Genomic DNA, 221618 nt, shown 5'->3' on the forward strand with positions numbered 1-221618 from the left:
GTTGGCCAGTAGCGTCCCGGCGCTGACCGAAGTGACCGGCATGCCCCGGCGCACGGCTCAGGACACCATCGCGGCATTGGCGGATCTGGACATTGTTTGCGAGTTCGAGCAGGAAGACGGTGCGCGCAATCATGCCGGGCGTTATCGGATTCGCGAGTGGGGGGCGATTGATCGGGGGTGGATCGAGCGTAATTTGCGGCAGATTAAAGCGGTGCTTGAGTACCCCTGAACTTCTGCGGTGAACCGGCTGACGCCTTCGCGAGCCAGCCCGCTCCCACATTAGATCTCCAGTGGATATGGACTTTGTGCACGACGCAGATCAATTGTGGGAGCGGGCTTGCTCGCGAAGAGGCCCTCAGGAACGACGCATCCCGATATGAGGAATGCCATCCTCCACGAACTCCTCGCCCGCCACCACAAATCCATATTTAGCGTAATACCCCTGCAAATGCGCCTGGGCCGAGAGATAGATCGGTACTTCAGGCCAGCGCTTTTCAGCCTGCTTCAACGCCTGTGCCATCAGCTCATGCCCAAGCCCTGTACCGCGCGCTTGAGGGGCAATGATTACCCGCCCGATGACCACGTCGCCACCCTGTAACTCCGGGTCGAGCAACCGCAGGTACGCCACCAGCCGATCCCCGTCCCAAGCCATTAAATGGCAGGTGTCACCTTCCAGATCCTGGCCGTCGACGTCCTGATAGACGCATTTCTGCTCAACGACAAACACCTCTGCACGTAGCTGCAGAATGGCGTACAGCTGCTCTTTGCCCAGATCGCTGTGGTGTTTGCAGACCCAATCGATTGTCATCTTCACACTCCTTGAACATCGTCGCTGCGATACTAAGCGCCCAGGCGAAAGATGTCTTTATGGCAGAGAAATCTGTGACAAAGGCCAAAATGCCATCATTCATTTCGCGCGGCCTTGTCTTGTTTGTGTAATCTGAGGTGAAGCGCTGTGCAGTGGCTTCGATGAGTTAATGTTAGTACTTGGGTTTGGCAGTACGGGGGCCTTGAAGTTTTGGCTGAAAACACGTCGGGCGTCCCGCCCGCTAAGGATTTTCTAGCATGCCGCGATTGCATCGAGCCTTTGCTTTGATTGGATTGCTGTTGCTGACTCAAGGCGCAGCAGCGGAAAAGCTGCGATTGGTCGCCGATGCCTGGCCACCCTTTACCGATGCCACGCTGGCCAACGGTGGGTTGGCCACGGACATCGTCAGCACAGCGCTGGCCCGGGCCGGTTATGCCAGTGAGTTTGAACAAGTGCCTTGGGCGCGGGCCTTGCTGGGGGTTGGCGAGGGTCGATACGACGTGTTGGTCAACGCCTGGTACACCGACGATCGTACGAAACTTGGCCAGTTTTCCGGCGAATACCTGCTCAACCGTGTGCGCTTTCTCAAGCGTAAAGACACACCGATCGAATACAACAACCTGCAACAACTGCACACCTACCCGATAGCGGTGGTGCGCGGTTATGCCTATTCGTCGGCGTTCGATGACGACGTGTCGCTGCAGAAAGTCCCGGTGCACAGCTTCTCCATGGCGGTGCGCATGGTCGCCGCCGACCGGGTCAAATTGACGCTGGAAGACGAATACGTCGCGCGTTACTACCTGGCCCGGGAATCATCCAAGGTGCGCAATGCCGTGGAGTTTTTGCCCCAGCCATTGAGCGAGAACAGCCTGCACATCCTGGTCAGCCTGAAGAACCCCCGGCATGAACAGATCGTCGCCGGTTTCGACCGCGAGATCGCGGCGATGAAAGTGGATGGGAGTTATCAGCGGTTGATGGAACAGCATGGGATGTAAGGTGTGGCTGATGACCTCATCGCGAGCAAGCTCGCTCCCACAGGATTTAGGTAATCCCTGTGGGAGCGAGCTTGCTCGCGATGAGGCCCGCTCAGCCACCGCAGATCTCAATCCTCACTCGTTTCTTTGATGAGGTGCGCCGCCAACGTCCGCAATGGCCCAAGCTGACGGCAGATCAACGCCAACTGCGTCTGCACCAGCCGTTGGCCTTCATCGATTTCGTCCGGCATCTGTTCAAGCGTATTGGCCAGTGCCTCTTCCTCATCGCTCTGAATCGCAATCGGCAGTTTGCTCGCCAACCCTTGGGCAATTTCATCGATGCTGGCGGCCAGTCTCACGCCGGCACCGTCGATCAAATGCTCGCGCACGTAGGGCGGTAGCTGGGTTTCCCGGTGTGCGCCCAGTCCGGACAAATAACTGAGCAAGGTGTGCGACAGCACCAGGAAGCGGAACCCGACATCCGCCTCCTTACGGAAATGCCCCGGCTCCATCAGCATGTTGGCGAGCGTCGTCGACAGTGCCGCGTCGGCGTTGTGCGCATTGCGTCGGGCCAGGCGATACGCCAGGTCGTCGCTTTTGCCGACGGCGTATTGCTGCATGATCTGGCGCAGGTAAATGCTGTTGCAGGTCAGGGTGTTGGCCAGCACTTTGTTCAGGCGTCGGCCCTGCCAGTCCGGCAGGAACAGGAACACCGCCAACCCGGCGATCAGGCTGCCGAGCAAGGTATCGAACAACCGCGGCAGGAACAGCCCGTAACCATCCCCGACCTGGTTGAAGCAGAACAGCACCATCAAGGTGATCGCGGCCGTCGCCAAGGTGTAGCGGGTGGTGCGGTTGATAAAGAACACCACCCCGGCGGCGATCGCAAAGCACGATTGGATCAAGGGATTCGGAAACAGATCGAACAACGCCCAGGCAAGGGTGAGGCCGATGGCGGTGCCGATGATTCGTTGGCCGAGTTTGCGGCGGGTGGCGCCGTAGTTTGGCTGGCAGACAAACAGCGTGGTGAGGATGATCCAGTAACCCTGAGACGGGTGGATCAAATGCACCATCCCGTAGCCGATGCTCAAGGCCAGGGGCAAACGCAGTGCGTGACGGAACAGCAATGAAGTCGGTGTCAGCTGCGTGCGTAACCGAATCCACACATCTTTGAGGCTACGCGGCGAACGGTCGAGCAGGCTGCTGTCGGTGGCATCGGCCAAGGCGTCGGGATTGCTGGCGTCGCTGAGCAAACGATCGAGCGTGCCGAGGTTGGCCGCCAGTGCCCGCAACGACCGCAACAGTCCGCGCCACGCCGGGTTGCTCTGAACGCGCAAATGTTCGAGAGAGGCGTGCAGGTCGCTCAGGGCTTCGGCGAAGCTGGCGTCATAGATGAACGGCTGGCGCATCTGGATCGACTCGGCCAGCGCCCGGCAGGCCTTGCCTTGCTGGCGCAGCAGGCGCTGGCAGCGGAACATCACGTCGCTGTGAAAGAAGGCATCGGCCAAGGCGTTGTAAGGGTAGTGCGAGGAACTGGCGCGCTCGTGGATGTCCTGAGCGAGGAAGTACAGCTTCAGGTAACGGCTGAGTTTCGAGCCCGGTCGACCGTTGCCGACCCGGTGCAGGATGATTTCTTTGGCGGCGTTCAGTGCTGCCACGACACGGCCGTTTTGCTGCGCCAGTTCCAGTCGACGCGCTTCCACGTCCATCTGCCGGATCGGCTCGAACAGCGAGGACTTCAGCTTCAGGTAGTAACCCAACTCACGGAACAACCGCGCCAGGCTTTGCTGCACCGGCTGATTGGAAAACATCGCCTGCCACAGCACCGAGAGCAAACCGTACCAGGCTGCACCGGCCACCAGCAGCACCGGCTCGTGCCAGAAATCGGTGACTGCGCCGCCGCGCTGGTCCACGCCGATCATGGTATAGACCGACAGGATCAGCGTCGCGGAGGCAATCGCGCCATAGCGTTCACCCAAGGCGCCGAGCATGGTCAGGCCGAAACTGGCCAGGGCCAGGGCGATGATAAAAATAACGGGGTAGGGGAAGAGCAATTCGACGGAGAGGGCGGCGACGCTGAAGCACACCAGCGTCACGGCCAGTGCGTTAAGGCGGCCTTGCCAACTGTCGTCGGTCTCGGCCAGGGCGCTGGCGATGATCCCGAGGAACAGCGGGATCAGCAGCCCCATTTCATCCTTGTACCAACACAGCGCCATGCTGCCGGTCAGGGCGATGAACACTCGCACGCTGTAGCTGAATTTATCCAGCGCCCAGAGGCGACGCAGAGACTGACTAAACGGGGTCGATGACATGAAGTGCGAGGGCCTTCCGAGGCAATGACGCTAAATTGAGCCAGTAATGACGCCGACGCAATGGCGCCGATCACATCTGACAGCAAAATCTGTTCCTTCCCTGTTCTTACACTGCAACGCAATCCCTGTAGGAGCTGCCGCAGGCTGCGATCTTTTGATCTTGATCCTGGAAAAACAAGATCAAAAGATCGCAGCCTCGTTTCACTCGGCAGCTCCTACAGGGATTGCGTTTGGGGGATTAGACGTATTGCGCGGCGGCGTAGCCGGAGGCCCACGCCCACTGGAAGTTGAAACCGCCCAGATGCCCGGTGACGTCGAGCACTTCGCCGATGAAATACAAGCCAGGGCTTTTCAGCGATTCCATGGTCTTGGACGACACCTCGTTGGTATCGACGCCGCCCAGGGTCACTTCAGCGGTGCGATAACCTTCAGTGCCGGCCGGAACCACTTTCCAACTCGCCAGTTTTTCGGCGATGTCGGCAATTTCTGCATGGGTGTACTGCTTCATCGGTTTGGAGGCGAACCAGTTATCCGCCAGCAGGTTGGCCATCTTCTTGGTGAAGATTTCCCCCAGCAGGGTTTTCAGCTCGCTGTTCGGGCGTTCGGCTTGCTGCTGTTGCAGCCAGCTCGGTACGTCGTGGTCCGGCATCAGGTTGATTTCTACCGTGTCGCCGGATTCCCAGAACGATGAAATCTGCAAAATCGCCGGACCGCTGAGGCCGCGGTGGGTGAACAGGATGTTCTCGCGGAAACTCTGCTCATTGCAGCTCACCAGGCAATCCACCGACGTACCGGACAGTTCGGTGCAAAGCTCCTTGAGCTGATCGGTGATGGTGAACGGCACCAGCCCGGCGCGGGTCGGCAGCAAGTCGTGGCCGAACTGCTTGGCCACCTGATAGCCGAAACCGGTGGCACCCAGCGTCGGGATCGACAAGCCGCCAGTGGCGATCACTAACGATTCGCAGGTGATCTGATCGAGGGTGGTTTGCAACAGGTAGCCGCTTTCCATTTTCTCGATGTGCTGGATCGAGGTGTCCAGGTGCAGGCTGACGCCGACCTGATCGCACTCGTTGAGCAGCATGTCGAGAATGTCGCTGGATTTGTTATCGCAGAACAACTGGCCGAGTTTTTTCTCGTGGTACGGCACGCCGTGTTTGGCGACCATGCCGATGAAATCCCACTGGGTGTAGCGGGCCAGGGCGGATTTGCAGAAGTGTTCGTTCTGCGAGAGAAAATTGCTCGGTTCGGTGTACATGTTGGTGAAATTGCAGCGGCCACCGCCCGACATCAGGATTTTCTTGCCGGCCTTGTTGGCATGGTCGAGCAACATCACCTTGCGCCCGCGCCCGGCGGCAGTCAGCGCACACATCAAACCTGCGGCGCCAGCGCCAATGATCACGACTTCGGTAGAGCGCAAAACGGTGTCCTCTTGATCTGTCACCACAAAACTAACTGTGGGAGCGGGCTTGCTCGCGAAAGCGGTGTGTCAGCCAACATCAATGGCGACTGACAGATTGCATTCGCGAGCAAGCCCGCTCCCACAGGGGATCTTCGTTGGGTCGAAGAATCCTTACAAAATCCGCACGCGCAGCGAACGGCCTTTGATCTTGCCGTCATTCAGACGCTGCAACGCTTGCTTGGCGATCCCGCGTTCCACCGCCACATAGGCCTGGAAGTCGAAAATCGCGATCTTGCCAACCTGAGCGCCGGGAATGCCAGCATCACCGGTCAATGCGCCAAGAATGTCGCCCGGACGAACCTTGTCTTTACGGCCAGCGCCGATGACCAGCGTACTCATCACCGGCAGCAGCGGAGCGCCGCCCTGGGATTTGAGGTTGTCCAGCTGATCCCAGCTCAACGGCGAGTTCTGCAGTTGCTCGATGGCTTGGGCGCGGTGGGCTTCGGACGGTGCGACCAGGCTGATCGCAATACCTTTCTCACCAGCGCGGCCCGTACGGCCAACACGGTGGATGTGGATTTCCGAATCACGGGCCAGTTCGACGTTGATCACCATGTCCAGCGCATCGATGTCCAGACCGCGAGCGGCGACGTCAGTGGCGACCAGCACCGAGGTGCTGCGGTTGGCGAACATGGCCAGCACCTGGTCACGGTCACGCTGTTCCAGATCGCCATGCAGGCCGACGGCGGAGATGCCTTTGGAGGTCAGGTGATCGACGGTTTCCTGAACCTGCTGCTTGGTGAAGCAGAAGGCGACACAGGATGCCGGACGATGATGCGCTAGGACTTTGACCACGGCGTCCATGCGCTCTTCCGGGGAAATCTCGTAGAAACGCTGCTCGATCTGCGTGTCGTCGTGGAACGCCTCGGCCTTCACGATCTGAGGGTTGCGCATGAACTTCGCGGCCAACTGCTTGATGCCCGTCGGGTACGTGGCGGAGAACAGCAGGGTCTGGCGACGCTCCGGGCACTGGGCGATGATTTCTTCGATGGAGTCGTAGAAACCCATGTCGAGCATGCGGTCGGCTTCGTCGAGGATCAGCGTGTTCAGGCCATGGAGCACCAGCGAACCTTTGCGCAAATGCTGCTGAAGGCGGCCCGGGGTGCCGACGATGATGTGCGCGCCGTGCTCCAGAGAGCCGATCTGTGGGCCGAAGGACACGCCGCCGCACAGGGTCAGGATCTTGATGTTGTCTTCGGCGCGGGCCAGACGACGGAGTTCCTTGGCTACCTGGTCGGCCAGTTCGCGAGTCGGGCAGATGACCAGCGCCTGGCAACCGAAGAAGCGCGGATTGATCGGGTTCAGCAGGCCGATACCGAAGGCGGCGGTCTTGCCGCTGCCGGTCTTGGCCTGGGCGATCAGGTCCATCCCCTTGAGGATCACCGGCAAGCTTTGCGCCTGGATCGGCGTCATCTGGGCATAACCGAGGGAGTCGAGGTTAGCCAGCATGGCGGCGGACAGCGGCAAAGTATTAAAAGCGGTGGCGATGGTGGTCACGGGACTGGCCTGCAAAACAAAATGTCGCGCAGTGTACCAGTCTCGCTCTCTTCACCTGCAAATTCTGGACGAATAGTCGTAGCAGCTGCCGAGGCACGAGGCTGCGTCGGGCTGCGAAGCGGCCCCCGAGGGCGGTCCTGCGGACACGCAACGCAGCCTCGTGCCTCGGCAGCTGCTACAGATCAGTGCTCTATATCGTGCTCGCGGCTGACCATCCGTCGGCCATCCTTTGGTGAAAGCTGGGAGAAGATCGTCGCAGCCAGCATCGCCATGATTCCGACCGTTACAAAGGTCAGCTGGAACGCGCCCAGCACCGTGTCCACACCGTCGTTGCCGATCTCTGCGGTAAAGCCGCCGAGCAAGGCGCCGGCGCAGGCAACCCCGAGGCTCAGGGACAATTGCGCGACCACCGACAGTAGGCTGTTGCCGCTGCTGGCGCTGGCGTCGTCGAGGTCGATCAGGGTTACGGTGTTCATGGCGGTGAACTGCAGCGAGTTGATCGCCCCCAGAATCGATAGCATCACCAACAGCAACCAGTACGGCGTTTGTGCGCCGACCAGCCCCATGCTCGCCAGCATCAACCCCAGCGCCAACGTGTTGCCGGTCAGCACGATGCGATAGCCCAAGCGTTCGATCAGCGGTCGCGCCACCGACTTGGCAACCATCGCTGCCGCCGCCAGCGGCAGCATGCTCATCCCGGCCTGGGACGGCGAGTAACCCAGCGCCACTTGCAGCAGCAACGGCACGAGAAACGGCAGGGCGCCGCTGCCCAGTCGGGCGAACAGGTTGCCGAGGATGCCCACGGCAAACGTCCGGGTCTTGAACAGTGACGGCGCGAACAACGGGTTTTCGATGTGCCCGGCCCGCAACCAATACGCCGCCAGACACGCCATGCCGCCGAACAGCAGCAACATCACGCGCAAGTGCGGCAGGTGCAGTTCGCCGAGGCCTTCCATGGCGATGGTGATCAGCACCATCGCCGCACCAAACAGCAAAAAGCCCAGGCTATCGAAGCGGGTGCGTTCAGTGCCGCGCAGGTCGGGGATGAATTTCCACACGGCGTAGCAACCGACAGCGCCGACCGGCAGGTTGATCAGGAAGATCCAGTGCCAGGTCAGGTATTCCACCATCCAGCCGCCCATGGTCGGGCCGATCAACGGGCCGAGCAGGCCGGGAATGGTGATGAAGCCCATGATCCGCACCAGATCCGAGCGCGGGTAGGCACGCAGCACCACCAACCGCCCGACCGGCAACATCAGCGCGCCGCCCAGGCCCTGAATCACCCGTGCGCCAATCAGCATGCTCAGGGTGCTCGACAGTGCGCAGAGCAACGAGCCGAGGCTGAACAGCAGAATCGCGCCGAAGAAGATTTTCCTAGTGCCGAAACGGTCGGCGATCCAGCCTGAGGCAGGGATCAGCAAGGCGACGGTGAGCATGTAGGCGATGATCACGCCCTGCATGCGCAGCGGGTCTTCGGCCAAGTCGCGGGCCATGGCGGGCAGGGCGGTGTTGAGGATGGTCCCGTCGAGGGATTGCATGAAGAACGCGATGGCGACGACCCACGGCACCCAGCGGGCGGTGACAGCGTCGAGAGGCGGGCGGTTGGGCATGGGACCTCTTGTGGGTTGAAGTTAATGCAAAATCACTGTGTCTCACGGTCCATGTGGGAGCGGCGGTGCGGCGATCCGACTTGCTCGCGAAGAGGTCATCACATCCAACATCAATGTTGACGGATCCATCGCTTTCGCGAGCAAGCCCGCTCCCACAGGGCCTTCTGTGTACCGTGGGATTGTGCTTACAGGGTCAGGGTCAATCGGCTCACGAGCGCCCCCGGCAACAACGCCGAGGCCGTGGCCCGCTGGCTGTAGGTGCTGGCCGACAACATCAGCTCACGCTCCTCGGTCAAAGCCTCCAGCTGCGAACCCAACAAACTGTAAGCACTGTCATCGAACCGCATGGTGCTCACCGGCGCCTGAATCTCGCCGTTCTCGACCCAGAAGGTCGCAAACCGCGTCATGCCGGTCAGGCGTGCCGCCGGCTGATCGGAGTAGTTCAGGTACCACAGGTTGCTGATGTACAAGCCAGTGCCCAGTTGCTTGAGAATCTCTGCGTCAGGCAACGTGCCGGCGGCCATGTTCACTGCGCTTGGCATTTCACCGCCGCTGGCGCCGTTGGCGGTCAGGCCGTACTCGGCCGCACTGCGTGAACTGACCATCTGCGCGCCGGCCTTGCCGTTGACGATCAACCCCAGATCGCTGCGCGGATAACCTTCGCCGGAGAATGCCGGGCTCAACGAACCGCTGACCTTTTCATCGACCGATACCAACGGGCTGAACGCACTGTCGCCCGCGTAAAGCTTCTGCAACGGACTGTTTTTGCTGGCAATCGACTGCGCCGAGAAGCCGCCCCAGCCCAGCATGTCCATGATTTCTCCCAGGGCTGCCGGCGCCAGATAGGCGCGGTACTGACCCGGCGCCAGGGTGTGTTGCGGTCTGCCGAGAAACGCCAACTGCTCGCGTGCTTGCGCAAAGCGCTTGGCAAACCCTTCGCTGTTCCAGTCGTGCCCGGCGTAACTGGCTTTCACCGCCTGGCCGTTGTCATGGAACAGGCTGAAGTCGAAGTTGAAGCTGTTGGCCTGGTGCCAACCGAACGCACCCGAAGAACTGGCGAAACCGCGACTGATCGGGCCGGCGGCGTAGAAGCCGACCAGATCCAGCCCTTTGGCGGCCTGGGTGATTTCAGCGACCACTTGCTCGGTGTCCGGCAGCGGGTGATCCTGAACGTTCTTGCTCTGCCAGCCGTTGTGGTTGAGCAACAGGTACGGATCCTGCGGCAGCAGCGGCAAGGTTTCGCGCAACTGTTGCAGACCTTCGGCCAGACGCTGCACATCGACTGCGGCATCACCGGAAAGCGTGATGTTCAAGTCGGCGTGGCGCCCCTCGTTGATCAGTTTGAAACCGACGCTCGCCTGCTGCACCTGGCCCGCCTGACGAACCTTGGCGTGGTTGAAGCGCACGAAGGCCGAGGATTCGGCGGCGTAACTTAGAGTGAATTGCTCCGGCTCGCGAATCGCATCGCGCAGCCAATTGACCAAGGCCTTGAACGCATCGGCCTGACTTTTCGACGTGCTCATCAGGCATCCCCCCCAAACACATCAACGTTGCTGAACACGCAGGCCGGCGACGCATGGCCGACGCGGATCACCTGGTTCGGTTCGCCCTTGCCGCAGTTCGGTGTGCCCAGGACCTTGACGGAGTTGGCATCGCCAACGGCGCTGAGGCTTTTCCAGAACTGAGCGGAAATCGCCCGGTAGTTGGGGTTCTTCACCACGCCTTTGAGTTCGCCGTTTTCGATCAACTGAGCCCATTCGCAGCCGAACTGGAATTTGTTGCGCGCATCGTCGATGGACCACGATCGATTGGTCGACATCATGACGCCGTGTTCGATGTTGCCGATCAGTTGCTCCAGCGGTTGATCGCCGGGCTCGATGTTCAGGTTGGCCATGCGGTCGATTGGCGGGCGGTTCCAGCCGCAAGCGCGGCTGTTGGCGACGCCTTCCATGCCGGCACGGAATTGCGACAGCGCGCCGCCCAGTGGACGCAGCAGCAAACCTTCCTTGATCAAAAATTGCTTGCTGGCAGCCGTGCCGTCGTCGTCATGGCCGTAACTGGCGAGTTGTTCGGGAATGTCCGGGTCGAAGGTCACGTTCAGCAGTTTGGAGCCGTATTGCAGGCTGCCGAAGTCTTCTGCCTTGACGAAGCTGGTGCCGGCGTAATTGCGTTCGTCGCCGAGGATGCGGTCCAGCTCCAACGGGTGACCGATGGATTCGTGGATCTGCAGCATCATTTGGTCCGGCATCAACAACAGGTCGCGCGGGCCTTGCGGGGTGTTCGGCGCCAGCAGCAATTGCAGCGCCTGATCGGCGACTGTCGGGCCTGCACCGACCAGGCCGCAGCGGCTGATCACATCAAAGCCGCCTTGTTGGCCGAAATTTTCGCGGCCCAGGGTACGGGTCTGGCTGTCGTTGCCGTCGTAGGCGGTGACTTGCAGGCTCGGGTAGACGAACCGCTGGGCCTGGCGCAGTTCGGCGCCGGCGCTGTTGAGGTAGATCTGTTCGACATTGGTGATGCCGATGCTCACTTCCCAGTTCACCAGTCGCTCATCCTTGGGCACGGCGGCGGATTCGGCACCGAGCAGTTGGTAGCAATCGCTCAGGGACGGGAAGGGCTGGTCGAGGTTCGGCGAAAAGTAGTCGGCGCGGTCGCTGGAGACGGCTTGCTCGCGCAGGTCGAGCAGAGCGTGGGGCTTGAGTCGGCGGGCTTGTTGCTCGGCTCGCTCCAGCGCGGCTTGCAGGCCGGATTGGGAAAGGTCGTTGGTCGCGGCGTAGGCTTCGACGCCGTTGACCCGAACGGTCAGCATCGCGCCTTCGTCACGGCTCAGGCTGGGAGGTTCAGCGACATTCTTGCGCACCGACAGGTACTGACCGGACTCGCGCACATAACGCAGCGAAAAGAATTCAGCGCCCGTGCGCAAGGCAGCGAAGCGCTGCTTGAGCTGGGGGTGGAAATCGAACATTCGGGAACCTCCTTGGTATGGAGTGGCGGTGTATCGATGTTGCGAGGGGGTGAAACGTTTGCGTGGCGCTAGATTAGGCCTGCGCGGGGGGTAGGATCAAGCTTGGAGAGGCGTAGGAAAAGATTACCCGAGGTGGGTCAGAGGGAGATGTGGTGTCTGGCCGGGCCTCTTCGCGAGCAAGCCCGCCCCCACATTTGATCTCGGGTGTTCACAAATTTTGTGTTCACTGGAGATCTCCTGTGGGAGCGGGCTTGCTCGCGAAGGGCGCACCGCGGTGTAACTGTCTTACTGCGCGGTAGGACTCACATCACGCAACGGCTTGCCACGCACTGGCGCATCGCCGGCCACGAAGTAGGCGGCCTTGCTACGCGGCAATGGCTTGCGGCCACGGATCTTGTCGGCGATTTTCTCGGCGATCATGATCGTCGGCGCATTCAGGTTGCCGGTGGTGATGATCGGCATGATCGAGGCATCGACCACACGCAGGCTCTGCATGCCGTGCACACGACCTTCAGCGTCAACCACCGCCATTTCGTCGGTGCCCATCTTGCACGAGCAGGACGGGTGGAACGCGGTTTCGGCGTGTTCGCGGATGAACTGGTCGAGCTGTTCATCGGTTTGCACGTCGATGCCCGGGCTGATTTCGCGGCCACGGAACGCGTCCAGTGCAGGCTGTTGCATGATTTCACGGGTCAGGCGGATGCCGTCACGGAATTCCTGCCAGTCCTGCTCGGTGGCCATGTAGTTGAACAGGATGCTCGGGTACTCGCGCGGATCCTTGGACTTGGCCTGAATGCGACCACGGCTCGGCGAACGCATGGAACCCATGTGCGCCTGGAAACCGTGCTCTTTCACACCGTTGCTGCCGTTGTAGTTAATTGCGACCGGCAGGAAGTGGTACTGGATGTTCGGCCAATCGAATTCTGGACGGGTACGGATGAAACCGCCGGCTTCGAACTGGTTGCTGGCGCCGATACCGGTGCCGTTGAACAGCCACTCGGCTCCGATGGCCGGCTGGTTGTACCAGAGCAGCGACGGGTACAGCGAGACCGGTTGGGTGCACGCGTATTGCAGGTACAGCTCGAGGTGATCCTGCAGGTTTTCACCCACGCCCGGCAGGTCGTGGACCACCGGGATGTCGAGTTTTTTCAGCAGCTCGGCCGGGCCGACGCCGGAACGCTGCAGAATCTGCGGCGAAGCGATGGCGCCGGAGCACAGCAGCACTTCTTTGCGGGCGCGGGCTTCAACGCGCTCTTCAGCGGCGCCGATCAAGTAACGCACGCCGACCGCACGCTTGCCTTCGAACAGAATCTTGTCGGTCAGGGCGTGGGTGACGATGGTCAGGGTCGAGCGCTTCTTGGCGATGTCCAGGTAACCGCGAGCGGTGCTGGCGCGACGGCCGTTCGGCGTCACGGTGCGGTCCATCGGACCGAAACCTTCCTGCTGGTAACCGTTGAGGTCTTCGGTGCGCGGGTAACCGGCTTGCACGCCGGCTTCAACCATCGCGTGGAACAGCGGGTTGTTGCCGGCTTTCGGCGTGGTCACGCTGACCGGACCTTCGCCACCGTGGTAGTCGTTCGCGCCGATGTCACGGGTTTCAGCCTTGCGGAAATACGGCAGGCAGTTCAGGTAATCCCAGTCTTCAAGACCTGGCAGTTTGGCCCAGTTGTCGTAGTCCATCGCGTTGCCGCGGATGTAGCACATGCCGTTGATCAGCGAAGAACCACCCAGGCCCTTGCCGCGACCGCATTCCATCCGGCGACCGTCCATGTGTGGTTCTGGATCGGTTTCGTAGCCCCAGTTGTAGCGACGACCTTGCAGCGGGAACGCCAAAGCAGCCGGCATTTGCGTGCGGAAGTCTAAACGGTAGTCCGGGCCGCCTGCTTCGAGCAGCAGGACGGTGACGCCTTCGTCTTCAGTCAGACGGGTCGCCAGGGTGTTACCGGCCGAGCCGGCACCGATGATGATGTAATCGAATTCTTGGGACATTGAATGCACCCTCTTTGAAGTTGGTCAGGTCGCCTGTAGCAGCTGCCGAGGCACGAGGCTGCGTTGGGTCGCGCAGCGACCCTCTGAGGGCGGTCCTGCGGACACGCAACGCAGCCTCGTGCCTCGACAGCTGCTACCGGGTATTCAGCCGGGGCTTAGAAAACCGAGGCGTAATCGCCCAGTTCGACCTGTACCGATTTGATGCGTGTGAAGTTGTTCAGCGAGCTGATGCCGTTTTCACGGCCCACGCCCGACTGCTTGTAGCCGCCAACCGGCATCTTGGCGTCGGACTCGCCCCAGGCGTTGATCCAGCAGATACCGGCTTCCAGTTGATGAATCACGCGGTGAGCGCGGTTCAGGTCCTTGGTGACGACGCCAGCGGCGAGGCCGAAGTCGGTGTCGTTGGCACGACGGATCACTTCTTCTTCGGTTTCGTAGGTCAGGATGCTCATCACCGGGCCAAAGATTTCTTCGCGAACGATGGTCATCTCGTCGGTGCAGTCGGTGAACACGGTCGGTGCCACGAACGCGCCTTTGGCGAATTCGCCTTCGGTCAGACGGCTGCCGCCGCACAGCACGCGAGCGCCTTCTTCCTTACCTTTGGCGATGTAACCCAGCACACTTTCCATGTGGGCGAAGCTGACCAGCGGGCCGAAGTTGGTGTTCTCGTCTTCCGGGTTGCCAACGCGGATGCGGGCAACGCGCTCAACGATCTTGGCTTCGAACGCGGCTTTCAGGTGGCTCGGCACGAACACGCGAGTGCCGTTGGTGCAGACCTGACCGGAGCTGTAGAAGTTGGCCATCATGGCGGTGTCGGCGGCGCGATCGAGGTCGGCGTCGTCGAAGATGATCAGCGGGGATTTGCCGCCCAGTTCCATGGTCACGTCTTTCAGCGACGAAGCGGAAGCGCTGGCCATGACCTTCTTGCCGGTGTCGGTGCCGCCGGTGAAGGAGATTTTTTCGATGCGTGGGTGCTCGGTCAACCAAGTGCCGACTTCACGGCCGCTGCCGGTCAGCACGTTGAACACGCCAGCCGGAACGCCGGCTTCGGTGTAGATCTCGGCCAGTTTCAGCGTGGTCAGGGAAGTGACTTCGCTTGGCTTGAAGATCATCGCGTTACCGGCCGCCAGGGCTGGTGCGGATTTCCACAGGGCGATCTGGATTGGGTAGTTCCACGCGCCGATACCGGCCACGACGCCCAGCGGCTCGCGACGGGTGTAGACGAACGACGTGGTGCGCAGCGGGATCTGCTCGCCTTCGATGGCCGGCACCAGACCTGCGTAGTACTCCAGCACGTCAGCGCCGGTGACGATGTCGACGTACTTGGTTTCGGAGAACGACTTACCGGTGTCCAGGGTTTCCAGAGCAGCCAGTTCATCGTTGCGCTCGCGCAGGATGTCGACGGCACGACGCAGGATGCGCGAACGCTCCATGGCGGTCATCGCAGCCCAGATTTTCTGGCCCTTTTCGGCGCTGACGACGGCGCGCTCAACGTCTGACTGGGTCGCACGTTGTACGGTTGCGAGGACTTCACCGTTAGCCGGGTTGATGGCTTCGAAAGTGGCGTCGCTGCTGGCGTCACTGTAGCCGCCATCGATGTAGAGTTTTTGCAGTTCGAAACGGGCCATATAGTCCTCGCAAGAGCATAAGTTGGTTGGCGGTAACCACTGGGCGTGCCTTATAGCTTGGGCAACGCTGGTCAGTGGCGGTTCAGGTGCTGAGCGGTTCTGTGTGCTCTAACTCACCTGCTTGGCCAGTTGGAAATCCATGTATTCGTAAGCGATCTGGTGCGCCTGCTCGGTGTCGAAAGCATCTCCCGACAACGCGCCGCGCAACCACAAACCGTCGATGAGGGCTGCCAGGCCCCGGGCTGCACTGCGCGCGGTATCGAGCGGCAATACACGGCGGAACTGGCAGCACAGGTTGGAATACAGACGGTGATCGTTGATCCGCTGCAACCTGTGCAAAGACGGGTGGTGCATGCTGGTGGCCCAGAAGGCCAGCCAGGTTTTCATTGCCGGGCCATTGACCTGGCTGGCGTCGAAGTTGCCTTCGATAATCACCTGGAGGTGGGCCCGCGGGCTGCTGTCCTCCAGCGCCTGACGGCGCGCGGTGACGTTCTCGCTGAGGACGCTCATCAGATACTGCGCCGTGGCAGCGATCAGGCCGTTCTTGTCCTGAAAGTAATGACTGATGATGCCATTCGAGACACCGGCCAAACGGGCGATCAGCGCAATGCTGGCGTCCCCCATTCCGACCTGATCTACCGCCTGCAATGTGGCTTCGATCAACTGCTGGCGGCGGATGGGTTGCATACCGACCTTGGGCATCTTGCACATCTCCTTAGGCCTTCCGGCGGACGTAAAACGTCTATCGGATTGAAGGCCAGTCTATTTTGTTTTGATTGAACGTTCAATCAACAAAGAATAAGATCTGCGACAATTCGTCGCTGCCTACAGGTTTTTCCTACATGTAGTTGGCGGAAAAACGACATCCGAAACGCTCGAAACCCACGCGCTATGGCGCTCCCGGGTTTCGGGCTTTTTTCGGGGTGTCTTTATATCACCCGCTGGTCGGCTGCCAACTAACCGATTGGTCGGGTAACGCGTTGCCTTGTGTTCTTCTCTCGCACTGCCTGGAGCATCTGTGCCATGAGTTCTGCCTCTCTTATAAAGACCCCACCCGAGAAGGTGACGGTCAACGGTTGGGTGTTCTACACCTCTACCGCGTTGATCCTGTTGTTGACCGCCATTCTGATTATCGCCCCGCAAGAGGCTGGCAGATTGCTCGGTATTGCCCAGGCCTGGTTGTCCCGCAGCTTCGGCTGGTACTACATGGTGGTGATCGCCGCTTACCTGGTCTTCGTGGTCGGCCTGGCGTTTTCGTCCTACGGCAAGCTCAAACTGGGCAGCAAGGACGACACCCCGGACTTCAGCTACGGCGCCTGGGCGGGGATGCTGTTCTCGTCGGGTATCGGTATTTCGCTGTTGTACTTCGGTGCTTCCGAGCCGCTGGACCACTACTTCAATCCGCCGGAAGGCGTTGCCGGCAGCAACCTCGCTGCACGTCAGGCGGTTCAGCTGACGTTCCTGCACTGGGGCCTGCATGGCTGGGCGATCTACGCATTGGTCGGCCTGGCCGTGGCGTACTTTGCCTACCGTCATAACCAGCCGCTGGCGTTGCGTTCGGCGCTGTATCCGCTGGTGGGCGAGCGTTGGGTCAAAGGCGCGGCCGGTCACGCGGTGGACGGCTTCGGCATGTTCGTGACCCTGCTGGGGCTGGTGACCAACCTGGGGATTGGTTCGTTGCAAGTGTCGTCGGGGCTTGAAAACCTGTTCGGCATGGAACACAGCAATACCAATCTGCTGATCGTGATCATCGTGATGAGCACCGTGGCGACTATCGCTGCCGTGTCCGGCGTGGAAAACGGCATCCGCCGTCTGTCCAACCTGAACATCGTGCTGTTCAGCGGTCTGCTGATTTTCGTGCTGTTGTTCGGCCCGACCCTGCACCTGCTTAACGGCTTCGTGCAAAACATCGGCGACTACCTGAACGGCGTGGTGCTGAAGACTTTCGACCTCTATGTGTACGAAGGCGACAGTGAGAAGTCCGACCGCTGGTTGGGTCTGTGGACCGTGTTCTATTGGGCCTGGTGGATTTCCTGGGCCCCATTCGTCGGCATGTTCATCGCGCGTATTTCCCGTGGTCGCACGGTGCGTGAACTGGTGGCCGGCGTACTGCTGATCCCGCTGGGCTTCACCTTGGCGTGGTTGTCGATTTTCGGTAACTCGGCCCTGGACCTGGTGATGAACCATGGTGCGGTGGAGCTCGGAAAGACGGCGCTGGAACAGCCGTCGATGGCGATTTACCAGTTGCTGGAGCATTACCCGGCGTCGAAGATTGTGATCGGCGTGTCGATCTTTGTCGGTTTCGTGCTGTTCCTGACCCCGGCGGATTCCGGCGCGGTGATGATGGCCAACCTTTCCTGCAAGGGCGGTAACGTCGACGAAGACGCCCCGCACTGGCTGCGGATCTTCTGGTCGGCGGTGATCACGCTGGTGACCATCGGCCTGCTGTTCGCCGGTAACTTCGAAGCCATGCAAACCATGGTGGTGCTCGCCGGTCTGCCGTTCTCGGTGGTGCTGGTGTTCTTCATGTTTGGCCTGCACAAGGCCATGCGCCAGGACGTGCAGATCGAACAGGAGCAAGCGGAGCTGGCTGCGCGCGGTCGTCGTGGTTTCAGCGAGCGTTTGACGCAGCTGGACTTGCAGCCGAATCAGTCGATTGTTCAGCGTTTCATGGACAAGCAAGTCAGCCCGGCGCTGGAAGATGCAGCTGTGCAATTGCGTGCTCAGGGTCTGGATGTGCAGACGTTGCTGGGCAAGTCGAAACGCTGCATGGGCGTGCGGATCGAGATGGAAGAGGGCAACCCTTTTGTCTACGAAGTGAGCCTGGACGGCTATCTGGCAGCGGCGAGCGACATGGTTTCGGCTGAAAGTGCTGATGAGCCCCGCGCACGTTACTACCGCGCCGAGGTGTACCTGCACAACGGCAGCCAGGACTACGACTTGATGGGCTTCACTTCGGATCAGATCACCCGTGATGTGCTCGATCAGTTTGAAAGCCATCGGCAGCTCCTTGGCCGGGTCTATAGCTAAAACTTGATAGGACGCGGAGTTTCGATCTGAAGCACCGCGTCGTGTTCTTCGCGAGCAAGCCCGCTCCCACATTTGATCTGAGTCGTTCACAAATCCAATGTGGGAGCGGGCTTGCTCGCGAAGGGGCCATCAGCTTCGACGCCGCATTACCCGATGTCCCGATAAACAAAAACGCCGCGATCCTCTCGCGGCGTTTTTGTGTGTGTTGCCTTAACCCAGGTTCTTGCCGAGCAGTGCGTGATACAGCTCACTGTCACCGAGAATCCCGACCACCTTGTTGTTGTCGTGCAGCACCAGTTTGTTGCCCGTCTGATATCGAATCTGCAGCGCTTCGCGCATGCCGATGTTCGAATCCACTACCGTTGGCCGACGACCCAACCCTTCAACCGCTTGACCCGGCACCCAGTTCTGCAGATCCAGGCTCGCGCCGTTCTGACGAGCGCCCTTGATGGTGTTGCCTTCCGCCAGGTCCAGCCACGAATCGCCGCCCGGATCCAGGCATACCGAACCGTTGATGCGTTTGCAGTTGTCGAGGGTGCGCATCAGGCTGCGACCGCACAGTACGTTCAGCGGGTTGGTGTGGGCCACGAAGGTCCGCACGTAATCGTCCGCAGGGTTCAACACGATCTCTTCCGGCACGCTGTACTGAACAATGCGGCCGTCTTTCATGATTGCGATACGGCTGCCGAGCTTCAGGGCTTCATCGAGGTCGTGGCTCACGAACACGATGGTTTTGTTCAGCTTGCTTTGCAGTTCCAGCAGTTCGTCTTGCAGGCCTTGGCGGATCAGCGGGTCGAGGGCCGAGAACGGTTCGTCCATCAGCAGAATGTCGGCGTCCATCGCCAGCGCGCGGGCCAGGCCCACACGTTGCTGCATACCACCGGAGAGCTCGTCCGGCTTCTTGTTGCGCCACTGGGTCAGGCCCACCAGCTCAAGCTTCTCGTCCACCAGTTTGCGGCGTTCCTTCTCCGGACGACCCTGCATTTCCAGACCAAAGCTGATGTTCTCGCGAACGGTCAGCCAAGGCATCAGGGCGAATTTCTGGAACACCATCGCAATGCGCTTGGTGCGCATCATTTTCAGTTCCGCCGGGGTGCAGGACGCGATGTCGATCTGCTTGCCTTCGTGCTCGACGAACAACTTGCCACGGCTGACGGTGTTGAGGCCGTTGATGCAGCGCAGCAAGCTGGACTTGCCGGAGCCGGACAGGCCCATCAGTACACAGATTTCACCTTTTTCGACATCCAGGCTGGCCTTTTCAACGCCAACAATCTGCCCGGTCTTTTTCAGGATCTGGTCGCGTGTCATGCCCTGGTCGAGGAGTTTCAAGGCCTCGCGCGGGTCTTTGGAGAAGATTACGTCGACGTCTTCGAAGCGAATAATGCTCATGCGTCACCCCCTACTTTGGCTTCGGGTTGTTTGCAGATACGGTCGAGCATGATCGCCAGCAGTACGATCGCCAGGCCGGCTTCGAAGCCCAGGGCGATATCAGCAGTGTTCAGTGCGTTGACCACGGGTTTGCCCAGGCCGTCGGCGCCCACCAGTGCCGCGATCACCACCATCGACAGCGACAGCATGATGCACTGGGTAATACCGGCCGCGATGCTTGGCATGGCGTGGGGCAGTTCAATCCGTGAAAGCAGTTGACGGCGCGAGCAGCCGAAGGCTTTGCCGGCGTCCATCAGTTCCTGCGGAACATCGCGAATGCCCAGGTAGGTCAGGCGGATAGGCGCGGCAATCGCGAACACTACCGTCGAAATCAAGCCCGGGACCACACCCAGACCGAAGAGGGTCAGGGTAGGAATGAGGTACACGAAGGTCGGTACGGTCTGCATCAGATCGAGCACCGGACGCATCAGTGTGTAGAACATCGGTTTGTGCGCGGCGACGATGCCCAACGGCACGCCGATGACCACGCAGACCAGGGTGGCGAACAACACCTGGGCAAGGGTTTCCATGGTTTCCTGCCAGTACCCCAGATTGAGGATCAGCAGGAAGGAGGCGATGACAAAAACGGTCAGTCCCCACTTTCGTTGAATGAAGTGTGCCAGTAGCGCGATGAGGCCGATCAATGCCAGCGGGTTGAACCAGGTCAGCGCAAAAGTCACGCCGTGGATCATCGTTTCCAGTGACACGGCGATTGCGTCGAAGGTGCTGGCGCCGTGTTGCGTCAACCATTCAACGAAGCCCGCGATGTACTGGCCTAAAGGTATTTTCTGATCAATCAGCATGGTAGTGAACGTCCGCATGCAAGGAAATAAACAGCCCGGGCGAGCGAACTCGCCCGGCGTAAGCGATTACTGCGCGAGCTTGGCTTTCACGGCCTCCAGGCCTGGTTTACCGTCAATGGTGGTCACGCCAGCGAGCCAGGTATCGAGGACCTGTGGATTCTTTTTCAGCCAGGCCTTGGCGGCCGCGTCAGGCTTCATTTTGTCGTCCAGGATGTTGCCCATCAGCGAGCTTTCCATGTCGACGGTGAATTCCAGGTTTTTCAGCAACTGGCCAACGTTGCTGCATTCCTGGGCATAACCCTTGCGAGTGTTGGTCGCCACGGTGGCGGCACCGAAGTCGGGGCCGAAGTAATCGTCACCACCAGTGAGATATTGGATCTTGAAGCGCTTGTTCATCGGGTGGGGCGCCCAGCCGAGGAACACCACGGCGGTATCGCGTTTCTGGGCGCGGTCGACTTGCGACAGCATGCCCGCTTCGCTGGACTCGACGATCTTGAATCCGGCGTCTTTCAAGCCGAAGGCGTTCTTGTCGATCATACTCTGAATCAGACGGTTGCCATCGTTACCCGGTTCGATGCCGTAGATCTTGCCGTCGAGTTCTTTCTTGAATTTCGGAATGTCGGCGAAGTCGTGAAGACCTTTGTCATACAGCGCTTGAGGTACGGCGAGGGTGTACTTGGCGCCTGTGAGGTTGGTGCGCACGACGTCCACGGTGCCGGCATCGCGATAAGCCTTGATGTCGTTTTCCATGGTCGGCATCCAGTTACCCAGGAATACGTCCATGTTCTTGCCGTCGGCCAGGGACTTGTAGGTCACCGGTACGGAAATCATCGTGGTTTTGGTCTTGTAGCCGAGGGCGTCGAGGACGACGCTGGTGGTGGCGGTCGTTGCGGTGATGTCGGTCCAGCCGACATCGGAGAAGTTTACGGTGCTGCATTGAGCCGGTTCTGCGGCGTGAGCCAGAAGCGGCAGACTCAGCATGGCGGCCAACAACAACGACGGGGAACCTTTCATGGATGGACTCCTTGGTGTTTTTTTTGGCAGTGTTCCGACTGGACCACCGCACTTATAGGTTGCGGTTGGATGGCGTTTTGGAGACAGCTCTACCACGGCGCCTTGCAATCGAGTCGATACGATCATGTACCAGTGAAAATCTGACGCCTACAGGGGGCGTCGTAACCAGTACAGGGATGGTCGCATCCAGTGTCGGTGACGTCGTTTACAGCTTTTTTCAGCCCTCTTTGCCCCTCTGATCCGCAAAAAAACGGCGAAAACGCAGCGTCAAAGGCCCGCGGCGTTGGTGGGCATGAGTGCGTCGGTGTGAGACGTCGAACGACATGACAAAAGGCTGATGATGCGGCCATCTCGGCGGATTGCAGCTTGAGCGTAGCAGCTCCGTCACTGGGCGCTTTTGCGTCTGGAGTAGGCACATCCAGGAGTTCGGCAGTAATGGCTATCAGTGTTTTCGACCTGTTCAAAATCGGCATCGGCCCTTCCAGTTCGCACACCGTGGGGCCTATGCGGGCCGCCGCGTTGTTCGTGCAAGGTTTGCGTGAGCAGGGTCTTTTGGAACAAGTAAGGCGCGTCGAAGTTCAGCTTTATGGTTCGTTGTCGGCCACCGGCATCGGTCACGGCAGCGACAACGCAGTGATCATGGGCCTGATGGGCGAGTGGCCGGACGCGATCGATCCATCGCAAATCGGCATTCGCATCGAAACCCTGCGCGAAACCCGCACGCTGTTGCTCGACGGTCGTTTGTCAGTCCCGTTCAACTGGGCCCGGGACATGCGCCTGATCGACGAGAACCTGCCGTTCCACCCCAACGCCATGACGCTGATCGTCGACGGTGATGACGGCGAGCTGCATCGCGACACCTACTATTCCATCGGCGGCGGTTTTGTCGTCGATGAAGCACAAGCCTCCAGCGGTGTGGTGGACCTGGACCGCACGGTGTTGCCGTACGATTTTTCCAGTGCCGCCGAGCTGCTCAGCCTCTGTAAGCAGCACAACTTGCGCGTCGCCGAATTGATGATGGCCAACGAGAAGGTCTGGCGCAGCGAAGAGGAAATCCGCGCCGGCCTGATGAAGCTTTGGCGGGCCATGCAGGATTGCGTCGAACAAGGTCTCAAGCACGAAGGTATCTTGCCCGGTGGCCTGAATGTGCGTCGTCGCGCGGCCAAACTGCACCGCAGCCTGCAAGAACTGAACAAGCCCAATGTGATCGGCTCGACCTTGAGCGCCATGGAGTGGGTCAACCTGTTCGCCCTGGCGGTCAACGAAGAAAATGCCGCTGGCGGGCGCATGGTGACTGCGCCGACCAATGGCGCGGCGGGGATCATTCCGGCGGTGCTGCACTACTTTATGAAGTTCAGCGAGGTGGTGACTGACGCCAACGTAGTCGACTATTTCCTCAGTGCGGCGGCGGTAGGGATTCTGTGCAAGAAGAACGCTTCGATTTCCGGTGCCGAAGTCGGCTGCCAGGGCGAGGTCGGTTCGGCCTGCGCCATGGCGGCGGCCGGGCTGGCGGAGATTCTGGGTGCCACACCGGAGCAGCTGTGCAACGCGGCGGAAATCGGCCTGGAACACAACCTCGGCCTGACCTGCGACCCGGTGGGCGGGTTGGTGCAAGTGCCGTGCATCGAGCGCAATGCGATTGCCGCGGTGAAGGCGATCAACGCGGCGCAGATGGCGCTGCGTGGCGACGGTCAGCACTTTATCTCGCTGGATCGGGTGATCCGCACCATGCGTGATACTGGTGCGGACATGCATGACAAATATAAAGAGACATCGCGGGGTGGGTTGGCGGTTAGCGCGGTTGAGTGCTGAGTCAGTAATACCGAGTTGCCTGCTTCGCGAGCAAGCCCGCTCCCACATTCGACCGCATTACCCTGAGAGAACTCGGTCAACTGTGGGAGCGAGCTTGCTCGCGAAGGCGCCAGACCAGTCAAAACTGCGCGCTAAGTGAACACCGGAATCAAAACGCGCCACGTTTTGGCGCGTCGCTTACAGATAAGCGACTTGCCCGAGATCCGGGATCCAAGTTGGCCATTACCGCCTGTCACCTGTGCTTGTGGTGACACTCTTCACCAGGTCGCTGTAGCCCTGTTCCCACAAGTGCTACCGATTTGCTCACGCCCTACGGGGCAGAGCGCCTCCCGCCGATAATGGCACTTATCACCCCCACTCCCCGCGCGTCACATCTAGACACATCGCGACGTCGTTTTCAGGAGTTATTGAACGGCCATTCAACTTTAGGCATGGCATTTGCTCTGTCATTACAAAGCCCGTCTCCCACGCGAGAACGATGGCAATAACAAGAGCCTCCGCCTGAGGCCATCACCCGCTTTGTGTGAGGAGATACCGCGATGACGACGTTCAACTCCGGGGCCCAACCCCAGAACCGTGCGCCTCAATCCATCGGCTTTTTGCTGCTGGACAATTTCACGCTTATTTCTCTGGCCTCCGCAGTAGAACCCCTGCGCATGGCCAACCAATTGTCCGGTCGCGAGCTGTATCGCTGGAGCACGCTTACCGTCGACGGCGGTCAGGTCTGGGCCAGTGACGGTCTGCAGATCACTCCCGACGCCTCCATGCACAAAGCGCCTCCCATGGACACCATCATTGTCTGTGGCGGTATCGGCATACAGCGCACTGTTACCCGTGAACACGTTTCGTGGCTGCAAAGCCAGGCGCGTCAGTCCAAGCGTCTGGGCGCGGTCTGCACCGGTAGCTGGGCCCTGGCCTGCGCCGGTTTGCTGGACGGTTTCGATTGCAGCGTGCACTGGGAATGCCTGGCCGCTATGCAGGAAGCATTCCCGCGTGTGGCCATGAGCACCCGGTTGTTCACCCTCGACCGCAACCGTTTCACCAGCTCCGGTGGCACCGCGCCGCTGGACATGATGCTGCACCTGATCAGCCGCGATCACGGTCGTGAACTGTCCGCTGCGATTTCGGAGATGTTTGTCTACGAACGCATCCGCAACGAGCAGGATCACCAGCGTGTGCCGCTCAAGCACATGCTCGGCACCAACCAGCCGAAGTTGCAGGAAATTGTAGCGCTGATGGAGGCCAACCTCGAAGAGCCGATCGACCTCGACGAACTGGCGGTGTACGTCGCCGTGTCCCGACGTCAGCTGGAGCGGCTGTTCCAGAAATACCTGCACTGCTCGCCGTCGCGTTACTACCTGAAACTGCGCTTGATTCGCGCCCGGCAGCTGCTCAAGCAAACGCCTATGTCGATCATCGAAGTGGCCTCGGTGTGTGGCTTCGTGTCTACGCCGCACTTCTCCAAGTGCTACCGCGAATACTTCGGCATTCCGCCGCGTGACGAGCGCGTAGGTTCCAACACCACGCAACAAGTGGCGATGATGCCGCTGCCGCAAGCACTGGTGCTGTCGCCGTTGTCCGGGCCGTTGTCGGCGTTGAGTCAGGCGCGCAATGAGTCGACGTTCGCCAGCGTAAGGCTCTAGACCGAGGCGCTCCCTTCGCGAGCAAGCCCGCTCCCACATTCGACCGAGTCTCTCAGGGGGAATACGGTCAAATGTGGGAGCGGGCTTGCTCGCGAAAGCGGTTTATCAGGCGCTACGGCTCTGCTGATACTCCGCCAACGCGGGCAGCAATTGCCTGTCGATGGCCTGGCGCACGGCCGGCAGAATGGTCGCGCTGCTGGTGTACATCTGCTTGACCATGGTCCGCAGTTCCATTGCCCGTTCGTTGTTCAAGCCCCGTACCGCGCATTCGCAGGCCTGCTCAGCGGTTGCGCCAGGGGGCACTGCAAATCCCAACGCCTTGAGCTGGCCCAACAGGTCTTCCTGGTCTATCAAATCGGCGTGCATCATGACGCAATCCTTCTTCAGGGAACGGTGTCGTGGCTCGATTCTCGTAGGGGTACGGAGTGGCGGCAAGGACGATTTGTCGCAATGGCCGCAATACCTATGAACAGGTCGTTTTCGGCTAACTTGCACAGGAGGAGAGTGGGCACACTGGGATCAGCTGGCTTCACGAAGGTTTGGTCACCCTCGCGCAACGGCTCCTCAACAGTACCCACCTCTGCCCCGATCCTGTCACGGCTTGATCGGGGTTTTTTTTGCCTGTGAATCAGGGAGATATGAGTTGTCTGGACTGGCGCTTTCGCGAGCAAGCCCGCTCCCACAGGTGACCGAGTTCTAACAGGAGAATGCGGTCGAATGTGGGAGCGGGCTTGCTCGCGAAGAACAATGACGCGGTTCAGCGTTGTAAAACGAGGATGCGCGACAACAATTCATCACGGTCGACATAACAACCCTGAAAATGCCGGGCACCGGTGGCGGGGTCGAAGGCGTTGCGGGCGTGGAGGGTGCGGCGGTTGTCGAAACACCACATTTCGCCGGGGTTCAGCCGAGTCATCACGCGGAATCGCGTTTCCCGGGTCATCGCAATAAAGCGGCGGTAGGCGTGATAGAGAGCGGGCATCTGCTCGACCGACGCATCGAACGGACCGCGCAGAAAATTCGCCATGCGGATTTCCGAAACCTGCCCAAAGGCATCCAGCGCGATGATCGGCGCGAGACAGCGGTAGTCGCTGTGGCGGTCTTTATTACGGAACTCCACAGGGATTTCGCACAGGCTTTTAAACGCCTCGGGATCATCATCGCGCAAGGCTTCGGCAATGGCAAAACCGTCAACGAAAATACTCTCGCCACCCTCGGCGTCATTCACCAGGCAATGCAGGAATTGCAGCCCCGGTTGCAGCTCCCGGGTCGGCAAATCGCTGTGCAGCGGCAGGTTGAATGCGGTGTAGGCATTGCTGTCGGCATCGGCCTTGGATTGCACGTTGAACAGCACGCCAAAATTGCTCTCGCGGATGAAGGAAATCCGCTGGGCGATCAGCTTCAACGAGCCCGGCTCGGTGGGCACGCCGCGAACCTGGGTCAGGCCGGTATCGCGCACGGCCAGCAGCCATTGCAGCAGGGCATCGTTGTCGTTCATCAACGACTGGTATTCGAACACTGGCAGCTTCAGGTTGCTGTTCCAGAGCTGGCTTTTTGGCTTGGCAGCCCGGCGTTCGGCGCGGGACTCGTCATCGTAGGCGTGGGCCCGTAACCAGCCAGGATCGAAGCGGCTGAGATGGCCGTCCTGCCAGTCGACACGCAGGCAGCCTTCGGCATCAATGCTGACGTCTGAGGGCTTCAGGTTTTCCGCGACGTCGACGATTTCCAGCACTTGCTCGCGGGTCACGGTGTAGACGCACAGCGGGCACGGACAGTTGTCCCGCAGCCACTGATGATGAAACGGGCTGACACGGTCATCGGCCCACTTCACTTGAATTCGCTCCGCCAGGGTGTGTACGGCGGTCAACGCGCTGATCAACGGGTAGGTGCGGAAGTCGGCAAAAGCGGCGGCGGTGTTCAATGGCGATCTCCTTGTTATTTTTTAGGGGGTAACGCGATCACTCGGCCAATGTAGTCGGGGGCGGGCAGGTCGGTTTGCTCGGCGACGATGGCTTGCAACTTGCTCAAGGTGTCTTCGCTGAACGGTGCGGAGCGCGGCCCGGCGAGGTCGACGTGCAGCAGCATTTGCTCGTTGCCCGCCAGCTCCTTGTCATCGCCTACCAAATGCAGGCTGTGATAGAGGTGCAGGCGTTTTTGGTCGTGGCCGATGATTTGGGTGTGCACTTCGACGTCGGCGTCGAGCTTCACTTCGTGCAGGTAATTGAGGTGCAGTTCGAGGGTGAACAGCGAGTTGCCGCTGGCTTCGCGGTTGTTGCTGTCGAGCCCTAAGCGATCCATCAGCGCGTCGGTGGCGTAGCTGAAGATGAGCAGGTAGAAGGCATCGCGCAGGTGGCCGTTGTAGTCGACCCAGTCGGGGATGATTTTGGTTTGGTAGGTGGTGAGGGTGGGCATGATGAGTGATCCTGGATGTGTGGTGACTGGGCTGCCGTCTTCGCGAGCAAGTCGAATCGTCGCACCGCCGCTCCCACAGGGGATTTGCTGGGTGACATAGATTGTATTCACACCTCAAATCAACTGTGGGAGCGGCGGTGCGACGATTCGACTTGCTCGCGAAGGGGCCAGCCTTGCTGGCCCATAGCTGAGGGTTATTCGCTAAACGCCATCCCATGCTTCTCTTTGGTGGTCTTCACCGCCTCCAGCACCGCCAGCAAGCAATCATCACGATAGCGCTCCAGCGCTGAAATGCTGTGTGTGCCCAACTGATCACTGGTGCCATCCACTACATCATCGATCAACTTGTCCGTCAGCTCCGGCGCCGGCAGATACGTCCACGGCAACTGCAACGCCGGCCCGAATTGCGCCATGAAGTGCCGCATGCCCGCATCGCCACCCGCCAGGGTGTAGGTCAAGAACGTGCCCATGAATGACCAGCGCAGACCCGCACCAAAGCGGATCGCATCATCGATTTCACCGGTGGTCGCCACACCGTCGTTGACCAGGTGCAGCGCCTCACGCCACAGCGCTTCGAGCAAGCGGTCGGCGATAAAACCGGGTACTTCCTTGCGCACATGCAGCGGACGCATGCCCAGGGATTCATAGACTTTCATTGCCGCTTGAACGGCTTGCGGGGCGGTGTTTTTGCCGCCAACCACTTCCACCAGCGGCAGCAGATAAACCGGGTTGAACGGGTGCCCGACGACGCAGCGTTCCGGGTGCGTCGAACTCTCGTAGAACTCGCTCGGCAACAGGCCGGAAGTACTGGAACCGATCAAGGCATTGGGTTTGGCCGCTGCGCTGATTTTGGCGTGTAGTTCCAGTTTCAGGTCCAGACGCTCAGGGGCGCTTTCCTGAATGAAATCCGCGTCGCGAACGCATTCTTCAATGGTTGCGACAAAGCGCAGCCGATCCTGCGATGCACCCGGCGCAAGGCCCTGTTTCTCCAAAGCACCCCAGGCATTGGCGACGCGTTTGCGCAGCGCTGCTTCGGCACCGGGCGCCGGGTCCCAGGCCACCACGTCGAGGCCGTGGGCGAGGGCGCGAGACACCCAACCGCTGCCGATGACACCGCTGCCCAGGGCGGCGAAGGTTTTGATTTCGGTGATAAAAGTCATGGCGACGTCCTAAAAGAATTCTGTAATCCCCTGTGGGAGCGGGCTTGCTCGCGAAAGCGGAGTGTCAGTCGACAGAAATGTCGGATGTAACGGCCTCTTCGCGAGCAAGCCCGCTCCCACAGGGTTAGGTGTAAGTTCGGGTCAGCCGCGCTTGGTCAGGCCCATTTTTGCCCGGCCTTCCGCCGGCGTCAGAACACGGGCGCCGAGACGGCTGAGGATTTCCGAGGCGCGTTCGACCAGTTGGCCGTTGGTTGCCAGTACGCCCTTGTCCAGCCAGATGTTGTCTTCCAGGCCGACCCGCACGTTGCCGCCAAGCAGCACCGCTTGCGCAGCCATCGGCATTTGCATGCGACCGATGCCGAAACCGGCCCAGACCGCATTGGCAGGCAGGTTGTCGACCATGGCCTTCATGGTGGTGGTGTCGGCCGGCGCGCCCCACGGGATGCCCAGGCACAGTTGGAACAACGGGTCGTCGAGCAACCCTTCCTTGATCATCTGCTTGGCGAACCACAGGTGACCGGTATCGAAGATTTCCAGCTCGGCCTTCACGCCCAGCTCTTGAATTCGCTTCGCGCCGGAACGCAGTTGCGCCGGGGTGGAGACGTAAATGGTGTCCCCGTCGCCGAAGTTCAGGGTGCCGCAATCGAGGGTGCAGATTTCCGGCAGCAGCTCTTCAACGTGGGCCAGACGGGTCAGCGGGCCGACCAGGTCGGTGTTCGGGCCGAACTCCATCGGGTTCTCGCCAGCGCCGATTTCCAGGTCGCCGCCCATGCCGGCGGTGAGGTTGACGATAATGTCGACGTCCGCCTCGCGGATGCGCTCCATCACTTCGCGATACAGGGCTACATCACGGCTGAATTTGCCGGTTTCGGGGTTACGAACGTGGCAGTGGACTACGGTGGCGCCGGCCTTGGCGGCTTCCACGGCGGCAGCGGCGATTTGTTTCGGGGTGACCGGCACGTGTGGGCTCTTGCTGGTCGTGTCGCCAGCACCGGTGAGTGCGCAGGTGATGATGACGTCGTGGTTCATGAGGCGGGTTCCTTGCAGGCGTGATGATTCCGTTCGCAGCCCGGTCGGGCTGCGAGTCGGTGGTTCAATCGGGTTTATTTGGTGGTCAGTTGCAGGTTTTCAGCAGCGGGTTTGCCATCGAAGGTGGTCACGCCTTCGAGCCAGCGTTGCTTGTCTTGCGGGTGATCCTTCAGCCATTGCTTGGCCGACTCGAAAGCGTCCTTGTGATCCAGCAGCGGCTGCATCATCCGGCTCTCGTCTTCGGCGGTGTACTTCAGGTTGCTCAGCAAGCGACCGATGTTCGGGCATTGCTCGGCGTATTTCGGCGCGGTGACGGTCCAGACCGTGGCCATGCCTTCGTTCGGGCCCAGGGCGTCGTCGCTGCCGGTGAGGTACGTCATCTTCACATTGACGTTCATCGGATGCGGCGCCCAGCCGAAGAACACCACGGCCTCGTTGCGGCGCACGGCGCGATCCACCGCCGCGAGCATGCCGGCTTCACTGGACTCGACCAACTGGAACTTGCCGAGGCCAAACTGGTTCTTGGCAATCATTGCCTTGATCTGGGTGTTGGCTCCCGAACCTGGTTCGATGCCGTAGATCTTGCCGCCCAGCTCTTTCTCGAACTTGGCGATGTCAGCGAAGGTTTTCAGGCCCTTGTCGGCGAGGTAAGTCGGTACGGCGAGGGTGGCGCGGGCATCTTTCAGGCTTGGCGCTTCAAGCACTTTGACCTGCTTGCCATCGACGAACGGGGTGATGGTCTGGGTCATCAGCGGGTTCCAGTAGCCCAGGAACAAGTCCAGGCGCTGATCGCGGATCCCGGCGAAGATGATTTGCTGGGAAGCGCTGGTTTGTTTGGTGTTGTAGCCGAGGCCATCGAGCAGGACTTGGGTCATGGCGCTGGTGGCGATCACGTCGGTCCAGTTCACAACGCCCATGCGCACGTTCTGGCATGAAGCAGGTTCGGCCGCCATGACGCTGGCGCTCAGGAAAGCGGTACCGCTGAGTGCAAGAACACAGCTGCTGATCAGTCGTTTCATCTCAGGTTCCTCGGCAGTTCGTTATTGTGGGTCCGGTCGTCTGCATCCGGTCTTGCGGATAGCGCTCATATTTTGGCGAGTGGCTGTTGTCCTCAGGCAAGGCGCCGCGACGAGTCATAGCTCGCTATGACGAGGAGCGGCAACGCAGCTTGAGGGGCAACAGACGCCGCAAAAATTGAGCAGCTATCCGTAAGACCGGATGCGCCGTGCGCCGGTGATGCCAAGTTACGCAGCTTAAGGCCCGCTAAAGCGCACTGCGGCGACCAGCTCTTGCACTGCAGCGACCTGCGCTCTTGAATGCCTCTTGCAAGTGGCGTATCAACGTCCACACGCTTCCCGCCCTCTCGTTACCTGCCAGTCGAGTGCGCTCCATGTCCCAGGATTTCTACTTCTTGTTGATGCCGGGTTTCTCGGCGATTGGATTTATCTCTGCCATCGAGCCGCTGCGGGTTGCCAATCGCTTTCGTGGCGAACTCTACCGCTGGCATGTGCTCAGCGCGGATGGCGGGGCGGTATTGGCCAGCAATGGCATGTCGGTCAACGCCGATGCGGCGCTGGAACCGCTGAAGAAAGGTGCGACGTTGTTGGTGGTAGCCGGTTTCGAGCCGCTGAAGTTCGCAACCCCGGCGCTGGAACACTGGCTGCGCCGACTGGACAACGAAGGCGTGACCCTCGGCGCCATCGACACCGGCAGCTTCATCCTCGCCGAGGCCGGCCTGCTCGACGGCCACCGCCTGACCCTGCACTGGGAAGCCATCGACGCGTTCAAGGAGTCTTATCCACAGCTCAGCGTCACCCAGGAGCTGTTCGAGATCGACCGCCGGCGCATCACCTCTGCCGGCGGCACTGCGTCCATCGACCTGATGCTCGACCTCATCAGCCAGGCCCATGGCCCGGAACTGGCGATCCAGGTCAGCGAACAATTCGTGCTCGGCCGCATCCGCCCGCGCAAAGACCACCAGCGCATGGAAGTCGCCACGCGTTATGGCATCAGCAACAAGAAACTGGTGCAGGTGATTGGGGAGATGGAGCAGCACAGCGAGCCGCCGCTGAGTACGCTGGAATTGGCCGAATCGATCAAGGTGACGCGACGGCAGTTGGAGCGATTGTTTCGCCTGCACCTGAACGACACACCGAGCAATTTCTACCTGCGCTTGCGGCTGGAGAAGGCCCGGCAGCTGTTGCGGCAGACGGACATGAGCGTGTTGGAAGTGAGTATCGCGTGCGGGTTTGAATCGCCGTCGTATTTCACCCGGAGTTATCGGGCACGGTTTGAGCGGTGTCCAAGGGAAGACCGACGGCGGCTGGGGGATGGTCGGGAACTGGTTTGATCGCGCCAGAAGCCTGTACACAAGACAAAATGTGGGAGCGGGCTTGCTCGCGAATGCGGTCAGTCATTCAACATTGATGTCAACTGATCCACCGCATTCGCGAGCAAGCCCGCTCCCACATTTTGATCCGTTTTCGCTTTTACTTCTTCATCAGGGCGGAGCAGGCCGCTTTAAACGCTTCATGCTGATACTTGTTCAACGTCCCCGGCAGTTCAAAGTCGAATTTCTTGTTCTGTGCATTGATGGTCTGTGGCGACAGCAACGTCACCTCGCAACTATCCAGCAACTGGAAAACACCCTCGATCTTGAACGTGGTCGGCCCACCAGCGAATTCGCCTTTCTTGCTGCGCTTCTTGATCGCAATCCGATCGATGGCGTTCTCGCGCACAAACGAGGCGACTTGAGCGGCGAAGACTTTGACGTTGGCGGCTTCGTCGTCATCGTCGAGGGCGATTTTCTTGGTGGCCAGGGCGACATGGCTCAAGACCTGATCGTCGAGGGCGGCCACGGCGATGATCGCTTCGCTGCCTTTGATTTCGATGCCGCAGAATTTCATGTCGATCCCTTTCACAGCCTAAAGCTCAAGTTGATTAGCGGTAATACCAAACGCCGCTGTTATTTTTTCGCGAGTGGCCTTCCGAGGCTTTGAGACGGTCTCTTGCTGGGCAAATGCCGGCTGAGAGACACCCATCCGTTTGGCCACTTCATCCTGTGTAGGGTCCAAGTGCTTGCGCCATGGAGCGCTGTCCGAGGGAAGATCAACGGACTGTGAAAGCTTGATTGAAATTGTCTTGCGCCTTATCGAGCAGAAATTTCTGTAGGATTTTTAGTGTCCATTACTACGAAGTTTCCTTTTCCTTCCTGTGACTGTGAATTCGGCGGTACGAATTACTTAGTTTGTGCCGCATCATTCATGGACACCCCTTCACAGTTAAGGAGTCTGTAAATGAATGCTCCCCTCTCCCCTTTGTACACCAATGAAGCCTCCCCTGATTTTCTTCGCAGCCAAGAAGATTACCTTTTATCGCAGTAACTTGAAGGTGCGAACAAAGACGTCTTGAGGATTATTGAGCAACAACAGGCTTACGCCAACGCTCATCCGCCCACAGCTATCTACCGTGTGGCAACTGCGGGCAGCCAGCCTCGTAATGGCAGGAGGATTCAGCGTGCAACTTCGTCGTGGGAGTTTAAATAGGATAACGGCCAACAATTACGTGGTGCGCAGAAAGTTATGCCATTCCCAAAAGATCTCCACTGATCATGCGTGTGTGACAAACAGTGCATACAAGGCTCGCTATCTCATTTTACAACAACAAAAATGATCATGGACCTATATATGAAGCCAGAAATATTAATTTTCATAGATAACGACTATCTATCAACTTCACTATATATGTATAGAAAATTGCACTTTCAAGCCGCAGAAAAAGAAGGTATCAGATGCTTAACAATAATCGCAAAAGATAGCAAAAATATTAGGGAGGCTAGCGATGAAAGTGATGAGGTTGTCTTGGTAGATAGTATTGAAACTGGCGAAGTACTCTGCGCAGTAGAACGTTTAAGCCGAACATATAGTGTGTAAGGACTGTTTTGCTACCCAGCGCATGTCACACCGCGTGGGGACGCTAACCATGTAGTTGAAGATATCGCTAGGCAATGCGGGCTTAAATATTACAGCGCCGAGCCGCTAGAGAATTGTAACAATAAGTACTTAATGCGTTCGCAACTTAGCAATATAAAGGGTGTTAGGTCGGTAAATTTCAGGCTCTTCAATGGAAATTTCGAAACTATAAATGATCTTTTATTTCCCGTAGTGATGAAGCCGGTATACGGGGGCGGCTCGGCGTTTGTCTCGATATGTGATGATCGAAAGAGTCTTGAAAAAGCATATAATCACTTCATACAAAGATTTCCTGACGTGCCTGGAGCCTATTCTTTCTCGGGAGCTGAAAAATGGCTTAGTTCTCCAGAAGCAGGCCCTGTGCTATATACGCCGGGCGTTTCCGTGTTAATTGAAGAATTCATTGAGGGGCCTGAAGGTTCTTTAGAATGCTTGGTTATCGACGGGAGCATTCACCCGATGTTGATATTTGAAAAGATGATAACAAGCAACACCTCCAGTACGGTTTTAGAAAAGGTCATAGTTACACCACCGCAAAGCTTTTCTAACGGCCAGATATCGGTGATCGTATCAACTATTAGCAATTCTATAAAAGCACTGAAGGTAAAGAACGGATTTTTACACGTTGAGTTCAAATTATCCAAAAACGGCCCCCAAGTGATTGAGGTAAACCCGAGGCTGGGCGGGTTCTTCGTGGACGAAGCACTTAAGGATCTGTGCTCATGTGATGCGTATGCCTTAAACGTCAATTTCATAACAAATAAGCCAGTAACCATAGGGCACCATTTGGCGGATGACCTTCCGATATTGCCGGAGGACGCCGTCTACGCGATGCTTCTATTCTATCCAACTCGCTCAGGCTACATCAAAGCTATAAAGCTTCCAGAAATTGATTCTGCGTGTGAGATTTTATCGCAGGTACTGCCTACTACTAACGGCCACAAAGATGGATTCTTCGATGTAGAGAACGAAGAAGCTTATATCGCAAAAATGTGGGTGAGGGCAACGTCTATAGACGAGATACTTCACGTCCATAAAGAGTATGAGAGAAACATTAAAGTCGAAACATCTGAATATCGCGAAGACAAAATACTGGAGCAGTGCTAGATGTGCGGGATAGCTGCAATATTTGAGACTTCTACCCGCTCTAATGAAAAGCGCGACTTTGAGCCTACTTTATTAAAAATGTTGGGGAGAATCTCCCATAGAGGCGCTGCTGAAAGCTTTGGAGAGCGTTTTATATTTTCTCATGCTGCTATTGGTACCAATCGCTTGCCTATCGTGGAGAGAGAAGACAATAATCAGCCGTTCATAGATAACATTTCTGGTCGCGCAATTATATTTAATGGTGAAGTTTACAACTTGAATGAGTTGCGATTGATTTTATTATCACACGGAGTAAAGTTTTTAGGCTGTTCAGATACCGAGCTAGTTCTTAGGGCATATGCTCACTGGGGGGAATCTTGTCTGACCCGACTCAATGGTATATTCGCGTTTATTATCTACTCACCGGGAGACAACACTGTTTTCGCTGCGAGGGATCGGCTGGGCGTAAAGCCTCTATACTTGACTCAAGAAGGAACTGTCCTCTATTTCGCATCGGAACTGAAAGCACTAATTGGGTTGACCAACAAGACACAAGAAATCCTCCCTGGACATTATTGGGTGGACGGTCGACAGAACGCATATTATTTAATTAGCGAAAGCATAGGGCCGCGACTAGATTACAAGTCTACGGTAAATAAATGCAATGAGCTACTGCACCTCTCGGTAAAGCGTCAAGTCAATACTGATCTCCCGATAGGCGTAGTTTTCTCTGGCGGGCTAGATAGCGCAATAATTCTTTATCTTGCTAACCTATACCATAAGAACGTCACCGCCTACACGGTCGGAGTGACTGGCTCAGCTGACGTAGTGTTCGCGCAGAGATTATGCAAAGAACTTGGCATTAAGATAGTTATTTCTGATGTTGATCGTGTAGATCTGATGCAGTCTATTAGAACCAGCATATATGTATCTGAACAATTTGAACCCGTAGATATAACTGATGCATTAACTATACATTCTGCTTTCTCCCGAATGAAAGAAGACGGGATTCGTATAGCTCTATCTGGAGATGGAAGTGATGAGCTATTCGCTGGTTACGACTTTTTTCAAGGGGCAAGTGACCGTCGTGCGCTTCAGCTACACAAAGTTAAGAACTTGTATCGAACTGATCTACAGCGTGTGGATAGAATGAGCATGTTCAATACAGTGGAATGCCGTGTACCGTTTCTCGACAAAGATCTTTTCGATTTTATAATATCGGCACCGATGGAGTTCCATGTAAGAGATGATTTTACAAAAGTTCTACTGAGGGACGCTTTTTCCCTCGAATTACCAGATTATATCACTTGGCGACCAAAAATGAGGATGTCTGAAGGGTCAGGTATAGGCGGACTGATCTTTGACGTACTTCAATCAATAAATGAGAGCCTGGATAGCAAGCCTTTTCCATTAGAAGATAATGCAATTAATAATGCTGCTTTGATATTCCAAGAGTTCGGCTTTGAGCTTCCAGACAATCGATATAAGGTACAAGGTCTCGATTATCATAGCGGCGGATGGACGACCTCGACAACTAAAGACATTGATAAAAACCTCGTCAGTTCCCCTGCCAGCGAAGGATAATAAAAATGATTATTGCAAAGGATACTTTGAGTAAACAGGATTTACTGTCTTCCGACCAATGGGGCGACCACAAATTTCAAATGAAGAATGCCATTCGCACCAAGGCTCAGCTGGAAGCCTGGGTAACTCTCAGTGATACAGAATTGAAGGGCATTGAGCAAACAGAGAGCCAGTATAAGTGGATGATTACTCCATATTATGCATCACTGATGGACGAGACCAATGAGAATTGTCCGATTCGGCTGCAAAGCATACCCCACCCGAAAGAAGTTGATGAGAGTAATCAGCAGGAGGATGTAGACCCGGTGGGTGATATGGTTTATATGAAAACCAGACGCGTCGTACATAAGTATCCAAACCGAGTCATATTCCTAGTGTCGGATACTTGCCCAGTTTATTGCAGACACTGCACTAGAAAGTTTCACACAACTGATAAGTCAGGCAGTTATTACAACAAAGAGCTTCCCGACTCATATGATCAAGACATAGAGTACATCGCAAACAACAAAAACATCAGCGACGTATTACTTGCTGGAGGCGACCCGCTAATTCTTTCCGATAAGCTTTTGCATAGCATTATCTCTAGGCTCAATGCGATCCCCCACGTAGATTTTGTACGCATTGGCTCACGGTACCCGGTTTTTCTTCCGCAGCGGATAACAGATGATTTTTGTAAGATGTTGTCCGAATTCAAATCAATCTGGTTTAGCACCCATTTCAATCATCCCGTGGAAGTGACTCCTGAGGCCTTAAGCGCGATAGATAAACTTCTTTCCCACGGTATACCGGTGCAAAACCAGACAGTGCTGTTGCGTGGTGTGAACGACGACGTCGAAACACTTAGAACGTTGAACCGGATGCTGGTGAAAGGCAGGGTAAGGCCTTATTACCTATACCACGCGGACAATGTTCAAGGCGTGTCGCACTTTAGGACGTCGATAGAAAAGGGCCTTGAGATTATGGAGCAGCTGCACGGTTATGAAACTGGTTTCAGCGTCCCGCAGTATGTTTACACCACTAAACTTGGGAAGATCCCTTTGAATAACCAGTACTTCTATAAACTTGGCTCTAAGAATTTTGTGCTTGGCTATGATCATAAAACGCTTGAAATCCCTTGAGGTCAACTGACTCGCGAGTGGGTCACTACCTGGTGGCTTTGAAACTAAATAATTTACCATTTCTTCGGTACAGATATGATATTTACTAAATTAGACTACTCAATGTTAAGCCCGGAATCTATTGTCGCTCAATTTAAAGAGGACTTTAGTTTTTCATCTGACGTCACAATATTAGATCTTCCTAAAGCCAATCAACAGCGACCGACGCCGAAACATTGGAGAGACGACTGCCATTCAAACTACGATGATTTATTTCTTCAGCTTTCAAGGCATGTTGGTGATGTCTTCGGTTATAGCGACCTGCAGAACGGTAAGCTTGTTCAAGAAATATTCCCAATCTTCCAAGATAGAAATAAGCAGTTGGGAAGTGGTTCTGTGCATTTAGAACTGCATACTGAAGACCCCGCTTTACCTTATAGGGCAGATGTACTAGGTTTTTTATGCGTAAGAAACGACGATAAAGTCCCCAACTTGCTGTCTTGCCCAGATTTTTCAGCTGTTGATGCAACACTCAAGCACAGGTTAACTGAGAGCCGTTATACCATTCTTTCCGACCGACCTTCTACGATCGAATATAAGCCAACAGCTCTAGAGTCGGCGGTGTTGCAAGAATCACCTACCGAGGGCTACAGCTTCATTTATGATCCTGTCTACGTTGACTACAGCAAAATGTCTCACTACGAAGAACTAGATTTTAAGGATTTTATCAAGCTGGTTGAGTCAGCAACCTTTGACTTATCAATGAACGAAGCACAGGTTTTGTTTATCAACAACTATAAGTGCGCTCATGGCAGGCCACAATTTACGCCAAAGTACGATGGAACGGATCGATGGCTGAAAAGAGTACAGATTTCCAAGGATGTGTCTAAGCACCTAGACCGGGAGTACAGTCTTGACATCATCACTGATATATAACCGTGCCGCGAGGCTTTCCCGTAGATATGCTTCCGAGATGCGCGAGAGTTCCCGGCTCTCGCTAGCCTTTGTATCTGGCAATATCGCGCATGTGATTATTGCGACTACGGACGTAATAATGGCTGGATGGATTAGTACCGAGGCGTTAGCTGCGTCGACTTTGGCACAGGGCCTCTACTATCTTCTGTTTTTATTATTTTCCGGGCTACTCATCTCTACCATCCCGTTTATTACTGATGCATTGGGATCTAAGGCAAAAGAAGAACAATATGCATCTGTATCGACCAGCTGCATTCAGCTCATAGTAGCTGCGTTCTTAATATGCTTAGCAATGCTCTATTTTACGAAAGAAATATTAGTTTTTTTTGGCCAGGATCCGCTTTTGTCTCTCGAAGCTCAGAGATACATGAATAGCCTGATGTGGAGCATCGGCCCAGCGATTTTATTTGTACACCTCAGAAATGTTTTATCAATAATGGGATCAGCGCGATATACAGTTATCGCAATTATTATAGCGGCGATCTTTAACTTCGTTGCTAACCTGATTCTAATATTTGGCTTTTTGTGGATACCCCCCTTGGGTTTGTTTGGTGCAGGTATCGCCACGACGCTAACAAACATTTTGCTTTGTATGTTGCTGGTCATATTAGGCTTAATGAATCCGCAGTTCGGGGAGCGGCAGCACTGTATAAAATTGACAGTAGTGAGAGGGTGGTTGATGCTGCCTATTTTAAGAAACGGTATTCCGGTCTCTTTAACGCAGGCAAATGACACTCTATTTTTCTTCATCCTCACAATCATAGTGGGTAAGTTTGGAATCGTTGCGTTGGCTGCTCATGGTATCGCAATGCAAGTTCTTCAAGTCGTATTTACAATACCTAATGGCATTTCTCAAGCTTCTACTACGAGAATAAGCCTCTGCTCTCCTTTGGGTGTGTATTCGCGGCGGACGAGTGACGCCGGATGGAGTGCTTTATGGCTCGGCTGGATAGTACTCACTGTAATATCTTCTATCCTGATTATTTTTTCCCATGATATTGTTCAGCTATTTGTTGCTCGCGGTGAAGGTGGAGATGACGAGCTTATCAAGCTATCTAGCCTTTTTGTCTGCATTTTAGGAATCTTCCATTTCTTTGATGGAAGTCAAATGGTACTGCTCGGTATATTTAGGGGCTTGAAACAGACCGTCTTTCCGATGTTGCTTTCGATTATTTGTTTTTGGCTAGTGGGACTACCGCTCGCTCTCTTCTTGGCATTTTATACTGACCTAGGAGCGGCGGGTGTATGGTGTGGCGTAGGACTTGGACTTATAGCGCTGTTCTCTCTACTTCTATTTAGATGGATCCGATACAAGGCTCCGGCGCAGGTTGCGGCATGAGAAATCTATACGGCATTCGAGGTATAAATTACATACTGAAACACAGTATATTCGTGATAGCTTACTTAGTATTACTATCTATATTGCTTATTCTGGCGGTACCGAAGGGTTTTTTGTCGATATATTCAGTGTCCTACTACTGCTTGTTATTTTTTCTTCTCTATTCCATCAGCGCTTGGCCGATTATTCGCTCCCAATTTGATATGCTCAATATCGTCGTACCTTATTCCACCGTGCGACGTTTTAGTAGCTACACCTGTTGGCTCGTTCCGCTCTCCATTTTTACGTTGGTGGCGGGACTCTACAGCAGAACTGAATTAGTCGGATTTGGACTTTTACTATCAAGCCAGTTATTACTACTTTGCCTCCTAATCTGGTTATATGCGACGGTTGTGATTACCTGCAGGTCTGCTCTAAAGTGGCGGGAACCTGTGCTCACATTATGGTACGAGGCATTAGATGAGCTTGGCGATATTGATGATAAAACTCGCGAGTGTATCCTCGATCTAATTGAGTCGGAATTTCATGGAAGAAAGTTATCACGCTCTAGCCGCCTATCCAACGGTTTGCTTAAGCCTGTCATGCCTATACCTTATGCTACGAATATAAATATCAACGGATTTAAGTCGTCATTCGGACTCAGAAAGCCTCTTTGGTCTAAAGACGATTTCTGCTTCCTCTCAGGCATTGATACGCTTCTTGCCGAGATGACGCAGGAACTAATCCAGCTCTATGAAAAACACAAGAACACCCAAGAAAAATATCCCTTTCATGGCGATCCTTTGTGGAAATCAGTTCCACTTTATAAAGGAGGTCAAAAAGTTGCTGTATACGCTGACCTTGTTCCAAATACGATTCGCTTTGTCGAGGATGTTGTGCCAGGCGCTACTATCAGAGAGGTTGTGCTTTCAAGCCTAGAACCGGGCGGTCACATCGAGCCGCATTTGGATTATGTTTATCCTATGCTGACGTTACATCTTCCTATCCTTTGCGCTGACGATGGGTTATCTGGACTGAGAATCGGGGAAGAGATCGTTAGTTGGAGAACGGGTGAAATAGCAATCATTGACACGACTTTTCAGCATGAGTCTTGGAACCATAGTGAATGTACTCGTGTAAATCTGATGTTTGATTTCTGGCCCGGGGACCTGAGCCCGTCGGCGAAAGCTTTTTTCACTGAAGTTTACTCGCGGCAGATGCTGCGACACTTAAAATAATTACAGTTGGTGAAAATCATGTCAAACCCGAGCCAGCAGTTATCGAAGGTCTTGAGTGAAGGTCCTAAAATACGTGACTTAATTCAGATGCACGACGGTGAGCTCAACCTTGAAGTCCCGCAGGAAGTTTCTCGCGCGACGATTGACGCCTTAATAAATGGGCACACTGGCTATTGTAATCTTACTGGCATAGATGTTTTAAAAAACGCGTTGATCGAGAGATGCTTTCAACAACATAGTAAGTTGTGCGACCCGGCCGAAATTTTAGTTTCTAATGGTTCAAGTCAAGCTTTGTTCATGTTGATGAAATGCATATTATCCAACGCGGACGAGGTTCTGATTCCGAATCCATGCTGGCCCGCCTATAGATCTTACATAGAACTTAACGGGGGTATTGCCGTCGATTACGAAATGGGAAATAGGGGTCTCGACATAGTTGAAATTCGCAAGTTGGTGACTCTCAAAACCAAGGCGTTGATTATTAACTCACCTCACAACCCTACTGGCTTGATTCTCAGTCGACAAGATATTCTAGTATTGGTGGCGTTATCTCAAGAGTATGGCTTTCTACTCATTTCCGATGAAGCCTACGAAGGCATCATTTTCGGTAGCGATGAATATGTTAGCCCTCTGGATCTTATGGTGGACTCTAGCCTGCTGGTGGTTACACGTACGTTCTCAAAACTGTTCTCTATGTCTGGTTTTAGAATAGGCTATATGTTCGCGGATAGAAAAATCATCGACCGATGCTCCACGCTTCAGGGCGTCATGACGGACAATGCGTGTACATTTGCGCAGCACGGTGCCTTGGCAGCTATAGCGTTGCCTAAGAGCATTCTTAAAAAACGTGTTGATGAGTTGCAACACCGAGCCTATTACTGCCATCAATTATTAAGCACTACGTTTGACATTGTACGGCCGCAGGGTGGTTTCTTTCTATTTCCTGACATTTCCCGAGTATTGGGTGCTACTTGGAATTCGGATACCCAATTTGTAGACGATCTCCTCAATGTAAAATCCGTTTCGACCACGCCAGGGTCTTCTTACGGTATGAAGGACCATATCCGCATCTCTATTGCTTCCGTAAATGAAGCTGAAATTAAAGAAGCATGCGGGAGAATTATTGACCTTGTCCACCATCGCTGATTTTCATACGACAGGTGTTACTAGTGTGGAAACCGTTGTCGCTTGGAGGCTCCATGGTTTCATCAGATATTGTTGGTCCCGACATTTATTTTAGGTCAAGACAGCTCCATATTTTATAGCCAGCAATGTTCTGCCCTAAAATTTTATTGGTCACTAATTATGCATACTATTGAAAATATAGCGGTAAGTGTTGAAAACCTCACAGAAAAATTCGAGGTTGAACGTTTCAAGGTTTATACCTTGAATCAAATCGACCAGATTCCTCAGCTTGCTAAATTAGACAGCCGGACTATTTGGGCGATGAAGGTGGTGGCAAGCGTTCTTCCATTTCGAGTCAATGAATATGTTATCAAAGAATTGATCGACTGGAGCAATATTCCCAACGATCCTATATACCAGCTTACCTTTCCCCAGAAAGATATGCTGGATAACGAGTCTTTTGATCTAATAGCATCTTTATTTTTAAGGAACTCCGACCGCTCATCCTGTGAGGTCGCGATAAAAGCGGTTAGAGCTAGACTCAATCCCCATCCAGCAGGGCAGCTGGAGCGTAATATTCCTTCACTGTCTGGCGTGACAGTAACGGGTGTCCAGCACAAATATCGTGAGACTGTGCTGTTTTTTCCAAGCGCTGGTCAGATTTGCCATAGCTACTGTACTTTTTGTTTTCGTTGGGCCCAATTCACGGGTGACCAATCTCTCAAGATTGCTGCTAAGGAAAACGCCCAGCTATTGGATTACCTTCGGGCCAACCCTAAAGTGACTGATGTTTTAATTACTGGCGGAGATCCGCTAGTTATGAAGACAAGCAATCTACGTGCTTACCTAGAACCTCTTTTGACGCCTGAATTCGAGCACATCCACACTATCCGAATTGGTACAAAGGCGCTTTCTTTCTGGCCTCAGCGGTTTGTGACTGACAGCGACGCAGGTGAACTTCTTGATCTATTTAGGAAGATCATCAACAGCGGTAAACACTTAGCGTTAATGGCTCATTATAATCATTGGGCGGAACTTGAGCCTGCCATTGCTCGAGAGGCTATTCTTCGTGTTCGACAAACAGGCGCTCAAATACGTAGCCAGGGCCCGTTGCTGGCTCATATCAATGACTCTGCTGACGTCTGGGCGCGACTCTGGCAGACGCAAATTCAACTAGGCATTATTCCTTACTATATGTTTATCGAGCGTGATACCGGGGCCCGCCGATATTTTGAAGTCCCTCTTGTATGTGCGTGGGAAATTTACCGGGACGCGGTCAAACAAGTTTCAGGTATTGCCAGGACTGCCCGAGGACCTTCGATGAGCGCAGATCCGGGGAAAGTTGAGGTCTGCGGTGTAGCTGAAATTCGAGGAGAAAAGGTGTTTGTTTTACGTTTTATCCAAGCACGAAACCCGGATTGGGTGCAGAGGCCATTCTTCGCACGATTTGATCCCGATGCTACGTGGTTCGATCAACTAAAACCGGCTTTTGGGGAGACTGCGTTCTTTTTCGAGAGGGAAGTTTCTTAACCCGTTTTTGCCAGCGTTGCCGCTGATGATCAAACTGCCAGCCTGGGACAATGTGCTCCCACTCAATACTCTGTGCGCGGTTTTCATGGATCCGCGTTTCATAACCGCAGGACGCGAGATCAACTGGTCGCGGTAGGAATGGCAGCCACCTGCCACCCCCGCACAGATCCGTACGTGCGGAATTACCGCATACGGCTCCTGCCTTGGGTTTTGAGTAAGCGCTCCACACCCCGACGACTTCAATGTGAGCAGCCCGCTCAACTATTCGCGCGTTCTTTGACACCATCGATCACGAGTGGATGATGTGCTTTCTGCAACACCGAATCGCGGATCGACGGGTGTTAGCGTTTATAGTCCGATGGCTGCGTACAGTTGTTCTTGAAAACGGAAAGCGAACTCCTGCGAAGCAGGGCACACCACAAGGTGCGCCTATTTCACCGCTTTTAGCCAATATCTATCTGCGCTTGCGGCTGGAGAAGGCGCGGCAGTTGTTGCGGCAGACGGACATGAGTGTGCTGGAGGTGAGTATTGCGTGCGGGTTTGAATCGCCGTCGTATTTCACCCGCAGTTACCGGGCGCGTTTTGAACGGTGTCCGCGCGAAGACAGGCGTACCGCGAAGGCATGAACAGCAGAGACACCTGTGGGAGCGAGCTTGCTCCGGGCGGCGTTCCGACGATGAGGCCAGTACATTCAACATTGATGTCGGCTGATCCACCGCTATCGCGAGCAAGCTCGCTCCCACATTTTGATCTGCGTTCGCTTTTACTTCTTCATCAACGCCGAGCAAGCCGCTTTAAACGCTTCATGCTGATACTTGTTCAACGTCCCCGGCAGTTCAAAGTCGAACTTCTTGTTCTGCGCATTGATGGTCTGTGGCGACAGCAGCGTGACTTCGCAATTTTCCAACAACTGAAAAACGCCCTCGATCTTGAACGTGGTCGGCCCACCGGCGAACTCACCTTTCTTGCTGCGCTTCTTGATCGCAATCCGGTCGATGGAGTTCTCGCGCACAAACGACGCCACCTGAGCGGCAAAGACTTTGACGTTCGCGGCTTCGTCGTCATCGTCGAGGGCAATTTTCTTGGTGGCCAGGGCGACGTGGCTCAGCGCCTGACCGTCGAGAGAGGCCACGGCGATGATGGCTTCGCTGCCTTTGATTTCGATGCCGCAGATTTTCATTTGAATTCCTTAACTGGCTGATGGCGTGCAGCTTACAGCTCAAGTTGATCGGCGTTTGCGCTTACTCCTGCCCAATCGACTCCAAAAACTCCGACCGCTCGTCACTCATCCGCGCCACGCAATCATTTTGCGCAATGGTGAACGCCTTGCTACCGGCCGTCGCCGGAAAGGCCTCAACCGCACAATCCGCATCCCGGGTCTTCAGCCACTGCTGTTGAGCAGCCTTGAGCTTGCCGGTGATGTCGGCCAGTTGTGCCGGGTTCTTGCTGTAGGCCGTTTGCATGCGCTCGGTCAGGCCTTGATAGTTGTCTTTTAGGAGCTGTTCGGCGGTGGTTCTGCTGTAGACCGAGCATTCCAGGGTCTGGACCTCGTTTTCGACTTTGTCGCAGGGGTTGTCGTCGGACTCTTCGGCCGCGTGTACGCCGGTCGCTATCAGTGCCAAAGCCAGGAAGATCGATTTCATTGCGCCGCCGCCCCTTTTTCCAGTAAAGCATCCAGTGAAACATCCAGTAGTGCCGCGAATTCTGGCCCATGCGCAGGCCCTTGAACAGGTGCCCCATGACGTCCGGCGACGACCCTTTGTCGCAGATTGACGCTTTCGGCAAACCCCCTGTCGTTTTTGCACCCGGCTGCCCCCTCCCTCAGGCATATGCTGGCCCCAAAGCGCCGGCACACGATTCGGCGTATGAATCGCTAATAGGGGACAGCCTGATGAGCCCAGCCGAATTGCACGCCGACAGCATCGTTATCGACGGTCTGATTATTGCCAAGTGGAACCGTGAGCTGTTCGAAGACATGCGCAAGGGCGGTCTGACCGCGGCCAACTGCACCGTGTCGGTGTGGGAGGGCTTTCAGGCCACTGTGAACAATATCGCCGCCAGCCAGAAGCTGATCCGCGAAAACAGCGACCTGGTGATTCCAGTGCGCACCACCGCCGATATCCGCAAAGCCAAAGAACAGGGCAAGACCGGCATCCTGTTCGGCTTCCAGAATGCCCACGCCTTTGAAGATCAGATCGGCTACGTCGAGGTGTTCAAGCAGCTGGGCGTCGGTATCGTGCAGATGTGCTACAACACCCAAAACCTGGTCGGTACCGGTTGCTACGAGCGTGATGGCGGCCTGTCGGGTTTCGGTCGTGAAATCGTCGCCGAGATGAACCGCGTCGGCGTCATGTGCGACCTGTCTCACGTGGGTTCGAAAACCTCCGAAGAAGTCATCCTCGAATCCAAGAAACCGGTCTGCTACTCCCATTGCCTGCCGTCGGGTCTGAAAATCCACCCGCGCAACAAATCCGATGAAGAACTGAAGTTCATCGCCGATCACGGCGGTTTCGTCGGCGTGACCATGTTTGCGCCATTCCTGGCCAAGGGTATCGATTCGACCATCGACGATTACGCCGAAGCCATCGAATACACCATGAACATCGTCGGCGAAGACGCCATTGGCATCGGCACCGACTTCACCCAGGGCCATGGCCAGGACTTCTTCGAATACCTGACCCATGACAAGGGCTACGCCCGCCGCCTGACCAGCTTCGGCAAGATCATCAACCCGCTGGGCATCCGCACCGTCGGCGAGTTCCCGAACCTGACCGAAACCCTGCTCAAGCGCGGCCATTCCGAGCGTGTGGTCCGCAAGATCATGGGCGAGAACTGGGTCAACGTCTTGAAGGACGTCTGGGGCGAGTAAGCCCTTTTTCAAACGAACGCTGTAGCAGCTGCCGAGGCACGAGGCTGCGTTGCGGTCCGCAGGACCGCCCTCGGGGGCCGCTTCGCCGCCCAACGCAGCCTCGCAGGCTCGACAGCTGCTACGGCACGACAACACAACGAATTTTTCTGGAGTTAAGTTTCCATGGCCAAGATCGCCCCGCAATTGCCAATCGAAGTCGACAGCGAAACCGGTGTCTGGACCTCCGACGCCCTGCCAATGCTGTACGTGCCGCGTCATTTCTTCGTCAACAACCACATGGGCATCGAGGAAGTGCTGGGCGCCGACGCCTACGCCGAAATCCTCTACAAGGCCGGCTACAAATCCGCCTGGCACTGGTGTGAAAAAGAAGCTGAATGCCACGGCCTGGAAGGCGTTGCGGTGTTCGAACACTACATGAAGCGTCTGTCGCAACGCGGCTGGGGCCTGTTCAAAATCCAGGACATTGACCTCGACAAGGGCACGGCCAGCGTCAAGCTCGAACACTCGGCGTTCGTCTACGTGTACGGCAAGGTCGGCCGCAAAGTCGACTACATGTTCACTGGCTGGTTTGCCGGTGCCATGGACCAGATTCTGCAAGCTCGTGGCAGCAAGATCCGCACCGTTGCCGAACAGGTTTACGGTGGCTCCGAAGAAGGCCACGACGACGGCCTGTTCACCGTCAAGCCGTTGTAAGTCGAGGAACCCGCCATGGCTTTCGAAGCAATGTTCCAGCCGATCCAGATCGGCAAACTGACCATCCGCAACCGCGTGCTCAGCACCGCGCACGCCGAGGTCTATGCCACCGACGGCGGCATGACCACCGACCGGTACGTCAAGTATTACGAAGAGAAAGCCAAGGGCGGGATCGGCCTGGCGATTTGCGGCGGTTCCTCCAGTGTGGCCATCGACAGCCCGCAAGGCTGGTGGAAGTCGGTCAATCTGGCCGACGACCGGATCATTCCGCACTTCCAGAATCTGGCCGATGCCATGCACAAGCATGGCGCCAAGATCATGATCCAGATTACCCACATGGGTCGTCGTTCCCGTTGGGATGGCGAGCATTGGCCAACCCTGCTGTCGCCGTCGGGCATCCGTGAACCGGTGCACCGCGCGACCTGCAAGACCATCGAGCCGGAAGAAATCTGGCGGGTGATCGGTAACTACGCCACTGCGGCTGGCCGCGCCAAGGCCGGTGGCCTGGACGGCGTTGAACTGTCGGCGGTGCACCAGCACATGATCGACCAGTTCTGGAGCCCGCGCGTCAACAAACGTACCGACGAATGGGGCGGCAGCTTCGAGAACCGTATGCGTTTCGGCCTGGAAGTCCTTAAAGCGGTGCGCAAGGAAGTCGGCCCGGATTTCTGCGTCGGCATTCGTCTGTGCGGTGATGAATTCCACCCGGACGGCTTGTCCCACGAGGACATGAAGCAGATCGCCAAGTACTACGACGACACCGGCATGATCGACTTCATCGGCGTGGTGGGTTCGGGTTGCGACACCCACAACACCCTGGCCAACGTTATCCCGAACATGAGTTATCCACCGGAGCCATTCCTGCATTTGGCCGCCGGTATCAAAGAAGTGGTCAAGGCCCCGGTGCTGCACGCGCAGAACATCAAGGACCCAAACCAGGCGACCCGGATTCTGGAAGGCGGCTACGTCGACATGGTCGGCATGACCCGCGCCCACATCGCCGATCCGCACCTGATCGCCAAGATCAAAATGGGTCAGGTCGACCAGATCAAACAATGCGTCGGCGCCAACTACTGCATCGACCGTCAATACCAGGGCCTGGACGTGTTGTGCATCCAGAACGCCGCGACCTCCCGTGAATACATGGGCGTGCCGCACATCATCGAGAAATCGACCGGTGTGAAGCGCAAGGTTGTGGTGGTCGGTGCCGGTCCTGCCGGGATGGAAGCCGCTCGCGTCTCCGCCGAACGTGGCCACGACGTGACCCTGTTCGAGAAGAAAGAATTCATCGGCGGGCAGATCACCACCGCCTCGAAAGCCCCGCAACGGGATCAGATCGCCGGTATCACCCGCTGGTTCCAGCTTGAGCTAGCGAGGTTGAAAGTCGACCTGCGCCTGGGCGTGGCGGCGGATGCGGCGACCATTCTCGACCTGCGTCCGGACGTGGTGGTACTCGCCGTCGGCGGCCATCCATTCCTGGAGCAGAACGAGCACTGGGGCGCGGCTGAAGGTCTGGTGGTCAGCAGCTGGGACATCCTCGACGGCAAGGTTGCACCGGGCAAGAACGTGTTGGTCTACGACACCATCTGCGAGTTCACCGGGATGTCTACCGCCGACTTCCTCGCCGACAAGGGCAGCCAGGTCGAGATCGTCACCGACGACATCAAACCGGGCGTGGCGATTGGCGGCACCTCGTTCCCGACTTACTACCGCAGCATGTACCCCAAAGAAGTGATCATGACCGGGGACATGATGCTGGAGAAGGTCTACCGCGAAGGCGACAAGCTGGTGGCGGTGCTGGAAAACGAATACACCGGCGCCAAAGAGGAGCGGGTGGTGGACCAGGTCGTCGTCGAAAACGGCGTGCGTCCGGACGAAGAAATCTATTACGCGCTGAAGGAAGCGTCGCGCAACAAAGGCCAGATGGACATCGAGGCCCTGTTCGCGATCAAGCCGCAACCTTCGCTGAGCCAGGCGGGCGACGGCTACTTGCTGTTCCGCATCGGCGACTGCGTGGCGCAACGCAACACCCACGCGGCGATCTATGACGCGTTGCGGTTGTGCAAGGATTTCTAAGAGCTTGTGGATAACCCTGTGGGAGCTGGCTTGCTCGCGAAGACGGACTGACATTCAACATTGATGTCGACTGACCCGCCGCTTTCGCGAGCAAGCCCGCTCCCACAGGAATCGGGCAAGGCATCCAGCTAGTTAAGCCTGCAAGACCCTGCGGTCTTTGGGAGCTCCACCATGTTGAACACCCTTCTTCCAATCCTGTTGTTCGCAGCCCTGGGCCTCGCTGTCCTCGGCGCGTTGCGGCGGGTGGCTATGTGGCGCCGAGGCCGGGCTTCGAAAGTCGACCTGATTGGCGGCCTGTTCGCCATGCCCAAGCGCTATATGGTCGATTTGCACCATGTCGTCGCGCGGGACAAATACATCGCCAACACTCACGTTGCCACGGCTGGCGGTGCGGTGGCGTCGATTGTGCTGGCGATCCTGGTTCACGGTTTCGGCCTGCACAATCGCATTCTCGGTGTTGCCCTGTTGATTGCCTCGGCGGTGATGTTCGTCGGTGCGATTTTCATGTTCCTGCGTCGTCGCAACCCACCGGCTCGCCTTTCCAAAGGGCCATGGATGCGTTTGCCGAAAAGCCTGTTGGCGTTCTCTGCGAGCTTCTTCCTGTTGACCCTGCCGGTCGCCGGCATCCTTCCGGAAAACTTCGGTGGTTGGGTGGTGGCTGCGATCCTCGGCGTCGGTGTGCTGTGGGGCGTTAGCGAACTGTTCTTCGGCATGACCTGGGGCGGGCCGATGAAGCACGCCTTCGCCGGTGCTTTGCACCTGGCCTGGCACCGTCGCGCCGAACGCTTTGGTGGCGGCCGTTCCACCGGTTTGAAACCGCTGGACCTGAACGATCCAAACGCGCCACTGGGCGTGGAAAAACCCAAGGATTTCACCTGGAACCAACTGCTCGGCTTTGACGCCTGCGTGCAGTGCGGTAAGTGCGAAGCCGCGTGCCCGGCGTTCGCCGCTGGCCAGCCGCTGAACCCGAAAAAACTGATTCAAGACATGGTCGTTGGCCTGGCCGGTGGCACCGATGCCAAGTTCGCCGGTAGCCCCTATCCAGGCAAGGCGATTGGCGAACACGCCGGTAACCCGCATCAACCGATCGTCAACGGTCTGGTGGACGCTGAAACCTTATGGTCCTGCACCACTTGCCGCGCCTGTGTCGAGGAGTGCCCGATGATGATCGAGCACGTCGACGCCATCGTCGACATGCGCCGCCATCTGACGCTGGAAAAAGGCGCGACCCCGAACAAGGGCGCCGAAGTCCTGGAAAACCTGATCGCCACCGACAACCCTGGCGGTTTCGCCCCGGGCGGGCGGATGAACTGGGCGGCGGACTTGAACCTGAACCTGCTCAGCGAGAAGAAATCTGTCGACGTGCTGTTCTGGGTCGGCGACGGTGCCTTCGACATGCGCAACCAGCGCACTCTGCGCGCCTTCGTCAAAGTGCTGAAAGCGGCCAAGGTCGACTTTGCGGTGCTGGGGCTTGAAGAACGCGACAGCGGTGACGTGGCCCGACGTCTGGGCGACGAAGCGACCTTCCAATTGTTGGCCAAACGCAACATCCATACCCTGGCCAAATACAGCTTCAACCGCATCGTTACCTGCGACCCGCACAGCTTCCACGTGCTGAAAAACGAGTACGGCGCCTTCGACGGCAACTACCTCGTGCAGCACCACAGCACCTACATGGCGGAAATCATTGGCGCTGGCGCCCTGAACCTCGGTCAGCACAAAGGCAGCAGCGTGACTTATCACGACCCGTGCTACCTCGGCCGTTACAACGGCGAATACGAGGCACCGCGTGAAGTGCTGCGCGCCCTGGGTATCGAGATCAAGGAAATGCAACGCTCCGGTTTCCGCTCGCGCTGCTGTGGCGGTGGTGGCGGTGCGCCGATCACCGACATTCCGGGCAAGCAACGGATCCCCGACATGCGCATGGAAGACATCCGCGAAACCGGCGCCGAACTGGTGGCCGTGGGTTGCCCACAATGCACGGCGATGCTCGAAGGTGTGGTCGAACCCCGGCCGCTGATCAAGGACATCGCCGAACTGGTGGCGGACGCGTTGCTCGAAGACGCTGCCCCGAGCAAGCCGACCAAACCGGCCCAACGTGAACCTGCGGAGGCCCACTGATGAGCGACATTATCCGCCGCGACCCACGCGCCGAATGGATCGCCCGTAACCGTTTGCACCCGCTGCACGCGGCCATGCAGCCGGCGCAACACAGCTGGATGGGGCCTAACGGCGTCATCCGCAAGAATCTCCATGGCATCGGTTTTATCGGTCCCAATGGCATCAAACGCATTGACCGCAGCGGCGCTCAACAGGGCGGGGCGACCAAACGCTCGGCCGCCGTTGAAGTGCAATTGCCGCTGCATCAAGTGCTTGCGCCGGCGTTCTACATCAGCGTGGTGCCGGACATGGTCGGCGGCCGCTTGAGCAGCCACGACCGCGACCTGCTCGGCCTGGCGCACCAAATGGCCGGCAAGGACGGTGCGGTATTGGCCGTGGTCTTCGGCGAACACAAAGAAAACGCCTTTGCCACCGCTGGCGTCGATCGCTTGCTGGTGCTGGAAGGCGACGAATTCAGCGGTTATGCACCGGAACAACGGGTCCAGGGCCTGCGAGCTGTGGATAACCAGTTCAGCCCGCGTCACTGGTTGCTGCCGGACAGCCGCAGCGGCGGTGGTGAACTGGGTCGACGCTTTGCCGCGGCACTGGGCGAACGCCCGGCCACGCGGGTCTGGCAGGTCAAGGATCAGGAATGCATCGGCCGCGCGGGTGCTGGCTTGCAAGACCTTGCACGTCCGGTTGCACGCTTGATTCTGGCCGCCGTCGAATGCGCCGAACCGGTCAGCGAAACCCGCCACGAAGCGTTGCCGGTGGAGTTATCCACAGCCGTGGCGCGCAGCTTGTCGCGCATCGAGGATCTGGGCGCGGTGGCGGTGGACCCGGCGGCGATTCCGATGGCCGAAGCCGAGTTCATCTTCTCCGGCGGCAACGGGGTCAAGGACTGGGGGCTTTTCCACAGGACCGCCGAAGCGTTGGGTGCTACCGAAGGCGCGTCCCGAGTGGCGGTGGACGATGGCTTCATGGCCCGCGACCGTCAGGTCGGCGCGTCCGGCACCTGGGTCACCGCGCGGGTCTACGTGGCGGTGGGGATTTCCGGGGCGATCCAGCACCTGCAAGGCATCGGTGCCTGCGACAAGGTGGTGGCGATCAACCTCGATCCTGGCTGCGACATGATCAAACGGGCCGACCTGTCGGTGATCGGTGAGAGCGCCGAGATTCTTCAAGCCTTGATCGATGCGGTAGAGGCTTACCGCAATGAAGCCAAGCGCGATGCGGCTTAAGGAAAGGAAAGGGTTATGAGCACGAAAATCATCAGCCTGGTGTCCATCGGCGCCCACCCGACCTCCGGCCGGCCACGTCGTGCGGAGCAGGATGCGCGGGCGGTGGAACTGGGCCTGCAACTGGCTGGGGATAACCTGCAAGTGCTGCATGCCGGCGACGTCGCGGAACCTGCACTACGCGCCTATCTGGGTATGGGCCTGGAACAGTTGCACGTGCTTGAACAACCTTCAGGCGCCGATGCGCTGCCGGCGTTGACCGCGTATTTGCGTGACGCCGGGGCGCAGGTCGTGCTGACCGGCAGCCAGGCGGAAACCGGCGAAGGCTCGGGCATGCTGCCGTTCCTGCTGGCCGAAAGCCTGGGCTGGCCGCTGGTAGTCGGGCTGGCTCAAGTTGAATCCATCGACGGTAATTCAGCGCTGGTGCTGCAAGCCTTGCCTCGTGGTCAGCGCCGTCGCTTGAAAGTACGGCTGCCGTTTCTCGCGACTGTGGATAACGCCGCGCCGAAGCCTCGGCAAAGCGCTTACGGCCCGGCCCGACGCGGGGTGTTGCAGGCAGATGAAGTCGAAGTGATCGACGATGAACTGCTGGCGGTTGCCACGCTGCAACCGGCCAAGCCACGGCCTAAACGCTTGAAGGTGATCAAGGCCAAGAGCGGCGCGGATCGAATGAAAGCCGCGACGGCCAAGGCCAGCGGCGGGGGCGGGCAGGTGCTTAAAGGGCTGAGTGCCGAGGCTGGCGCCGAGGCGATTCTCAAGTTACTGATCGAAGAAGGCGTGGTCCGCTAACGGACATCCAGTGAAGATCTAATGTGGGAGCGGGCTTGCTCGCGAAGGCGGCGTGTCAGTTATTACAGATGCTGGCTGACAAGACGCCTTCGCGAGCAAGCCCGCTCCCACAAGGAAAAATAATGACCGTTGAATTTCGTTCGGCCCTGCGCGCGGATGCGCGGGAGATTGCTCGTTTGTTTCAGATTTCATCAGAAGGCGCTGCGGATTACATCTGGAGTCAACTGGCGCAGCCTGGTCAGGATTTACTGGACGTGGGCGCCAGTCGGTATGCCCGTGAAGACGTGGATTTTTCCTGGCAGAACTGCCTCATTGCCGAGGCACGGGGAAACGTCATTGGCATGATGCACAGCTACGTGATACGTCACGATCCGCTGGCGCCTCCAGTGACCGATCCAGTCCTGGCGCCGTATGCCAAGATGGAAATCCCCGACACCCTTTATATTTCCAGCCTGGCGCTGCATGAAGGCTGGCGAAACCAGGGCCTGGGCAAGCAATTCCTCGCCTACGCTTACGACCGCGCCAACCAGCTGGGGCTCAATGGCTTGAGCCTGATCGACTACGCGGTGAACACCGGCGCCCGTCGGTTTTACGAGCGACATGGCTTTCGTATCGTCGATACCTGCCAGATCACTCCCCATCCGATGATTCGGGTCACGGGTGAGGCCTATCTGATGTATCGGCCCTAGTGAGCTACATTTCTCTATGAGCTGCTCAGGGTTGCCGCAGCGCTAGTTCATAAAACTCGTTTTCTAGAATGGGTTGAACATGAGGGCGGTCAGTCGGCGTGAGACATGTCTGATCGGCGGCGTGAATTCAAAGTCGTCTCTGGTGCTGCTTGCATTTTTTATGTGTGCAGCATCAAGTTCGATGGCTGATACCAGGCCGGCAGCTCCGGATTTCTACACATGGTTAGAGTCCGAACAGGGACAAAAAGCGTCCTTGGTGCAGCTGAAACAGCAATGCGACAAGGCCTTGGATGCTGAAAAAAACCTGAATTGTTCAGTGTCTGTTCTCGCCCGGATGTTCGAGGCCAAAACCGCAAACCAGATCCCCGAATACTATTTGGCGATCAAGCATCGTCATGCTCAGGCAATCGCGAATGACCCTGAACTCAACACGATGTTTTCCATGTTCGGCAGCGAATCCCTCACAACCCTGCGGGCGGTCGGCGATTTTTCGGTGACAAGAACGAAGCGGCACGAGGTGCTGGCGATTCATCCTTACGCCAGCGGCGGTCACGTCGCTGACGAGGTGTTGCCCTACCTCGATGTCAAAGCGGCCAATGGTGTCTCGTCACGCTTCATTCTGGACACCGGCGCACCGCAAACCCGGGTCAACCACGAAACCGCGAAGCTGATGGGAATCAGGCTATTAACCGACTCTCACTATGGCTACAGCACGTTTTATGGTGAACGTGACCTGTCTGCCAAACTCGGGATCTTTGAGTCTTTAAAGATCGGCTCAAGCGAGTTCAGAAACGTCCTGGTGTTTGTCAGCGATCGGGATAACTTACTGGGGCTCGATTTGCTCGGTAAGTTGGGGCGTTTGAAGGTCTCCAAAAAGATGCTGGAGCTTAACGCCGAACCTCCCGCGCGATGCGATTCGCGAATTAACTACGCGCGCATGGACATTAATCAACGACTGATCATTGCCGCACGCCTGGATCGTCGGGCCACGCCGGCGATTATCGACACCGGCAATGTTAATTACCTGACGTCGTCCTCGCCGGGCAACTCACCCATTCATGTCACCGATAACCCGCGTTCCCAAACCTTCAAGGGTGAATTGAGCCTGTCGGGCCATATCCAATCGATCTCCTACAACTACTACCCGGACTACACGATTCCTCCGTCGTTGTTGCTGGGCCAGTACGTGCCTTCGCTTTTGCTTGGGTGGGGTGCATTCAATGACTATGAGTTGAATCTGGACATCGACTCGGGCTGGTCGTGTTTCAACAGGACCTGATCGCGGTTACCCACAATCCCTGTTAGCGCTTCTGTGGATAACATGTTCGCCCTTCGCTACACCCCATACAAATCAAGCCCTGCAACCCTTCGAACAAAAAACAACCAGCCTAACTTGCGGTTTTTTCACGCTTTTTTCAGAGGATAACTTTGTACGCGAACCAATACTTGCCCCCAATCTCTGTTAGCGCATCTGTGGATAAGATGTTCGCTGTCCTCTACAGGCCATATAAAACGGGCTTATCAGGAGACTGATCAAAAAACGATCAAATCACCGTTTTAAGCTGATAAACCTCGCGCAAACCCCGATTTATCGCGGCTTCCAACGGTTTTCCACAGATCCTCCCAAGTTGCCCCCAAAGTCTGTTGGCGCTTCTGTGGATAAGGTGTTCGCCATCCTCTGCAAGCCACGTACAACGTGCCTTTCAAGCTTTCGATCAAAAAACAACCAATCGCTGCTCAAAACCCTTCTTCTGGATAAGTCACGGATTTTCTTCAGTTTCTGTGGAGAAAGTTTTCTATAAATTCACACTTGTCCCCAATAGCTGTGGGTGGAGGTGTGGATAACTTGTTTGCTAAAGGCTGGGAGGCACGCGGCGTATAGGCCTGAACGTAATAGATCATATTTCGTACAGTTCTATAGGGGAGAGGATTTCGCGGGGGAGGGATGCAGTGACTGGGAGGGCGCTTTCGCGAGCAAGCCCGCTCCCACATTTGATCGGAGGTGTTCACAAACGCTGTGGACACCTCGGTTAAGTGTGGGAGCGAGCTTGCTCGCGATGCTTTTTTTCGGTTAACCCTGAACCGGAACCCCTTTGAGGTAAGCCGCAGGCTCAGCCCCCAGGTTGTTCAGCAAACGCTCGCTGTACCAATCCACAAAGTTCACCACGCCAAACTCATAGGTCTTGGAGTAAGGGCCTGGCTGGTAAGCGGTGGAGTTGATGCCGCGCTGGTTCTCTTCGGCCAGGCGACGGTCCTGGTCGTTGGTCGCATCCCAGACCTGGCGCATGCGCTCCACGTCGTAGTCCACGCCTTCGACGGCGTCCTTGTGGACGATCCACTTGGTGGTGACCATGGTTTCCTGCGCACTGATCGGCCACACCGTGAAGACGATGATGTGGTCGCCCATGCAGTGGTTCCACGAGTGCGGCAGGTGCAGGATGCGCATCGAGCCCAGGTCCGGGTTTTTGATCCGGCCCATGAGTTTGGCGCAGCCTTGTTTGCCGTCCAGGGTCATCGATACGGTGCCCTTGAGCAGCGGCATGCGCACGATGCGGTTACGCAGGCCGAAGCTGGCGTGGGCGTAAGGAATCTTCTCGGCTTCCCAGGCAGCGGCGGAGGCCGCGACGTGGTCCTTGAAAGCCTGGTCGGCACGCGGGTCGGTGACGTCGTCCCATTCCAGCAGGGTTTTCAGCAGTTCCGGGTGCGACGCGTTGCAGTGGTAGCACTCGCGGTTGTTTTCCAGCACCAGTTTCCAGTTGGCCTTTTCCATCAAGGTGGTGGTAATCGCCACCTTGGTGTTCTCCATGTCGTACGGTTCCATGTAATGGTTCAGCGTCGACAGGAAGTCATCAATGGCTGGCGGGTTCTCCGACAGGCTGATGAAGATGTAGCCGCCGGCAGTCTTCACGTTTACCGGTTTGAGGCCGTACTCCTTCATGTCGAAGTCGGCGCCCATTTCGGTACCGGCGAACAACAGGCGGCCGTCCAGCTCGTACGTCCACTGGTGGTAGTGGCAGACCAGTTTTGCGACCTTGCCTTTTTCACTGGTGCACAGACGCGAACCACGGTGACGGCAAACGTTGTGGAACGCATGGATCACGCCTTCGGCGCCGCGAATCACAATGATCGGGTTCTTGCCGACTTGCAGGGTCAGGTAGTTGCCCTTGGTCGGGATTTCGCAGGCCATGCCGGCGATCAACCACTCTTTCTGGAAGATTTCCTGCATGTCGATATCAAACAGCCGCTCGTCAGAGTAAAACGGCTGCGGCAGCGAGTAAGTGCGCTCGCGCTCTTGCAGCATCTGTGCGGTGGCCTTGCGTGCGGGTTCCAGCGGATCGCCCAGGCTGATTTTTGCGGTGACGTCCATCGATTTGATCCTCAAGGCCATTCTGTGCGGCCGGCGAAATAGTGGCTGATACGGTTTGCTACGCAAGGCTGTAAAGAAATCGTCTCTGTGTGGAGCGAGTGTGGGGCCGGCGTTGTCCGGAACCTTATCCATGGGCGACATGGCCCAATCTGTTCCCGACGCGCAACCCCCGGTAATTGGGGGCTGGTCGCGATAAGTATGTGAATGTCGCAGATAGGTAAATGGGTGGTTCGCACGTTACGCAGAATCGCCAACATAAGGCCGACCATCGGCGGTGGAGAACAGCATGTCCAACAGCTTCCTGAATCCGGTAACCACCCAGACCTGGGCCAATGGTCGACACATCGTCCGTTGCGTCAAAGTCATCCAGGAAACCTGGGATGTGCGCACCTTCTGCTTTATGGCTGACCAGCCGATCCTGTTCTTCTTTAAGCCGGGGCAGTTTGTCACCCTGGAGCTGGAAATCGAAGGCGTGCCGATCATGCGCTCCTACACCATTTCCAGCTCGCCGTCGGTGCCGTACAGCTTTTCGGTGACCATCAAGCGCGTACCGGGCGGCAAAGTCTCCAACTGGCTACACGACACCCTGCACGAAGGCCAGGAGCTGGCGGTGCACGGGCCGGTCGGGTTGTTCAACGCCATGGACTTCACCGCGCCGAAGGTGTTGTACCTCAGCGGCGGTGTCGGTATCACGCCGGTCATGTCGATGGCTCGCTGGTTCTACGACACCAACGGCAACGTCGACATGGTGTTTATCCACAGCGCCCGTTCGCCCAAAGACATCATTTACCACCGCGAGCTGGAACACATGGCGTCGCGGATCGATAACTTCAGCCTGCACCTGATCTGCGAGAAGCATGGTCTGGGCGAGCCGTGGGCCGGTTATCGCGGGTACCTGAACCACAAGATGCTGGAGCTGATGGCGCCGGACTTCATGGAGCGCGAAGTGTTCTGCTGCGGTCCGACGCCGTATATGAACGCCGTCAAGCGCATGCTCGAAGCGGTCGGCTTCGACATGTCGCGTTATCACGAGGAATCGTTCGGTGCTACACCGCCGGAAGCCCGTGCCGATGCGGTGGAGCAAGCCGAAATAGCCGCAGACGCACCGGACATCGACGTGGCGGACCTGCACCAGGTGGAATTCACCGCGTCCGGCAAGAGCATTCGTGTTGCACCGGGTGAAACCGTTCATGCCGCCGCTGCGAAGTTGGGGCTGTTGATTCCGAAGGCTTGTGGGATGGGGATCTGCGGGACGTGCAAGGTGATGAAGCTGGGTGGCGAGGTCGAGATGGACCACAACGGCGGGATCACCGAGGAAGACGAGGCGGAAGGGTTCATTCTTTCGTGCTGCAGCGTGCCGAAGGGCGACGTGCGCATCGAGTTTTGATAGTTGCACAATGACCCTGTAGGAGCTGTCGAGTGCAACGAGGCTGCGATCTTTTAAGATCAAAAGATCGCAGCCTTCGGCAGCTCCTACAGGTCAATCGACAAACAGATCCGTCATCAGTTTGTCGGTGGAGTCCGGTTCAAACCGATACCCCTCAAAATCCGTCACCCCGTGCTCCCGCAGAATTTCCTCATCAATCAGCAATCGCCCAGTAATGCTGCGACCGCTGCGGCTCAGAATCACATGGGCGGCGTCGGCCATGATCGCGGGCGTACGCGCATGCTTGAACGACTCCCGTGACCCCAGCTGAAATTCAATGGCGGCAGTGGCGATCATGGTTTGCGGCCACAGGGAATTGACGCTGATGCCGTAGTTCTTGAATTCCTCGCTCATGCCCAGGGTCAGCATGCTCATGCCGTATTTGGTCACGGTATAGGGGCTGTACTGGGCGAACCACTTGGTCGCCAGATTCAGTGGAGGGGACAGATTGAGGATATGTCCGGCGCTTTTCTTCAGATAGGGCAGGGCGGCCTGGCTGCACAGGAGCACGGCGCGGGTGTTGATCTGGTGCATCAGGTCGAAGCGCTTGAGTTCGATGTGTTGAACCCCGGTCAGCTTGATCGCGCCGGCATTGTTGATCAGCGCATCAATGCCGCCGAAATGCTCGTTGGCCTGGGCCAATGCCTCACGCACCGCGACGTCATCACGCACATCCACCTGCAAGGCCAGCGCCTTGCCGCCCGCGGCTTCGACTTCCTCGGCCACGCTGAAAATCGTGCCCGGCAACTTGGGGTGCGGCTCGGCGCTTTTAGCGGCAATCACAATGTTGGCCCCATCCCGCGCAGCCCGCAGCGCGATCTCACGACCAATCCCGCGGCTAGCGCCGGTGATGAACAGGGTTTTGCCTTTCAATGACATGCGTGCGCTCCTGATTATTGTTGTCTGAGCGGAGGCTCGACAAACAATGTAGACCATGTCTTTCAGGGCAAACGATCAGGGGCAGCAGGACTGTAGGAGCTGTCGAGTGAAACGAGGCTGCGATCTTTTGATCTTAAAAAACCAACATCAAAAGATCGCAGCCTCGTTTCACTCGACAGCTCCTACCAGCTCCTACCAGCTCCTGCAGTCCTACAAGGTGAGGGCTTAGCGGGACATGACTTCGCGAATATCCGTCGCCAATTCCCGTACGCGTTCTTCTTCGGTGTCCCACGAGCACATGAAGCGTGCGCCGCCGTTGCCGATGAAGGTGTAGAAGCGCCAGCCCTTGGCCGTCAATGCGGCGATGGCCGGTTCCGAGAGTTGCAGGAACACGCCGTTGGCTTGCACCGGGAACATCAGTTCCACGCCTGGAATATCGCTCACCAGTTCCGCCAGCAGCTGCGCGCAGTGGTTGGCGTGGCGGGCGTATTTAAGCCAGGCGTCGTTTTCCAGAATCCCGACCCACGGCGCGGACAGGAAACGCATCTTCGAGGCCAGTTGCCCGGCCTGTTTGCAGCGGTAGTCGAAGTCTTCAGCCAGTTTGTGGTTGAAGAACAGAATCGCTTCACCCACCGCCATGCCGTTTTTCGTGCCGCCGAAGCACAACACGTCGACGCCGGCCTTCCAGGTCAGGTCGGCTGGCGAGCAGCCAAGGAAAGCGCAGGCGTTGGAGAACCGCGCGCCGTCCATGTGCAGGTTCAGGCCCAGCTCTTTGCACGTGGCGCTGATGGCGCGGATTTCTTCCGGGGTGTAGACGCTGCCGACTTCGGTGGCTTGGGTCAGGGTGACTACGCGCGGTTTCGGGTAATGGATGTCCTGGCGCTTGAGCGCGATTTCGCGGATCGATTCCGGGGTCAGCTTGCCGTTTTCAGTGCGGGCGATGAGCAGTTTGGAGCCGTTGGAAAAGAATTCCGGTGCGCCGCATTCGTCGGTTTCGACGTGGGCGGTTTCCGAGCAGATCACGCTGTGGTAACTCTGGCACAGCGACGATAGGGCCAATGAGTTGGCTGCGGTGCCGTTGAAGGCGAAGAATACTTCGCAGTCGGTTTCGAACAGTTTGCGGAAATCGTCGGACGCGCGTGCGGTCCATTCGTCGTCGCCATAGGCGCGTTGGTGGCCGTGGTTGGCCTGTTCCATGGCCGCCCAGGCTTCAGGGCAGATACCGGAATAGTTGTCGCTGGCGAATTGTTGGCTCTTATCGGTCATGGCCGGCTTCCGTGGTCGAGGCTCTTATGGTGAAGAGCTTCGTGGTCAATGATGGTGCGCACTTTACCGAAGATCGTCCGGGGAGCACACGCGATGATGCTGTCAGAAAAATACAAAGATGCCGGGCAATTATGCACATGACGCAAAGGGATGGGGCACTGGATCTGCTCAAGTGGCTGGCGCTGTTGAGCATGGTGCTCGATCACCTGCGATATGTCGGTTATTCCCTCGATATTCTGTATGTGCCGGGTCGGTTGGCGTTCCCGTGGTTCTGTCTGGCGATGGCCGCAAACCTGGCACGGGCCCGCGCGGTGACGACCGACGGCCAGTGGCGTTATCTGGGCTGGTTGCTGCTGTTTAGCGCCATCAGCGAAATCCCCTACCGGATCTATATGCCTGATCCCGACACCTTGAACGTGCTGCCCACGTTGGTGCTGGGATTGCTGGTGGCCCGTGGCTGGCAGCACAAGACGCTGCAATTGCGACTACTCGCGGTCGGCGCCTTAACGCTGGCGGCGCTGTTCCCGGAGCGACTGATGTTCGGTTTCTTCGGCGTCCTGCTGCCGCTGACATTGTTGCTGGTGATCAAGCGGCCTTGGTACTTCAGCCTGCTGCCGGGGCTGGTCTGCCTGGCGGCCAATCAATGGGAAGTGCTGTTTTACTCCGCTAGATTCGGCAACAGTGCAGCCATCCTCGGCATCGCCACTTGTCTGATCGCGCCACTGGCCGGCCTGCTTTTGTTGCGACATGCCGGCCGATTGAAACCGCCCCTACCGATGCGTCGCTGGGCGTATGCCTTGTATCCGCTGCATTTTCTGCTTCTGTTGCTCGTCCGCGGAATCGCCGCATAACCCTGTGGGAGCGGGCTTGCTCGCGAATGCGGTTTGTCATCCACCACTTATGTTGACTGACCTGACGCATTCGCGAGCAAGCCCGCTCCCACAAGGTTCTTTGCTGATTTGAGGAGTGTGCTCGGCATACCATTTCCCGCCATGTCGTAAACGCACCTTTGCGTGGCGTCCGTAGGCATTTGGCCTGTCTGCGCCGGTCATACCATCGCATTCAAAGGGCACTGTCGAAACACCGGTGCCTTACCGAGACGAATGGCGCACCGCCGCCGCTGGGAGAGACGCGATGTTCAGCAAGCAAGACCAGATCCAGGGTTACGACGATGCACTGCTGGCGGCGATGAATGCCGAGGAGCAACGCCAGGAAGATCACATCGAGCTGATCGCGTCAGAGAACTACACCAGCAAACGCGTCATGGAAGCGCAAGGCAGTGGCCTGACCAACAAATACGCCGAAGGCTATCCGGGCAAGCGCTACTACGGTGGCTGCGAGCACGTCGATAAAGTTGAAGCGCTGGCCATCGAACGCGCCAAGCAACTGTTCGGTGCCGACTATGCCAACGTGCAGCCGCACTCCGGCAGCCAGGCCAACGCCGCGGTATTCCTTGCGCTGCTGCAAGCCGGCGACACCGTGCTGGGCATGAGCCTGGCTCACGGTGGTCACTTGACCCACGGCGCCAAAGTCAGCTTCTCCGGCAAGCTCTATAACGCTGTGCAGTACGGCATCGACACCGCCACCGGCCTGATCGATTACGACGAAGTCGAGCGCATGGCGGTCGAGCACAAGCCGAAAATGATCATCGCCGGGTTCTCCGCCTACTCGAAGACCCTGGACTTCCCGCGCTTCCGTCAGATCGCTGACAAAGTCGGCGCTTATCTGTTCGTCGACATGGCGCACGTGGCCGGTCTGGTCGCTGCCGGCCTGTACCCGAACCCGCTGCCGTACGCCGACGTGGTCACCACCACCACCCACAAAACCCTGCGCGGTCCACGTGGTGGCCTGATTTTGGCCCGTGCCAACGAAGAGCTGGAAAAGAAACTCAACGCTGCCGTGTTCCCCGGTGGTCAGGGCGGCCCGCTGATGCACGTGATCGCTGGTAAAGCGGTGTGCTTCAAGGAAGCGCTGGAGCCTGGTTTCAAGGCCTATCAGCAACAAGTGATCGACAACGCCCAGGCCATGGCCAGCGTATTTATCAAACGCGGCTACGATGTAGTGTCCGGCGGCACCGATAACCACCTGTTCCTGGTCAGCCTGATTCGTCAGGGCCTCACCGGCAAAGAGGCGGATGCAGCACTCGGTCGCGCCCACATCACCGTGAACAAGAACGCTGTCCCGAACGATCCACAGTCGCCGTTCGTGACCTCCGGCCTGCGCATCGGCACCCCGGCGGTGACCACTCGCGGCTTCAAGGTTACCCAGTGCGTCACGCTTGCCGGCTGGATCTGCGACATCCTCGACAACCTCGGCGACGCCGACGTAGAGGCCAATGTTGCGCAGCAAGTTTCAGCCCTGTGCGCGGACTTCCCGGTTTATCGCTGAGCGCGGTTTTGGAGTAAATGACTATGCAACGGTACTCGGGCTTCGGCCTCTTCAAACACTCCCTCAGCCATCACGAAAACTGGCAGAAAATGTGGCGCACGCCGACCCCTAAAAAGGTCTATGACGTGGTCATCGTCGGCGGTGGCGGGCATGGTCTCGCCACGGCTTACTACCTGGCGAAGGAACACGGCATCACCAACGTGGCCGTGGTCGAGAAAGGCTGGCTGGGCGGCGGTAACACCGCGCGCAACACCACCATTGTTCGCTCCAACTACCTGTGGGACGAGTCGGCGCACCTGTACGAACACGCGATGAAATTGTGGGAAGGCCTGTCCCAGGACCTGAACTACAACGTGATGTTCTCCCAGCGTGGCGTTTACAACCTGTGCCACACCCTGCAAGACATTCGTGATTCCGAGCGTCGGGTCAGCGCCAACCGCCTCAACGGCGTGGACGGCGAACTGCTCGATGCCAAACAAGTGGCTGACGAGATTCCGTACCTCGACTGCTCCAAGAACACTCGCTACCCGGTGATGGGCGCTACCGTCCAGCGCCGCGGCGGCGTGGCCCGTCACGATGCCGTGGCGTGGGGCTTTGCCCGTGCCGCCGACGCACTGGGCGTGGACCTGATTCAACAGACCGAAGTGATCGGCTTCCGCAAGGAAAACGGCGTGTGCATCGGTGTTGAAACCAACAAAGGCTTCATCGGCGCCAAACGCGTCGGTGTAGTGACCGCCGGTAACTCGGGGCACATGGCCAAACTCGCCGGTTTCCGTCTGCCGATCGAATCGCACCCGCTGCAAGCGCTGGTGTCCGAGCCGATCAAACCGATTATCGACAGCGTGATCATGTCCAACGCCGTACACGGTTACATCAGCCAGTCCGACAAGGGCGACCTGGTGATCGGCGCCGGTATTGACGGCTACAACGGCTACGGCCAGCGTGGTTCGTACCCGGTGATCGAGCACACCATTCAGGCCATCGTCGAGATGTTCCCTGTGTTGTCGCGCGTACGCATGAACCGTCAGTGGGGCGGCATCGTCGACACCACGCCGGATGCGTGCCCGATCATTTCGAAAACCCCGGTACCGAACATGTTCTTCAACTGCGGCTGGGGCACCGGTGGCTTCAAGGCAACACCTGGCTCGGGCAACGTGTTTGCCGCGAGTCTGGCCAAGGGTGAAATGCACCCATTGGCTGCACCTTTCTCCATCGACCGTTTCCACAACGGTGCGTTGATCGATGAACACGGCGCTGCTGCGGTTGCCCACTAACAGGAGAAATCCCCATGTTGCATATCTTCTGTCCTCACTGCGGCGAACTGCGCTCCGAAGAGGAATTCCACGCATCCGGCCAGGCGCACATCCCGCGCCCTCTGGATCCGACCAATTGCACCGACGAGGAGTGGGGCGACTACATGTTCTTCCGCGATAACCCTCGCGGTCTGCACCACGAACTGTGGGATCACGTCGCCGGTTGCCGTCAGTACTTCAACGCCACCCGTGACACCGTGACCTACGAGATTCTCGAAACCTACAAGATCGGCACCAAGCCACAATTCACCGACAAGACCGATAGCCCGAAAGCGGCCGCCACGGCTCTGGGAGAGAAGGTATGAGCCAGATCAATCGCCTGTCCAACGGCGGACGGATCGACCGCAACAAAGTGCTGAGCTTCACCTTCAACGGCCAGAGCTACAAAGGCTTTGAAGGTGATTCCCTGGCCGCGGCCTTGTTGGCCAACGGTGTCGACATCATCGGTCGCAGCTTCAAATACTCCCGTCCGCGCGGCATCTTCGCCGCCGGTGCCGAAGAGCCGAACGCCGTGCTGCAGATCGGCGCGACCGAAGCCACGCAGATCCCGAACGTACGCGCCACGCAACAAGCGCTGTATCAAGGTTTGGTCGCCACCAGCACCAACGGCTGGCCGAGCGTGAACAACGACATGATGGGGATTCTCGGCAAGGTCGGCGGCAAGCTGATGCCGCCGGGCTTCTACTACAAAACCTTCATGTACCCGCAATCGTTCTGGATGACTTACGAGAAGTACATTCGTAAAGCCGCCGGTCTTGGCCGCTCGCCGACCGAGAACGATCCGGACACTTACGACTACATGAACCAGCACTGCGACGTGCTGATCGTCGGCGGTGGCCCGGCTGGCCTGGCCGCTGCATTGGCGGCTGCCCGCAGCGGTGCGCGCGTAATTCTCGCCGATGAACAGGAAGAGTTCGGCGGCAGCCTGCTCGATTCCCGCGAAAGCCTCGACGGCAAGCCTGCCAGCGAGTGGGTCGCCAGCGTCATCGCCGAGCTCAAAGACACCCCGGACGTGCTGCTGTTGCCGCGCGCCACGGTCAACGGTTACCACGACCATAACTTCCTGACCATTCATGAGCGCCTTACCGATCACCTCGGCGACCGCGCCCCGATTGGCCAGGTGCGTCAGCGTATTCACCGTGTTCGCGCCAAGCGTGTAGTGCTGGCGACCGGTGCTCACGAGCGTCCGCTGGTTTACGGCAACAACGACGTGCCGGGCAACATGCTCGCCGGCGCTGTGTCGACTTACGTGCGTCGTTACGGCGTGGCACCGGGCAAAAAACTGGTGCTGTCGACCAACAACGATCACGCCTATCGCGTTGCCCTGGACTGGCTCGACGCCAGCCTGCAAGTCGTCGCCATCGCCGATGCCCGCAGCAATCCGCGCGGTGCGCTGGTTGAAGAAGCACGCGCCAAAGGCATCCGCATCCTGACCGGCAGCGCCGTGATCGAGACACGTGGCAGCAAGCACGTGACCGCCGCTCGCGTTGCCGCGATCGATGTCAAAGCCCACGCAGTGACCAGTCCTGGTGAGTGGCTCGAATGCGATCTGGTCGCCAGTTCCGGCGGTTACAGCCCGGTGGTTCACCTGGCGTCGCACTTGGGTGGCAAGCCGATCTGGCGTGAGGATATCCTCGGTTTCGTACCGGGCGAAGCACCGCAGAAACGTGTGTGCGTCGGTGGCATCAACGGCGTCTACGGCCTCGGCGATTCCCTGGCCGATGGTTTCGAAGGCGGCGCTCGCGCAGCCAGCGAAGCCGGTTTCAGCGTGGTCGAAGGCACCTTGCCGAAAGCCCTGAGCCGTCTGGAAGAGCCAACACTGGCGCTGTTCCAGGTGCCGCATGAAAAGAACACCGCACGTGCGCCGAAGCAATTCGTCGACCTGCAAAACGACGTCACCGCTGCCGCCATCGAACTGGCGACCCGCGAAGGCTTCGAGTCGGTCGAGCACGTCAAACGCTACACCGCACTGGGCTTCGGCACTGACCAGGGCAAGCTCGGCAACGTCAACGGTCTGGCCATCGCCGCCCGTTCGCTGAACGTGACCATCCCGCAGATGGGCACCACCATGTTCCGCCCGAACTACACGCCGGTGACATTCGGCGCCGTGGCCGGTCGTCACTGTGGGCACATCTTCGAGCCTGTCCGTCTGACCGCGCTGCATCATTGGCATGTGAAGAACGGCGCCGAGTTCGAAGACGTCGGTCAGTGGAAACGTCCGTGGTACTTCCCGAAAAACGGTGAAGACCTGCATACCGCCGTGAAACGCGAATGCAAAGCCGTGCGCGACAGCGTCGGCCTGCTGGACGCTTCGACGCTGGGCAAAATTGACATTCAGGGCCCGGATGCGCGTGAGTTCCTCAACCGCATCTACACCAACGCCTGGACCAAGCTCGACGTGGGCAAGGCGCGTTATGGCCTGATGTGCAAAGAAGACGGCATGGTCTTCGACGACGGTGTAACCGCCTGTCTCGCCGACAACCATTTCGTGATGACCACCACCACGGGCGGCGCGGCACGCGTGCTGCAATGGCTGGAAATCTACTCCCAGACCGAATGGCCAGAGCTGAAGGTGTACTTCACTTCCGTGACGGATCACTGGGCAACCATGACCTTGTCCGGGCCGAACAGCCGCAAGCTGCTCAGCGAAGTCACCGACATCGACCTGAGCAACGAAGCCTTCCCGTTCATGACCTGGAAAGAAGGGCTGGTCGGCGGTGTTCCGGCGCGGGTGTTCCGGATTTCGTTTACCGGTGAGCTGTCGTATGAAGTCAACGTGCAGGCCGACTACGCCATGGGCGTTCTGGAAAAAATCGTCGAGGCGGGGAAGAAGTACAACCTGACCCCGTACGGCACCGAGACCATGCACGTGCTGCGGGCCGAGAAGGGCTTCATCATCGTCGGTCAGGACACCGACAGCTCGATGACCCCGGACGACCTGAACATGGGCTGGTGTGTCGGTCGCACTAAACCGTTCTCATGGATCGGCCAGCGTGGCATGAACCGTGAAGACTGCGTGCGTGATCAACGCAAACAGTTGGTCGGTCTGAAGCCGATCGATCCGACCAAATGGCTGCCGGAAGGTGCGCAACTGGTGTTCAACACCAAGCAAGCGATCCCGATGACCATGGTTGGTCACGTCACCTCCAGCTACTTACACAACTCCCTCGGCTATTCGTTTGCCATGGGTGTGGTGAAGGGCGGCTTGAAGCGTATGGGTGAGCGCGTGTTCGCACCGCTGGCCGATGGCAGCGTGATCGAAGCGGAAATCGTTTCTTCGGTGTTCTTCGATCCAAAGGGTGATCGCCAGAACGTTTAATGGCCTCGGGTCCTGTGGGCGGGCAGTTGCACCGAGTCGTCTGAGCGATTCGCGAGCAAGCCCGCTCCCACAGGGGAACGCGGTCAAATGTGGGAGCGGGCTTGCTCGCGAAAGCGTCAGCCTGGTCACCACAAGGGCCGGAACCAACAGAATTCAGGAACAGGTGCTTTATGACCGCAGCCAATGTTTACCAACAACGCCCAACCACTGGGGCCAAGGCCGAGTCGTCGTTGCATCACGCAGGCCTGCCAAGCCTGGTGGGCAAGGGTCGCAAAAGCGCCGGCGTGATCGTGCGTGAGAAAAAACTCCTCGGCCACCTGACCATTCGTGGCGATGGCCATGATGCTGCGTTCGCTGCCGGTGTGCACAAAGCCCTCGGTATCGAATTGCCGGGCGCGCTGACTGTCGTCGTCAAAGGCGAAACCAGCCTGCAATGGATGGGGCCGGATGAATGGCTGCTGATCGTGCCGACCGGTGAAGAATTCGCCGCCGAGAAAAAACTGCGTGAAGCGCTGGGCGACCTGCACATTGCGATCACCAACGTCAGCGGCGGCCAGCAGCTCCTCGAACTGAGCGGTCCGAACGTGCGCCAGGTGTTGATGAAGTCCACCAGCTACGACGTGCACCCGAACAGCTTCCCGGTGGGCAAGGCTGTGGGGACCGTGTTTGCCAAGTCGCAACTGGTGATCCGCCACACCGCCGAAGACACCTGGGAACTGCTGATTCGTCGCAGCTTCTCGGATTACTGGTGGTTGTGGTTGCAGGATGCGGCCGCCGAATACGGCCTTAGCGTTCAGGCTTGATGAACCACTGAGGTCCCTGTAGCAGCTGCCGAAGGCTGCGTTCGGCGACGAAGTCGTCGTGAAACCTGCGGCAGCGTTCTTTCAGATTGATCAGGGATTCAGGGTGGACGACGGCTTCGCCGCCGAACGCAGCCTTCGGCAGCTGCTACACAAAGCGGCGTTGCTGCTACTTTCGAACAGGAGTCACCGCACTATGAGCCGCGCCCCAGACACATGGATTCTGACCGCCGACTGCCCAAGCGTCCTCGGCACCGTGGACGCGGTGACCCGCTTTCTGTTCGAGCAGGGCTGCTACGTCACTGAGCACCATTCCTTTGATGATCGGCTCTCGGGCCGTTTCTTCATTCGCGTGGAATTCCGCCAGCCCGACGGCTTCGACGAGCAAGCCTTCCGCGCCGGCCTCGAAGAACGAGGCCAGGTCTTCGGCATGATCTTCGAACTCACGGCGCCGAACTATCGGCCAAAAGTGGTGATCATGGTCTCCAAGGCCGATCACTGCCTCAACGATTTGCTCTACCGCCAGCGCATCGGCCAATTGTCGATGGACGTGGCCGCCGTGGTTTCCAACCACCCGGATCTCAAACCGTTGGCGGACTGGCACCAGATTCCGTACTACCACTTCCCGTTGGACCCGAACGACAAACCGACCCAGGAGCGTCAGGTCTGGCAGGTGATCGAAGAGTCCGGCGCCGAACTGGTGATCCTTGCCCGTTACATGCAAGTCCTGTCGCCCGAGCTGTGCCGCAAACTCGACGGCAAGGCGATCAACATCCATCACTCCCTGCTGCCGGGTTTCAAGGGCGCCAAGCCTTATCACCAGGCCTACAACAAGGGCGTGAAACTGGTCGGCGCCACGGCGCACTACATCAACAACGACCTGGACGAAGGCCCGATCATCGCCCAGGGCGTAGAGGCCGTGGACCACAGTCATTACCCGGAAGATTTGATCGCCAAAGGGCGGGATATCGAAGGGCTGACCCTGGCCCGGGCGGTTGGTTATCACATTGAACGAAGAGTGTTTCTCAACGCGAACAGAACCGTTGTTCTTTAGATCGCCTTCGCGAGCAAGCCCGCTCCCACAGGGGGTTGCGCTTGGTCACAGATCTCAGTCACACCAAAGATCAACTGTGGGAGCGGGCTTGCTCGCGAAGAGGCCCTGACAAACAACGCAAAGACACACAGGCAATAACCCGAGCAATCAACGCGCCGCCGATCCATGGCGACGCGACCGCTACATAAAAACAACAGCGAGGTGAAAGCATGTCTGGCAATCGTGGTGTGGTGTATCTCGGCAATGGCAAAGTCGAAATACAGAAAATCGACTATCCAAAAATGCAGGACCCGCGCGGCAGGAAGATTAACCACGCTGTCATCCTGCGTGTGGTTTCCACCAACATCTGTGGTTCCGACCAGCACATGGTGCGTGGCCGTACTACCGCTCAAACCGGCCTGGTACTGGGCCACGAGATCACCGGTGAAGTGATCGAGAAGGGCAGCGACGTCGAAAACCTGCAAATCGGCGACCTGGTGTCGGTGCCGTTCAACGTCGCTTGCGGGCGCTGCCGTTCCTGCAAGGAAATGCACACCGGTGTTTGCCTGAGCGTCAACCCGGCGCGTCCGGGCGGTGCTTACGGTTATGTCGACATGGGCGACTGGACCGGTGGCCAGGCTGAATACGCGATGGTGCCGTATGCAGACTTCAACCTGCTGAAACTCCCGGATCGCGATCGCGCGATGGAAAAAATCCGCGACCTGACCTGCCTCTCCGACATCCTGCCGACCGGTTACCACGGCGCAGTGACGGCCGGCGTTGGCCCGGGCAGCACCGTGTACATCGCCGGTGCCGGTCCTGTCGGTCTGGCCGCCGCCGCTTCCGCTCGCCTGCTGGGCGCGGCCGTGGTGATCATCGGTGACGTCAACACCGTCCGCTTGGCGCATGCCAAGGCTCAGGGTTTCGAAATCGCCGACCTGTCCCTGGATACCCCGCTGCACGAACAAATCGCTGCACTGCTGGGCGAGCCAGAAGTGGATTGCGCCGTCGACGCCGTGGGCTTCGAAGCGCGCGGTCATGGCCATGACGGTGTTAAACACGAGGCTCCGGCCACCGTGCTCAACTCGCTGATGGGCGTGGTTCGGGTGGCCGGCAAAATCGGTATCCCAGGCTTGTACGTGACTGAAGATCCGGGTGCAGTCGACGCAGCCGCGAAGATGGGCAGCCTGAGCATCCGCTTCGGTCTGGGCTGGGCCAAATCCCACAGCTTCCACACTGGTCAGACGCCAGTCATGAAGTACAACCGCCAGCTGATGCAGGCGATCATGTGGGACCGTATCCATATTGCCGACATCGTTGGCGTGGAAGTCATCAGCCTGGATGACGCGCCGCGTGGTTATGGCGAGTTCGATGCGGGCGTGCCGAAGAAGTTTGTGATCGATCCGCACAAGTTGTTTAGTGCTGCGTAAGGCTTCAGGCAAAACAAAACGGCGACCCCAGGGTCGCCGTTTTTTATGGCTGGGAACGATCGTTAAAGGGCAGCCAACGCCCCTTGATACAACACCGGCCCAGTCGGTTGCCCCGTCGGCGAACCGCCCTTCGGTTCAAGACTGATCGCCAACGCAATCGGCTTGCCGATCAACGTCTTCTGCGCATCGCTCAACTCTACGCGCCCCTTGCCGTCAGCCGGAATCACCCCTAGTGAAATCGGTTTGCCATCCGCAGGAATCGCCCACAACTCCAGACTTCGCCCCGGATCAACCGCCGCCAGGGTCAGCGGCTCGACCTTCAGGTAGTTCTCGTGCGCTTCAACCTTCAGCGCAGGCTGCGCGTCGGCCGCCAGCAGCGTGGCGCTGTAACGCGCGCTGTCGCGGTTATAGATCACGCCCAACGTCACGGCGATCACCAGCGAACAAACCGCCGCCGTCACCCGCAACCAGTTCCAGAACGGACGTTTCTCTGGCACATGAAGCACTTGTGGTTCGATTCGCGCGGTGATGCCTTTCCACACGCGATCCGGCACCGGCTGCTCGGGCAAAGCTTCAGTCAGACTGGTGAGGCTTTCCTGCCATTGCGCCAATTCCGCGCGAAGTGCCGCGTCTTCCAGCAACAATTGTTCAAAACGCCGACGAGCGACAGAGGGCATCAAGCCAATGGCGTAATCGGCGGCGAGGGCGCGGCGCAAGGTCGGGGTTTGATAGTTCATGATTCAAGGCACCTGCGCAGTCGCTCCATACCGCGGCGGATCCAGGATTTCACCGAGCCCAACGGCGCGGCCAGGTGTTCGGCGAGCTCAGAGCAGGACAACCCCTGAAAGTAAGCCACAGTGATCGATTGACGCTGCATGCCGTCGAGGCTTTCCAGGCACCGGTTCAAGGCGTTGGCCTCACGGGCACTGTTTAGTTGTTCGTGGGCCGATGGGCTTTCATCCACCAGCGCCTGTTCTTCAAGGTCGCTTAACGGCCGGTCGCGGTGTTTGCGCAACTGATCGATGGCCTGATGACGGGTGATGTTGATCATCCAGGTCAGAGGTGCCGACAGATGCGCCTCGTAGCGCGAGGCGTTGTTCCAGATGCGCACGAAGCTTTCCTGCAGCACTTCTTCAGCCAGGTCCGGCCGCCCCATGAAACGCAGCGCTACGCCATGCAGCCGAGGGCCGACGCTGCGGTAAAGCGTCTCGAAAGCGCGGCGGTCGCCCAGTGAACACTGGGCCAGAAGCTGCCTGAGCTGATCGGTGTCGGCGATGGGAATGGCAGTTCTCCAGGCAATCGAGGTGGGCTGCGTGAGGTGTCGGTTGCAGGCAGAGGTTAGTTCACGGTGCGCAGTTGTTCCATTCACGGGTGGCCACCTCGGAAAACCGACCCCGATGAATAGGGTCGGCGGCAGCCCTCAGCTTTTTGGCATCAGCACTTTGTCGATGACCTGAATCACGCCGTTGGACTGGTACACGTCATAGGTGGTGATGTCGGCGACGTCACCTTTTTCATCCTTGATCGTGATGTTGTGCGGGCCGTTCATCATCGCCCACAGCTTGCCCCCTGCGACGGTGGTCAGTTCGGCTTTGCCGCCACCGGCCTTGATTTTCTCGGCCAGGGTCATCATGTCGAGTTTCCCGGCGACCACGTGGTAGGTGAGGACGTGAGTCAGGGTCGCCTTGTTGGCGGGTTTGAGCAGGGTATCGACAGTGCCGGCCGGCAGGGCGGCGAAGGCCGAGTTGACCGGGGCGAACACGGTGAACGGGCCTTTGCCCTTGAGGGTATCCACCAGGCCAGCGGCTTTCACGGCGGCGACGAGGGTGGTGTGATCGGCGGAGTTCACCGCGTTATCGATGATGTCCTTGCTCGGCATCATGCTCTGGCCGCCGACGATGACCGCTTGGCTCGTGTCTGCCGCTTGCACGGTGTTCAAGGCGAATCCGCCGCCAAGGGCCAGGGTCAGCAGGCTGGCAATCAACGGCGTTTTGATCGAAGTGCGTTTCATGGTGATGATCCTCGTGAAGGGAATCGGCCAGGAGTGTCTGTCCGTGCTTGATATACGCGCGCGGGGCCAGACTGGATGCAGCGTCGGTAAGTTCTTTTTCGACTGTTCGTCAGGGGCTCGCCAAGGCTGGGAACAATCCCCTTGGATGCCAGTCCAACACACGATTTTTCGCCGCCCATCGCCGGGCGGTTTTCATGGCCCCTGAGGATGTCTGGATGAAGATTTCACGCGGTTTTGCACTGGCTTCGCTGATGTGTCTGGCGGCCAGTCCGGTCTTTGCTCAGTTCAGCCTGTTCGATGCGGCCAATGCCATCTCCGGCACGCAGGGCGATGACGCCGCCGCAGCTGCGCCGACTGCGCAGACGGCCGGTCTGCTGAGTGCGCTCAGCCAATTGAACGTGACGTCACAACAAGCCATTGGCGGTGCCGGGGCGATGCTTGGTCTGGCGAAGAATCAACTGAGTTCGACCGACTACTCGGAGTTGGCCAAAAGTGTGCCCGGAATCGACTTACTGTCCGGTGGCGGTGAACTGGGTGTCCTCAGCGGCTTGCTTGGCTCGTCCGGTAACGCAGCAGGTCTGGACAACGTCTTGAGCAACGTGAAGAACGCCAACGACCTGAACAGTGCCTTCAGCGCATTGGGCATGGACACCAGCATGATCGGCCTGTTTGCCCCCGTGCTTCTGCAATTTTTCGGTCAGCAGGGCGTCGGCGGGTCGCTGCTGACAAACCTGGGCGGGATCTGGGGCGCAGGCACCGGTACCTGATTCAGCGGCGCTCGGTGCGCAACGCGTCGATGCGCTGGTCCTTCTCGATCCAGAGCTGGTTGACCCAGTTCTTCCGCGCAGGACCAGTTTGAGCAAGGCGAACACCATCAGCGGCCCGAACAGGACCAAGGTGTTGAGCAACAGCAGCAGGGTAACGAAACAGCCGGTGAGCAGGCGGCGCATAAATAACTCTTGAAAGCCTTTGGGCGCGCATTGATAAGCAGCTTCGGACGGCAGGCCAAATCGGTGACGACGAATGTTTCACCTTTTAACCGCTATGCTTGAGGTCGGCTTTTGATCTTTGGTTTTGCAGGCGCCGAACGAATTCAAAGGCAACGGTCTAAAATTCCGCTGCCCACTCCCTCAAGGAAGCCCATTACGTGAAATCCCTCCTTGCACTGCTTTCCCTCGTGGCCCTGCCGGTCCTGGCTGCTGAGCCGACCCTGTACGGGCGCTACGAATACATCGCGCTGCCGGAAATCGGTGGCGAAGTCCTCAAGGCCAAGATGGACACCGGCGCCCTGACCGCGTCGCTCTCGGCCAAAGACATCGAAACCTTTACCCGTGACGGCGACGAGTGGGTGCGTTTCCGCCTCGCCACCAAAGGCGCGAGCAACAAGGTCTACGAACACAAGGTCGCGCGGATCAGCAAGATCAAGACCCGCTCCGAAGAAGACGAGGATGACAAGGAAGCCGTCGCACCCACCAAGCGTCCGGTGGTCGATCTGGAACTCTGCCTGGGCAACGTCAAGCGCACCGTGGAGGTCAACCTCACCGACCGCAGTAGCTTCAACTACCCTTTATTGATCGGTGCCAAAGCCTTGCGTGAGTTCGGCGCGGCGGTGAACCCGGCACGGCGCTTTACGGCGGACAAACCCGACTGCTGATTTCAAGTGGTCTCATTGACGTGACGTGAGCCTTGGGGCACCGTTCGCCCACTTAACTCCCGGGCTCGGACGCCATGCCTCATATCCTGATTGTCGAAGACGAAGCGGCGATTGCCGACACCCTGATTTTCGCCTTGCAGGGCGAGGGCTTCACCACCACCTGGCTGAGCCTTGGCGCGGCGGCACTGGAGCATCAGCGCCAGACCCCGGCCGACCTGATCATTCTGGACATTGGCCTGCCGGACATCAGCGGCTTCGAGACCTGCAAGCAATTGCGGCGTTTCAGCGATGTGCCGGTGATCTTCCTCAGTGCCCGGGATGCCGAAATCGATCGCGTCGTGGGCCTGGAAATCGGTGCCGACGATTACGTGGTCAAGCCGTTCAGCCCTCGCGAGGTGGCGGCACGGGTCCGGGCGATTCTCAAACGCATGGCGCCGCGAGTGACCGCCGCGGTGTCATCGGCGCTGTTTCGCATCGACAGCGAACGGGTGCAGATCAGCTACCGCGGTGAGCTTCTAACCCTGACCCGCCATGAATTCCGTCTGCTGCAATCCCTGCTGGACCAACCCGAGCGCGTCTTCAGCCGCGAGCAATTGCTCGATGCGCTGGGCGTCGCTGCCGATGCCGGGTACGAGCGCAGCATCGACAGCCACATCAAAAGCGTGCGCGCCAAACTGCGCCAGGTGAAAGCCGACGCGGAACCGATCCAGACCCATCGCGGCCTCGGTTACAGCTACAGCCCGGGGCGTAGCTGATGCCTCTGGGGATTCGGATTTTTCTGGTTTATGTGCTGTTTATCGGCCTGACCGGTTACTTCGTGTTGAACACCGTGATGGAAGAAATCCGTCCCGGCGTGCGCCAGTCCACCGAAGAAACGCTGGTCGACACCGCCAATCTCATGGCCGAAATCCTGCGCGACGACTTCAAGGCCGGCACCCTGAATCAGAACCGCTGGCCCGAACTGCTCAAGGCTTATGGCGAACGGCAACCGAAGGCAAGCATCTGGGGATTGCCGAAGAACCAGGTCAACCACCGGATCTACGTCACCGATGCCAAGGGCGTCGTGGTGCTGGACTCCAGCGGTGTGGCAGTGGGGCAGGATTACTCACGCTGGAACGACGTTTTACTGACCCTGCGAGGCGAATACGGCGCTCGTTCCAGCCGCAGCGATCCGGACGATCCGAACTCCTCGGTGATGCACGTCGGCGCGCCGATCCGCGACAACGGCCAGATCATCGGCGTGGTTACCGTGGCCAAACCCAATAGCTCGTTGCAGCCTTACGTTGATCGCACCGAACGGCGATTGCTCGCCTGGGGTGCCGGGTTGATCGTCCTCGGTTTGCTATTCGGCGCGTTGTTGTCCTGGTGGCTGAGCGCGGCGCTGCGGCGGCTGACTGCTTACGCTCAGGCAGTCAGTGAAGGCCGGCGGGTCGAGGTTCCGCACTACCGTGGCGGCGAGCTGGAACAACTGGCGACGGCGGTGGAGCAGATGCGTACGCAACTCGAAGGTAAAGCCTACGTCGAGCGTTACGTGCACACATTGACCCACGAACTGAAAAGCCCGCTGGCGGCGATTCGCGGTGCGGCGGAGTTGCTGCAAGGCGAGATGCCGCTGGCTCAGCAGCAGCGTTTTGTCAGCAACATCGACAGCGAAAGTGCGCGGATGCAGCAGTTGATCGAACGCCTGTTGAATCTGGCCCTCGTCGAGCAACGCCAAGGGCTGGAGGAGCAGGTGGCGGTGCCGCTGGCGAAGTTGGTAAATGAATTGCTGAGCGCTCAGGCGGCGCGCATTGAAGGCAGGCAGTTGCGCGTGGAACAAAGCATTGCAGCGGACCTGGTGCTGACCGGTGAACCGTTCCTGTTGCGTCAGGCGTTGGGCAATCTGCTGGAGAACGCTATGGATTTCACCCCGGCTCAGGGCTTGCTGCGATTCAGCGCCGAACGCATTGGGGAGCAGATCGAGTTCAGGTTGTTCAACCAGGCTGAGGCTATTCCCGACTATGCCTTGCCGCGACTGAGCGAGCGTTTCTATTCACTGCCGCGACCGGACAGCGGGCGCAAGAGTACGGGGTTGGGGCTCAACTTCGTTGAGGAAGTGATGAAGCTGCATGGCGGGGTGATGAGTATTGGTAACTTCGACGACGGCGTTGAAGTGACTTTGCGCCTGCCTTAAAACCGAGTCGCTTCCATCGTCGGAACGCCGCCCGGAGCAGGCTCGCTCCCACATTGGGCTTCGGTTGTGAATTACATCTGTGAACTCACCCAGATCCCTGTGGGAGCGAGCTTGCTCGCGAAGGGGCCGGCCCAGTCTCCACACACTCTCCACATTCCTCCCATAAATCCCCCACACACCCCCCCCAGACTCTCCCCATCCAAACAGGGAGAGTCCCATGAACCGCAGCCTGACCCTAAAACTCGGGGCAATTGCCCTTCTGATTCTGTTGTTGCTGATCCCGCTCCTGATGATTAACGGCGTGATCCAGGACCGCCAGCAACTGCGCGACGGTGTCCTCGAAGACATCGCCCGCAGTTCCAGCTACAGCCAGCAACTGAGCGGGCCGCTGATGGTGGTGCCGTATCGTAAAGTGGTGCGCACCTGGAAGCTCAACGAGAAAACCAACCAGCGTTACCAGGAAGTGGGTGAAGAACGCGGCCGTTTGTATTTCCTCCCGGAGCGCTTCGAACTCGACGGCCAGGTCCAGACGGAACTGCGTTCGCGGGGCATTTATGAGGCGCGACTGTTTCATGCGGACAACCGCATCAGCGGGCATTTTTCGGTCCCGGCTCAATTGGGTATCAAGGAGGATTTCGCCGATTACCAGTTCGATCAGCCATTTTTGGCGGTCGGGATCAGCGACATTCGCGGCATCGAGAATGCCCTGAAACTCGAGCTCAATGGCCAGACACTCGACTTCGTTCCCGGCAGTCAGGTGGGTTGGTTGGGGGAAGGCGTGCATGTCACCCTGCCGGCGCTCAACGCGAAGCAAGCCACGGAACTGGCCTTCGGTTTTGACCTGCGTTTGCAAGGCACTGGTCAGTTACAGATCCTCCCGGTAGGCAAGACCAGCAAGGTTTCGCTGGCCGCCAATTGGCCGCATCCGAGCTTCATTGGCAATTACCTGCCGGCCCAACGTGAAGTCAGCGATCAGGGCTTCACCGCCCATTGGCAGACCTCGTTTTTCTCGACCAACCTGCAAGAGGCCTTGAGCAGTTGCGTGTCCGGCGGCGGTTGCGAAGCCTACACCGGCCGTAGTTTCGGGGTGAGCTTCATCGACCCGGTGGATCAGTACCTGAAGAGCGATCGGGCCATCAAATATGCATTGCTGTTTATCGTCCTGACCTTCGCCGGTTTCTTCCTCTTCGAAGTGCTGAAAAGCCTGGCGGTACACCCGGTGCAATACGCGCTGGTGGGCGTGGCCCTGGCGTTTTTCTACCTGCTGTTGTTGTCACTGTCCGAGCACATCGGCTTTGCCCTGGCGTACCTGCTGTCGGCGGGCGGCTGTGTGTTGTTGATCGGTTTTTATGTCTGCCATGTGCTGCGCAGCGTGCGCCACGGCTTGAGTTTTTCGGCGGGATTGGCGGCGTTGTATGGCTTGCTTTATGGCTTGCTGAGCGCCGAGGATTACGCGTTGTTGATGGGTTCGCTGCTGTTGTTCGGATTGCTGGGCGTGTTCATGGTGCTGACCCGCAAGCTGGACTGGTATGGGGTTGGGCAGAAGTCGGCCAAGCCGCTGGCGTTTGATATCGGAGCGGTGGAATGAGCCGGTGGTTGGGGTTGCGTGAGGATCAGCGAGAAGGGGAATTACTGGCGACGCTGATATTCGGGTTATTTCCAGTCGATTCGGTGTGGTGCATTCGTCGGAACGCCGCCCGGAGCAAGCCCGCTCCCACAAGGGACCTCCAGTGAACACAAAATTCGTGCACACAACCGATCAACTGTGGGAGCGGGCTTGCTCGCGAAGAGGCCCGGACAACCAGTGAAAATCTAAACCTTGGGCATAGTCGCCAGCATCGACGCCCGCTGACTCACCTCAAAGTACCAGTTCGCCAGCTTCGGATTCGTCGTGCGCCATTCCATATCCGGATGGCGCAAATCCAGGTAGCCCAACGCACAGGCAACACTGATCGCCGCCACATCGAAATGACTGGTCAGCTCGGCAATCGCGTCCACTTCCAGCAATGCCAGGCCGCGACGAATCTTCTCGCGTTGGCCATCGAGCCACGCGTCCCAGTGTTTTTCCGGGGCACGCAGGGCGACTTCATAACGAATCAGCACCGCAGCGTCCATGATCCCGTCGGCCAGGGAGGCCAGGGTCAGGCGCCGCCAGCGGGCCGAGCCGTTACGCGGTATCAGCGGATTTCCGACGTGCTGGTGGTCGAGGTAATCGAGGATCACCCGGCTGTCATGGATGACATTGCCATCGGCCAGGCGCAGGGCCGGGATTTTACCGAGCGGGTTGTCTTCGTTGAGCGTCAGGTCCGGGCTGACCGGTGTGAGCACGCAGTCTTGCAGCGCCACGCGGTCCTGTTGACCTGTTTCGTGCAGGAGCACCATGACTTTGCGAACGAAGGGCGACAACGGGTTGTGGAACAGGGTCATGCTGGGGGCGGACATGGCAGCGTCTCGGAGTGGGACAGTGCTGGGCAGCATAGCGCGTTGGTCCGATAGCTCAAGATCGAAGTAAATGCCTAACCCCTGTGGGAGCGGCGGTGCGGCGATCCGACTTGCTCGCGAAGGCGGTGTATCAGTCAACATTGATGCTGGCTGACACACCGCCTTCGCGAGCAAGCCCGCTCCCACAGGTTTTTAGCGGCGTTGCAGCAGGCCGCGCAAGGCGAGGATTGCGGGAACGCCCAGGCCAAGCCAGCTCAGAGCGTCCCACACGCCATCCCCCAGTAACGCAGCAAACAAACCCGCCGCGCTGAGGAGGGCGATGACTGTAGGGGTGGAGAAGACCTTCCAGAAATTCGACTGCCGCGGCCTCATGCTGGGCTCTCCGCGTTCTCGAACACAGGTTTGGCAGCCTTGCGCCGCACCACCCACAGGTAAACCCCGCTACCGAGCACGATGATGGTCAGCCCATCCAGCGTCGCCCAGAGGATCTTCATCGGCAGGCCGCCGTAATCACCGAAGTGCAACGGTTGAGACATGCCCATGGCGTCCATGTACCACGGGCGTTCGGCCACGGCGGTGACTTGCAGGGTGCTGGCGTCGATCAGCACCGGTGTCAGCAGGTGCGAGGTCAGGTGAGTGCTGCCTTTCATGAACACCGCGTAATGGTGTTCGCTGGAGAAGCGTGTGCCGGGGAAGGCGATGAAGTCCGGCTGCATGCCCGGTGCGACTTCCTTGGCGATGTCGAGCAAGCGGGTCGCGGGCGCCAGTTGTGTCAGTGGCGGTGCGTCGCGGTACGGCGCGACCATCGCGCTCAGGCTGTCGTTGCGCCACGCGGCGATCAGCAGGTCGGCGCAGGCGCTGATGACGCCGGTGACACCGACCACCAAGGCCCAGGTCAGGGTTACCACGCCGATCAGGTTATGCAGATCGAGCCAGCGCAGACGGGTGGATTTGTCCTGGCGCACGGTGGCAAATGTCAAACGCCGCATGAACGGCAGGTACAGCACCGTCCCGGACACAATCGCCACCACGAACAGAAGGCCCATGAACGCCAGCAGCAACTTGCCCGGCAGACCGGCGAACATGTCCACATGCAGGCGCAACATGATCATCATGAAGCCGCCATTGGCCGACGGCATCTCCAGCGCTTCGCCGGTGCGGGCGTCGAGCATGAAGGTGTGAGACGAATTCGGTTCAGTGCCGGCGGTGGCCGCCATGATCGTAATCGCGGCGTTGGGCTCTTCTTCGTCAAAGCCGAAATACTGCAAGACCTCGCCGGGACGATGCTTTTCAGCCGCCTGCACCAACTGCTGCAAATTCAGCTGCGGGGTGTCCGCCGGCATCGCCTTCAATTCAGCGGCATCGCCCAGCAAGTGGTCGATCTCGTGATGGAAGATCAATGGTAGACCTGTCAGCGCGAGCATCAGCAGGAACACGGTGCAGATCAGGCTGGTCCAGGTGTGGACGAAGGACCAGCGGCGAATTGTTTTGCTTTTCATTTCATAGCCTTCAGAAATACCAAAGCCGTCCATGTCGGACGGCTCGGGTCTTGGGCGTGTCAGGTCAGGCCATTACCACTTGTAAGTGGCACTGGCGACGACGCTGCGTTGGTCGCCGTAGTAGCAGTAGAAGCTGTCGCACGTGGAGATGTAGTCCTTGTCGAACAGGTTGGTGGCGTTCAGTGCCAGGGAGGCGCCTTTGAGGCTGTTGTCCAGACGGCCCAGGTCGTAATGAACCGCGGCGTCGAACACGGTGTAGGCGTCAGCCTTGCCGAGCGAGGTATTGCCCTGGTCGCCGTAGGTATTGCCGGTGTAGCGAGCGCCGGCGCCGATGCCGAAACCGTCCAGCACACCGTTGTGCCAGGTGTAATCGGCCCACAGCGAAGCCTGTTGGTTGGGCATCAGTTGCAGACGATTGCCTTTAAAGTTGCCTTTCTGCACTTCGGATTTGGCCAGGGTGTATGCGGCGATGACCTTGAGGTTCTCGGTCACGTCGGAGACGGCTTCCAGTTCCAGGCCTTTGACTTTTACTTCACCGGTCTGGCTGGTGATCGAAACGCCGTTCGAGTTGGTCGTGGTGACGGAGACGTTTTTCTGGGTCAGGTCGTAGACCGCAGCGGTCAGCAGGGTGCTGCTGCCAGGAGGTTGGTACTTGATGCCCAGTTCCCACTGTTTGCCTTCAGTCGGTTTGAACGAATCGGTCGGCGATGCCGTGGCGTTGCTGGTCGGCTGGAACGACTCGGCGTAGGACAGATAAGGCACGAAGCCCGAGTCGAACACGTAGCTGATCGCCGCGTTGCCGCTGAAGTTCTTGTTCCGTTCGGTGTTGGTGGCATCGCCCTTGTTGAAGAACTTGGTGCTGGTGTGAACCCAGTCTTCACGACCACCCAACGTCAGACGCCATTGGTCGAGGGCCATTTGGTCCTGAACGTACAGGCCGGTCTGGTAGGTCTTCAGGTTGTAGTCGTAAAACGCCGCCGAACGCGGCGGACGAACGATGGGTTGGCCATAGATCGGGTTGTTGACGTTGGTGGTCAGACCGTCGCCGAAGATCGAGGTGTAGTGGGTGTTGGTGCGCTGGTGATCGAGGCCGATCAACAGGGTGTGACGGATGTCGCCGGTCGCGAAGTCGCCCTGGAAATTGTTGTCCACGGCGAACTGGCTGATGTCCTCGTCGACACTGGTGCTCGAGCGGCCAACGTTGCCGTCGGCATCGACCTGGGTGAACGGGTAGGCGCCGGGGGTGAGGGCCTGGAAGGACAGGTCCGATTTGGTGTAGCGCAGGTTCTGCTTGAACTGCCAGACATCATTCAAGCGATGTTCAAAGGCGTAGCCCAGTGCGTAATAGGTGCGGTCGTAGAATTCCCAGTCCGGGTCGCCGAGGTTCTTGTGATGGGAAATCTTGCCGAGCGGCGAGTGGATCTTGGTGCCCTGCACAGGCAGGAACTGGCTGGTGATGCCGGTATCGTCACGAGTGAACTGGGTGAGCAAGGTGAACTTGGTGTCTTCGTCGATGTTCCAGGTCAGGCTCGGCGCGATGTTGTAGCGCTTGTTGTCGACGTGGTCGATCTGCGTGCCGCTGTCGCGCACCACACCGCTCAAACCGTAGAGGAACTGGCCTTCGTCATCGATCTTGCCGGTGCTGGCGAAGTTGATCTGGCGATGGTTATCACTGCCGTATTGCACTTGGATTTCATTGCTCGACTCGGCGCTGGGGCGACGGCTGACCATGTCCAGCAAGCCGCCTGGCGGGGTCTGGCCGTAAACCGATGAGGCCGGGCCGCGCAGCAGGGCGAGGCGGTCGAGGTTCCAGGTTTCCTGTTTCGGGTTGGCGTACACGCCTTTTGGCAGTGGCAGGCCATCGAGGAATTGCGTCGGTTCGAAACCGCGCACACGCAACCAGTCGGCACGGGTGTCGCTGCCGTAACTGCTGGCGACGATGCCGGGCATGTAGCGCACCGCGTCATCGAGGCTGTGCACATTGCGGTCGTCCATTTGCTCGCGGGTGGCGATCGAAATCGAGCGCGGTGCTTCGACCAGTGCGGTATTGGTTTTGGTGCCGGCGGCGGTGCGGGTCGCCAGGTAACCTTGCACCGGTCCCCAGGCACTTTCGGTGTTTTCCACGCCAATGACGGCGGTTTCCGGCAGGGCCATCACGCCCTCAGGCACGGTCACCAGGCTATAAGTGCCGGCGCTGCTCTGTTCCAGTTGCAGACCGGTGCCGCGCAAGGCTTCGCGCAGGGCGCCGGCTGCGTCGAATTGGCCTTTGACCGGCGCCGAGGTCTTGCCCGCCGCCAGTGACGGATTCAACGACAGCGCCAAGCCGGCCTGGCTGGCGATCTGGTTCAGGGTGCTGGCCAATGGCGCGGCCGGCAGGTTGTAGGCGCGAACGCTGGATGCCTGTTCAGCGGCGATCAGCTGACTGCTGGCCAGAGGGGCACAAAGGGCAATCGCAATCGCCAGCAAACTGGGGCGCAACAAGGTGTCTAGCGAACGGGACATACAGCGGCTCCTGAATGGAAATATTTCTCAATTGCCTAGGTGCCGAACGAGAATTCAAAAGTGATAGGGCTAATTGGAAATAATTTCGATTCAGTGATTGCCCGCCTTTGTAGGAGCCGTGTAGGAGCTGTCGAGTGAAACGAGGCTGCGATCTTTTGACTTTGTTTTTTTAGGAGCAGATCAAAAGATCGCAGCCTCGTTTCACTCGACAGCTCCTACGGATTTGGCTTCAGCCTTCGCCACCGTCACCCACCACGGCGTGTGCTGTTCGATCTGCACCGGCAGGGTCGGCAGCAGGGCGCTCAGGGCCAGATCAGTGTCGTGCAGCGGGAAGCTGCCGGTGATGCGCAGGTCGGCGATTTCTGGCGCAACGCCAAGATGCCCGCGTCGATAACGACCGAGTTCATGGACCAGGTCTTCCAGCCGTGTGTTGTCCACCACCAGCATGCCGCGGGTCCAGGCATCGGCGCCGAGGTTGAGCGCGACGATCGGCCCCAGGCCATTGCTGCGCATCAGGACTTGTTGGCCTTCACGCAGAATCTGCTCTTCAGGACTCGACTCGGGATGGGCGGCCACCGCCGATTTCAGCACGCTCAGGCGCGTACCTTCTTCTTCACGCTTGACCAGGAACCTTGTCCCCAGTGCACGCATGCTGCCTTCGCGGGTTTCGACGATAAACGGCCGGGCATCGCCATGGCCGGTTTCGACGAGGATTTCCCCTTCCTGGAGGATGATCAGCCGTTGTTTTTCATCGAAACGCACATCCACGGCACTGTGGGTGTTGAGGTTGATCAGCGTGCCGTCGGTCAGGCGCAGGGTGCGTTGCTCACCGGTGGCAGTGCGCTGGTCGGCCAGCCAATAGTCAATCGGCAGATAACGATCACCGGCGAACAACGCCAACCCGATCACCGCGACGATACTGGCCACGCCGCTGCCGAGTTTGCGCACACGCCGGCGAATGCTTTCGCGCGATTGCAGTAAAGCAGTGCGAGCCGGGCCGCTGGCAACGCTGAAGCGCTGGTCGAGCATGCCCAGTTGGCGCCAGGCCCGCGCATGTTCTTCGTGGGCGGCGTGCCACTTGGCGAACTCTTCGCGCTCCACCGGGTTGCCGGAGTCCAGGGACAACTGCCAGGCAATCGCAGCATCCAGCACTTGCGCCGAGACGGGTTTGGAGCTGACTGGACTCATACCGGCTCCCCGTACAACGCGATGTAGCACTGACGAATGCCTTGGGCCAGGTACTGACGCACCCGCGGCACTGACACGCCCAGGCGCTCGGCGATTTCGGCGTGGCCGAGGCCGTCGAGACGGTTATAGAGAAACGCCGCCCGGGCTTTGCTTGAGAGCTTGCCGAGCAGGCGGTCGATGGCTTTGAGGTCTTCGAGGATCAGTTGCTGCTCCTCCACCGACGGCTGTACACCTGCGGGGATCAGCATCAGTTCGGTGAGGTAGGCCTGTTCCAGCGCGGCGCGGCGGAAATAGTCGAACAGCAGACCCTTGGCAATCGCCACCAGAAACGCTCGCGGTTCGCGCGGCTCCTTCAGTTCTTCACGACCCAGCAAACGCACGAAAGTGTCCTGACTCAGGTCTTCGGCCCGTTGCGGGCAGGCCACATTGCGTCGCAGCCAGGCCAATAGCCAACCGCGATGGTCGCGATACAACGCACCAACGAGCTCACTTTGAGGGCTTTGGACTGACGACACGCAGCATCACCGATTGGGAAGTGTTAACTAACGAGAATTGTTCGCGATTGTGGCAGAGGCGGGGGAGGTAAGCAATTGGCGCTGGTCGGGTGGCCGCCAACGTCGGTGTGTTGGCGCAAAACCCTGTAGGAGCTGCCGAAGGCTGCGATCTTTTGACTTTGACTTTGGATTTTAAGATCAAAAGATCGCAGCCTTCGGCAGCTCCTACAAAGAATTGCGGTGGCTGTTAGAAAGAAGGCGCTCGCTGCCGCCGCTTCCACTGACTCAACCGCTGCTGCAAATTCAACGGGCTATGAATCTGCATCTGCCGCGCCCGGCTGAACAGAATCAACGCCAGCTCAGCGGTGGCCAACGCATCGGCACTGGCATTGTGGCGCTCGAACACTTCCAGTTTGAACCAGTCGATCCACTGATCCAGCCCGGCATCGCGAATGTGCGCCTGAGGGCAAAGCAGCGGCGCGATATCGGCCACATCCAGAAACGGATGCTGCAACTTGTAGCCCAGATGATCTTTCAAGGCGCGCCCGAGCATGTGCTGATCGAATGGCGCGTGAAACGCCAGCACAGGGCTGTCGCCGACGAACTCCATGAATTCGACCAAGGCCTGAGCAGGGTCGCTGCCCGCGGCAATTGCACTCGGCCCCAGGCCGTGGATCAACACGCTGGGCGCCAACTTCATGTCGGTGCATTGCAACGTGCGTTCGAACTGCTGGCTGAAATCGATCGCCCCGTCTTCGATTACTACCGCACCGATGGACAACACCCGATCCCTGTTCAGGTTCAATCCGGTGGTTTCCAGGTCGAGCATTACCCAGCGCTGTTCGCGCAGGCTGCATTCGCTGAGTTCTGCGGCCGAGGGCAAGCGTTGCAGACGTTGTTGAAGTTCGCCGGGAAGGCTGGGACCTGCCGGGCGCAGCCATGAAAACAGGCTCATAACTGATACCGCAGGGCCAGGCTGCTTTGCAGGCGTTGTGCCTGGCGCAGGGATTCACGCAGGATCCGTCGATCCAGATGATTGAGGCTGTCTGGATCGACCCGGTTGGAGTAGGGCAAGTTCTCCCGAGTTTGTAGCTGATGTTGCTGCATGCGGGCTTGCTGGATGAAGTGATAGGCCTCTTCGTACGCGGCACCGTCCAGCCGTTCGATGACTTCTTTGTCCACCAATTGGCGAAAGCGCTCCAGCGTGTTGTTCGCCTCGACCCCATGGGCCAACGCGAGCAGTCGGGCACCGTCGACAAACGGCGTCAGCCCCTGGACCTTCAAATCCAGGGTGGCTTTCTCGCCATTCTTGCGAGCCAGTACGAACTCACGGAAACGTCCTACGGGCGGACGGTTGCGCAGGGCGTTCTCGGCCATCATCCGTTGGAACAGTCGGTTGTCATTCACCTGATCGAGAATGCCCTGACGCAGCTGCTCGCAGCCTTGCTCGTCGCCCCAGACCACCCGCAAGTCGAAATAAATGCTCGAACCCAACAGGTTCTCCGGCGTGGCCTCGCGGATAAACGCGGCAAAACGTCGTGACCACTCGGCCCGGGACAGACACAGCTCCGGGTTGCCGGCCATGATGTTGCCCTTGCACAGGGTGAAACCGCAGAGCGCCAGGCTCTGGTTGATCTGCTGGGCGATGGGCAGCAATTTGCCGCGAATCTCGGCGGCGTGGGCCGCGTCCCGGGCTTCGAACAGAATGCCGTTGTCCTGATCGGTGTGCAGCGTCTGCTCGCGACGGCCTTCGCTACCGAAGCACAGCCAACTGAACGGAATACCGGGGTCACCTTTCTCGGCGAGGGTCAGTTCGATCACCCGGCACACGGTGTGGTCGTTGAGCAGGGTGATGATGTGCGTGATCTGGGTTGAAGAAGCTCCGTGGGCCAGCATGCGCTCCACCAGTTGGCCGATCTCGCCGCGCATGGCGACTAGATTTTCCACCTTCTGGGCGCTGCGAATGGTCCGCGCCAGGTGCACCAGATCGACCCGCTGCAGGGAAAACAGGTCACGTTCAGAGACCACGCCGCACAGGCGATGATCCTTGACCAGGCAGACGTGGGCGATGTGCCGCTCGGTCATGGCAATCGCCGCATCGAAGGCGCTGTGGTCCGGCGACAGGTAAAACGGCGCCTGGGTCATGTGGCGCTCGATGGCTTCGTTGAAATCGTTAGTGCCATCGGCTACCACATGGCGCAAGTCACGCAGGGTGAAAATCCCCAGCGGCGCTTTATGTTCGTCGACCACCACAATGCTGCCGACCTGCTGCTCATGCATCAGGGTCACTGCTTCACGCAGTGGCGTGGCCGGGCTGCAGGTGACAGGGTGGCGCATGGCCAATTCGCCCAGTCGGGTATTGAGCGAGTATTGGGTGCCGAGGGTTTCCACGGCTTTTTGTTGGACTTGCTGATTGACCTGATCCAGCAGGCTGCTCACGCCACGTAGGGAAAAGTCGCGAAACGCGTTGGAAAGCGCGAACAGTTTGATGAACGCCAGCTTGTTCAGCTGTAGGCAAAAGGTGTCTTCGGCCGCGAGGTGTTCGGTGCGGGTTGCACGCTCCCCCAGCAGCGCGGCGAGGGGGAAACACTCGCCGGTGGTGATTTCGAAGGTGGTTTCGGTCCCACCCTTAGCCGTGTGGGGACGCTCACCCACGACCCGGCCTTGCTTGACGATGTAGAAATGCTCAACCGGGCCGTCGGCGGGCTTGATGATGCTCTCGCCGGGCGCATAAAAACGCAGCTGACACTGCTCGACCAGGTACGCCAGGTGGGCGTGTTCCATTTGATTGAAGGGCGGGAAGCGCTGAAGGAATTGCAAAGTGCCCTGGATGTTCTGCAACACCGCGGTTTTCCCTGCCTGTGTGAAGGCGTCCGCTTTACTCATAACCATTACCGCAGTCTTTTTTGAATTGTTGTTGTCGGATGACTCAGCCATGGTCGGCCCCTGCGCGCAGGGTGCCCATTGGACGTAAGTCTAGGTAGGCAGTGAAGCTGGCGGCATTTGGGAAATGTCTGACGCAACTGTGGGAAAAACCTCCTGCATTGGCTATAGGAAAACTTTCCGACGAAGTGCACATTGAAGGTCTGCTTAGCGATGTCTGACGGATGAGCTAGGGAATAGAAATGAAAACGTAGAGTAAGCCATGTCCGACCACGATATTTTGAGCGACGCCGAGCGCGAGGCGCTGAGTGCCGTCATGCAGGAACCTGACCTGCCGCCGCAGCGGGTGCTGATCGTCGACGACGATAAAGACGCGCGCGAGTTGCTGTCGGAGATTCTGGCGCTGGACGGGGTGCGCTGCATGACTGCCGCCAGTGGCGAAACTGCACTCAAGATGTTGGAGACGATGCCATCGATTGGCCTGGTGATTACCGATCTGCGGATGGGGAATGTCGATGGCCTGGACCTGATTCGTCAGGTTCGTGAGTCGGTTCGGGCGGCATTGCCGATTATCATCGTGTCCGGTGACGCTGACGTAAAAGATGCGATCGCCGCGATGCATTTGAGCGTAGTCGACTTCCTGCTCAAGCCTGTCGATACCGGCAAGCTGTTGGCGCTGGTCAAGCATGAGTTGGGAATGGATGTGTAAATTGTTAAAGGATCAAAAGATCGCAGCCTTCGGCAGCTCCATGGGATTGCGTACATCTGTAGGAGCTGCCGAAGGCTGCGATTTTTTGACTTTGCTTTAAACAGAAAGGCCCTGATCTTTCGATCAGGGCCTTTTTTTGTCCGGTGTCAGCGATTAGTTACAGGCCATTGGCAGCCTTGAACTCGCGGCGACGACGGTGCAGAACCGGCTCGGTGTAGCCGTTCGGCTGTTTGGTGCCTTCGACCACCAGTTCGACCGCCGCCTGAAAGGCGATGTTGCTGTCGAAGTTCGGTGCCAGTGGACGATACAGCGGGTCATTGGCGTTCTGACGGTCAACCACTGGCGCCATGCGCTTGAGGCTTTCCATGACCTGATCTTCGGTGACGATGCCGTGACGCAGCCAGTTGGCGATGTGCTGGCTGGAAATCCGCAGCGTCGCACGGTCTTCCATCAGGCCGACGTCGTTGATGTCCGGCACTTTCGAGCAACCGACGCCTTGGTCGATCCAGCGCACCACATAACCGAGAATGCCCTGGGCGTTGTTGTCCAGTTCGTTCTTGATCTGTTCTGCAGTCCAGTCTGGATTGACGGCCAGAGGGATGGTCAGGATGTCATCCACCGAAGCGCGTGCACGTTTGGCCAGTTCGGCCTGACGGGCGAACACATCGACCTTGTGGTAATGCAACGCATGCAGCGCAGCAGCGGTCGGCGATGGAACCCAGGCAGTATTGGCACCGGCCATCGGGTGAGCGATTTTCTGTTCGAGCATCGCTGCCATCAGGTCCGGCATGGCCCACATGCCTTTACCGATCTGGGCGCGGCCTTGCAGGCCGGTGCTCAAACCGATATCGACGTTCCAGTTCTCGTAGGCGCCGATCCACTTCTCAGCCTTCATGTCCGCCTTGCGCACCATCGGGCCGGCTTCCATGGAGGTGTGGATTTCATCACCGGTACGGTCTAGGAAACCGGTGTTGATGAACACTACACGCTCGCTGGCAGCCTTGATGCAGGCCTTGAGGTTGACCGTGGTGCGGCGTTCCTCGTCCATGATCCCGACTTTCAGCGTGTTGCGCGGCAGACCGAGTACTTCTTCGATGCGACCGAACAGCTCGTTGGTGAACGCCGCTTCTTCCGGGCCGTGCATCTTCGGCTTCACGATGTAGACCGAGCCAGTGCGGCTGTTCTTGCGCGAGTTGTTGCCGTTGAGGCTGTGGATGGCCGCGAGGCTGGTGACCAGACCGTCGAGGATGCCTTCCGGCACTTCGTTACCCTCTTTATCGAGGATCGCGTCGATGGTCATCAGGTGACCGACGTTACGCACGAACAACAGCGAGCGACCGTGCAGGCTCAATTCGCTGCCATCGAGGGCGGTGTAGGTGCGGTCGGCGTTCATGGTGCGGGTAAAAGTCTGACCGCCCTTGGAGACTTCTTCCGACAGATTGCCCTTCATCAGGCCGAGCCAGTTGCGGTAGATCACCACTTTGTCATCAGCATCGACGGCGGCGACGGAGTCTTCGCAGTCCATGATGGTGGTCAGCGCGGCTTCCATCAGGATGTCTTTGAGGCCGGCAGCATCGGTCTGGCCGACCGGGGTGCTGGCATCGACTTGGATTTCGAAGTGCAGGCCGTTGTTTTTCAGCAGGGTCGCGGTCGGTGCGGCTGCATCGCCGTGGAAACCGATCAGCTGTGCATCGTTGCGCAGGCCGGTATTGCTGCCGCCTTTAAGGGCGACTACCAGTTTGCCGTCAACGATCTTGTAGCCGGTGGAATCGACGTGAGTGCCGGCAGCCAATGGCGCCGCTTCGTCGAGGAAGGCACGGGCGAAGGCGATGACCTTGTCGCCGCGAACCTTGTTGTAGCCTTTGCCTTTTTCCGCGCCGCCAGCTTCGCTGATGGCGTCGGTGCCGTAGAGCGCGTCATACAGCGAACCCCAACGGGCGTTCGAGGCATTGAGCGCGAAACGGGCGTTCATCACCGGAACCACAAGCTGTGGACCGGCCATGCGGGCGATTTCGTCATCGACGTTTTGCGTCGTTGCCTGGAAATCGGCCGCTTCTGGCAGCAGATAACCGATGTCTTGCAAGAAGGCTTTATAAGCCACGGCGTCGTGTGGTTGACCGGCACGGGATTGGTGCCAGCCGTCGATACGAGCCTGGAAATCATCGCGTTTGGCGAGTAGGGCTTTGTTCTTCGGCGCCAGGTCATGAATGACCTTGTCGGCACCGGCCCAGAACTTATCGGCGGTGAGGCCGGTACCGGGAATGGCTTCGTTGTTCACGAAGTCGAACAGGACTTTGGCGACCTGCAGGCCACCGACTTGAACGTGTTCAGTCATTGCTTGCCTCACTCTGCTCAGCTATTTCGCTTTTCAGCTCTTCAATTTAACAATGAAGCCTCTGGCTATTTAAACCACAAACCCCTTCCACCAGTACATGCCATTTCGGGCGGCTGGGATGGAACCGATCAACGGCTTTGAGGCCTTGCTGATAGGGCTTTCAGGGCTGCGACTGTGCCTGTGGCAAACATCGATCCAACGTTATGTAGTGCGCGCTGCGGCATACTACATGATGAATTGCGCTTGTGAAAATTAGACTAATTACGTCGTACTGCGACCCCATGACGCATTGCGGTCACGTCGGGGAACGGGATGTTCTCAAAAAACTATTGGATTGTTCCAGTTAAATATAAAAACTTGTACACATAATCTTCATTGCGCTGCTATGGGGCTTTGGTTTTCTGAGACGCCGAGACGATTCCGGTCCCTTGCCTATACTTGGTCTTCTATAACAAAAGTCATGACAAGAGGGCTGCGCCATGGACCACCTCGTACTCACTGTTTTCGCTCCGGACAAGCCAGGGCAGGTCGAGCGCATTGCCCAATGCATCGCCGAGCATGGCGGCAACTGGCTGGAGAGCCGCATGTCACGCATGGCCGGGCAGTTCGCCGGGATTCTTCGTGTGGGCGTGCCGGCCGAGGCCTACGACGAATTGGTCGATGCCCTACAGGCGTTGTCCGCCCATGGCATTCGCGTGCTGATTGCCGAAAGCGGCATCGAGCAATCCTGCACCTGGAAACCGATAGCCATGGAATTGGTGGGCAATGACCGCCCGGGGATCGTACGCGACATCACGCGTCTGCTGAGTGAGCAGGGGGTGAACCTGGAGCGTCTGGTGACCGAAGTACGTCCGGCGCCGATGAGCAGCGAGCCTTTGTTTCACGCGGAAGCAATTCTGGCAGTGCCGCTGACGTTGTCCCTGGACGTGCTGCAATCGCGGCTGGAAACCCTGGCGGATGATTTGATGGTCGAATTGGTGCTGCGCAGTGAACCCTGAGCAGGTTATCCAAGTTATACGTGCACCTGCCTGTGGATAACCTGTAGAGACAGCCCGCCAGGCCACGTCGTTCGGGGTTCTTCAGGATTTGATCAAAAAATCAGCAGTTTCAGGGACTTGCGCACAAACGCCGGGGATCACGTTGTGGATAACCTTGGGAAGGATTGATGCAGGCCACGGTAGCCGTAGCCTGCAGAGGTTTGTGCGTTTTTTGATCAGCTGCGGCGACGCAGACTTATCCACGCGTCGATGCTGTAAACCGCCAGGCCCGCCCAGATAAAGATGAACGCTACCAGTGTGCTCGACGACAAATGTTCGCCAAACAGCAGAACGGCCTGCAACAGCACCAGCGTTGGCGCCAGGTACTGGAGGAATCCCAGCGTGGTGTAGGGCAAATGCCGTGCAGCGGCGTTGAAACACACCAGCGGCACCAGCGTCACCGGACCGGCGGCCACCAGCCACCAGGCTTCGGATGTGGTCCAGAACTCGGGCTGAGCGCTTGTGGCCGTCTGATTGAAAAGCAGCCAGGCAATGGCAATCGGCACCAGCATCCAGGTTTCCACCACCAGACCCGGCAGCGCCTTGACCGGTGCCTGCTTACGGATCAGTCCGTAGAAACCGAAGGTCAGCGCCAACACCAATGACACCCACGGCAGACTGCCGACTTGCCAGACCTGTTGCGCGACGCCGACCGCCGCCAGGCCAACCGCCAGCCATTGCATGCGCCGTAGCCGTTCGCCAAGGATCAGCATGCCCAACAGCACGTTCACCAGCGGGTTGATGTAGTAACCGAGACTGGCTTCGAGCATGCGCCCGTTGTTCACCGACCAAACGTAGGTCAGCCAGTTGGCTGCGATCAGCGTGCCGCTCAGGGCCAGGATCGCCAGGCGTTTCGGGTTGTCACGCAACTCGCGCCACCAGCCCGGATGTTTCCACACCATCAGCAGCAAGGCGCCGAACAGCGCGGACCAGAGCACTCGGTGGATGATGATCTCCACGGCGGGCACGCTGGCGATGGCTTTGAAGTAGAGCGGGAAAAGTCCCCAGATGATGTAGGCACTCAGGCCCAGGATGTACCCGCGACGCGGGTTGGCGGCTTGCATGCAGAATCCTTGCTTAGGCAGCTAACAAAGAGGGGATTGTAAGGAGATTTGCAGGAATGGTCGCGGACCAATGTGGGAGCAACTGTCATGGTTGTTTTTATTTTGGAGCTTTTTCAAAAGACAACCGGGTTCCCACAGTTTCAACCCGTGTGATTCTCTACAACCGCAGCCTGTTTAGGCTGCGCGTTCTTTCCATTCAGCTTTGTCTCGGATCATGGCGTTCAAGCGGACCAACAGCACTCGCATGCAGGCAATAAGCGCTACCTTTGCGCATTTGCCCTTCAGGCGCAGTGCTTCATACCGAGCCTTAAACTCAGGTTGCCGCTGGATCACCACCCAACACGCCATGTACATGGCACGACGCGCAGCGAACCTGCCGCCGCTAATGTGGCGCGGACCTTCATGTTGGCCACTNTCGTCGTTGTAAGGGGCTATGCCTGCCAGTGCTGCAATCTCATGCCGGCCAACCTCTCCCAGTTCAGGCAGATAAGCCATTAAGCTAGCCGCCGTCACGAGACCGATTCCTTTAACTGCGCACAAACGGGCAGCTTTATCACGGTNCAGGTCTTTAGCACTTTGACGGATCAGCTTTTCTATCGACTTTATGGCTTGGCCTAAATAGTCGATGTGGCTCTGCAACAAGGGTTTAACCAAGTCCGNAGAGGCAGTTTTGATGCGTCGCACATCGTCACTTTGCTGCTGAACAAAGTTTTCGCGCTGCTGTACCAGGGCACGTAAGTTAGCCTGTTCAGAGCTTATGACTCGGCTATCGGAGTCCTTTATGACCGCTGCAAACTCGGCAAGAAGCCGTGCATCTATCGGGTCGGTTTTGGCGCGATAGCCCATCGCTTTGGCAAAGTCCTTGGCCCGGCGAGGATTGATCCGCAAGACTTCGAAGCCCGCGGNTTGAAGCGCTTTCATGGCTTCTCGCTCGTAACCACCGGTGGCTTCCAGCAATACACGANGGACGCTGTAGAGCTTTAGNCAAACAATCAGNGCAACGAAACCACCGGCAGTGTTGGGGTGNCTTGCGCCAACGTCTTGCGGGTTGATCCGGATTTCAAGATTGTCTTTGGAAACATCGATGCCTGCGCAGGAAAACATAACCAAATCCTCTTACACTCAAAGGTGAGAGCACTCTGGCTGGGCACCACGCTTGTACTGTTCGAGGTAGGCTCGTTCAACTGTCCGGGCTCAATAACCAGAGTAGAGAGGTGAATGGCAGCATGAGCTCCCACACGTGCTTCAGGCACTCCGGGCATTCAGCTTGCCACTCACCGCTCTCATCCTCATCCTAATCCCTGCGCAAGACACAAGCGGGCTTGTTCGCGAAAGCGGTTGAACATTCAACATTGATGTCGACTGCCAGACCGCCTTCGCGAGCAAGCCCGCTCCCACAGGGGATCTGTGTTCGTCAGAAGAGCTTCAATGGCTCTTCGTTGAGCGCGGCCAACTGTTCACGCAACGCCAACACTTGGTCGCCCCAATACCGCTCCGTACCGAACCACGGAAAACTGTGCGGGAACGCCGGGTCGTCCCAGCGGCGGGCGAGCCAGGCGCTGTAGTGCATCAGGCGCAAGGCGCGCAGCGGTTCGATCAACGCCAGTTCCCGCGGATCGAAGTCGTGGAACTCGCTGTAGCCGTCCATCAATTCCGACAACTGACCCAGACATTCCTGACGATCACCCGCCAGCATCATCCAGATGTCCTGCACCGCCGGGCCCATGCGGCAGTCGTCCAGGTCGACGATGTGGAACATCTCGTCGCGGCACATCATGTTGCCGGGATGGCAGTCGCCGTGCATGCGGATGTTCTTGTGCGGCGTAACGTTGTAGACCTCTTCCACACGCTTGAGCAGGTCGCGGGCCACGGACTCGTAGGCCGGCAGCAGGCTTTTGGGTACGAAATTGCCTTCGAGCAATGTCGTCAGCGAGTCATGACCGAAGTTCTTCACGCCCAGCGCTTCACGGTGTTCGAACGGTTTTGTAGTGCCGACGGCGTGCAGGCGACCGAGCAGTTGCCCCAGGCGATACAGCTGATCGAGATTGCCCGGCTCCGGCGCACGGCCGCCACGGCGGGGGAACAGGGTGAAGCGGAAACCGTTGTGTTCGTGCAGGCTGGCACCGTTGTGAATCATCGGCGCGACCACCGGCACGTCGCACTCGGCGAGTTCGAAGGTGAATTGGTGCTCTTCGAGAATTGCTTCGTTGGTCCAGCGCTGCGGACGGTAGAACTTGGCGATCAGCGGTTCGGAGTCTTCGATACCGACCTGATAGACACGGTTCTCGTAGCTGTTGAGCGCCAGAATGCGCGCGTCGCTGAGAAAGCCGATGCTTTCGACGGCATCGAGCACGAGGTCTGGGGTGAGGGTTGCAAACGGGTGGGCCATGCTGACTCCTGCGCGCGGCAGGCTGCCGCGTCCGGCCAAGCATGGTAGCGCAGACGGGGCTTCTTTAGGGGGTGGGCTTGAGGTAAGTGTTGTCTGGGCTGACGCATTCGCGAGCAAGCCCGCTCCCACATTTAACCGAGTTCTCCCAGAAGAATACGGTCGAATGTGGGAGCGGGCTTGCTCGCGAAGAGGCCCGATCAGGCGCCGACGACCCCGCCATCTTCACGGGAAATTGCCATCACCGAAGACCGCGGTTTGCCATTCGGCAGATGCTCAGGGAACGTCGACCCGCCGTTCTCCCCCGGATGCTGAATCCCGACAAACAAGGTCTTCTGATCCGGCGAGAAGCTGATCCCCGTCACCTCGCAGCCCACTGGCCCGACCATGAAACGACGAATCTCCCCGGTTACCGGGTCGGCACACAGCATCTGATTGTTGCCCATGCCCGCGAAATCACCGGCATTGCTCGAATCGCCATCGGTGAGAATCCACAACCGCCCAGCCTTGTCGAAACCCAAGCCGTCCGGGCTGTTGAACATGTTTTGCGGTGTGATGTTCGACGAACCGCCCTTCGGCGTGCCCGCGTGGACGCCCGGATTGCCGGCGACCACGAACAGGTCCCAGGCAAAGCTTTTCGAGCCGTGATCGTCCCGGTCAGTGCGCCAGCGCAGAATCTGCCCGTAGACGTTTTTCTCGCGCGGGTTCGGTCCGCCCACCGGCTGGCCATCCTCGCCACGCTTGGCGTTGTTGGTCAGCGTGCAATAGACCTGGCCATCCTTGGGGCTGACGACGATCCATTCCGGGCGGTCCATGCGCGTGGCCTTCACCACACTTGCGGCGAGGCGGGCGTGAATCAACACTTCGGCCTGATCGGCGAAACCGCTGCTGGCGTCGATGCCGTTTTTACCGTGGGTCAGTTCGATCCATTCGCCTTGGCCTTTCGGATGATCGGCATTGCCGTCGCCCGCGTCGAAGCGCGCCACGTACAAGGTGCCGTGGTCCAGCAGGTCGCGGTTGGCCTTGGGGTTCTTGTGGTTGATCTTGTCGCGACTGACGAATTTGTAGATGAACTCGCCGCGCTCATCATCGCCCATGTACACCACGGCGTGACCATCACTGGTTTCGGCCAGGGCGGCGTTTTCATGTTTGAAGCGGCCCAACGCGGTGCGTTTGACTGGCGTCGATTGCGGGTCGAACGGGTCGATTTCCACGACCCAACCGTGACGGTTGAGCTCGTTGGGGTTTTTCGCCAGGTCGAAGCGCTCGTCGTGTGGGTGCCAGTTGATCTCTTTGCTGGCCGCCACTGCGCCGTAGCGTTTCTGCGCGGCGTCGAATTTTTGCTCGGCATTGCTGCTGCCGAAGCAGTCAGTGAAGTTTTCTTCGCAGGTCAGATACGTGCCCCACGGCGTCTTGCCGTTGGCGCAGTTCTGGAAGGTGCCAAGGACGTTCTTGCCGTGAGGGTCGGCACTGGTTTTCAGCAGCGCGTGGCCGGCGGCCGGACCGCTCAGGTTGATCGGCGCGTTGCCGTGAATGCGCCGGTTGTAGCGCGAGCCCTGGACGAAATCCCACTGGCCGTTCTTGCGCTGCACTTCGATCACCGACACGCCTTCACAGGCCAATGCCTTGCGCACGTCAGCAGCCGATTGCGGCATGCCGCCGTGGGCGTAGAGGTAGCGATAGTTGGTGTATTCGTTGTTGATCGCCATCAGCGCCCGGTTGTGGTCACCGGGGAATTCGAACAGGCTCATGCCGTCGTTGTTGTCGCCGAACTGGGCTTCCTGATGTTCAGCTGTGCCGTTACCGCTCGGGTCGAATGCCGGGCCGTTCTTCTGCAGGGGTTGGCCCCAACTGATCAATACCGAAGATTTATAGCCTGGCGGTAGAGTAATGGCGTCGCTGGTGGCGGCGGGAATACTGTCAAAACCCAACAGGTTGCTGGAGCCGGCGTTGACGCTGGCGGCCAGCACGCTGCGGCTCAGCAGGTTGCCGCCCATGAACATCGCTGCACCGCAAAGGGCGCCGGCGCTGATGAAGCCACGACGGCTGAGGCCGACCATGTTCTCGAGGTCGGTGGATTGGTTGTCTTCTAATAGGCTCACATCAGGCTCCCTGCGGGTTTTTGCAGTCACCTTAATGAGCGTTAATGACACTTGTGTTTCAAAGCGGTGTACCGAGTAAAACGTTGGATGGCGCGAACTGCACCAGCACCGGTTTGTCCGTCGTCAAACCGAGGGTTCTCAAGTGCAGCGGTTCGGCCAGCGCGCAGAGTGTCTGGCCGTTGGGCAGGCCGATTCGAACTTCACTGGGACCGTCCTCGGCGTCGAGAATTTCCTCGATGATGCCCTTCAGGCAATTATTGCCGGGTGTTGCCACTTGATCGATGCCCAGCAACTCCAGCCAACCGGCCTTGATCAGTGCGACCACTTCGGTGCCGATTTCGAGTTCCAGACGCAGGGTGCTGTCGTGAGTGATCTGCGCATCGATGCTCAAGCCTTCGGCCAGCTCGAGACGAATTCGGTCGTTGTGCCCTTGGGTATCAATCGCCACAACCTTGCCATGCAGTTGATTGCGCGCGCTGGTTCTGAGCATCAGTCGGCCGAGCAGGTCGAGATCGCTGGCATCTTCGGCGGCTTCCAGCACCTGAGCCTGCAAGGCTTGCAGCTTTTGATACAGGCGCAATACGCGCTCGCCTTCTCTGGAGAGTTTGGCACCGCCGCCGCCCTTGCCGCCGACACTGCGCTCCACCAACGGTTTTTGCGCGAGGTTGTTCAGCTCATCGATGGCGTCCCAGGCTGCTTTGTAACTCAGCCCCGCGCTTTTCGCGGCGCGGGTAATCGAGCCTTGTTCGGCGATGTGTTGCAGCAACGCGATGCGCTGCGGACGACGGACAATGTGATGGGACAACAACGTAGGCAAGGACATGGCAAGACGCTTTGGGCTGTGGCGATGGGAAAGACGTTGGCGGCTTGGGGCTCGGGAGTCAAGTCAGGTGTAACACTGTCCACTGTGGGAGCGGGCTTGCTCGCGAAGGTGCCAGTTCAGTCGACACCTCTGTTGAATGTCAGTCCGTCTTCGTCGGAACGCCGCCCGGAGCAAGCCCGCTCCCACAGGTTTTGTTCCCTGGGGTTAAACCGCATCGCCGGGCTTGGGTGTGCGAGCCAGACAATAGACGTCCACCCGCGCGGCGCCGGCGTCCATCAACAGACGAGCCAAGGCTTGCGCCGTGGCGCCGGTGGTCAACACATCGTCCACCAATGCTAAATGACGACCCTTGATGCACGCATCGGGCGTCAGGGCGAAGGCGTTGCGCAGGTTCTTTTTGCGGGCCTCGGCATTCAGGTCCTGTTGGGCGCTGGTGTCCTGAATCCTCAGTAACAGCGTTTCATCGCACGGAATGTCGAGGCTGGTGCTGAGCCAGCGGGCGAGCATCGCGGCCTGGTTGAAACCCCGTTTACGCAGTCGTTTGGAGGCCAGCGGAACCGGGATGAGCGCGTCGGGTCGATTCAGGTCTTCATCGAAGCGATGTTGCAGAAACTGAGCGAGAAGTTCGGCGAGCAGGCGACCAAACGGCCACTTCGCAGAGTGTTTGAAGCGTGTGATCAACGTGTCCACCGGAAAGCTGTAAGTCCAAGGCGTAGCGACCCGTTCAAAGGCTGGCGGTTGTTTCAGGCATTGGCCGCAGGTCAGGCCAGCGGTGGGCAACGGCAGGGCGCAGGTTTGGCATTGATCGCCAAGCCAGGGCAACTCTGTTTCACAGGCCATGCAGATGGGTGTGCATTCATCGGCGGGTTCTGAACAGAGCAAACAGAATTGGTCGTTTTTTAACCAGATGTAAACCGGTCCTTCGTATCGTGGTTGACAGCGCATGAGTCTTCCTTAAATATGCCGAACATCCGTGTCGCGTCTGTGGGTATTCCATTCCCCAGTCGCTTGCCAAGCATAAAACAAAGGAAACGCCCATGAGCGCCAGCACCACTGCAACCCTGCGTCATGACTGGTCTTTGGCCGAAGTCAAAGCACTCTTCGTTCAGCCATTCAATGACCTGTTGTTCCAGGCGCAGACGGTGCACCGCGCGCATTTCGACGCCAATCGGGTCCAGGTGTCGACGCTGCTGTCGATCAAAACCGGTGCCTGCCCGGAAGATTGCAAATATTGTCCGCAGTCCGGTCACTACAACACCGGCCTGGAAAAAGAAAAACTGATGGAAGTGCAGAAGGTCCTCGAAGAGGCCGCTCGCGCCAAGGCCATCGGTTCGACCCGTTTCTGCATGGGTGCGGCGTGGAAACATCCGTCGGCCAAAGACATGCCTTACGTGCTGGAAATGGTCAAAGGCGTGAAAGCCATGGGCCTGGAAACCTGCATGACCCTCGGTCGCCTTGATCAGGACCAGACCGTCGCTCTGGCTGACGCCGGCCTCGACTACTACAACCACAACCTGGATACCTCGCCTGAGTTCTACGGCAGCATCATCACCACCCGCACTTACAGCGAGCGCCTGCAAACGCTGGCCTACGTGCGTGAGTCCGGGATGAAGATCTGCTCCGGCGGCATTCTCGGCATGGGCGAGTCCCTCGACGATCGCGCCAATCTGCTGATCCAGCTGGCCAACCTGCCGGAGCACCCGGAGTCGGTGCCGATCAACATGCTGGTGAAAGTCGCCGGAACGCCGCTGGAAAATGCCGACGATATCGACCCGTTCGACTTCATCCGCATGCTGGCTGTCGCACGTATCCTGATGCCGCAATCCCACGTGCGCCTGTCCGCCGGCCGCGAAGCGATGAACGAGCAGATGCAGGCCCTGGCGTTCTTTGCCGGCGCGAACTCGATTTTCTACGGCGATAAGCTGCTGACCACCGCCAACCCGCAGGCCGACAAGGACATGCAACTGTTCGGGCGCTTAGGCATCCTGCCGGAAGCGCGTGAAGAGCACGCGGACGAAGTCCACCAGGCAGCGATCGAACAAGCGCTGGTTGAGCAGAAGAGCAGCGAGCAGTTCTATAACGCTGCTGTTTAATCGCCCTATCGATTCCCTGTAGGAGCTGCCGCAGGCTGCGATCTTTTGATCTTGTTTTTAAGGGCAAAATCAAAAGATCGCAGCCTGCGGCAGCTCCTACAGAGGCTCGTGCCAATTTCCCACTCCCGAGGCCTGCATGTCTTTCGATCTCGCCGCACGCCTTGCTGCCCGTCGTGCCGAAAATCTCTACCGCCAACGCCCATTGCTCGAAAGCCCCCAAGGCCCGGAAGTGGTGGTCGATGGTCAGCCGTTGCTGGCGTTCTGTAACAACGACTACCTGGGCCTGGCCAATCACCCGCAAGTGATCGAGGCCTGGCGCGCCGGTGCGGCCCGTTGGGGCGTCGGCGGCGGGGCGTCGCATTTGGTCATTGGGCACAGCAGCCCGCATCATGCGCTGGAAGAGGCCCTGGCCGATTTCACCGGTCGCCCGCGCGCGCTGTTGTTCACCACCGGTTACATGGCCAACCTCGGCGCAGTCACCGCGCTGGTCGGGCAGGGCGATACGGTGCTGGAAGACCGGCTCAATCACGCGTCCCTGCTGGATGCAGGTCTGTTGTCCGGTGCGCGCTTCAATCGCTATCTGCACAACGACGCGGCGAGTCTGGCCAAGCGTCTTGAGAAGGCGACCGGCAATACCCTGGTGGTCACCGACGGTGTGTTCAGCATGGACGGCGATATCGCCGACCTGCCAGCGTTGGCTCGGGAAGCCAAGGCCAAAGGTGCATGGTTGATGGTCGATGACGCTCACGGCTTTGGCCCGCTGGGCGCCAATGGCGGCGGGATCGTCGAGCATTTCGGTCTGAGTCAGGAAGATGTGCCGGTTTTGGTCGGCACTCTCGGCAAGGCATTCGGTACGGCCGGGGCTTTTGTCGCCGGCAGCGAGGAGCTGATCGAGAGCCTGATCCAGTTCGCCCGTCCCTACATTTACACCACCAGCCAGCCGCCGGCGCTGGCCTGCGCGACGCTGAAAAGCCTGGAGTTGCTGCGCAGCGAACATTGGCGACGTGAGCATCTGAAAACGCTGATCCGCCAGTTCCGCCACGGTGCCGAACAGATCGGCCTGGAGTTGATGGACAGCTTCACGCCGATCCAGCCGATCATGATCGGCGATGCCGGGCGTGCGGTTCGACTGTCGCAGATGCTGCGTGAGCGCGGTCTGATGGTCACTGCGATCCGTCCACCGACCGTGCCCGCCGGCAGCGCCCGACTGCGTGTGACCCTGACTGCCGCGCACAGCGAGGCGCAGGTACAGCTATTGTTAAATGGACTGGCCGATTGTTTTCAACAACTGGGACCGGAGCCAAGCCATGCGTGATCGTCTGATTCTGCTGCCCGGCTGGGGCCTCGGAATTTCTCCGCTGGAGCCCTTGGCGGCGGCGTTACAAGGACTGGATGAACACTTGCGGGTCGAGATCGAGCCGTTGCCGGAACTGGAATCGAGCGATCTTGAAGAGTGGCTTGATGAGCTGGACTCGACGTTGCCTCAGGACGCCTGGCTCGGCGGCTGGTCGCTCGGCGGCATGCTCGCTTCAGAGTTGGCGGCCCGGCGCGGCGATCGCTGCTGCGGTTTGCTGACGCTGGCGAGCAATCCTTCTTTTGTCGCCCATGAGCAATGGCCAAGCGCGATGCCTGCCGAAACCTTCGATGCGTTTCTGGCCGGCTGCAAGGCTGATCCGCGCATGACGTTGAAACGTTTCTCGCTGCTCTGCGCTCAGGGTGCCGAAGACCCGCGCGGGTTGTCTCGGCTGTTGCTCGGTGGCGCGCCACACACTTCGGCAGAGGTGCTGATGAGCGGCCTGGAGTTGCTCGCACAACTGGATACCCGCCAGGCTTTGCAGGCGTTCCGCGGTCCGCAATTGCACTTGTTCGCCGGCCTCGATGGACTGGTTCCAGCCGAAGCGGCGGGCGACCTGCTGACATTGCTGCCGGATGTTGAAATTGGTCTGATCGAGCAGGCCAGTCACGCGTTTCTTCTGGAAGATCCCCACGGTGTGGCGGGGGCGATTCAGGCCTTTTTGCATGAGTCCGGTGATGACTGATTTATCCCTTCCCAACCTGCCCGGCGGTTTGCCCGACAAACGCCAGGTGGCGGCATCCTTTTCCCGTGCGGCGGCAAGCTACGACAGCGTGGCCGAATTTCAGCGCGATGTTGGCAGTGAATTGTCGAGTCGTTTGCCGGAGGACTTCGTTCCGGGTGTGTGGCTGGATCTGGGCTGCGGCACCGGGCATTTCAGCCGTGCATTGGGCGAGCGATTTCCTGCAAGTCACGGACTGGCACTGGACATCGCCGAAGGCATGCTCAATCACGCCCGGCCGTTGGGTGGTGCAACGCATTTCATCGCGGGCGATGCCGAGCGGTTGCCGTTGCAGGATTCGACCTGCAATCTGATCTTCTCCAGCCTGGCGGTGCAGTGGTGCGCGGACTTCGCTTCGGTGCTCAGTGAAGCCAATCGCGTATTAAAACCTGGCGGAATTTTCGCGTTTGCTAGTCTGTGCGTGGGCACACTGTTAGAGCTGCGTGACAGCTGGCGTCAGGTGGATGGCATGGTGCACGTCAATCGCTTCCGCGAGTTCGGGGTTTATCAACAGCTTTGCGCGGACAGTGGGTTGAGCGTCGTGAGTCTGGAAGCCCGACCGCACGTGTTGCATTACCCGGATGTGCGCAGCCTGACCCATGAGCTGAAGGCGCTGGGTGCACACAACCTGAACCCCGGTCGGCCGGGTGGTTTGACCGGCAGGGCGCGGATCCTCGGATTGATCGAGGCTTATGAGCAGTTTCGTCAGGCCGAAGGATTGCCGGCGACTTATCAAGTGGTCTACGCCGTTTTGGAGAAACCCTTATGAGCGCAGCCTATTTCATCACCGGCACTGACACTGATGTCGGCAAGACCACCATTGCCGCAGGTTTACTGTATGCCGCGCGGTCGGCCGGTTTAAGCACGGCGGCGGGCAAGCCGGTCGCCTCCGGATGCGATGTGACGCCCAAGGGCTTGCGCAATGCCGATGCGTTGGCGTTGCTGGCGGAGTGCTCAGTGCCTTTGACTTATGCACAGGTCAACCCTGTGGCGTTCGAACCACCGATCGCACCGCATCTGGCAGCGCGGGAGGCCGGCGTGGCATTAACGGTGCAATCACTGTTGACGCCCATGCGGGAAATTCTCGAGATGCAGGCGGATTTCACCTTAATCGAAGGTGCTGGCGGCTGGCGGGTGCCTTTGGCAGGTCAGGACAATTTGTCGGACCTGGCGATGGCGCTGGATCTGCCGGTGATCCTGGTGGTGGGCGTGCGTCTGGGTTGCATCAACCATGCGCTGCTGACGGCCGAGGCGATTGCTCAGGACGGTTTGCTGTTGGCGGGGTGGGTGGCCAATATCATCGATCCGAAGACTTCGCGTCTGGAAGAAAACCTTGCGACACTCGCTGAGCGGATCCCGGCACCGTGTCTGGGGCGTGTGCCGAAACTCAAATTGGTGACGGCTGAAGCGGTGGCGGAGCATCTGCAACTGGATCTACTGGACTGAGTTTTCTGGCAGGGGTTTTAACTATGACAAGGCACTGTGCCATTAGTGTTTTTGTCGGGCCTTTTGACGGTGGGTCTGCTTCAATGGCCGCTGTTGATCCTTTGTAGGACGAGTTCTCCCATGGAAATCTCAGGAAACACCGCTTTTTATGCCGGTCTGAGCACTATTCAGACAGGGCAGAACCGTGTCGATCAGGCCTCTGGCCAGATCGCCAACACGACGATCGAGCGTTCGGTGACCAGCCAGTCTTCCGAGGCTCAGGTTGATCGTCTGCGCTCGGTAGATCGCAGTCAGCAGTCGGACCTGGCCAGCAATATGGTCGAGATGTCCCAGGGCAAATTTCAGGTTGAACTGGGTGTCAAAGTCGCCAAGGCATCCGACGAAGTGCTCGGTACGCTGATTGATACCTACGCTTGAACCCTCGCTGAACCCGCCCCCTCAACGCCGCGACTATTCGCGGCGTTTTTCTGCGTGAATCCTTCTCCCTCAACTAATCTTTCCTCCACCGCGCATTGCTCAGGCGACGGTGTTGGGCTGCTGTGGATCTGGTATTTGCCTCGGGTGATGACGAACGGCAAAAGATCGGCGCTTGACAAGATTTAGGCGTAAACGTATGTTTCAAACAACTGTTTGACCGCCACAACAAAACAACGCGGTCGTTCATTCCCGGTTACATCAGCAGAGGTTTATCGCTATGCCTGACTACAAGGCCCCCTTGCGTGATATTCGCTTCGTTCGTGACGAACTGCTCGGCTACGAAGCGCACTATCAGAGCCTTCCGGCTTGTGCAGACGCAACTCCAGACATGGTTGACGCCATTCTCGAAGAAGGCGCCAAGTTTTGTGAGCAGGTGCTGGCTCCGCTGAACCGCGTGGGTGACACCGAAGGCTGCACCTGGAGCGAGTCCGGCGTTAAAACCCCGACGGGCTTCAAAGAAGCCTACAAACAATTCGTCGAAGGCGGCTGGCCAAGCCTGGCTCACGACGTAGAGCACGGCGGCCAAGGCCTGCCGGAATCTCTGGGTCTGGCTGTCAGCGAAATGGTTGGCGAAGCCAACTGGTCGTGGGGCATGTACCCAGGCCTGTCCCATGGCGCGATGAACACCATTTCCGAGCACGGCACGCCTAAGCAGCAAGAGGCTTACCTGACCAAGCTGGTTTCCGGCGAATGGACCGGCACCATGTGCCTGACCGAACCGCACTGCGGCACCGACCTGGGCATGCTGCGCACCAAGGCTGAACCTCAGGCCGACGGTTCCTACAAAGTATCCGGCACCAAGATCTTCATCTCGGCCGGTGAACACGACATGGCCGACAACATCGTCCACATCGTGCTGGCACGTCTGCCGGATGCACCGGCTGGCACCAAAGGCATTTCGCTGTTCATCGTTCCCAAGTTCATGCCGAACGAAGACGGTTCGGTCGGCGCACGCAATGCTGTGACCTGTGGTTCCCTGGAACACAAGATGGGCATCCACGGCAACGCCACTTGCGTGATGAACTTCGACGCGGCCACCGGCTTCCTGATCGGCCCGGCGAACAAAGGCCTGAACTGCATGTTCACCTTTATGAACACCGCCCGTCTGGGTACTGCGCTGCAAGGTCTGGCTCACGCCGAAATCGGCTTCCAGGGCGGCCTGAAATACGCTCGCGATCGCCTGCAAATGCGCTCCCTGACTGGCCCGAAAGCGCCGGAAAAAGCCGCTGACCCGATCATCGTTCACCCTGACGTACGTCGCATGCTGTTGACCATGAAGGCCTTCGCCGAAGGCAACCGTGCGATGGTTTACTTCACTGCCAAGCAAGTCGATATCGTCAAGTACGGCGTGGACGAAGAAGAGAAGAAGAAGGCCGACGCACTGCTGGCGTTCATGACGCCGATCGCCAAAGCCTTCATGACTGAAGTCGGCTTCGAATCCGCCAACCACGGCGTGCAAATCTACGGCGGCCACGGCTTCATCGCCGAGTGGGGCATGGAGCAGAACGTTCGCGATAGCCGTATTTCGATGCTGTACGAAGGCACCACCGGTATCCAGGCACTCGATCTGCTGGGCCGTAAAGTGCTGATGACTCAAGGCGAAGCCCTGAAAGGCTTCACCAAGATCGTCCACAAGTTCTGCCAGACCAACGAAGGCAACGAAGCGGTCAAAGAGTTCGTCGAGCCATTGGCTGCGCTGAACAAAGAATGGGGCGAGCTGACCATGAAGGTCGGTATGGCGGCCATGAAGGATCGCGAAGAAGTCGGCGCGGCGTCGGTGGATTACCTGATGTACTCCGGTTACGCCTGCCTGGCTTACTTCTGGGCTGACATGGCGCGTCTGGCTGCCGAGAAACTGGCTGCCGGCACCACCGAAGAGGCGTTCTACACCGCCAAGCTGCAGACTGCGCGCTTCTACTTCCAGCGCATCCTGCCGCGTACTCGCACTCATGTTGTCACCATGCTGTCGGGCGCCAACAACCTGATGGACATGAAAGAAGAGAACTTCGCGCTGGGCTACTAAGCCTTAACGCAGTCCTTCGAAAAAAACCGCCGCTCCTTCGGGAACGGCGGTTTTTTTTTGCTCCATCCTGACTCGTCAGACCTTACTCACCATGGGGTTGGGTCGAGAGGACCGACCCCAGTCGGGGTGCTCACGCCTTCTCCGTTACGCAGGAACGGCAGGTGCCAGAAATCGTTCGGCACGACTGGATCGCCGGGTTTGACGCCTTCCGGAAAGATGAACTCAAACACTGGCGCCACATACTGTCCCGCTATCAGACCATTGGCCACGGTTAGCCTGCTGGCGTTTTGAATGCAACTGTCCACGGCGGTCTGGGAAGCGGTCATCTGTGGAACGCAAAGTGAGCGCGCAACAACACGCAACGTACGCGTCGGCTGGCTGAGAAGCCCAGTCGGTGCCTTGGTCGCGCGAACCCTCGCACGTTGTGGCTGAGGACCAGTGTTCTGGGTTGTGATGCCACCCGAGACACCAAGACAACTCGTTGCAAGGGACTGTGCAGGGTTGCATTCGCCCGTCATCTCATAGGGTGTAACCCAGCGATTGGTTTGTACGCCCGTCGAAGGATTGACATCTATCAAATAAATGTCGACCGGTGTCTTGACGTCGGTTGTCGATGCTTCAAGGAAAATCCGGTTTTGCGTCTCCTGCGCTACACCGTTGATGGCCGTTGCCGCCGGGTCGGCGGTGCCGATGCCAAATTCCCCGATAGCCAGGTAGCTGGGCTGCGACCCCGGCTGGGTGTATATCCCGATGTTTGCCTCAATCGTGTGTGCAGAGATGTAGTCCGGGGTGCCCGCTGTTGTCGATTTGAACAGTGTGCCAGCGTAGCTGATGAAGTCGCCGACTTCGAACGGTGCCTGTTGCGTCGGGTCGGGGTCCGCTGCCGTGCGTGCAGCATCGCTGAATCTCTTCATGACGAACTGGCTGCAATAGACCTGACCCAGAGCCGGAGGGGAAAGCTCTCCGCTGGCCGGAGGTGTTACGCCGGCCTGGTTGAAGTTCCGGCAGTTGTTGGTGGTGGTTGGGGTCACCACTTTTGGCCGGTTTTTCTGTGGGCAGAGTGCATCGTCCCCGGATACCGTGCGTGGCACGCACATCGGGTAGCCGGTGGCGGCGTGAATAGTTGGGTTGGCGTCATCAACGGAGAAGCGAGGGTCGGGGCTTTGGGGGCGGCCAAAGCGTCCGCTTGGATCATTGATCTGAATGATCGTCGGTTGCAGGGCATTACCGCTGTCCACTTCGATGTTGCCGTTGGTGTAGTCGATCCGGGTGATGTAGCCGCTACCAGCATTGGCGGATTGCTGGGATACAAAGATCAGCCCGGCAATTTGCTTGTTGGAGACGGTATTGCCAACCACGTGGATCTCGAACGAGGGATATGAAGTCGGTCCTTTATTGAGCGCCAGTGTCCCGCCCCTGACAAAATCAGCCCAGGTCAGGGTATTGGCCGGCATCTGGAGAACCGTATTACAAGGGACTGTAATCGTCATGCCGTTCAGTTGGACTGTCCCCCCAAAGCGACTGGGGTCACTGGTGTTCGGGCAGCTTGCATTAGTAGGGTCCAGGACCATGTTCTGGATAAAGCCTGTCACGTCGAAGCCATGAATCGCATCCGGGTTCGTGAATACCGGATTGGGCAGGGTGGGTGTCGTGAATGGCGAGGGTGCGCCCTTGACGGGCTTGGCAGTCCCGCCTTGGGCAAATGCATGACCCGCCACTCCAACTGCCAGTGCGCAGGCGACGGCACCGGCAAGCAGTGCGTGGCGACTGAAGACGCCGTTGAATCGCTTGAGGAGTGGCGGTGTGGCGAGCGTTTTCGCGTGTACGGATAAGCTCATGGTTTTCTCCAAAATCTTGCAGGACCAGTTGCCGGCCAATCGACTCTCATACCTGCTGATGCGCTGAATCCCGCGCAAAAGAGACGCAAAGGCGTGAGCGTCGAATTGGGGCTCGATCCGGAGGGAAAAGTGGCTGTGACGTTGTACGGTCGGTACAGGATCGACACTCACCCTTCAGATGCTTTCAACCTGCGTTGTGTTGGCCGGTTCTGGACACAATCGCGAGAGACATTTCCCTGAGCCTGAAACGTCCAAAGCAGTTGTCGTGCCGGATTGGCACAGTCAGTCGCTAGCCCGCAGAAATGTGGGCTTCGCTGTCGTTGATGGCGCCGAACTCAACTCTGGCGAGTTCATATGCACCAATGTAGGGGGGGATATATCCCCAAATTTTTGAGTTTGGCGAAAAGTTGAAGGCAGGGTAGTTGCCTAGTGTGCCACGACCTCAATAACGGCATGCGCAATACGGATCTTCAATTGTTAGAGAAGTGAAGGAGGGCCGGCGTGCGTCGAGGTTGTTAACCATTATTTTTGTCGCGCAGATATTAACTAAAGGCAAAGCTTGTGCAGGTGCGAGCTGCACACGAATTTAGTTTTTGCAATTAATGAGAGGTCCTCAAGCTATCTATTCGGATTTATCAAGCGGCATTTAAAATACCTGCTGCCACTGTATGTCATGAACTAGCAATTACTCTGCCAGCCTTTTTATTGCCTATGTAAAAGATAATGAATCCCTTTAAATACAGGCGTGTGGTGGTTTTTTTATGAGCGGTGTGCAGACCTTGTTGGGGAATGACACCCAGTAGTGGGGGGAAGTGCACCGAAGTTGAGGATTGCGTGTAGTTGCTACTGCTCATGTCTGAGCACGATAAAAAATATTGTATTTTGGCTGTTGAAATTTTTTGTTACAGCTAGAGTTGAGTTAAGCGCCCCCCACAGCGCGACAAAATAGCGTTTGATAAAGCCTGAGCCAAGAGAGTACTTTGCCAGTTCGGCTTCGCCGCGTCGTACCCAACTTCGAGTTGGTGTAATGGCTCGTGCGAGCAGCACGATTCATGGCCGTTAGTTCATCTCGTAACAGGAAAATTCCGGAGCCCGGCTACTCCGTACTGAATCGAGAATGTCATCATGGTAAAACCCTTGAGCATCCTTCGTACTTCCCGCTTGGCCTGCGTGATCGCAGTCAGTGTGGCTTGCAACAGCGCTTTTGCCGCTACCGCGCCAGAGATTGTCGCGCCCGCGCCGGATGTGCCCAGCCTGCAGTCGCTGCATGGGATGACACCGCCTGACCCCTCGGGAACAGAGGGCGGGCGCAAAGTCGACCTGATGTCCGACTATGTGCTCAATCGCTCGGCGGCGATTCTATTGGGCAAGGCGCTTTTCTGGGACATGGAGATCGGTAGCGATGGCTCGACGGCGTGTGCGTCTTGCCACTTTCACGCAGGGGTCGATCACCGGATCACCAACCAGATCAACCCGGGCCAGGCTAGCACCCATGCAAACGTTGCGTCGATCTTCAACAAGCCGTTCGTAGCCGCCGATATTCCAGGCGACATCTCTTCCTACGCGACCCTGTCCGCAGGCAAGGGCGGGCCGAACTACACGCTCAAGAAAACCGACTTCCCGACCCATGTGCTGGCCGATCCGCTGGATCGCAATTCGCCGATTGTCTACTCGACCGACGATGTGATTGGCTCGCAAGGGGTGTTCGACGCCAACTTTGTCAAACCCAGACAAGCGCGTTTCGACAAGTGCATTCAGCAACCGGACGGTATCTTCCAGGTGGGTGGCATCAACGTGCGGCGCAGCACGGGACGCAATGCTCCGACGGTGATCAACGCCGCGTTTAACGTTCGCAACTTCTGGGACGGTCGGGCCAATAACGTGTTCAACGGCTTCTCGCCGTTCGGTAATCGCGACCCTGACGCCGGGATTTTTGTCACCAGCGACCGCAGCGGGGTGGCGACCAAGGTTCGGTTGGCGCTCAACGATTCGTCTGCCGCCTCGCAGGCTGTGGGCCCACCCGGCAGCCCGGTTGAAATGTCCTGCGGCGGTCGCACCTTCGCGGACATTGGACGGCGCATGCTCGATACGCTGATGCTTAAACAGCAGAGGATCTCATCCACCGATTCGGTGCTCGGCCCCGTTTCCGGTGCCCGCCGGCCCACCTACAGGGAATTGATCAAGGCGGCTTTTTATCCTCGACTTTGGAACGCCACCAAGCAGGTTTCACTCGGCGACGCTCCTTATACCCAGATGGAAGCCAACTTCCCGCTGTTCTTCGGGCTGGCGATTCAGATGTACGAAGCCACCCTGATTTCCGACCAGGCACCGCTGGATGCCTACCTGCAGGGTAATCAACAGGCAATGAATGCCCAGCAAGTCCAGGGGATGAATCTGTTCCTTGGCAAAGGCAAGTGCATCAGTTGTCACGGCGGCGCGGAACTGACCAACGCCGCCAGCCGGTTGCTGTTCCATCCCCGTGAGCGGATCGAACGTATGGTGATGGCTGACAACCTGATCGCGCTGTACGACAACGGCTTCTACAACACCGGTGTGCGCCCGACGTCAGAGGACCTGGCACTCGGCGGATCGGACGCGTGGGGCAACCCGCTGTCGTTCACTCGTGAATACAACACCCAACTGCAGGGCAAGAGTGTGCCGGATCCGCTGGACGTTGATGTCTGCACCTTTGAAGCGCTGCTGAGTGCGGGAATCCCCTGCGACCCGACGCTCAAGCCCAATGTGGGCTTCCACGATGCGGTTGATGGTGCATTCAAAACCCCGACGTTGCGCAATATCGCGTTGACCGGGCCTTATTTCCACAATGGCAGCCGCGCGACGCTCAAGCAGGTCATGGAGTTCTACAACCGAGGCGGCGACCGGCGTGGCTCGGAGGCGAACAACACCAGCGGCTTCGATCATCCGAGTGTGAACCAGCACAACACCTCCAACCTTGATCCGGACATGACCGCGCTGAACCTGACTCCCGATGAAGTGGATGCGCTGGTCAAGTTCATGGAGGTCGGGTTGACCGATCCGCGAGTCGCCTGGGAGCGGGCGCCATTCGATCATCCATCGCTGGTCATTCCACAAGGCGAGGTGGGTGACGAAAACTCCGTGACGATACGGCCAGTCAGTCCGAAGATAACCACCCGACAGGCGATGGATGAGCTAATAAAGCTCAAACCCGTAGGTGCAGAAGGTCGCAAAGTTGAAGAGGGGCCATTGCAGCCGTTCTACAACGACCTTTGATGGGATGACTCTACCTGCGTTACTGGCCGCTCTGCTTGTGGCCAGTAACGCACCTTCTAAAAAAGCTTGGCAAATCACTCAGTAAGTCAACGGTTCTGCCGTTACAGTAGGTGGGCACAATGCCATCTATTGATATGACGGGTCGGAGCTTTACCCTTGCCGCGTTCTTCCGCTGTACGTTTCAGTCATTTCCTGCCGTCATTACTGCTATTGCTTGCGGGGCTTGCAGCTGCCTACGTCAAGGATCTCAACGTCTTCTTCACCTCGTTGTTCAACGTACTGCCAACCCTGGTGTTGTTGCTCGGCGGTGCTTACTGCTCGGTTTACCGACGTCAGCGTGAGCTGTTTCTGATGGTCACGGTGTACATCGCCTACTTCCTGCTCGACACCCAGACCGACTATTACCGCGACAACGGCAAAGTCCGTGAAGACGCGGCGGTGGTTTTTCATCTGTGTTGTCTGTTGCTGCCACTGATGTTCGGCGTGTTCGCTGCCTGGCAGGAACGCACTCACCTGTTTCAGGACATGGTGGCGCGCTTCGCAGTCTTGCTGGCCGTTGGCAGTGTGGCGTTGGGGGTGGAGCAAAGTTACCCGCAGGCACTGTTGATGTGGCTGTCAGAAATCCGCTGGCCGGCGCTGCATGGCGCGTGGATGAGCCTGATCCAGCTGTCGTATCCGGTGTTCATCGCTTCGTTCTTGCTGCTGAGCTGGCAATACTGGCGTAACCCCAGACCCTTGCACGCAGCCCAACTGGTGGGTTTGCTCGGGTTGTTCTGGGCACTGCCGAAAACTTTCATCCTGCCGTTCACCCTGAACATCATGTGCAGTCAGGTGATGTTGATGATTGCCGCAGCGGTCGCCCATGAGGCCTACCAAATGGCCTTCCGTGATGAACTCACCGGGCTGCCGGGCCGCCGCGCCTTGAACGAGCGGATGCAACGGTTGGGGCGCAATTACGTGCTGGCGATGAGCGACGTCGATCACTTCAAGAAATTCAATGACACCCACGGTCACGATGTCGGCGACCAGGTGCTGCGACTGGTCGCCAGTAAGCTGTCGAAAATCGGTGGTGGCGGTAGGGCGTATCGCTACGGTGGTGAAGAATTCGCCCTGGTGTTCGCAGGCAAGACCCTCGAAGAGTGCATGCCGCACCTGGAAGTCATCCGCGAGTCCATCGCCACTTACAACATTCAGCTGCGCAATCAAGACAGCCGTCCTCAGGACGACCAGCAAGGTCGTCAACGTCGCGCAGGCTCGGGCGTCTCAAGTGTGTCGGTCACCGTCAGCATCGGCGTGGCCGAACGCCTGGAGCAGCGCACCCCCGAAAAAGTGCTCAAGTCCGCGGACGAGGCGCTCTACAGTGCCAAAGGTGCCGGTCGAAACTGTGTGGTGGCATTCGGTCAGACCCGTCGTGGTGCGGTGCGCATGGACGCCGCTACTGATTGAGTGATGATGGCGCATTCAGCGTCTGGACTGTGATTGTTAGGCCGGTTGCGCGGCAGTAGGTTTGGGGAATCTGCTGCCGGAGAAATGACCATGCCTGAGTACAAAGCTCCCCTGCGCGACATGCGCTTTCTGATCGACCATGTCTTCGATTTTCACAGCAACTACGCCGCGCTGGGCGCCACCGATGCCAGCCCGGACATGGTCAATGCGATCCTCGAAGAAGGTGCGAAATTCTGTGAGAACGTTCTCGCACCGCTGAACCGCAGCGGTGATGAAGAAGGCTGCCATTTCGACAATGGTGTGGTGACTACGCCTACAGGCTTCAAGCAGGCCTTCGCACAGTACGTTGAAGGCGGCTGGCATGGTCTGGCGGCTGATCCGGTTTACGGTGGCCAGGGTTTGCCGAGTTCACTGGGGCTGGTCATCAGCGAAATGGTCGGCTCCAGCAACACCTCCTGGGGCATGTACCCCGGTCTGACTCACGGCGCGATGTCGGCAATCCACGCCCATGGCACCGAAGAACAGAAACAGACGTACCTGAGCAAGCTCACCGCAGGCCAATGGACCGGCACCATGTGCCTGACCGAAGCCCATTGCGGCACCGACCTGGGCATCATCAAAACCCGCGCCGTGCCTGCGGCCGACGGCAGCTACGCGATCTCCGGCAGCAAGATCTTCATCTCTGCCGGCGAGCACGACATGAGTGAAAACATCATTCACCTGGTGCTTGCCAAACTGCCGGACGCTCCGGCAGGCACCAAGGGCATTTCCCTGTTTATCGTTCCCAAATTCCTACCCAATGAGGAGGGTGAGGCGGGCGAACGAAATGGCGTTTCCTGTGGCTCGATCGAACACAAAATGGGCATCAAGGCCTCGGCCACCTGCGTGCTGAATTTCGATGAGGCCAAGGGCTTCTTGATCGGTGAGCCGAACAAGGGCCTGAACTGCATGTTCACCATGATGAACCATGCTCGGCTGGGCACCGGCATGCAGGGTTTGTGTCTCGGCGAGGCGAGTTTTCAGGGTGCGATCAAGTACGCCAACGACCGTCTGCAGATGCGTGCGCTTACCGGCCCGAAAGCACCGGAAAAAGCCGCCGATCCGATCATTGTTCATCCTGATGTGCGCAGGATGTTACTGACCATGAAGGCCTTCAACGAAGGCAATCGGGCGCTGACTTATTTCACTGCTCAGTTGCTGGACGTGGCGCATCTGAGTCCGGATGAAACAGCGCGTCAGGATGCCGAAGACCTGCTGGCGTTCCTCACGCCAATCTGCAAAGCCTTCATGACCGATACTGGACTGGAAGTGACCAACCACGGCATGCAGGTGTTCGGTGGTCACGGTTTTATCCGCGAGTGGGGCATGGAGCAGCTGGTACGCGACTGCCGGATCGCACCGATCTACGAAGGCACCAACGGTATTCAGGCGCTGGACTTGCTTGGAAGAAAAGTCCTCGGCAGTCAGGGGGAATTGCTGCGCGGGTTCACCAAAATCGTTCACAAGTTCTGTGCGGCAAACGCTGGACATCCGCAACTCGCCAGCTACGTGGCGCAGCTCAACGACCTGAATCAGCAGTGGGGAGAGGTGACCACCAAGGTCGGGATGGCCGCAATGAAAAATCCGGATGAAGTCGGCGCGGCTTCGGTGGATTACTTGATGTACAGCGGTTACATCATCCTCGGCTATCTGTGGCTGCGCATGGCGTTGGTCGCTCAGGCGCAACTCGATTCGGGCAGTGGCGATGCCGCTTACTGCCAGGCAAAACTGGCGACCAGCGAGTTTTACTTCAAGCGATTGTTGCCGCGCACCGCCGCTCATCGGGCGGCCATCGAGGCCGGGAGCGATTGTCTGATGAAGCTGCCGGCGGAGTTATTTGCGCTTTAATCTTTTAAACCAGTAACAAAGGAGCCCGCCTTGTTGCGGGCTTTTTTATGACTGGTAAGTCGGTGACTAAAAATTACAAAACGGTCATTGTCTGACCCTATGTGTCGCAAAAGTTGTTGGGTTACACTCGGACCCAACGAATAAACCATTCCTACGAATCACCAGTTTAGATCTTGCGAGGTTTGCCATGGCTGACTACAAAGCGCCCCTGCGCGATATGCGCTTCGTCCTCAACGAAGTTTTCGAGGTCGCCAAACTGTGGGCCGAACTACCTGCGCTGGCCGAGACTGTCGATGCTGAAACGGTCGAAGCCATTCTTGAAGAAGCCGGCAAGGTCACCAGCAAAAGCATCGCGCCCCTGAGTCGTGCGGCTGACGAAGAAGGTTGCCATTGGGCGGACGGTGCCGTCACCACGCCGGCAGGTTTCCCACAGGCTTATCAGACTTATGCTGAAGGCGGTTGGGTCGGTGTCGGCGGTGATCCGACCTACGGCGGCATGGGCATGCCCAAGGCTGTTTCGGCGCAGGTCGAAGAAATGGTCAACTCCGCCAGCCTGTCGTTCGGTCTGTACCCGATGCTGACCGCAGGCGCCTGCCTGTCGATCAACGCCCACGCCAGCGAAGCGCTGAAAGCTGCGTACCTGCCGAACATGTACGCCGGCGTCTGGGCCGGTTCCATGTGCCTGACCGAGCCGCATGCCGGTACAGACCTTGGGATCATCCGCACCAAGGCGGAACCTCAGGCTGACGGTTCCTACAAAGTCAGCGGCACCAAGATCTTCATCACCGGCGGTGAGCATGACCTGACCGAGAACATCATCCATCTGGTGCTGGCCAAGTTGCCGGACGCGCCGGCTGGGCCCAAGGGCATTTCGTTGTTCCTGGTGCCCAAGTTCATGGTCAACGCCGATGGCAGCCTGGGCGCACGCAACCCGGCGACCTGCGGTTCGATCGAACACAAGATGGGCATTCAGGCGTCCGCGACCTGTGTAATGAACTTCGATGAGGCCGTGGGTTATCTGGTCGGTGAGCCGAACAAAGGCCTGGCCGCGATGTTCACCATGATGAACTACGAACGTCTGGGTGTTGGTATTCAGGGCCTGGCCAGCGGCGAGCGCTCGTACCAGAACGCCGTCGAATACGCCCGCGACCGCCTGCAAAGCCGTTCGCCGACCGGCGCGCAAAACAAGGACAAGGCCGCTGACCCGATCATCGTCCACCCAGATGTGCGTCGCATGCTGCTGACCATGAAAGCGTCGAACGAAGGCGGTCGTGCTTTCTCGACCTACGTGGCCATGCAGCTGGACACCGCCAAGTTCAGCGAAGACGCGACCACCCGCAAACGCGCGGAAGATTTGGTGGCCTTGCTGACCCCAGTGGCCAAGGCGTTCCTCTCTGACCTCGGGTTGGAAACCACCATTCACGGCCAGCAGGTTTTCGGTGGCCACGGTTACATCCGTGAGTGGGGCCAGGAGCAATTGGTCCGCGACGTGCGCATCACCCAGATCTACGAAGGCACCAACGGCATTCAGGCGCTGGACCTGGTAGGACGCAAGATCGTCGGTACCGGCGGGGCGTTCTACAACCTGTTCGCTGACGAGATCCGTCATTTCACCGCGACTGCCAGTGCTGATCTGGCCGAGTTCACCAAGCCGCTGAACGATGCCGTGACCACCCTCGACGAACTGACCGCATGGCTGCTCGACCGGGCGAAAAGCAACCCGAACGAAATCGGTGCTGCCTCGGTCGAGTATCTGCAAGCATTCGGTTACGTGTCGTATGCGTACATGTGGGCACTGATGGCCAAGGCCGCTTTTGGCAAAGAAGCGCAGGACGATTTCTACGCGAGCAAGATGGGCACGGCGCGCTTCTATTTCGCACGTCTGCTGCCGCGTATTCACTCGTTGAGCGCGTCGGTGAAGGCCGGAAGCGAGTCGTTGTTCCTGCTGGACGCAGGACAGTTCTGACAATGTAGCGTCATGTAAGCATTCTCTTACATGACGTGCTGCTCTTCTCCCATAGATGAAGATTGGATCCACAGCTAATCTACTTCACATGGACGTCGCGCAGGAAGCGCAAAGCAACAACACGGACACGTAGGATTCTGCCAGGACGGCGGAGTGAAATGGATGTCAGGGAAACAGTCTGCAAAGCCCCGCTTCGGCGGGGTTTTCTTTTGCCTGCAGAAAAGTGCTCAGCTCATTTCATCCAGTGTTGCCGGGCTGCTCAAACGCCCATCCGAGCCATTTATCACTTCTTCCAGCAACGTACGCAGTAAGGCCAGCGAGGCCTGTTGCCGCTGCACATCCCGACACACTAATCCAACTTTCAGCGGCACCCTCGGCTCGCTCAATGGTTTCCACAACAGTTCCTTATGGCCGTGTGCCTGTTGCGAGCGTCCGGGCAGCACCGTCGCCAGTCGCGTGTGCGGCAGGCTGTCGAGAATCCCCGCCATGTTGTTCAGTTCTGCCTGTACCTGCGGACGTCGTCCCAGATTCGCCAGTTGCGCCTGCCAGATCTGCCGTACTTGAAACTCTTCACCCAGCAGCAACATTGGCAATTCGGCGGCCTGACTCATGGACACTTTCTTGAATTCGCGCAACGGGTGATCCGCCGGGATGACCAGGGTCAGTTCGTCTTCGTACAGCATCACGCCGTGTAACCCCGGCTGACGAGGCGGCAGATAGCTGATGCCGATGTCCAGTGAACCGTTGAGCAAGCGCCGCTCGATTTCCAGCCCCGTCAGTTCATAGATCTGCACCACCAAATGCGGCTGCGCCTTGCGCACGCGTTCGAGCATCTGCGGCACCAGGCTCGTATGGACGGTCTGCAATACACCGATGGCCAACGTGCGCAATGCTTGGCCCTTGAAGTTGCCCAAGGCTTCCCGTGCCCGCTGCAATCCATCCAGCAAGGGCAGGGCATGGTTGTACAAAGTATGAGCAGCCAGGGTTGGCAGCAGACGTTTGCTGCTGCGTTCGAACAGGCTCACATCGAGGTTTTGTTCGAGGTGGCGGATCTGCTGGGACAGCGCCGGTTGGGAGATTGAAAGCCGCTCGGCAGCCCGGCCCACATGACCTTCTTCGTAGACCGCGACGAAATAACGCAGTTGCTTGAAATCCATAAGGTGTGCTTATCGAAAATGCTGGGAAATCGAAATGGCTCAAGGCCTTGGCTGGGCCTAGTCTAACCGCATTCACAAGGCTTACAGGGCCACAGAACGCGATGAATACCGTTTGCTTCGATGGTGTTTACATAGGTAAGGCAAAAAACCTCGCACGAGGTTTGATCAGATGAACCTGTTTAATTTGCGGCGCAATCCTCCGAGTCTTGATGACCTGGCGGTGGGCACCTTCTTGCCGTCCAAAGGCGACAATTTTTCCAGCGAGTGCCTGATGCCCAGTGTCGAGCGACCGAAACAGATATTCCTGCGCGGCCAGGGCTCATGGTTGTGGGACAGCGATGACCGCGCTTATCTGGATTTCTCACAGGGTGGCGGGGCCAATAGCCTCGGACACAGCCCTTCGGTGCTGGTCAACGCCATCGCGGCGCAGGCTCAGTCGTTGATTAACCCCGGCTTCGGCCTCCATAACCGCGGCATGCTCAATCTTGCTGAGCGACTGTGTTCCAGCACCGGGAGTGATCAGGCGTACCTGCTCAACAGTGGCAGTGAAGCCTGTGAAGCGGCGATCAAACTGGCGCGCAAATGGGGTCAACGGCATCGTGGCGGGGCTTCGCGGATCATCGTTGCCTACAACGGTTGCCATGGTCGTAGTCTGGGGACGATTTCGGCGTCGGACAGTTCGAATCTGACTAACCGATTCGAGCCGCTGCTTCCGGGCTTCAGTCACGTGCCGTTCAATGACCTTCCGGCCTTGCATGCGGCCGTCGATGCCCAGACCGTGGCGATCATGCTCGAACCGATCCAGAGCGAAGCCGGGGTGATACCGGCCACCGAGCATTACCTCAAAGGGGTCGAGCGCCTGTGCCGTGAGCTGGGCATTCTGCTGATCTTCGACGAAGTGCAAACTGGCATCGGTCGTTGCGGTACTTTGCTCGCCGAACAATCCTACGGCGTGCGAGCAGATATCGTCGTTCTCGGCAAAGGACTGGGCGGTGGCGTGCCATTGGCGGCGTTGCTGGCGCGGGGCAAGGCCTGCTGTTTCGACATCGGCGAAGTGACAGGCACTCATCATGGCAATGCACTTTTGACGACGGCCAGTCTGGCGGTGCTCGACAGCGTTCAGGACAAGGGGTTTCTCGATCATGTCGGGGAAACCGGTCAGCACCTGAGCGAAGGTTTGCAGCGTTTATCCCATCGCTATGGTCACGGCGAGTTGCGCGGAAAAGGACTGTTCTGGGGTCTTACCTTGTCCGACGAATTGGCTGACGCCGTCGTTAAAGCTGCGTTGTACGAAGGCTTGCTGCTTAAAGCTCCGCAGTCCGATTGCCTGCGCTTTACCCCGGCCCTGACCGTCAGCAAAGCCAATGTCGACGAAATGCTCCTGCGCCTGGCCCGCGCCTTCTCCCGTGTGCGCACTGCGCAACTGCAGTGCCGCAAAGGGATTGCCGTCTGATCAGACCTGCCCTACACGAATTCCCGAACCGTCTCGCGGTATAACGCATCGCCCCATGCCTGATTCTTTTGGCGCGGGGCGTTTTTTTGTCTGTGGATTTCGCCGGAAAGGTTTCACTCTCGGACGTGATGGCACTGAACCCTGACGAACGGCAAAGGTCGATTAGCTGTAGGCTCGCACGAGCCAACTTTAATCAGGAGCTGACCCCATGGACTTTGTTCGCATCATCATCGCCATTCTGTTGCCACCACTGGGCGTGTTTCTGCAAGTCGGTTTCGCTGGGGCGTTCTGGCTGAATATTCTGCTGACGCTGTGCGGTTACATCCCCGGGATCGTGCATGCGGTGTACATCATCGCCAAGCGTTGAGTTTTGTGGCGTCTGGTAGATCGCTTTCGCGAGCAAGTCGAATCGTCGCACCGCCGCTCCCACATTTGATCTTTGTCGTACACAAATGCTGTGTTCAGTGAAGATCTAATGTGGGAGCGGCGGTGCGACGATTCGACTTGCTCGCGAAAGGGGCGCCGCAATTTTTTGCACTAAGCGCCGACTTCAGCCCGCCAATTCCATCACCCGCCGATAAAACAACCACTCCTGCTCCAGCGCATGGGCCTGATTGCCGGCCTTGCGAAAGCCATGGCGTTCGTCAGCGTAGTAATGCGCTTCAACCAGAATGCCGTTGTCCTGCAACGCCGTGACCATGTCGCGGGTCTGTTGCGGTACCACCACTGCGTCAAGTTCACCCTGAAAGAAAATCACCGGAACACCGATGTTGCCCGCATGCAGCAACGGCGTTCGAGCGGCGTAGCGTTCAGCATCCTGCACCGGGTCGCCGATCAGCCAATCCAGATAATCGCCTTCGAACTTGTGAGTCGTCCGGCCCAGCGCCACAGGATCACTGACGCCATACAGGCTGGCGCCGGCGCGAAAGACGTTGTGGAAGGCCAATGCGCAAAGTGTGGTGTAACCACCGGCGCTGCCACCGCGAATAAATGCCTTGTCGCCGTCGATCAATCCGCGTTCGGCAAGATGAGCGACGACTGCGCAAGCGTCTTCCACATCTACTTCACCCCAGCTCAAATGCAGCGCTTGTCGATAAGCCCGGCCATAGCCACTGCTGCCGCGGTAGTTGAGGTCGGCCACGGCAAATCCACGTTGCGCCCAGTACTGGATACGCGGATCGAGCATGGGGTAGCAGGCCGAAGTCGGACCGCCGTGGATGAACACCACCAGAGGCGGTTTCGCATCACCGGTCATCGCTGGATAGAAGAAGCCGTGTGCCTCGCCCGAACCGCTCGGGTAGCGCAGGGTTTGCGGGACGCTGATCTGCTCGGCAGGCAACGGTGCAATACCGCCAGCCAGTGTTTTGACCTGCCGGGTCTGGCGGTCGATGGCAATGACTGACGACGAACTGACTGGCGAAGCGGCGATGCAGTAAATGAACTGCTCATCCAGTGCGAGATGGCGGAAGCGGCTGTAATCGCCCGTGAAATCTTCACCGGCGTCACCACAAAGCCCCAGTTTGCCAAACCCGTCTTCGGTCCAGCTCGCCAGATAGCGGCCTTCGCTCAGCGGCAACCAGGTGCTGCCACCCAGCTGCCACGGCGCTGGCCCATGATCAGATGCGGCACTCGGCAGCGGGCTCAGACCGTCTGCCGATTCCACCCAAGGCTGCCAGTAGCCACCGCGATCTGTCAGGCAAAACAGACGGCCGCTTGTATCGAACCTCGGTTGTTGCAGCGATTCCTCAGCGTCTTCGCCCGCCACGCAATGCGGCGGAGCAAAACGGCCATCGCTCTGGCGTTCGGCAACCATCAGGCGAGTCGAGGTCCATGGCTGATCCGGGCGACTCCACTCGATCCACGCCAGTCGTTGCGCGTCGGGACTCAACGTCGGTGCGGCATAGAAGTCGGCGCCTTCGGCCAGCAGATGACGTACCCCGTCAGCCACATCGATAGCCACCAGGCGGTGTCGGTCGCGGTTCTCTTCAACCGCCAATACCTGCCCGTTAGCGAACTGCAGATCGCCGTATCGGCATTCGCCTGAGCTCAGTAACTCGGGTGTCTCGCCGGCCAGCGACTGCCGATACAGCTGTTGGTCCGCCTCGTTGACGAACACTATCCCGTCATCGGTCAGACAGAACGCGCCGCCGCCATATTCGTACACCCGACTGCGCACACTGAAGCCCGCAGGTGTCAGGCAATGCGCCTGGCCGCCTCGCCAATGCCAGATTCGGCAGGCGGCATCCTCGGGGCGGTACTCGTTCCAGAACAAGCCATGTGGGCCGACCTGCAACTCGGCGAAGTCGATGCCGGCCGCAACAGCCTTGGCAGCGCTGAAGGGTTCAGCTTTTAGCGATGAGTCGTGAGTTTCGTTCATTGCGAAAGGCCAGTTGTTCAATGGTCTGGGTCGCGTGCTCGGCTTCTTCGCGAGCCTTGAGGATCACGCCGTGATGTTCCGACTTGCTGCACACCGGGTCGGCGTTGCTCGCGTCCCCCGTGAGCATGAATGCCTGGCAGCGACAGCCGCCGAAGTCTTTTTCTTTCTCGTCGCAGGAACGGCACGGCTCGGGCATCCAGTCGTAACCGCGGAAGCGGTTGAAGCCGAACGAGTCGTACCAGATGTGTTGCATGCTGTGGTCGCGTACGTTGGGAAATTGCACCGGCATCTGTCGGGCACCGTGACAGGGCAGGGCGGTTCCGTCCGGCGTGACCGTCAGAAAGATGCTGCCCCAGCCGTTCATGCAGGCTTTCGGGCGCTCTTCGTAATAGTCAGGGGTGACGAAAATCAGCTTGCACGGATGCCCTTCGGCTTCCAGTTTGGCGCGGTATTCGTTGGTGATGCGTTCGGCGCGGACCAGTTGTTCCTTGGTCGGCAACAGACCGACCCGGTTGAGCTGCGCCCAACCGTAGAACTGGCACGTGGCGAGTTCCACAAAGTCCGCCTCAAGAGCGATGCACAGCTCGATGATCCGGTCGATCTTGTCGATGTTGTGCCGATGGGTCACGAAGTTCAGCACCATCGGATAACCGTGGGCTTTCACTGCGCGGGCCATTTCCAGCTTCTGGGCGAAGGCCTTCTTCGAGCCGGCCAGCAAGTTGTTCACTTGCTCGTCGCTGGCCTGAAAGCTGATCTGAATGTGGTCCAGGCCGGCCTTCTTGAAGTCGCTGATTTTCTGCTCGGTCAGGCCGATGCCGGAGGTGATCAGGTTGGTGTAGAAACCCAGCTTGCGCGCCTCGGCAATCAGCTCGGCGAGGTCCTGGCGCACCAGCGGTTCACCGCCGGAAAAGCCCAACTGCGCCGCACCCATTTCCCGCGCTTCGCGAAAAACCTTGATCCACTGCTCAGTGCTCAGTTCTTTGCCTTGCTCGGCGAAGTCCAGCGGATTGGAACAATACGGGCATTGCAACGGGCAGCGATAGGTCAGCTCGGCCAGCAGCCACAGCGGTAGGCCGATTTCCGGTTTGGGCGGTAACTTGTCTGACGCGCAATCAGGCAAGTTCGATCCAGTGCTGAGCACGGGCGACCTCCATGAATTGCTCGATGTCGTCACCGAGCTCGGTGACGCCGGGGAACTGCGCGTCCAGTTCGGCGATGATCGCCGCGATGTCACGCTCGCCGTCGATCAAACCGCCGATCAGCGCGGCGCTTTCGTTGAGTTTGATCATGCCTTCCGGGTAGAGCAGCACATGACCTTTCTGCGCCGGTTCGTACTGGAAGCGGTAGCCGGTACGCCAGGTCGGGGTCTTGCTGCGATCAAAACTCATAAGGTGATTCCTTTATGCCAGACCCGTTGCTCGGTCACGCTGTGATACGGCGGGCGATTCAGTTCATAGGCCATGCTCATGGCATCGAGCATGCTCCAAAGAATGTCCAGTTTGAACTGGAGAATTTCCAGCATGCGCTCTTGGCCGGCCCGCGTCGTGTAGTGCTGCAAAGTGATCGCCAAGCCGTGTTCCACGTCGCGACGTGCCTGACCCAGACGCGTGCGGAAATACTCGTAACCGGCCGGGTCGATCCACGGGTAATGCTGCGGCCAGCTGTCCAGGCGCGACTGGTGGATATGCGGCGCAAACAGTTCGGTCAGCGAGCTGCTGGCGGCTTCCTGCCAACTGGCACGGCGGGCGAAGTTGACGTAGGCATCGACGGCAAATCGCACGCCGGGCAGTACCAATTCCTGCGAGCGTAGCTGATCCGGGTCGAGGCCGACGGCCTGGCCCAGGCGCAGCCAGGCTTCGATGCCGCCGTCTTCGCCGGGGGCGCCGTCATGGTCGAGCAAACGCTGAATCCACTCACGACGAATCTCGCGGTCCGGGCAGTTGGCGAGGATCGCGGCATCCTTGAGCGGGATATTCACCTGATAATAGAAACGGTTGGCGACCCAGCCCTGGATCTGCTCGCGCGTTGCCCGGCCTTCGTACATCGCCACGTGATACGGGTGATAGATGTGGTAATAGGCGCCCTTGGCGCGCAGGGCTGCTTCGAACTCGGCGGGGGACATTGCTGTGTTCATTTCGGTTCTCCGGGCACAACCGTAGGTGTGTAGTGCTTGTGCCGGCCTCATCGCGAGCAAGCTCACTCCCACACTGGATTGGGTGACCACGCGGAACCCTGTGGGAGCGAGCTTGCTCGCGATAGACCGCGCAGCGGTCTCGGCTCTTAAAGCACAATACTCATGCCGTCGTAAGCCACTTCAACATTGCGCCGAACCAGTTCTGCACGCTCCGGCGAATCCTCATCGAGAATCGGGTTGGTATTGTTGATGTGGATAAGCACTTTGCGCTGCTTTGGCAATTGTTCCAGCACTTCCAGCATGCCGCCGGGGCCGTTCTGCGCCAGGTGGCCCATCTCCCGACCGGTGCGGGTGCCGACGCCACGGCGCTGCATTTCGTCGTCATCCCACATCGTGCCGTCCACCAGCAGGCAATCGCTGCCCGCCATGATCTCCAGCAACGGTGCGTCGACCTTGCCCAGGCCCGGTGCGTAGAACAGTTTGCCGCCGGTGTTGAGGTCTTCAACGATCAGGCCGATGTTGTCTCCCGGGTGCGGGTCGAAACGGTGCGGCGAATACGGCGGTGCGGCGCTGCGCAGCGGCAACGGGGTGAAGCGCAGACTCGGGCAGGCCGGGATGGTGAAGCTGCGGTCGAGTTCGATGCGGTTCCAGGTCAGCCCGCCGTTCCAGTGGGTCAGCATGGTGAACAGCGGGAAACCGGTGCTCAGGTCTTCGTGGACCATGTCGGTGCACCAGACCTGGTGCGGGCAACCTTCGCGCAGGTTGAGCAGGCCGGTGGTGTGGTCGATCTGGCTGTCCATCAGGATGATCGCGTTGATGCCGGTATCGCGCAGCGCGCGGCCCGGTTGCATCGGGGTGAAACTCTGGAGCTGGGCGCGGATGTCCGGCGATGCGTTGCACAACACCCAGTTCACGCCGTTATCGGAAATTGCGATGGACGACTGGGTCCGCGCCTTGGCGTTCAGGCTGCCATCGCGAAAACCGGCGCAGTTCACGCAGTTGCAGTTCCACTGGGGGAAACCACCGCCGGCGGCGGAACCTAGAATCTGGACAAACATGGCCGCTCCATCATTCGAAAACTGAAAATAAAAACGCCTCGGCGAGCCGAGGCGTTGCACTGCGCTACAAAAAGATTAGCGGCTTGCGAAGTACATGGTGACTTCAAAGCCGATACGCAGGTCGGTGTAAGCAGGTTTGGACCAGGACATAGGAGCGCTCCTTCAGGTGATGGGACAGTTGAGGTCTATACATATAGTCCACCTCCAGCCGGAGATGTTCAGATAGTTAGGTGGCTATGTTACTCAAAATTACAGGGCGATTGGCCGGGAATCTTTGAGAAAGCTAATTGCAGCACCGCTAATGATCATTTTGCCGCTTGCCAAGGCGAGCCCGGGCACGGTCCGCTGGCCAGACAGCGCCAACCGCCTTCGGCCTGATTCAGTCGTTGTGCGGCGGCCAGTAACGTTTCACGGTCGATCATCAGAATTGCCTGAGGCAGTTGAGTCAGATATTCCGACGAGTGGCCGGCCAGTTTGCCCTGCCAGAGCAGTTCGGCGGCCTGCGCATTGGGCAGTGCCGCGCTATCGAATTGATCGGCCAGTGCCTGGCGCTGGTCGATAAAGGTCTCGTCATTGATGTCTTCGATCATCCCGGCCAATCCGCTCAGGAAGTGTTCGATGTGTTCCAGCAGATCCAGAGGGGCGACGCTGGGTGATTGCACGCCGAACAGCAGCCCGGTCTGCCCATGGATCTGCCGCAGGGCGCTGAACACCGCATAGCCGAGCTGCAGTTCTACCCGCAGGCGTTGGTAAAACGGCGTCAGGCAGACGTGAGCCAGCAAGCGCCAGGCGGCTTCATCAGCGATTTTTGCAGTTGCGGTCGGACAGAAGAGTAGCAGCGCGTGTTCGCTGGATCCGGTGTCGACCGCGCTCCAGAAATGCTGCGCGTTTATCGGGGAGGGCGGCGTCAGTTGATTGTCCGCAGTGCCGGGTACACGACTCAAGGCAAGGCCCATCGCCGCTTGTGTCTGGGCGGACAGGCCGGTCGCCAAACCGTCCCAGCGTGCGCTCGACCAAAGCTGCATCAAATCGTCCGAGTCGGCGCTGCGCTCAAGGCAGTGATCAGGCAGCGCTTTAAGCAACTGTCGAATCGGCATCAATGCAACGCTCGGCGGCTCTTCTTGTGAGAAGCCGGCATCAGGTGTTGTCAGTTCTTTCAGCGCATGTTCGAGGACGGTCGGCATCGGCTCCTGTAGCCCGGTCATTTTCAGCAGCCATTCATTGCCCGATGAGCTGAAGGAAAAATCGACACCTGCCTGACGTGCGTCTTCACGCAACGGCTGAAGGCGGTTTTCCAGGTTCGTCTGAACGTTGCTGCGAGGTGCCGAGTCCAGACGCCAGCGCAGGTAAACGGCGCCTTCGGCACTGCTATCGGGCAACGCCTGACTGAACTGCATGGGCGACCGTTCACGACGACCGCGTGAGCGATCCTGGGCAAAGGTCCGCAAGCCTCGGTGTTTGCTGGTCTGGCCGCGGATCAGTCCGGCACTCGGAACCGGAGCCTCGGCGCGTAAAAACGGATTAGGTGTTGGCAGTTGCCATTGGCCGGTGAAGTTATCCACAGCGCCGATTTGTTTCAGGATTTCATTGAGGGCTGCAATGCCCGATTCGGATAACCCTATTTCACGCTGTTCGCTGTCCAGGCGGGCCAGTTGCAGGGCGCCGCTGACTTGCTGCTGACGTTGCAGCAGGGCGGCGTATTCTTCGCGCAACCCGGTCCAGGGTTGCTGTGAGGCAAAGAATCCAAGCCAATCCAGTAGCTGCTCGCGGATCCTGTTGGGCGTCGCGTTGGCGGGTAACGTGAATTCGATGTGCAACAAGGCCTGGCCGGTGAATTGATAGAGTGGCGCAGCTTTCAGGCTGTCAGCCAGTCCGCGCTCGCGCAATTGCGTCAGCAGGCCACCGGGTTTCGCGGCGTTCAGCCAATGACACAGGAACGCCAGCGCCTCGGGCGATGAATCGGGCAACGCTTCGAAGGCAAACAGCAGACCCAGTCGACGCGCTCCAGCCTGTTGATAACTTTTGTCCGAAGAATCCATCAGCGATGTAGGCGCTTGTTGCGGGACTTTTTCCCCTACGGGAATCGCAGCGCTAAAGCGCCGAGCCATCGCCCTCAACTCATCGAGACTCTGCGGCCCTGCCAGGCTCAAGGTCATTTGCCCGGTCTGATAAAAACGCTGATAGAAACCCTGCAAGGCTTGCTGAAACTCAGGTTGCGGCACCGGCAGGCTGTAGCGGTTGCCGGCATGAAACGCCCGCAGTGGATGCGCCGCTGAAAGGCCGTCGAACAGCGCGAATTGCTGCTGAGCGGTCGTATCCCGAGACCATGCAACAAATTCTGCGTGCAGCACTTCCCGTTCCCGCCGCTGATCGTCCGGATTCATACGTGGATGAGCGAGCATGTCCGACAGGCGCTGCAGTCCCCCGGTAAACGCCTGAGGCGGTAACTCGAAAAAGTAGTCCGTGGTGCGTTCGCTCGTCCGCGCATTCACCTGACCGCCATGACCCTGGACGTAGGCCATCAGCCCTTGGCTTGCGGGAAAGCGCTCCGTACCGAGAAACAGCAGGTGTTCAAGAAAGTGCGCCAGCCCGGGCCAGGCCAGCGGCACGTCATGGCTGCCCGCCGCGACGCGCAACGCAGCAGCACTGCGCTTCAAATCGGGAGCATGACGCAGCGTCACCCGCAGGCCGTTGGCCAGGGTTTCAGTGTGAGGGCGAGGGTGATTCAGCGCAGGCATGAGCACTTCCAGAACAGAGAAGTGCCAATGCTAGCGGATAACGATGGATCAGCGCTTGTTAAGCTCGCTGTAAAGCTCGGGGCGGCGATCAAGGAAGTAGCGATTGGCGGCGCGGGAATCGACCATCAACTGACGATCCAGCTCGCCGACAATCAGTGCTTCATCAAGGCCGGCTTGGGCGATGCGATTGCCATCCGGCGCGGCGATGCTGCTCTGGCCGCAATACTGGATCTCGCCTTCGTTGCCGCAATAGTTGGCGTAAGCCACATAGCACTGGTTTTCGAAGGCCCGGGCGCGGACGGTGACGTCGGCGATGAAGTCGTAAGGAATCATGTTCGCCGTCGGCACCAGAATCAGCTCGGCGCCGGCCAGGGCCAGGCGTCGGGCGTTTTCCGGGAATTCCAGGTCGTAGCAGATCAGGAAGCCGAGCTTCCAGCCATTGAGTTCAACCAGCGGAAACTCATCCGGTCCGGCGCTGAACATCGAGTGATCGAGGTCGCCGAACAGGTGAGTCTTGCGGTAGTTGCACAGGCGTTCGCCATTGGCGTCGATCAACTGCACGGCGTTGTAGATCTGCCCATCCTCGGTGCGCTCGGGGTAGCCATACAAAATGGCGATCCCGGCCGTCTTGGCGATGCGCGCGATCTGCTGCGCCGACTCACCGTTGTGCACTTCCGCCAGCACGCTGACGGCATCGAGGCCGATGTTGTAGCCGGTCAAAAACATCTCCGGCAGCACCAGCAAATCTGCGCCCTTGGCCTCCAGCGCCAATTGATGCAGACGTTGCAGGTTGCCTGCGACATCCAGGGGCAGCGGTGGACATTGGTAAAGGGCTACGCGCATTTCGGATTCCTCTTACTCGGACAGGGCGATCGGACCGATCTCGTTGAACACATCTCCTGGACCCGGGTTCTCGGCGTGAGTTTCACCGCCGAAGTGTTTCATGATGCCCCACACCGCATTGAGCGAGGTCTGTACCGCGCCTTCGACCCACGCAGGCGTCCACGAAACATCGTCGCCGGCGATGAAAATCCCGCGCTGCTCGGCCGGCATGTCGGCCTGCATGAAATGCGCGTACATGCGCTGGTTGTAGCGGTAGTGGCCGGGCAGGGCGCCTTTGAAAGCGCCGAGGAAATGCGGGTCGGCTTCCCAGGACACGGTGATCGGATCGCCGATGATCCGCGCCGCGATGTCGACTTTCGGGTAGATTTTCTTCAAGGCATCCAGCGCCAGTTTCACGCGTTTTTCCACGGGTTGCGGGAGCATTTTCAGTGCGTCGCTCATCCACGAGTACGACAGGCAAATCACGCCCGGCTTGTCGTCGCCGTTGTCGAACAGATAGGTGCCGCGGGTCAGGCGATCGGTGAGGGTCATGCTCATCAGGTCGCGACCGGTTTCCGGATCCTTGTCTTTCCAGAATGGCCGATCGACCATCACGAAAGTTTTCGACGATTGCATGTAGCGGGTGCGGTCGAGGGCCATCCACATCTTTTGCGAGAACAGGGTTTCGTCGCATTCAATCTGGGTGGTCAGCAGCCAGCTCTGGCAGGTGGTCAGCACTGCTGCGTATTCGCGGGTATCGCCCCAGTTGTCGGTGACGGCAAAGCGCCCGTCTGCCGCGTGGGCAATTTTTTTCACGCCGGTACGCGGTGCGCCGTTGTGCAGGGAGCTGAGACTGGTGCCTTCCGGCCAGTGCACGCAACGTTCCGGCACATGACGCCAGATCCCCAACGGCACTTGTTCCACGCCGCCGACCACCAAGTGCTGGTGGTCGTCGCAGTTGGTCATGACCACACGGAAGATTTCCAGCATCGAGTTCGGGAAGTCCGAGTCCCAGCCGCCGGTGCCGAAACCGACCTGACCAAACACTTCGCGGTGATGGAACGAGAGTTTGGCGAAGGCTTTGGAGGTGGCAACGAAGTCGTAGAAGGTGCGGTCGTCCCACAGCGGAACGAGGGTGTTCCACAGCTCTTTGAGACGCGGCACATCCCGGTCGCGGATCGCTTGCTGGATGTCAGAGAACTGCGAACCGGCTTCCAGCGCGTCGGCCCAGGCGTCGGCGACTTCCTGGAACAGTGCAGGAAGATCCGCCAGTTTCTGTGCGTAATGGGTCTGGCCTTCGAGGTCGATCACCGTGCTGCCCGAGGCAGGTGTCAGTGGGTTCGGGAAAGGTTTGGTTTGCAGCCCAAGCTTGTCGACGTAGTGATAAAAGGCGGTGGACGACACGGGGAAACGCATGCCGCCGAGCTCGGCGATGATGCCTTCGGCGCCATTGAACGCCTGCGAGCGCAGACGGCCGCCCATTTTCGAGGCTTCGTAGACGACGGGTTTGAGGCCCAGTTTCATTAATTCGTACGCGGCCACCAGACCCGCGATGCCGGCACCGACGATCGCTACCTCGGCGCCATGGTTGTGCGCAGGGATGCTGCCCAGGCCGGCCGGGTGCTCGATCCAGTCGTCGAAGGCGAAGGGAAAGTCCGGACCGAAAATGGTGACTGGTTTTTTACCGTCTGCAGGATGGCGATTGTTCTTGTTCATGGCTGACCTTGCTGGCGACCGGACGCGGCATGCGCGTCTGAGTATAGGAAAAGATGGCAGCCATTCTAGAGAGCGTAGAACACGTTAATAAGATGCAATGTGTCGTCGTTTTGCTAATTGTTTGATCAGAGTGACGATGGAATGCTACACACCGTCAATGTGGGAGCCGAGCTTGCTCGCGATTAGGCCCTCCCAGACACCAAGGAACTATCGGCAAAAACTCAAACCGGCTGCCCCCTATCAATCTTGCTACTCAAGATAATCGACGTAGTTGTCTTCTCCACGCCATCCACGCTGCCAATTTGGTCGAGCAACTGATCCAACTGCTCAGGTGAATCGGTGCGCAGCCACGCCACGTAATCAAATTCACCACTGACCGCGCACAACTGCTGCACTTGAGCCATCGCGCTGAGACGTCGCAACACTTCCTTGCCCGAGCGCGGTTGCACCGTGATTCCGACGTACGCCTGCAAGCCGCCATCCACGACACGCTGACCCAAACGCACGCCGTAACCGGTGATCACCTTGGCTTTTTCCAGCCGGGCCAGCCGCGAAGTCACGGTGGTGCGGGCGATGCCCAATTGTCGCGCGAGCATGGCCACGCTTTCGCGGGCATTGATCTGCAGGGCTGCAATCAATTGGCGATCGATTTCGTCCAGAACGGGCGGGCGAGTGTCAGGCAAGGGTCGTCTCCAGCGGCACAGATCAATGGGTTGGTATGTTACAGGCACATGTCGCACAGCGGATGGTTGATCTAGCCTCAGTACCGTTCATACCGTTTTCTACATCTCGGGTTTTTCTTGGGCTTGAGCAAGGCGCGATCGACAGGATGGACACCAACAGTCAGTCGTAGTCGAATGCGAAATCGAGGGATGCGAGGCCATGGCAATGACAAACAAGATGCCTCCCGCAATGCGGGACCATGCATTGCAGATTGCACATCACGAAATGGGGCACTACGTCGTAGCCCGCGCCTTGGGTTTTGCAACAGGCGGCGTGAGTCTGACAGTGACCATGGACTTGAGGCATCAAGGGGGAGCTTCCATCACCTTGGCGCGGTCCATTTCTTCGATGGACGCGATGAAGGCGTATTTGGAAGCCCGGATGGTGGTGCTCTTGGCTGGCGCTATGGGCCAGACATTAGCTTCAAAACATTCGCCAAAAAAAAACGTCGATAAGTCGAAAGCGGCAGCCATCCTGAACGGAGCGCTGGGGGCGGAACAGGATTACGCGAAAATAAGGGAGTTACGGCACTTGCTGCGCAACATCGCCTACCCCGATACGGATCACGCGTCGTCGGACGGCATAACGGCTGAGCTTAAAGCGATCACTGATCGTGTGTGGGGGCGGACTCAAAAAATCGTGGAGGAATTGGCCGATACGATTTCCGAATTAGCGGGGGCGCTGGTCGACGGCATGGTCATCGTGGAGCAGTGGGGTAGGGCGGCGGATACGTATGAGGTCGTGTTGACGGGTGAAATGCTTGAACGCCTGCGGCCCGTGCAGGCCATTCCGGCGTTAACTGTTGCTTCTGAAAGTTGAGGGCGATCTGCGTGTATGGCGAAAGCAGCAGCGCCCCCAGCATCAGGGACCCTGGTCGAGTCGCCGTGGCCCAAATCAGTGGTGTACGCGCGACTTCAGCGATCCGCACGCACGCCAAAGATTGCCGCCATTAACAGCGATGGGGATGTGATGGAGGTGGTTCGCAATCAGTGCGATTTGTTCCGGTCGCAGCAGCTCTTCATGACTAACGAATTAGCGTCGACGCATCATACGGTCACTATTACTCGTCATAATGACCAATAATTCGTCAAATTAATGCACTTTGCGTCTTATCGTCGCACTCGCTTGCTTCTAGACTCCTTTCCCCGCGAGCTCTGCCTCCTCGTTCACCAGGAGCGCGAGCTGTTGGGTGTTACTTCTTCCAAAGTGACATACGAGTTCCATAACAGTACTCATGTGTCACATGCGCTCATGTTGGTCTTTAGGAATAAAAATAATGAAAAAAACATTTCTGACCCTTTCCGCATTAGCTCTCTGCATGGCTGCCGGCTCCGCGCTGGCCAAGGAATACAAGGAATTGCGCTTTGGCGTCGATCCGTCCTACGCGCCGTTTGAGTCCAAAGCCGCCGATGGCAGCCTGGAGGGCTTCGATATTGACCTGGGCAACGCGATTTGCGCTGAGCTGAAAGTCAAGTGCAAGTGGGTCGAAAGCGATTTCGACGGCATGATTCCCGGCCTCAAGGCCAACAAGTTCGACGGCGTGATCTCTTCCATGACCGCCACACCAGCCCGCGAAAAAGTCATCGACTTCTCCAGCGAGTTGTTCTCTGGCCCAACCGGGCTGGTATTCAAAAAAGGCGCCGCCATCGACGCCGATCCGGCCACGCTAAAGGGCAAGAAAGTCGGCTACGAGCAAGGCACCATCCAGGAAGCCTACGCCAAGGCCGTGCTGGACAAGGCCGGAGTAGAGACACAGGCCTACGCCAATCAGGACCAGGTTTACGCGGACCTGATCTCCGGTCGCCTCGATGCTTCGATCCAGGACATGCTGCAAGCCGAACTGGGCTTCCTGAAGTCGCCACAAGGCGCCAACTTTGAAGTCAGCAAGCCGGTCGAGAGCGAGCTGCTTCCATCGAAAACGGCGGTGGGCATCACCAAGGGCAACACTGAACTCAAGGCCCTTCTGGACAAAGGCATCAAGGCTCTGCACGACAATGGCACCTATGCCGCCGTCCAGCAGAAGCACTTCGCTGACCTGAACCTTTACAGCGGCAAGTAACGACCCTGCGCCCACCCCCGGATGGGCGCTTTCTTGATTGCCAAAGGGCTGCTCAATGTTCGAATACCTATTGCAGATTCTGGGGCTTTCCGGCTTCAGCCTGAAGGGCTTTGGCCCGCTGTTGCTGCAAGGCTCCTGGATGACTGTCAAATTATCCTTTCTGTCGCTGCTGGTGAGCGTGGTCCTCGGCCTGATCGGCGCCAGTGCCAAGCTTTCCAAGTCAGCTATGCTGCGCGTCCCGGCGCAGGCCTACACCACGCTGATTCGTGGCGTGCCGGACCTGGTGTTGATGCTGCTGATTTTCTACAGCCTGCAAACCTGGCTGACCAACCTGACCGAAGCGCTGGGCTGGGACTATATCGAGATCAACCCGTTCAGTGCCGGGGTCATTACCCTGGGCTTCATCTACGGTGCGTATTTCACCGAGACCTTTCGCGGCGCGATCCTCGCCGTACCCCGCGGCCAGATGGAGGCGGCTACCGCCTACGGACTGACACGCGCCCAGCGCTTTCGCTTCGTGGTGTTCCCGCAAATGATGCGCTTCGCCCTGCCAGGCATCGGCAATAACTGGATGGTGATCCTCAAGGCCACCGCGTTGGTCTCGATCATCGGTCTGGCCGATCTGGTCAAGGTGGCCCAGGATGCGGGCAAAAGCTCCTATCAGTTGTTCTTCTTCCTTGTGCTGGCGGCCTTGATCTATCTGGTGATTACCACCGCTTCGAATTACGTCTTGCACCGGCTGGATGTCTTCTACGCAGCAGGTACCCGGGAGGCCGTACGATGATCGAACTACTGCAGGAATACTGGCGACCCTTTCTTTACCAGGACGGCAGTCACATCACCGGGCTGGCCATGACCCTCTGGTTGCTCAGTGCCTCGATTTTCTTCGGCTTCGTGGTGTCGGTGCCGTTGTCGATTGCCCGGGTGTCGTCCAGTGTCTGGGTGCGCTGGCCGGTGCAGTTCTACACCTACCTGTTTCGCGGTACGCCGCTGTATATCCAGTTGCTGATTTGCTACACCGGCATCTACAGCTTCGCTGCGGTACGCGCCCAGCCGGTACTTGATGCGTTCTTCCGCGACGCCTTGAATTGCACCATTCTGGCCTTTGCCCTGAACACCTGCGCCTACACTACGGAAATCTTCGCGGGGGCGATCCGCAGCATGAACCACGGCGAAGTCGAGGCGGCCAAGGCCTATGGCCTGCGTGGCTGGAAGCTCTATGCCTACATCATCATGCCATCGGCCCTGCGCCGCTCGTTGCCGTACTACAGCAACGAAGTGATCCTGATGCTGCACTCGACCACCGTGGCTTTTACCGCCACCGTGCCGGACATTCTCAAGGTCGCCAGAGACGCCAACTCGGCAACCTTCCTGACCTTCCAGTCGTTCGGTATCGCCGCAGTCATCTACCTGGCCGTCACGTTCATTCTGGTCGGCTTGTTCCGCCTGGCCGAGCGCCGCTGGCTATCTTTCCTTGCCCCGGTTCACTGATTCCGTAGAGGACGTTTGCGCACATGTACAAACTGACCGTTGAAAACCTGCATAAAAGCTACGGCAACCACGAAGTGCTCAAGGGTGTCTCGCTGAACGCTAAAACCGGCGATGTGATCAGCCTGATCGGCGCTAGTGGTTCGGGCAAGAGCACCTTCCTGCGTTGCATCAACTTCCTGGAAACGCCCAATGACGGCGCAATGACCCTGGATAACCAGCCGATTCGCATGGTCCATGACCGCCACGGCATGCGCGTGGCCGACGCCGATGAACTGCAACGCCTGCGCACGCGCCTGGCGATGGTGTTTCAGCATTTCAATCTGTGGAGCCACATGACCGTGCTCGACAACATCACCATGGCTCCGCGCCGGGTGCTGGGTGTCAGCAAGAAGGATGCCGAGGAGCGCGCCCGACGCTATCTCGACAAGGTGGGGCTGGCGTCGCGCGTCGCCGATCAATACCCGGCGTTCCTCTCCGGTGGTCAGCAGCAACGCGTCGCCATCGCCCGGGCCCTGACCATGGAACCGGAGATCATGCTGTTCGACGAGCCGACCTCGGCCCTGGACCCGGAGCTGGTGGGCGAAGTGCTCAAGGTGATTCAGGGGCTGGCCGAAGAAGGCCGCACCATGATCATGGTTACCCACGAAATGAGCTTTGCCCGCAAAGTGTCGAACCAAGTGCTGTTCCTGCACCAGGGGCGGGTGGAAGAGCAGGGTGTGCCCGAAGAAGTACTGGGCAACCCGCAAAGCGAACGTCTGCAGCAGTTTCTCAGCGGCAACCTGAAGTAAGCCGCCATAATCCCATGCACCTTTGAGAGACTAGTAGGTCGATCAAAGGAGCATGGATATTGGGCGTCCAGCAATCAGGACGGGTCCAGAAAGGTGCAGTATGTTCGCCTCGAGCGATCACGCAGGCATCAGTATTTATACTTGGCTGTCGTCCAGGCAGTCAGGCCGCTTGTCCACACCGGTGTAACCGGCATCGCCGCAGACGTACGTTTCCTCGCCATGCAAAATTCCGCCGGCTAGTTCATGTTTTTCCAGCAAGCGACGAAAATTGAGGATCGTGGTCTCGTCGGGAATCCGATCCAGATGCAGTCCCGAAAACTGGCGAAGAATCGTGGTCTCCTAAAGTGATTCTTCCATCGCCGGATCGCTGTAGCCGAACCAATTCTGCATCCGATGAACCTGCAACATCGCCAGCAACGGATAGGCAGCACGACCACCTTCGCCCTTCGGATAATGCGGCTCAATCAAGGCAACCAGTCCCTTCAAGGGCACCACCTGATCCATCTCGATCAGAAAACGCTCGCGGCGAGTCTGCTTACGTTTACCGGCATATTCGGCATCGGCGAAGGACATCTGTTTCGTCGGAGCTCAACCGTTCAGTTCGTGTGAAGCGTGTGCTTCACCAAATTAGGAAATCTTTTTCAGAGTTTCCTTAGGGATACGTTAATTCTCCGTGCAGGCCCCAACAAGCGGTCTGAAGAGCTTGGCCGTACGAAATTGGGAACACGTCTGGAGGTTAAGGCAGAGCGCGGATCCTGGATTCACGTATCGGTCGAACTGAACGGTGATGAGCTTGAGGGATGGGTTTACGCGCAATACACGCTGAAACTGTGATCTGGCGTGGCGGGAGGGTGGATACTTTTTGGACACTTTCCGTATTCATACAGAAGAAGCGGCTTCGAAAATCCAAGCCTCAAACACGAAAAAGCCGCGCATTGCGCGGCTTTCTTGTTTGGTGGGCCCACACGGACTTGAACCGTGGACCAAAGGATTATGAGTTGCCTAGAGACGCTGTAAGCCTAGTAAAACCCAGCGTAGTTTAGCGTAGGCACAGTAAGCTGAAGGTGCCGTGATAGAGCTGTTTAAGCGTAGTTTAGCGCAAGCTATAAAAGCTGGTAACTGTACCGCCAGTGTACTGTCCTCTGTGCCGCAAGACGGTCAGGTTTTGGTTTTTTATCAGGCGGCTCGGTGATGAGTTCTTTGTGTCGCGGATGAAGCGTTTACAAGGTGCGCTTGAGGAAATTGGTGCAGTTCTGTAGCACAGACCCCGTCCTGAGCATGAAACGGATCAGTCTTCGATGAAGTAGTCGGTATCCAGCTGCTTCACTTCGTAAACCTGCTTCACGTTGCAACCCAGGTTGTTCTCGACCATCAGGCGTGCCAACTCTACCCCATCGATCAGCACCACCTTTATATCCAGGCTCATCGCTGCCTCGCGGGCGCCGCTGGAGAAGTCCGAGGTGGTAATGAACACCCCCTTGCGGGCGCGCTGGCGGGTGAGGGCTCCGATGAACTTGTCGATCTCCGGGCGGTGTACGGTGTTACTCCAGCGCTTGGCTTGCAGGTATATGACGTCCAGGCCGAGCTTGTCTTCCTTGATGATGCCGTCGATGCCGTCGTCGTTAGTTTGTTGAGTCGCGCGCCCCGCTTCTTTGCGTGAGCCGCCATAGCCCATGGAAATCATCAGGTCGACCACCAGTTGCTCGAAAAATGTCGGTGAGGCAGCACGCACCTGGGCCAGCAGGTCATCCGCCAGTGATTGCGTCAGAGCCTGGTGTGCTGTGGCTAGTTGCTCGTCGGGGGTAGCTTGCTCGACCGGCTCGCTCTGCAAGGCTGGCGCTGAACTTTCGGCTGGACTGGTCGAATGAAACACCGCGAATTCCGGGTATTGCTTCAGCCAGCTCACGGTAATGCGTACTGGGCCATTGTTCAGCGCCTCTCTGCCGCGTTCGGTGATCTGCAGCATCCCCTTGGCCGGAATGCTCAGCAGCCCTGCCTTATTCAAATAGGTGCGTGCCCAACCGACTCGGTTGTTGATCACCGTCTGCTTACCGGAGGGCAGGCGCTCGCTACGCTCCTCCTCGCTGAGCTGAAACTCGTTGGCGATGCGTTCGCGTAATTCGCTCAGAGCCAGCGGAGTACCGTCGGCAACAGTGGCCAGTATCGGCCGCATGACACTTTGAAAGTCCGGGATGGGCATAATAACTTCCTGTTCAGTTGCCGGGACGTAATAACGCAGGTTGCAAATCATGGTTGTTGTGCGGTCAGGCCGATGCCTTACGACCACGTTTGGCTTGGCTACGTTGCAGCAGCACGTTGGCTGGTTCGTCGTTGGGGTCTTGCGGTACCAGTTCGCCCCGGAAGGCTTGGGCCAGGATGCTTTGGGTTAGGTGGTCGATACGGCTTTTGGCCGAGGCGACTTTGGCTTCCAGTTGGTCGGCGAACGCGAAGAGTTGTTCGACGCGGCGGACGATTTCGGTTTGCTCGTCCATTGGGGGGTACAGCAGCTCAGCTTTTCGCATCTTTTTAATGCCAAATGCCGCTTGCGAGGTTGCTTTACTTCCCTTGGCCGAAATTTCCAGCGCTAACGGGGAGCACCAAAACAAGAAGTGATAGCTTGGAACGACTTTCCCTCGAATAGGCTGCACCAAAATTACATTTGCAGAAATGGTGTATTCAACGCCAGTTGGGATTTTAGTTGCAGAGCCAATTGTGCCGATTTTTCCAAAAATGAAATCACCATCATTGATGGAGTATCTCTCTTTGTGTTCGTCTAAAACTGATCTTGAAACTTTGCGGGCATTCTCAAAGTCAATTACGCCAAGTTTTTTGACGTCACCGATCCCAATATAAGGAATTCCATTAGGATCTTCGCTTGGCGTCCTATGGCTAGGGTGTGGATCAATTACGTCTGCAATTTCATCATGAATAATGCTAATCCATGTCGCTGACACAGTAGACTGTTCCGGGACGGGTAAGCCATTCTTTGCATCTGACCCCAGCAAGCTTAAACGCCAATCCTCTGTTAATCGCCCGGAAACCGCTGCTGCGAGGACGGATTGGCGGAAGCGTTTGAGCAGGGCCGGGATGGCGTCGATGCGGGCTTTGAGGGTGTCTACCTGGGCGAGTAGTTCATCGAGCTTTTGGGCGATGCGGGTTTGTTCGGCGAGTGGCGGCAGCGGTATCTGGATTACCTTTAACGCCTGCTGGGAAATATTGCGCATCGACAACTGATTGCCCGTGGCCAGGCTTTCAATCTGTTTTCTTCCGTTTTGTGTCCGTAGGCAAGTCAGCAACCAGGTTTTGCTCTCATCGGCAAGCACTAGGCGCAGCACCTTGTCGCTGAGATAGAGGCTCTTCGATAATTGCTTGACCAAAACGCAGGAGCCGACCAGCTCAAGCGTGTTGGCTCGTGAGATCAGGAAGTCCCCGAGTTGGATCTTTTCTTCCGGCTTGAGGTGGGACGAGTCGAATAGCGTCTTGCTCTCCTGCTCGTTGAACTTGCCCCAAGTAACCGCACTGATTTTCACTAGCCCGTTTTCCTCTCCCAGCGGCGGGCGTTCATTGCACTTGACGCTCTTGCCAGTCTCAATGCGTTCGACAATATCGCCAAGCGTGCACGCAGACCAGCCAATGGGTAGCTCGCCACTCATTCCTCAGCCCCCTCAACTACTTCCAATCCCATCACCTGCGCCATCAACTGCTTCTGCGCCGCAACTTCATCTCCGGCCCCCAGCGCCTTCATCAGCTCCTCAAGCTCATGCAGCGCCTCGGTCAGTTCGGCCATGGCTTCGCCGGCCAATACTTCCGGTGCGGGCAGGTCGGCGGCATCCAGGCTGTCAGCATCCTTTAGCCAACTAATATCCAGCGAGTCGCCGCGCTCACGAATGAAATCGCGAGTAAACACGCGGAAGCGGCTCAGCTCTCCAATCCCCTCGACGTTTTCCGCACGTGTGCTATTGCCGTTGGCATCCTCACCATAGACGTCCTCAAAGGGCTTGAGGTGTTGTTTGCCAAACGGTGTGCGCTTGCCAAAGTTGGGCATATTGCTTCGCAGGTCGTAGATCCATGTGCGTTGTGTGCAGCCATGTTCCTGGTGCGGGTTATTGGCAGTGCCTTTCTGAAAGTACAGCACGTTGGTCTTCACGCCCTGGGCGTAGAAAATACCTGTTGGCAATCGCAGGATGGTATGCAGGTTGCACTTGTCCATCAGGTCGCGGCGCACATCGATGCCGACGCCAGCCTCGAACAGTACGTTATCCGGCAGTACCACAGCAGCTCGGCCGCCCGGTTTCAGACCGCGGTAAATGTGCTGAAGAAAGGCCAGTTGCTTGTTGCTGGTCTTGTAAGTGAGGTCGTCACGGGTTGGTCCGCCGCCGCCCTTGGCCGTACCAAATGGTGGGTTGGAGAGGATTACATCCACTTTCGGCAGATTGGCACCGGTTTGTCCGAGGGCGTTGCCCAGATGCACGACGCCTTCCTCGTCGCCTTCCATGCCGTGCAGCAGGGTGTTCATCAGTGCCAGACGGCGGGTGCCGGGCACGAGTTCGATGCCGATAAAGGCACGGTTGCGCTGGAAGGACTGGGCCTTGGCGTCGAGGTCGTAGTGATCGTCGGTGTGGCTCTTGATATAAGCATCGGCGGCAATCAAGAAGCCTGCGGTGCCTGCTGCGGGGTCTTGAATGGTTTCACCGGGCTGGGGCTTAATGCAGTTGATGATGCTGTCGATCAGCGGACGCGGGGTGAAGTACTGACCAGCGCCGGATTTGGTTTCGCTGGCATTCTTTTCCAGCAGACCTTCGTAAAGATCTCCAAGGCCATCACGGCGGGCGCTGAACCAATCGATACCGTCCAGGCTCTTGATCAGTTGCTCCAGATGGCGCGGTTCTTTCATGCGCGTTTGCGCGTCGGCATAAATGGCGGCGATCAGCGGGTCGCTATTTTTGCCCAAATCCAACAGCATCTGCCGATAGTAGTCGAGCAGATTGATCCCGGACTTGCCCGCCAGATCCGGCCAGTGTGCGCCCTCGGGAAGCTTGTGGGCGAAGCTGTCGTTGTTCTGTACTTGCTCGAATTCCATTTTGATGAACAGCAGCAGTACTAGTTCGGTGACGTAGTCGCTGTAGTTGATGCCATCGTCGCGCAGTACGTCGCAAAGGTTCCAGAGTTTCTGGACGATGTCGGAGTTGGTCATGGGTCGCACTCTAGGTTGATCAGGTCGTGAGCCGAATAGTGGAGGTGTTCGGCTCAGCTAATAGGTGGTGTTAAAACGCTTAGGCAACTGATGTCGTCATCCGTGGGCGGTGCGAGCAGGTTGCCGGTGCGCAAAAAAGTCAGTTGTTCCTGGTGGCTGAGACAGGCCCAGAAGCCGTCGCTGGCCAGTAGCCAACGCTGGTTTTGGGCAATAGGCCAGTGTTTAATCTCAGGATTGCTCGCGCGCCTGGCGCTGAAGCAGCGAGTCAGGCGGTGGCGTGATGTGTCTTGGGCAATCTCTGCATGTGTGAGGTTGCCTTGCCAGTTAGCGGCACAATGCACGCTACTCAACCAATTGATACTGGCGGTCTGCCCAATCAGGCCAAGGCAACAGTCGCCTTCGTGAATACTGAATGCAGCATCGGTAAGTAGGCATAGCACCAAGTAACTGCATGCAGCGCGAGGGTAGTCATCACGCAGCACCTGCTGGCTGCTGGCGATTATATGCAATAACGCCTCGGCTGTTTGCTCTGCGCTCATCTCTTCTGTTTGCACGCGGGTGAAATCCGATACCAGCCTTGCCAGCAAGGCATTGGCCAGTTCACCACTTAGAGGGTGACTGCTGCTGCCGTCGGCGACCAAGTAAAGGCTGGCATTTGCTAACTCGACATGGGCGAAGGCATCCCGGTTGTCGGTTGTGAAGGTGCCGGCCTGGGAGTGCCATTGCAGGGATGCTCGCATTTAGTCGGCTACCTGGGCGATATGGCGCAAACGCTGCCAGATGATCTGCTCACGTTCGTCATCGCCACGTGCAGCGTCTTGTACCAGGTAGGCGAAATCGTTATTTCTCAGTAGCGCTGCCAGTTTTTGGGCCAGGTAAGCCCGCAGGTCTGGCGCGGCGGCGTCCACTTCTTGCAGCAGTTCTTCTCTGCCGTTCACCAGATTGAGAATGTCCTCAAGGTCTTGGCTGCCTAGAGGGTTCTGCTCCCCGCGCCCTGCATAGGCTTCTAATTTGCTGCCTAGAAAATAGGGGGGAGTGAACAGGCGAATGCGGCAGCCGCTCGGTAATTCGTGCCATTGTGCGCTGGCCAGGCCGTCGGTGAACCAGCGGTTATTACAGCCCAACAGATCGGCGGTTTGTGCATCCTCGGGCATGAAGTCGACTTTCAGCTCGCCCAGGCGCATACGGCAGATAACCTCATCCTCCGGCGACTGCGTGAAGCCTTTTTGCTTAAGCTGTTCAACTAGCCTTTGCCAGCCAGCATAACCCGTCAAATGTACAACCAAGTCGACATCATCTGTGTAGCGTACTTCTTCACGGCTGAATTCGTCGGTCAAAAGTAAGGCTGTGGTACAGCCGCCTACGAAGGCGACCTGCTGGCAGAGCTCTTGGCCGAGCGCCTGGGCAACCACTTCCAGCATCTGAATGTTTTGTGTACGACTCATGATTGCAGAACCTTCTCACGCAAAATCTTGTTGGCTAGATTTGCTTCCCTGGCGTTTCCCAGTCGAATTGCATCTATAAGTGCCAAGTATTCATACAGACAATGGTCTTTCTTGACCGCGCCCGGTACTGTTTTGAATAGAGGGGTTACGGATTGGCCCTTGCGATTGCCGTAGGCGTCTGGCCATACATGGATAAGGTCGCCACCACTCATTAATTTATCCTGCAGCATTGGTGCGGAAAAGCTTGTAGGGATACCCCGAACCATTTCTGCAGGTTTGGCTGGAAACACGTAGCGCAGGCCATGTTCGATAAAACCCAGTAATGCTTTGCTATTGACTCGAGGTAGCTGCGTGTCGGGGTCTACACGTAATAGTCCGATGTATTGGCAGCGTTTCAGTGCGGAGGCAATTTCAGTCTTGCTAATTCCAAGTGAGGCTTGCAAAGCACGAACGGAATAGCTGTCGTTGTAGACCGGAGGGTCCTGCTCTGAGTGATCCTCCCAGCCACGCCATTGATCTGATAGATAGGAATCACCCTGCTTGATCAGCTCTGTCATTTCGCCTGCGAGCCTTTGCTGCTCGCGCTCGCGCTGCTCAAGGCAGATCAATTTGATTAGCAGCAGAACATCTTGACTCTTCATCGCAGCCTCAGTTAATGACTGTCCTTTGTCCTAGGACTGAGGACAGTCTAAGCGCTTACGTATAGTGCGTGTCAACGCTCAGCCCGTTGCTTGCCACAGGTTGTCATTCAAAGCGTCCAGAACTAGGTCCAAGTTGCCGCCAAGATTGCGGTTCAAGCCTTTGAGGCCGCCATCGTTCCTGAAGGCATCATTGACCTGCTGCGGGTCTATGATCACTTCATGCACCAGTTGTTTGGCCAATCGCTCGAGCCAGCGCCGCTGCACGGGCGTCCAAGGTTGCAGAGCATAGATTTTTTGCATGGCATTCATCACACGCTGCTCGAACGGGAGCAACGCTTCGCCGATGGCTGCCTGGCGAATATAGCCGATGATGCTGGCAGCTATTTCCTGGTTGGTTTGGGAGCGCCAGGCGCTTTTCAGGCTGGCCTCGCTGAAGCCGTGCTGGTCGAGGAGCAAGCGCACTTCACGAAGTTGCTCACGAGTCAGATCTTTAGGGCGGTTAACCACGACGCCAAGGGCCGCAGATTGGTTGAGTTGTTTGTGGATAAACTCATGAAAACTTTCAAGGTAGTCCGCTGGTTTCTGGTTCTTGCCGTAGTTTTGCTCGCGAACCATCAACTCGTCGGTGTGTGTGGAAATTATCGGGTAATTTTCCGACCCAAGTAGAGCGCTGACGGTGGCCAGTTGGTTGATCAGTTGGCTGTGTTGGTTCATAAAGTTAGCGGCTTGCTGCGGACCGAGCTTATGCAGGTGACTGTGAAGTTTGGACGGTTCGACGCCCCAGGTATCCTGCAACTCATCCAACTTTTGTTTGAGGCTTGGTTTGCTCTCGGCCTTGTGCTGAGCCTTGCGCAGAATGCGCATGACGCGCTGACTCAGTTGGTCGAGCACATCGTGAGCGTGGCTGCTGTCTTGTTGGCTGCCGGGTGCATCGTGGCTGGCACTGTTGCTGAGTTCGCTGACCAACTGCTCCAAGGATATGTTGGGATTCTTGACTAGCGGTTTCATGGTGTCGACCGCTTCAAGGCTGGCGTAGAGGTCGACAGGGTCATAAATGCGGAATACGGTTTTTCCAATTTCGTCGCAACGGCGGGTTGCGCGGCCTTTCATCTGCTCATAGAGAATGCGCGAGCGCACGCGGCGCATAAACACCAGATTGCAGATTTTCGGCACATCAATGCCAGTGGTTAACAAGTCGACAGTAATTGCGATGCTGGGGTGAGGCTCGTTCTTGTAACGGCGAATCAGTTGATCAACCTTGTCGCTCTGGCCGGTAATGATGCGCACTGTCGCTTCGTTGTATTGCTCGCCGTAAGCGAACTTGAAGGCGTCATCAAGCAGATTTTTCACGCGTTCGGCATGGGCTTGGTTGACGCAGAAAATCATCGTTTTCTCTTCGCCGAACGGGTCGAGCTCATTGGCCAGCTCGTCGCAGATGACCTTGTCAAAGGCGGGCGTGATTACGCGGCGGTTGAACGATTCGATGTTGAAAGTGAGTTCGTCGTCCAGTTCGGCTACGTCGACTTCGCCGGTTTGGGTGTTGATAACGCTGACCGATTCGCCCTTTTCAAAGCGTATGCCTTGCTGACTGAGCTGGGTTTCATAGCGAATCGGTGGCTCGTGATCGATGAGCCAGTCATCGGCAACGGCTTCTCGATAGCTATAGGTGAATACCGGTTTGCCGAAAATTTCGCTGGTGTGTTTGGCTGGTGTGGCCGTAAGGCCGATGCGGCAGGCATCGAAGTGATCGAGCACGCGACGGTATTGCGATAGGTATTGGCTGTGATCGCGTACGGCCAGCTCGCCTTCGGTCATCTCTTGGTCGAGCGTGTAACCCCGGTGGGCTTCGTCGACGATGATGCAGTCGAACTCCCCCACGGACGGTGGGTTGTCTGAGCGGAAAATACGGCTGACCATGGCTTGCACGGTGGCTACTTGGACGCGGGTTTCCGCTTCTGCAGCCATGTCTCCGAGCTCTTTGATGTCGTAGATCTGCCCTAGGGTGTGATTCTGCTCAAGCGTGGTGTCGTTGAACGAGTCGATGGCCTGCTGGCCAAGGGCACTGCGGTCGACCAGAAACAAAATGCGCTTGAAGCGTTCGGTTTTGAGGAAACGATACATCAGGCCAATGATAGTGCGGGTTTTACCGGTGCCAGTGGCCATGGCCAGAAGGCAATCTCGCTGGCTGTTAGCTAGCGCCTGTTCCACTGACTGGATGGCTTTCTCTTGGTAATCGCGCAGTTTCAGGTAAGCAAAGCCCTCTACTTCGAGCTTGGCCTCGGCTTCAGCCTGGCTGCGCTTGAGCAGGTCGAGCAGGTCGCTGGGCGTGTGGAAGTCTGGCAGCGGCCGGCGCGTGTTGGCGGGGCTGCGCAGGTCGCGGAACCAGGTGCCGGATTGTTCTGCGAGCTGCTTGATAAAGGGGCGGCCGTTACAGGCGAAGGCAAAGGGCACACGGAAGTGGCTGCCGTCACCATCAATCCAAGGGTGTGCTTGGCCAGCTTGCAGCCAGGGCTGTAGATGTTCGGGGGAGAGGTTGAACTCGCGGGCATAACGCTCCGCTTGGGAAATGCGGTCGGCGATATTGATGCGTTTACGCTTGGCTTCGACGATGGCTATGGGCGTAAGCCCGGCGAACAGCACGTAGTCGGCACAAGCTTTGGTGCTGCTGGTGGGCCACTCTGCGATGGCCTTGTTCTTACCCTTCTCGGGGCGTGCGCCTTTGCTGTAAGTGAGGTCGAGGGAATCTGCGGCCCAGCCAGAATCGATCAACTGCTGGTCGATCAAGATGCGGGTAAGGTCTTCGGAGAGATCAAAGCTGCTGCTGGCCTGCTGGGTTTTCTTGGCAACCTGTTTGCTGGCCTGCGGCTGTGCGGCCAGCTTTTGCTGCAGTGCTTTGAGGCCTTGTTCATGCTCGGTGCGCATCTTGTGTAAAGCGGCCTCGTGCTCTGCGGCCAATTGCTTATGGTTGCGAGACTCGGCATCCATCTGTTCGGCGAGCACAGCATATTCCTCGGCTTCGCGTTTGAGCAGTTCGGCGAGCTGCTGGTTACTCTCCAACTGCTGGTTAGATTCGCTGAGCTGTGCTTTGAACTGTTCGATCTGGCTTTGCAGGTCGCGTAGTGGGGTGCTGGGGTCGCTGGGTGTGACGAAAGGACCGGGCTTGAAGGTGTAGGCGTCCTTGCCGAAGGACTGGTGATACCAGATGGCCAAGGCACGACCGACTTTTAGCCCATCCATGGCTTCACGATGTTGGGTTCGGAACCCGTGGATGGCTCTGTTTCCTTCAACGCGTAAGGTATGAAATAAGCTGCGGATGTTTTGATCCAGCTGGATCTCACGACTGAGCTTATAGAGCAGGTCGGACTGGGTGGTATTGGTATCAAATTCGATACCGGAGCGGCTAGCCAAGTCTTGGGCCAGGGCTTCGCCAAGTTGGCGCAGTTTGATCAGAGTGGTGTTGGGATCGCTGGCGAATGCCTGCTCGGCTGTGCTCGCAAGCTTTAGGAAGACGGGATCGTGCTCCTGGAGAAAAGCGAAGTTACTGCTGGCTGCCATGGTCGATCCTTCGGTTGCGTATCCAGTCAGGGCGCAAAGCCTTGCACTTAAATGCGTAAGTCGCGGTAGCTTAACCAAGGTAAGCCGAGTTTAGCCATGGCATTGCGCCATTCATTACGCTAATACGAGACTTTCCCCAGGCCCTACGTGAAATCGGTAATCGCCATTAGTAGGGAGTCGTTTTTGCTGCGTAACCGTGCCTTGCTAGCGTTTGGTTTGGACATAGTCTTTTAAAAAGGCTGTGCAACACATCAAACACATCAGCTTCCAAGCGGTTACCGGCTCGTAGAGCCTGGGGTTTCAAAGGGAGCTCCCTTTGGCACCGGATGTGTATACATCCATGGCGTGCCTGTATTTTTTTTGAGTTGCTGCTTTTTTCTGACTGTCAGGTGTTTGTCAGGCCTTTGCAGGGCATTTGTCAGGAGTCGAATGGGCTGTCAGGCATTTGTCAGGCATTTGTGGGCACATTGTCATGCGTTTGTCAGGCTTAGCCGAATTTAGGAGCCAAAGTAAATGCTTGATATGCGGTTTAGGAAAAGGGGGAAAGATTCCGGCTATTTTTTGTGGCGTGCTGTGTGAAGAGGCCACGCAGGTCATGGGCTCGCAGGGCCATTTGTCAGTTGAAAGTGGTGACTAGCTAGCTCTCAGTATTGATTGCTAACTATCGCCAATGCAGCAAGTCATCCGAGCTGTCCCCGTGTAATCCAGGGTTGGTGCTCACAACGTTAGGCCAATTGAGCCGGAATCCTTCCCTCATAACCGGCCCTGAAGCCTCTGGTTTTATTGGCTCATCCTGGCCTAGCCGGAATCTTTCCCTGTTTCGCGGCGGGTGAAGCGCACTGGGTGTCCAACGGGGCCGAGTGTTGCCTTGAAGGCTCTTTGGGTCGAGAGAGAGGGCATGTTGCGTAATTGCACGGACTTGACCACCCATTTGCATTCGACTTGACCAGTCGTTTGCATTGGATTTCACCAGCACACTTGGTGGCTCGACGGGCAGAAGTCGACCCATAGCTGCCAGTCATCCATATCGAATGAATCTATGGTGTTTTCTTGCTAAAGCTTGAGCACGGAAGTCACCCTAGGCTTCAGCAGTGTTCAGAAGGTCTCCAGCTCGTGCTGTTACATCACGATGGGCATCGGTCAGATCGCTTGAACAACGCACTGAGGACGCGCTGTCCGTATAAGCCGACGCCAAGACCCGACACGATGAAAACGACTGCAACGATTTTGTTAAGTGACAGGGTCTCATTAAAAATCATGACTGAACCGAGCAGGCCGAATACCGGCACCAATAACGACAATGGCGCGACGGTAGACACTGGATATCGTTTCAGAAGTGAATTCCACACCCAGTAGCCGAACAGTGTATTGGGGTATACCTGGAACAGGATCGACAGGACGGCGCGGTAGTCGAGTTGATTCACCAATGCGCTGTAACCCGTCGAGCCGTTAACAGCGTAATCAAGCGCGAAAAGAGGGATGGGCGAAAATGCGCTGGACCACACCAGGAAAGCGAAGACCTGGGTGGTCTTGGCCTTTTTGTTGATCACGTTGGCCGCACTCCAGGCGACCGCTCCCAGCAGCACCAGGATCAGCCCGGCCGTCGTTACTGTCCCATCAACAATTGAGATGATGCTCAACAAGCCACAGGAGGCGATACCTATACCCGCAAGTTGGTAGCGGGAAATCGCTTCCTTGAATATCCATGAGCCCAGCAGGATGGTGAAAAACGCGCTGAACTGAAGCACCAGCGAAGCGATGCCTGCTGAAAGACCAGACTTGATGCCAAGGTTAACGATGCCCCAAAGTCCGATACCGAAGACCAGACCGTAACCAATGATGTAGCGCCACTGCACATCAGGTTTCGGAATGAAAAAGATCGCTGGAAGTGCGCAAAGCGTGAAGCGAATGCCAGCAAGAATCAGCGGGTCAACGGTGGTGAGGCCCAGTTTGATAACCGAGAAATTCACGCCCCATATGGCAGTAATTGAGATTGCGAGTAGTAGGTGCCCGGCTTTCATACTGATCTTCCTTGAATGGTCGTTGAGAAATGACTTGTAAGAACCCACAGCGCCAAAGCTGTAGCGCTGATCAAGGCGCCCAGCAGGCTTACTGCCATCCAGCCCCAGAGCGCATAAACCTGGGTCGCGGCTGCCGCCCCCAGCGCGCTACCGACCGAGTAGAAGCACATGTATGCGCCGACCATGCGACTTTGGGCGTCGGGTCGAGCAGCAAAAATGAGGCTCTGGTTGGTGACGTGTACTGCTTGCACCGCGAAGTCGAGCAAGACCACTCCGCAGAGCAGCGCTATCAGGGACGTCTCGGCAAAAGTGATGGGCAACCAAGAAAGCGTCAGGAGCCCCAGCGAAATGCCGGTGACTCTTTGTCCCAAACCTTGATCGGCCCAGCGACCGGCTCTTCTGGCAGCAAGGGCACCGGCGACGCCGGCCAAGCCGAACATGCCGATGGCAGTGTGTGAAAGCGACAGCGGCGGAGCGCTCAACGGCAGCACCATGGATGTCCATAGCACGGAAAAAGCGGCAAAGATCAGTAAGGCCAACAGGCCCCTGATACGCAAAACCGGTTCGGTCATGAACAGCTTGAAGAACGACCGGATGAGAGCTTGGTAGGAGTGTTGATTGCGTGGCGACACTGCGGCAGGAAGCACTTTCCAGAGCACCGCCGCGATGGTCAGCATCAATCCTGAGGAAACGAAATAAACGGCGCGCCAGCCCGCTAGATCTGCGATCAGCCCAGAGGTAAACCGCGCCAGAAGAATGCCCAGGACAACTCCGCTGGTTACGGTTCCCACTGCCTGCCCACGTTGTGATGGCGTTGCCAACACGGCGGCATATGCCACAAGCACCTGAACGACCACTGCCAGTAAGCCCATCATGCTCATGGCTCCCAGCAGGGCCAGCCATTGCTGTGACGCGCCGACTGCCGCCAGCGCAATTGCAGACAGCGTCACTTGAGTCAAAATCAGCCGTTTACGGTTGACCATATCGCCCAGCGGTACGATGAACAGCAACCCCAGCGCGTATCCAACCTGAGTGGCCGTCACCACGACCCCGATCAATCCTGAGGCGACGCCCAGGCTCTCAGCCATTGAGGCGAGCAAGGGTTGGGCAAAATAAACATTGGCTACTGCAAGTGCGCAGGTGACGGAAAACAATAACGTGAGCGAGGGAGAAAGCCCCGGAGACCGGTCGGCCCTGCTGCTTTCTCCGATATCCGTATGCGGCAATCCCGAAGGCCGCCTGGAGAAACGTTTGGTGGTTGAGTCGGCATCTGCTGTCATGCACGCCTCCATGGCGTTAAACTGGTTTCAATTAAGAACTGGTTTTAATTATTGCTGAGCCAGGTTTCAAATTGCAACCACATTGATCCAGATTTATCGGCAGACTTGGCACCCTTATTCAAAAGGTAAATACGATGGTCGAAGGCGCTTCACCGCAAAGCAGCGAATGCCCGGTAGCAAGAACACTGGAGGCAATTGGGGATCGCTGGTCGCTCATGATTATCCGCGACGCATTTGACGACATTCGCCGATTCAGCGAGTTTCAAAAGAGCTTGGGCGTGGCCAAAAATATTCTGGCATCGCGACTAAAAACGTTGGTTGAAGTCGGTGTATTCGACGTTCGACCGGCGTCAGATGGAAGCGCCTACAAGGAGTACGTCCTAACGGACAAAGGACGGGAGATCTTTCCGGTCGTGGTCAGTATGAGACAGTGGGGCGAACGCTTCCTGTTCAAGCCGGAAGAGACACGTTCTGTGCTGTTGGACAACGAATCCGGACAGTCTCTGATGCCAATTGATGTTCGCTCATCAAGCGGTCAAAAACTTGGACCGTCTGACTGCCACAGAGTGAGACTTGTTACCGGCGGGGCGTGAATCGACAGCAGACATTACGAATGCCCGCTTTTGGCCGATTTCTGCCCGTCACCATGGACTGCAATCGGCCGAAAGCTACCTACAACGGGAGCAGAAAGCAGCCAGTAACGGATACCGGTTTTTCATGATGTTCAGCGAATAAACATCCATTGAGCGTTCGTGTTCAAAGCCTGCGAGCAATTTCCTCCCACATGTAGTCGTATTCGTATTGCAGCCATCGGACCAGCACCTTATCAAACTGCCTGCGTAGCCAATTACGCTTCCGCGCCGCCAGCCTTTCCTCGATCGTCGCTCTGAGCCAGTCGGGGTCAAAGCCTGTCCAGACAGAGGGCAAGACTGCTGCAAGGTTGGAGAAGCAAACGGGCGCCACTTCTGAATAAAAGATTTCGTAGAGTACGTCAGGATCGGCGCCTTTGACCTGGCGCGCGATGTAGTCGTAATCGGTCGGAAAATAGTTGAATGGCTCGGACAGTGCGGCTCTGACGTCTGTCAGTTGTGGTTCGGTCAGAAAATGTCCCAATGCGAAAATTCCTCCAGTTCCTCATCCAGCGACTCCGCGACCACTCCGCCCGCGACGCCACCGACGACCGATCCCACCAAGACCACCGCAATTGCGCAGATCGGGGCTCCTGGGCCACACAGCGCACTGACGCCCAACCCAGCTAGTACGCCGCCTAACGCACCGCCAACGACGATGATGCCTTGCCGGGCCGTTTCTTTGGGCTTGTTTTCCGCGTTCAGGATTTGATATGTCGCCAGGGCTGCGGTAACGAGAACGCCGAGTTTGCCCATGATCATCATTTTTTTAGTGCCTAGCGTGAACTTGGCATCGTCCCGGCCGGCGGCTTCCAAAATGGTGTAATGAACCTTCTTCTGCTCTGCGGCTGAAAGGCTTTCGTAGCTCTTTTTGAAGAGATCGTTAGAGTAACGATCCATAAGCCATTTTAGTGTTCAGTCATGACACTCCCGTAGAGATAGAGCACCGTGCAATGCTAAGCAGGAAAAAGGGGACTTATTTATTTGAAAAATAAATGCGTCCCCATTTACAAGCTCGTTACTAACCCGCGTCACCACTGTTTGGTTCTGGAAGCGCATCCGGACACTCATCGGCCCATCGCGTAACCGTCATGTCTTTGAGTCGCTCACCAATGGTGTCGACGCGCAAGCAGGCACCTTTCTTTGAATAGAACAGGATGCAGCGCGAGCTATCAAAAGAGCAGGTATCGAGTTCCAGGAAATTGCGTGCAGCCAGCTCGCGCTCGACACCACTGTATTCATAGCCATCGCTGGTGTGCATCCGGGTTGGCTTCCATCCTTGTTTGATCAACTTGGACCTGGCCGACACCAAGGGCTCATCGACGGCGATGCCTGCTGGCCCGTGCTTGTCGTTTGTCGCTTGCGAGCCGCCGGCAAACGCAAAGCTTGTACCCGTGCAATAAATTGCGAGCAGCAGGAGGATCGGTGTCTTCATTTAGCAGTTCCTCCAGCTGATTTGTAGCTCGCCAAAAACTTTGGATACTCGGCGTACGGTTGAGGTGGATAGTGGTTCTTCTTGCCAGGCCCTTCCGGGAGTGCCGCCCACCTAGTAGCCGCCTTCGGCATTGCGCCCGGAATGTCTCCAGCCTTGATCTTGTCGATTACACCAAGGGTGCGCAGAATGTCGACCGTGATGAGGTCTTGCGTATGGGGCGAAAAGTCCGTCAGGCCCATCTTTTCGCCATACTCACGCCATGTGGCAATGTTGATTTGATACAAGCCCGATGCCGTAGTTTTTCCGCCGTAGCCGGCGCCCGGATGGGTAGACTCATCAGTGAAAGTCCATTTTCCGGTTTTAAAACCCTCGGCCCAGCCATGACCGTATTTCGCGTGATAGTCACCGCCTTCGGCTTCGCCAATGGCGAACAAAAATGCCTTGACGTTTTTGTCCTTCAAATACTCTTCGTTCTCGGCCCGTCTTTTCTGTTTTTTTGCGTCTAGCTCTACAGTTTTCGGGGTGTTGTCTTTGACGGGCGTCACCGCTCTGGTGGCGACGGGAGACATCTTCCTGCCATTCCTGCTAACGACTTCAGCCATGCCTTAGTCCTCCAGAAACAGTTGGATTGTTTCAGGCAGGTGCGAACTCACTACATGCGTGTACCCCATAGCATCACTAACGCCGTGTTCCAAGCTGCCGTCAGCGCGTTTAATGGCGTATTCAAAATTGGCTAAAGGTTCGCCCGACTCTTGGTCAACCAATTTGAATTTGTCGCTGAAGTGCACTGGCATCGGCATCAGGCCGCTGAAGGGCGCTGATACAACGGTGTCGCCAATAATGACCGTGCCGGAGCCACCCACAACTACGTTGCCGTGGCCACCGGTACTGCCTTGAGTAGCGGCATTCAGTCCATTGATAAAAACCGTCGAGCTGACCGCTCCAGTGATCGGGCTACCGCATGCGGATTTATCGGTCATCCGAGCGGCGGGAAGACCGTCGAAATTGACATTGGGTGAGCCGCTGACAATAGGATTTGTGCCATGCCCCGGGAGCGGGCAACTGGTGGGATCTGTGACTCGGGCCGCAGGTTTTCCACTCATGGGAAGCTCCTTTTCAAAGATTCAGTTGTCCTTGGCCTGATTGGAATTGAAATCGAAATTCCGGCCACTGAGAGAGTACGTAGATCAAGCGTGTGGGTGAGATAGAAAGTGCGCCCTGGGGGAGGAACGCAAAAAAATCTACCGCCCATTTACATTTGCGTCGCACAGAATGCCTGAGGCAAAAGTTGCGTTCAACATTTCTTACAATTCTTTGATTGACTGTTGTGGAGTTGCCTTCGATCGAGTACTCGTAATGCCTGCGCGTCCGGATAGGGGTGAAGTTTCCTGTGCATAGCAAGCTCATTTGGACAAAAAAGGGGACAGGCGTATTTTCCGAAAAAAATGCATCACCTTTTTTGCGCTTGCTTTAAGCCGTCTCCACCTGATCTGTCGACTGACCGCTAACGACCCATAGCTGCCCTCCGTGATGGTTATCTATCGACCCAAAGGAGCATTTTATCGAGCAGGAAGAATCGCGCGCTGAAAGATCAAATCGCAAACCGAACAGACGATTGTGCCTCCGACTGCAGCCAAGGTTTGCAAACCGTGCAAAATTTCTTAACTCAATAGATTATGGGCACTACGCCACTATCAATAAGGAAATGCTCCGTGGAAGCTTCGACGACCATCCGTAATATGATGGCCAACAACCGAATCGTGGTGCCTGCCTATCAACGCGCCTATGCCTGGGAAACGCCTACCGAGGGCTCAAACCGGACCACGCAGACGGATGTGTTCCTCTACGACCTTGAGTCATACCGCCGCAGCAAGACCCGAAGTCCATATTACTTCGGCCACTTCCTGTTTGAGGAGGCGCAAGGGGAGTTTAGGGTGATTGACGGTCAGCAACGTCTAACGACGATTAGTCTCTTCTTAGCGGCACTATTCGCATGCCTGCAGGGCAAGCGAGCGCTTACCGAAGATGAGCAGGACTGCTACAAGGACCTAGTCAAGCGGGAAAGCCAGATCCGCTTCAAGACAGTCGACTATGACAACCAAGTATTTGTCGATTATGTGATCAACCAATCTAGGAAAGACGTCCCTACTGTAAAGACGACTTCAGCCAAGCGGCTCATTATGGCCTTCGATTACTTCAAGATGATGCTAAGCAGCCAATCTGAGGAGTATATGACAGACATGCTGAGAATCGTGTCCCAGGCCTCGTGCAGCACGCACCCTGTTCGGGATGAAGCTGAAGCAATTCAGATGTTCATTTTCCAGAATAACCGAGGTAAGCGACCATCCAACCTAGAAGTGGTGAAAGCGCAGTTCATGTACGCCATACATCTGCACGGAGAGGATCAACAGCAAAAAGACAGTCTTATCGATGAGATAAAAAATCGTTTCGAAACTATTTACAAGTCGATATCGGCGATTGAGTACCGAATCAATGAAGATGATGTGTTGCAGATTACCCTTCGCGTTTACTTTAACTCCCTTTGGGAGAGCGGTGCATTGGACAGAGTCGAGAAAATGCTGGCCGGGCAGTCGCCACTTGAATTCGTACAGGTATTTACCGATTCCCTAGCAATCAGTTTTGAGCATTTATCTGTTTTCTTTGGTGAGGACGAACGGAGCAATTTCCCGATCCACTCATTAGTGACCTTGGGCGGGATCGCGATCGTACTGCCGTTCATTCTCAAAGCCTATCGGTTCGGCCTTAGCCTTTCTGACAAGAACAGACTCTGCGTTGCTTTTGAGAGCCTTATCATCCGTCATCGCCTGATTGGCACGCGTGCGGACATTACTTCTCGCATAAATGATGTTTACGAGGCATTTTCCACGGAGCAGTCGTCGATAGACCCGATCCTTAATCAGATCGAGCGGCTTAAGACTGCGAGTGATTGGTGGTGGGCCTATTGGAACAACGATAAATTGCTTGTTGTCTTGGACGGTGAAATCAACCACAAAACCGCCAAGCATCTGTTGTGGAAATATGAAGTACACCTCGAAGGAGATGGTCACCGTGGCTACGCACAACGGCGCTACAGTGACATTTACCGACCCGAGTTGGAGCACATTGCTCCCACTACCGAACCATCGGTCCACCCCCACGGCTATGACACCTACAACGAGACCTTCAGAGAGGAATACCTAAACTGTCTCGGCAACTATCTACTGCTTTCCAAATCCCATAACTGTGCGGTGGGCAACATCCCGTTCAAGCAGAAACTGGAAACCTATACTCACAACTTCCAACAGAGAGAGATCACGAGCTTCGTGAGCAATGGCCGGGTCTGGGGTCAGGATGCAATCCAGGAGCGGCATGACAAAATCGTCGCTGCCCTAATGACTATGCTTTGACTGAACCGACTCGGCTTTTGAAGACATTTCAAATGACTGCTTTTTGGTCGACTGCCTCAGGCCACCACAGGCTATAGTCGACCCATAGCCGCCGGTAGCAATAGCAGAAATTGACCAAAGCTGGAATTCCATATCGCGATTCACTTGATTTTTGAAATAATCGGCTATTACCGACTATTCAAAAAAGACAGATCAACATCATTTGGGCTTTTTACTGGGTGTTGCTCTCGTAGTTTTAATGCTAGTTCAGCTAGCTTTTTAAATGTATCTGGTATTGGGTTGCATGATTCGGCCATATGTTCAGCTAGTCTCACTTTGTTTATTGAGCCGGCCTTCATGTTTATGCTGCTCACAAAACTTGCCAGCTGGGCAAACCATGGTTTTTTTGCATCAAATATGGCGGAAAAATCTGACTTTATGTTTTCATTGGAGTTTAAAATTACGTCGCATTTAAAGCTGGACTCTATGAACAGTTCTGGAGGAAATGCTTCTTCGAGTGACCCGCCATCACTTCCGTCTGGATACTTTACAACTGGGGTTTGAGGAATCTTAAATGCAGTGATTAATTCATCGTCAATGTGTTGGGCTTCTCTTTTTCCTGGCCGGTCATCGTCATAAGTCATGATTATTGGTCTGTCGTGACTCAATGTTTTTCTCAAAAGTCGGATTGAGTTTCTAAGATTTCCGATGCCATTGTAGTTTGCGATAACGATTCCATGTGTTTTAAAGTCTAGCCCACAGTCCTCAAGGAGCATTTGAAAAATAGCTTCTTCGGACTCGCCTTCAACAAAAATATAAATGCATTGAGCCCCAGCAGCTTTTTTCATGATTTCCTCTGCGCAAAGAGAGTCAAGCATTTCGTCGTAAATAATATCTTCCATTGTTGTAGCCATTGTGATTTTTCCTTTGGGCGTTAACTCAGGTTCCGTGAAATAAAGATTGGTGCCTCTCGTAACCAGGGTGTGGTTGGAATAGCGCTATTTGTCGATTCCTTTTCCTATCTCGACAAATCTCTTTAAGTAGGCGTCAATCGGGGCGCCCCTTAGGGTTTGACGCATCAATATACTCTCACCTACTACATTCGCCGTAAATAATGAATGCACAAGACCCAGTTAGACACAATATCTTGATGTCGCTGAGTTCCAGCATTTTGTCCGGCCTCGATCATTTCGACCGTCAGCTTCTGGCCGTTTTCTGCCCATTGCGAGCGGCAGAGAACGGCCAAAAGCGGATGTCCTCACGCGTTCTTGAGTGAGACGCAATGCAGGTCAAGGCGCAGGTGGATTCCTGCGTTGACTGCGGTATCACCGCCGAAACCCAGATGCACGTCGACCGGTTGCTAGCCAAGGCCAGCGCGCAGTTGGGTATCAAGGCTCCGATTGCGTGACAACCCAGTGGCCGGCGAGTGAATCATCACCGTTGGTCTTCCTGCCTTTGAGGGTGCGTGTTCTCCGCCGCCCTGTGCTAAACCTACATGTGTCCCCAAGGCTGGCCGAGAGGGGGCTCTAGGGATAGTGAAGTTCGACAGTACATCCTGATTGCGTAATGTCAGGTGTGGCACGAGGGTTCACACCGCGCCAGCGCCGTCCATTCATCCATCGGAACACTGTCCGAACAGCCCGAGATTCCCTATATGGACACAGAAGCTTCTTCAAACGTACTCCCTGGCCGATGCCCTATCGAAGCAACAAGTGACCCGACGGATGAGCCTGAAGACATAGATCAAGGCACCATGAAGCTGATAGTGGGCCTTATTGCAGTGTCTCTGGGAGCAGTGTGTACCCTCTTGGCAGGCAAATGGCTTGATTCTATCAGTGAAGCATACGTCCAAGGTGGTTGGGCGCGGGACGTATTTGTGGGGTCCCTGTTCTCAATTGCCGCGTTCCTACTTGCCTATCTTGGCGGTTCGAAGTGCGAGGCCTGGCTGAGCAAGATTGCTGCAATCGCTGCACTCGGGGTTGCGTTGTTCCCATGTAACTGCAAGCTATGCCCAGCTGTTGACGAAGCCGTGCGCACGGCGGGAGCCGCGTTAGCCAGCTGTGTTGAGCCCCCAACGATGGAACGGGTGCCCGGCGTTCATCTGGCGTCCGCTACAGTTCTCTTTTTAGTCCTTACCGCGTTTTGCCGCATTTTCTACCTCAGGGCTAAACGAAAATGCGAGCAGTCGCTCACTCAAAAGCCGACTATGGCCGGCCGACGAATGGTGATCTACTTAATATGCGCTATCGCAATACTCGGGTCGGTTGCCGCGTTAGGAGTTGGGGCGATATCCCACTTAGACGAAAAATACCGAGGCTTTGTATTTGCAGGCGAATCGGCCGGTCTGTTCGCATTTGGCATCTCTTGGTTAACCGCCAGCAAGGTTGTACCCTGGCTTGCGGACGATAGAGAGAGGCTGCACCCCACACTCAGAAGGAAACGGAGGGCCGCCATTGATTCTGGTGCAGGCATTAGTGGGCCTAAGGCAAGGCCTTTGCGACCACAATGAAGGCGGTCGCATTCGATCAGCTCCGGCCCACAATTGTTGCGCTGTGGAAAGTCAGTGTATGACCTGGTCAGGCGATGCGATCGGCTGAGCGACCAACATTAGGACTCCGCCCTCGCTCGCAAAAAGGTTCAGGCTGACTGCAGTTTGATGGAATCGCTCATGAAAACTGCCCCAGGTACCGAAATTGTAGTTTCACTTAGTGGTGGTTATTCTCCGTTTTAATTAGGGCATTTTGTTGGTTAATATTTCCTCTTTTGCTCTAGCGCCTTCTAGCGAACCTCCACCTCCTGATGCGCTTATGCCACCTCGTCGATGATCTTCGGCTGCCTGGTTGTACGCCCGTTGCATATCCTCTGCTTCCCTAGCTTTTTGCATTTGTAACTCTGCCAATTTTTTCGCCTCGGCATCTGCCTTCCGCTTTGCCTCTTCCATAATCATCTCGGCCTCTTTCTTTCGCTTCTCTGCCTCGCGTTTAGTTTGTTCGGCGAGTTCATCCAATCTCTTCTGCTGTTCTTTAGCTTGTTTTAAGTATGCTTTGTTTCTTTCTTCAGACTCACGACGAATCTTTTCCATTTGGTGTTCTATTTCCTTAAAGTGATCTTGGACTTCACTAGTGCTAGAAGTGCTGCGCGCCCTGTGTGCTGGCGCTTTTATTTTGGGGGGTTGAGAGTTTGATTGGGGTGGTGCCTCAGTTGGTGATTGGTTATCGAAAATACCTTTTGAGGCTTGAGTTAGGTCGTACATGGTTCGTGCGGCATCTTCATCTTTCGCAAGAAGTGGTAGAATGTTTAGAAGTTCGACTACGGAGCTTACTAATTTTGCTCTGTGCAATGAATGATCAAAAGGCTGGTCAGCAGCCAGCTGTACCGCCATTAAGGCCGCTGCATTAACATTGCTGAGACTTAGGCCGGTATCGATAGCTTCTTTTGTTTTCAAATATTGAGACTTGTCATCGGAAAATGCATTCGGGATCTGTGTAAAGCTAACTCCGACCCCGGTCGAGCCAACTATTAAGTCTAAAGATAAAGCAAGACCGCTTGTCACTGAGAACATGGCTGGCGGCGATAGGAGAAGAGGGGCTGCAAATGCGAGTAAAACAATGCTGCCAGATAATTGAAGCATCACCTCCGTAGTAGGCTTTTGCAAAAAAGCGTCAATGGCATTCCATTGCTCCTGTGCTGCAAGCGCAAAACCTTCAAGCTCGTGGTTCAATGCTTTTTCTATTTCATAAAGGTCTGCGCCGGCATTATCCATTAAACTTATCCTCGGCTGTAGCCAAGTAGAAGAGTGGCACTCCTGCTGGGGCATAACCACCCTTGTATGTCACTAGATACAACCGTCCGGGAGCTTTGGCTATACATGTACTATTGTTTATTCGATCTTCAAGTGCTTGAATTCTGGTTTGGGCCAGTTCTATTTGAGTGCTGAGAATTTTGCGAGTCAGCAGGTTTAACGCGTTATCTATCTTTGAATCCTGCTCTGCTTGCTTTAGCATTATGTCAGCTTCTAAAAAATCGTTTCGAATAAACATGTACATTTCTGGGCTCACAATTCCTCGTTCCATAGCGGTTTTTACAGCATTCATCATTTTTTCTTTATATGTGCGAGCGTTGTTGTATAAATTAAGTCTAATGGTTTTTCGCTCGACTTCACAGTTCCTTACTTCGTTAATTGCGTCATCGAGTGCCTGCTCCAGTTGGAATTTTATACTTGAAAGTAATTTGATTTTTGCGTTGGTTTCCGTAGTGTCGAGTTTGAGTATTGGCTGGCCGGCCGCAACACTTTCGCCGTGAGGAACATAAAGTGTTTCGACAAAGCCTTCGATCTCGGTTGCATGGCTAGTAGCGTGAGGCGGAATACTGGGGCCCGTGAACTCTGCAATAATATCTCCTTTCTCGAAGTAAGCATCTCCACTCCTTGTGTATTTATAACATCCGGCGTGGGGGGGCGTATATTTTGCATCTGATTTTATTGCTTTCATTTATTTGTGCGAAGTCAAGAAGACAGCTGTTAAAATTGGCAAGCCAATTTTGCATTCTGTTCGCTTTTAACAAAAGTACTCGTTCATCTATAGATTCTATCTGTGCTACAGCTTTCGATTGGTCAGTCAGGTATTGAGAACTAAGATATTCTTCAAGTGAGCACATGCCAAGTTTGAATCTTCTGAGTCGCGATTCGGAGATCTGATTAAAGTTAGACTCTATTTCATGTTTATAATTGATTCTGATTTTTAGGAGGTCCTTGTAATCGGTACGAGCTTGGGAGGTTTGCCCATACAGGGATACGAACAAATTACTCGTCTCTCCTAGAATGTCTTTCGCAGCTAAAATCTGTGCACTTGCCAGTTGCATCGTTGTGTCATCAAATGCATATAGAAGATCTTCTTGATTGGCTTGGGCGTTAGTGGAGTGGTGTTTTGCAAATGCTGAGAATGGGGATATCAAATACATAGGGGCGCCTTGTGCTTTCATTCGTCAGTAAAAAGCAATCCATTTATATATCGATATTTCGAAAGGTAATGCATTGCTATTTGTAAGTTATAGATCAACTAAGAACGCTCGCTTCTCCGTTCGTCCGTTCGTCCGTTCTTCCGGCACAAAGCTATGCCAACGTAGTTTTGTGCGCTGAACTGCTCCGGAACAGCGCTTCTCACGAAGCAAGAAGGGGTACCAAGATTCAAGACGGGCTAAACATGGTTTTAGCCCTCCTCTATGTGCTCGAGGCTGGCAATCATCCAGTCAACATCCCCGATGCTGGACATCCTTCCTCGAGCTTCCGCTTATGGCCGATCTCTGCCTGTCGTCAATATGCCGTGTGCTGGTCAAGTCGAATGCAAACGCTTGGTCAGCACGAATGCAATTCACTGGTCAGTGGCAATGCAAATAGGTGGTCAAGTGGAGTGCGGCATGTGCAGGGCCGGGTGCAGGTGCCCGATCAGGAACGGTTTAGTGCTTACGGTACGATAGAAAGGATGCGGGTCGATGCTGAATCACGTCGCGTCGCAAAAGACCGGAAAGTGACGAGCCAGAGATGAGGCAGTGAAGGGTGGTGCGGCTATAGCTTGAGCTGCTGTCGCACTTTGGAAAGTAGCCATTCCAGCTCTGGCAGTTTGATGTCCTCCAGGACCTCCAGCATTGTTCACAACGTGAACTAGTGGCGTTGTTTGGTTTCATCAATGGACTCGCTAGGTCACAGAGCTCCGTATCGTCGAACACCGCTAGTCAGGAAGTTGGTCCGAGCGGATTCCTATCCCGGGTAATGAAGTATTCCCACCAGTAGCAGGGCTGATCGATGGGCACGCTAGTCAAGTCTCCGTGTGCTTTTGAATCTTCTTTTTCATACGTCCCAGTTCGCCAAGTGAGTAAGCTTGAAAGTGACCTGTCAGTAGTCTATCTAGCTCATTCTCGGTTGCTCCTAGCGCTCTGGCTACTTGATCGAGCGACAACCGCTTTGCCTCAACTGCTTGGCACATCGATGCCACTATCTGTGCTTTGGCCTGCATGGTCTTGGCATCGGGGAAGCCAAGATCGTCATAGACGTTGCCGCTGCTTGTTTCGACCTTGCTCATGGTGATCACCGAGCCGGATTAAAATGATTAGAAAGGATTAAGGGAGTGCGCGCTTTCTGTAGAGCCCCGCAGATCCGCGGGGTGTAGAGGATCTCGGCTGTGGATAACTTATCCAACAGTACGGTATTTGCTAGCCAACGGTACGGTAGTTTCTATCCAACAGTACGGTACTGCCTAGCCAACGGTACGGTATCTAAGTTCCGTTTGGATCCACTGCCTTTTCTTCCTAGGTGCCTGGATTGGCTGCTGCTTGGTGTTTTCCTAATGTGCACGTTGCCACCGCGAATCTCATAGCTGAACGGCTGGCCGTGGAGGTCGCTAGCGTGTTGCAGTGAGTCCAGTGCCCTTAGAAGATTTTGTTCTCGGCTGGATGCTGATGCGTTCTGGCAGCCGGCCATCAGCAAGAGCGTGTCAACCGATACTGGTATGGGCTCGGCATGACTCGATAAATAGCCATGCAGCCATTGCGCAAGTGGTTTTGAATTCAGGCTCCGACGAACGGACCAATCAATGTGAGTGAATTCATTTGGTCCGAACATTTTGTAGAGCTCATGGTTAAGAGTAATTACGAGCTCATGCGTAATTTCGTCCCTATAGATTGAGTCAATCAGGCCGCCGGTGTAGGAGTGCTGTGTTGCACTTATCTCAATCGTGGCGGCTGCGAGTCTGAAAAGGCGCTTGTTAAGAGTTTTCCGATTGTTGCCAGCATCGGTCTTCCCTTGCTGCTTCAGTAATTCGTACGCACAGGTTTTGAAGGATCTTCCCAGCATTTTCCGGCGTGCGATATGCAGAAGTGTGATCCAGACATCTAGGTCGCCTTGATCTAGTCGCGGCCCTGTATATCGCATACGCGTAGGTCTTTGAGTAAAAATTTCGGCGCGCTGGAGAAATGCCTGACTACTGGATCGACTGGAACCAAAGAGCGCTGAACGGAGTGTGACATTGGGTATGCCCCTCATTTCATCTGGCCAGCTGGTCAGCAGGGCTTCAGTCTTGGGGGCATCCTGCTGTATTTCCGGTGAGGTGGGCGACCGGTTGGAAAACGACTCTCCCAGTCGCGTCAGTGCGGCCAACGCAGACACTGGTTAGCCTCACGCTTCGTCTATAAAGCGAGCAATGCCGACGACGCGGAAGTAAACGCGGCGACCAATTTTGATCCTGCATGGCTTGAGGTTTCGTGCGATTTCATTGTCCCCGGAAAGCGTGATGCGTAGCCCTTCAGGGCTGCGATGAAGGATATCGGCTACTTGCGATAACGAGAGGAGTGGAGACCCGCCGTTGCTGGTCAGAATCAGTTCTTCGGTTGTCATGTCTTTGCACCTACTTGAGTAATGTAGGTGGAACAATACGAGTAGTTACGCCTAGAATGAGATGAGTGTTTTTAACGTATAGGTTGACATGGCGCGCGCTGATTACCTCGAACACCTGTTGACTAGCTTCGCCAGCGATCCCCGGTGTTCGCCTGATTTCGATTCGGGTTTCAAGGCTGTTCTCTCGGGCTTGTCTGTATCTTCAAGTCTTACCTCCAGGCGCTACCCAATCTGGCCTCTAGTTCGGAAGCAGCTTGATAGAGTCTTTGATAGGTGCATCGAAAGCTACAAAGGCGACTGGGCAAGGGTGTTGCTGGCAGGCGTTCGCTTGTCGGAGATGGCGCAGCGGCCACCGCTTTTGTGGGCAATCCCTAGCACGAAGCTAGCCGAAAATGGTGATAGCACGCTGGCTGTAGAGATTGTGGTGAGTGATCTCGTGGATGCTAAACCAGAAGGTATGCCTGAAATCGACTGGCAGCTCCTGAACTTGGAGCGCTGGGATTCAAACTTTAGATTTGCTATACGCAGCTTGCTTGGTCCGTCAGGTATTCCACTTCCTGATGCTGGAGTTTTATGCGGCGCTCTTGAGTCGGTGCGTGAGTTGTTTCGATTATTCAGGCACTTCAGACCCAAGCTCACCAAGGCTTTGATGGACTTTGATGCTCTGAGAGATGACCGTACGCGGCCGCAGGGTACGTTGTACTGCGAACTCTGTTGGCGAGAAAGCATCAGGTCTAAAAGGTTGCAGGAGATTGATGTCAACGAGCGGCAGGGAATTGGTGCGGTGCTTCGCTCTGGAACATTGACTGAAGATGAGCAGGACGTGAGGTGGGAACAGGCTCTGATGCTGAAAACATGCCAGCATCTTCCTCCGACAGTCGCGTTGATCTCGAGAGCAGAGGCTGTAGAGCTTGGGCGTGTATTTGGAGGGTTTCGCGTCGAGCGAATGACGGCTGGGAATCTAAGCCAGCGGTATTGCTCGATCCATAAGCCTGGCTCATCAAAATATCATGCGGATCTGCGTTACAAGGCGGCGTTTCAACACCACCTTTCAGTCCTGATGGGGTCGGCTAGGTCTGATTTTGCGGTGAATTTTCGACCCCCCGACGCTGCTGATATGCAAGAAGTGCGAAAGACAGCGTATGACCAGGTGCATTCAGGTCTGCATGCAATAGCGCCACGTAGAGGTGCGTTAATAGGGCTGCGTGAGAAAGTCTGGCTTATGCATTGTGATGGGCTCAGTCAGTCTGGAATGGCAAAGCGCTTGGGTATTTCGCGACAGGCCATATCAAAAGCCAAGAAAAGCCTGGAGCAGTTGGTCAACGCCCACCATGCGGGTAATTATATTAATCCGCTAACAGGAGAAGCGCAGGTGCCTGAGGGTATTCGGGACGATATCCGGGATGCACTAAGGCGTGGGCTGTCAGTCGCAGCTATCGCTAAAGAGGTGGGTCTTGGCAAAGGCACAGTCGACGGGCTGGTTCGATTGATGGATTCACGTTAGTCAAAAGAGGCTTCTAGGGTGAGCCGCTTTTATCCCGGCGGATTCTCTGCCGGGATAAAAGCGGCTGGAGTTTCCAATAACTGAGGATGATGGCGCTCTTCAGCAGGGCGTTTGACTCAAGAGCGCTTGCTGTCCAGTTGATCCAGTTTGCCTACCAGGTCCTCAGCGCGCAGGTGCGTGTAGCGCTTGAGCATCTGCATCGATTTGTGCCCGCTGATGGCGGATACCTCTTGGTCGGATAGGCCACCCTCGACCAATCGGCTTACTGCCTCATGGCGCAGATCGTGGAAGCGCAGATCAGGCATGCCTAGCTTGGTCTTCAGCAAGCCCCATGTTTTGGTGAATGCGTAAGGGCTTCGTTTACCGTTTTTGCCTGGTTCGCCAAAGAACACCAAATCGCAGTCGATGGGGCGAACCGGGTTGTTCAGCGCTGCCTGGAAAGTCTCTGTAGCCCACTTGCTGAGCGGAACAGTGCGCGCGCTGTCATTCTTGGTGTCTGAGAGGCGCGCCACGCGCTTGTTCATATCGACCTGGTGTCTGCGCAGGGACGTGATCTCTGACGAGCGCATGCCGGTCTCAAGTGCGATGCGGACAATCCAGCCCAGCATGGGATTGCTGTGATTGTTTACGGCCGCCAGTAGGCGACGTTCTTCTTCTACAGATAATCTACGGTCGCGGCCTTCACCGGGGCTTGGTTTGCGGATGTTCAGCACCGGGTTGAAGCTGAGGCCCAATCCCCACTCCTGAATGGCCACGGTAAAAAGGTGGCTGAGCAGCGCCAGTTCCAGTCGGACAGTGTTATTGCTTGTGGGCTTGCCGCGATTGGTAATTGTGGCCAGTCGAGTATCTCGGTAGCCGGCGATGATCTCGGCGGAGAGGGCCGCCATGGAGTATTTACCAAGGTGGTTGATCAGTTGTTGGGCTTTGGTAGCTTCGGCGCGCTGAGTGGTCGGCTTCTTCGTGGGGCTGACTTCACGGATGTAGCGTTTTAGTGCCATTTCCAAGGTCATGCGCTCGGAGCCACTGCGCTGGATGTAAACGCCCCTGACCATTTCGTCTTCTGTGCGGCGCGCCCAGTCTTCGGCATCGCGCTTAGTGCGGAAGGTTTTGGTGTTGGTCGGCCAGCCAGTTTTACGCACCAGGGCTTTCCACGTGCCGGCAGCCGTTTTGACGAGGGTAGCCATGTTTTTTCTACTCCAAAGGCTTGCCGTTGTAACGGCACTGTACTGAATTTGTACCTTTGGACTATAGGACTGGTCTAGCAGTTTTTGTAGCAGGCATGAAAAAGCCGCGCAATGCGCGGCTTTGAGTATGGTGGGCCCACACGGACTTGAACCGTGGACCAAAGGATTATGAGTCCTCTGCTCTAACCAACTGAGCTATAGGCCCTCAGTAGGCCGCGGATTATAGCGACGGTTTCTCGGCTGTGCTATCCGAAAAGTCTGAAATGGCTATACGAAGAAACGTCGCGGCAAATTCTTCCGGTGGCAAGGGCAGGCTGACGATGTAGCCCTGGATCTGTTCACAGCCTTCGGCAGCGAGGAATTGCTGCTGTGCGAGGGTTTCCACGCCCTCGGCAATGATGGTGAATTGCATGCTGCGGCCCAGAGCGATAATGGCGCGAACGATGGCTGCGTCGTGGGGATCATCCGGCAGGCCGCGGACGAAAGACTGGTCGATCTTGAGAATGTCCAGTGGCAGACGTTTGAGGTAACTCAGGGACGAGTAACCGGTGCCGAAGTCGTCGATCGCCAGTTGCACGCCCAGGTGCTTGAGTTGATGCAGCACTGCCAGCGCTTCTTCAGCCTGGCTCATGATGAAGTTTTCAGTAATTTCCAGTTGCAGGAAACCGGGTTTGAGACGGTTGTCCTTGAGCAATTGTTCGATCCGACCGAGCAGGTTCGGCTGGCGCAATTGAGCGCCCGCGAGGTTGACCGACAGCGGGCCGACGGGTTCGTAAATCTGATTCCACTCGAACATCTGCCGGCAGGCGGTTTCGAGAACCCAATCGCCGATTTGCAGGATCATGCCGTTTTCTTCGGCCAGCGGAATGAAATGCTCCGGCGGCACATCGCCGAAGGTCGGGTGGCGCCAGCGAATGAGCGCTTCTGCGCCGACCAGGCGATTGTCGACCAAGCTGATCTTCGGCTGATAATGGAGGTGCAGTTCGTTGCGCTCGATAGCGCGTCGCAGCTCATGTTCCAGTGCGACACGCTCGCTGGCTTGAGCAGTGAGGTCGCGGGTGTAGCTTTCGACCCGGTTGCGACCCTTGGCCTTTGAGCGGTACATCGCCGCATCGGCGTTCTTGACCAGCGTGGCGACGTCGCAGCCATCCTTGGGATACAGGCTGGTGCCGATACTGGCGCTGATAAAAAACTCATGTTCACCAGCCTGGAACGGTGCGCCGAAGCAATTGAGCAATTTGGTCGCGATATTGTCGGCGTCACTGGATTGCTGCAGCCCGGGCAGCAGGATGATGAATTCGTCGCCGCCCAGGCGCGCCACGGTGTCGATGTCGCGCAACTGCTCCTTGAGGCGCACGGCAATGCCCTTGAGCAGCAGGTCACCGACCGGGTGACCCAGGCTGTCGTTGATGTGTTTGAAACGGTCCAGGTCCAGGAACAGCACCGCGCCCTGGCCGCCGTTTTCCTGTTGGTTGTTGAGCGCAGTCAGCAATCGGCTCTCGAACAGCGTGCGATTTGGCAGCCCGGTCAGCGGGTCGTGGTGTGCCTGGTAATCGAGCTTGGCCTGGGCGTGTTTGAGGCTGGAAATGTCCGCGAACACCGCGACAAAATGGGTGACGAATCTGTCTCGGTTGCGCACCGCACTGATGGTCAGCCAGCTCGGATAGAGCTCGCCATTCTTGCGCCGGTTGGAAATTTCGCCCTGCCAATGACCTTCGGCGGTCAGTTGATGCCACATGGCGGCATAAAACGCGCTGTCGTGCAGGCCCGAGGCGAGCAGGCGAGGGGTGTGGCCCAATGCTTCGCTCTCGCTGTAGCCGGTGATTTCGGTAAACGCACGGTTGACCGCGCTGATGTGCTGTTGAGTGTCGGTGATCAATACACCTTCGGCGGTGCTCTCGAATACCGTGGCAGCCTGTTGCAGTTTCTCCTGCATCAGGTGTCGCTCGGTGATGTCCCGGGCGATGGTCAGCATGCAATCTTCATCGCCGATCGGTAGCGGACGGCTGGACACCTCGCAGAGGCGAATCTGTCCGTCGCTGCGGCGTATATGGCAACTGAAGTCGCGGACGAATCCGTCCCGATGCAGCAGATCGAGCATCTGTTTGCGTTCGTTGAGATTGACCCAGATTCCCAGTTCGAGGACAGAGCGATCCACGGACATCGCGCTGTTGAAACCGGTAATGCGACTGAAACCTTCGTTGACCTCAATCAGTAAACCGTCGCTCTGCCGTGACAATAGCAAGCCGTCGGGTGAGGCATGGAAGGCCTTGGCGAATTTCTCTTCGGAGGTTTGCAGCTGTTGCTGGGTTTCCTTGAGCTGGCTGATGTCCCGCACGACCACTACCAGCGCCGGGGTTGTATCGAGGTCGAACGGTTCAGCGGAGATCAGGCCGGTAAACACTTGGCCATTGTTGCGGCGAAAGGGCATCTCCAGGTTACGGATGCTGCCGGCCTGCAACCGTTGCAACAAGCCTGGCCCGACGCCGGGTATGCCCCAGATGTTCAGGTCGGTGGCCGTCTGGCCGATGACGTCTTCGGCCTTGAGGCCGATCTGTTCTTCGAACGCTTCGTTGACCTCCAGCAGGCAGCCGTCGGAGAGTCGTGCGATGACCAGAATGTCCGGGCATTGCTGGAACACCGAGGCGAACTTCTGTTCCGACAGGCGCAACGCCTCTTCGGTGCGCTTGGCTTCGCTGATGTCGATCATCAGCCCGCGCATCAGCGGTTCATGGCCGTGCTCGATCAGGCTGACGATATCGCGCACCCAAATGCAGCGGCCATCGGCGGTGATGACCCGGTAATCGAGGCTGTGATCGCGCCCGGCCAATACTTCGTGATCGCAGAAGGTCTGGGCGCGGGTCAGGTCGGCCGGGTGGATAATGTTGCGCCAGAAGCCCGGAATCAGCCAATGAGACAAGGGGTAGCCGAGCAGATCCTCGGCATGGGGCGACACATAGCTATAGGTGAAATCGCTGATCCGCGCTTCCCAGGCGATGGCCGAAAGGCTCTCCACCAGCCCGCGGTAATGGTATTCGCTGCTGCGCAGTTCTTGCTCCAGGTCGACCCGGCGGGAAATTTCTGAACTCAGCCGGCGGTTGATCCGGATAACCATCGCCAGCACGATGATCAGCAGCAGCAACCCCGGCAGACCGTACATCAGCAGATCGTTCCAGAATGTTCGATGATCGAGGACGTTGCCGACCCAGTGCTCCTGAATCTCATTGATTTCGTCCGGGGTCATGTCCGCCAGGACTTTATCCAGAATACCGACCAGTATCTTGTTGTCCCGGGGCACGCCCATCGCCAATTGATAGCGATAGGGGGTTTCACCGCTGACGTAGAGCCCGTCGAGCTTGAGCTGACGCAGGCTCCAGACGCTGGAGGCGAGATCACCGACCACCGCATCCACTTCATCGGTAGCCAGCGCCTGCAGCGCTGAGCTGACGTTAGGCATCGCCACCAGATTGAGGTCGGGATTGTGGGTGCGCAACAGCTCATGGGGGGCGTAGTTTTCCACCACGGCGACTTTCAGCCCGTACAGGTCTTCGAGTTTGCGTGGCTGGGGACCTCCGGCATGGGCAAGGATGACAATCGGAAAGTCCAGATAGGGGCGGGTGAATGACAGGTAAGTCTGGCGCTCCGGGGTCGACATGATGCCGGGCAACAGGTCCAGCTTGGCTTGTTTGGCCTGCTCCAGGACGACGGTCCAGCTGACGGGCTCGATGGGCGTGAGCTTGATGGCCAGGCGTTGACGGATCCGGTCGATATAGTCCGCCGCAAGGCCCTGATAGCGGCCCTGATCGTCGCGAAACTCGAAGGGTGGCCATGACGCATCGACTCCCAGGCGCAAGTTCGGGTGAGCCGCCAGCCAGCTACGTTCTTCGTCGCTCAGAGTCAGCGCGCCAGCCGTTGCGGTCCAGGTCAATAGCGACAGTAAAAAAAGCACGGTCGGCAGTCTGGGCATAACGGTCTCGTTATGGCTCGGGGAATGTTTCGAGTGTAGACGGGCAATTCGGAGGGAGGGAGGCGCGGGGGATTTAATCTGCAAAATGCAAAACCCCCGGCCTGGGCCGGGGGTTTTGTTGTTACTCGTCGAGGAAGGAGCGCAAATGCTCGCTTCTCGTCGGGTGGCGTAGCTTGCGCAGCGCCTTGGCTTCGATCTGACGAATCCGTTCACGGGTCACGTCGAACTGCTTACCAACCTCCTCGAGGGTGTGGTCGGTATTCATGTCGATACCGAAGCGCATGCGCAGAACCTTGGCTTCACGGGCAGTGAGGCCGGAGAGAACTTCGCGAGTCGCTTCTTTAAGGCTCTCAACGGTAGCGACATCGATTGGCGACTGCATAGTCGAGTCTTCGATGAAGTCACCCAGGTGAGAGTCTTCGTCATCACCGATCGGGGTTTCCATGGAGATCGGCTCTTTAGCGATCTTCAATACCTTGCGGATCTTGTCCTCAGGCATTTCCATGCGTTCGCCCAGCTCTTCCGGGGTCGGTTCGCGACCCATTTCCTGCAACATCTGGCGGGAAATGCGGTTGAGCTTGTTGATCGTCTCGATCATGTGCACCGGAATACGGATGGTGCGGGCCTGGTCCGCGATCGAGCGAGTGATCGCTTGACGGATCCACCAGGTGGCATAAGTCGAGAACTTGTAGCCGCGGCGGTATTCGAATTTGTCTACCGCTTTCATCAAACCGATGTTGCCTTCCTGGATCAGATCGAGGAATTGCAGGCCACGGTTGGTGTACTTCTTGGCGATGGAGATCACCAGACGCAAGTTCGCTTCTACCATCTCTTTCTTCGCGCGGCGGGCCTTGGCCTCACCGATCGACATACGACGGTTGATGTCCTTGATCTCGGCGATCGTCAAACCGGTTTCGGTTTGCAGCGCGGTCAGCTTCTGCTGGCAACGAATGATGTCCGGTTGCAGGCGACCAATGGCTTCAGCGTATTTGCCTTTGCCTTTGGCGAGGCCGTCGGACCAGCTTTCGTCAACTTCGTTGCCCGGGAACTGGCGCAGGAAGTCGGCACGCGGCATGCGGGCATCACGAACGCAAAGTTGCATGATCGCGCGCTCTTGCTGACGCAGGCGATCCAGGGCACTGCGAACACGCTCGACCAGGCCTTCGAATTGCTTCGGAACCAGTTTGATCGGCATGAACAGCTCAGCCAGAAGCACCAGCTCGGCAATTGCCAGCTTGTTGCCACGACCGTGCTTTTTCAGCGCCTTGCGGGTGATTTCCATCTGATCGGAGACAGCGCCAAAGCGCTGAGCTGCGATGACCGGATCCGGACCGCTTTCGGCTTCTTCTTCGTCGTCGGTGCTGGCTTCAGCGTCGTCGTCGTCGGTGTCGTCGTCCGCTTTCACGGCTTTCGGGTCGACAGGCGGCGGCACTTCTGCAGCAGGCGGCGCAATGCCGTCGTCCGGGTCGATATAACCGCTCAGGACGTCGGACAGGCGGCCACCTTCGGTGGTGACGCGAGTGTATTCGGACAGAATGTGGTCAACCGTGCCAGGGAAGTGCGCAATTGCGCCCATCACTTCGCGGATGCCCTCTTCAATACGCTTGGCGATTTCAATTTCGCCTTCACGTGTGAGGAGCTCTACCGTACCCATTTCACGCATGTACATGCGCACTGGGTCGGTGGTGCGACCAATGTCGGTCTCGACCGCTGCCAACGCTGCTGCTGCCTCTTCGGCCGCGGCTTCGTCGGTATCGGCGTCGGCCAGCATAAGGGAATCCTTATCTGGCGCAACCTCGAATACGTTGATCCCCATGTCATTGATCATGCGGATGATGTCTTCCACCTGTTCCGGATCTGAAATATCCTCCGGCAGGTGGTCGTTGACCTCCGCGTAAGTCAGGTAACCCTGCTCACGACCAAGTGTGATCAACTCTTTGATACGAGACTGCTGTTGCGCTTTTCCGGACATAACACCCTATCCACTGAAGGTCTTGGCGGGCAAAAAACAAGCCGAGGATTATACCTGAGCTATGACCTCACGCGCCAGTTGAGGTCGGGCTTGTTGCGGAAACATTGCGACTTAATAGGTCGCGCAGTTGATTTTTCTCTTCGGCACTCAGTTCACTTTGACGTGCTTTCCTGAGAAGTTGTTCCAGGTTTCGCTCGCGTTGGCGGGCTGACAAGCTAGTAATGGTGTCGAAAAACTGTTGTTCAAGGTTATCTCCGTCAATCAGCCATTCCTTTTCCGCCAGCGCCTTGAGCAAACGTCCTTGCTCCGTACCGTGCCAGCGTGCAATCAACTGAAATGAGTTTAGCTTGGGATTCTTCTGTACGGCTTCGAGAAGGGCCACCAGTAATTGCGTGTTGGTGTGATCCTCGGCAGCAAAGTGCCCGGCATCCTCGACTTTCTCGGCCAATTGCGGGTGATGCAATAGTGTGCGCAAGGCGGCCAGGGTCGGCGGCTCTACAGCGGCCGGCACCCGTGGCGCGCGGGGTTGATCGTGATCACCACCGCGTTTGCCGTTTTTGTCCCACGGTTTTTTGTCCCATTTTTTTCCGCCGGCGCCGGGTTTCTTCGGTGTCCATTCCTGCTGCGGCGCATACATCTCTTGTGCCTGCGGCTGATGGTAGTCGCTGTAATCCGGCATGGCGTCGTAATCGATGCCCGGGTCGTACGCCGGCGGCGCTTCCTGGGGGGCGCTTTGTACCAGTTGGCTCACGGCTTCGCCGCTAAGCCCGGTAATTTCGGTCAGGCGCTGACGCATCAGGATGCGCAGGTTCGCCCCCGGGACTTTGTCGATCAGCGGCGCGGCGAGGGTGGCCATATGGGCCTTGCCTTCGAGCGAGCGTGGGTCCGATTCCTCGGTCAGCTGTTGAAAAAAATAGTCCGCTAATGGTTGGGCGTGCTGGTTGATCCGTGCGCGGAAGGCGTCAGTGCCTTCGGAGCGGACCAGCGTGTCCGGGTCTTCGCCTTCGGGGAGGAACAGAAAGCGTGCGCGCCGCCCGTCCTGCAGGCTCGGCAGCGCTGCCTCCAATGCCCGCCAGGCGGCATTTCGACCTGCCTGGTCGCCGTCGAAACAGAACAGAACGTTGGGCACGACGCGAAACAGGCGCTTCAAGTGCTCTTCGCTGGTGGCGGTGCCCAGGGTCGCGACAGCATTGCGCAGGCCTTGCTGGGCGAGGGCGATAACATCCATGTAGCCTTCGACGACGATGATTTCGTCGAGGTTGCGGTTGTTCTTGCGTGCTTCATAAAGGCCGTAGAGTTCCTGGCCCTTATGGAATACCGGGGTTTCCGGTGAATTCAGGTATTTCGGCTTGTCGTCGCCCAATACCCGGCCACCGAAGGCGATGATTCGCCCGCGGCTGTCGCGAATCGGGAACATCACGCGATCGCGGAAGCGGTCATAGCGTTTGCCGGTTTCGGCGTTCTCGATCAGCAGGCCGGCATCGATCATGGCTTTCTGTTGCAGGGTGTCGCTGCTCAAGTGCTTGAACAGATTGTCCCAGCCGGGCGGGGCAAAGCCGAGGCCGAAGTCACGGGCGATTTCGCCGGTCAGTCCGCGACCTTTCAAGTAATCCACCGCTGCTTTTCGCGATGGATGGCTTTTCAGTGCCTGGCGGTAAAAGTCGGCGGCGGCGGTGAGTAGCGGGTACAGCGGCGAATCGGTCGGCTGTCGCGGTTTGTGCGGCCGTCCGCTTTCTTCGCGGGGGATTTCCATGCCGGCGGCTTTGGCCAGTTCTTCGACCGCCTGGACGAAATCCAGATTGTCGTGGTCCATCATGAAGCCGAGGGCGTTGCCGCCAGCGCCGCAGCCAAAGCAATAATAGAACTGCTTGTCGGGGCTGACGCTGAAGGAGGGGGTTTTCTCTTTGTGAAACGGGCAGCAAGCGGTGTAATTCTTGCCGGCCTTTTTCATTTGCAGGCGCGAGCTGACCACATCGACGATGTCGGTGCGGTTCAGAAGGTCGTCAATGAAGCTCTGGGGAATTAGCCCGGCCATGGCGTTCTCGTCATCTGCGCTGCAATGAATCCGAAACGAAGAGCGGCTGAGCGCGGGTCGTTGTTTGAGGCGCGCAAAATGTGCGGCTCGACCAGTGTCGTCTGCGTAATCGCTGTCGGGAAGTGTATCTGCCGAAAATCCACTGACGTTAGTACCAATCAGTATTCGACTATTTGAAAGTGTTGCGCTGAAATCCGCTGCGGCCTGTCGATGGCCTCGGATAGCTCATAAGCTGGCACGCAAGAAGGTGCCTTGGGCTGATCGTCGTGAGAGGAATCAGTGGGTGTGCTCGTCAGTAGCCTTGGAAGGCTCGTCAGAAAAGACGTGCACCGCTGGCAAAAGAGCCAGGTCTGACGCTGTGAAGCAGATTTGTCTCGGTCGCGTGTGCGGCTTTGACGGTGAAGCATCAAGCGTTGTCCGCAAATGCCATTAGCCCGGCTGAGGGCCGGGCTTGGCAGAAGCTTGCTACGAACGTCTGTGTATTAGTACAGACGAACCGCGCGGCGCTGTTCGCGCTGAACTTTCTTGGCGTGACGCTTAACAGCGGCTGCTGCTTTGCGCTTACGCTCAGAAGTAGGCTTCTCGTAGAATTCGCGGCTACGAACTTCAGCCAGTACACCGGCTTTTTCGCAGGAGCGCTTGAAACGACGCAGAGCTACGTCGAAGGGTTCGTTCTCTTTTACTTTGACGGCTGGCATCCAGAGCTACCTTCATTCATTACCGGGGTCAACATCCTCGTGGCAAAAGAGCACTTGAAGACGTCGGTTTTTAAGGGTTGCGGATGTTAACTCCTCATCGACCGGAATGCAAAGCCTCTGATCGAAAACCGCTAGTCGGGGCATCCCATGGCGACTATTATGCGCGCCTTCGAATTCAGCCTAAACAAGGCGCAAACCCATGCTAGTACTGGGATTAGAAACCTCCTGCGACGAAACCGGTGTCGCATTATATGACAGTGAACGCGGCCTGCTGGCCGACGCGCTGTTCAGCCAGATCGACCTGCACCGCGCCTATGGCGGGGTCGTGCCGGAGCTGGCCTCGCGTGACCACGTCAAACGCATGCTGCCCTTGATTCGTCAGGTGTTGGCCGAAGCTGACTGTGTGCCGACCGAGATCGACGCCATCTCTTATACCGCGGGTCCTGGCCTGGTCGGTGCCTTGCTGGTGGGCGCCTCTTGCGCTCAGGCGCTGGCCTTCGCCTGGGGTATTCCGGCGCTGGGTGTGCACCACATGGAAGGTCACCTGCTGGCGCCGATGCTGGAGTCGCAGCCACCGGAATTCCCGTTCGTCGCTTTGTTGGTGTCTGGCGGTCATACGCAGCTGGTTCAGGTCGACGGGATCGGTCAATACACGCTCTTGGGCGAGACCCTCGACGATGCCGCCGGTGAAGCTTTTGACAAGACCGCGAAGATGATGGGGCTCAATTATCCGGGTGGTCCGGAAATCGCTCGGCTGGCAGAGCAAGGGGTTGCAGGACGTTTCACTTTCCCGCGCCCGATGTGCGACCGTCCAGGACTGGCTTTCAGTTTCAGTGGCTTGAAAACCTTCGCCCTGAACACCTGGCAGCAGAGCGTCAGCGCCGGGGACGACAGCGAGCAAGCCCGTTGCGACATCTCGCTGGCGTTCCAGCAGGCCGTGGTGGAGACTTTGACCATCAAGTGCAAGCGTGCCCTGAAACAGGCCGGTATGAAGCGTCTGGTGATCGCTGGCGGCGTCAGCGCCAACAAGGCACTGCGTACCTCACTGGAGAAGATGCTCGGCGACATGAAGGGCGATGTTTTTTATGCTCGTCCGGAGTTCTGCACCGACAACGGCGCGATGATTGCCTTTGCCGGCTGCCAGCGTTTGCAGGCCGGTCAGCATGAAAGCCTGGCAATCAGCGTGCAGGCGCGTTGGCCGATGGAGCAATTGTCGGCGCTGTGATGATGTGCGGGATGAGCCGCGCTCATGCCCGGTATTTAAAAATGCCGTTCGCGCCCGGCAAACAGGTCGCGTAGATTGCCCCGATGACGCCAGACGATCAGTCCCGTGAGTGCGCTCATGGGCAGCAGTGCCGCCGGTTCTTGCCAGGCCAGCAGCGGCAGGGTCAGCGGTGTGGCGATCAAGGCTGCCAGTGAGCTGGTGCGAGTCAGGTAGAACGTCAGCAGCCAGGCACAGACCGCCAGCAGTGCGGCGGGCGGGTAGAGGCCCAGCAGCATGCCGGCAGCGGTGGCGACACCCTTGCCGCCGCGGAAGCGAAAGTACAACGGGAACAGGTGGCCGATGACGGCACAGACGCCGATCCAGGCCTGTTCTTGAAGCGAAAGGCCCGCAACGCCGGCGATCAGTACGGGTAGCAGGCCTTTGAAGAGGTCCCCGATCAAGGTCAGGACGGCGAGTTTTTTGCCGGCCAGGCGCAACATGTTGGTGGCGCCGGCATTGCCCGAGCCACTCATTCGCGGATCGGGGTTACCGGTCAGGCGGCTGAGCAAAATGGCGAAGGACAGAGAGCCGAGCAGGTAGGCGAGGGTCGCCAGTAACCAAAACATGCTAACTATTCCGGGCGAGGACGCCCTGATTCTAACGGCGCATTGCGCCCTTGTCGTGCAGCGGAGAAAAGTGCTTGGACAGAGTGTTTATCGAGGGCCTGGAAGTCGACACCGTGATTGGTGCCTACGACTGGGAGCGAGGCATCCGACAGTGCTTGCGTCTTGATCTGAGCTTCGCCTGGGATAATCGCCCGGCCGCCGCCGGTGATGACCTGACGCTGGCGCTCGATTACGCCAGTGTGTCGTCGCGAATCCAGGCCTTTGCCGAGCAGGCGCAGTTCCAACTGGTCGAGACGTTCGCCGAGCGTCTGGCTGAAGTGCTGATGAGCGAATTCAACATCACCTGGATGCGCCTCAAGCTGACCAAGCCAGGCGCCATCCCGGCTGCCACGGGCGGTGTGGGCGTGGAGATCGAGCGCGGATGTCGCTGACTCAGGTGTTTCTCGGGCTCGGTAGCAATATCGAGCGCGAATCCCATTTGCAGGCTGGCCTGGAAGCCCTGGCAGGTTTCCTCGTGGATATACGCTGCTCGGCGGTGTTCGAAAGCCAGCCGGTGGGGATCAAGAGCGGGCCGTTCTTCAATTTTGTGGTGTCGGCTTTTACCGATTTGCCGCTGATTGAGCTGGATCGCCGGTTGAAATTCATCGAGGCGGACAACGGCCGTTATGCGCCGGATCGCAAGGGTTTGCCGCTGGATATCGACGTGCTGCTGTTCGGCGATCTGGTGGGCAACTTCGATGGCTTGATCCTGCCGCGGGCAGAAATTCTGAAAAATGCCTTCGTTCTGTGGCCGTTGTCGCTGATTGCACCGGATCGCGTGCATCCGGGGGTAGGCAAGAGTTTTGCGGCTTTGTGGCGCGAGGCACAGATTGATCAAGTGTTGGCGCCGGTGGCGTTCGAGTGGCGCGGTGAGCAGCTGACGCCCTCAGATTTGCTGTAAAGCAAAAGATCGCAGCCTTCGGCAGCTTCTACAGGATTGATGTGCGCCCCGTAGGAGCTGCCGAAGGCTGCGATCTTTTGCTCTTGCTTAGGCTTTTTCTTTGTAAGTCTTCAGCACCTTTAGTCGCTCTCGCTTGATCGCCTCGCCCAGCTCCGGCCCTTTGAATCCCTTCTCCAGCAACGGCTGAACTGCCACGGTCCGAGCAGCATTCGCCGCCCCCCGCAAATAATCAGCCTGTGGATAACTTCGCTGCTCCAGCCCTTTACGTCCACGCGCGTCCATCTCGCACGCGGCGATAAATTCCTCGAACCGCTGCGGCCGACGGTAAACGTCGAAACTCTGCAGCAACTCTAGCAACGTCGAAGGCTTCAGCTCCAGGGCGCGATGGCCGTGGGTGTGATATTCGCCCACCAGCAGAGCCAGTTCCTGACAGTCCTTCGGTGCCTTGAAGCGTTCGTTGACCGCTTTGATCAGCTTCAAGCCCTTGTGCTCGTGAGCAATGTGTCGCGGCCACTCCTCCTCGGGCGTCAGTCCCTTGCCGAGGTCGTGCAGCAGGCAGGCCCAGCGCACGGTGAGTGATTGTTTGTGCTGCGCCGCTTGCTCCAGCACGCTCAAGGTGTGCACGCCCGTGTCGATTTCCGGGTGGTGGGCCTCCGGTTGCGGTACGCCGAACAAGGCATCGACTTCCGGCATCAATACCTTGAGAGCGCCACACTCGCGCAGCACTTCGATGAACACCTGTGGCTGATCTTCCATCAGGGCGCGGGAAATTTCCTTCCAGCTGCGTTCGGCGGTCAAGGCTTCCAGCTCACCTGACTCGCTGAGTTGGCGCATCAGTTCCAGTGTCTCTGGCGCAACCGTGAAGCCGAGCCCCGCATAACGAGCAGCGAAGCGGGCAACACGCAAAACCCGGAGCGGATCTTCGGCGAACGCGGGGGAAACGTGACGAAGCAAGCGCGCCTCGAGATCGCGCTGGCCGTGGTAAGGATCGGTCAGGTTCTGCTGATCGTCTTCGGCCATGGCATTGATGGTCAGGTCACGACGGATCAGGTCTTCTTCGAGGGTGACTTCGGTGCTGGCGTGAAAGGTAAAGCCGCCGTAACCGCGTCCGCTTTTGCGCTCGGTCCGGGCGAGGGCGTATTCCTCACCGCTTTTGGGGTGAAGAAACACCGGGAAGTCCGCGCCCACCGGGCGAAAGCCCTTGGCGAGCATTTCTTCCGTGGTGGCGCCAACCACAACCCAGTCGATGTCGGTGACAGGCTTGCCCAGCAGGCGATCACGTACCGCGCCGCCGACTTTATAAATCTGCATAAAAAACCTCCGTTAGCCCGACAGAATAACCTTTGCGTCGAACCTCCGGAGGCAGAAACAGGATCAAAGATGGATGACAGCCAGGTCCAGTCGGCCGTAATCCCCCTCGGCGTGTTCACCTCTGGGTGGGACATGATGGACTTTCATCACCTGGTCGCCTTGCAGGGTTTCCAGGTGAATGTCGAAGCCCCAGAGGCGGTGCAGGTGTTTGAGCACTTCCTCGGTGGACTCGCCCAGCGGTTTGCGGTCGTGTTGCTGGTGACGCAAGGTCAGCGAGCGGTCACCACGCCGGTCGATGCTGTAGATCTGCACGTTGGGTTCACGATTGCCGAGGTTGTATTGCGCCGCCAGGGTTTCACGGATGATGCGGTAGCCACCTTCGTCATGAATGGCCGGGACCAGCAGATCGTCCTTCTGGTCGTCATCAAGAATGCTGAACAACTTCAGGTCACGGATCACCTGGGGTGACAGGTACTGCAGGATGAAACTCTCATCCTTGAAGCTGCTCATGGCGAACTTGATGCTCGACAGCCAGTCGGTGCCGGCAATCTCAGGGAACCAGCGGTAGTCCTCTTCGGTAGGGTGTTCACACATGCGGCGAATGTCCCGGTACATGGCAAAACCCAGGGTGTAGGGGTTGATGCCGTTGTAGTAGGGGCTGTCGAAGCCGGGTTGATAGACCACGCTGGTGTGGGACGTCAGAAACTCCATCATGAAGCCGTCGGTTACCAGGCCTTCGTCATACAGGTCGTTCATCAGGGTGTAATGCCAGAACGTGGCCCACCCTTCGTTCATCACCTGCGTCTGACGCTGTGGATAAAAATACTGAGCGATCTTGCGCACGATCCGCACGATTTCCCGCTGCCATGGCTCCAGCAGTGGTGCGTGTTTTTCGATGAAGTAGAGGATATTTTCCTGAGGTTCGGCGGGGAAGCGTGCGTTGTCCTTGTCGCTGTACTTGTCCGCACCTTTTGGAATGGTCCGCCACAGATCGTTGATCTGTTTCTGCAAATGCTCTTCCCGATCCTTTTGCCGGCGACGTTCTTCTTCGGCGGAAATCGGATATGGGCGTTTGTAGCGATCGACCCCGTAGTTCATCAGGGCGTGGCAGGAATCCAGCAGGTCTTCGACCGCGTCGATACCGTGGCGCTCTTCGCACTGCATGATGTATTGCTTGGCGAAGACCAGGTAATCGATGATCGAACTGGCGTCAGTCCAGGTGCGGAACAGGTAGTTGCCTTTGAAAAAGCTGTTATGTCCGTAGCAGGCATGGGCGACGACCAAAGCCTGCATGCAGATGGTGTTTTCTTCCATCAAATAGGCAATGCAGGGGTCCGAGTTGATCACGATCTCGTAGGCCAACCCCATCTGCCCACGGCTGTAGGATTTTTCGGTGCTGAGGAAGTGTTTGCCATAGGACCAATGGTGATAACCCAGCGGCATGCCGACGGAGGCGTAGGCGTCCATCATCTGCTCGGCGGTGATCACTTCGATCTGGTTAGGGTAAGTATCGAGCGCGTAGCGAGCCGCCAGACGACTGATTTCTTTGTCGTAGGCCTGAATCAGCTCGAACGTCCATTCGGAGCCGGTGGAAATGGGTTGGCGCTTCTGCTCTTTGGCGGTCATGTCACTAACCTGCGCTGGAAGAGTTCACGGAAGACCGGATAGATATCCCCGGCCGAGACCAGTTGTTGCTGGGCAAAAGTATCAGAGAAGGCTTCGGCGATGCGTTCATATTCGAACCACAAGGCCTGATGTTCGCGCGGGGTGATCTCAACGTAAGTGTAGTACTGCACGAACGGCATGATCTGGTTGATCAATATGTCGCGGCAGATTGGCGAGTCGTCGTTCCAGTTATCGCCGTCGGAGGCCTGGGCGGCATAGATGTTCCACTCATTGCTCGGATAGCGTTCGGCCATGATCTCCTGCATCAGTTTCAAGGCGCTGGAAACGATGGTGCCGCCAGTTTCCCGGGAGTAGAAAAACTCTTCTTCGTCCACTTCCCGGGCACTGGTGTGGTGGCGGATGAACACGACGTCGATCTTGTCGTAGTTACGCTTGAGAAACAGGTACAGCAGGATAAAGAAGCGCTTGGCGATGTCCTTGGTCGCTTGGGTCATGGAACCGGACACGTCCATCAGGCAGAACATCACCGCCTTGGAACTGGGGTTGGGTTGCTTGATGAGCAGGTTGTACTTGAGGTCGAAGGTGTCGAGAAACGGTACGCGATGGATGCGCGCACTGAGTTTTTCGATTTCTGCTTCGACTTCCTGAATATCGCCGAAGTTGTCTGGCTCATCACGCTTGAGTCGTAGCAGTTCTTCTTTGGCTTCGCGCAATTTTGCCCGGCTGCTGCCAGACAGGGCGATTCGCCGTGCATGGGCCGAGCGCAGGGTGCGGATGATGTTGATCCGCGACGGATTGCCCTCGTTACTGATCCCGGCACGAACGGTCTTGAAGGTGTCGGTGCCGGTCAGGTTACGTTTGACCAGGTTCGGCAGCTCAAGGTCCTCGAACATGAATTCGAGGAATTCCTCCTGGGTGATCTGGAAGACGAATTCGTCCATCCCTTCGCCCGAGTTGCCGGCCTTGCCGGGGCCTCTGCCACCGCCACCTCCGGGCGGGCGGGCAATGTGCTCGCCGCTGGTGAATTCCTTGTTGCCCGGGTGCACGACGGTCTGCTTGCCACCGCGACCGTGGTGAAGCACCGGCTCGTCAATGTCGCGACCGGGGATGCTGATCTGTTCACCGTGCTCCATATCGGTAATGGAGCGCCGGCTGACCGCCTCTTCGACAGCCTTTTTGATGTGATCACGGTAACGCCGCAGAAACCGCTGACGGTTCACCGTGCTCTTGTTCTTGCCATTGAGACGTCGGTCGATCACATAGCTCATGACTGCTCCTTAGAAGCTGTCCTGAAAGGGGCGAGCGGTTATGCAGCATCGACGGTGCCAAGGGATGTTCACGCTCCCCCAAGCGCTTTTGGACGCTGCCTGAACCTCGCTACCGACTTTCGAACACCTTCCAGAGGTCTGTGTAACAGAAAATGCGTACACAGGCCTCTGGCTGACGACAACCGGTCTGACCGGCAGCGGGTTATTGTGATTTTCTGACCCGCAGATACCACTCGGACAGCAGTCGTACCTGTTTGTCGGTGTAGCCCCGCTCGACCATCCGTGTGACGAAGTCGTTGTGCTTCTGCTGGTCCTCTTTGCTGGCCTTGGCATTGAAACTGATGACTGGCAGGAGGTCCTCGGTGTTGGAGAACATTTTCTTCTCGATGACCACCCGCAGTTTTTCGTAGCTGAGCCAGGTCGGGTTCTTGCCGTTGTTATTGGCCCGGGCGCGCAGTACGAAGTTGACGATTTCATTGCGGAAATCCTTCGGATTACTGATGCCGGCCGGTTTTTCGATTTTCTCCAGTTCTTCGTTCAGCGCTACGCGGTTGAGGATCTCGCCGGTTTCCGGGTCGCGGTATTCCTGGTCCTGGATCCAGAAGTCGGCGTACAGCACATAACGATCGAAGATGTTCTGGCCGTACTCGCTGTAAGACTCGAGGTAGGCGGTCTGGATTTCCTTGCCGATGAACTCGATATAACGCGGTGCCAGGTACTCCTTGAGGAAGCGCAGATAGCGTTCGCGGGTTTCCGCCTGGAATTGTTCCTGTTCGATCTGTTGTTCCAGCACGTAAAGCAAGTGCACCGGGTTGGCAGCGATTTCGTGCGGATCAAAGTTGAACACCTTCGACAGGATCTTGAACGCGAAGCGGGTCGACAGGCCGTTCATGCCTTCGTCGACACCCGCGTTGTCGCGGTATTCCTGGATCGACTTGGCCTTCGGATCGGTGTCCTTGAGGTTTTCGCCGTCATACACGCGCATTTTGGAGTAGATGTTGGAGTTTTCCGGCTCTTTCAGTCGCGAGAGTACGGTGAACTGGGCAAGCATCTTCAGGGTGTCAGGCGCGCAGTGAGCCTTGGCCAGGGAGCTGTTGAACAAGAGCTTGTCGTAGATCTTCACTTCGTCGCTGACCCGCAGGCAGTACGGCACTTTGACGATGTAGATCCGGTCGATGAAGGCTTCGTTGTTCTTGTTGTTGCGGAAGGTGTGCCATTCCGATTCGTTGGAGTGGGCCAGCAGGATCCCGGTAAACGGAATCGCCCCCAGACCTTCGGTACTGTTGTAGTTGCCTTCCTGAGTGGCCGTCAGCAGTGGGTGCAGCACCTTGATCGGTGCCTTGAACATTTCGACGAATTCCATCAGGCCTTGGTTGGCCCGGCACAGTGCGCCCGAGTAGCTGTAGGCGTCGGCGTCGTTCTGCGGGAATTCTTCGAGTTTGCGGATATCGACCTTGCCCACCAGCGCCGAGATGTCCTGGTTGTTTTCATCTCCCGGCTCGGTTTTGGCCACGGCGATCTGGTTGAGGATCGACGGATAGAGCTTCACCACGCGGAACTGGCTGATGTCGCCGCCGAATTCGGCGAGGCGTTTGGTCGCCCATGGCGACATGATGGTGTTGAGGTAGCGCCGTGGAATGCCGAAGTCTTCCTCGAGGATCGCGCCATCTTCGGTGGCGTTGAACAGACCCAGAGGTGATTCGAATACCGGCGAGCCCTTGATCGCGTAGAAGGGCACTTTTTCGATCAGCTGTTTCAGCTTCTCGGCCAGGGATGATTTACCGCCACCCACAGGGCCGAGCAAATAGAGAATCTGTTTCTTCTCTTCCAGGCCCTGAGCGGCATGGCGGAAATACGACACGATCTGGTCAATGCATTCTTCCATCCCGTGGAAGTCTTCAAAGGCCGGATAGCGGCGGATCACCTTGTTGGAAAAGATTCGCGACAGCCTCGAGTTGGCCGAGGTGTCGAGGAGCTCCGGTTCACCGATGGCCAGTAACAGACGCTCGGCGGCGGAGGCGTAGGCGCTGCGGTCGCTTTTGCACAGCTCCAGATACTCTTGCAGCGAGAGTTCTTCCTGGCGTGTGGACTCGAAGCGTTGTTGGAAGTGGCTAAAGATACTCATGACGTCACCTCGCTCGATACGTGGAGCCGACGCCGGATCATTCAGTCGATGCTGGCAGCGACCGAATATGCAGTCGCTGTTTACCCCCCAGAACTCTTTCGAAGCTGACTGCCCCGAAAGCTACTCCCGATGACCCGCGCGCCGGTGTACCGGCTCTCCCCTGTTTTGGATGGCCTGCGCTTAAGGATAGTTGGGAATTCGGGAGGTAAAGGCGAGATACGTAATTAGTTGTGGCAGACCGTTCGTCTGCTACCGCGCGAGCCCGCGGGGAGCGGGGCTTGCGCGTTACAAAAAAATTATTCGGAAGTGCCTTGCGCCGTTTCCGAAGGGTAAGTCGTACGCCACAGCTCAAAACCGCCATCCATGCTGTAGACGTCGGAGAAGCCCTGACTAATGAGGTACGCAGCGGCACTCTGGCTGGAATTGCCGTGGTAGCAGACGACCACAGTCGGTGCGTCGAGGTCGGCAGCGCGGATGAAATCCGAGATGGAGTGGTTATCCAGATGCTTCGAGCCGGCGATGTGCAGCGCGGCAAAGGTTGCTGGGTCGCGAACATCGACCACCACCGCGCCTTGTTCGCGCAGGGCCTGGGCCTGTTCTGGGGGGATACGTTTGAATTCGCTCATGGCGGGCTCCTGTGGCTCGGCTGAAAGCGCAGTCTAGCGCGGGGCGCTTGCTGACGATGGTTCGGGGATAAGTGCGGCGACTGGCGGCAGGACAAGGCCATGCTCGTCGCATTTGCAAGACAGGCGTTCACCGCTGTCGACATTCATGAGGGTCAGGGCGCCACCCCAAACACAGCCGGTGTCGAGGGCCGAGATGCCCGGCTCTTTGCATTGGCCTTCCAGAGCGGCCCAGTGGCCGAAGATGATCTTCAGGCCCTTGGTCTTGCGCTCTTTGTGCTGAAACCAGGGTTTGTAGCCCGGTGGCGCATTGTCGAGGCCTTCCTTGCTTTTGAGGTCAAGCTTGCCCTCGGCGGTACAAAACCGCATGCGGGTGAAATAGTTGGTGATCACCCGCAGGCGTGTCACGCCTTTGAGATCGTTGTCCCATTTCGCCGGATCGTTGCCGTACATGCCATCGAGGTAGGGCGGCAACAGGTTGTCATCGCGCAATGCCGTCTCGACTTCGGCGGCATACTTCAAGGCCTTGCGCAGTGACCACTGGGGCGGAATACCAGCATGTACCAGGGCGACATCGCGCTGTTCGTCGTAGTGCATGAGCTTTTGCTGACGCAGCCACTCCAGCAGTTCCGCGCAATCGGGCGCTGCGAGAATCTCGAGCAGGGTGTCGGACTTCTTCAAGCGTTCGATGTTTTTCCCGGCAGCCAGCAAGTGCAGGTCATGGTTGCCGAGCACGCACACCAGCGATTCGCGGATGCTATAGAGGAAGCGCAAGGTGTCCAGAGACTGCGGACCACGGTTGACCAGATCGCCGACCAGCCACAGACGATCCCGTGTCGGGTCGAAGGCGACTTGCTTGAGCAGACATTGCAATGCTTGAAGGCAGCCTTGCAGATCGCCGACGGCGTACGTTGCCATCAGTGCAGGGCTCCGGGCACCGCCAGACGGAATGGGGCGATGATGGCGTCGAAGTGTTTGCCGTCGTCGGCAACCATTTCATAAGTGCCCTGCATCGTGCCGACCTTGGAGGTCATGACGGTGCCGCTGCTGTAGGTATGGCTTTCGCCCACCTCGATCAACGGTTGTTGGCCAACAACGCCGGCTCCGCGAACCTCTTCGACATGCCCGTCACCGTCGGTGATCACCCAGTGCCGCGACAACAGTTTGGCCGGTAGCTCGCCATTGTTGTGCACGGTGATGGTGTAGGCGAAGGCAAAGCGGTTTTGCTCGGGTTGCGATTGTTCTGCCAGATAGCGGGTGACGACGCTGACGTCGACCTGGTAACGAGGATCGGACATGCAAGAGGCCTTAAACGAAGCGGAACGCGGGGCGTAGCTGATAGAACTCAGTCTAGGCCAAGTATCGGGTAGTAAACCAGACATGAAGGCTGGTGTCCTACCCGATAACGCTCATTGCCTGTCAGTCGGCGGCGGGCGTCTGTAGGACTTGTTCGCTGAGCTTGTCGGCCAGGCGCACGAAGGCGGCCAGATCGAGCTGTTCGGGGCGCAGGCTGCCATCAACGCCGGCGGCTTCGATTTCAGCGTTGCTCAGCAGCAGCTTGAGGGTGTTGCGCAGGGTCTTGCGGCGCTGGTTAAAGGCTTCGCGCACGACACGCTCCAACAGCTTGTGATCCTTGGCCGGGTGCGGCAGCACCGCGTGAGGCACCAGGCGCACGATAGCCGAATCGACTTTGGGCGGCGGATTGAACGCACCCGGGCCAACGTTGAACAGATGTTCAACCCGGCAGTGATACTGAACCATGATCGACAAGCGACCCCAGTCACCACCACCGGGGCCTGCTGCCAGGCGCTCGACCACTTCCTTTTGCAGCATGAAATGCATGTCGCGAATCAGACTGGCGTTATGCAGCAGGTGAAAAATCAACGGCGTAGAGATGTTGTACGGCAGGTTGCCGACCACCCGCAGGCTGTTCGGCGCAGCGTTCAGGCTGGTGAAGTCGAACTTCAGCGCGTCGCCCTGATGCAGGTTGAAATTGCTCTTGCTGGCAAATTGCTGGTTGAGGATCGGGATCAGATCCTTGTCCAGTTCCACCACGTCCAACTGGGCGCCGCTGTTAAGCAGGCCTTGAGTCAGCGCACCCTGGCCAGGGCCGATTTCCAGCAGACGGTCTTCGGGCTTGGCGTGGATGGCGCGCAGGATGCGGTCGATAACGCCGGCATCGTGCAGGAAGTTCTGGCCGAAACGCTTGCGCGCCCGGTGTTGGTAATGCTCGGTCATAAACGGGTCTCGGCCATCTGGTAGGCGGTTTCCAGGGCGACTTGCAGGCTGCCGGTATCGATTTTTCCGCTGCCGGCCAGGTCCAGGGCAGTGCCGTGGTCGACCGATGTGCGGATGATCGGCAAGCCGAGGGTCACGTTGACTGCCGCGCCGAAGCCTTTGTACTTCAGCACAGGCAGGCCCTGGTCGTGGTACATCGCCAGCACTGCATCGCAGTGCTCCAGATACTTGGGGGTAAACAGAGTGTCGGCGGGCAGGGGGCCACGAAGGTCCATTCCTTCGCCGCGCAGGCGCTCTAATGTAGGTTCGATGATGTCGATTTCTTCATGGCCCAGGTGTCCGCCTTCGCCGGCATGGGGGTTGAGCCCACATACGAGGATGCGTGGCCGGGCAATGCCGAATTTTTCTTGTAGATCCGCGTGCAGAATTCGCGTGACCCGTTCCAGACGCTCCGGCGTGATCGCATCGGCAATCTCGCGAAGAGGCAGGTGAGTGGTAACCAGCGCCACACGCAAACCGCGAGTGGCGAGCATCATCACCACTTGGGCGGTATGGGTCAGGTCGGCGAGAAATTCTGTGTGCCCGGAAAAGGCGATCCCGGATTCATTGATCACGCCCTTGTGCACAGGGGCCGTGATCATGCCGGCAAAATGCCCGTCCAGGCAGCCTTGGCCAGCTCGGGTCAGGGTTTCCAGAACGAAAGCCGCGTTGGCCTTGTCCAGTTGCCCGGCAGTGACCTTGGCGTTGAGCGGTGTATCCCAGACATACAGGCTGTCGGCTGGCGCGGGTACATCCGGCCAGTTGTCCGGGGTGACCGGCAGCAAATCGACAACCACACCCAGCTGCACGGCCCGCTCAAGGAGCAGGTCGCGGCTGGTAATGGCAATCAGGGGATGTGGCTGGGCTTGCGAGGCGAGCAGCAGGCACAGGTCAGGACCTATGCCGGCCGGTTCGCCGGGTGTCAACGCGAAACGTTTGGGTTTCACTGCGTTGCCTGGTCTGCACCAGGGAGTTTGATCTCTACGTACGCTTCGTCACGGATCTGACGCAGCCAGGTTTGCAGCTCTTCGTCGTATTTGCGGTTACGCAATACGGTCATTGCTTGCTGCTCGCGGGCCTGGGTGGTGCTGTCAGTGGCACGACGGCCAAGGACTTCCAGCACGTGCCAGCCATATTGGGTTTGGAACGGCTTGGACAGCTGACCTTGCGGGGTCTTGGCCATCACTCCGCGGAATTCAGGCACCAATGCATTCGGGTCGATCCAGTTCAGGTCGCCACCGTTGAGGGCGGAACCCGGATCTTCCGAGAAGCTTTTCGCCAGTTCGCCGAAATCTTCGCCCGCTTCGATACGGGAGTAGAGCGATTGAGCCAGGGCTTTGGTTTTTGCTTCGTCGCGGATCGGGCTCGGTTTGACCAGGATATGACGCACGTGCACTTCATCGCGTGTCTGGGTCTCACCGCCACGCTTATCGAGGATCTTCAGGATGATGAAGCCGCCCGGTGTGCGCATTGGCTGGGTAATGTCGCCGACAGCCATGGTGCTCAGCATGCGATCGAACGGAGGTGGCAGTTGACCGGCTTTACGCCAGCCCATGTCGCCACCTTCCAGTGCGGTTTCGCTGGCGGATTTGGCGATTGCCAACTGACCGAAGTCAGCGCCTTGCTTGAGCTGCTGGTAAACCGCGTCTGCCTGTTTGGCTGCATTCTGAATCGCGTCGGAGTTGGCGCTTTCCGGCGTAGGAATCAGGATGTTGGCCAGGCGGAACTCTTCGGACAGTTGCATTTTGCCAAGGTCGGAAGCGAGGAAGTTCTTCACTTCCTGTTCGGAAACCTGGATACGCTCGGCTACACGACGCTGACGCACACGGCTGATGACCATCTCGCGGCGAATCTGGTCGCGGGCGTCTTCATAAGACAGACCGTCGCGAGTCAGGGCGGCGCGGAATTGATCCACAGACATGTTGTTGCGCTGGGCAATGGTGCCGACAGCCTGGTTCAGTTCTTCGTCGGTAATGCGGATACCGGAACGTTCGCCGATCTGCAGTTGCAGGTTTTCGACGATCAGACGTTCAAGTACCTGCTGATCCAGCACGTTGGCCGGCGGTACGGCAGAACCACGCTTGGCGATGGTTTGCTGAACTTCATGAACACGTTGGTCCAGTTGGCTCTGCATGACCACGTCGTTATCGACAATGGCCACCACTTTATCGATGGACTGTACCGCGGCGTTCGCCGCGGTACCCAGGAACAACGCGCCCAACACTAGCGGGCGCAGACAATCAGAAAGCTTGGTCTTCACGTTCACGATAACCTTGGATGCCTTTGTCGAGGAAGCTCTCTACTTTGGCGCCGGTGAGGCCGCCGAGACCTTTCAGAACGATTTGTAGGAAGACGCCGTGGTCGCCTTTTTCGTTTTGCGGGGCGTTCTGACTAAATTCGTCGTAGTCGACGAAGTAGCGGTTGATCAAACGCAGTTTCCAGCAGCAGTTGTCGTACTCGAAACCACCAAAGGCTTCCAGGGTACGGTTACGGTTGTAGTCATACTGCCAGCGGCTGATGGCGTTCCACTGCGGCACGATCGGCCAGATCACCGAGAAGTCGTGCTGTTTGATTTTGTAGTAATCCTTCACGTAGCCAGGCTGGCCAGGGGTGCCGTAGTCACCACCGCCGACTTGCCACTTACCGGTGTTCTGGTCGTAACGGACCTGGTCATTGCGATAGCGATAGCCGGCGTTGATGACCTTGTTCGGGTTGTCTTCAGGCTGGTAGTGGAACATCGCGCTGCCCGAGCGAGGGCTGCGGCTGTCCGGGTCCCAGTTGTAATCGGCCGTGGTGCGCCAATCGCGGTTCCAGCGGTATTCGTATTCCAGTGCATAAGGCGAAACGTTGGCATGCGCATCGTCGCGGGTTTTGGCATCGATCCCTGGCAACTGGACTTCGCGGTCCTTGAAGTACAAGGCCTGGCCGACGCTGATGCGTTGACGTTCGAAACCGTTTTCTTCGATCCAGCGGTTGGTAATACCCAGGGACAACTTGTTCTCGTCGCCGACGCGGTCGGAGCTGGAGAAGCGGTTGTCGCGGAACAGCGACGCGTAGTTGAAGGTGTACTCGCCGGTGTCGAATACCGGAATGTCGCTCTGATCCTTCTCTGGAACATAGAGGTAGAACAGGCGCGGTTCCAGGGTCTGGCGATAGTTCTTGCCGAACCAGGTGGTGTTGCGATCGAAGTACAGGCCGCTGTCGATGCTTGCGATCGGCACTCCACGGTTCTGGTTGCTGCTAAAGGTGCCGTTGAGTCGATCACCTTCAGCGGTCTGATTGGCAATGTCGGCTTTACCCTGGCCGTCGAGATCCAACTGGTACTGGGTGTATTGGTACTTGAGCGACGGCTTCAGGAAACCATAAGTCCAGTCCAACGGCAGGCTGACACCTGGCTTGAGGTTCATACGGTCGCCGTTGGCCCGTGCAAGGCCGGTCACGTTGGTGTCCAGGCGAGGCGACAGGTTGCCGTCTTCATCGGAGAACTGACCCGTTTCCAGGTCACGATCAAAGCGCACGAGTTCTGTTTCGTAATCGAAATTCAGACCGCCCGGGTGCGTAGGCAGCTGACCGTTGAAAGTGATCTGCGGCAAGCGGTCGTACGGCGTGATGTTCGATACGGTCGCCAGCTGATAGGCCTGGGCGTTGAGGCGAGCGGTGTAGCTGTCGCCCCGATAGCTCACAGAACCCTGCTGGTTCACGTAATCGGCACTTTTCACACCGATCTGATCAGTTTGCAGATCCTGGAAGTAGTAAGGATCGCTGAGCTTGGTGTAGTCGACTTGCGTGAAGACGCGCGAGTCGAGACCGCCCTTGTGCTGCCAGTTATACATGTAGCGGTTTTTTTGGTAATCGGTCTGCTTGCTGCGATCGGTGTCTTCGTCGTTGAGGTACGCGGCGCCGAACTGACCTTCACTGGACTTGGTCAGGTAACGGAATTCGCCTTCCATCAACAGCCCGTGCTTGCTCATGTAGCGCGGGTACAACGTGGCATCGTAGTTCGGTGCCAGGTTGAAGTAATACGGTGTGACCAGCATGAAACCGGTATCGCTGCCGGTGCCGATGGTCGGCGGCAGGAAGCCGGACTGGCGACGGTCGTCGATCGGGAAATAGATGTACGGCGTGTACAGAACCGGAATGTCCTTGACCCGCAGTGTCACGTTGGTCGCGGTACCGAAGCCGGTGGCCGGGTTCAAGGTGATGTTGTTGCCCTTGAGCTGCCAGGCGTTGCTGTTCGGTTCGCACGTGGTGTACGTACCATCCTTGAGGCGAATGATCGCGTTCTCGGCACGTTTTGCGTACAGCGCATTACCGCGGATACGGGATTTGTGCATCACGTATTCGGCGTTGTCGACCTTGGCTTCACCAGTGTCGAGCTGCACGTCGGCGTGGTCGCCCACGATCAGTGCGCCGTTGTCGCGAACACGGACGTTGCCGCTCAGTTCGCCACGGCTCTCGGCCTGGTAGAGGTTCGCTTCGTCGGCTTCGACCTGCATGCTGCCCTGACGCATGACCACGTCACCCGCCAGGGTCGCGACCTGCTCATCCTGCTTATAGCGAGAGGCTTTGGCGCCAAGAAAGGTCGGAGTGTCACTTTTATTCGTCTTGTCATTCATGCCAGGACGAATCGGTTCGATATAGGAACCAGAGCAGTAAGGACCGGTTTCGGCCAATTGCGCTGCAGTGAGCTTCTCGCGCGGAACCCAATCGAGGTGACTGTAGTCTTCGCTACGCGACTTCAGGCCGCGGCCCTTGGATTCGGTCACCAGCACAGGCTTGGCGCCGGTGTCTTGACTGGCACCGCTGTCAGCCGGAGTCTCGCCGCTCGTGCTTACCGCCGCACTGCCGTCATGGACGGGGCGAGGTGGCAGCGCAGCTGCTGGAGATTTTGGCGCACAGTTCCAGGCGCCCGAAGCAGAGACTGAGCAGTCATACTGTTCCGCGGCGACCACGAACGAAGTGGCTAGAGGTTGCAGGGCCAGCAGACTGCCGGTAACCAACAACGGAAATTTTTTACGAAACGCGGGGGATTTCAATGCCATCTTATTAGTCCGGGCTTCCTGCGTGCCATCTGCCCGCGGTGTGGGCCGCACGCCTCTCGATGGTCTGAAAAAGATGCTGGATAATAAAGCATGACCCGCTTGACGGCTAGCGCCGTCGGAGACCCTTGCAATGCCTGACCAAGATGTACGTTTGCAACACCTGAAAGTTTGGCTCGATGAGCAACTGGCTGCCCTCTTTGCAGAACAGGGTTGGGGTGTCGTACCCCCGGCCACGTTGACCGCGGCCAGTAGCGATGCGAGTTTTCGACGTTATTTCCGCTGGGAAGGCGAGGGCAGAAGCTTCGTCGTGATGGACGCGCCACCGCCCCAGGAAAACTGTAAACCCTTCGTGGATATCGCTTTTTTGCTGGCGAAATCCGGAATAAATGTTCCGAAAATTTATGCCGAAGACCTCGAACGTGGTTTTCTTTTGCTTAATGACCTGGGCAACAAGACTTACCTGGACGTGATCGACAGCGAAAATGCCGACGATTTGTTCAAGGATGCCCTGCAAGCGCTGCTGGCTTTTCAGCAGTTGCCGATGGTTGCACCGCTGCCAAGTTATGACGTGGCGCTGCTGCGTCGCGAGCTGGAATTGTTCCCTGAATGGTACGTGAAGCGCGAGTTGGGCATCGAGTTCGACTCGGCGCAGCAAATACTCTGGCAGAACGTGACTGAGCTATTGATCGACAGCGCACTGGCCCAGCCTAAAGTGTTGGTGCACCGCGATTACATGCCGCGCAACCTGATGCTCAGCGAGCCAAATCCCGGTGTGCTGGATTTCCAGGACGCCGTCTATGGTCCCGTGACCTACGACGTGACCTGCCTGTTCAAGGATGCGTTCCTCAGCTGGCCCGAGGAGCGTGTGCGCGGTTGGCTGGAAGCTTACTGGCAGCAAGCGGGCGATCTCGGGATCCCGGTTCAGCCCGACTTCGAAGATTTCCTGCGTGCCAGTGACCTGATGGGCGTGCAGCGGCACCTGAAAGTGATCGGCATCTTTGCCCGCATCTGCCACCGCGACGGCAAGCCGCGCTATCTCGGCGATGTGCCACGCTTCTTTGCTTATATAGACGCCGTGATCGCCCGCCGTCCTGAACTGGCCGAGCTGGATGTGTTGCTGTTGAGTCTGCGTGCTGGAGCGAATGCATGAAGGCAATGATTCTGGCTGCAGGCAAAGGCGAGCGCATGCGCCCGCTGACCTTGACCACGCCGAAACCGCTGGTTCGCGCGGGCGGTATACCGTTGATCGAGTATCATTTGAAAGCCTTGGCGGTGGCGGGGTTTACCGAGGTGGTGATCAACCATGCCTGGCTCGGCCAGCTGATCGAAAACTACCTGGGTGATGGCTCGCAATACGGCGTACGTATTCAGTACTCGCCAGAAGGTGAGCCGCTGGAAACCGGAGGCGGGATTTTCCGCGCGCTGCCGTTGCTGGGTGACGAGGCCTTTATGGTGGTTAACGGTGACATCTGGACCGACTACGACTTCAGCGTATTGCACCAACCCATCACCGGGCTGGCGCATTTGGTGTTGGCGGACAACCCTGCCCATCACCCGGCCGGCGATTTCAGCCTGATCGGCGGGCAAGTACGCGACGGTCAACCGGACACTGCAACCCTGACCTACAGCGGCATCGCGGTCCTGCACCCGCAGCTGTTCGACGGTTGCTCCGCCGGCGCCTTCAAGCTTGCACCGCTGCTGCGCAAAGCCATGGCCGATGGGCACGTCACCGGGGAGCACTTGAATGGACATTGGGTGGATGTCGGCACTCACGAGCGTCTGGCTGAAGTCGAAACTCTGTTAGAAGCGAGACGCTGACATGCTGTGGCCAGGGACTCTGATTGGAGCCGGGGCGGGCTTTTTCATCGCCAGCATTCCGGGGGCCATGCTTGGCGCCTTGTTGGGGCAGGCGCTGGACCGGCACTTGCACTTACAGAGCTGGGCGCATTTGCGAGAAAAGCTCGGTGGCCGCTCGGTGCTGCGCAATGATGAACTGCTGTTTGTGTTGTTGGGACGGCTGGCCAAGAGCGATGGACGGGTGGTGGAAGGCCACATCCAGCAGGCCCGTCAGGAAATGCGCTCGCTGGACATGACCGAGTCGGCCCAGCGCCGGGCAATTGCCGCGTTTAATCGCGGCAAGTCGGGAGATGAGCGGTTGCGCGGTTACCTGCGCCGCTTGAGTCATCAACCCCATGCCGCCGAAGGCGTCTTGCGCGCCTGTTGGCGGATGATCTGGGCTGATGGCCGCGCCGGCAGTGCAGAACGAGCGCTGATCAGGCAGTGGGGTAAATGGCTGGGCTGGACGTCACAACAGGTGCAGGCTCTGGCGGCTGATTACGAGCAGCACAAGTTTGCACAGGCCAGCAGCGCGCTGACCTATCAAGATGCTCTGCGGCTTTTGGGCGTTTCGGCGACCACCGAGCCGGCGCAGATCAAGCGTGCTTATCGACGCCTGCTGAGTCGCCATCACCCGGACAAGATCGCCGGCAGCGGTGCGACGGCGCTGCAGGTGCGCGAAGCCACTGACAAGACTCGCGAACTGCATAGCGCCTACACATTGATTCGCGAGCGGCGGGATTTTCGGTAGTGGCCCGGAAGATCAAAAGATCGCAGCCTGCGGCAGCTCTACAGATGTACGCATAACCCGGTGTAGGAGCTGCCGCAGGCTGCGATCTTTTGCTTTTGCTTAATTCGCGTTCTGTGGGTTCAACCAGCCCCGCACCCGACGGAACAGTTGCTCTTGCTCAGCCTTGGAATTACCCGGCAGAGCCTTGAGCGAGACCTGACTGAACCCCGAAGTCTTCAACCGTTTGCTGGCCTGCAAGCGTTCCAGTGCCAGGTTGCGATCCAGCGGCCTATCCATATAGAAGATGTCTGCGGTGGGCAGCTTCAGGGTCGGAGTCAGTTCGGCCAGCTCTGGTTTGGCTTTCACCGGCATCTGAGCGGCGACCATCACAAACTTCTCCACCTGCGAGGGCTGCTTCTCGCTCAGGTAGCGCGCGGCCCAGTAAGCGCCAGTCCCATGCCCCAGCACGACAATGCTGCGAGCACTTTGCTGTTCGGCGTAGGCAATGGCGGCGTCGATGCGGGCGAAGATTCGTTCAGCGTCGGCTTTGGCCTGTTCCTCGGTGGTTTCGGCGATCGCCTTGTCCGCAACCTCCGCTTCACCGCCCGCCGCTTGTTCGATGGGCGCGGCGGTGGTCGAGTCTTTGCTGCCGGTGTCCGGGGCTTTTGGTGTGGGTGCCACTTCTGCGATACGCGGCGCAATGGCATCGCTTTGCGGGTCCGGCAAGGTGATACTCAGGCTGCTCCACTCGGCGTCCGGCAATTTACGTCGCAATGGACCTATTGCTTGCGGCCAGTCAACAGTTTCGCCGGCGCCCGGGATGATAATCACCGCGCCTTTGGGTTCGCCGGTATTGGCCGGTTTCCACAAGGCCAGAAACGTGTCGCTGCCCGCTTGCAGTTGCTGCTGTTCCTGAGCAGGGATTTGTCGCTCAAGTGCAGACGCTTCTTCCTGACTACGCTCAAGCAGCGGCTGGCGCGCGACCGGTTTTTCTTCGCCGGGTGTTTCCGTTGCGGCAGGTACCGGGTTGGCAGCCTCGACGGAAAAGGCGCAAGGCAGGATCAGCGACAGGCACAATGCTGGCAGTGCCAGGCGGTAGACAGGGGGCATCGGATATTCCAGGCCAGAAATTATTCCGGCAGCCTAATGGGTTGGTCAGTATTTGTCAGTGTGTGAGACTTCGATGATGCGTTTTCGCTGCCTGTGGGTTATCGGCTGTTTGTGGTTTCCCTTGATGGGCTGGGCGGCTCCCGCGCCACCGGTGCACGTCGCGCAGTTGTCCGTGGGCCAGCAGCAATGGCTGGCGCAACATGGCGAATTGCGCGTGGGGCTGGTGTTGCAGGTGCCCTACGCCCAATACGATCGCCGCTTGCAGCGTTTGTCCGGGGTCAATGTCGAGCTGATGAAGTGGCTGGCCAAGGCGCTCAAAGTCGAGCTGAGCTGGCGCAACTTTCCCGACCTGGCGCAGCTGGAAGACGCCGCGCGCGAGGGTGAAATCGACATCGCTCCGGGGCTGACCCAAACCCCCGGTGGCCTGCGGCTCTGGCAGTTTTCCGACCCGTATATGCGGGTGCCGCAACTGGTGGTCAGCGACCAGAAAAGCACCGGCGTGGTGGAGCTGGAAAAACTCGACAGCCAGACCCGCGTCGCCGTGCGCATGCCCGGCGCCACCGCCGATTACCTGCGCAGCAATTACCCGCACCTGAACCTTCAAGGCGTACCGATCGAGCGCCAGGCACTGCAACTGTTACTGAGTCAGCAGGCCAGTTACGCCGTGGTCGACGAAGCGCAGCTGGGGCGTTTGTCCGCCGAACCTGAGTTCGCCGGGCTGGTGGTGGTCGGTGATATCGGTCTGCCGCAACTGTTGCGGGTGGCCACACGCCGGGACTGGCCGGAGCTGGCCGGCATCGTCGAAAGCGCCTTGCGGGCGATCCCGGCCAAGGACCTGGAGCAGCTGCACAACCAATGGCTGCAACCCAAATACCCGCGCCTGACCGAGTCCCCTGGGTTCTGGCAAAACCTCTGCCTGCTGTTGGCGGTATTGATGCTGAGCAGCATGGCCATCGTGTTCTGGCAGCGTCGGCAGCAGCACAGTCTTGAGCATCGTTTGCGGGCAGCGCGCGAGGACATTGCCCTGCGTGCCGCCAGCGAAGAAGCCTTGCGCCTCACTCAGTTTTCCATCGACCAGAGCACCGTCGGCATCCTTTGGGTCAACTGGGACAGCCATGTGCGCTACGCCAATCGCGCGGCCGAAACCATGCTGGGTTATCCGGCGGGCGGGATCATTGATCGGCCGCTGATCGACTTCGAACCCGGCTTGCACATGGACCGCTGGCTGAACCTGTGGAAACGCGCCCGGGCCAGCGAAGAAGGCCCGCAAAGTTTCGAAACCAACTGCGTACGGGCGGATGGCAGCAATCTGCCGGTGGATGTTTCGCTGAGCTTTTTGCGGTTTCGCGACGGCGAATACCTGGTGGTTTACCTCAACGACGTCACCGAGCGCCGTCGTGCATTGGCCGCGTTGCAGGAAAGCGAGGCGCGTCTGCAAGGGATCGCCGCCAACGTTCCAGGACTGGTCTTTCGTCTAGAACGGGCGCCGGTGACGGGGCAGATCGACTTTGCCTACATCAGTGAAGGCAGCGAGAGCCTGGTGGGTTACTCACCGGTCACCCTGGCCCATCGCGACAAAGGCCTGCGCAGCCTGGTGCACCCGGACGACAAGGCCAGTTATCACCAAACCCAGGACCATGCGCTGGATACCGACAGTGACTGGTCGTGGCAGGGACGGATTCTCACCCGATCCGGCGAACAGCGCTGGGCCGAAATCAAAGCCATCACCCGCCGACTCGAAGACGGCGCCTATGTCTGGGACGGGATCGTCTGGGACATCAGCGAAAGCAAACGCATCGAACTGGAACTGGCCAGCTCTCGCGAGCAGCTGCGTGAGTTGTCCGCGCACCTGGAGAGCGTGCGGGAAGAGGAAAAGGCCCGCATCGCCCGGGAAGTTCACGACGAACTGGGTCAGATGCTCACCGTGCTGAAGCTGGAAACTTCCATGTGCGAACTGGCCTACGCGCAGCTCGACCCCGGTCTGAACGAACGTTTGAACAGCATGAAGCGCTTGATCGCTCAGCTGTTCCAACTGGTTCGCGATGTCGCCACGGCGCTGCGGCCGCCGATTCTCGACGCCGGGATTGCCTCGGCCATCGAGTGGCAGGCCCGCCGATTCGAGGCGCGCACGCAGATTCCGTGTCTGGTGCAGGTGCCGGAGAATCTGCCGGTGCTCAGTGATGCCAAGGCGATTGGCCTGTTCCGGATCCTTCAGGAAGCGCTGACCAATGTCATGCGCCATGCCCAGGCGCATACTGTCGAACTGACATTGGCGCTGGAAGGCGACGAGTTGTGTCTGACCGTCAGCGATGATGGCGTAGGATTTGTCCCCGCCACCGGTAGGTCAACATCCTTCGGGGTGGTCGGCATGCGCGAGCGAGTGTTGATCATGGGCGGGCAGTTGTCGCTTGAGAGTGAACCAGGTGAAGGCACGACCCTGAGCGTGCGAGTGCCGCTGGATGAAGCCTGAAGCATTTGTGGTGTCTGTGCTGACGTCTTCGCGAGCAAGCCCGCTCCCACAGGGGGAACGCATTCCAAATGTGGGAGCGGGCTTGCTCGCGAATGATCTTGAATCTGGAGAAGAACGTGATCCGTGTACTGGTAGCCGAAGACCACACCATCGTCCGCGAAGGCATCAAGCAATTGATCGGCCTGGCCAAGGATTTGCTGGTGGTAGGGGAGGCGAGCAATGGCGAGCAGTTGCTCGAGACCTTGCGCCATGTTCCCTGCGAAGTGGTCTTGCTGGACATCTCCATGCCCGGGGTTAACGGTCTGGAGGCGATTCCAAGGATTCGTGCGCTGAACAATCCGCCGGCGATTCTGGTGTTGTCGATGCACGACGAAGCGCAAATGGCCGCCCGTGCGTTGAAGGTCGGCGCTGCGGGTTATGCGACGAAGGATAGCGATCCGGCGCTGCTGCTGACGGCGATCCGCAAGGTCGCGGCGGGCGGGCGCTACATCGACCCGGACCTGGCCGACCGCATGGTCTTTGAAGTCGGCCTGACCGATTCGCGGCCGTTGCACTCGTTGCTGTCCGAGCGCGAATTCTCGGTATTCGAACGCCTGGCCCAGGGCGCCAACGTCAACGACATCGCCCAGCAACTGGCCTTGAGCAGCAAAACCATCAGCACCCACAAGGCGCGGCTGATGCAGAAACTCAACATCACCTCCCTGGCGGAACTGGTGAAGTACGCCATGGAGCACAAACTGCTCTGATGCGGCACGCGATCCCGTGTAGGAGCTGCCGAAGGCTGCGATCTTTTGATCGTGATCTACAGCGATAGTGAGGGCGCCAAAAGATCGCAGCCTTCGGCAGCTCCTACATGACCGCGTCCGCGTATCCATTTGCGACATACCTTTAAAGCTGCTTTCGCCCGTTCTTGCGGCTTGCAGCTTCAAGATTGCCGCTGCCCCTATCCAATCCCGCCATCCTTGTAGGGCAATCCCTACCCCCAACCTTCCATCCCGCTGAGGCGATTCTCTCCTGCGCCCCGATTTGCGTGGTCAGCAGCGTCCACTAGGCTTAGTCCACAGCAGTCATCACAACAAAGGTGTGGGTATGAGCCAGGTCGATTCAAGCGCAGGGGCCAATGACATTCTGGTCAGCTTTCGTGGAGTGCAAAAAAGCTACGACGGCGAGAACCTGATCGTCAAAGACCTCAACCTGGATATTCGCAAAGGCGAATTCCTCACTTTGCTCGGGCCCTCCGGCTCCGGCAAGACCACCAGCCTGATGATGCTCGCCGGTTTCGAAACGCCGACCGCTGGCGAAATCCAGCTGGCCGGGCGTTCCATCAACAACGTGCCGCCACACAAACGCGACATCGGCATGGTGTTCCAGAACTACGCGTTGTTCCCGCACATGACGGTCGCCGAGAACCTGGCATTCCCGCTGACCGTGCGCGGCCTGAACAAGAGCGATGTCAGCGACAAGGTCAAAAAAGTCCTGAGCATGGTTCAGCTCGACACCTTCGCCCAGCGTTATCCGGCACAACTGTCCGGCGGTCAGCAGCAGCGTGTGGCCCTGGCCCGCGCCTTGGTGTTCGAACCGCAACTGGTGCTGATGGACGAGCCCCTCGGTGCACTCGACAAACAACTGCGTGAACACATGCAGATGGAAATCAAGCACCTGCACCAGCGCCTCGGCGTGACCGTAGTCTACGTGACCCACGACCAGGGCGAAGCCCTGACCATGTCCGACCGCGTTGCCGTGTTCCACCAGGGCGAGATTCAGCAGATCGCGCCGCCGCGCACTTTGTACGAAGAGCCGAAAAACACCTTCGTCGCCAACTTCATTGGCGAGAACAACCGCCTCAATGGCCGCTTGCACAGCCAGACCGGCGACCGCTGCATCGTCGAACTCGGTCGTGGTGAAAAGGTTGAAGCGCTGGCGGTCAACGTCGGCAAGACCGGCGAACCCGTCACGCTGTCGATTCGCCCGGAACGCGTCAGCCTCAACGGCTCCAGCGAGTCCTGCGTCAACCGCTTCTCCGGGCGGGTGGCGGAATTCATCTATCTGGGCGACCACGTCCGGGTTCGCCTGGAAGTCTGCGGCAAGACCGATTTTTTTGTGAAACAACCGATTGCCGAGCTCGATCCCGCGCTGGCCGTCGGCGACGTGGTACCGCTTGGCTGGCAGGTCGAACACGTTCGCGCGCTCGACCCACTTCTGGAGGCGCATTGATCGCCCCCCTGCTTCAACAACACCAACCCTGCACGTGGAGAGAACAATAAATGTTGAGATCCCTGAAATTCACCGCTTTGGTCATGGGCATGATCGGCGCGGCACACGCAATGGCGGCGGGCCCGGACCTGACCGTGGTGTCCTTTGGCGGGGCGAACAAGGCGGCGCAGGTCAAAGCCTTCTACGCACCGTGGGAAGCGGCAGGTAACGGCAAGATCGTGGCGGGCGAGTACAACGGCGAGATGGCCAAGGTCAAAGCCATGGTCGACACCAAAAGCGTGTCCTGGGACCTGGTAGAAGTTGAATCGCCAGAACTGTCCCGTGGTTGCGACGAAGACATGTTCGAGCAGCTGGATCCGAAGCTGTTCGGCAAGTCCGAAGACTACGTCAAAGGCGCCATCCAGCCATGCGGCGTGGGCTTCTTCGTGTGGTCGACCGTGCTGGCCTACAACGCCGACAAACTGGCTTCCGCACCGACTAGCTGGGTAGATTTCTGGGACACCAAGAAATTCCCGGGCAAGCGCGGCCTGCGTAAAGGCGCCAAGTACACCCTGGAATTCGCTCTGATGGCCGACGGCGTTGCGCCGAAAGACGTCTACAAAGTGCTGGCCGGCAAAGATGGCCAGGACCGCGCGTTCAAGAAGCTTGATGAGCTGAAACCAAGCATCCAGTGGTGGGAAGCCGGCGCGCAACCGCCGCAGTACCTCGCTTCCGGCGACGTGGTCATGAGCTCGGCCTACAACGGCCGGATCGCTGCCGTGCAGAAAGAAAGCAACCTGAAAGTCGTGTGGAATGGCGGTATCTACGACTTCGACGCATGGGCCATCCCGAAAGGTCTGGATAAAGCACGCGCTGAAGCGGCGAAGAAATTCATCGCGTTCTCGGTGATGCCGCAGCAGCAGAAGACCTACTCGGAAAACATCGCCTACGGCCCGGCCAACACCCAAGCCGTACCGTTGCTGGCCAAGGATGTCCTCAAAGACATGCCGACCACCCCGGAAAACATCGCCAACCAGGTGCAGATCGACGTCAGCTTCTGGGCTGACAACGGCGAGCAACTGGAACAGCGCTTCAATTCCTGGGCTGCGAAGTAAGCAATACCCTGTGGTTTGAACACCGCAATCCTTGTGGGAGCGAGCTTGCTCGCGATAGCAGTGGGTCAGTCAACATTGATGTTGAATGTAATGCCCCCATCGCGAGCAAGCTCGCTCCCACAGGTTGTTTGTATGCCTCTGCAACGATCAAAGATTTCCGGAGTACGCCATGGCCACCGCCATTCCCCTGAACGCGGGCACCGACCCCACCTTGAAGCAGCGGCTCAAGCACGCCGAGCGGATCAACCGCTGGAAAGCACAAGCCTTGATCGCGCCATTGGTGTTGTTTCTGTTGCTGGTGTTTCTGGTGCCCATCGTGGCGCTGCTCTACAAAAGCGTCGGTAACCCGGAAGTGGTCGGCGGCATGCCGCGCACCGTGGCGGCTATCGCCAGTTGGGATGGCCGAGGCCTGCCCGCTGAACCGGTTTACAAGGCCGCAAGCGAAGACCTCGCTGAAGCCCGCAAGAATCAGACCCTGGGCGATTTGTCCAAGCGCTTGAACATGGAGTTGGCCGGCTACCGCAGCCTGCTGACCAAAACCGCACGTGCCTTACCGTTCGCCACCGAACCGGCCTCCTATAAAGAAGCGCTGGAAGGTCTCGACGAGCGCTGGGGCGACCCGGCCTACTGGCAAGCCGTGCGCCGCAACACCAGCAGCATCACGCCTTATTACTTGCTGGCGGCAGTCGATCACCGTATCGACGACCTCGGCGAAATCGCCCCGGCCACGCCCGATCAGGCAATCTACCTCGACATCTTTGCCCGGACGTTCTGGATGGGGCTGGTCATCACCGTGATCTGCCTGCTGCTGGCGTATCCGTTGGCCTACCTGTTGGCGAACCTGCCGTCACGGCAAAGCAACTTGCTGATGATTCTGGTGCTGCTGCCGTTCTGGACCTCGATCCTGGTGCGGGTCGCCGCGTGGATCGTGTTGCTGCAATCGGGTGGCTTGATCAACAGCGGCCTCATGGCGATGGGCATCATCGATAAACCGCTGGAGCTGGTGTTCAACCGCACCGGGGTTTACATCTCCATGGTGCACATCCTGCTGCCGTTCATGATTCTGCCGATCTACAGCGTGATGAAAGGCATCTCGCCGACTTACATGCGGGCCGCGATTTCCCTCGGCTGCCACCCGTTCGCCAGTTTCTGGCGGGTGTACTTCCCGCAGACCTATGCCGGTGTCGGCGCCGGTTGCCTGTTGGTGTTCATCCTCGCCATCGGCTACTACATCACCCCGGCCTTGCTGGGCAGCCCGAACGATCAGATGGTCAGTTACTTCGTCGCCTTCTACACCAACACCAGCATCAACTGGGGCATGGCGACCGCACTCGGTGGGCTGCTGCTGTTGGCGACCGTGGTGCTTTATCTGATTTACAGCTGGCTGGTGGGCGCCAGTCGCCTGCGCCTGAGCTAAGGGGAGAACGAAATGCTGAGTCCTTATATGTCGCCCATTGAGCGGGTGTGGTTCTACAGTTTGCGCATTCTCTGCGGGCTGGTTCTGTTGTTCCTGATCCTGCCGGTGCTGGTGATCATTCCGCTGTCGTTCAACTCCGGGAGTTTTCTGGTGTACCCGTTGCAAGGCTTTTCGCTGCACTGGTACCAGGATTTTTTCGCTTCGGCCGAGTGGATGCGTTCGCTGAAGAACAGCATCATCGTTGCTCCGGCGGCGACGGTGTTGGCGATGATCTTCGGTACGCTGGCGGCCATCGGCCTGACGCGGGGCGACTTCCCCTGCAAGCCGCTGGTGATGGCGCTGGTGATTTCGCCGATGGTGGTACCGGTAGTGATCATTGGTGTGGCCAGTTACCTGACCTTTGCCCCGCTGGGATTTGGCAACAGCTATATCTCGCTGATCGTCGTGCACGCCGTATTGGGCGTGCCGTTTGTGATCATCACGGTGTCGGCGACGTTGCAGGGGTTCAATCAGAATCTGGTGCGTGCTGCTGCGAGCCTGGGTGCTTCGCCGCTGACGGCGTTCCGTCGAGTGACCTTGCCGCTGATTGCTCCTGGCGTGATTTCCGGTGCGCTGTTTGCCTTCGCCACTTCGTTCGATGAAGTGGTGGTGACGCTGTTCCTCGCCGGTCCTGAACAAGCGACCCTGCCACGGCAGATGTTCAGCGGCATCCGCGAAAACCTCAGCCCGACCATCGCGGCGGCTGCAACGCTGTTGATTGCCTTCTCGGTGATCCTGCTGCTGACCCTCGAGTGGCTGCGCGGCCGTAGCGAAAAACTGCGCACTTCACAGGTCTGACCCGATCCCTGTAGGAGCTGTCGAGTGAAACGAGGCTGCGATCTTTTGATCTTGATTTCCTTAAGATCACAAGATCGCAGCCTCGTTTCACTCGACAGCTCCTACAGGGGTTTTGTGTGGTATTCGAGATGTTTGGTCATTCACGGCCTGAATAGCAGACAAACTCCAATCCCCAGCTACTCTTGTGCCCAGCTCCCCTATCTATAAGAGGCTGCGCACATGAGTCTTTCCTCTTTCAAAATCGCTCACAAACTGATCACCGGCGCCGGTGCCATCGAGCAACTGGCGGCTGAACTGACACGCCTGGACATCGACAACCCGTTGATCGTCACCGACGCCGCACTGGTCAAGTCCGGCACGGTCGAGCTGGCGCTGGCGCAGCTGGGCAATAGAGCCTACGAAATTTTCGACCGTGTGCTGCCAGACCCGGAAATCGCCATCGTCGAAGACTGCATGCGGGTCTACCGCGAAGGCGGGCACGACGGACTGATCGGCCTGGGCGGCGGCAGTGCCATCGACATCGCTAAAAGTGTCGCGGCCTACGCCGGTTATCACGGGGCGCTGGAGGATCTGTTCGGCATCGATCAGGTGCCGCGCAAAGGCCCGCCGCTGATCGCCATTCCGACCACCGCGGGCACCGGCTCGGAAGTCACTAACGTGGCGATCCTCTCCGACAAGGTCGCGCAGCTGAAGAAAGGCATCGTCAGCGACTATCTATTACCGGACGTGGCGCTGGTCAGCCCGCAAATGACCCTGACCTGTCCACGCAGTGTCACTGCCGCCAGTGGCGTCGATGCACTGGTGCACGCCATCGAATCCTATCTGTCATTGAACGCCTCACCGATTACCGACGCGCTGGCCATCGGCGCCATCAAGCTCATCGCCAAGGCGCTGCCCAAGGCTTACGCCAATCCGTCCAATCTCCAGGCCCGCGAAGACATGGCTACCGCCAGCCTGATGGCCGGCATGGCGTTTGGTAATGCCGGGGTCGGCGCGGTGCACGCGCTGGCGTATCCGCTGGGCGGCCGTTTCAACATTGCCCATGGCGTCAGCAACGCCTTGCTGCTGCCGTATGTCATGACCTGGAACAAAATGGCCTGCGTGGAGCGCATGCAAGATATCGCCGAGGCCATGGGGGTGAAGACCGCTCATCTGAGCGCCAATGACGCGGCGGACAAGGCCGTAGAGGCGATGACCGAGTTGTGCGCTGCGGTGGAAATCCCGCCGGGCCTGCGCAGCTTCGGCGTTCCCGAAGACGCCATCCCGGCCATGGCCGTGGAAGCGGCGGGAATTGAGCGCCTGATGCGCAACAATCCGCGCAAATTGAGTGCGGTTGATATCGAGAAGATCTACCGAGCGGCTTACTAGGGCCTGCCATCCATTATTTTCTGTGCCGCGCCGGGTCTGCTGTTGCGCAGGGCAAGGCGCGAGGAGCGTGGTTTGGTCATTCCAAATAAGCACCGAGCAACGCAGCCCTGCGCAACAGCAGGCCCGGCCCTTCGGGTTGTGTCTGAAAGCGGGCCAGGCTGCGTTGCAGTCCTTGGCAAGGGAACAACCATTACCGGCGGACTGCGCCTTGCCTGGCCCGCTTTCAGACGACAACGCGACACAGAAAATAATGGATGGCAGGCCCAATCATCGCGGCCACGGTGCGCGGGTCAAAGCATGAGGTATACAATGCGCGCCATCGTGATTCTGCTCAAAAAAGGTGCGTCATGCAGCCCTTCGTAATTGCTCCGTCGATTCTCTCCGCCGACTTCGCCCGCCTGGGTGAAGAAGTGGACAACGTCCTGGCCGCTGGCGCCGACTTCGTGCACTTCGACGTCATGGACAACCACTACGTGCCGAACCTGACCATCGGCCCGATGGTGTGTGCCGCACTGCGCAAGTACGGCGTGACCGCGCCGATCGACGCGCACCTGATGGTCAGCCCGGTGGACCGCATCGTCGGTGACTTCATCGAAGCCGGCGCGACCTACATCACTTTTCACCCGGAAGCCTCGCAGCACGTCGACCGCTCCCTGCAACTGATCCGCGAAGGTGGCTGCAAGTCGGGCCTGGTGTTCAACCCGGCGACCCCGCTGGACGTGCTCAAGTACGTGATGGACAAGGTCGACATGATCCTGCTGATGAGCGTCAACCCGGGCTTCGGCGGGCAGAAGTTCATCCCCGGCACCCTCGACAAGCTGCGTGAAGCGAGGGCACTGATCGATGCTTCCGGCCGTGACATCCGCCTGGAAATCGACGGCGGCGTGAACGTGAATAACATTCGTGAAATCGCCGCTGCTGGCGCTGACACCTTCGTCGCCGGCTCGGCGATCTTCAATGCGCCGAACTACCAAGAGGTGATTGAAAAGATGCGCTCCGAACTGGCGCTGGCCCGTCCATGAGTGGCTTTGAGCAGCTGTTCCCGGGGTCTCTGCCGCGGCTGGTGATGTTCGATCTGGATGGCACTCTGGTCGATTCGGTCCCCGACCTCGCAGCGGCTGTGGATAACATGCTGCTCAAACTCGGGCGTCAACCTGCCGGCATCGAATCGGTGCGTGAGTGGGTGGGCAATGGCGTGCACACGCTGGTACGCCGGGCCTTGGCCAACCACATCGACGCCGAGGGTGTCGATGAGGTCGAGGCCGAGCATGCCCTGGAGCTGTTCAACGGCTTTTACGAGGACGGTCACGAGCTGACGGTGGTTTACCCCGGCGTGCGCGACACCCTGAAATGGCTGCACAAGCAGGGTGTCGAGATGGCGCTGATCACCAACAAGCCGGAGCGCTTCGTCGCGCCGCTGCTGGATCAGATGAAAATCGGTCGTTACTTCCGCTTGATCATCGGCGGCGACACCCTGCCTCAGAAAAAGCCGGACCCGGCAGCGCTGTTTTTCGTGATGAAAATGACCAACATCCCGGCGTCGCAATCCTTGTTCGTCGGCGATTCGCGTAGCGACGTGCTGGCGGCGAAAGCGGCGGGGGTCAAATGCGTGGCGCTCAGTTATGGCTATAACCACGGCCGGCCGATTGCCGAAGAGTCGCCGGCGCTGGTGATCGACGATCTGCGCAAGTTAATTCCCGGTTGCCTGGATCCGGCCGCTGAGATAACGTTGCCCGACGCTGTTCAACCCCCTTCTGGAAACCCCATCGTGGTGGTCACTCGCAAACTCTGGATGAAAGTCATCAAGGCCCTGGCCCGCTGGCGTTGGCGCGCCTGACTTGTTCCTGGCCGGCATACCGGCGCGTTTGCATACCTGACTGTTAGACCCTCAAGCCACGAGGCTACCCCATGATCCGCGAAGAATTCCTGCGTTTGGCCGCTGCCGGCTACAACCGCATCCCGCTTGCCTGCGAAACCCTGGCCGACTTCGACACGCCGCTGTCGATCTACCTGAAACTGGCCGACGAGCCCAACTCCTACCTGCTGGAATCGGTGCAGGGCGGGGAGAAGTGGGGCCGTTACTCGATCATCGGCCTGCCGTGCCGCACCGTGCTGCGGGTTCACGACCATCACGTCAGCGTGACCCACGACGGCGTCGAGATCGAAAGTCATGAGGCTGAAGATCCGCTGGCCTTCGTCGAAGCGTTCAAGGCCCGTTACAACGTGCCGACCATCCCTGGCCTGCCGCGTTTCAACGGCGGCCTGGTGGGTTACTTCGGTTACGACTGCGTGCGCTATGTGGAGAAGCGTCTGGGCAAGTGCCCGAACCCGGATCCGTTGGGCGTGCCGGACATTCTGCTGATGGTTTCTGACGCGGTAGTGGTATTCGACAACCTCGCCGGCAAGATGCACGCGATTGTCCTGGCCGATCCCTCGCAAGACGATGCTTTCGAACAAGGTCAGGCGCGTCTGGAAGAGCTGCTGGAAAAACTCCGTCAGCCGATTACCCCGCGCCGTGGCTTGGATTTCAGCAAGCAACAGTCTGCTGATCCGGTGTTTCGTTCGAGCTTCACCCAGGACGATTACGAAAAAGCCGTCGATACCATCAAGGAATACATCCTGGCCGGCGACTGCATGCAGGTCGTGCCGTCCCAGCGTATGTCGATCGACTTCAAGGCCGCGCCGATTGATCTGTACCGGGCGCTGCGTTGCTTCAACCCGACGCCTTATATGTACTTCTTCAACTTCGGCGACTTCCACGTCGTCGGCAGTTCGCCGGAAGTGCTGGTACGGGTCGAAGACAACCTGATCACCGTGCGGCCGATCGCCGGCACCCGTCCTCGAGGCGCTAACGAAGAGGCCGACCTGGCGCTGGAAAAAGACCTGCTGTCCGACGACAAGGAAATTGCCGAGCACTTGATGCTGATCGACCTGGGCCGTAACGACACCGGTCGGGTCTCGGAAATCGGTTCGGTGAAACTCACTGAAAAAATGGTGATCGAGCGCTATTCCAACGTGATGCACATCGTTTCCAACGTCACCGGTCAATTGAAGGCCGGGCTGACGGCGATGGACGCACTGCGGGCCATTCTGCCGGCGGGCACCTTGTCTGGCGCACCGAAGATTCGCGCGATGGAAATCATCGACGAACTGGAACCGGTCAAGCGTGGTGTCTACGGCGGCGCGGTCGGCTACTTCGCCTGGAACGGCAACATGGACACCGCGATCGCGATCCGCACCGCGGTGATCAAGAACGGCGAACTGCACGTGCAGGCCGGTGGCGGCATCGTTGCCGACTCGGTACCGGCGCTGGAATGGGAAGAAACCCTGAACAAGCGCCGCGCGATGTTCCGCGCCGTAGCCCTGGCTGAACAAACCCCGGCAAGCTGAGTTCACGCAAAACCTGTGGGAGCGGGCTTGCTCGCGAAAGCGGAGTGTCATTCACCTCAAATGTTGAATGAAATGCCGCCTTCGCGAGTAAGCCCGCTCCCACAGGTCTAGTCGGTTATCAGAAATCCAGACTGACCCCCACATTGATGCCTTGCTGGGTAAAGTCATCATCCTTGCGGAACGTGTATCCGCCACGCAGCGCCAGATCGGCCGTCAACTTGTGGCTGACCCCCAGGCTCACGCGATTCAAGTGGCTTTGCGGTGTATAGCCGTCCAGTTTGAAGTCCAGGGACGGCAGGCTGTTGAGCGCGATGTTTACTTTCTGAGTGTCATCCTCGTATTCACGCTCATACGCGTATTCGCCGAACACTTGAGTCTGCGTGGTGATCTGATACTTACCCTGCAGACCGGCGCCCAAACGTTTTGAATCGCGAGTCTGATCATCAAAGGTCAGCGCCGTGGAACGAGTGCTGTTTTCCGAGTAGCCGTCGACTTCCACTTTTGCGTAATCGGCGCTGATGAACGGCGACAGGTGCCACTCGCTGCCCGGTTGCGCAATGTCGTAGCCAACCCGTGTGCTGAAGGCCCAGAGATCGCCATCGGTATCGCCTTTCTCCGCACCTTCGCTGGCACCCAGGTCGAATTTGCGTTTGAGGTTGTCGTAATCCAGCTTGCCGCCGGTCAACGCGGCATCGGCCCACCAGCGATTCTGCTGGAACTGGGCGAAGGCGGTGGCCAGGTAGCTGTTGAGTTTGTAGTCCGAATCGTTATTGCCTGCTTCCAGGTTCTGACGATAGAAACCCGCCGCCACACCGACGCGCCAGGCGTCATTGAGCCGATAGCTGCCGCCGATGTTCAGGTTGTAACCGTCGCCGTCGCCGTCGGCGCTGGCGCCGCTGCTTTGGCTATCGACATCCAGATGCTGGCCGCCACCGGCGACAATCGCGCGCCATTGGCCGACCGCTTGCCAGTTCTCCCAGTCCGATTGCCATTGGCTGCGCAGCTCATCCTGGTGCGCACGCAAAGTAGCGTGGGCCATTTCCGGCAACAACGTCAGCTCCCACGGCGCAGCCAGTAGGGAGTAGGCGTAGTCGGAAATCAGTTTCTGCCCGGCTTCGGTCGGATGAACCCCATCGTTATAAATCAGCTTGCTGGGGTCCGGGGTGGCACTGTTGATGCCATACGTAGGGTTTTCGGTGCAGCTGTTGCCGCTGAAGCAAGTCGCCGTCAGGTTCTGGCCTGTAGCAAAACCGAATCGAGCCGGATCGGCGAAGGTTTCCTGCAACAGCAACGGAATGTTCAACGGGATGATTTCGGCATCGATCCCCGCGAGACGGGTGACCAGTTGCCGGTTGAAGGCAGAGCTCAGTAGTGAGGTGGGTGTCTGCTGGGGCGTGCCATTGATGGCGGGCGTCAAACCCAGGTCGGGCAGCAGCCATACGACGATGTACCGGGCGCCGGCGGTCTGCAAAACCTGGACGCTGTTGGCCAGTCGATCCGCAGCGGTATTCGCCTGAGCGCCACTTTGTACACGTCCCTGAAGAAAATCGTTACCACCCCCGGAAATGTAATACAGCGCATTCGGATCGGCGCTGAAGTTGTTTGTCGGCAGATAGCCCGAGCGTGTGCGTTCACCCGTGGCGGATACGCTGGTGATCGAGGTGAGGATCTGGTCGGTGCGATATCCGCCAACGGCCCAGTTATTACCGTCCGGCAGGCCCTGGTTCGCACGCGCCGCCGAGGTTGAAGCGGCCGTCTGGTCCGGTGAAAGCCCGAGCCTTCCACCCAGCAGTTGGGTCGAGTTGGCGGAGTAGGCTTCGCCGCTTCCGTCCAGGTAAACCGGTCCGGTGCGGTTGGTGAAGCGCAGGGTCGAGCCGGGAGGGCCGCCCGTGTCGGTAAACTGCCCGGCATCGTTGAGGCTATCGCCGAAGACGATGAAATTCGAATAGGGGTTGGGCGCCGCGATCGCCTGGGTGCAGGCAATAGCGAGCAAGCACCCGGCAAGCGGTACAGCCAGCGTCTGTCTGATCATGAGCAAGTCCGTTTGTTATTGTTGTAGTGAGCAAAACGACAGTGCCAAAAACTATAGAGCCTGTTGCCGTTCGGCGCGAACCCGTCAATTGTTTCAAGAGCTTCCATCGCCCCATATTGCACGCTCTGCCCAGCTAAGTTACTGTGCCGAGACGTATAAATGAGACCTTCCCCGTGTTGATCGTCAGCAAACTTCTGGATCAAGTCATCAAGGCACACGCCCGTTGGCGTTGGCGCGCCTGAATCCTTCTGCCGGCCCGGCCGGATCTTTACCGCTTTGCCTTCTTTACCCATAAGACAAACCGCTTTGCAGCGCGACTCCAGCGACTGACAAAGCGCAGGACGCTGCGGGTAAATCATTCGAAGGCTGTATTCAAAGTCAGTAAATTCAAGAGGTTCATAACGCCATGTTGCTGATGATCGATAACTACGACTCTTTTACTTACAACGTTGTGCAATACCTTGGTGAGCTCGGCTCCCAGGTCAAAGTCGTGCGCAACGATGAGCTCACCATTGCCGAAATCGAAGCCCTCAACCCGGAGCGGATCGTCGTTTCGCCCGGCCCTTGCACGCCGAACGAAGCCGGCGTGTCGATTGATGTGATCAAACATTTTGGCGGTAAATTGCCGATTCTGGGCGTCTGCCTGGGTCATCAGTCCATCGGCCAGGCCTTTGGCGGCGATGTGGTGCGCGCCCGTCAGGTCATGCACGGCAAAACCAGCCCGGTGTTCCACGAGGACAAGGGCGTTTTCGAAGGCCTGAACCATCCGCTGACGGTCACCCGCTATCATTCACTGATCGTCAAACGTGAAACCCTGCCCGATTGCCTGGAGCTGACCGCCTGGACTCAGCTTGAAGACGGCTCGGTCGACGAGATCATGGGCCTGCGCCACAAGACACTGAACATCGAGGGCGTCCAGTTTCACCCTGAGTCGATCCTCACCGAACAGGGCCACGAGCTGTTCGCTAATTTCCTCAAACAAACCGGCGGCACGCGCTAAGGACTTTTCATGAATATCAAGACAGCCCTGAGCCGTATCGTCGAACAGCTCGACCTCAGCACCGATGAGATGCGCGATGTCATGCGCGAAATCATGACCGGTCAATGCACGGATGCGCAGATCGGCGCGTTCATGATGGCCATGCGCATGAAGAGTGAAAGCATCGACGAAATCGTCGGCGCCGTGTCGGTCATGCGCGAGCTGGCGGACAAGGTCGAGCTCAAGACTCTCGACGGCGTCGTCGATGTGGTCGGCACCGGTGGCGATGGCGCGAACATTTTTAACGTCTCGACCGCTTCCTCGTTCGTGGTGGCGGCGGCCGGTTGCACGGTGGCCAAGCACGGTAACCGTGCGGTCTCGGGCAAAAGCGGCAGCGCCGATTTGCTGGAGGCGGCGGGTATCTACCTGAACCTGACGCCGGTTCAGGTCGCACGCTGCATCGACAACGTCGGCATCGGTTTCATGTTCGCCCAGACCCATCACAGCGCCATGAAGCACGCCGCCGGCCCGCGCCGGGAGCTGGGCTTGCGCACGCTGTTCAACATGCTCGGCCCGCTTACGAATCCGGCCGGCGTGAAGCATCAGGTGGTGGGCGTGTTCAATCAGGCGTTGTGCCGGCCGCTGGCCGAAGTCTTGCAGCGTATGGGCAGCAAGCACGTGCTGGTGGTTCACTCGAAGGATGGCCTGGACGAGTTCAGTCTGGCGGCGCCAACCTTCGTGGCGGAATTGAAGGATGACCAGATCACCGAGTATTGGGTCGAGCCAGAAGACCTGGGCATGAAAAGCCAGAGCCTGCACGGTCTGGCAGTGGATAGCCCGGCGGCCTCGCTGGAGCTGATTCGCGATGCCCTGGGCAAGCGCAAGACCGAGAACGGTCAGAAAGCCGCGGAAATGATTATGCTCAATGCCGGTGCCGCGCTGTACGCCGCCGACCATGCCAGCAGTTTGAAAGAAGGCGCTGCCCTGGCGCACGATGCGCTGCACACAGGCCTCGCTCGGGAAAAACTGGAGGAGTTGGGTGCATTTACCGCGGTATTCAAAGTGGAGAATGAGGGATGAGTGTACCGACGGTTCTGGAAAACATTCTGGCCCGTAAAGTCCAGGAAGTCGCTGAGCGTAGCGCTCGCGTAAGCCTGGCGGAGCTGGAAAGTCTGGCCAAGGCGGCCGATGCACCCCGTGGTTTTGCCAAGGCATTGTTGGCTCAGGCCAAGCTTAAGCAGCCAGCGGTCATTGCAGAAATCAAGAAAGCTTCACCGAGCAAAGGCGTTATCCGCGAGAACTTCGTTCCCGCCGACATCGCCAAGAGTTACGAGAAGGGTGGCGCTACCTGCCTGTCGGTGCTCACCGATATCGATTACTTCCAGGGCGCCGATGCGTATCTGCAACAGGCGCGGGCGGCGTGCAAACTGCCGGTGATCCGCAAGGACTTCATGATCGATCCGTACCAGATCGTCGAAGCCCGAGCGTTGGGCGCCGACTGCGTGCTATTGATCGTCTCCGCACTGGATGACATGAAAATGGCCGAGCTGGCTGCCGTGGCCAAAAGTGTCGGCCTCGATGTGCTGGTGGAAGTTCACGATGGCGACGAGCTGGGGCGAGCCTTGAAAACCCTCGACACTCCGTTGGTCGGCGTAAACAACCGCAACCTGCACACCTTCGAAGTCAATCTGGAAACCACGCTCGATCTGTTGCCGCGTATCCCGCGTGATCGCTTGGTGATCACCGAAAGTGGCATTCTCAACCGGGCCGATGTCGAGCTGATGGAAATCAGCGATGTGTACGCGTTCCTGGTTGGCGAAGCGTTTATGCGCGCCGAAAGCCCGGGCACCGAACTGCAGCGTCTGTTCTTTCCTGAGCGTGGTATCGCGTTGAGCGGTTCTACACTCGACTGAGTACAAATAGACAAACCGCGGCGCTCCCTTCGCGAGCAAGCCCGCTCCCACATTAGTCCGCGTCCATTCAGACAACGCCGATCCAATGTGGGAGCGGGCTTGCTCGCGAAGACGGTATGAGATGCACAGCAGATTGAACGTCCTATGGATTACCTGATGACCTCACCTATCGCTCTGCCCGTCGAAGCCGGCCTGCTCGCCGAACAGGACCTGTTGGCCCATGTGTGCACCGGCGATTCGGAGTTTGGCCTGCTGTTCTGGCAACCTAACGACCGCGCATTGGTCATGCCGCGACGGTTGAATCGTCTGCCTGGGTTCGAGGCCGCGTGCGAAGTGTCGGCAGCGGCAGGATGGCCGGTGTTGTTGCGTGAGACCGGCGGTGAACCGGTGCCGCAATCGGCTTCAACGATCAACATCGCGCTGGTCTACGCGCCACCGCGTAGCGAGGGCGACCAGAACCGCATCGAAACCGGTTATCGCCGGCTTTGCGATCCGATTTGTCAGTTACTCGATGAACTGGGCGGCGTTTCGTCTTTGGGTGAAATAGAGGGGGCGTTCTGCGATGGACGTTTCAACGTCAACCTTGATGGTCGCAAGATGGTCGGCACGGCTCAACGCTGGCGCCAGAGCAAGGGCGGTACGCGTCCGGTAGGGTTGGTGCACGGTGCTTTGTTGCTCGATAACGAGCGTGAGTCGATGGTTGCGGCGGTTAACCGTTTCAATGAAGCCTGTGGCCTGGAGCAGCGAGTTCGCGCCGAGAGCCACATTGCTCTTCATGAAAAATATGCAGCACCTGATGCGTTGGGGCGACTCGACACGTTGTACCGCCAGTTGCTGGCAGATATGTTCAGGGTTTAGCGCGTACCGAAGACCACCATGGTCTTGCCTTTGACGTCCACCAGGTTGCGTTCTTCCAGGTCCTTGAGTACGCGACCGACCATCTCACGTGAACAACCGACAATCCGCCCGATTTCCTGACGGGTCACCTTGATCTGCATTCCGTCGGGATGGGTCATTGCATCTGGCTGCTTGCACAGTTCCAAGAGGCAGCGTGCGACGCGGCCGGTGACGTCGAAGAATGCAAGGTCACCTACTTTGCGGGTGGTGTTGCGCAGGCGCTGTGCGATTTGTCCGCTGAGCACGTAAAGAATGTCTGGATCCTGTTGGGACAGCTCGCGGAATTTCGCGTAGCTGATCTCGGCGACTTCGCATTCGATCTTGGCGCGCACCCAGGCGCTGCGTTCCTGTTCCAGGCCGGCCTGTTCGAACAGGCCCAACTCGCCGAAAAAGTCTCCGGAGTTCAGGTAGGCGATGATCATTTCGCGGCCGTCGTCATCCTCGATCAGGATGGTGACCGAACCTTTGATGATGAAGAACAGCGTGTCCGAGCGATCACCGGCACAAATGATGTTGCTTTTGGCCGCATAACGACGGCGCTGGCAGTGCATCAACAGCTTGTCGAGGTTCTTGATTTTGGGTGTTGGGGTAATAGCAACCATGGTTGTATCCCGAAAAGACTTCACGGTGTGTTTGGTTTTCTTATGAGTCGCTGAGGTTGCTACAAAGCTGGCTATGCGCCAGTGAATTGGCGCCAGCTTAACAGACACTTCCTGCAATATTCGAGAATTTACCTACAGCGCAGCGGCTTGCGTCGTAGGAAGGCGAGACGCCGTCAATCAAGGCCCCTGTGCTAAGCTGGCGACCCTTTTTTATACAGTGGAGTCTTGGCGATGAAGGCACGCATCCAATGGGCTGGCGAAGCCATGTTCCTCGGCGAATCCGGCAGCGGTCATGTCGTGGTCATGGACGGTCCGCCCGATGCCGGCGGTCGCAACCTGGGTGTCCGGCCGATGGAAATGCTCCTACTGGGTGTTGGCGGTTGCAGCAATTTCGACGTGGTCAGCATCCTCAAGAAGTCTCGTCAGGCCGTTGAAAGCTGCGAAGCCTTCCTCGAAGCCGAGCGCGCCACCGAAGATCCGAAGGTTTTCACCAAGATCCACATGCACTTCGTGGTCAAGGGCCGCGGCTTGAAAGAAGCCCAGGTCAAACGCGCCATCGAGCTGTCTGCCGAGAAGTATTGCTCGGCGTCGATCATGCTGGGCGCGGCTGGCGTGGTCATTACCCATGACTACGAGATCATCGAACTCGGTTGAATCGACATTCAACTATCATAAAGGCAGTGCAGACTGTGGCGATCTAAAGCTCGCGTCTGCACCCGTACAGATAACTAAAATCGCCATCGCGAAGAGGTATTGATCCGTCCTGCGCAGGTGCGTCGTTCGCATCTGACGGGCATGCTTGATCACGCGGCCGGTCCGCAATACACAGAGAGCGTCTAACGGTGAAAAGCAAACTCAAGCTCCACGGGTTCAATAACCTGACAAAGACCTTGAGCTTCAACATCTATGACATCTGCTACGCGGAAACCCCGCAAGACCAGCAGGCTTACGTCGAGTACATCAATAAAGAGTACAACGCGAAGCGCCTGACGCAGATCCTCACAGAAGTTGTCGATATCATTGGCGCCAACATCCTGAACATTGCCAGTCAGGACTATGAACCCCAGGGCGCCAGTGTCACGATTCTGATCTCCGAAGAGCCGGTGACCCCGACCGACAGTCAGATCGAAGAGTCCCCGGGCCCGCTGCCTGAAATTATCCTGGCCCACCTCGACAAGAGCCACATTACGGTGCACACCTACCCGGAAATCCATCCGGACGATGGCATCGCGACATTCCGTGTGGACATTGATGTGTCGACCTGTGGCGTCATTTCACCGCTCAAGGCGCTCAACTTCCTGATTCACCAGTTCGATTCGGACATCGTGACCGTGGATTATCGTGTGCGCGGCTTCACCCGTGACGTAGAAGGCAAAAAGCACTTCATCGACCACGAGATCAACTCGATTCAGAACTACCTTTCCGAAGACACCCGCGACGCGTACCAGATGACCGACGTGAACGTGTACCAGGAAAACCTGTTCCACACCAAAATGCTGCTGAAGAACTTCGAACTGGATAACTACCTGTTCGGCGACGCTACCAGCAACCTGTCTTCTGAGCAGCGTGCCCAGGTGACCGAGCGTGTTAAACACGAAATGCTGGAAATCTTCTACGCGCGCAACATGCCGAGCTAAGATTTTCGAGCACAAAAAAGGCGACTCCCTCACGGCAGTCGCCTTTTTTATTGCGAGTATCCCTTGTAGGAGCAAGGCTTGCCCGCGATTGCGTCCTTGAGATCGCCATCGCGGGTAAGCCTTGCTCCTACGAAAGCCCCTGAGGTCAGATCCGGTAAGTACTCTTGGTCATGACCTTGGCCATCAGGCTCATGCCGAACTTCACCGGTGCCGGGAAGCGCAAACCTCCAGCCTCCAGCGCGCTTTCGGCGTGGTGTTCTTCATCAATGCGCATCTGCTCGAGGATCGCCCGGGACTTTTCGTCCTCGGCCGGCAGTTGCTCAAGGTGTTCGTTCAGGTGTTTGCAGACCTGATGCTCGGTGGCAGCAACGAAACCCAAGCTGACTTTATCGCTGATCAACCCTGCTACCGCGCCGATCCCGAACGACATGCCATAGAACAGCGGATTGAGAATGCTGGTGTGGCTGCCTAACTGTTTTATGCGTTGTTCGCACCAGACCAGGTGGTCGATTTCTTCTTCGGCGGCATGTTCCATGGCTGCGCGCACTTGCGGCAGCTTGGCGGTCAGGGCCTGACCCTGATACAGCGCCTGGGCACAGACTTCGCCGGTATGGTTGATGCGCATCAGGCCGGCGACGTGCCGGGTGTCTTCGTCGCTCATTTGCGCATCCGGCTGCACGATAGCGGGCGAAGGACGGTACGGCTGGCCACTGAAGGGCAGCAAGGTACGCATCGCGGCATCGGCTTGCAGCAGAAGACGGTCAATCGGCGAGTAGTGACGTTGGGTAGTCATGCTGACCTCCGGGAAGAATCTCGGCGGCCAGTTTAACCCAATCGGCCGGGGAAGGTTTGCGGTGGGTCATTGTGATGCAGGCTTCTCCTGTAGGAGCACAGCTTGCTGGCGATGGCGATCTCAATGACGCCATCGCCAGCAAGCTGTGCTCCTACAAGGGCGGGTAATGAATCAGCCCGGAGGCCAATGCATTTGGCGCTGACCCAATACATGCATATGAATGTGATAGACGGTCTGCCCACCCAGTGGATTGCAATTCATGACCACGCGGAAGCCCTCTTCGCAACCCAGCTCCAGGGCCAGACGCTGGGCGGTGAACAGAAGATGCCCCGCCAATGCCTTGTCGTCCTCGGTCAGGTCGTTAAGCGTGCGCACCGCTTTTTTCGGGATCACCAGAAAATGCACCGGTGCCTGTGGGGCGATGTCGTGGAAGGCCAGTACCTGGTCGTCCTCGTAAATGATCTTGGCCGGGATTTCCCGGTTGATGATCTTGGTGAACAGAGTATCCACAGCTGTTTTCTCCGTTGTTTGGGCTGGCCTGAGTGTAACCATGGGTTATGCCCTAGCCCAGCCTTTTACCTTGAGGGTGCGATCAGCGCGGGCAGTAAGCCTTGTTGACCATGCCGGCGATTGTCCGGGTCAGCCAGCGCGAGCCGAGCCGCGGCAGGAAGGCGCGCCAGCGGTTGCATCGACCCGGAATAATGATGGCGCGATTTTTCTCCAGCGCCCGCACGGTATAGAGCGCGACTTCCTCGGGGCTCATCAGCATTTTGCTGTCGATCAGTTTGCCGGCGTCCAATTGCGCGGTGCGGAAAAACGCCGTACGGGTAGGGCCGGGGCAGAGCACCGAGACCTTGACCGCGCATTTTTTCAGTTCGACGCGCAACCCTTCGGAAAAGTGCAGCACATAAGCCTTGCTGGCGTAATAAGTACTCATCCACGGGCCCGGATGGAAAGCCGCCACCGAGGCGACATTCAAAATTTGCCCGCCGCCCTGCAGCGCCATACTGTTGCCGATCGCGTGACACAGGCGAGTGAGCGCGAGGATGTTCACTTCGATCAGGTCCTGCTCGGTCATCCAGTCCTGAGCCAGGAAAGGGCCGCAAGTGCCGATGCCGGCGCAGTTGACCAGCAAATCGATCTGTCGGTCACCTTCCTCCAGCTCCAGCAGAAAACCGGACAGCCGTAGCGGCTCGCCGAGGTCACAGGCTCGGAACAACACTTCCACGCCAAAACGTTGAGTCAGTTCAATCGCAATACTTTCCAGCTGATCACGCTGACGGGCCACCAGAATCAGGCTGCGTCCGCGCCGGGCCAGCGCTTCGGCCATCGCCAGGCCGATGCCGCTGGAAGCGCCAGTGATCAGAGCGTAACGGGTCATGCATTTCTCCATCGCAACAGCTCCGCGCCGGCGACGCAGGTGTCACGGACGGGGAGCGCTGTTCATTCTTTCGCAGAGTCTACAGGGGGCTGGGCTACTTCGGCTGCATCGTCGGCTGAATTTGGCGCTGGCTCTGCTTCTACGGCGGTTTGATCTTCGATCTCTTCGGTGGTCACGGAGTCACTTTCATAGCTGCTCTGGGTGGCGCTTTCGTATTCGCTCTGGAGGGTAGTAAGGCCACCGGTCAGTCCGCCGATGAACAGGATCGCGATAAACACCAGCCACAGTGAAGACAGGACCTTGACCGCGGTGCTGTTGGGCGGTGGTGGCGCACCGTATCGATTGGCGGTGTTATTTCCCGGAGCAATCATCATCACGAACGGAAAGATGCTGCCCACGAACGGCACGAGGGTAAGCAGCCAGAGCCAGCCAGACCAGCCAATATCATGCAGGCGCTGGACACTGAACTGAATGCTGACGAACGCGAGCGCCACGAAGAGAATAAAGGCCAGCAAGCCACCGAGAATCAGGCCAGCGGTCGAGTCCGTACTGATGAGGGCCAAGCCGAAAACAGCAAGCACAGCGCCAACGCTAAGGGTCACCAGCGTCAGCGACATCGTCCAGGCCAGATAACGCAAGCGACCGATCCGACCCTCGAAGCTGAACGGCTTGAGTGTGGAAAACGCAGGCAAGGCTTCCCCAACGGTAGCCTGGGGTGGTGCGTAAGGGGATTCGGGATCTGCCGCGACGGCAGGGGCGTGTTCATGAACGTCAGACAGGTTCAGCTCGATCGAGGGTTCGGATTCGATCCGGGCATCGATACCGGTTTTGGTCAGCGCCTGGAGATAAGTCTGCGCATCGACCTGCGACAGGTCGCGTTTGAGCGCAACCGGCTTGCCACTGAACAGCCGCTCGATGGCAGCCACATCGCTTTTGAACAACTCGGCGAGATTGAGCTTGGCGGTGGTGACAGCAACACCTGGCAGCAGAGCGCCGTCGAACAGGATCTTGAAACGGTTTTCGCTCATTGCGAGGCATCCTTGTCGCGAATGTTTTAGGGAGTATTGCGGGTTGAGTGTAAAGCCAGCCGGAATGGACTGGCCCAGTTTTCCTGTCAGCGTGGCCAGCGCTTGGGCAGCGCTGCCGCTAGCTCCAGCGCTTTGCGGTACTCGGCATCAAGGCGAGCGACCAATTGATCGACACTCGGCAGGTCATCGATCTCGCCGACACCCTGGCCCGCGGACCAGACGGTTTTCCAGGCTTTGGCTTCATCGTTAATGGGCTTGAGTTTGGAGCCGAAGTCTACCTGGCCCTTGCCTTGCAGCGCTGCCATGTCGAAACCCGCAGCCTCAAGGCTCTGACGCATAAAGCTCGCCGGTACTCCCGACACCGCTGGAGTATGGACGATGTCCGCGGCTCTGGAAGTCAGCAGCATCTCTTTATAGGCGTCAGGCGCATGACTTTCGGTGGTGCCGATAAATCGCGTTCCGAAGTAGGCCAGATCCGCACCGAGCAGTTGTGCCGCGAGAATCTCGTGGCCGTGGTTCAGGCAACCGGCCAGCAGCAGGGTCTTGTCGAAGAATTGGCGGATCTCGGCAATCAGCGAGAACGGGCTCCAGGTTCCGGCGTGTCCACCGGCGCCCGCTGCCACGGCGATCAAACCGTCGACCCCGGCCTCGGCGGCTTTCTCTGCGTGGCGACGAGTCGTCACGTCATGGAACACCAGACCGCCATAGCTGTGCACTGCATCGACCAGTTCTTTCACAGCTCCGAGGCTGGTGATCACAATCGGCACTTTGTGCTCGATGCAGATCGCCAGGTCCGCTTGCAGTCGCGGGTTGCTGTTGTGGACGATCAGGTTCACCGCATAAGGCGCCGGATTCTCCAGTGTCGCCAACCCTGCTTCGATCTCTTCCAGCCAGGCCTTGAAGCCGCTGCTCTCGCGCTGGTTCAGCGCAGGAAAGCTGCCCACCACGCCATTACGGCAGCAGGCGAGCACCAGTTGTGGGTTGGAGATCAGGAACATTGGCGCTGCCACCACAGGCAGACGCAGGCGTTGTTCGAGCAGAGCGGGCAGCGACATTGGAAGTACCCCGGTGAGTTGTGCTTATTGGCGTTAGAACGGCCGAACGACGACCAGAATTACAATGGCCAGCAATATCAGAACCGGCACTTCATTGAACCAGCGATAAAAGACATGACTGCGGGTGTTCTCGCCACGGGCAAAGCGTTTCACCTGGGCGCCACACATGTGGTGGTAGCCGATCAGGATCACCACAAGGGTCAACTTGGCGTGAATCCACGCACCTTGACTGAATATGCTTGGGTTCAGGCCGATCAGTGCGATGCCGAAAATCAAGGTGGCGATCATCGCCGGCCCCATGATGCCGCGGTACAGCTTGCGCTCCATGATGCTGAAGCGTTCTTTGCTGACGGTGTCTTCGCTCTGGGCGTGATAAACGAACAGGCGCGGCAGGTAGAACAGGCCGGCAAACCAGCAGACCATGCTGACGATGTGAAGCGCTTTGAGCCACAGATAAAGCATTTTTAGTTATTCCCAGGTTCACGGTAGCGAAGATAGTAGAGGGTAGAGCGCCCGCACGTCACCTTGACGGTTGTCGCAGAGCCGCGCGGCCCCTATTATCGACGGCTTTCCAGTGGGTTCGTTGAGGGCAGGTTTATGGTCAAGGTCGGTATCGTCGGCGGCACGGGTTACACCGGTGTCGAACTGCTGCGTCTGTTGGCGCAGCACCCGCAAGCTGAAGTGGTCGTCATCACTTCCCGATCCGAGGCCGGTCTGGCCGTGGCTGATATGTATCCGAACCTGCGCGGTCATTACGACGGTCTGGCGTTCAGCGTTCCGGACATCAAAACGCTGGGCGCTTGCGACGTGGTGTTCTTCGCCACGCCCCACGGTGTTGCCCATGCGCTGGCTGGCGAACTGTTGGCGGCCGGGACCAAAGTCATCGACCTGTCGGCGGACTTCCGTCTGCAAGACGCTGATGAGTGGGCCAAGTGGTACGGTCAGCCGCACGGCGCGCCGGAGCTGCTGGAAGAGGCGGTTTACGGTTTGCCGGAAGTCAATCGCGAGCAAATCAAGCAGGCTCGCCTGATCGCTGTGCCGGGTTGCTACCCGACTGCTACGCAATTGGGTTTCCTGCCATTGCTTGAAGCCGGCCTGGCCGACACCACCCGTTTGATCGCCGACTGCAAATCCGGTGTCAGTGGTGCCGGTCGTGGCGCGTCTGTAGGTTCGCTGTACTCCGAGACGTCGGAAAGCATGAAGGCTTACGCCGTAAAAGGTCACCGTCACCTGCCGGAAATCCGCCAGGGCCTGCGTCGCGCAGCGGGCAAGGACGTCGGTCTGACTTTCGTTCCGCACCTGACGCCAATGATTCGAGGCATCCACTCGACGCTCTACGCGACGGTCGTGGATCGCTCGGTGGATCTGCAGGCGCTGTTTGAAAAGCGTTATGCCAACGAACCGTTCGTCGATGTCATGCCCGCTGGCAGCCATCCGGAAACCCGCAGCGTGCGCGGTGCCAACGTTTGCCGCATTGCGGTGCATCGTCCACAGGATGGTGACCTGGTGGTGGTGTTGTCGGTGATCGACAACCTGGTCAAAGGCGCGTCGGGGCAGGCGGTGCAGAACATGAACATCCTGTTCGGGCTGGATGAGCGCCTGGGCTTGTCTCACGCTGGCATGTTGCCGTAAGGCTTTAGCCCGCTCAGCAAAAAGGCCCGTCTGACGGCAATGCTGTTCACTTAAGCGGAGCAGCCTTGCGGTTAACCGGATACCGGGTTTTAGACATCTTCACCGCCCTAGGCCTCGCAGGCCTGGGGCGTTTTACTATGAAGAGCACACCAATGCTGCCGCGAAGCTCGTCCAGGCGTCTTGGCGTGTGTGAGGGCGAGACCGCTCCGGCCATGACCACTAGATGGCTGGCGATGTGCTGACAGGCAAACTTGAAACTCACCTCGCTGGGAGCCCGCTTATGAGCTACAGCCGCCTGACTGGCTTCTCGACGCACTACGTTATAAGCCAGTAAC

186 protein-coding genes, 1 tRNA gene and 6 pseudogenes (1 of these 193 cut by a window edge) are annotated in these 221618 nt (G+C 57.8%); 86 read left to right on the forward strand and 107 right to left on the reverse strand.

Going from position 1 to position 221618, the window contains the following annotated elements; all coding sequences use genetic code 11:
• A protein-coding gene (locus tag CUN63_RS14785) for a helix-turn-helix domain-containing protein (RefSeq protein ID WP_123369167.1) crosses the window boundary here: on the forward strand, positions 1-229 show its 3' portion. It extends 68 nt beyond the left edge of the window; only the last 229 of its 297 coding nucleotides appear in the window; its start codon lies beyond the left edge, outside the window; its stop codon occupies positions 227-229.
• A 126-nt stretch (positions 230-355) separates the two neighbouring features.
• On the opposite strand, the gene CUN63_RS14790 is transcribed toward CUN63_RS14785, so the two are convergent.
• Positions 356-808: a GNAT family N-acetyltransferase gene (locus CUN63_RS14790; protein WP_129440446.1), complete on the reverse strand. Its 453-nt coding sequence runs from the start codon at positions 806-808 to the stop codon at positions 356-358.
• 257 nt (positions 809-1065) lie between these two features.
• On the opposite strand from CUN63_RS14790, the gene CUN63_RS14795 reads away from it, so the two are divergent.
• Positions 1066-1803 carry an ABC transporter substrate-binding protein gene (locus CUN63_RS14795; RefSeq protein ID WP_129440449.1) on the forward strand — a complete coding sequence of 246 codons (738 nt, stop codon included), beginning with the start codon at positions 1066-1068 and terminating at the stop codon, positions 1801-1803.
• A gap of 107 nt (positions 1804-1910) precedes the next feature.
• Here CUN63_RS14795 and yccS read toward each other — a convergent pair whose 3' ends face one another.
• From yccS to betI, 9 genes are all read right to left on the reverse strand, one after another.
• Entirely contained in the window at positions 1911-4094 is a 2184-nt protein-coding gene (yccS, locus tag CUN63_RS14800) for a YccS family putative transporter (protein WP_129440451.1), read from the reverse strand.
• A gap of 238 nt (positions 4095-4332) precedes the next feature.
• On the reverse strand, positions 4333-5511 hold the full coding sequence (locus CUN63_RS14805; RefSeq protein ID WP_129440453.1) for an NAD(P)/FAD-dependent oxidoreductase: 1179 nt from the start codon (positions 5509-5511) through the stop codon (positions 4333-4335).
• A gap of 153 nt (positions 5512-5664) precedes the next feature.
• Complete coding sequence (gene dbpA / locus CUN63_RS14810) at positions 5665-7050, reverse strand: ATP-dependent RNA helicase DbpA (protein ID WP_129440455.1); 1386 nt, start codon at positions 7048-7050, stop codon at positions 5665-5667.
• 182 nt (positions 7051-7232) lie between these two features.
• Entirely contained in the window at positions 7233-8660 is a 1428-nt protein-coding gene (mdtD, locus tag CUN63_RS14815) for a multidrug transporter subunit MdtD (RefSeq protein ID WP_129440457.1), read from the reverse strand.
• A 185-nt stretch (positions 8661-8845) separates the two neighbouring features.
• Entirely contained in the window at positions 8846-10183 is a 1338-nt protein-coding gene (locus CUN63_RS14820) for a TldD/PmbA family protein (RefSeq protein ID WP_129440459.1), read from the reverse strand.
• Positions 10183-11625, reverse strand: coding sequence for a TldD/PmbA family protein (locus CUN63_RS14825; RefSeq protein WP_129440460.1), 1443 nt, complete (start codon positions 11623-11625; stop codon positions 10183-10185). The genes CUN63_RS14820 and CUN63_RS14825 overlap by 1 nt, the downstream gene beginning before the upstream one ends.
• A gap of 285 nt (positions 11626-11910) precedes the next feature.
• Entirely contained in the window at positions 11911-13614 is a 1704-nt protein-coding gene (betA, locus tag CUN63_RS14830) for a choline dehydrogenase (protein ID WP_129440462.1), read from the reverse strand.
• A 155-nt stretch (positions 13615-13769) separates the two neighbouring features.
• A complete protein-coding gene (betB, locus tag CUN63_RS14835) occupies positions 13770-15242 on the reverse strand; it encodes a betaine-aldehyde dehydrogenase (protein WP_129440464.1) in 1473 nt (490 codons plus the stop codon).
• A 108-nt stretch (positions 15243-15350) separates the two neighbouring features.
• The gene (betI, locus tag CUN63_RS14840; protein ID WP_129440466.1) at positions 15351-15944 is read right to left on the reverse strand and encodes a transcriptional regulator BetI; all 594 of its coding nucleotides are present in this window, start codon (positions 15942-15944) and stop codon (positions 15351-15353) included.
• 378 nt (positions 15945-16322) lie between these two features.
• Between betI and CUN63_RS14845 the strand changes: the two genes are divergently transcribed.
• Positions 16323-18272 (forward strand): BCCT family transporter, encoded by a 1950-nt coding sequence (locus CUN63_RS14845; protein ID WP_256657752.1) that lies wholly within the window; start codon positions 16323-16325, stop codon positions 18270-18272.
• Positions 18273-18482: 210 nt separating this feature from the next.
• Here the strand turns inward: CUN63_RS14845 and choV are convergent, their stop codons facing one another.
• From choV to CUN63_RS14860, 3 genes are all read right to left on the reverse strand, one after another.
• On the reverse strand, positions 18483-19661 hold the full coding sequence (gene choV, locus CUN63_RS14850; RefSeq protein ID WP_129440470.1) for a choline ABC transporter ATP-binding protein: 1179 nt from the start codon (positions 19659-19661) through the stop codon (positions 18483-18485).
• Complete coding sequence (gene choW / locus CUN63_RS14855; protein ID WP_129440472.1) at positions 19658-20503, reverse strand: choline ABC transporter permease subunit; 846 nt, start codon at positions 20501-20503, stop codon at positions 19658-19660. The genes choV and choW overlap by 4 nt, the downstream gene beginning before the upstream one ends.
• 66 nt (positions 20504-20569) lie before the next feature.
• A complete protein-coding gene (locus tag CUN63_RS14860) occupies positions 20570-21517 on the reverse strand; it encodes a choline ABC transporter substrate-binding protein (RefSeq protein ID WP_129440474.1) in 948 nt (315 codons plus the stop codon).
• A gap of 435 nt (positions 21518-21952) precedes the next feature.
• Between CUN63_RS14860 and CUN63_RS14865 the strand changes: the two genes are divergently transcribed.
• Together CUN63_RS14865 and CUN63_RS14870 are read left to right on the forward strand one after the other, a co-directional pair.
• The gene (locus CUN63_RS14865) at positions 21953-23329 is read left to right on the forward strand and encodes an L-serine ammonia-lyase (protein ID WP_129440476.1); all 1377 of its coding nucleotides are present in this window, start codon (positions 21953-21955) and stop codon (positions 23327-23329) included.
• Between the two features lie 539 nt (positions 23330-23868).
• A complete protein-coding gene (locus CUN63_RS14870; RefSeq protein WP_129440478.1) occupies positions 23869-24972 on the forward strand; it encodes a GlxA family transcriptional regulator in 1104 nt (367 codons plus the stop codon).
• A 105-nt stretch (positions 24973-25077) separates the two neighbouring features.
• Here the strand turns inward: CUN63_RS14870 and CUN63_RS14875 are convergent, their stop codons facing one another.
• The 6 genes from CUN63_RS14875 to choX form a co-directional block, all read right to left on the reverse strand.
• Positions 25078-25341, reverse strand: a complete 264-nt coding sequence (locus CUN63_RS14875) for a hypothetical protein (protein WP_129440480.1) — start codon at positions 25339-25341, stop codon at positions 25078-25080.
• Positions 25342-25729: 388 nt separating this feature from the next.
• Positions 25730-26893 carry a gamma-butyrobetaine dioxygenase gene (locus CUN63_RS14885; protein ID WP_129440484.1) on the reverse strand — a complete coding sequence of 388 codons (1164 nt, stop codon included), beginning with the start codon at positions 26891-26893 and terminating at the stop codon, positions 25730-25732.
• A gap of 14 nt (positions 26894-26907) precedes the next feature.
• Positions 26908-27384, reverse strand: coding sequence for a thioesterase family protein (locus CUN63_RS14890; protein WP_129440486.1), 477 nt, complete (start codon positions 27382-27384; stop codon positions 26908-26910).
• A 194-nt stretch (positions 27385-27578) separates the two neighbouring features.
• Entirely contained in the window at positions 27579-28544 is a 966-nt protein-coding gene (locus CUN63_RS14895) for an L-carnitine dehydrogenase (protein WP_129440488.1), read from the reverse strand.
• A gap of 141 nt (positions 28545-28685) precedes the next feature.
• Positions 28686-29573: a 3-keto-5-aminohexanoate cleavage protein gene (locus tag CUN63_RS14905; RefSeq protein ID WP_046045300.1), complete on the reverse strand. Its 888-nt coding sequence runs from the start codon at positions 29571-29573 to the stop codon at positions 28686-28688.
• A 74-nt stretch (positions 29574-29647) separates the two neighbouring features.
• Positions 29648-30592, reverse strand: coding sequence for a choline ABC transporter substrate-binding protein (gene choX / locus CUN63_RS14910; RefSeq protein WP_129440490.1), 945 nt, complete (start codon positions 30590-30592; stop codon positions 29648-29650).
• Between the two features lie 371 nt (positions 30593-30963).
• Between choX and CUN63_RS14915 the strand changes: the two genes are divergently transcribed.
• A complete protein-coding gene (locus CUN63_RS14915) occupies positions 30964-31923 on the forward strand; it encodes a GlxA family transcriptional regulator (protein WP_129440492.1) in 960 nt (319 codons plus the stop codon).
• A 139-nt stretch (positions 31924-32062) separates the two neighbouring features.
• Here CUN63_RS14915 and CUN63_RS14920 read toward each other — a convergent pair whose 3' ends face one another.
• Together CUN63_RS14920 and CUN63_RS14925 are read right to left on the reverse strand one after the other, a co-directional pair.
• On the reverse strand, positions 32063-32479 hold the full coding sequence (locus CUN63_RS14920) for a DUF3010 family protein (RefSeq protein ID WP_129440494.1): 417 nt from the start codon (positions 32477-32479) through the stop codon (positions 32063-32065).
• 18 nt (positions 32480-32497) lie between these two features.
• Positions 32498-32659, reverse strand: a pseudogene (locus tag CUN63_RS14925) (helix-turn-helix domain-containing protein); the annotation flags it as partial.
• A gap of 600 nt (positions 32660-33259) precedes the next feature.
• Between CUN63_RS14925 and CUN63_RS14930 the strand changes: the two are divergent.
• The 10 genes and pseudogenes from CUN63_RS14930 to CUN63_RS32200 form a co-directional block, all read left to right on the forward strand.
• Positions 33260-33505: a hypothetical protein gene (locus CUN63_RS14930; RefSeq protein ID WP_129440496.1), complete on the forward strand. Its 246-nt coding sequence runs from the start codon at positions 33260-33262 to the stop codon at positions 33503-33505.
• 132 nt (positions 33506-33637) lie between these two features.
• Positions 33638-34651 carry an acetyl-CoA carboxylase biotin carboxylase subunit family protein gene (locus tag CUN63_RS14935; protein ID WP_129440498.1) on the forward strand — a complete coding sequence of 338 codons (1014 nt, stop codon included), beginning with the start codon at positions 33638-33640 and terminating at the stop codon, positions 34649-34651.
• Complete coding sequence (locus CUN63_RS14940; RefSeq protein ID WP_129440500.1) at positions 34652-36214, forward strand: asparagine synthetase B; 1563 nt, start codon at positions 34652-34654, stop codon at positions 36212-36214.
• Positions 36215-36219: 5 nt separating this feature from the next.
• Positions 36220-37332, forward strand: a complete 1113-nt coding sequence (blsG, locus tag CUN63_RS14945) for an arginine 2,3-aminomutase (RefSeq protein ID WP_129440502.1) — start codon at positions 36220-36222, stop codon at positions 37330-37332.
• 75 nt (positions 37333-37407) lie between these two features.
• Complete coding sequence (locus tag CUN63_RS14950; RefSeq protein ID WP_129440504.1) at positions 37408-38247, forward strand: hypothetical protein; 840 nt, start codon at positions 37408-37410, stop codon at positions 38245-38247.
• A gap of 37 nt (positions 38248-38284) precedes the next feature.
• Positions 38285-39625 (forward strand): MATE family efflux transporter, encoded by a 1341-nt coding sequence (locus tag CUN63_RS14955; protein WP_256657753.1) that lies wholly within the window; start codon positions 38285-38287, stop codon positions 39623-39625.
• Between the two features lie 128 nt (positions 39626-39753).
• The gene (locus CUN63_RS14960) at positions 39754-40842 is read left to right on the forward strand and encodes an aspartyl/asparaginyl beta-hydroxylase domain-containing protein (RefSeq protein WP_165353254.1); all 1089 of its coding nucleotides are present in this window, start codon (positions 39754-39756) and stop codon (positions 40840-40842) included.
• 18 nt (positions 40843-40860) lie between these two features.
• Positions 40861-41988, forward strand: a complete 1128-nt coding sequence (locus tag CUN63_RS14965) for a pyridoxal phosphate-dependent aminotransferase (protein ID WP_129440511.1) — start codon at positions 40861-40863, stop codon at positions 41986-41988.
• Between the two features lie 159 nt (positions 41989-42147).
• A complete protein-coding gene (locus tag CUN63_RS14970) occupies positions 42148-43497 on the forward strand; it encodes a KamA family radical SAM protein (protein WP_129440513.1) in 1350 nt (449 codons plus the stop codon).
• A 263-nt stretch (positions 43498-43760) separates the two neighbouring features.
• Positions 43761-44123, forward strand: a pseudogene (locus CUN63_RS32200) (helix-turn-helix domain-containing protein); the annotation flags it as partial.
• A gap of 137 nt (positions 44124-44260) precedes the next feature.
• Here the strand turns inward: CUN63_RS32200 and CUN63_RS14985 are convergent.
• Positions 44261-44677 carry a DUF3010 family protein gene (locus CUN63_RS14985; RefSeq protein WP_129440516.1) on the reverse strand — a complete coding sequence of 139 codons (417 nt, stop codon included), beginning with the start codon at positions 44675-44677 and terminating at the stop codon, positions 44261-44263.
• Between the two features lie 61 nt (positions 44678-44738).
• Positions 44739-45140 carry a lysozyme inhibitor LprI family protein gene (locus CUN63_RS14990; protein WP_129440518.1) on the reverse strand — a complete coding sequence of 134 codons (402 nt, stop codon included), beginning with the start codon at positions 45138-45140 and terminating at the stop codon, positions 44739-44741.
• Between the two features lie 248 nt (positions 45141-45388).
• Between CUN63_RS14990 and CUN63_RS14995 the strand changes: the two genes are divergently transcribed.
• The 8 genes from CUN63_RS14995 (at position 45389) to CUN63_RS15035 (ending at position 55230) form a co-directional block, all read left to right on the forward strand.
• Positions 45389-46366 (forward strand): dipeptidase, encoded by a 978-nt coding sequence (locus tag CUN63_RS14995; protein ID WP_008033250.1) that lies wholly within the window; start codon positions 45389-45391, stop codon positions 46364-46366.
• 162 nt (positions 46367-46528) lie between these two features.
• Complete coding sequence (locus tag CUN63_RS15000; protein WP_008033249.1) at positions 46529-47059, forward strand: DUF5943 domain-containing protein; 531 nt, start codon at positions 46529-46531, stop codon at positions 47057-47059.
• Between the two features lie 15 nt (positions 47060-47074).
• Positions 47075-49135, forward strand: a complete 2061-nt coding sequence (gene dgcA / locus CUN63_RS15005; RefSeq protein ID WP_129440520.1) for a dimethylglycine demethylation protein DgcA — start codon at positions 47075-47077, stop codon at positions 49133-49135.
• Between the two features lie 171 nt (positions 49136-49306).
• A complete protein-coding gene (gene dgcB, locus CUN63_RS15015; RefSeq protein ID WP_129440522.1) occupies positions 49307-51256 on the forward strand; it encodes a dimethylglycine demethylation protein DgcB in 1950 nt (649 codons plus the stop codon).
• Positions 51256-52476, forward strand: a complete 1221-nt coding sequence (locus CUN63_RS15020) for an electron transfer flavoprotein subunit alpha/FixB family protein (protein WP_129440524.1) — start codon at positions 51256-51258, stop codon at positions 52474-52476. The genes dgcB and CUN63_RS15020 overlap by 1 nt, the downstream gene beginning before the upstream one ends.
• A gap of 15 nt (positions 52477-52491) precedes the next feature.
• Positions 52492-53262 carry an electron transfer flavoprotein subunit beta gene (locus CUN63_RS15025; RefSeq protein WP_123368597.1) on the forward strand — a complete coding sequence of 257 codons (771 nt, stop codon included), beginning with the start codon at positions 52492-52494 and terminating at the stop codon, positions 53260-53262.
• A 122-nt stretch (positions 53263-53384) separates the two neighbouring features.
• Entirely contained in the window at positions 53385-53951 is a 567-nt protein-coding gene (locus tag CUN63_RS15030) for a GNAT family N-acetyltransferase (protein WP_129440526.1), read from the forward strand.
• A gap of 79 nt (positions 53952-54030) precedes the next feature.
• Entirely contained in the window at positions 54031-55230 is a 1200-nt protein-coding gene (locus CUN63_RS15035) for a retropepsin-like aspartic protease (protein WP_129440528.1), read from the forward strand.
• A 792-nt stretch (positions 55231-56022) separates the two neighbouring features.
• On the opposite strand, the gene gbcA is transcribed toward CUN63_RS15035, so the two are convergent.
• Positions 56023-57318 (reverse strand): glycine-betaine demethylase subunit GbcA, encoded by a 1296-nt coding sequence (gene gbcA, locus CUN63_RS15040; protein WP_129440530.1) that lies wholly within the window; start codon positions 57316-57318, stop codon positions 56023-56025.
• A 286-nt stretch (positions 57319-57604) separates the two neighbouring features.
• Here gbcA and gbcB point away from each other — a divergent pair, with 286 nt between their 5' ends.
• Positions 57605-58705, forward strand: coding sequence for a glycine-betaine demethylase subunit GbcB (gene gbcB / locus CUN63_RS15050; RefSeq protein WP_129440532.1), 1101 nt, complete (start codon positions 57605-57607; stop codon positions 58703-58705).
• A 93-nt stretch (positions 58706-58798) separates the two neighbouring features.
• Here the strand turns inward: gbcB and CUN63_RS15055 are convergent, their stop codons facing one another.
• Together CUN63_RS15055 and CUN63_RS15060 are read right to left on the reverse strand one after the other, a co-directional pair.
• Positions 58799-59623, reverse strand: coding sequence for an NAD(P)-dependent oxidoreductase (locus CUN63_RS15055; protein ID WP_129440534.1), 825 nt, complete (start codon positions 59621-59623; stop codon positions 58799-58801).
• Between the two features lie 225 nt (positions 59624-59848).
• Positions 59849-60889 (reverse strand): low specificity L-threonine aldolase, encoded by a 1041-nt coding sequence (locus CUN63_RS15060; protein WP_129440536.1) that lies wholly within the window; start codon positions 60887-60889, stop codon positions 59849-59851.
• Positions 60890-61020: 131 nt separating this feature from the next.
• Here CUN63_RS15060 and CUN63_RS15065 point away from each other — a divergent pair, with 131 nt between their 5' ends.
• The 8 genes from CUN63_RS15065 (at position 61021) to fdhA (ending at position 71172) form a co-directional block, all read left to right on the forward strand.
• Positions 61021-61740: a TraX family protein gene (locus CUN63_RS15065; protein WP_129440538.1), complete on the forward strand. Its 720-nt coding sequence runs from the start codon at positions 61021-61023 to the stop codon at positions 61738-61740.
• Positions 61741-62023: 283 nt separating this feature from the next.
• The gene (glyA, locus tag CUN63_RS15070; RefSeq protein WP_129440540.1) at positions 62024-63277 is read left to right on the forward strand and encodes a serine hydroxymethyltransferase; all 1254 of its coding nucleotides are present in this window, start codon (positions 62024-62026) and stop codon (positions 63275-63277) included.
• A gap of 23 nt (positions 63278-63300) precedes the next feature.
• Positions 63301-64551, forward strand: coding sequence for a sarcosine oxidase subunit beta (locus CUN63_RS15075; protein ID WP_007947735.1), 1251 nt, complete (start codon positions 63301-63303; stop codon positions 64549-64551).
• Between the two features lie 14 nt (positions 64552-64565).
• Positions 64566-64895, forward strand: a complete 330-nt coding sequence (locus CUN63_RS15080) for a sarcosine oxidase subunit delta (protein ID WP_008147095.1) — start codon at positions 64566-64568, stop codon at positions 64893-64895.
• Positions 64892-67909, forward strand: a complete 3018-nt coding sequence (locus CUN63_RS15085) for a sarcosine oxidase subunit alpha (protein ID WP_129440542.1) — start codon at positions 64892-64894, stop codon at positions 67907-67909. Before CUN63_RS15080 ends, CUN63_RS15085 begins: the two co-directional genes overlap by 4 nt.
• 170 nt (positions 67910-68079) lie before the next feature.
• On the forward strand, positions 68080-68712 hold the full coding sequence (locus CUN63_RS15090) for a sarcosine oxidase subunit gamma (RefSeq protein WP_129440544.1): 633 nt from the start codon (positions 68080-68082) through the stop codon (positions 68710-68712).
• Positions 68713-68905: 193 nt separating this feature from the next.
• Entirely contained in the window at positions 68906-69763 is an 858-nt protein-coding gene (gene purU, locus CUN63_RS15095; protein WP_129440546.1) for a formyltetrahydrofolate deformylase, read from the forward strand.
• Positions 69764-69972: 209 nt separating this feature from the next.
• On the forward strand, positions 69973-71172 hold the full coding sequence (gene fdhA / locus CUN63_RS15100) for a formaldehyde dehydrogenase, glutathione-independent (RefSeq protein ID WP_007947729.1): 1200 nt from the start codon (positions 69973-69975) through the stop codon (positions 71170-71172).
• 62 nt (positions 71173-71234) lie between these two features.
• Here the strand turns inward: fdhA and CUN63_RS15105 are convergent, their stop codons facing one another.
• From CUN63_RS15105 to CUN63_RS15115, 3 genes are read right to left on the reverse strand one after another with little or no spacing between them, the layout of a single operon-like run.
• Positions 71235-71909 (reverse strand): anti-sigma factor domain-containing protein, encoded by a 675-nt coding sequence (locus CUN63_RS15105; RefSeq protein WP_129440548.1) that lies wholly within the window; start codon positions 71907-71909, stop codon positions 71235-71237.
• Entirely contained in the window at positions 71906-72541 is a 636-nt protein-coding gene (locus tag CUN63_RS15110) for a sigma-70 family RNA polymerase sigma factor (RefSeq protein WP_129440550.1), read from the reverse strand. The genes CUN63_RS15105 and CUN63_RS15110 overlap by 4 nt, the downstream gene beginning before the upstream one ends.
• A gap of 51 nt (positions 72542-72592) precedes the next feature.
• A complete protein-coding gene (locus tag CUN63_RS15115; RefSeq protein WP_129440552.1) occupies positions 72593-73183 on the reverse strand; it encodes a fasciclin domain-containing protein in 591 nt (196 codons plus the stop codon).
• 215 nt (positions 73184-73398) lie between these two features.
• On the opposite strand from CUN63_RS15115, the gene CUN63_RS15120 reads away from it, so the two are divergent.
• On the forward strand, positions 73399-73950 hold the full coding sequence (locus CUN63_RS15120; RefSeq protein ID WP_129440554.1) for a DUF2780 domain-containing protein: 552 nt from the start codon (positions 73399-73401) through the stop codon (positions 73948-73950).
• Positions 73951-74019: 69 nt separating this feature from the next.
• On the opposite strand, the pseudogene CUN63_RS15125 reads toward CUN63_RS15120, so the two are convergent.
• Positions 74020-74133, reverse strand: a pseudogene (locus CUN63_RS15125) (acyltransferase); the annotation flags it as partial.
• A gap of 197 nt (positions 74134-74330) precedes the next feature.
• Here CUN63_RS15125 and CUN63_RS15130 point away from each other — a divergent pair.
• From CUN63_RS15130 to creD, 4 genes are all read left to right on the forward strand, one after another.
• The gene (locus CUN63_RS15130; protein ID WP_129440556.1) at positions 74331-74837 is read left to right on the forward strand and encodes an ATP-dependent zinc protease; all 507 of its coding nucleotides are present in this window, start codon (positions 74331-74333) and stop codon (positions 74835-74837) included.
• Between the two features lie 74 nt (positions 74838-74911).
• Entirely contained in the window at positions 74912-75592 is a 681-nt protein-coding gene (gene creB, locus CUN63_RS15135) for a two-component system response regulator CreB (RefSeq protein ID WP_129440558.1), read from the forward strand.
• Positions 75592-77010 carry a two-component system sensor histidine kinase CreC gene (gene creC, locus CUN63_RS15140; protein ID WP_129440560.1) on the forward strand — a complete coding sequence of 473 codons (1419 nt, stop codon included), beginning with the start codon at positions 75592-75594 and terminating at the stop codon, positions 77008-77010. The genes creB and creC overlap by 1 nt, the downstream gene beginning before the upstream one ends.
• 217 nt (positions 77011-77227) lie before the next feature.
• Complete coding sequence (gene creD / locus CUN63_RS15145; protein ID WP_129440562.1) at positions 77228-78598, forward strand: cell envelope integrity protein CreD; 1371 nt, start codon at positions 77228-77230, stop codon at positions 78596-78598.
• Positions 78599-78822: 224 nt separating this feature from the next.
• On the opposite strand, the gene CUN63_RS15155 is transcribed toward creD, so the two are convergent.
• From CUN63_RS15155 to CUN63_RS15200, 8 genes are all read right to left on the reverse strand, one after another.
• Positions 78823-79452, reverse strand: a complete 630-nt coding sequence (locus CUN63_RS15155; protein WP_129440564.1) for a glutathione S-transferase — start codon at positions 79450-79452, stop codon at positions 78823-78825.
• A gap of 192 nt (positions 79453-79644) precedes the next feature.
• Positions 79645-79824, reverse strand: coding sequence for a hypothetical protein (locus tag CUN63_RS15165; RefSeq protein ID WP_129440566.1), 180 nt, complete (start codon positions 79822-79824; stop codon positions 79645-79647).
• Positions 79821-80951 (reverse strand): PepSY domain-containing protein, encoded by a 1131-nt coding sequence (locus CUN63_RS15170; protein ID WP_129440568.1) that lies wholly within the window; start codon positions 80949-80951, stop codon positions 79821-79823. Before CUN63_RS15170 ends, CUN63_RS15165 begins: the two co-directional genes overlap by 4 nt.
• A gap of 72 nt (positions 80952-81023) precedes the next feature.
• A complete protein-coding gene (locus tag CUN63_RS15175) occupies positions 81024-83453 on the reverse strand; it encodes a TonB-dependent siderophore receptor (protein WP_129440571.1) in 2430 nt (809 codons plus the stop codon).
• A gap of 201 nt (positions 83454-83654) precedes the next feature.
• The gene (locus tag CUN63_RS15180; protein ID WP_129440573.1) at positions 83655-84641 is read right to left on the reverse strand and encodes a FecR domain-containing protein; all 987 of its coding nucleotides are present in this window, start codon (positions 84639-84641) and stop codon (positions 83655-83657) included.
• On the reverse strand, positions 84638-85156 hold the full coding sequence (locus CUN63_RS15185) for an RNA polymerase sigma factor (RefSeq protein ID WP_129440575.1): 519 nt from the start codon (positions 85154-85156) through the stop codon (positions 84638-84640). Before CUN63_RS15185 ends, CUN63_RS15180 begins: the two co-directional genes overlap by 4 nt.
• Before the next feature lie 226 nt (positions 85157-85382).
• Complete coding sequence (locus CUN63_RS15195) at positions 85383-86090, reverse strand: PolC-type DNA polymerase III (RefSeq protein WP_129440577.1); 708 nt, start codon at positions 86088-86090, stop codon at positions 85383-85385.
• The gene (locus tag CUN63_RS15200) at positions 86087-88027 is read right to left on the reverse strand and encodes a putative nucleotidyltransferase substrate binding domain-containing protein (RefSeq protein ID WP_129445104.1); all 1941 of its coding nucleotides are present in this window, start codon (positions 88025-88027) and stop codon (positions 86087-86089) included. Before CUN63_RS15200 ends, CUN63_RS15195 begins: the two co-directional genes overlap by 4 nt.
• 253 nt (positions 88028-88280) lie before the next feature.
• Here CUN63_RS15200 and CUN63_RS15205 point away from each other — a divergent pair, with 253 nt between their 5' ends.
• The gene (locus CUN63_RS15205) at positions 88281-88727 is read left to right on the forward strand and encodes a response regulator (RefSeq protein ID WP_129440579.1); all 447 of its coding nucleotides are present in this window, start codon (positions 88281-88283) and stop codon (positions 88725-88727) included.
• 157 nt (positions 88728-88884) lie between these two features.
• On the opposite strand, the gene CUN63_RS15210 is transcribed toward CUN63_RS15205, so the two are convergent.
• Positions 88885-91062 carry a malate synthase G gene (locus CUN63_RS15210; protein ID WP_129440581.1) on the reverse strand — a complete coding sequence of 726 codons (2178 nt, stop codon included), beginning with the start codon at positions 91060-91062 and terminating at the stop codon, positions 88885-88887.
• 479 nt (positions 91063-91541) lie between these two features.
• On the opposite strand from CUN63_RS15210, the gene CUN63_RS15215 reads away from it, so the two are divergent.
• On the forward strand, positions 91542-92060 hold the full coding sequence (locus CUN63_RS15215; protein WP_007947710.1) for a glycine cleavage system protein R: 519 nt from the start codon (positions 91542-91544) through the stop codon (positions 92058-92060).
• Between the two features lie 215 nt (positions 92061-92275).
• Here the strand turns inward: CUN63_RS15215 and rarD are convergent, their stop codons facing one another.
• The 6 genes from rarD to CUN63_RS15250 all read right to left on the reverse strand — a co-directional run bounded on the left by rarD (position 92276) and on the right by CUN63_RS15250 (position 99419).
• Complete coding sequence (gene rarD, locus CUN63_RS15220; protein WP_129440583.1) at positions 92276-93163, reverse strand: EamA family transporter RarD; 888 nt, start codon at positions 93161-93163, stop codon at positions 92276-92278.
• A 174-nt stretch (positions 93164-93337) separates the two neighbouring features.
• Entirely contained in the window at positions 93338-94267 is a 930-nt protein-coding gene (locus CUN63_RS15225; RefSeq protein ID WP_129440585.1) for a transposase, read from the reverse strand.
• Between the two features lie 310 nt (positions 94268-94577).
• Positions 94578-95552 carry a serine/threonine protein kinase gene (locus CUN63_RS15235; protein WP_129440587.1) on the reverse strand — a complete coding sequence of 325 codons (975 nt, stop codon included), beginning with the start codon at positions 95550-95552 and terminating at the stop codon, positions 94578-94580.
• Between the two features lie 197 nt (positions 95553-95749).
• A complete protein-coding gene (locus CUN63_RS15240; protein ID WP_129440589.1) occupies positions 95750-97651 on the reverse strand; it encodes a PhoX family phosphatase in 1902 nt (633 codons plus the stop codon).
• Between the two features lie 58 nt (positions 97652-97709).
• A complete protein-coding gene (locus tag CUN63_RS15245) occupies positions 97710-98474 on the reverse strand; it encodes a TOBE domain-containing protein (RefSeq protein WP_129440591.1) in 765 nt (254 codons plus the stop codon).
• Positions 98475-98678: 204 nt separating this feature from the next.
• Positions 98679-99419: a ComF family protein gene (locus CUN63_RS15250; RefSeq protein WP_129440593.1), complete on the reverse strand. Its 741-nt coding sequence runs from the start codon at positions 99417-99419 to the stop codon at positions 98679-98681.
• Between the two features lie 92 nt (positions 99420-99511).
• Between CUN63_RS15250 and bioB the strand changes: the two genes are divergently transcribed.
• The 7 genes from bioB to CUN63_RS15285 all read left to right on the forward strand — a co-directional run bounded on the left by bioB (position 99512) and on the right by CUN63_RS15285 (position 106588).
• Positions 99512-100567 (forward strand): biotin synthase BioB, encoded by a 1056-nt coding sequence (gene bioB / locus CUN63_RS15255; protein ID WP_129440595.1) that lies wholly within the window; start codon positions 99512-99514, stop codon positions 100565-100567.
• A 136-nt stretch (positions 100568-100703) separates the two neighbouring features.
• The gene (gene bioF / locus CUN63_RS15260; RefSeq protein ID WP_129440597.1) at positions 100704-101882 is read left to right on the forward strand and encodes an 8-amino-7-oxononanoate synthase; all 1179 of its coding nucleotides are present in this window, start codon (positions 100704-100706) and stop codon (positions 101880-101882) included.
• Positions 101875-102606, forward strand: a complete 732-nt coding sequence (locus tag CUN63_RS15265; protein WP_046052400.1) for an alpha/beta fold hydrolase — start codon at positions 101875-101877, stop codon at positions 102604-102606. Before bioF ends, CUN63_RS15265 begins: the two co-directional genes overlap by 8 nt.
• Positions 102599-103411 (forward strand): malonyl-ACP O-methyltransferase BioC, encoded by an 813-nt coding sequence (gene bioC, locus CUN63_RS15270; protein ID WP_129440599.1) that lies wholly within the window; start codon positions 102599-102601, stop codon positions 103409-103411. The genes CUN63_RS15265 and bioC overlap by 8 nt, the downstream gene beginning before the upstream one ends.
• Entirely contained in the window at positions 103408-104088 is a 681-nt protein-coding gene (gene bioD / locus CUN63_RS15275) for a dethiobiotin synthase (RefSeq protein WP_129440601.1), read from the forward strand. The genes bioC and bioD overlap by 4 nt, the downstream gene beginning before the upstream one ends.
• 120 nt (positions 104089-104208) lie before the next feature.
• Positions 104209-104505 (forward strand): pyrroloquinoline quinone biosynthesis protein PqqE, encoded by a 297-nt coding sequence (locus CUN63_RS15280; RefSeq protein WP_129440603.1) that lies wholly within the window; start codon positions 104209-104211, stop codon positions 104503-104505.
• 277 nt (positions 104506-104782) lie between these two features.
• Positions 104783-106588, forward strand: coding sequence for a phenylacyl-CoA dehydrogenase (locus CUN63_RS15285; protein WP_129440605.1), 1806 nt, complete (start codon positions 104783-104785; stop codon positions 106586-106588).
• An 86-nt stretch (positions 106589-106674) separates the two neighbouring features.
• On the opposite strand, the gene CUN63_RS15290 is transcribed toward CUN63_RS15285, so the two are convergent.
• Positions 106675-108426, reverse strand: coding sequence for a hypothetical protein (locus tag CUN63_RS15290; RefSeq protein WP_129440607.1), 1752 nt, complete (start codon positions 108424-108426; stop codon positions 106675-106677).
• A 1125-nt stretch (positions 108427-109551) separates the two neighbouring features.
• On the opposite strand from CUN63_RS15290, the gene CUN63_RS15295 reads away from it, so the two are divergent.
• The 4 genes from CUN63_RS15295 to CUN63_RS15310 all read left to right on the forward strand — a co-directional run bounded on the left by CUN63_RS15295 (position 109552) and on the right by CUN63_RS15310 (position 116977).
• Positions 109552-111678, forward strand: coding sequence for a cytochrome-c peroxidase (locus CUN63_RS15295; protein WP_129440609.1), 2127 nt, complete (start codon positions 109552-109554; stop codon positions 111676-111678).
• Positions 111679-111834: 156 nt separating this feature from the next.
• Positions 111835-113124, forward strand: coding sequence for a GGDEF domain-containing protein (locus CUN63_RS15300; protein ID WP_129440611.1), 1290 nt, complete (start codon positions 111835-111837; stop codon positions 113122-113124).
• A 90-nt stretch (positions 113125-113214) separates the two neighbouring features.
• Positions 113215-115011, forward strand: a complete 1797-nt coding sequence (locus tag CUN63_RS15305) for an acyl-CoA dehydrogenase C-terminal domain-containing protein (protein WP_129440613.1) — start codon at positions 113215-113217, stop codon at positions 115009-115011.
• A gap of 187 nt (positions 115012-115198) precedes the next feature.
• Positions 115199-116977: an acyl-CoA dehydrogenase C-terminal domain-containing protein gene (locus CUN63_RS15310; RefSeq protein ID WP_129440615.1), complete on the forward strand. Its 1779-nt coding sequence runs from the start codon at positions 115199-115201 to the stop codon at positions 116975-116977.
• A gap of 227 nt (positions 116978-117204) precedes the next feature.
• Here the strand turns inward: CUN63_RS15310 and CUN63_RS15315 are convergent, their stop codons facing one another.
• Positions 117205-118134 (reverse strand): LysR family transcriptional regulator, encoded by a 930-nt coding sequence (locus CUN63_RS15315; protein ID WP_129440617.1) that lies wholly within the window; start codon positions 118132-118134, stop codon positions 117205-117207.
• A gap of 169 nt (positions 118135-118303) precedes the next feature.
• On the opposite strand from CUN63_RS15315, the gene CUN63_RS15320 reads away from it, so the two are divergent.
• The gene (locus CUN63_RS15320) at positions 118304-119587 is read left to right on the forward strand and encodes an aspartate aminotransferase family protein (RefSeq protein WP_129440619.1); all 1284 of its coding nucleotides are present in this window, start codon (positions 118304-118306) and stop codon (positions 119585-119587) included.
• A 208-nt stretch (positions 119588-119795) separates the two neighbouring features.
• Positions 119796-119954: a YqaE/Pmp3 family membrane protein gene (locus tag CUN63_RS15325; protein ID WP_129440621.1), complete on the forward strand. Its 159-nt coding sequence runs from the start codon at positions 119796-119798 to the stop codon at positions 119952-119954.
• Positions 119955-120137: 183 nt separating this feature from the next.
• Here the strand turns inward: CUN63_RS15325 and CUN63_RS15330 are convergent, their stop codons facing one another.
• The 10 genes from CUN63_RS15330 to CUN63_RS15375 form a co-directional block, all read right to left on the reverse strand.
• Positions 120138-121964 (reverse strand): S9 family peptidase, encoded by a 1827-nt coding sequence (locus CUN63_RS15330; RefSeq protein ID WP_129440623.1) that lies wholly within the window; start codon positions 121962-121964, stop codon positions 120138-120140.
• Positions 121930-123084, reverse strand: coding sequence for a pyrroloquinoline quinone biosynthesis protein PqqE (gene pqqE, locus CUN63_RS15335; RefSeq protein WP_165353321.1), 1155 nt, complete (start codon positions 123082-123084; stop codon positions 121930-121932). Before pqqE ends, CUN63_RS15330 begins: the two co-directional genes overlap by 35 nt.
• Positions 123077-123352 (reverse strand): pyrroloquinoline quinone biosynthesis peptide chaperone PqqD, encoded by a 276-nt coding sequence (pqqD, locus tag CUN63_RS15340; RefSeq protein ID WP_129440626.1) that lies wholly within the window; start codon positions 123350-123352, stop codon positions 123077-123079. Before pqqD ends, pqqE begins: the two co-directional genes overlap by 8 nt.
• On the reverse strand, positions 123349-124098 hold the full coding sequence (gene pqqC, locus CUN63_RS15345; protein WP_129440628.1) for a pyrroloquinoline-quinone synthase PqqC: 750 nt from the start codon (positions 124096-124098) through the stop codon (positions 123349-123351). Before pqqC ends, pqqD begins: the two co-directional genes overlap by 4 nt.
• A gap of 146 nt (positions 124099-124244) precedes the next feature.
• Positions 124245-125156 carry a pyrroloquinoline quinone biosynthesis protein PqqB gene (gene pqqB, locus CUN63_RS15350; RefSeq protein ID WP_129440630.1) on the reverse strand — a complete coding sequence of 304 codons (912 nt, stop codon included), beginning with the start codon at positions 125154-125156 and terminating at the stop codon, positions 124245-124247.
• Positions 125157-125231: 75 nt separating this feature from the next.
• Entirely contained in the window at positions 125232-125306 is a 75-nt protein-coding gene (gene pqqA, locus CUN63_RS15355) for a pyrroloquinoline quinone precursor peptide PqqA (protein ID WP_009045898.1), read from the reverse strand.
• A gap of 155 nt (positions 125307-125461) precedes the next feature.
• Positions 125462-127894 carry a pyrroloquinoline quinone biosynthesis protein PqqF gene (pqqF, locus tag CUN63_RS15360; protein ID WP_129440632.1) on the reverse strand — a complete coding sequence of 811 codons (2433 nt, stop codon included), beginning with the start codon at positions 127892-127894 and terminating at the stop codon, positions 125462-125464.
• Positions 127895-127942: 48 nt separating this feature from the next.
• The gene (locus tag CUN63_RS15365) at positions 127943-128737 is read right to left on the reverse strand and encodes a carbon-nitrogen hydrolase family protein (protein WP_056741292.1); all 795 of its coding nucleotides are present in this window, start codon (positions 128735-128737) and stop codon (positions 127943-127945) included.
• A gap of 12 nt (positions 128738-128749) precedes the next feature.
• Positions 128750-130432, reverse strand: a complete 1683-nt coding sequence (locus tag CUN63_RS15370) for an NAD(P)/FAD-dependent oxidoreductase (protein ID WP_129440634.1) — start codon at positions 130430-130432, stop codon at positions 128750-128752.
• Positions 130433-130653: 221 nt separating this feature from the next.
• The gene (locus tag CUN63_RS15375) at positions 130654-131115 is read right to left on the reverse strand and encodes an Lrp/AsnC family transcriptional regulator (RefSeq protein ID WP_007980298.1); all 462 of its coding nucleotides are present in this window, start codon (positions 131113-131115) and stop codon (positions 130654-130656) included.
• A 205-nt stretch (positions 131116-131320) separates the two neighbouring features.
• Between CUN63_RS15375 and CUN63_RS15380 the strand changes: the two genes are divergently transcribed.
• From CUN63_RS15380 to CUN63_RS15400, 5 genes are all read left to right on the forward strand, one after another.
• Complete coding sequence (locus tag CUN63_RS15380; protein WP_129445105.1) at positions 131321-131974, forward strand: peptidase M41; 654 nt, start codon at positions 131321-131323, stop codon at positions 131972-131974.
• A gap of 457 nt (positions 131975-132431) precedes the next feature.
• Positions 132432-133214: a transporter substrate-binding domain-containing protein gene (locus tag CUN63_RS15385; RefSeq protein WP_129440636.1), complete on the forward strand. Its 783-nt coding sequence runs from the start codon at positions 132432-132434 to the stop codon at positions 133212-133214.
• 55 nt (positions 133215-133269) lie between these two features.
• A complete protein-coding gene (locus CUN63_RS15390) occupies positions 133270-133998 on the forward strand; it encodes an ABC transporter permease (RefSeq protein ID WP_129440638.1) in 729 nt (242 codons plus the stop codon).
• Complete coding sequence (locus tag CUN63_RS15395; RefSeq protein WP_129440640.1) at positions 133995-134705, forward strand: ABC transporter permease; 711 nt, start codon at positions 133995-133997, stop codon at positions 134703-134705. Before CUN63_RS15390 ends, CUN63_RS15395 begins: the two co-directional genes overlap by 4 nt.
• A 23-nt stretch (positions 134706-134728) precedes the next feature.
• The gene (locus tag CUN63_RS15400; RefSeq protein ID WP_129440642.1) at positions 134729-135493 is read left to right on the forward strand and encodes an ABC transporter ATP-binding protein; all 765 of its coding nucleotides are present in this window, start codon (positions 134729-134731) and stop codon (positions 135491-135493) included.
• A gap of 186 nt (positions 135494-135679) precedes the next feature.
• Here CUN63_RS15400 and CUN63_RS15405 read toward each other — a convergent pair.
• Positions 135680-136066: pseudogene (locus CUN63_RS15405) on the reverse strand (transposase); the annotation flags it as partial.
• A gap of 39 nt (positions 136067-136105) precedes the next feature.
• On the opposite strand from CUN63_RS15405, the gene CUN63_RS32745 reads away from it, so the two are divergent.
• Positions 136106-136327: an SH3 domain-containing protein gene (locus CUN63_RS32745; protein WP_129440644.1), complete on the forward strand. Its 222-nt coding sequence runs from the start codon at positions 136106-136108 to the stop codon at positions 136325-136327.
• Between the two features lie 454 nt (positions 136328-136781).
• Here the strand turns inward: CUN63_RS32745 and CUN63_RS15415 are convergent, their stop codons facing one another.
• The 9 genes from CUN63_RS15415 to CUN63_RS15455 form a co-directional block, all read right to left on the reverse strand.
• Positions 136782-137693, reverse strand: coding sequence for a restriction endonuclease (locus tag CUN63_RS15415; protein WP_129440646.1), 912 nt, complete (start codon positions 137691-137693; stop codon positions 136782-136784).
• 64 nt (positions 137694-137757) lie between these two features.
• Entirely contained in the window at positions 137758-139146 is a 1389-nt protein-coding gene (locus CUN63_RS15420) for a restriction endonuclease subunit S (RefSeq protein ID WP_129440648.1), read from the reverse strand.
• Positions 139143-140687, reverse strand: coding sequence for a class I SAM-dependent DNA methyltransferase (locus CUN63_RS15425; RefSeq protein ID WP_129440649.1), 1545 nt, complete (start codon positions 140685-140687; stop codon positions 139143-139145). Before CUN63_RS15425 ends, CUN63_RS15420 begins: the two co-directional genes overlap by 4 nt.
• 53 nt (positions 140688-140740) lie before the next feature.
• Positions 140741-141427, reverse strand: a complete 687-nt coding sequence (locus CUN63_RS15430) for a PP2C family serine/threonine-protein phosphatase (RefSeq protein WP_129440651.1) — start codon at positions 141425-141427, stop codon at positions 140741-140743.
• Positions 141428-142132 (reverse strand): hypothetical protein, encoded by a 705-nt coding sequence (locus tag CUN63_RS15435; RefSeq protein WP_129440653.1) that lies wholly within the window; start codon positions 142130-142132, stop codon positions 141428-141430. It lies immediately after the preceding gene.
• A complete protein-coding gene (locus CUN63_RS15440; protein WP_129440655.1) occupies positions 142129-142773 on the reverse strand; it encodes a hypothetical protein in 645 nt (214 codons plus the stop codon). Before CUN63_RS15440 ends, CUN63_RS15435 begins: the two co-directional genes overlap by 4 nt.
• A gap of 78 nt (positions 142774-142851) precedes the next feature.
• Positions 142852-146328 carry a type I restriction-modification system endonuclease gene (gene hsdR / locus CUN63_RS15445; RefSeq protein WP_129440657.1) on the reverse strand — a complete coding sequence of 1159 codons (3477 nt, stop codon included), beginning with the start codon at positions 146326-146328 and terminating at the stop codon, positions 142852-142854.
• 1124 nt (positions 146329-147452) lie between these two features.
• Entirely contained in the window at positions 147453-148349 is an 897-nt protein-coding gene (locus tag CUN63_RS15450; protein WP_129440659.1) for an EamA family transporter, read from the reverse strand.
• Positions 148346-149629 carry an MFS transporter gene (locus tag CUN63_RS15455; RefSeq protein WP_129440661.1) on the reverse strand — a complete coding sequence of 428 codons (1284 nt, stop codon included), beginning with the start codon at positions 149627-149629 and terminating at the stop codon, positions 148346-148348. Before CUN63_RS15455 ends, CUN63_RS15450 begins: the two co-directional genes overlap by 4 nt.
• A 134-nt stretch (positions 149630-149763) precedes the next feature.
• On the opposite strand from CUN63_RS15455, the gene CUN63_RS15460 reads away from it, so the two are divergent.
• On the forward strand, positions 149764-150222 hold the full coding sequence (locus tag CUN63_RS15460; RefSeq protein WP_129440663.1) for a helix-turn-helix domain-containing protein: 459 nt from the start codon (positions 149764-149766) through the stop codon (positions 150220-150222).
• Between the two features lie 163 nt (positions 150223-150385).
• Here CUN63_RS15460 and CUN63_RS15465 read toward each other — a convergent pair whose 3' ends face one another.
• The 5 genes and pseudogenes from CUN63_RS15465 to CUN63_RS15485 all read right to left on the reverse strand — a co-directional run bounded on the left by CUN63_RS15465 (position 150386) and on the right by CUN63_RS15485 (position 152796).
• Complete coding sequence (locus tag CUN63_RS15465) at positions 150386-150742, reverse strand: hypothetical protein (protein ID WP_129440665.1); 357 nt, start codon at positions 150740-150742, stop codon at positions 150386-150388.
• Positions 150727-151170: pseudogene (locus CUN63_RS15470) on the reverse strand (hypothetical protein); the annotation flags it as partial. The gene CUN63_RS15465 and the pseudogene CUN63_RS15470, both read right to left, overlap by 16 nt.
• 109 nt (positions 151171-151279) lie before the next feature.
• The gene (locus CUN63_RS15475) at positions 151280-151693 is read right to left on the reverse strand and encodes a hypothetical protein (protein WP_129440667.1); all 414 of its coding nucleotides are present in this window, start codon (positions 151691-151693) and stop codon (positions 151280-151282) included.
• Positions 151690-152295 (reverse strand): hypothetical protein, encoded by a 606-nt coding sequence (locus CUN63_RS15480; protein WP_218570149.1) that lies wholly within the window; start codon positions 152293-152295, stop codon positions 151690-151692. The genes CUN63_RS15475 and CUN63_RS15480 overlap by 4 nt, the downstream gene beginning before the upstream one ends.
• 3 nt (positions 152296-152298) lie before the next feature.
• Complete coding sequence (locus CUN63_RS15485) at positions 152299-152796, reverse strand: PAAR domain-containing protein (protein ID WP_129440669.1); 498 nt, start codon at positions 152794-152796, stop codon at positions 152299-152301.
• A 609-nt stretch (positions 152797-153405) separates the two neighbouring features.
• Between CUN63_RS15485 and CUN63_RS15490 the strand changes: the two genes are divergently transcribed.
• Positions 153406-155100, forward strand: a complete 1695-nt coding sequence (locus tag CUN63_RS15490; RefSeq protein ID WP_256657743.1) for a DUF262 domain-containing protein — start codon at positions 153406-153408, stop codon at positions 155098-155100.
• Between the two features lie 167 nt (positions 155101-155267).
• On the opposite strand, the gene CUN63_RS15495 is transcribed toward CUN63_RS15490, so the two are convergent.
• Positions 155268-155993 (reverse strand): TOPRIM nucleotidyl transferase/hydrolase domain-containing protein, encoded by a 726-nt coding sequence (locus tag CUN63_RS15495; RefSeq protein WP_129440671.1) that lies wholly within the window; start codon positions 155991-155993, stop codon positions 155268-155270.
• Between the two features lie 368 nt (positions 155994-156361).
• Here CUN63_RS15495 and CUN63_RS32205 point away from each other — a divergent pair, with 368 nt between their 5' ends.
• Positions 156362-156487 (forward strand): hypothetical protein, encoded by a 126-nt coding sequence (locus tag CUN63_RS32205; protein ID WP_256657528.1) that lies wholly within the window; start codon positions 156362-156364, stop codon positions 156485-156487.
• A gap of 1323 nt (positions 156488-157810) precedes the next feature.
• On the opposite strand, the gene CUN63_RS15500 is transcribed toward CUN63_RS32205, so the two are convergent.
• The 5 genes from CUN63_RS15500 to CUN63_RS15525 all read right to left on the reverse strand — a co-directional run bounded on the left by CUN63_RS15500 (position 157811) and on the right by CUN63_RS15525 (position 162466).
• Entirely contained in the window at positions 157811-158842 is a 1032-nt protein-coding gene (locus CUN63_RS15500; RefSeq protein ID WP_129440673.1) for a hypothetical protein, read from the reverse strand.
• On the reverse strand, positions 158835-159569 hold the full coding sequence (locus CUN63_RS15505; protein WP_129440675.1) for a hypothetical protein: 735 nt from the start codon (positions 159567-159569) through the stop codon (positions 158835-158837). Before CUN63_RS15505 ends, CUN63_RS15500 begins: the two co-directional genes overlap by 8 nt.
• A 1323-nt stretch (positions 159570-160892) precedes the next feature.
• Complete coding sequence (locus CUN63_RS15515) at positions 160893-161156, reverse strand: XRE family transcriptional regulator (RefSeq protein WP_129440677.1); 264 nt, start codon at positions 161154-161156, stop codon at positions 160893-160895.
• 152 nt (positions 161157-161308) lie between these two features.
• Entirely contained in the window at positions 161309-162238 is a 930-nt protein-coding gene (gene trfA / locus CUN63_RS32750) for a plasmid replication initiator TrfA (protein WP_371928182.1), read from the reverse strand.
• Positions 162239-162247: 9 nt separating this feature from the next.
• A complete protein-coding gene (locus tag CUN63_RS15525; RefSeq protein ID WP_129440679.1) occupies positions 162248-162466 on the reverse strand; it encodes a DNA-binding protein in 219 nt (72 codons plus the stop codon).
• An 88-nt stretch (positions 162467-162554) separates the two neighbouring features.
• Between CUN63_RS15525 and CUN63_RS15530 the strand changes: the two genes are divergently transcribed.
• Complete coding sequence (locus CUN63_RS15530) at positions 162555-163970, forward strand: MarR family transcriptional regulator (protein ID WP_129440681.1); 1416 nt, start codon at positions 162555-162557, stop codon at positions 163968-163970.
• A gap of 116 nt (positions 163971-164086) precedes the next feature.
• Here CUN63_RS15530 and CUN63_RS15535 read toward each other — a convergent pair whose 3' ends face one another.
• The 6 genes from CUN63_RS15535 to rpsU all read right to left on the reverse strand — a co-directional run bounded on the left by CUN63_RS15535 (position 164087) and on the right by rpsU (position 173826).
• Positions 164087-165154 (reverse strand): site-specific integrase, encoded by a 1068-nt coding sequence (locus CUN63_RS15535; RefSeq protein WP_129440683.1) that lies wholly within the window; start codon positions 165152-165154, stop codon positions 164087-164089.
• Positions 165155-165282: 128 nt separating this feature from the next.
• A tRNA-Ile gene (locus tag CUN63_RS15540) sits at positions 165283-165359 on the reverse strand.
• Positions 165360-165374: 15 nt separating this feature from the next.
• Positions 165375-169121 carry an EAL domain-containing protein gene (locus CUN63_RS15545; RefSeq protein WP_129440685.1) on the reverse strand — a complete coding sequence of 1249 codons (3747 nt, stop codon included), beginning with the start codon at positions 169119-169121 and terminating at the stop codon, positions 165375-165377.
• A gap of 121 nt (positions 169122-169242) precedes the next feature.
• Complete coding sequence (gene rpoD, locus CUN63_RS15550) at positions 169243-171093, reverse strand: RNA polymerase sigma factor RpoD (RefSeq protein ID WP_129440687.1); 1851 nt, start codon at positions 171091-171093, stop codon at positions 169243-169245.
• A 67-nt stretch (positions 171094-171160) separates the two neighbouring features.
• A complete protein-coding gene (gene dnaG, locus CUN63_RS15560; protein WP_033056223.1) occupies positions 171161-173128 on the reverse strand; it encodes a DNA primase in 1968 nt (655 codons plus the stop codon).
• A 482-nt stretch (positions 173129-173610) separates the two neighbouring features.
• A complete protein-coding gene (rpsU, locus tag CUN63_RS15565; protein ID WP_002551877.1) occupies positions 173611-173826 on the reverse strand; it encodes a 30S ribosomal protein S21 in 216 nt (71 codons plus the stop codon).
• 199 nt (positions 173827-174025) lie between these two features.
• On the opposite strand from rpsU, the gene tsaD reads away from it, so the two are divergent.
• Complete coding sequence (gene tsaD / locus CUN63_RS15570) at positions 174026-175051, forward strand: tRNA (adenosine(37)-N6)-threonylcarbamoyltransferase complex transferase subunit TsaD (protein WP_129440689.1); 1026 nt, start codon at positions 174026-174028, stop codon at positions 175049-175051.
• 35 nt (positions 175052-175086) lie between these two features.
• Here tsaD and plsY read toward each other — a convergent pair whose 3' ends face one another.
• Positions 175087-175656: a glycerol-3-phosphate 1-O-acyltransferase PlsY gene (gene plsY, locus CUN63_RS15575; RefSeq protein ID WP_129440691.1), complete on the reverse strand. Its 570-nt coding sequence runs from the start codon at positions 175654-175656 to the stop codon at positions 175087-175089.
• Positions 175657-175730: 74 nt separating this feature from the next.
• On the opposite strand from plsY, the gene folB reads away from it, so the two are divergent.
• Together folB and folK are read left to right on the forward strand one after the other, a co-directional pair.
• Positions 175731-176087 (forward strand): dihydroneopterin aldolase, encoded by a 357-nt coding sequence (gene folB, locus CUN63_RS15580; protein ID WP_008008297.1) that lies wholly within the window; start codon positions 175731-175733, stop codon positions 176085-176087.
• Entirely contained in the window at positions 176078-176596 is a 519-nt protein-coding gene (folK, locus tag CUN63_RS15585) for a 2-amino-4-hydroxy-6-hydroxymethyldihydropteridine diphosphokinase (protein ID WP_129440693.1), read from the forward strand. The genes folB and folK overlap by 10 nt, the downstream gene beginning before the upstream one ends.
• Positions 176597-176683: 87 nt before the next feature.
• Here the strand turns inward: folK and CUN63_RS15590 are convergent, their stop codons facing one another.
• The 11 genes from CUN63_RS15590 to CUN63_RS15640 all read right to left on the reverse strand — a co-directional run bounded on the left by CUN63_RS15590 (position 176684) and on the right by CUN63_RS15640 (position 190868).
• Complete coding sequence (locus tag CUN63_RS15590; protein ID WP_129440695.1) at positions 176684-177907, reverse strand: multifunctional CCA addition/repair protein; 1224 nt, start codon at positions 177905-177907, stop codon at positions 176684-176686.
• A 63-nt stretch (positions 177908-177970) separates the two neighbouring features.
• Positions 177971-179533, reverse strand: a complete 1563-nt coding sequence (locus tag CUN63_RS15595; RefSeq protein ID WP_129440697.1) for a SpoVR family protein — start codon at positions 179531-179533, stop codon at positions 177971-177973.
• On the reverse strand, positions 179530-180801 hold the full coding sequence (locus CUN63_RS15600) for a YeaH/YhbH family protein (RefSeq protein WP_033056219.1): 1272 nt from the start codon (positions 180799-180801) through the stop codon (positions 179530-179532). Before CUN63_RS15600 ends, CUN63_RS15595 begins: the two co-directional genes overlap by 4 nt.
• 202 nt (positions 180802-181003) lie before the next feature.
• Entirely contained in the window at positions 181004-182926 is a 1923-nt protein-coding gene (locus tag CUN63_RS15605; RefSeq protein WP_033056218.1) for a PrkA family serine protein kinase, read from the reverse strand.
• Between the two features lie 296 nt (positions 182927-183222).
• Complete coding sequence (gene glpE, locus CUN63_RS15610; RefSeq protein ID WP_008147200.1) at positions 183223-183552, reverse strand: thiosulfate sulfurtransferase GlpE; 330 nt, start codon at positions 183550-183552, stop codon at positions 183223-183225.
• Positions 183553-183585: 33 nt separating this feature from the next.
• Entirely contained in the window at positions 183586-184467 is an 882-nt protein-coding gene (locus CUN63_RS15615) for a symmetrical bis(5'-nucleosyl)-tetraphosphatase (protein ID WP_129440699.1), read from the reverse strand.
• A complete protein-coding gene (gene apaG / locus CUN63_RS15620) occupies positions 184467-184847 on the reverse strand; it encodes a Co2+/Mg2+ efflux protein ApaG (RefSeq protein WP_008147202.1) in 381 nt (126 codons plus the stop codon). The genes CUN63_RS15615 and apaG overlap by 1 nt, the downstream gene beginning before the upstream one ends.
• A gap of 121 nt (positions 184848-184968) precedes the next feature.
• Complete coding sequence (gene rsmA / locus CUN63_RS15625; RefSeq protein WP_033056215.1) at positions 184969-185787, reverse strand: 16S rRNA (adenine(1518)-N(6)/adenine(1519)-N(6))-dimethyltransferase RsmA; 819 nt, start codon at positions 185785-185787, stop codon at positions 184969-184971.
• Positions 185784-186773, reverse strand: a complete 990-nt coding sequence (gene pdxA, locus CUN63_RS15630) for a 4-hydroxythreonine-4-phosphate dehydrogenase PdxA (protein WP_129440701.1) — start codon at positions 186771-186773, stop codon at positions 185784-185786. Before pdxA ends, rsmA begins: the two co-directional genes overlap by 4 nt.
• Positions 186770-188086: a peptidylprolyl isomerase SurA gene (gene surA / locus CUN63_RS15635; protein WP_129440703.1), complete on the reverse strand. Its 1317-nt coding sequence runs from the start codon at positions 188084-188086 to the stop codon at positions 186770-186772. Before surA ends, pdxA begins: the two co-directional genes overlap by 4 nt.
• Complete coding sequence (locus tag CUN63_RS15640) at positions 188067-190868, reverse strand: LPS-assembly protein LptD (RefSeq protein ID WP_129440705.1); 2802 nt, start codon at positions 190866-190868, stop codon at positions 188067-188069. The genes surA and CUN63_RS15640 overlap by 20 nt, the downstream gene beginning before the upstream one ends.
• Positions 190869-190998: 130 nt before the next feature.
• On the opposite strand from CUN63_RS15640, the gene CUN63_RS15645 reads away from it, so the two are divergent.
• From CUN63_RS15645 to CUN63_RS15655, 3 genes are read left to right on the forward strand one after another with little or no spacing between them, the layout of a single operon-like run.
• Positions 190999-192018: an aminoglycoside phosphotransferase family protein gene (locus CUN63_RS15645; protein ID WP_129440707.1), complete on the forward strand. Its 1020-nt coding sequence runs from the start codon at positions 190999-191001 to the stop codon at positions 192016-192018.
• Positions 192015-192686 (forward strand): N-acetylmuramate alpha-1-phosphate uridylyltransferase MurU, encoded by a 672-nt coding sequence (gene murU / locus CUN63_RS15650; protein WP_129440708.1) that lies wholly within the window; start codon positions 192015-192017, stop codon positions 192684-192686. Before CUN63_RS15645 ends, murU begins: the two co-directional genes overlap by 4 nt.
• Before the next feature lies 1 nt (position 192687).
• Positions 192688-193455 carry a TerB family tellurite resistance protein gene (locus tag CUN63_RS15655; RefSeq protein WP_129440710.1) on the forward strand — a complete coding sequence of 256 codons (768 nt, stop codon included), beginning with the start codon at positions 192688-192690 and terminating at the stop codon, positions 193453-193455.
• A 99-nt stretch (positions 193456-193554) separates the two neighbouring features.
• Here the strand turns inward: CUN63_RS15655 and CUN63_RS15660 are convergent, their stop codons facing one another.
• Complete coding sequence (locus CUN63_RS15660) at positions 193555-194544, reverse strand: alpha/beta hydrolase family protein (RefSeq protein WP_129440712.1); 990 nt, start codon at positions 194542-194544, stop codon at positions 193555-193557.
• A gap of 73 nt (positions 194545-194617) precedes the next feature.
• Here CUN63_RS15660 and CUN63_RS15665 point away from each other — a divergent pair, with 73 nt between their 5' ends.
• The 10 genes from CUN63_RS15665 (at position 194618) to trpE (ending at position 207334) form a co-directional block, all read left to right on the forward strand.
• The gene (locus tag CUN63_RS15665) at positions 194618-197014 is read left to right on the forward strand and encodes a PAS domain S-box protein (RefSeq protein ID WP_129440714.1); all 2397 of its coding nucleotides are present in this window, start codon (positions 194618-194620) and stop codon (positions 197012-197014) included.
• A gap of 92 nt (positions 197015-197106) precedes the next feature.
• Positions 197107-197760, forward strand: coding sequence for a response regulator transcription factor (locus tag CUN63_RS15670; RefSeq protein ID WP_178082239.1), 654 nt, complete (start codon positions 197107-197109; stop codon positions 197758-197760).
• A gap of 343 nt (positions 197761-198103) precedes the next feature.
• Positions 198104-199228 (forward strand): ABC transporter ATP-binding protein, encoded by a 1125-nt coding sequence (locus CUN63_RS15675; protein ID WP_129440716.1) that lies wholly within the window; start codon positions 198104-198106, stop codon positions 199226-199228.
• Between the two features lie 50 nt (positions 199229-199278).
• On the forward strand, positions 199279-200322 hold the full coding sequence (locus CUN63_RS15680; RefSeq protein ID WP_033056205.1) for an ABC transporter substrate-binding protein: 1044 nt from the start codon (positions 199279-199281) through the stop codon (positions 200320-200322).
• Positions 200323-200491: 169 nt separating this feature from the next.
• Positions 200492-201739, forward strand: coding sequence for an ABC transporter permease (locus CUN63_RS15685; protein ID WP_129440718.1), 1248 nt, complete (start codon positions 200492-200494; stop codon positions 201737-201739).
• Positions 201740-201751: 12 nt separating this feature from the next.
• Complete coding sequence (locus tag CUN63_RS15690; RefSeq protein WP_129440720.1) at positions 201752-202576, forward strand: ABC transporter permease; 825 nt, start codon at positions 201752-201754, stop codon at positions 202574-202576.
• Positions 202577-202795: 219 nt separating this feature from the next.
• Positions 202796-203944: an iron-containing alcohol dehydrogenase gene (locus CUN63_RS15695; RefSeq protein ID WP_129440722.1), complete on the forward strand. Its 1149-nt coding sequence runs from the start codon at positions 202796-202798 to the stop codon at positions 203942-203944.
• 347 nt (positions 203945-204291) lie between these two features.
• Positions 204292-204966 carry a ribulose-phosphate 3-epimerase gene (gene rpe / locus CUN63_RS15700; protein WP_008027088.1) on the forward strand — a complete coding sequence of 225 codons (675 nt, stop codon included), beginning with the start codon at positions 204292-204294 and terminating at the stop codon, positions 204964-204966.
• Positions 204963-205781 carry a phosphoglycolate phosphatase gene (locus CUN63_RS15705; protein ID WP_129440724.1) on the forward strand — a complete coding sequence of 273 codons (819 nt, stop codon included), beginning with the start codon at positions 204963-204965 and terminating at the stop codon, positions 205779-205781. Before rpe ends, CUN63_RS15705 begins: the two co-directional genes overlap by 4 nt.
• A 71-nt stretch (positions 205782-205852) precedes the next feature.
• Positions 205853-207334 (forward strand): anthranilate synthase component I, encoded by a 1482-nt coding sequence (trpE, locus tag CUN63_RS15710; protein WP_129440726.1) that lies wholly within the window; start codon positions 205853-205855, stop codon positions 207332-207334.
• Positions 207335-207452: 118 nt separating this feature from the next.
• Here trpE and estP read toward each other — a convergent pair whose 3' ends face one another.
• The gene (gene estP / locus CUN63_RS15720; protein WP_129440728.1) at positions 207453-209366 is read right to left on the reverse strand and encodes an esterase EstP; all 1914 of its coding nucleotides are present in this window, start codon (positions 209364-209366) and stop codon (positions 207453-207455) included.
• Positions 209363-209659: a hypothetical protein gene (locus CUN63_RS31700; protein WP_165353211.1), complete on the reverse strand. Its 297-nt coding sequence runs from the start codon at positions 209657-209659 to the stop codon at positions 209363-209365. Before CUN63_RS31700 ends, estP begins: the two co-directional genes overlap by 4 nt.
• A gap of 113 nt (positions 209660-209772) precedes the next feature.
• Between CUN63_RS31700 and CUN63_RS15725 the strand changes: the two genes are divergently transcribed.
• The 4 genes from CUN63_RS15725 (at position 209773) to CUN63_RS15740 (ending at position 213116) form a co-directional block, all read left to right on the forward strand.
• Positions 209773-210366, forward strand: coding sequence for an aminodeoxychorismate/anthranilate synthase component II (locus CUN63_RS15725; protein WP_033056198.1), 594 nt, complete (start codon positions 209773-209775; stop codon positions 210364-210366).
• Between the two features lie 9 nt (positions 210367-210375).
• On the forward strand, positions 210376-211425 hold the full coding sequence (trpD, locus tag CUN63_RS15730) for an anthranilate phosphoribosyltransferase (RefSeq protein WP_129440730.1): 1050 nt from the start codon (positions 210376-210378) through the stop codon (positions 211423-211425).
• A complete protein-coding gene (trpC, locus tag CUN63_RS15735) occupies positions 211422-212258 on the forward strand; it encodes an indole-3-glycerol phosphate synthase TrpC (protein ID WP_129440732.1) in 837 nt (278 codons plus the stop codon). Before trpD ends, trpC begins: the two co-directional genes overlap by 4 nt.
• Before the next feature lie 156 nt (positions 212259-212414).
• On the forward strand, positions 212415-213116 hold the full coding sequence (locus CUN63_RS15740) for a lipoate--protein ligase family protein (protein WP_129440734.1): 702 nt from the start codon (positions 212415-212417) through the stop codon (positions 213114-213116).
• Here the strand turns inward: CUN63_RS15740 and crp are convergent.
• On the reverse strand, positions 213113-213757 hold the full coding sequence (crp, locus tag CUN63_RS15745; protein WP_008147233.1) for a cAMP-activated global transcriptional regulator CRP: 645 nt from the start codon (positions 213755-213757) through the stop codon (positions 213113-213115). The genes CUN63_RS15740 and crp overlap by 4 nt on opposite strands.
• A 231-nt stretch (positions 213758-213988) precedes the next feature.
• On the opposite strand from crp, the gene CUN63_RS15750 reads away from it, so the two are divergent.
• The gene (locus CUN63_RS15750) at positions 213989-214411 is read left to right on the forward strand and encodes an OsmC family protein (RefSeq protein WP_030130026.1); all 423 of its coding nucleotides are present in this window, start codon (positions 213989-213991) and stop codon (positions 214409-214411) included.
• A gap of 188 nt (positions 214412-214599) precedes the next feature.
• On the forward strand, positions 214600-215394 hold the full coding sequence (speD, locus tag CUN63_RS15755; RefSeq protein ID WP_129440736.1) for an adenosylmethionine decarboxylase: 795 nt from the start codon (positions 214600-214602) through the stop codon (positions 215392-215394).
• Between the two features lie 145 nt (positions 215395-215539).
• On the opposite strand, the gene coq7 is transcribed toward speD, so the two are convergent.
• The 6 genes from coq7 to hemJ all read right to left on the reverse strand — a co-directional run bounded on the left by coq7 (position 215540) and on the right by hemJ (position 220113).
• Complete coding sequence (gene coq7 / locus CUN63_RS15760) at positions 215540-216187, reverse strand: 2-polyprenyl-3-methyl-6-methoxy-1,4-benzoquinone monooxygenase (RefSeq protein WP_129440738.1); 648 nt, start codon at positions 216185-216187, stop codon at positions 215540-215542.
• Positions 216188-216358: 171 nt separating this feature from the next.
• Positions 216359-216697 carry a histidine triad nucleotide-binding protein gene (locus CUN63_RS15765; protein WP_129440740.1) on the reverse strand — a complete coding sequence of 113 codons (339 nt, stop codon included), beginning with the start codon at positions 216695-216697 and terminating at the stop codon, positions 216359-216361.
• 82 nt (positions 216698-216779) lie between these two features.
• Positions 216780-217568 carry an SDR family oxidoreductase gene (locus tag CUN63_RS15770; protein WP_129440742.1) on the reverse strand — a complete coding sequence of 263 codons (789 nt, stop codon included), beginning with the start codon at positions 217566-217568 and terminating at the stop codon, positions 216780-216782.
• A 62-nt stretch (positions 217569-217630) separates the two neighbouring features.
• Positions 217631-218596, reverse strand: coding sequence for a DUF805 domain-containing protein (locus CUN63_RS15775; RefSeq protein WP_129440744.1), 966 nt, complete (start codon positions 218594-218596; stop codon positions 217631-217633).
• An 86-nt stretch (positions 218597-218682) separates the two neighbouring features.
• Positions 218683-219651: a nitronate monooxygenase family protein gene (locus CUN63_RS15780; protein WP_129440746.1), complete on the reverse strand. Its 969-nt coding sequence runs from the start codon at positions 219649-219651 to the stop codon at positions 218683-218685.
• Positions 219652-219684: 33 nt separating this feature from the next.
• Positions 219685-220113 (reverse strand): protoporphyrinogen oxidase HemJ, encoded by a 429-nt coding sequence (hemJ, locus tag CUN63_RS15785; RefSeq protein WP_046045400.1) that lies wholly within the window; start codon positions 220111-220113, stop codon positions 219685-219687.
• A 135-nt stretch (positions 220114-220248) separates the two neighbouring features.
• Here hemJ and argC point away from each other — a divergent pair, with 135 nt between their 5' ends.
• Positions 220249-221283, forward strand: coding sequence for an N-acetyl-gamma-glutamyl-phosphate reductase (argC, locus tag CUN63_RS15790; protein ID WP_008147251.1), 1035 nt, complete (start codon positions 220249-220251; stop codon positions 221281-221283).
• A 46-nt stretch (positions 221284-221329) separates the two neighbouring features.
• On the opposite strand, the pseudogene CUN63_RS15795 reads toward argC, so the two are convergent.
• Positions 221330-221618: pseudogene (locus tag CUN63_RS15795) on the reverse strand (IS4 family transposase); the annotation flags it as partial.

Source organism: Pseudomonas sp. ACM7 (assembly GCF_004136015.1).
In the GTDB taxonomy this organism is placed as follows: domain Bacteria; phylum Pseudomonadota; class Gammaproteobacteria; order Pseudomonadales; family Pseudomonadaceae; genus Aquipseudomonas; species Aquipseudomonas frigoris.

Coding starts and splice junctions, on each gene's coding strand:
- CUN63_RS15525 (WP_129440679.1), bottom strand. CDS start 162,466: ATGACAACCGAAGAACTGATTCTGACCAGCAACGGCGGGTCTCCACTC.
- CUN63_RS15485 (WP_129440669.1), bottom strand. CDS start 152,796: ATGAGTGGAAAACCTGCGGCCCGAGTCACAGATCCCACCAGTTGCCCG.
- CUN63_RS15280 (WP_129440603.1), top strand. CDS start 104,209: ATGGAAATCTCAGGAAACACCGCTTTTTATGCCGGTCTGAGCACTATT.
- CUN63_RS14985 (WP_129440516.1), bottom strand. CDS start 44,677: ATGAAAATCTGCGGCATCGAAATCAAAGGCAGCGAAGCCATCATCGCC.
- purU (WP_129440546.1), top strand. CDS start 68,906: ATGAGCCGCGCCCCAGACACATGGATTCTGACCGCCGACTGCCCAAGC.
- CUN63_RS15295 (WP_129440609.1), top strand. CDS start 109,552: ATGGTAAAACCCTTGAGCATCCTTCGTACTTCCCGCTTGGCCTGCGTG.
- CUN63_RS14875 (WP_129440480.1), bottom strand. CDS start 25,341: ATGATGCACGCCGATTTGATAGACCAGGAAGACCTGTTGGGCCAGCTC.
- CUN63_RS15265 (WP_046052400.1), top strand. CDS start 101,875: ATGCGTGATCGTCTGATTCTGCTGCCCGGCTGGGGCCTCGGAATTTCT.
- CUN63_RS15495 (WP_129440671.1), bottom strand. CDS start 155,993: ATGGCTACAACAATGGAAGATATTATTTACGACGAAATGCTTGACTCT.
- CUN63_RS15285 (WP_129440605.1), top strand. CDS start 104,783: ATGCCTGACTACAAGGCCCCCTTGCGTGATATTCGCTTCGTTCGTGAC.
- choW (WP_129440472.1), bottom strand. CDS start 20,503: ATGCTGATTGATCAGAAAATACCTTTAGGCCAGTACATCGCGGGCTTC.
- CUN63_RS15665 (WP_129440714.1), top strand. CDS start 194,618: ATGATGCGTTTTCGCTGCCTGTGGGTTATCGGCTGTTTGTGGTTTCCC.
- CUN63_RS15020 (WP_129440524.1), top strand. CDS start 51,256: ATGAGCGACATTATCCGCCGCGACCCACGCGCCGAATGGATCGCCCGT.
- CUN63_RS15645 (WP_129440707.1), top strand. CDS start 190,999: ATGCCTGACCAAGATGTACGTTTGCAACACCTGAAAGTTTGGCTCGAT.
- CUN63_RS15655 (WP_129440710.1), top strand. CDS start 192,688: ATGCTGTGGCCAGGGACTCTGATTGGAGCCGGGGCGGGCTTTTTCATC.
- rpsU (WP_002551877.1), bottom strand. CDS start 173,826: ATGCCAGCCGTCAAAGTAAAAGAGAACGAACCCTTCGACGTAGCTCTG.
- mdtD (WP_129440457.1), bottom strand. CDS start 8,660: ATGCCCAACCGCCCGCCTCTCGACGCTGTCACCGCCCGCTGGGTGCCG.
- CUN63_RS15090 (WP_129440544.1), top strand. CDS start 68,080: ATGACCGCAGCCAATGTTTACCAACAACGCCCAACCACTGGGGCCAAG.
- CUN63_RS15505 (WP_129440675.1), bottom strand. CDS start 159,569: ATGAAAGCAATAAAATCAGATGCAAAATATACGCCCCCCCACGCCGGA.
- rsmA (WP_033056215.1), bottom strand. CDS start 185,787: ATGACCGAGCATTACCAACACCGGGCGCGCAAGCGTTTCGGCCAGAAC.
- folK (WP_129440693.1), top strand. CDS start 176,078: ATGTCGCTGACTCAGGTGTTTCTCGGGCTCGGTAGCAATATCGAGCGC.
- CUN63_RS15425 (WP_129440649.1), bottom strand. CDS start 140,687: ATGACCAACTCCGACATCGTCCAGAAACTCTGGAACCTTTGCGACGTA.
- CUN63_RS14930 (WP_129440496.1), top strand. CDS start 33,260: ATGAAGCCAGAAATATTAATTTTCATAGATAACGACTATCTATCAACT.
- pqqF (WP_129440632.1), bottom strand. CDS start 127,894: ATGCCTGCGCTGAATCACCCTCGCCCTCACACTGAAACCCTGGCCAAC.
- CUN63_RS14825 (WP_129440460.1), bottom strand. CDS start 11,625: ATGTTCGATTTCCACCCCCAGCTCAAGCAGCGCTTCGCTGCCTTGCGC.
- CUN63_RS15055 (WP_129440534.1), bottom strand. CDS start 59,623: ATGTCATTGAAAGGCAAAACCCTGTTCATCACCGGCGCTAGCCGCGGG.
- CUN63_RS15075 (WP_007947735.1), top strand. CDS start 63,301: ATGCAACGGTACTCGGGCTTCGGCCTCTTCAAACACTCCCTCAGCCAT.
- CUN63_RS15290 (WP_129440607.1), bottom strand. CDS start 108,426: ATGAGCTTATCCGTACACGCGAAAACGCTCGCCACACCGCCACTCCTC.
- choV (WP_129440470.1), bottom strand. CDS start 19,661: ATGAGCATTATTCGCTTCGAAGACGTCGACGTAATCTTCTCCAAAGAC.
- CUN63_RS15000 (WP_008033249.1), top strand. CDS start 46,529: ATGGCCAAGATCGCCCCGCAATTGCCAATCGAAGTCGACAGCGAAACC.
- CUN63_RS14905 (WP_046045300.1), bottom strand. CDS start 29,573: ATGAACCACGACGTCATCATCACCTGCGCACTCACCGGTGCTGGCGAC.
- CUN63_RS15080 (WP_008147095.1), top strand. CDS start 64,566: ATGTTGCATATCTTCTGTCCTCACTGCGGCGAACTGCGCTCCGAAGAG.
- CUN63_RS15365 (WP_056741292.1), bottom strand. CDS start 128,737: ATGCGCGTAGCCCTTTACCAATGTCCACCGCTGCCCCTGGATGTCGCA.
- CUN63_RS15420 (WP_129440648.1), bottom strand. CDS start 139,146: ATGAGTGGCGAGCTACCCATTGGCTGGTCTGCGTGCACGCTTGGCGAT.
- CUN63_RS15200 (WP_129445104.1), bottom strand. CDS start 88,027: ATGGTTATGAGTAAAGCGGACGCCTTCACACAGGCAGGGAAAACCGCG.
- CUN63_RS15775 (WP_129440744.1), bottom strand. CDS start 218,596: ATGAGCGAAAACCGTTTCAAGATCCTGTTCGACGGCGCTCTGCTGCCA.
- creD (WP_129440562.1), top strand. CDS start 77,228: ATGAACCGCAGCCTGACCCTAAAACTCGGGGCAATTGCCCTTCTGATT.
- CUN63_RS15175 (WP_129440571.1), bottom strand. CDS start 83,453: ATGTCCCGTTCGCTAGACACCTTGTTGCGCCCCAGTTTGCTGGCGATT.
- CUN63_RS15395 (WP_129440640.1), top strand. CDS start 133,995: ATGATCGAACTACTGCAGGAATACTGGCGACCCTTTCTTTACCAGGAC.
- CUN63_RS14865 (WP_129440476.1), top strand. CDS start 21,953: ATGGCTATCAGTGTTTTCGACCTGTTCAAAATCGGCATCGGCCCTTCC.
- CUN63_RS15370 (WP_129440634.1), bottom strand. CDS start 130,432: ATGAACAAGAACAATCGCCATCCTGCAGACGGTAAAAAACCAGTCACC.
- CUN63_RS15780 (WP_129440746.1), bottom strand. CDS start 219,651: ATGTCGCTGCCCGCTCTGCTCGAACAACGCCTGCGTCTGCCTGTGGTG.
- CUN63_RS15115 (WP_129440552.1), bottom strand. CDS start 73,183: ATGAAACGCACTTCGATCAAAACGCCGTTGATTGCCAGCCTGCTGACC.
- rpe (WP_008027088.1), top strand. CDS start 204,292: ATGCAGCCCTTCGTAATTGCTCCGTCGATTCTCTCCGCCGACTTCGCC.
- CUN63_RS14870 (WP_129440478.1), top strand. CDS start 23,869: ATGACGACGTTCAACTCCGGGGCCCAACCCCAGAACCGTGCGCCTCAA.
- CUN63_RS15105 (WP_129440548.1), bottom strand. CDS start 71,909: ATGAACTATCAAACCCCGACCTTGCGCCGCGCCCTCGCCGCCGATTAC.
- CUN63_RS15205 (WP_129440579.1), top strand. CDS start 88,281: ATGTCCGACCACGATATTTTGAGCGACGCCGAGCGCGAGGCGCTGAGT.
- CUN63_RS15545 (WP_129440685.1), bottom strand. CDS start 169,121: ATGCCCAGACTGCCGACCGTGCTTTTTTTACTGTCGCTATTGACCTGG.
- CUN63_RS14895 (WP_129440488.1), bottom strand. CDS start 28,544: ATGACTTTTATCACCGAAATCAAAACCTTCGCCGCCCTGGGCAGCGGT.
- CUN63_RS15065 (WP_129440538.1), top strand. CDS start 61,021: ATGCACATGACGCAAAGGGATGGGGCACTGGATCTGCTCAAGTGGCTG.
- CUN63_RS15530 (WP_129440681.1), top strand. CDS start 162,555: ATGGCGCGCGCTGATTACCTCGAACACCTGTTGACTAGCTTCGCCAGC.
- CUN63_RS15480 (WP_218570149.1), bottom strand. CDS start 152,295: ATGGCTGAAGTCGTTAGCAGGAATGGCAGGAAGATGTCTCCCGTCGCC.
- hsdR (WP_129440657.1), bottom strand. CDS start 146,328: ATGGCAGCCAGCAGTAACTTCGCTTTTCTCCAGGAGCACGATCCCGTC.
- CUN63_RS14820 (WP_129440459.1), bottom strand. CDS start 10,183: ATGAGCACGTCGAAAAGTCAGGCCGATGCGTTCAAGGCCTTGGTCAAT.
- gbcB (WP_129440532.1), top strand. CDS start 57,605: ATGTCCAACAGCTTCCTGAATCCGGTAACCACCCAGACCTGGGCCAAT.
- gbcA (WP_129440530.1), bottom strand. CDS start 57,318: ATGGACGTCACCGCAAAAATCAGCCTGGGCGATCCGCTGGAACCCGCA.
- yccS (WP_129440451.1), bottom strand. CDS start 4,094: ATGTCATCGACCCCGTTTAGTCAGTCTCTGCGTCGCCTCTGGGCGCTG.
- CUN63_RS15310 (WP_129440615.1), top strand. CDS start 115,199: ATGGCTGACTACAAAGCGCCCCTGCGCGATATGCGCTTCGTCCTCAAC.
- CUN63_RS15400 (WP_129440642.1), top strand. CDS start 134,729: ATGTACAAACTGACCGTTGAAAACCTGCATAAAAGCTACGGCAACCAC.
- CUN63_RS15725 (WP_033056198.1), top strand. CDS start 209,773: ATGTTGCTGATGATCGATAACTACGACTCTTTTACTTACAACGTTGTG.
- blsG (WP_129440502.1), top strand. CDS start 36,220: ATGATTATTGCAAAGGATACTTTGAGTAAACAGGATTTACTGTCTTCC.
- CUN63_RS15210 (WP_129440581.1), bottom strand. CDS start 91,062: ATGACTGAACACGTTCAAGTCGGTGGCCTGCAGGTCGCCAAAGTCCTG.
- argC (WP_008147251.1), top strand. CDS start 220,249: ATGGTCAAGGTCGGTATCGTCGGCGGCACGGGTTACACCGGTGTCGAA.
- bioD (WP_129440601.1), top strand. CDS start 103,408: ATGAGCGCAGCCTATTTCATCACCGGCACTGACACTGATGTCGGCAAG.
- CUN63_RS15085 (WP_129440542.1), top strand. CDS start 64,892: ATGAGCCAGATCAATCGCCTGTCCAACGGCGGACGGATCGACCGCAAC.
- CUN63_RS14915 (WP_129440492.1), top strand. CDS start 30,964: ATGTCCCAGGATTTCTACTTCTTGTTGATGCCGGGTTTCTCGGCGATT.
- CUN63_RS15245 (WP_129440591.1), bottom strand. CDS start 98,474: ATGTCCTTGCCTACGTTGTTGTCCCATCACATTGTCCGTCGTCCGCAG.
- CUN63_RS15670 (WP_178082239.1), top strand. CDS start 197,107: ATGATCTTGAATCTGGAGAAGAACGTGATCCGTGTACTGGTAGCCGAA.
- dgcA (WP_129440520.1), top strand. CDS start 47,075: ATGGCTTTCGAAGCAATGTTCCAGCCGATCCAGATCGGCAAACTGACC.
- plsY (WP_129440691.1), bottom strand. CDS start 175,656: ATGTTTTGGTTACTGGCGACCCTCGCCTACCTGCTCGGCTCTCTGTCC.
- CUN63_RS14795 (WP_129440449.1), top strand. CDS start 1,066: ATGCCGCGATTGCATCGAGCCTTTGCTTTGATTGGATTGCTGTTGCTG.
- CUN63_RS14860 (WP_129440474.1), bottom strand. CDS start 21,517: ATGAAAGGTTCCCCGTCGTTGTTGTTGGCCGCCATGCTGAGTCTGCCG.
- CUN63_RS15455 (WP_129440661.1), bottom strand. CDS start 149,629: ATGACAGCAGATGCCGACTCAACCACCAAACGTTTCTCCAGGCGGCCT.
- CUN63_RS14970 (WP_129440513.1), top strand. CDS start 42,148: ATGCATACTATTGAAAATATAGCGGTAAGTGTTGAAAACCTCACAGAA.
- fdhA (WP_007947729.1), top strand. CDS start 69,973: ATGTCTGGCAATCGTGGTGTGGTGTATCTCGGCAATGGCAAAGTCGAA.
- rarD (WP_129440583.1), bottom strand. CDS start 93,163: ATGCAAGCCGCCAACCCGCGTCGCGGGTACATCCTGGGCCTGAGTGCC.
- choX (WP_129440490.1), bottom strand. CDS start 30,592: ATGAAACGACTGATCAGCAGCTGTGTTCTTGCACTCAGCGGTACCGCT.
- betA (WP_129440462.1), bottom strand. CDS start 13,614: ATGTCCCAAGAATTCGATTACATCATCATCGGTGCCGGCTCGGCCGGT.
- pqqC (WP_129440628.1), bottom strand. CDS start 124,098: ATGAACACAGCAATGTCCCCCGCCGAGTTCGAAGCAGCCCTGCGCGCC.
- CUN63_RS15500 (WP_129440673.1), bottom strand. CDS start 158,842: ATGGATAATGCCGGCGCAGACCTTTATGAAATAGAAAAAGCATTGAAC.
- CUN63_RS14940 (WP_129440500.1), top strand. CDS start 34,652: ATGTGCGGGATAGCTGCAATATTTGAGACTTCTACCCGCTCTAATGAA.
- CUN63_RS15690 (WP_129440720.1), top strand. CDS start 201,752: ATGCTGAGTCCTTATATGTCGCCCATTGAGCGGGTGTGGTTCTACAGT.
- CUN63_RS15060 (WP_129440536.1), bottom strand. CDS start 60,889: ATGACCGATAAGAGCCAACAATTCGCCAGCGACAACTATTCCGGTATC.
- CUN63_RS31700 (WP_165353211.1), bottom strand. CDS start 209,659: ATGGGTAAAGAAGGCAAAGCGGTAAAGATCCGGCCGGGCCGGCAGAAG.
- CUN63_RS15535 (WP_129440683.1), bottom strand. CDS start 165,154: ATGGCTACCCTCGTCAAAACGGCTGCCGGCACGTGGAAAGCCCTGGTG.
- glyA (WP_129440540.1), top strand. CDS start 62,024: ATGTTCAGCAAGCAAGACCAGATCCAGGGTTACGACGATGCACTGCTG.
- CUN63_RS15180 (WP_129440573.1), bottom strand. CDS start 84,641: ATGAGTCCAGTCAGCTCCAAACCCGTCTCGGCGCAAGTGCTGGATGCT.
- CUN63_RS15660 (WP_129440712.1), bottom strand. CDS start 194,544: ATGCCCCCTGTCTACCGCCTGGCACTGCCAGCATTGTGCCTGTCGCTG.
- trpD (WP_129440730.1), top strand. CDS start 210,376: ATGAATATCAAGACAGCCCTGAGCCGTATCGTCGAACAGCTCGACCTC.
- CUN63_RS15680 (WP_033056205.1), top strand. CDS start 199,279: ATGTTGAGATCCCTGAAATTCACCGCTTTGGTCATGGGCATGATCGGC.
- CUN63_RS15415 (WP_129440646.1), bottom strand. CDS start 137,693: ATGCCCATCCCGGACTTTCAAAGTGTCATGCGGCCGATACTGGCCACT.
- CUN63_RS14995 (WP_008033250.1), top strand. CDS start 45,389: ATGAGCCCAGCCGAATTGCACGCCGACAGCATCGTTATCGACGGTCTG.
- apaG (WP_008147202.1), bottom strand. CDS start 184,847: ATGTCCGATCCTCGTTACCAGGTCGACGTCAGCGTCGTCACCCGCTAT.
- CUN63_RS32205 (WP_256657528.1), top strand. CDS start 156,362: ATGCAGGTCAAGGCGCAGGTGGATTCCTGCGTTGACTGCGGTATCACC.
- CUN63_RS15155 (WP_129440564.1), bottom strand. CDS start 79,452: ATGTCCGCCCCCAGCATGACCCTGTTCCACAACCCGTTGTCGCCCTTC.
- tsaD (WP_129440689.1), top strand. CDS start 174,026: ATGCTAGTACTGGGATTAGAAACCTCCTGCGACGAAACCGGTGTCGCA.
- CUN63_RS15025 (WP_123368597.1), top strand. CDS start 52,492: ATGAGCACGAAAATCATCAGCCTGGTGTCCATCGGCGCCCACCCGACC.
- CUN63_RS15595 (WP_129440697.1), bottom strand. CDS start 179,533: ATGACCGCCAAAGAGCAGAAGCGCCAACCCATTTCCACCGGCTCCGAA.
- hemJ (WP_046045400.1), bottom strand. CDS start 220,113: ATGCTTTATCTGTGGCTCAAAGCGCTTCACATCGTCAGCATGGTCTGC.
- CUN63_RS15590 (WP_129440695.1), bottom strand. CDS start 177,907: ATGCAGATTTATAAAGTCGGCGGCGCGGTACGTGATCGCCTGCTGGGC.
- estP (WP_129440728.1), bottom strand. CDS start 209,366: ATGATCAGACAGACGCTGGCTGTACCGCTTGCCGGGTGCTTGCTCGCT.
- CUN63_RS15035 (WP_129440528.1), top strand. CDS start 54,031: ATGAGGGCGGTCAGTCGGCGTGAGACATGTCTGATCGGCGGCGTGAAT.
- bioC (WP_129440599.1), top strand. CDS start 102,599: ATGACTGATTTATCCCTTCCCAACCTGCCCGGCGGTTTGCCCGACAAA.
- CUN63_RS15390 (WP_129440638.1), top strand. CDS start 133,270: ATGTTCGAATACCTATTGCAGATTCTGGGGCTTTCCGGCTTCAGCCTG.
- CUN63_RS15515 (WP_129440677.1), bottom strand. CDS start 161,156: ATGAGCAAGGTCGAAACAAGCAGCGGCAACGTCTATGACGATCTTGGC.
- CUN63_RS15475 (WP_129440667.1), bottom strand. CDS start 151,693: ATGAAGACACCGATCCTCCTGCTGCTCGCAATTTATTGCACGGGTACA.
- CUN63_RS15325 (WP_129440621.1), top strand. CDS start 119,796: ATGGACTTTGTTCGCATCATCATCGCCATTCTGTTGCCACCACTGGGC.
- CUN63_RS14920 (WP_129440494.1), bottom strand. CDS start 32,479: ATGAAATTCTGCGGCATCGAAATCAAAGGCAGCGAAGCGATCATCGCC.
- CUN63_RS15435 (WP_129440653.1), bottom strand. CDS start 142,132: ATGAGTCGTACACAAAACATTCAGATGCTGGAAGTGGTTGCCCAGGCG.
- CUN63_RS15685 (WP_129440718.1), top strand. CDS start 200,492: ATGGCCACCGCCATTCCCCTGAACGCGGGCACCGACCCCACCTTGAAG.
- dgcB (WP_129440522.1), top strand. CDS start 49,307: ATGTTGAACACCCTTCTTCCAATCCTGTTGTTCGCAGCCCTGGGCCTC.
- pqqB (WP_129440630.1), bottom strand. CDS start 125,156: ATGTTTGTCCAGATTCTAGGTTCCGCCGCCGGCGGTGGTTTCCCCCAG.
- CUN63_RS15320 (WP_129440619.1), top strand. CDS start 118,304: ATGAACCTGTTTAATTTGCGGCGCAATCCTCCGAGTCTTGATGACCTG.
- CUN63_RS14990 (WP_129440518.1), bottom strand. CDS start 45,140: ATGAAATCGATCTTCCTGGCTTTGGCACTGATAGCGACCGGCGTACAC.
- CUN63_RS15195 (WP_129440577.1), bottom strand. CDS start 86,090: ATGAGCCTGTTTTCATGGCTGCGCCCGGCAGGTCCCAGCCTTCCCGGC.
- trpC (WP_129440732.1), top strand. CDS start 211,422: ATGAGTGTACCGACGGTTCTGGAAAACATTCTGGCCCGTAAAGTCCAG.
- CUN63_RS15170 (WP_129440568.1), bottom strand. CDS start 80,951: ATGAAAAGCAAAACAATTCGCCGCTGGTCCTTCGTCCACACCTGGACC.
- CUN63_RS15235 (WP_129440587.1), bottom strand. CDS start 95,552: ATGGCCCACCCGTTTGCAACCCTCACCCCAGACCTCGTGCTCGATGCC.
- CUN63_RS15600 (WP_033056219.1), bottom strand. CDS start 180,801: ATGAGCTATGTGATCGACCGACGTCTCAATGGCAAGAACAAGAGCACG.
- CUN63_RS15615 (WP_129440699.1), bottom strand. CDS start 184,467: ATGGCAACGTACGCCGTCGGCGATCTGCAAGGCTGCCTTCAAGCATTG.
- betI (WP_129440466.1), bottom strand. CDS start 15,944: ATGCCCAAGGTCGGTATGCAACCCATCCGCCGCCAGCAGTTGATCGAA.
- coq7 (WP_129440738.1), bottom strand. CDS start 216,187: ATGACTACCCAACGTCACTACTCGCCGATTGACCGTCTTCTGCTGCAA.
- CUN63_RS15640 (WP_129440705.1), bottom strand. CDS start 190,868: ATGGCATTGAAATCCCCCGCGTTTCGTAAAAAATTTCCGTTGTTGGTT.
- CUN63_RS15305 (WP_129440613.1), top strand. CDS start 113,215: ATGCCTGAGTACAAAGCTCCCCTGCGCGACATGCGCTTTCTGATCGAC.
- CUN63_RS15030 (WP_129440526.1), top strand. CDS start 53,385: ATGACCGTTGAATTTCGTTCGGCCCTGCGCGCGGATGCGCGGGAGATT.
- CUN63_RS15750 (WP_030130026.1), top strand. CDS start 213,989: ATGAAGGCACGCATCCAATGGGCTGGCGAAGCCATGTTCCTCGGCGAA.
- bioB (WP_129440595.1), top strand. CDS start 99,512: ATGAGCGCCAGCACCACTGCAACCCTGCGTCATGACTGGTCTTTGGCC.
- CUN63_RS14790 (WP_129440446.1), bottom strand. CDS start 808: ATGACAATCGATTGGGTCTGCAAACACCACAGCGATCTGGGCAAAGAG.
- CUN63_RS15430 (WP_129440651.1), bottom strand. CDS start 141,427: ATGCGAGCATCCCTGCAATGGCACTCCCAGGCCGGCACCTTCACAACC.
- CUN63_RS14965 (WP_129440511.1), top strand. CDS start 40,861: ATGTCAAACCCGAGCCAGCAGTTATCGAAGGTCTTGAGTGAAGGTCCT.
- CUN63_RS15165 (WP_129440566.1), bottom strand. CDS start 79,824: ATGAGGCCGCGGCAGTCGAATTTCTGGAAGGTCTTCTCCACCCCTACA.
- CUN63_RS15450 (WP_129440659.1), bottom strand. CDS start 148,349: ATGAAAGCCGGGCACCTACTACTCGCAATCTCAATTACTGCCATATGG.
- trpE (WP_129440726.1), top strand. CDS start 205,853: ATGATCCGCGAAGAATTCCTGCGTTTGGCCGCTGCCGGCTACAACCGC.
- CUN63_RS15330 (WP_129440623.1), bottom strand. CDS start 121,964: ATGAACGAAACTCACGACTCATCGCTAAAAGCTGAACCCTTCAGCGCT.
- CUN63_RS15770 (WP_129440742.1), bottom strand. CDS start 217,568: ATGACCCGTTACGCTCTGATCACTGGCGCTTCCAGCGGCATCGGCCTG.
- CUN63_RS15740 (WP_129440734.1), top strand. CDS start 212,415: ATGACCTCACCTATCGCTCTGCCCGTCGAAGCCGGCCTGCTCGCCGAA.
- CUN63_RS15250 (WP_129440593.1), bottom strand. CDS start 99,419: ATGCGCTGTCAACCACGATACGAAGGACCGGTTTACATCTGGTTAAAA.
- CUN63_RS14935 (WP_129440498.1), top strand. CDS start 33,638: ATGCGTTCGCAACTTAGCAATATAAAGGGTGTTAGGTCGGTAAATTTC.
- betB (WP_129440464.1), bottom strand. CDS start 15,242: ATGGCCCGTTTCGAACTGCAAAAACTCTACATCGATGGCGGCTACAGT.
- creB (WP_129440558.1), top strand. CDS start 74,912: ATGCCTCATATCCTGATTGTCGAAGACGAAGCGGCGATTGCCGACACC.
- CUN63_RS14950 (WP_129440504.1), top strand. CDS start 37,408: ATGATATTTACTAAATTAGACTACTCAATGTTAAGCCCGGAATCTATT.
- murU (WP_129440708.1), top strand. CDS start 192,015: ATGAAGGCAATGATTCTGGCTGCAGGCAAAGGCGAGCGCATGCGCCCG.
- rpoD (WP_129440687.1), bottom strand. CDS start 171,093: ATGTCCGGAAAAGCGCAACAGCAGTCTCGTATCAAAGAGTTGATCACA.
- creC (WP_129440560.1), top strand. CDS start 75,592: ATGCCTCTGGGGATTCGGATTTTTCTGGTTTATGTGCTGTTTATCGGC.
- CUN63_RS15460 (WP_129440663.1), top strand. CDS start 149,764: ATGGTCGAAGGCGCTTCACCGCAAAGCAGCGAATGCCCGGTAGCAAGA.
- CUN63_RS15215 (WP_007947710.1), top strand. CDS start 91,542: ATGGACCACCTCGTACTCACTGTTTTCGCTCCGGACAAGCCAGGGCAG.
- glpE (WP_008147200.1), bottom strand. CDS start 183,552: ATGAGCGAATTCAAACGTATCCCCCCAGAACAGGCCCAGGCCCTGCGC.
- CUN63_RS15675 (WP_129440716.1), top strand. CDS start 198,104: ATGAGCCAGGTCGATTCAAGCGCAGGGGCCAATGACATTCTGGTCAGC.
- CUN63_RS14955 (WP_256657753.1), top strand. CDS start 38,285: ATGCGCGAGAGTTCCCGGCTCTCGCTAGCCTTTGTATCTGGCAATATC.
- CUN63_RS15705 (WP_129440724.1), top strand. CDS start 204,963: ATGAGTGGCTTTGAGCAGCTGTTCCCGGGGTCTCTGCCGCGGCTGGTG.
- CUN63_RS15380 (WP_129445105.1), top strand. CDS start 131,321: ATGACAAACAAGATGCCTCCCGCAATGCGGGACCATGCATTGCAGATT.
- CUN63_RS14890 (WP_129440486.1), bottom strand. CDS start 27,384: ATGCCCACCCTCACCACCTACCAAACCAAAATCATCCCCGACTGGGTC.
- pqqD (WP_129440626.1), bottom strand. CDS start 123,352: ATGAGTTTTGATCGCAGCAAGACCCCGACCTGGCGTACCGGCTACCGC.
- crp (WP_008147233.1), bottom strand. CDS start 213,757: ATGGTTGCTATTACCCCAACACCCAAAATCAAGAACCTCGACAAGCTG.
- CUN63_RS15315 (WP_129440617.1), bottom strand. CDS start 118,134: ATGGATTTCAAGCAACTGCGTTATTTCGTCGCGGTCTACGAAGAAGGT.
- CUN63_RS15385 (WP_129440636.1), top strand. CDS start 132,432: ATGAAAAAAACATTTCTGACCCTTTCCGCATTAGCTCTCTGCATGGCT.
- CUN63_RS15695 (WP_129440722.1), top strand. CDS start 202,796: ATGAGTCTTTCCTCTTTCAAAATCGCTCACAAACTGATCACCGGCGCC.
- dnaG (WP_033056223.1), bottom strand. CDS start 173,128: ATGGCCGGGCTAATTCCCCAGAGCTTCATTGACGACCTTCTGAACCGC.
- CUN63_RS15120 (WP_129440554.1), top strand. CDS start 73,399: ATGAAGATTTCACGCGGTTTTGCACTGGCTTCGCTGATGTGTCTGGCG.
- bioF (WP_129440597.1), top strand. CDS start 100,704: ATGTCTTTCGATCTCGCCGCACGCCTTGCTGCCCGTCGTGCCGAAAAT.
- CUN63_RS15605 (WP_033056218.1), bottom strand. CDS start 182,926: ATGAGTATCTTTAGCCACTTCCAACAACGCTTCGAGTCCACACGCCAG.
- CUN63_RS15440 (WP_129440655.1), bottom strand. CDS start 142,773: ATGAAGAGTCAAGATGTTCTGCTGCTAATCAAATTGATCTGCCTTGAG.